This is a genomic window from Dialister pneumosintes (genome assembly GCF_001717505.1).
Classification (GTDB): Bacteria; Bacillota; Negativicutes; order Veillonellales; family Dialisteraceae; genus Allisonella; species Allisonella pneumosinta.
This window is the reverse complement of the sequence record NZ_CP017037.1, coordinates 282,672-513,357: the sequence shown is the minus strand read 5'-3', so window position 1 is coordinate 513,357 and position 230,686 is coordinate 282,672. Positions and strand designations below refer to the sequence as shown.

The following is a 230,686-nucleotide window of genomic DNA, read 5'->3' as shown; positions in this document are numbered from 1 at the left end:
GTCTAAATGCTCCCATAAATCCTAATAATAAAATAGCTTTATCTCTAATATCCGTTAAATTATCTGGATTCATGCTAGCAACCATTTGTTCAAGTTCTTCCCAATAAATAGCAGTTTTCCCTTTTTGTGCAATACCTTTTCGTCTACTTAACCCAACTAAAGTTTCTTTTACAATCCATTCTTTACAAGGATTTTTTACAACTGAACCTGCTGCATTATAATTCTCGGATATAGCACTAATTCGACGTCGTATAGTCGAATTTTTAGCATAATCTGCTAAATCATTAATATAATTTACAACAGTTTCTGCAGAAGCAGGGAAGGAGGATTGTTTATGATATTGACACCAATCACAAAAATCATTCCAATCCGACTCGTAAGAATTAATAGTACTTTCTGCTTTAGAATCTGCAAGTGATTGCAAACTTTTATCTGATAGCATACTTTGCTGATGTTTTTCTATAAAATTCCGTATATAAAAATGTTTATTTTTAGACAAATAATCAAACCTCCAATAAAATTTAATAAAATCTAAAATTATAGGTTTCAATAAAGGGGTTTAAATGAATTTTAAAAATTTTTATGATATTTTAGTCATATAAAAGTACAAAAGCTCTTAAACAAGGGATTTTGAGCAAATTTATATATTGAAAGCAAATAATATCTACAAAATTGTTTAAAATCAATACATTAGTTCCGATAACGTTAAATTATCGGAACTAATGTTGTTTATTCCATTATAACTAAAGTAATTACAAAAAATCAATCTTCTTATATTGGGAGGCTCTCTTTTAATAAAATAATAAGAGTAAGAGTTTGTAAATAATAAAAAGGATGTTTCTTTTATATTGATGAAACACGTCCTATTTAATATTTTAATAATATATTTTGTTTTTATACCATAAAAATAGTTCACCATATTTTAAAATATAAAAATAGTTTTTTATAAATTTAGGATAATATAAGAAGAAACAAATGTTCTTCTGTAAAACCGTTTCTTTAAAGGAACGAATGTTCTTTTATTATAATAAAAAACTACCAAAATATTTTAGTAGTTTTTAGATAAATTATCGATTAAACGCATATAATTTTTTTACTACACGATTTACTTCATAATTTAAACGTTCTACATCAATAGTAAGCATCTCCTTATGTACCATAAGAGGTTGTCCATTGATAATTACGGTATCTACATCTTGCGAATTCGCTGCATATACAGCAATAGAGATATCATTAAAATTGGGTTTCCAATGGAATCCTGAGCGATCTACTAAAATAATATCTGCTAACCACCCTTCTTTTAACTTTCCTAAATTAGAATAACCAAGACATTTAGCACCTTCATAGGTAGCCATATTTAATGCTTCTTTTGCAGTAACGGCTTTAGGCAAGTAAGAGGTTGCTTTATGAATAAGTGCGGCTAATCTCATTTCTGAAAACATATCCAATTTATTGTTACTGGAAGCACCATCTGTCCCTAATCCTAAAGTAATTCCTGCTTTGCGTATAGCAAGAACCGGTGCTATACCGGAAGCTAATTTTAAATTGCTTCCCGGATTATGAGCGATACACACTTTCTTTTCTGCCATAATACGAATATCTTGTTCAGTTATATGTACACAATGTGCTGCTAATGTAGGAATATCAAAAAGACCTATATCTTTCATTAGTTGTATAGGAGTTATTCCATATTCTTTTATGCAATTATTTACTTCAGTTTTTGTTTCAGCTAAATGTATATGAACAGGAATATCATATTTTTCACCAATTTCTCTTACTTTTTTTAGATAAGATGGTGGACAAGTATAGGGAGCATGAGGACCAAGCATAACTTGTATACGTCCATCACCTGCTCCGTTCCATGTTTTAAAAAGTTCTATATTTTCTTGTAAAGCTTGCTTACCATTCGGAGAGACACCTGCCAATCCTCTGGCAATATTCCCCCTTATTCCACATGATAAAGCGGCTTTTGCACATGCATTCATATACATATACATATCACAGAATGAAGTCGTTCCACCGCGAATCATTTCTGCGAAAGCAAGCATACTTCCCCAGTATACGATATCATCATCTAAATATTCTTCTGCCGGCCAAATTTTATTCTGAAGCCAATCCATAAGTTCCATATCATCGGCATAACTTCTAAACAAAGTCATTGCAACATGTGTGTGTGTATTGACTAGTCCGGGTAATGCTAAACAGTTTTTTCCAAAAATCACTTTATCATATATAGATTCAACAGGATTTGTCGGGAATCCTGTTATTTTATTATTTATAATCTCTATATTTTGATGCTCTTTTGTCTTCCCTTCATCACAAGAAATTGCAACGTTTTTGATTAACAATTTCATAATATACCTCTTTACTTTTTAATTAATGCATTTTCATATGTTGTAACCGTTTCGATATTAGGATGATAAATAACTCCACTTTCGGTAATAATAGCGGTAATTAAATGATGTGGCGTAATATCAAATGCCGGATTAAAAGTAGAAATTTCAGCCGGAGCAATCCATTCTGTTCCTATTTTTTTTATCTCATCATCAGATCTTTCTTCAATAATAATATAATCTCCTGAAGAAATATTAAAATCAAAAGTGGAAAAAGGTGCAGCTACATAAAAAGGAATTCTATGATAAGAAGCAGCAATAGCCAAAGCATAAGTTCCTATTTTATTGGCTGTATCTCCATTTTTAGCAATACGATCTGCTCCTACAATAATAGCATCTATCTCTTTTGATTTCATAACTAAAGCTGCCATATTATCACAAATAAGCTTACACGGAATATTTGCGGCTATTAATTCAGAAGCAGTTAATCGAGATCCTTGTAATATAGGACGTGTTTCATCAATATATACGCAATTTAATTGATCTCGATTAAATAATTCTGTAATAATTCCTAGAGCGGTTCCAACACCGGAAGTCGCTAAAGCACCTGTATTACAATGTGTTAAAATATGTAAATTTTTTTTATTAACAAATAAACCTGCTCCATGCATTGCGATTTTTTTACAAATAGATTGATCTTGTTGTTGCATATGCACTGCATATTCCAATGTTTTTCTATACATTTGCTTTTCCGGTATTACAAGGCAAAGTTCCAGCATTTGATTGACTGACCAAGATAAATTAACAGCCGTCGGGCGTGCATTAATAAAACAAGCTGCTGCCTCTTTAAGTGCTTTTTTCAAAACTTCTCCTGAAAGACCTTCTTTCAAAAATGATTTTACAGCAAGAACCATTCCATAAGAAGCAGCTACTCCGATAGCAGGTGCACCTCTAACTATAAGTTTTTGTATTGCCATTACTACTTGTTTATAATGAAAATATTTTCTATAAACAATTTTATGAGGAAGCATTGTTTGATCTAAAATCAATAAATTTTCATTTTCCCATTTTAATGACTGTAAGAATTGTGTCATAAATGAAAACCTCCAAATTCATCCAATGCGTGATGACAGGTGCAATCTAGTTGTACATTATAATTTTTAATAATCCAAGTAACAATTTTACGAAAAGAATGTATATTTTTTTCCATACAGTCAAAAACTTCCTTATGAGAAAGCATTTTTTGGTTAATTCCTGTCGAAAAATTAGTGACCATAGAAATAGTTGCATAACATATTTCAGCTTCTCGGGCTAACGAACATTCAGGAACATTTGTCATCCCTACTACATCTGCGCCCCATAATTGATATGCTTTGATTTCTGCCGCTGTTTCAAAACGTGGACCTTCTGTACAAATATAAGTTCCGGAAGGATGTATACTTATATCATTTTCTACACCGGCTTTTAAAATTGCGCGTCTTAATTGGTTACAATAGGGCTCTGACATATCTATATGTGTGACCCCATATCGTTCCCCATCAAAAAAAGTATGTTCTCTATGTTTTGTACAATCTATAAATTGATTAATGAGAACTAATTCTCCAGGCTTATAAGTAGGATTCATTGATCCTACTGCTGTAGTAGAAATAACAGAAGAAACATTCAACATTTTTAATGCATATATATTGGCACGATAATTAATTTTATGAGGTGGAATAGTATGTTTTACTCCATGTCTTGCAAGAAAAATTATTTCTTTATTTTCATATAATCCCTTTTGATAATGTGCTTTGCCATATGGAGTGTTAATACTTTTTTCTTCTATATTATGTAAAATCCCTACGTCATATACCCCTGTTCCCCCTATAAATGCCAATTTATTCATGCTCGTTTTTTCCTTTCCTTTCTATAATTTTTTCAATAGGAATCGTATATAAAGTGGAGCAATATTGACAAATAACTTCCACTGTTGTATCTTCTTTACTTATTTTTTCAAGTTCATATGTAGGAATTGAACAAACAGAGTTTATAATTTTTTCTTCTGAACATGTACATTGAAATGAAATTCTAAACTTTTTTATAAGTTCAAAATGGCCATTATAGATCAAATTATCAATAGTATTTGAAACGTAAGATTCAGAATCGGCAACAGAAACAAAACTATAAGGTTTAGAGAAATAATTGTTAAATTTAGAAGGATTTCCTTCAGGCATCAATTGAGCCAATAAAGAAAAAACTCTATCAATTTTATTGTCTTTGTCTCTTGTAACTGCAACCTGCAAATAGGATAATGTTTGATCAGATTCATTCAGATAAGATGTTAAACAAGTAGATACATCCGAACTACTTAATTGTATAGAACTTGTATAAGGTGTTCTTAGTAAAGAGTATCGTGTTACATAGAGTACACCATTTTTATTTAAAATATGATTATCTGTACCGGCATATTCAGGATGATCTATGTATCCTCTTAGATAATGGTCCCCATATGCATCTACATGAATGTTACCTAAAGAAGTATTTGTTTTCCATAGAAGAGAAATGCCTTCCTCATTTTTAAAATCTGTAGCTAAAACAACTGTTCCTGCAAAAAGTTTACCAAGAATGATTGTAGCAGATGTAGTTAAGTTATGTTTTGCCGCTGCTGTTAAAGTAGCTGTTGTAACATCAGCTATAGTGAGGCGAATATTATCTTTATTTAAATAATGAGAAATTTGATTTTTATCAATCATGATATACCTCAATGTTAAAATAAGTAAGACCCATATTGCCTGAAACTACAATAAGGGTCTTATCCTTTAAATTATCGAAGCGCATCTATAGCTGCTTTTCTATCTTTTTGACCAAATACTGCTGATCCGGCAACCAAAATATCAGCACCCGCTTTTATAATCTCTTTTACATTTTGAGAATTAACTCCTCCATCTACTTCAATAAGACAAGATAAGTTGTTCTCCATAATTAACTGACGAAGTGCAGATATTTTATCTAAAGTATATGTTATAAATTTTTGTCCGCCAAAGCCGGGATTTACTGACATAATTAATACATAATCTATAATAGGTAATAAACATTCTATATGTTGGATAGGTGTTCCCGGGTTAAGAACAATACCTGCTTTTATCCCTTTATCTTTTATCATATGAATAATCCTGTCCGCATGAGGAGCTACTTCCACATGAAAAGATAACATTTCTACTCCAGACTCTGCTAATACGTCAATATAGTTTTCTGGATTATAAACCATAAGATGTGCGTCAAAAACAAGTTGTGTATGTGCACGTAATGCTTTAATAATGGGAGCACCAAAAGTAAGGTTGGGTACAAAATGTCCATCCATAATATCTAAATGAACTAAATCAGCTCCTGCTTTTTCAATATCTTTTAATTCTTCTGCCAACTTGGAGAAATCAGCAGATAAAAGCGAAGGCGCAATTTTAATCATAAATACTCCTCCTAATATTTAACCATTCTATTATGTATTTCTGTTAAAATATCTTGATATGATTTATACCGAGTTTTCTGTATAATCCCTTCTTCCAGCGCTTTTAATATAGCACATGCAGGTTCTTTTAAGTGTAAACAATTATTAAATTTACATTTACCTAAATAAGGTCTAAATTCTCTAAACAAAAAATCTAATCCATCTGCTAAATCCGCATTTAAATCTAATGCAGTATAACCTGGTGTATCCATAAGATAATTAGTATTTGTTAATTTAATCAGTTCCGAATGACGAGTGGTATTTTTCCCTCTCCCGGTTTGTGAACTTACTTCCTGACAATTAAAATACTCTTTTCTAATGAGTAAGTTTAAAAGACTTGACTTTCCTACTCCGGAAGGACCGGAAAAAGAAATTACAGCCCCCCTTAATTTAGAATAAAGTATATCTATTCCTGTTTTTTGAATAGCAGAAACAATAATAGAGTCATAGCCTGCCTTTTTATATATAGACGATATTTCTTCTGCTTTAACTATATTTAAATCCGCTTTATTGATGCAAATTAATACCGGAATTCGAAAAGCCTCGGCAGCGATTAGCATTTTATCAATAACAAATAAACTTGGATTAGGATTTGTAACTGCTATAGTTAATATGAATTGATCAATGTTTGCAACAGGTGGACGACTTAATACATTCTTACGTGGATATACAGATACAATACTGGGAGTATGTTCTTTATCAAAATCATATTCGACCCAGTCTCCCACTAAAATATTTCCTTGTCGTTTTGTTTTTCCACGAGAACGGCTTATAATTTGAGAGTTATTTTCTGTTGCTATCGTAAAATAGCCATTTTGATTTTTAAGAATAAGTCCTTTCATACTCACAACTCTCTATCTTGAATAACGGATCCGTCAACAACTACTTGTACTCGAACACTTCCTACTCCGGAAACATCTTTTACAATATTACTCCCCGGTACGGTAGCTTCATTATATACTTGATGTTTTCCTGTATCATCAGTTACATAAATTTCAAGTTTTTTAGATTCACCGGTTTTAGGTAAAGTGATATTGACGGTTCCTTTTTTTATATTAGATAGTTGTTTTTTATCTTTTCCTATAACTAAATTTACAATGCCGTTTGAATGATTATTAGCAATCGGATCTTGTGATGTAACAAGCGCTTTAGGATCTGTTAATGAAACTCCTTCAGATACCGTAATTTGACCTACTGTTAATTTACTATCTGTAAGAACTTTCTTTGCTTCTTCTATTGGTAGACCGACTACATTGGGTACTTTTATCTGTTTTGTGTTAATAACAATATTAATTAAAGTATCCGCATCCACTCTTGAGGATGGCAATGGCATCTGTGTAAGAATAATATTTTCAGGTTGTGTAGAATCATTTCCTTCTTGTACATTTCCCAATGTTAAATGTAATTTTGTCAACCGTTCTTTTGCTTGTTCAATAGTCAACCCTTTCAAATCAGGAACTAAAATAACGGTTCCTCCTTTGCTAACTGTTAAATGAATAATACGTTGTTCTTTTACTTTAGAATTAGCTGATGGAGTTTGAGAGATAACTTCTCCAATAGGAACATCATTACTGGCAATTTCATCAATAGATACCTTTAATTCTTTTTTTCTTAGTATTTGTTCTGCAACTTCTACCGGTTTTCCAACTACATTAGGCACTTCTACTTCTTTATTACTCCAAAAGTTTCCAAAACTGAAAAATGCCCATGCAAATGCTACAATGAAAAGCAAAACCATCGAAGCTAAAATATATTTTTGTGGAAGGTTGGATATAAATCGAGAAAATTTACTTTCCGTATCACATTTTTCTATACGACGTGTTTTTGACGTTACTGTTTTCGATATAGTTCCAAAATCTCGTTCTACAGCTTTAAAAGCAGAAGAGGTTGTAAATCCTTGTGCAATTTTTAATTCTGATATAAAATCTTGTATATTATCATACCTTCTTGTAGGATTTCTTTGTAACGCTGTCAATAAACATTCTTCCAACATAGGAGAAATAGCAGGATTATAACGTGTTGGACGCGGAATTTCTTCCTGCATATGTTTTAATGCAATGCTTACTGCAGTTTCTCCATCAAAAGGCAAATGATTGGTAAGCATTTCATATAAAACAATACCTAAAGAGTAAATATCTGTTTTGGCATTTAATTTATCCCCTGCTGCTTGTTCCGGGGATAAATAATGAACGGAACCTAGTACAGCTTCTCTAGTCATTATTGTAGAAGAGTTTACTGCACGAGCAATACCAAAGTCTGTAACTTTTACTTTATGATTCGGTGTCAAAAGAATATTTTGTGGTTTGATATCACAATGAATAATTCCGTTATCATGTGCTTCTGCTAAAGCATTTCCAATTTCTATAGTGATTTTTACAGCCATATCAATCGGAATATGTGGATGTTCTTTTATATATTCTTTAAGTGTTTTCCCTTGTACATATTCCATGACTATATAATGACTTCCTTCACAGCAGCCTACATCATAAATACCTACGATATTGGGATGACTAAGTTTACCTGCAGATTGTGCTTCACGTCTAAATTTAGCAATAAATTCACTGTCCTCTGCAAAAGCAGTATGTAAGATTTTAATTGCAACTAATCTATCAAGTAAAAGGTCTCTTGCCTGATAGACATCTGCCATACCGCCAGTACCTATTTTCTTTTCTAATTGATAGCGTTCATCCAGTATTCTATTATTCATAGTTTACTCCATTTTCCAATGATTCATCGCATGCTAATATAACAGAAACATTATCTTCAGCACCAGCTTTATAAGTCATATCAATCAATTCATTCATACAAGCTTTTAGATTAAATTTTTTTATAATTTTATGTTTTTTCATACAATTATTTATTGATTGATCTGTAACCATACTAGTGAGCCCATCAGAACAAAGTAACATAACTGAGTTTATATCAAAAGTAAGATGCCCTTTATCTACAACAAGTTCCGGTTTTATACCGACAGCTCTGGTAATTTCATTTTGTCTGGGATGCTTTTTCATTTCGGAAAAATTAATTTTTCCCTCTTTGAATAAATGCATCACAAAAGAATGATCTTCTGTGATTTGTGTAATAGATTCTATTTTGTTGTTAAAAATATATAAACGACTATCCCCTACGTGAGCCCAATATAAAACATTTCCATGAATCACAACCACAATTAATGTTGTACCCATAGAAGACAATGTCATTGCTTGCTTTTTATGTTTTAGAACTTCTTGATTTGCAAACTGAATAGCATTTGTTAATACCTGCTCATTTATTGCATGAAGTTCATATTTTGTTAAAAAGCTTTTGACAGCATTAACAGCTAATTGACTAGCCGTTTCTCCTCCATCATATCCGCCCATACCATCAGCAAGAATATAACAAGAATTTTTAAAAATTGAGATGCTATCTTCATTATTTTTCCGGATGAGTCCGGTTTTTGATATGCCATAATTAGTAATCATAGATTTTATATTGTTAAAAACTTACACAAAATAAATAAATTTTCTTTATTTTATAATTAAATGTTAATGTGATAATTTAGCATCTTGCATAAATCGACGTTTTAATTGTCCGCATGCAGCCTGTATTTCTTCACCCATTTGACGCCTTACTGTAGTATTTCTTCCATATTTAGTAAGTGCTCTTTGAAACCGGAAGGTTTGGTTCATCGAAGGTGGATATAATTGAATATGTTCAGTACCATTTACCGGAATGAGATTAATATGTGCATTCAATTTACCTAATAAATGATGTAATTCTTCTGCGTTTTCTAAACTGTCATTAATTCCTTTTATAAGAATATATTCAAAAGTAACTCGTCTCCCTGTTTTTTCAAAATAATATACAGAAGCTTTTATTAAGTCTTGAATAGGAAACATTTTACTAGCCGGTAATATTCGATTTCTAATCGTATCATTAGGAGCATGTAGAGAAATTGCTAAAGTAATAGGAATTCCTTCTTCTGCTAAACGATAAATACGAGGAACTATACCACAAGTAGACAAAGTCATATTTCTATAGCTTATATTAAGCAAATCTTCATCATGGCAAAGGTTTATGAATTTAAGAACTTCTTCATAATTTTGTAAAGGTTCTCCGGCTCCCATAAGAACCAAAGAATGAATAGGTTGCTTAAAGACTTCTTTAAACGCATAAATTTGTGCTAACATTTCTCCTGCAGTCAAATTTCTCTCTAACCCATTTTGTGTAGATGCACAAAAAACACATCCCATTGCACATCCTACCTGTGTAGAAATACAAATAGAGTTTCCATATACATGATGCATACAAACTGTTTCAATAAACGTTCCATCTTCTAACTTAAGGAGAAGCTTTGTCGTATCTTTATCATCAGACTTTTGTTCTTTGATAATTTGAGGTTTAGAAACCATAGCATGATTCATAAGCCATTCTCTAAGCCCTTTAGGCAGCTGTTTCATTTCTGTAAAATCAAAAATAAAACGTTTATACAAATAATCTCTAAGTTGTTTTGCTCTATATCTAGGAAATCCGTTTTTCTTAAATATGTCTTCTAATTCAGGTAATGTACGCGCCCATACATTAATCATTACTATTGCTCCTTATTAATCGAGCCACAAAGAAACCATCTGTATGATATTCATCAGGCCAGATTGTAATCATACCTTCTGTAATTCGCTTTCCGTTAAAATTAAAAGTTTGTAATTTAAAATTTGGATGTGTTTTTAAAAACCATGTAATGACTTCCTCATTTTCTTCTTTATTAAGTGTGCAAGTACTGTATACAAGTATTCCTTCGGGCTTTACATAAAAAGCAGCTGTTTCCATAAGTTTTCTTTGTATGACAGGAAATTCTTTAAGACTTTCTTCACTACGTCTCCAACGAATTTCAGGTTTATGTGCTAATACTCCTAACCCTGAACAGGGAGCGTCTAATAACACTCTATCATAAAGGCCTATTCGCTTTTCATCCACAACTGTAGCATCATGTTGTTCTGCCTGAATACAAGTAATCCCTAATTTAGCTGCATTTTGTTTGATGAGATTTACTTTATGTTCATAAAGATCCCAAGCATCAATACGTGCACGATTTTCAGTAAGTTGTGCTATATTGATAGATTTGCTTCCCGGCGCAGCACACATATCTAAAATAGCTTCGCCTCTACATGGTTCCAATATGGAAGCAGGAATCATAGATGCAGCACTTTGAATGTATACCATCCCCTCTTTAATTAGAGAAGACTTAAACAAAGCATCACCATTGCCAATACGAATCCCCTGTTGACCGGAAATAAAGGGTATTACAGTAGGTTCTGCATGAAGAAATTTTAGTTTTTCCAATAATTTGTTAACAGGTAATTTTATTGGATTGCTATGAATATCTAAAGATGGTGATTTATTAAATTCTTCCAATATAGCCTTAGTACGGTTTTGTCCAACCTGTTTAATCATTCTACGAATAAGCCATTCCGGTTGATTTAATGTTAATGATAAATGCAATAAATTATTTTCTTTAGCAGTTGGAATTCGAATTTGTATTTTCTTTCTAAGATAATTTCTTAATATAGCATTAACAAATCTGGCATTTCCCATATGAGTAATTTGTTTAGCTATATTAACCGTTTCATTTACAGCTGCAGACTCAGGTATTCGATTTAAAAAAAGAAGTTGATATAATCCGATACAAAGTAAAATAGTTACTTTCTCATCAATTTTAGAAATGGGACGTGTACTTAATTTACCTATAATCCAAGTTAAATAATTATATCTGCGACATACTCCATACACAATTTCAGTTAATAAACCTTTTTCTGATTTACTCATCATTTGATACTTCGGAGGAGCATAAGTTTTCATAACTTTTTGTAGGGTTAAATTAGCATATGCATCTTTTGTAAAAACATCAAATAACACATTATACGCCAACTTCCTGGCAGAAGGAACCTCTATCGCTTTATTATTCCAATTGATCATTTATTTTTACCTGGTATCCATTAATAAAATCAGCTGCACTCATTTTTTTATGATTTTCCGGCTGAATCTCAATAATTTTTAATAATCCATTTTTAGTTTGCACAGAAATAATTTGATTCTCTAAGGAAACAATGGTTCCGGGCATTACATTCTTTTTATCATTAGGTTCATATGTTGTTTTATGTATCTTTACTCTCTTTCCACGAAAAAAAGCATATGCTCCCGGTGAAGGATAAATCCCTCGACATAACGAATCTAACACTTGTGCTTCTTGATCCCATGAAATTTTCCCCATCGACTTTGTTATTTTTTCTGCATAAGTTGCATTTTCTTCTATTTGAGGAATTGCATTTTTAAGATAATAAGGTAAATTACTTAATATTTTGACTAACAGTTGTGCTCCTTGTTTACTTAATAAGTCAAACAATTCTCCTGCTGTCATATGTGGTGTAATTTGTACTTTTTTCTGAATTAGCATATCTCCGGTATCCATTCCTACATCTAATTTCATGATAGTAATACCGGTTTCTGTTTTTCCATCAATAATTGCACGTTGAATAGGTGCCGCTCCTCTATATTGAGGAAGAAGTGATGCATGCACATTAATTGCTCCATAAGCCGGTATATCTAAAACAGCTTTCGGCAATATTTTTCCATATGCAATAACAATAAGTAAATCAGGTTGTAAGTTTTTAAGCTGTGTAAGTTCTTCTTCACCAAAACAAAGAGGTTGGTAAACCGGAATGTTTTTTTCTAATGCAAAAGTTTTTACCGGAGAAAAATTAATTTTTTTACCACGTCCATTAATACGATCCGGCTGTGTATACACAGCTATAGGTTCGTATCCGTTTTCAAAAATTAATTTCAATGCGGGGATAGCAAAGGACGGTGTTCCCATAAAAACAATCTTAAGTTTGTTCCGGTTCATGTTCTTCCAGCTTTCGTAATGCAGTTGCTTTTTCAATAAATAAAATACCATTTAAATGGTCTGTTTCATGTTGAATGCAACGGGCTAATAATCCGGTTGCTTCTTTTTGTTTCTTTTTCCCTCTAACATCTTGATACTTAACACGTACAGCCGAATAGCGTTCTACTAAACCAACATATCCGGGAATAGAAAGGCATCCTTCTGTATCCACATCTGTTTCTTCTCCTATTGGTTCCCAAACAGGATTAATATAAGCTTCGAATCCGGTTTCACCGTCATCAGCCACAAAAACTCGAATGGATAAATCAATCTGTGGAGCAGCTAATCCTACACCATTTGATTCATACATTGTTTTTTTCATATCTTGAATAATATATTTTAATTTTTTATTAAACACAGTAACGGGTTCTGCCACTTTTTTCAAAGTAGGATGCCCGGCAATAATAATTTTACTCATAAACACCATCCTTGTAATTTTATAAAGGGTCTATATCTATAATTATACCATTTTCCAGAAATAAGTTTGATTGTTTCATTACATTTTTTAGCTCTATTAAACACTTGCCTTTTATTGTAATAGATCTATAATAAGTATCCTTTCTTTTTTTTACAGGTTCATCATATGGTAATGAAATATGTAGTTCCTGTTCTAATTGAATATCCTTTACTAACCAAAAATATATATTATCCATCTTTTCTTTTACCTGCGAGTAATTTTTAGCAAAGCAGGTAATTTTCATCATCTTGCAAAAAGGAGGATATTGTAATGCTTTTCTATATTCAATTTCTGTATTATAAAATGCTTCATAATTTTGTTGAGCAGCCAATTGTATAACGTTATGTTCCGGGTTATAAGTTTGCAATATAACTTGCCCTTGTGTCTTCTCTCTACCGGCACGTCCCGCACATTGTGTAATGAGTGTAAAAGCTTGTTCAGAAGCGAGATAAGTAGGTAAATTTAAAATATTGTCAATATCAATAATCCCAACCGCATGTACATTCGAAATATCATGCCCTTTAGCAACCATTTGTGTGCCAATTAATATATCATACTTACCTATTCTAAAATCATTCAAAATAGAGGCTGCATTATGCTTTTTTTGTGTACTATCAGTATCAAAACGTGCTATACGTGCATCAGGAAATATTTCATTTAAAGATTCTTCTAATTTTTGTGTTCCCTTTCCTAAAAAAAGTATATGATTGCCATTACATACATTACAGTTTTGGGGAACATTAAAATAGGCTTCACAATAATGACATTGTAAACGATGTTTATCTTTATGATAAACCAGTGATACGTCACAATGTGGACATTTAAAGGTTTTCCCGCAAGATTTACATAAAAGCGTAGGTGCATAACCTCTTCTGTTAAGGAGTAAAATCACCTTTTTATTTTCTTTTATTGTTCGGTCTATTAAGTCAATTAAAGTATCTGAAAATATGGATGATTGCATAACAGCTTGTGGCTGTTTCATATCTATGATTTGTATATGAGGGAGTGACGTTTCAAATACTCTATGGTTCATCGTAATGAGATGAACTTTATGTTGTTTTGCCGCATGATATGAACTTATAGAGGGGGTTGCCGCACCTAAAACAATAGGACACTGATATTGTACTGCCATCACCTTAGCCACATCACGACCATTGTATCGAGGAGTTTCTTCTTGTTTATAAGAAGAGTCATATTCTTCATCAACAATAAGCAATCGTAAGTTTTTAAATGGCATAAATAAAGCGGATCTTGAACCAATAACCACATGGCTATCCCCACGTTCAATACGCATGCGATTATTATATCTTTCGCCTTTACTTAAATTACTGTGCATAAAGACTACATCATCACCAAAATGTTTAGCAAAATAATCTACCATTTGAAGCGTTAATGCTATTTCAGGAACCAGAATTAATACCATTCCCCCCATCGATAAAGCATGATCAGCCGCTCTAACATACACTTCGGTTTTACCGCTTCCGGTAACTCCTTTCAATAAAAATCCTTTATATTTTTGTTTATCAACAGCAGAAATAATATGACTCGTTGCTATTTCTTGCTCCGGAGTAAGAGTGTAGCAATAATTTTCTTTTTCTTTTTTTATCAATGAATACGTTTTTTTATTTTTATAAAACAAATGTCCAAATTTATTTTTACAAAATTCCCGAATAACATTCATAGAAAATCCGGCTTTTTCTACTTCGTGTAGAGGCAAATCTCCATGAATTTTTAAATAGGTTGCTAATTGTGATTGTTTTAATTTTCGTTTCTCATTAACAGGAAACTCTTTATCAATACTTATCCAACGTTCTAAAGGATCTTTGTGAACTGCTTTTATTAATTCGTAAGGTGATACATATTTTTTTTCTAGAAGTTCTTTCCGTTCTTCTTTTGTAAATAGTTCTATAAAATCTTCTTCATAAATTTCTGTTACCGACTCATCAATTAATGTATGTATATACATGGAACTAGGAATAATATCCCAATGTATTTGAAATGAAGTCTTTGTTTTTATCCCTTTTTTATCAATATAAAAAAGGCGAAGTGCTTCTACTACTGTACAAAAATAATAAGAAGAAATCCAAAGTGCTGTTTGAATCATTTCAGGTGTAAACCACGCAAATGAATCGATTGGTGATTTCACATCTTTTAGTGAATAATTAAGTGTAGAAGTATCTATTTCTCTTATAGAAAGAATAATCCCCTCTTCTGTTTTATTGCCAAAGGGAATAATGCAACGCCATCCAACTTGTAAAAAAGAAAGATTTTCCGGAATAATATATGAAAAGGTTCTATTTAATTTTTTAGAAGGTCTGTTAATAATTACTTCTGCAACCCGTTTCATAAGACTCCTCTTTTACAAAAATTTACATATAATAAATTTAAAACAAAATAGTAGACAGTTAATTAGATACTGTCTACTATTTTACCATAATACCAATCAAAAACAGATTTATTAAATTTATTGTATACCGGCGTCTTTACGAAGAATTTCTGCCTTATCAATACGTTCCCAAGGAAAATCTGCTTCTTGACGACCAAAATGTCCATAGGCTGCAGTTTGTTTATAAATAGGATTACGCAAAGAAAGCATATCAATAATCCCTGCAGGACGTAATTCAAAATGCTTAGTTATTAGTTCTTCAATTTCTGTATCAGAAATACGACCGGTTCCAAAGGTATCCACTAAAATTGAGACCGGTTTAGCTACACCAATCGCATAAGACAGCTGAATTTCACATCGATCAGCAATACCGGATGCTACTATATTTTTGGCTACATACCTAGCCGCATAGGCTGCAGAACGATCCACTTTTGTAGGATCTTTTCCTGAAAATGCACCTCCACCATGACGTGCCATTCCTCCATAAGTATCTACAATAATTTTACGTCCTGTTAATCCGGCATCTCCTTGTGGTCCCCCAATAACAAAACGACCTGTAGGATTAATTAAATACCGTGTTTGTTCATCTAATAAAGTAGGAGGAATAACCTTTTTTATAATACGTTCAATCATATCCTCTTCAATTTGTTTTTGCGAAATATCCGGATTATGTTGTGTAGAAATAACAATAGTATGTACCCTTAGCGGTTTCCCATTTTCATATTCTACAGTAACTTGTGTTTTACCATCGGGACGAAGATAAGTAATTTCATTATTTTTTCTTGCAAAAGATAGACGATATGCCAATTTATGTGCTAATGCTATCGGTAAAGGCATATAAATCCCTTTAATATAAGGCTCCGTCTCGTTAGTCGCATAGCCAAACATCATCCCCTGATCTCCGGCACCTATATCGTAATTTTTGGTTTCTCCATTTTTAGATTCTAAAGATTTGTCTACACCCAAAGCAATATCCGGTGATTGTTCCCCAATAGAAAGCAAAATGCCACAATGCTTTCCATCAAATCCGTATGTGGGATTTGTATAACCGATATCATTAACTGTTTTACGAATGATATCAGTATAATTTACATGTGCAGTAGTAGTTACTTCTCCAAATACATGTACTTGACCCGTAGTAACAATCGTTTCACAAGCCACTCGACCACAAGAGTCTTTTTCTAAAATAGCATCTAATATAGAATCAGAAATTTGATCGGCAATTTTATCAGGATGTCCTTCTGTCACTGATTCAGAAGTAAAAAGAAATTTTTTATCCATGATTTTCTCCTTGATAACGTAGAATATATTAAGTAATTATGTAATAAAAAAAGCTCCTCTCATGAGGGGCTAGCCATTTTCCCTCATCTTAACAGCATATAAACTGTTGGAATTAGCACCTTATCTTATAATAGATGGTTGCTGTAGCTTCATTGGGCCGTTCCCTCTGCTACTCTTGATGAGTCACGGTATTACTTATAATAAATCAAAATATACTATAATGCAAGTAAAAAGTGATATGAAAATCTATATTCATACCACTTTCTATTTATATATTTTCGATAAGGTGTTCTATAATAATATCTCCAAGTTTTTCTTTTTTCATACAAGGATAAGTATACATACTTCCATTTTGTAAAAGAATAGTTGCTTTATTATTATCTACATCAAATCCGGAATTCGTACCGGATACATCATTAGCTATTAACATATCTAAATTTTTTCTGATTAATTTTTTCTTCCCATTCTCAATGACATTCGTAGTTTCTGCTGCAAATCCGACTAAAAATTGATGCTGTTTCTTTTGTCCGAGATTTAACAATATATCTGATGTAGACTCTAATGCAAGAGAAAGCTTGTTCAACTCTTCCTTTTTTATTTTTTGCAATGCACTTTTTACCGGTTTGTAATCAGCAACCGCAGCTGCCATAATTACAACATCATAATTCATATATTGTAAATCAATCGCTTGTTTTAATTCTTCAGCGGTCTCTACATATTCTACAGAAGCCCCTACAGGAACTTTTAAATGAGGATTACAGCTAATAATATGTACTAATCCTTTTTCACGTATAGCTGCCTGTGCTATTGCATATCCCATCTTCCCACTGGATCGATTACCTATGTAACGAACAGGGTCTATCTTTTCCTTAGTACCTCCTGCCGTAATAAGAACACGTTTTCCTTGTAATCGACTCTTCCCATTTAAAACTTGGTCTATAGTTGTAAATATTTTATCTTCCGATGGGAATCTTCCTTTTCCGGTTACATTACAAGCTAAATGACCTATTTCCGGTTCTACTAATAAATATCCTCTATCTTTTAATTTTTTTAAATTTTCTTGAACAACTACATTCTCATACATATGTGTATTCATAGCCGGTATTAAAAGAATAGGAGAAGTTGTAGCAATAGCTGTTGTAGAAAGCATATCATCTGCAATCCCTGATGCTATTTTTCCTATGATATTAGCTGTAGCAGGTGCAATAACAAAAATATCTGTCCAGGAAGCTAAAGCAATATGACGAATATCAAAATTAGTAATACCATCAAACATACCCGTAGCTACAGGATATCCGCTTAATTCCCCAAAAGTAATTGGAGAAATTAATTTTGTTGCATGTGCAGTCATTATACATCGTACCTCAGCTCCTAATTGACGCAAATGACTTACCATCCCTGCTGTTTTGTAAGCGGCTATACCGCCACTTATTCCCACAAGAATATGTTTTCCTTCAAATCGCATATTTATTTCCTCTTAACGATTGTAATGTTTGCTCTTATCTGCATAAGTAATTTTATCTTTATAAATTTCTTCCAATGCAATACTTACGGTTTTTTGCCCTTCTAATCCATTAACAAAAGAATTATTTCCATCATTTAATTCACGAGCACGCATAGCTGCTAATGTTACTAAAGTATATTTGTTGTCAACTTTCTTTACTAAAATATCGATAGATGGATAACACATCATAATGAATCAACCTCCTTATTGATATATTGTTTAAATATAACTTCCACTTGTCCTTCATTACGGGACAATTTACATGACTCCGCTTCTAAAATAGCACAAGTTTTGTGCACAGCTTCTTCCAATACATCATTGACAATAATATAGTCATATTTATGTGCCATAGCCAATTCATCAGTAATTTGTGCTAAACGCTTTTTTATGACTTCTTCACTATCTGTACCACGTCCATAAATACGTTTTGATAATACATCAAAAGAAGGGGGAACAATATATACAAATACTCCCTGGGGGTAGTGTTCTTTTACCTGCATAGCTCCTTGTATGTCAATTTCTAATAATACAGACTCTCCCTTTTCAATCTTATCTAAAGCATATTTTTTTGGTGTTCCATAATAATGATCATATACTTTTGCATATTCAAGAAATGCATCTTCTTTGATTAATACTTCAAATTCTTCATTAGTACGAAAAAAATAGTTAAGACCTTCTTTTTCACCTTGTCGTGATGCTCTGGTTGTCATAGAAATAGAGTAATTTAATTTTGGATATATTTTGCGTATGGCATCACAAATAGTTCCTTTTCCTGCACCGGAAGGTCCTGATATTACTAAAAGAATTCCTTTATCTTTTTTTTCTTTGTTAGATGTAATTGTCATTATTTTTCGTTAAGCTCCTCGTTATCTAAGCTCGTATCTTTTAAACAGAGTCTATGTGAAATGGTTTCCGGCTGTACGGCGGACAAAATAATTTGTCCGGTATCCATAATCAAAACAGATCTTGTTTTACGTCCATAAGTAGCATCTATCAACTGTCCCTGATCCCTAGACTCTTGTATCATACGTTTAACAGGTGCTGATTCCGGACTGATAATAGCTATAATCCGATTAGCAGATGCCATATTTCCAAACCCGATGTTAATCAATGAAAATGTCATTCTTTATCCCCTCACTCTAAATTTTGAACTTGCTCACGAATCTTTTCAAGTTCGGTTTTAATCATTATAACACAATTAAGAACCTCGATAAGGTCTGACTTAGACGCTGTAGTATTAACTTCTCGATTAATTTCCTGTAAAAGAAAATTTAATTTTTTTCCTACTACTTTTTCCTGTAAAAGAATTTGTTTAAATTGTTCCAAGTGACTTCCTAAGCGTATAACTTCTTCTGTAAAATCTGTTTTTTCTGCATGAGCAGCTATCTCAGTAAGAATTCTTCCTTTATCTAATAACAATCCGGTTTCTGCTATTAAATCCAATAAACGGTCCCTAAATCGTTTTTCATATGCATAAGAAGATTGCTCTGCATTTTCTACAAGGAATATTCTTTGTTTTTCTATCCAATCTATACGCCGTAATATATCTTGTGCTAAATTTTGACCTTCTTGTTCACGCATATCCATGACCTGATCAAGCGCTACTTTTGTAGCTTCTTTTGTCAATAAAATCAATTCACTTTCCTCTATTTTAGGCTCATCAACATGCAACCAAGAAACCGGTAAATCTAATAAATCCTGTATTCTAATTTTTTTTGTTTTTAGTCCTTTAATATCTTTTAACTTAGAAAAAGCATCCATATATGAGTTTAAAAGGTCTGTATCTACCGTAATTTGCTTCTGTTTCAATGCAGTTGATGGCGTAAAAGTAATTTTTGCAATAACTTTTCCTCGTTCCAAAGACTCTTTAATCATAGTATATATTTCTTGCGATACAGAAACGGGAAGTTTTGAGTCATGAACTGTTATTTCTAAGAAACGGCTATTAACAGTTTTAATACTTACCTCTATCATTCCCATATCATTAGATGCAGTGCCATTGCCATATCCTGTCATACTTCGCATAGCTTAACTGTCCCCTTTCTTTCCATTAGATAAAAAATTGACCTTCAAAAACTTTAGTTGTCGGACCGGTCATGAACACATGACTATTTCCACCATTCCAAGTAATTTGTAGAATACCACCATCAACTAATATATCTATATTATTATCAACAACACCTTGTAATATAGCAGCAACTGCTGTAGCACAACTCCCTGTACCACAAGCTAGTGTAATCCCGGTTCCACGTTCCCAGACTCGCATTCTAATAGTTTTTCTATCTATAATTTTAGCAAATTCGACATTAATTTTATGAGGAAAGTGAACATCACATTCTATAGAAGCCCCTTCTAAAGTTAATCGATCATTATTTACAATATCTTTTGTGAAGATTACACAATGTGGATTTCCCATTGATACACAAGTTATGACATATGACTTATGTAATGAATTTACATACAAGTTAGCATTTAATATTTGTTCCGCTTTCATTCCTATAACAGGAATTTTATTCGTTTCAAAAATAGGCTTCCCCATATCTACTCGAACATTTCCTTCGTCCAACACTTCAGGATATAAAATTCCGACACCTGTTTCGACAGAAAATTTTTTTGCTTAACCAATCCCAATTCAAAAACCCATTGTGCAAAACAACGAATTCCATTACCACACATCTCTGCTTCTGTACCATCTGCATTAAAAATTTTCATTTTCAAATCTGCTTGTAAGGAAGGTAAAACAAAAATAATGCCATCTGCACCAATTCCGAAATGTCTATCACACAAATGAACGCATTCATTAACAATAGGATTTATATCTTTTATAGTTAACGCATTAATTAATATAAAATCGTTACCGCACCCATTCCATTTTGTAAAATGCATAATATCTCCATAATCGGGGAATATCCCTTATCTAAACTGAGTTTCCTGTAATAGATATTGCTTTATTTTATCATTCACTTTACATGCTTGTAAAATGATATACTAAGAAAAGTAAATTAAATACTACGTTTTAAGATTTAATAATCTCGATTATAAAGGAGTATTTATGCAACTTGATAGTTTAATGATTTATCACTTAACAAAAGAATTGAATCAATCTCTACTAGGTGCACAAGTTCGTGAAATACATCAAATAGATTCTCGTTTATTTGAATTAGAATTATTTAAAATAGATACAAAACCGATGCATTTTCTTCTTTCCGCACAAACCCCTACTTATGCATGCATTTTATTTGAAAAAAGAAAAAACAGTAATTTCATCCCTGCTCAAAATTTTTGCATGTCCTTAAGAAAACATTTAGAAGGAAGCCGCATTGTTTCTATTGAACAAATGAACTTAGACCGAATTATTCGTATCGAATTTAATCGTATTGAAAATAACAGCTCTATTATTTCAAAGTTTTTATATTGTGAACTTTTACCTGCCGCACCTAATTTAATACTTGCAGAAAATAATATTATTTTAGATGCATGTATTTATCATAAAAAAAATGATAGGTCGATAGTTCCACAACAAGAATATCAAGCACCTAAAAATTCCCTTCGAATGAATTTTTTAGATTTTAATGAACAAGAACTGCTTGATATTCTTGTGCATCCTTTAGATGATAAAGAAAAAACCGTTGCTGAAGTTCTTTTTAGTCTTTTTAATGGATTAAATCAAATAATTGTAAGCGAAATATGTCAATTATCTCATATTTCTTCTGCAGATATATACCATTCGCTTTCTTTGACAACAAAAAAAATATTAGCATCTGCTATTGTACAAATTAAAACAAGATTACAAAATGCAAATGGATTATTTTTTTATAAAAAAGCTAATAAAGTTCAAATCTCAGCTATCTCCTTATCGATAGATAAAGAGTATCAAAAACAGTCTGTAAATAAATGGATTGTAGATAATATCTCAAATACCGAAGGTATTATTTCTACTGCCGTCAAAGAACTCACAAAACAAATCCAAAGTGCATTAAAAAAAGAACTTCGTAAAGAAAAAAAGATTCGTGAAGAATTAGCTGAAACTGAAAAAACAGAAGAGTATAAATTATGGGGAAATTTACTTTCTATTAACGCATGGAAATCTATTCCCCGACAATTTGAAATAGAGGTAGAGAATCTTTTTGTAGATCCCCCTACTAAAGTACAAATTCCATTAGATCCTACTTTAAGTTTACCTGCTAATAGTCAGATGTATTTTAAAAAGTATAATAAATTAAAAAAACGTGAAGAAATTGGAATTCAAAAACTAAGAGATTGCTTGCAAATGCAAGAATATTTTAATAATTTACTTTATTTTGCATCCACAATTACTGATAGAAAGGCGTTGGATGAACTTCACAATGAATTAAAAAATAACGGCATAAAAAAGCAATCATCACCTAAAACATCTTTAAAAAAAGTAACCAAAAAAGAACCTTTTATACATACAGAAAACAAAGATGGGTATATTATTTCTATAGGAAAAAATAACTCACAAAACGAATTCTTAACACTTCATAAGGCCAATAAGAATGATATTTGGTTACATGCACAAAAAATTCCGGGAGCACATGTAGTGATTCATCAAGACAATGTCCAAGAAGATATTCCAAACGATATTATTCTATATGCGGCTTCTTTGGCAGCTTACTACAGCCAAGATAAAGATTCAGGAAAAGTAAGTGTTGATTATACTAAAATTAAATATGTAAAAAAGATTCCACAAGGTCCTTTAGGCTTAGTTACGTACTCACATCATAAAACAATAGTTGTAAAACCCACACCTCATAAATAAAAAGATGGTTATGAATATCATAACCATCTTTTTATTTTAATCGAGTACAAGTTGCTTCTAATATAACTTTATCTGCTTTTAATAAATGTCCTAATGCTCTCTTGAATGCCGATTTACTTAATCCAAATACATTTTTTATCTCATCCGGATTACTTTTATCAGTAAATGACATCTGTCCATCATGTTTTTTCATAAAATCTACAATGCGCTGCATATCTTCATCCATAGCCTTTTCTTTGGTAGGACGAAGGGACACATTCAATCTTCCATCTTCTCTAATAAATGTAACTCGTGCAGTTACTTCTTGTCCGGCTTTCAAATTTCTTGGCATATCTTCTTTATACAAGAATGCAATCCATTTCTCTCGAGTAATAATAAAAGCCCCATTTCGCGTAATATTATAAACCGTACCTTGAATTTTTCCACCTACTTTAATTCCCTTCGCCGGCTTAGCTAACGCTAACATTTCTTCTGCAATACGCATGGTTACAGCAAGACGTCCTGTTTTATCCGTATATAATTTAATCCAAATACGTTGGTCTTTTTCAACACGACCAATAGTTTCTGAAATAGGTAAAAATATACCACGTTCTGTTCCTACGTCTACAAATGCACCAAATTTAGTTGTTAAAAGAACATTCACATAAGCAATTTCATCTTCATTAACTTGTGGAAGCCTCATACTTGCTGTCAAACGATGATGAGGATCATGATATAAAAAAACTTTTACTCGGTCCCCTAATTTCACAGGTGTTGTTTGTTGCCCATTATGTAAAAGAATATCATCATTCGAATCCCCGGTTCCTGCCGAAAGAAATGCACCAAATTCTGCAATACGCACCACCGGTAATACAGCTATAGAGTTTTCTTTGAAAGGTAATTCTTTACGTTTTTCTTTTATATTTTGATTATTATAATCCATGCTCATGGTTTATTTCTTCACCTGCAATATTCCTTCAGAAATTATTTCTACATCATCATGATATTCTTCGACAGGAGCATCCCCCCAAAGAGAATCTAATTCATAATGACGTCTTTCATCATCTGTAAAGATATGAACAATAACATCACTAAAATCCATTAAAATCCAGTCACCTTCTCGGTATCCTTCTTTTCTTAAACAACGAATATTGTTTTCTTTCATTTTTTCTTCCACTGCATCGGCAGCAGCTTGTGCCTGTTTTTTATTTCTAGTCGAAGAAAGGATAAAGTAATCTGCAACAGATGTCAGATCTTTTACATCCAAAACCTTAATTAAAACGCCTTTTTTGCTTGAAATGGCTTGGCAAATCATTTTTACTTCTTGATTCATTATATAAGTTCTCCTTTATTAATTAATAGTTGATGCTATAATTTTCTGCATTTCAATAGGATTTACTATCCATGCATTAGAATCCTTAGACTTCTTTTCTGTATCGCCTGGAATAATACAAAATTGATAGTTTTCTTCAGGAAATTTCAAAATATCATATGCTAAAGATGCTGCTTCTTTATAATCAATGTCAGAGTAATAAGGCATCCAATAATTCTTTATAAGAATCCATGTCATAACAGAATAACCATCTTTGCATTTATGCAAATACGCTTTAATAAACCGCTGTTGTCTTTGTATTCTTGCTATTTCATCTTGGTTGGAATCAAGATAGCGTAAATAAGAAATAGAAGAATCCGCATCCAATGTTTGATAACCTAAGTGAATATAAAAATCTTCACTACCATCTTGATTCTTGTGATTCATTTCTTTTTCAACAAAAAAGTCTATCTCTCCAAAATGAGTTAATAAAGCAGCAAATGTGCTTTGATTGTAAACTATAAAATGGTCGATACGAATATGTAACAAATTTTCTAAAGAACTTTTTGTTTCTTCTACTCCACCTTCTGCATACACATCTTTAATAAACATTTTAGTTTTTTCCTCATCCCCTCGTCCTACCAAAGTATTTCGCGGAATGGAAATAAATGTCATTTTTTCTGTTTCAGAATCTACTGCACAAACGGCAATGGTACTCGCTTGAGATTTCTCTTCTTCATTAATGCCTAAGAGCAAATAATAAGTTGGTTTAGGTGTAGTTACTTGTTTAGCATAATTATTTTCATAAAATCTATAAATCGACATGCCTGCATAAATCAATGCCCCACATATCATAGCAACACCTAAAAGAAAAATGAAAATTCGGTCAAATCGGATACGAATTCTTTTCTTTTTACGCATTACTTGCCTCCGTCATATGTTCCAGTAAATTATTACGACCATCTATAGTCAATGGATATATATATGCATCTATATCCAGTAAATGTTTAATAGTAGAATTATAAGCACATAGCACTGCTTTATCTAATGATAGCTTAGATAGTTCTCGAAGATTTTCAACTCCGGGAAAGTCTCGAGAAGGCTCAATATAATCGGCTAAAAAAACAATTTTTTCAAGTAAACTCATATTCGGACGACCGGTTGTATGATAATAAATTGCCGACAAAATATCTTTATCTTTTACAGCAAACCATTTTTGTGCAAGTATCATACCTACCGGCCCATGTAAAAGTGCTTTGCTATTATACATAAAGGAATCGACTTGCATATTTGCTTGATTAACGGTTTGTTGCATATCTGTTAAAGATAAATTTTTAGCACAATCATGAATAAGCCCCGCCAATTCAGCCTTATCTACATCTGTATATTGATAATGGATAGCTAATTGACGTGCAGTAGCTGCTACTCCACAAGAATGAATAAATCTTTTTTCTTTTAATAATCCTTTAAGTTTACTTTTTATTTCTTTTATGTTCATCTTTACCTTCTGTATAGTTTGTGTTCATTTATAAAGTCAATTACATTATCCGGTATAAAGTAACGAGTGGAAATCCCCTTTTTGATCCATTCTCTTAAAATAGTAGAGGAAATAGCCAGCTCAGGAGTTTTCAAAGTTAAAATCTTTTTTTCTCCTAACTCTCCAAAATAATTAATAGTTTGAGCTAATTTTTCTACTTTCTCCGGCCGACTGGCACAAACAAAATAACAAGCATGAAGTAATTCTTTATTAAATTTCCATTCCGGTAAATCTGCAACTGCATCTGTACCCGCAATAAAATAGAAATCCGTATTCGCATCACGCTGTTCTCTAAGTTCTCGTATGGTATCTACGGTGTAAGAAACACCTTGCCTTTCAATTTCTATAGGAGAAATCGTGAAATGTGGATTCCCCTGAATAGCAATTTTTACCATTTCATAACGTAAATATTTATCTACATGATGCATATTCTTTTTAGGTGTATCTGCTGTAGGAATAAATATAATTTCCTCTAATCCGAACTCTTGCCAAGCAGCTTCTGCTATTACAAGATGTCCAACATGAATGGGATTAAACGTTCCTCCAAAAATTCCTATTTTATGTGACATATATATCCAATAATCAAATCCAATAATAAACTACCAAAAGTAATTAATAAAAATACTTGTATAAAATGACGGGCTTCAAACTGTCCTTTTTTAGTTTTAGTAAAATAATACCACATCCATTTTAACTTGTATGACATCGAAAAATCATCGTTTTGATTCTTCATTTGCGTACCTGTCCATTACCAAAAACTTTGTATTTATAAGTCACCAAAGAATCCAGTCCCATAGGGCCTCTTACATGTAATTTTTGTGTACTGATACCAATTTCAGCTCCAAATCCAAATTCAAACCCATCAGTAAATCTGGTAGAAGCGTTGTGATACAAACATGCTGAATCAATATGATTCATAAAAAAAGCTACATTATCCTTATTTTCACTTACAATACATTCTGAATGATGTGTGGAGTAAACAATAATATGTTTTACTGCTTCTTCTACAGAATCTACTATTTTAATAGATAAGATAAGGTCATTATACTCCGTACTCCAGTCTTCTTCTGTAGCCGGTTTGATAGACGAATACAACGAAGCTATCTGTGCATCGCCTCGTAATTCCACCCCATGTTGTTTCAACAAAGGGAAAATTTTTTCTATCACTAGCGGAGCTATATGTCTATGAACAAGAAGCGTTTCCATTGCATTACAAACAGAAGGTTTTTGCACTTTAGCATTAATAATTATAGCTTCCGCTTTTTCAATATCTGCCTCTTTATCTATATAAGTGTGACAAACACCACTCCCTGTTTCAATGACCGGAATGATACTGTCAGAAATTACTGTTTGTATTAATTGTTTACTGCCTCTTGGAATAACTAAATCTATAATGCCCCTCATATGAAGAATATCTTGAATTAATTCCCTTGAAGAATCTAAAACGCTGTATACAACTTGTGCCGGTATTTGAACCGATTCCAATGCTTTTTGCATGATTATCGTAAGTATTTCATTAGTATAATGTGCTTCTTTACCGCCACGAAGAATACAGGCATTCCCACTTTTAATGCATAACACAGCTGCATCTACGGTTACATTAGGTCTAGACTCGTAAATCATAGCAATAACACCAAATGGTGTAGTCTCTTTAATAATTTCTAAGCCATTGGATAATGTATGTTCTCCTATAATTTGGGATACGGGATCCGGTAAATCCATAACTTGTTTAACACCTAATGCCATATCGGAAATCTTCTTATCAGATAACAATAATCGCTCTTTCATAGATGTAGACAGATTATAAACGGCATCTGCTCTTTCCATATCTTGTTTATTAGCCTTTAATATTGCATCTTTATGCAAAAGAAGTGCATCATGAATAGCTTGTAATGCCTTGTTTTTAGCCTTCGTATCCAAAATACCTAAAAATTTAGATGCTTCCTTGACCTGTAAACAAGCCTGCTTTAATTCTAAACTATTCATTACACACCTCTTCTATTTAATAACCATTAAATTGTTTCGATGGATGACCGTATCATATGTTTTCTCATACCCAAGAACCGCTGTCAATTTTTCAGTGTGACATCCACAAATTAATTGAATATCCTGTGAATCATAATAGGTAATTCCACGTGCAATTTCTTCATTTTCATAGAAAACGGACACAGAATCACCTTCTTGAAAGTCACCTTCCACTTTAACTATCCCTGCAGGCAATAAACTGGAACCATTAGATACAATGGCATTTTTACATCCTGCATCAATATAAAGTTTTCCTTTAATAGTCGAACCAATAATAATTTTACGCTTTTTCATTTGCGGATGAACATTTTCTGCTAAAAATAAAGTACCTATTGGTTCTCCATCGATTAAATTCATTAATACATCAGGAAGATGACTATTAGCAATAATCATATCAATACCTGAACGCACACAAATTTCAGCAGCCTTTAATTTAGTTGCCATACCACCGGTGCCTCGAGCTGTACCTGCATCACCTGCCATCGTCAAAAAAGCACGTGAAAACTCCGGAACATAAGAAATAAACTTAGCATCTAAATGTAAAGATGGATTTTTATCATATAACCCGTCAATATCTGAAAGAATTATCAATAAATCCGCATCACAAATACTTGCCACTACTGCAGATAAAGTATCATTATCTCCAACTTTAATTTCATCGGCAGAAACTGCATCGTTTTCATTCACAATAGGAACTGCACCTAAAGCAAGTAAAGCGTCTAACGTAGTACTTGCATGCAAATAACGCTTAGGATTTAATGCATCCCCTTTAGTAAGTAAAAGCTGTGCGACTTTCCCCCCATACTCATGAAAAAAGCGTTCATAAAGATGCATTAACGTCCCTTGCCCGACTGCAGCACAGGCTTGTTTTTGTGGTAAATTATTCGGTTTTATTTCAAATCCTAATAAGGGCATCCCGATAGCAATAGCACCTGACGAAACAAGCACCACTTCATATCCTCTATTTTGCAAATCCATAATCTGACAGGCTAAAGAATTAAAGAAACGAAGATTCGGTTTCCCATTCACATAAGTCAACGAACTCGTCCCTACCTTAATTACGATTCTCTTTTTCGAAGATATATTTCTTCTGACTTGTTCTTCATTAAGGTAATTCATAATGAGATTTTTTATCTTTCTGTCTAAACAAAATACAATTACGTCCTATTACTTGTACAATTTCACAGGATAATTTAGATGCTAACAATGATGCTACGCTGCGAATATCTTCTGCTGCATTTTGATTAATTTTAACTTTAATTAATTCATTAGCGGCAATATTCTTTTCTGCACTTTCTAATACAGAATACTGCAATCCGTCTTTGCCGATTTGAACAGTAGCCGGAATATGTACTGCAATAGCTTTTAAGTATTGTTTCTGCTTTCCTGTAAGCATAAATTAATCCTCCTCATTCCCTTCTTCTTGCCCATGCTTTCTCGCTGTATATGTAAACTCTATACCATATAAATTAACCGTATCGCCTTCTTTTATACCCGCTTGTTTTAACAATTTTTCGAGTCCCATATATCTCCATGCTTTGTCAAAACGACGAAGTGATACATAATCGTCAAAATTAGTCATAGATACCAGTTTTTCTACACGCTTTCCGGTAAGATAATACACATTATCTTCTACTTCCACCTTAAAATCGTCTTTCTTTACATCGTAAATAATTGCTGTATCCGGTGTTTCTAATTCAATCTTAGGTGTAGATTCCAATATTTCCCATACCTTTTCTAAAAGAGGTTGTAACCCTTCTCCATTTAAGGTACAAATAGGGAAAAATTCATATCCTTCGCGTTCAATTTGTTGTCTTAAATTGTCCAACTTTTTTGTATCTTGAATCAAATCAATTTTATTAGCTGCTACAATTTGCTTCTTCGTTGATAGTTTAGAACTATAACGAGCTAACTCTTTATTGATAAGATGAAAATCTTCAAAAGGATCTCGCCCTTCACTACCTGCTGCATCAAGTACATGAATTAATACACGTGTACGTTCTACATGACGTAAAAATTCATCTCCAAGTCCGACCCCTTCACTCGCTCCTTCAATAAGTCCCGGAATATCTGCCATAACAAAACTGCGAGATTCATCCAAATTAACCATTCCTAAAATAGGATTTAATGTTGTAAAGTGATATGCCGCCACTTGCGGTTTTGCCTTAGAAACTTTTCGAATAAGACTGGATTTTCCTACACTTGGGTATCCTAATAATCCCACATCAGCCAACACTTTTAACTCTAAGCGAATTTCTTTCTTTTCTCCCGGCTCTCCCTTTTCCGCATAAGTCGGACCACGTACTGCCGGTGAAACAAAGTGAGAATTTCCTCTACCTCCACGACCACCTTTAACCAACAAAACCTGTTGTCCGTCATGTGTCATATCAGCTAATAATTCATCTGTTTCCGCATCATAAATAAGTGTACCAAGCGGTACATAAATGAATACATTTTCCGCTGCGCGTCCATAACAATCTTTAATCCCGCCATTTTCTCCTTTTTTTGCCGCATATTTACGACGTCTTCTAAAAGAAAGAAGTGTGTTGATTTCTGAATCAGCGACGGCAATAACTGAACCGCCTTGTCCTCCATCACCACCACTGGGTCCACCACGAGGAACATACTTTTCTCGGCGGAAAGAAACCATTCCATTTCCACCGGCACCCGACTCAACAATAATTCGTGCTCTATCAATAAACATACTAACCTCTCCAGCTCATTTAAAACGTTAAAATCTTATTCCTTATTATACATGAAATAAGCGATTATTGCTTATATATTCAATCATAAAAAAGAATTTTATACAATGGTATCTCAAAATAAAAAATCACCTGTTATGCAGGTGATTTTTTTACTAATTCATAAATTATATTGACAATATCATCATTTTTAAGTTACTTTTCAAAAGAAACATTAATCCCATCTTTCTTCAACGCTCCAAAGAGCTTTTTTCCTAATTCAATCCTTAAAATTTAGGCATATATTTATATATGCCTATAAACAAACCGATAATAAGAATGGCAGAAAATAAAGTAACTAGTCTCAAGTTCTGTTTACTATTACACGTTTTTCTTGTTAATTTCTCTTCTAGTATAATAATCCCAAATATAAGAGCTTCTACCAAATATATAGAACCCAAGGTATAAAATGCTATCTTTGGTTTAGTATAAAGCGAAAGATACCAGAGAAAGCCACCGATATTTGCCAATTGTAGAAAATACAATCCAACAGCAATAGGAATCGGTACAAGAAAACTTAATATCCAAGATATTTTTTTATTCTTAACCTTTATAATAGGTTTCAACTCACCAAAATGCTTTGTATAATAATCATCCGTAAAGAATAAATGGCTTAGCAGTCTTGCAAATCTTATAATTAAAATACCGCCAATTACAAAAGTCAAAATACACAATAAAAAACAACCAAAAACTTTATAATCTAACATATTTTTTATCTCTTAAGCTATTTTATTATAAAAAAACAATTGTATACAATATTTAATTTATTAACCTTTTCTTAATAACTTCTGAATATTTATTTCAAAAACGTTTCTTCCCATTCTCTTTCTTTAAATCCTACGAGAACAAAATTTTCACCTACAACAAGTGGCCGTTTCACAAGCATTCCATTGCTAGATAGCCAATCAAGCTGTTCATCTTCTGTCATTTGTGGCAACTTATCTTTTAATTCCATTTCCCTATACAGCATTCCGCTAGTGTTAAAAAATTTCTTTATTGGCTTATTGCTTTTGGCAATCCATAATTTTAACTCTTCTTTCGTCGGATTATTTTCTACAATATGCCTATCATCATACTCAATTTTATGTGAATCAAGCCATTTCTTTGCTTTTTGACAAGTGCTACATTTAGGGTACTCATTAAATAATATTTTCATCTCTCATACCTAACCTTTAGTTTATCAACTTCTTAAATTCACCGTAGCCTTCTTCATCTAGTTTATCAAATGGTATAAAACGAAGCGCTGCAGAATTAATACAATATCTCATCCCCCCGAGTTCTTCCGGTCCGTCTTGAAATACATGTCCAAGGTGCGAATTGGCGCCTTTACTGCGAACCTCCACACGATTCATACCTAAAGTGTTATCCCTCTTATAATTTACATGATCTTCTGAAATTGGTTTGCTGAATGCCGGCCAACCGCAACCGGAGTTAAACTTGTCATTTGATGTAAACAGCGGTTCACCGCTCACAATGTCTACGTAAAGTCCCTTTTCAAAGAAATCGTTGTATTCGCCTGAATAGGGGGCCTCGGTACCAGCTTTCTTTACTACATCAAAGGCTTGTGCTCCAATTCTAAAAAAAAGTTGATCGTCTGTTTCTGTCTGCTTATACTCATTGCTTTCGATTTCAGTTGCAAACATCTTCCTGACTTTATCCATCTCTTCATAAGAAATATGACAATAACCATCTGGATTTTTATCTAAGTAATCTTGATGATACCATTCGGCATCATAGAAATTATCAAGTGGCTTAAGTTCAACATAAAACTCATTATGTTTAGTTTTTTCTTTGGAAAAAGTATTCTCGAGAAGCGATAGATCCTCTTTATCCACATAATATACTCCTGTTTGATATTGGCTTCCTATATCGTTTCCCTGTCTGTTTTTAACAGTAGGGTCAATTACCATAAAGAAAGCTTGTACAAGCATTGAAAGCGATAGTTTGGTATCATCATATGTTACCTTTACGGTTTCTCTATGTTCGGTATCTTTGTAGCAAACATCCTCGTAGCTTGGATTTTCCATGCTGCCATTTGCATAACCTACGGTCGTGTCTAAAACACCCGGAATTCTTTTAAAAATGTGTTCTGTTCCCCAAAAGCATCCACCTGCAAAATATATATCTTTTTTCATAATTAATCTCACTCAACTTAATTAGATTGTGCGCAATTTATATTTAAATACTACACTATATTAAACCATCTTTTGCAAAAATTATGTGAAGAATGTCTAAAAATCTACTCAAGCCAATGCCTGTTATAGTTTTTCCTAACTCTTGCACGCTCGTATGCTTCCATGGTATTCTTAGGCTCTCGGTATTTTAATCCATGTTTCTTAAGCTGTGCAGATACAAGAAAATAGCTTTCTTTATCCAGTACTTCAGCCTTGCATATAAGTTTCCTGCCGGACACATATCGTCCATTGTTATAAAAGTAAAAAGCCGGAAAAAACACTTTGCCGCGCCCTCTCCCTGGAACCCAAAGATCAAATTTAATATCTTTAATGGCATAGTACGGAATAGATTTTGTTTCTCCGCGACTATAGTTTATAGTAAACTGATTTTCCTCAAAAATAATTTCCATGGGATAACTCTTAAAAATCCCTAATACTATATTGTAAGCAAGACTAAGCAGAATCCCCATAAATACAATTAACAAAAGACAAACACTCCATCCCCACTCTCTGACAGAATCATATTGAGGAAGATATATGTAGGAGCTTCGAGTTAAAAATATGATATATCCTAGTATTAAAAATAAGATAAAATAAAGAAAACTCTGCAAAAGTTTACGGTCATTCATTTTGAAGGTCCAATACATATAGCCATTCTCCATATAGCAAACAGAGCTTCCTTTATTTTTCTTTGCTCTTCTTATTCCTTCAATGCATATCATTAAATCTTTACCATTAAGAAGCCAATAAAATAAAATGATCGTTACAATAAAAATTACAGCAGCTGTGATAAATATTCCTATATAATTCATATAATAATATTCCTTAAATAATGTTTATTTGCAAGAATCTTTGTCTTTTTCTCATAATCTCCTTCCGGCACATTATCCTATAAAATTTAGCATTCATTTATTTCTTCACTCCCGACTCAAGAAATTTCTCCCATCTTTATTGTACTGTCTGCTCTATGCTGATCCTGAATACAATTATTCAATATTCCGCTGATATAAGTTCCTTGACAGCTTCAAAATCTGTATATTTCTTAGATAGTTGCTTTTTGTCGGTAGTTTTTAACATTTTCTTATCTCTATAATACTTATCCATACTGTATAGTTTGCTTTTAGATTTGCCACCAATACTATTTTCAATAATTTATTTCCATTATGAAATAAAAGTTTCTTTTACACGTCCTTTCCAAACATCTACATTACCATAAAAACCCGGTACATTAGAAAGTTTGAGTTCAGATATATTTTGTTCCAATTCATGCACAGATACAGTCTTTCTTCCCAAAAGAATATTGGGATTTTTTTGTATTAATTTTCTGACTATCTCATCATGCATTTTCCCAACTCTCCAAAATTTTGCAAAAAGATGCAATTCGTTATCAGAAGTGACTGCTGCTAACGCATGTTCCACTCGATATCCGGCAAACAATCCAAACAGTAAAGACATTAATACATTCCTACTTGATTTATCATATCCATATAATTCTTTGATATTTTCAATGCGAAACACTTCGACCCCTTCACTTATAGACACAATATAATGAGGTGTAATATAGAGTTTTGCGCCCTTATAGAATGTAGTTTCAGGACTATCTATTTCACGTATTCCTTTTGCATATTCACCATCTCGTTCGTATAATTCTTTACACAAGGCAATTTTATTTTCTTTCCTCTTTTGCTTCTTTATTATTTGTACTATTTCCATAACACACATACCAATAAGGATGCCTAACCCTACATAAACTATATAATCCATTATATCCATGCGTTGAAATAATCCTTCTTCTGTATATTCTAAATAGAAGTTACCAAGATATTTAAACGGGTTAACTAAAGATTCATCACCTATATAAAGTTTATAATATTTTTCAGCTACTTTATTTAGTTGTTGATAAGATTCTCTCAAGTAAGCATTTACATGTACCGCGGGGATATCTTTAGCAGTCTCTATTGTATTTTCTGATAGTTTTTTTAGACCACTTTTTTCAAAATCACGTTCAGAGATAACAAACATACAGTCACGGAAATTGTCGCCATCTTTAGTTGTCACAAAAATACATTTATTTCCTTCACTATCACTTGCAAAGGGAGGACTGGCATACATAACATCTATATATACATAATCACCAAATGTATCGGCAGAAAGCACATTTTCTCCCTGCCAATGATCTTTCATCATTATCATTCCTGTATAGGAAAAAAGTAGGACGAACATAGAAAGAAAAACAACTCTTATTATTGCTAACCATCGTCCAGTTTTGAATAATTTCTTTTCTTCCATCAAATTCCCTCCAACATTACTGTTTTCCTTTATACAAAATTAAATTTTAAAATAAATGTGTTTAATTTATTATATCAAATATTTTAACAAACCACATACATGGGACAAACTAAAAGCGATAGAATTTTTATTTTTCTATCGCTTTAAATATTTTAGGAATATCTTTATAAATTCATCGGAAAATATTTTATACACATATCTATTAAAAAAAATTTTACATTTTAATATCTATTAGATATATATTCTTAGATTCTAAAAATGTATATGATTCTACCACTTTAGAATTTGGGTAATAAGTAATATACAAAGTTAAATTATTCTTTTGTTTCTTAGGCTGAGATACTTTTGATGAGATATTTCATGGCATCATTAATAAAATATTCTGAACCATTATCAAGTAAAAATACCTCTAATTCGCTAAAGCTAAACCTACGTTTGGAAGTAGTTATGCTTGTAAAAAATTTACGACGTCCGTCTGTACCTAATTGAACCGCATTTACCGGAAACAGAATAGTTTTTGTTACACCTGTATTCAAATCCTCTAATGCATGTACAACTTGCATTCCTATGTCACGCCATATAAGTGCCACTAATATAATGGGAGTAAAATAATACCATTTACCCCCGCTATCCATATGACATCCATAGGTAAGACCTATATAAGATATACAGACCCCAAATACAGGAGTTGCTCGAATAATAAAAGTTAAATATCAACGACTCCAATCCGTTGTGTATATCTTTATAAAAATAAGTTATAGGATAAGAAATCACAAAAAGAATAAGTGAAACTAAGAATACAAGATGTAATATCATACCTTTATATCCACTTTCTGTTTGTACATATCCCTTTAAACTAAAATTATCATTAGACGGTGTAAATAATGCAAAATCTACAGTAAAAACAACTATAAGAAACAAACTTGTAGAAACACATGAAAAACTTTGAAAAAACTGTTAAAATATACTTCCCCAAAAATTAAAAACAAAGCAAATATTAGGGACAAAATTGCTAAAAAAGTATTTTATATTTATCCATTTTTCCTCACTTGCGTAAACGTAAAATGTAATAACTGTTTTTGAAATTGTATTTTTGTAATCCAACTGTCGTGCAAGTCGGAAGTGATATTATTTTTTGTCTTTCAGTTCCATCTATCTATATAATATTTGGAATGTTTATTTACTTTCTTTTATCACCGTTTAACAATCTATAATAATTGCATCTATGATTTCCGAAGGAAACAAAGAACAAAGATGTGTAATCCAAATATCTAAATGATATAAGTTGCAACTTTTTAAGATAATCTTATTCTTGTTTTTAAATTTAAAGACATATCCAAAGTACTTGTTTTTCACAAAAAGTGAATTAATAAGTATGGGCTCTATTGCATATAATTCATGAAAAAACACTGTTTTTTCTTTTTTATTCCTTTTGAAGACAATCCCGTTTTCAAATAAAATAACTTCTGACCATAAATCAAACTCTGTAGGTAAAATAAATCTCCTTTTACTTTTAATAGAATAAATATATTTTCCCAATTGATTTATCTTATCCACTTTATGTCTATCCATCGTAAAAGTAATTGATTTTAATTGGTAATGAGGACCAAGTGGTGGATTAAACATTTTATAAATAAAAAAATATCCTGATATACATAAAAAGAGTACATATAATATGGTATACATGATTTTCCTATACTTTCTTGTTTGAATATAAGTATTATAAATTGTTATGTAACACTTCAGTTATAAGTAAGACTATTAAAAATAGATATTTAATGAAAAACAAACCCACACTTTCTGATTCTCTCATTAAATAATCCCATCATTTTTCTATCAATAATAATATTTTTAGTGATAATCTTATTTGCCTTCACCCATTTAGGTTTTCATGTCCATTTATGTATAAGAGGATTTCTAATTTTAATAATTAGCCTAACACAATGTTCAAAATAATAATTTTGAACATTGTACTTCCTCTATATCCTTTAATTCAAATATAAGTTCTAAAAGGCTACCTGTTCTACCAGCTTCATAAAATTGAACATGATTATCTTCACTAATTTCCAGTCTTGTATATTTTCTAAAGCGAAGATGTATTTCCACAAAAGCAATCATAAACATAGAAAACAATGCTAAAACAACTTCATATTCTCCAACATTGAAAAATTCGAGTTTAATACTAAAATATGTAAATATCATAGGTAGTAATGAAATCACACGTATCAAAAGTTCTAGTAGATAGTTCATTGGTGGACATTGTAAAGTAAGTATTTGATTCTGTGATAAATTATCTAATTTCATATACTATCTCACTCTCTGGTAATTGCCTATCCAAAGTTTTCTTTTGTAACAAGTTTCACTGCGAAGTCTTCCATACCATATTTTAAACTATTTTTCTTCATCCATATTAATGTCTAATAAATATATCATATTAGGAGAGATTCTTCCGAATGGAGTATAAAGTAACCAGTCTGTCATTTCCTCAAGAAAATAAGTCCCTTCATCTCCTTCATGTAGGGCTGCTATATCATAAGGTTCTTGTGTTAATTTTAAGTTTAATATATTATCTTCCATACGTAATAACTCAAACCATATATGCTCTTTATTATCACTTTGTTCACCATGATCCGTTATTAAGCCCATTTTGATAAGTACGGTATAATTTTCTTTATCATTCATTGCCATAACTTTTCTTACATAAGAAAATCTCTCTAAAGCTAAATTTTTCATTCTTAGAGTCTCTGCATTTGAAATGTAAAAAATCGGATTATTAGCAAGTAAGGTATTTACTTCTTCAAGAAGAGATATTTCGTTCTCCTCATTTATTATAAATATAATTTCACTTTTTGAATTATGACTATTTTTCCTATCATTTTCAGTCCCTAAAACGGTAGAGTCATATTGTAGAATCCCTTCTGTCCAACTAATCTTCCTAACAATAATCGGATTCATATTAATAAATTGCCCAATTATTGCATAGTTTTTTTCTTCATCATATGCCCCTTCTAAAACCATATTAGCAAGAGTCGATATTATACTGTAATGATGATTATATACAGATTTAGATGAATGTAGAATTTCTAACTCTGCTATACTACATCTTGCCAGACCATGAGTATGAATCCATATATCCGTATCAGAAGCCATAACTGCCTGCACTGTATATAAATCTTTAAAATCACAAGGTAATTTGGAATTGACAGCAAGCTCTACCCATTTTCTATTTATAAGTTTTTCTGCACTCTCATCTTCAAAAGCAAGTGTATTAGGCATTAAAGCCTGCAACAATTTTAATTGTAAAATATATGAACTTCTCACATCTTTCCCAAACTTCATATAAGAAGAAAGTGCCATAGTTGCCTTTTGCACTTCATCCATTTCTTTTTCCAAAAAGAAATGTCTTTGAAAATTTGCAAGATGTGATACCTCGTGTTCCACGTAATAAAACCTAAATTCGTATTCTTCCCCTTTATATTCAATAAAAAGGACTCCCGGTTTCCCTTCCTCATGTACAGGTAACATATACCCAATAACTTTTACATCTATAAGTTGTCTAACTCTATCTATGCACTCTTCTGTAAGCAAAAATTTATCATCATTTCTTGATAAAGCATGTATATAAGAATATTCTTCCCAATATTGCAATGGTTGTTCTTGAAGCTGTTTTCTTTTCTGTTTAAAAATATTCAACATATTCTTTTCTCCTTTCGTTTTTAATGGCTTTTGTATATAATTTTCTTTATTAAATATTAATATCTAGAATATCATATTTTTTCTATATATGGTCTTATAACAGTATATAATACTAAACAAATATAATTCAAACGTTTAATAAATATCTTTATTAGGAAATAAATACTAAAAAGAGCTAACTTTAAAATAAAGTTAGCTCTTTTTTATCGTACTAGATATACTTTTACGGTTCTAACGCCCCATTGGTAAGCTTGATCTACTGTATCTACACATATATCTATATGATTTCCAATAACGGTTCCACCAATATCATCTGCAATACAATATCCATATCCTTCTACAAAAAGAATACTGCCTATTGGAATTACCTTAGGATCTACCGCTGCATGACCTTTTCCTGCTTTATTGCCGCTATAAGTATATCCACTTCCACCACCATCATAAGGAGTATATGCAGTAGCATCCATAATCATTTCTTTTTTATAGATTCCATTAAAAACAGGCGGTGTTTCCAAATGACTCCATACGTTATCATCTACTATGCCGGTTACAGGAAGAGCATATTGTTTTTGCATTTCCAACACAGCTTCTTTTGTCCCTTTACCAAAAGAACCATCAACAATTCCCGGATTAAAGCCATGTAAAAGAAGTAAATTCTGCAACTTAACCACCTTATTATTAGAAATTCCTTCTTTGATTACAGATGAATTTTTCTTTGTTTTAGCTGGATGATTGAGTTTCGATAAAGTTGTTTCTGTAATCATACCGGTAACTGGAATTCCCGAGTCTGCTTGTAAATTCTGTACAGCATTAAAAGTATCATTTCCATAAATTCCATCGGCTTCTCCCGTTAGATATCCTGCCTTTTTTAACTTTTCTTGTATCCGCTTTACATCTTTCCCTTCATCACCCATTCCCCACAAATAATCACGTGAAGTATCTTTGTTTGCCACTTTATCAAATGATGTATCCATAGCATTTAAAGCTACACTTGTTTCTTCATCTATGGCTCCGGATACAGGGAGATTTTGATGTCTTTGAAACGCATATACTGCATTTACAGTATCTTGCCCATAAACACCATCCACCTCTCCATCTAAAAAACCATGGTTCTTTAAAATTTGTTGATAAGTATTTACTAATGTTTCCTGATTACCTTCTGCTAAAAGAAGTCCTCCACCTTTTCGATGATTAGTGGTAGCATTGTAAATACTTTCTTCGGTATTATCATCAACCATACCGGTAACGGCAAGTCCATGATCTTCTTGAAATAATTGAACCGCTTTTACTGTAGTTGCACCATATTCACCGTCTACAGCTCTTGCTAAATATCCACAAGATACAAGTTGTTCTTGTAGCATTCGTACTTCTGCCCCACTCATTCCTTCAGAAAGTAAAGCAGCAGAGATGTTTCCGATAGTAAATAAGGTAAAAAGAAATGTATATATTAACCATTGCCATTTTTTCATGAAATTACCTCCAATCTTTTGTATTTTATCATGATTTCTACTTTTATGTAAAAAATATTAAAATCATTCTTAAGTTTTAATATATTAAAAAATCTCTTGGTATACCAAGAGATTTTTTATTTAAATAATTATTCATTCCACCACATAACGCCTTTGGTATCAGAAAGTACATTTTTTACAAACTTAGGCGATGCAACGCCTGCTTGTTGTTGCTTTTCATAATCATCAAGTGCTTCCTTAACTTTGGGAAACAAAATAAGAATAGCAGAAACATTAGTTAATACTTGGAATGCCATAAATAAATCAGCTAAATCCCAAACCAACGGTAAATCAGCAACTGATCCAAAGAATACCATGAATCCGATTAATATTCTAAATGTATAAAGAACCCACTTATTTTTAGTTAAATGATTAATGTTAATTTCTCCATAATAATAATTTCCAACAATAGAACTGAATGCAAACAGGAATATAAGAATAGATACTGCCGTAGGTGCAATATCACCAAAATATTGTGCTAAATTCCACTGTACTAATTCTATACCGGTTAATCCTGTAGTAGAATATTCTCCACTAAGTAAAATAATAAATGCACTGGCAGAACAAATAAACAGGGTATCTACATATACACCGAAACCTTGAATTAACCCCTGTACAACAGGATGATTGGCATCTGCAGTAGCAGCAGCATTTGGTACGGAACCTTCCCCTGCTTCATTGGAGAAAAGACCTCGTTTAAATCCGGTAAGAACCGCTGCCCCCATACCTCCGCCAAATATAGCTTCAAAATTAAATGCATTTTCAAAAATTTCTGCAAATACATAAGGCAATAAATCAAAATGATAAATCATAATTCCCAATGCCGTAATAATATAAATTCCTGCCATGACAGGAACCATCCATTCCGTAACACGAGCAATGCGTCCAAGACCACCACAAATTACTACGACAGCTAATACCGCAATAACAATTCCAACTATCGTTCTGTCAAAACCGAACGCAGAATTTAATGCAAGGCTAATGGTATTTGCTTGTACAGAGTTATAAATTAAACCATAAGTAACAGAAATCAAAATAGCAAATATAGCCGCCCAAATGCTATGTCCTAATCCATTTTTAAGATAATAAGCAGGTCCGCCTTTAAATATAGTTTCTCCATGCTTTCCTTTTGAAGGTACTTTATAAATTTGTGCTAACGTACTTTCTACAAATCCGGTTGCAGCTCCAATTACAGCAATAAACCACATCCAAAAAATAGAACCCGGTCCACCGGTTGTAATAGCAATCGCAATACCGGCAATATTACCTACACCTACTCGAGAAGCTGTACTTACACAAAATGCTTGGAACGGAGATATTTCATTCCCTTTTGTTTTTGATCTGGCAGAAGAAATAATAAGCCTAAACATTTCTTTAAAATGTCGAATCTGTACAAAATTAAGTCTAAACGTAAAATAGAATCCTGCAACTACAAGTAACGTAATAATAATATACGTCCATAAAAATCCGTTAATACTTGAAACCATTGAGTCTAAAAATTCCATACCAATACTCCTGCTCAAAAAAAGAACTCATCGGATATGCCAAAAGCACAATCATAATGAGTCCTCATTGACAATGATTAAATTATATAGAAATCATATTCTCATGTGTTTAAAATGTCAAGTATTCTTTTATATCTTATTGCTTTTTATTTTTTAAAATAAAGATGTAAAAGCTTGTTTTTTATCTTGTAAATATTTATTTTCCAATACTTCATAAGCAGCAGTCTTTCGTATAATGGACTTAATCAATTTATACATTTCTGAATCCTTAGAATAATCAGTTGGCACATAGTAACGAATACGTTTGTCTTTTATCATTTGGTACACTTGTTCTTTACTTTTTTTATTACTCCTGTCATAAACGCCAATAGAATGTCCTCCTAGAGAATTTACAAGTCTCATACACGGAATATCTGTCGCACTATCTCCTATATACACAATATTTCTAAAAGGTACACGCAATTCTCCTTCTGCAAAATGTTTATTTACATGATTATCATTAATATCTAACGTCCCTTTTTCTATACGGAAGAGAAATTGTGTTTTATTCGTATAATTAATAGCCTGTGCAGGCCAACGAGGCACACCACGTTCATCATAATAAAATGCACTGGCATAAATATGTTTAAAATAAGGTGCAATCGAAGTTCCTTCGATAATTTCACGTAATCCTGAAGAGATTATGTAATGTTCGATTTGAACCTCATATTTGTTTCCAAGAATATTCATACGTTCAAACCATGTTTCAAGTCCTTTATATAAAGGAACTCGTTGTCCATAACTCCTTAAATGTTGTTGTGTAGGAATAACCTTTCCTACCGCTTCATCAATCATTTTATACATATAGGCTAGATTACTGTCCATATGATGTTTATCTGCTAATAGGTTGGATTCTGACCAAAAAGTATCTACATCCAGACCTAAACTTCTAATATATCCATCCTGCATGTTTTCAGGAGATAAAGTTTTATCAAAATCATAACAAAGTGCTAATACAGGTTTTATATCCATAATCATTAATCCTCCCTATTTTATATCCATAATGATTAGAAGAAATCTTCGTTTGTATAAATTCTACATTTCTCTTTCATATACAATCACAGGAAAAGAGAATGTATAAAATATATATCTATTTTTCTCCCACCTTCTAAAATGATAATCGTTATCTCTATATTATTTAGCTTAATGAACATGCAGAATATAGTGTTTTAAGTCCTATATACTGTCAATATATATAAATAAAATAAGTAATACCGGATTTTAATATTTTCTATCTATTTCATAAACTACTATTGTTTTTATATTTCACTTAATACAATTTATTCATTCCGTTAAACTGTTACTATATGTGAGCTGATACCCCAGTTCCACCAACAAGTAATAGTTATCCAAATACTCCTTATTCTAAAAAACATAAGTCCTAAATATATAATAAGAGAGGGATAGAATCGATTCTAAATCCCTCATACATCACTACTCTTATTTTTAATTTTTAACTAACATATTGTCCAACACATGTACTATTTCTAATGCACTATCTTTTTTTTCTTTCCCACAAGCAGTTGCCATACATCTTAGTTTTTCCGAATTATTAAGAAGGGAGTCTACCATTTTAGCAATTTCACCCTTTCTTACCCATACCGCACATCCACTATCCTGTAAATGAGAAGCATTAGCACGTTCTTGCCCCGGCAGTGCATTGACTAAAACCATAGGAAGATTCATTGTTAATGCTTCCGTACAAGTAAGTGCTCCGGGTTTAGTCACAATTAATTCGCTCTGACTCATTAATTGTGCTACTTTATTAGTATAGCTATGAAGTTCTACCGGATGACGAAGAGAATCTAAAATAGAAGCAACCTCTTCATATACAGTAATATTTTGACCGGTTACTACAATAAAGCGTTGAATGGAATCTACCTTATCTAATCGTAATAAAGTATCGGTAATATCTCCTAATCCAAGCCCTCCTCCCATAATAAGAACGGTTCCTTTTTCTTTGGAAGAAGGATTTTTTAATTCTTCATAAAAAGATTTCCTAACAGGAATACCTGTTGTATGAATTATAGATTGAGGTACATTATGCATTTCTAATTTATCAGCTAAATCTTTAGAAGGTACACAATATCCATCTAAATGTTTATATATCCATAACTGATGAATATCAAAATCAGTTATAACTCCTAAAAGAGGCGTATGTATATCTCCCTCTTTTTTTAGCATATTAGCTGCACAAGCAGGAAACGGATGTGTAAATAGCAATGCATCGGGTTTTAATACGGTAATAAGGCGTTTCATACGTCTTCTAAAACTCCAAGAAAGAAGGCTTTGTAAAGTAGATCCTAAATGTTTATTTTGTGCATTACTATATAAGCTATCATACATTTCAGGAAATAACCGTATAAGTTTTAAATACGATTCTTTTAATACATGATCTATTGAAATTCCGTCTCGTGAAATAAAATCCAATACCCGAACTGCATCTTCCGGGTGTACTTGTTTAATTGTTTCAGCAATGGCTCTAGCAGCCTGAGAATGACCTTCTCCTATAGAAGCAGTTAATATAAAAAATTTGCGCCGTTTGGTCATACTCAAAAAATTCCTTTCGTTATAAAATAGAATGTAATAAAAAACATTTTATAACTATCGTTATTACATCATATCAATTATTGTTATTATATCATGGATAAAATACCTGATAAATATTTTATTCTTAATCTCCTCTATAATTAGATTCCAATATTTTATTAAAGCAAATAAAAAACAACGGATATTTTCCGTTGTTTTTTATATTGTATTAGTGATTTACTTTTTCTTTCAACTGCTTGCTCGGGCGGAATGCTGGAGCTTTGGAAGCTGGAATATGAATAGTTTCCTGATTTGCAGGATTATGTCCAGTTCTTGCAGCACGTTGACGAACTTCAAATGTGCCAAATCCAATTAAAGCTACTTTTTCACCCTGTTCAAGGGTATTGCTGATAACATCAAGAACAGCCTTAACTGCCTTTTCAGCATCTTTCTTTGTCATTTTAGCTTCTTCAGCTACTGCTGCGATTAATTCTGTCTTATTCATAATAGAGGTTCCTCCTTTAAATAAAACGGGTCAATCCCCGCCTTGTGATTCTTCCGAGTTATTAGCCGAGGTTCTTTTTTGAGATATCGCCCATAACTTTCGTATATCACTGTTTGTGAATGTAGTAGTAGGATTATTTGTTTTTATAGAGTCTTCCCATTGCGTAAATGTTCTCATATAATTCACACAAAACTCATGTAAAGCTAATTCGGGATCCACTCCTTCATCCAGGACTCCAGCTACTAAATCAAAAAGCAGTTTACCGTAGTTGTTGTTCGTTTTCTCTCCATCTTCTGTCAATGCCAATCCAATGGCAGACTTCCAAGAGGATTCGAAGCGACCGTTGGTTAGGTGACCACTCTCGGTATTTTGAGTCTCGGTAGAACTCACTTTCTTATGAATTATACACGCTAAAAGCAGGCTTGGCAAGCATTTAGGTATTCCATCCAATAAATATTTACGTTTTTTAATTTTATTTTTTTGATCTTCCCAATTTAATCCGGGTTCAAAAGAGATAGAATCCGGATTAAAATTAAATAATAGAGGATGTCTTTCTTTCATTTTTTTAGAGATAGAATCTATCACATCCTGCATAGTAAACCAGCCTTCTTTCTCTGCTAATTTAGCATGAAATATAATTTGATATAAACAATCTCCAAGCTCTTCCTGTAAATGTAAAGAATTCTCTTCATTAATCGCGTCAATTACCTCATATACTTCTTGAATAAAATAAGTTTTTAATGTTTGATGTGTTTGTTGTAAATCCCATGGGCATCCATTTTTAGATAACAAAACATCCATTACCTCATCAATAGCATCAAGTGAAAATAAACTTTCTTCTTTTCGATGCATTTCCTTTAAATCTAAAATAATGATTTCAGGTAAATTATTTCTTTTAAAAAATGTAGCCACCGTCATGTCAATCCGATTCCCTTGTTTATCTATTTCCCATAAAATAGATTCCGGAGTAAAAAAATTTAAAAGGCGTTCTGCAATTTTATCATAACTTTCTTTTCCTATATCATAAATAACTATAGTTTGTACCGGATAAAAAGACAAAGTTTCAAAAGCTAATCCGGTAATAATTGTCATTGGATTAGACGTAGACAACTTGTACTTATCTAAAATCTCATATATTCTACCTAGATTCATAATTGCCTCAATTTTTTAATAATGATTCTATAACAAATGGGTAAGCAAATTAACAGTTTATTTGCTTACCCACTATTTATTTCCAAGTCAACTTTTCAATTATATTTGCTAATTGATTCCCTACTTTAGGCATTTCTCTTACATCTTGAGCTGTAACTGTTTTAGTAATTAAAACTGCCACTAAAAACACAATTCCTCCAAGTACAATGGAAAGCAAAGAGGATAAGGTATTACTATGAGTCACTTGTAAAATTCCTTCATAGCTAAACCATACGGCACTCCCCATAATAGCAGAAGATAAGAATACTTTACCCGTATGAATCCAATCCATCTTATATTCCATAATTTTATATAAACAAACTAAATTCAAAAGTGCAGCAATGCCAAAATCAGCATTAGTTGCCCAGGCGCTACCTAAAACACCCAAAGATGGAATGGCTGTTAAATACCAAGATAATCCAATCTTAATAAAAGCACTAGCCACCATATTAATAAAAGGAATCGCTGTTTTTCCAAGTCCTTGTAACACACCGGTTGTTACTTGTTGTATCCCTAAGAAAAACACACCTAAACTCATAACAGCAATACAAGGTCCTGCATCCGGAATGGCATACAATAAAGTAGAAATGGGTGTTGCAATAACGCATAATCCGACAAAAGCCGGAATGGTAATGATACATGCTAAACGCATAGCTGTTTGCGTACGTTTACGTACAGTATCAAAATCTTTTTTTATATTCGCTTCTGAAATTCCGGGAACTAAACTTGCTGCAAAAGCAGCTGTTACAATCGTAGGCATGTTAATTAAAGAAGTAGCCATTCCTGTTAAATAACCAAATAGAGTAGTAGCTTGCTCTACAGTAAAACCTGCGACTTCCAATCGTTTAGGTACAATCAAAAGATCAATACTTGATACAATAGGTACCATAATATTGGCAAGAGACACAGGAATTGCCAATATTATTAGTCGTTTTAGGATAGTAAATGTGCTATCCGGAACAATTGATTTATTTTGCGTTAGATATAATTCTTTTCTTGTTTTTCTTTCTATCCAATAATACCAAAGCAATACAAAAATAGCGATTAATGCCCCGGGTGCTGCACCTAAAGTAGCTCCTGCAGCACCATACTCCAATCCTTTAGGTAAAAGAATGATAGCCAATCCAATCATAGTTACTACACGAACAAGCTGCTCTACAATTTGAGAAACAGCGGTAGGCATCATATCCTGTAAACCTTGAAAATATCCACGCATAGTGGCAACGATTGTCGCACAAAAAACAGCAGGTGCCAATGCAATTAAAGACCAATAAGCTCTCGCATCACGTACAATATGATTATCGATAAGCCAACTTGCTCCAAAGAATAAAGCGATACTAAAAAATAACCCGGTAAGTGTTAACACTGTCAAAGATATTTTAAATACTCGCTGTCCACCCACATAATCATGAATAGCATTTTTTTCTGCAACCATAATAGAAATAGCAACCGGAAGACCTGCAGAAGATACAGATAAACACAGCAAGTAAATCGGATATGCCATTTGATAAAGCCCAATACCTTCACCACCAAGCAAACGTGATAAATAGATACGGCTAAATGCACCTATAAATTTAACAATAATTCCTGCTATCGTAAGAATTAACGCACCACGGATAAAAGAGTTTTTACTCATAATCTTTTTCCTATCTACATTCAGTAATTAAAAATTTCTCCAGGATTCAGTATATTAATGAGTCCTTTGCTTATTTATTTGATAAAACAAATCCTGCATCCAAGTTAAAAAATCTGTTTTCATTTTAACTTTGTCTATTCTAACACGAGAAGGACTTCCCGGTAAAATATGAATCATCTCTAAATAATGTACAGGAAGATGTAAAGGATTCCATCCTTTTATAAAGTCTATATCTGCCCAAGTAATCAAATAAGACTCTCCCTCATCTATAATACTTCCAATTCCTAGATTTCTTGCTTGTATCCGCACTTTAGCTGAAGAAAATAATTTAGTTACCGCTGTTGTAGGATTTCCAAATCTATCAATAATTTCATCTAAAAGTTCAGATAGTTCTTCCTCTGTAGTTGCAATAGCTAATCTATGATAAATTTCCAACTTTTGTTCTTCGTTTTGAATATAGGCAGAATCAATATATGCATCCTGTCTAAATTCTAATGTAGTATTAGGTAGTTTTTTAGGAATCGGTATATTATCTCTTTCTGCCTTTAATTCATGAATAGCATCATGTAACATATTGCAATAAGTCATAAATCCTATGTTGGCAATATTACCATGTTGAGCGGCGCCTAACAAATTTCCGGCTCCGCGAATTTCCAAGTCTCGCATTGCAATTTTAAATCCGCTCCCCAATTCAGTAAATTCCCTAATTGTTTCCAATCTTTTTTCTGCTACTTCATTAAGAATTTTTCCTTTTCTATAGAAAAAATAAGCTCTTGCAATTTTTTCAGAACGTCCTACACGTCCTCGCATTTGATAAATTTGTGACAACCCCATCCGATCTGCGTCATAAACTAACATAGTATTGGCGTTGGGTTGATCTAATCCATTTTCTACTAAAGTTGTACAAAGCAATACATCAAATTTACCGGCATAAAAATCCATCATAATATTTTCTAATTGCTTTCCATCCATACGTCCATGTGCAATAACAATAGAAATATCTTCCGGTAAAATTTGTTTTAAATGATGTGCCATCGCCTCTATTGTATCAATACGATTGTATACAAAGTATACTTGTCCGGAACGCTCCTTTTCTCGCATAATAGCATTTCTTACCAAATTATCATCATACTCCGTAACATAAGTCTGTATAGCATGGCGATTGGATGGAGCTTGCGTAATAGTAACCATATCTCTCACCCCGGTAAGACTCATATGCAAAGTTCTCGGAATAGGCGTAGCAGAAAGAGTAAGAATATCAATTCCTTCTGACCAAGATTTCCATTTTTCTTTTTGTGCAACACCAAATCGTTGTTCTTCATCAACTACCAGCAGTCCTAACTTATGACATTGCAATTTTTTATTTAAAATAGCATGTGTACCAATTAATACATCCAGTTCTCCACTTGCCATTTTTCGTAATATATCATTTCTATTTTTAATTGACACAAAACGATTCATGACCGCTATACGAATTCCAAACGGTTCCATACGTTGTACAAAATTTTTATAGTGTTGTTGTGATAAAACGGTAGTAGGAACAAGAACCATCGATTGATATCCACTCATAACACATTTAAAAACTGCTCTCATAGCCACTTCTGTTTTACCAAAGCCTACATCTCCGCAAAGAAGCATATCCATAGGTTGTGGCTTTTCCATAACCTCTTTTATTTTCTCAATAGCAATTAGCTGATCGGGAGTTTCTACATAGGGGAAACCATCCTCAAACTCTCGCTGCATAAAATTATCAGTATCAAATGCAATGCCCTTAGCTAATTCTCTCTTCGCATAAATAGCTAAAAGTCGCTCTGCCATATCACGAATGGACTTACTTGCTTTCGTTTTTACTTTTTCCCATTGCACCCCACCCATTTTGTGTAAAACCGGTGTTGTACCTTCCGGACCAATATATTTTTCTAATGTATAAATTTGGTTCATAGGCAAATATAGTTTGTCGGATCCTGCATACTGAATAGTTACATAGTCTCTATGTATACCATCGATTTCAATAGTACGCATACCTACATAACGTCCAATCCCATGTACATTTTGTACTACATAATCCCCAACATTTAAATCCGAGAAATATCGGATTTGTTGCCCTTGCTTTTTTTTATTGTAACGTTTGGTTTTCTGCCTCCCCAAAATATCCTTAGCTGCTATAACTACCAATTTGCAAGAAGAAAGTTCAAACCCATTAGAAATGGTTCCATGAGAAAGAAACACTTTCCCTATTTCTAATTCTTCTGAGAAAAGAATATTTGCTTCTGATAAATATCCCTGAATTTGTTGATACTCTGAATCGGTAGGAGAAACAATCACAATATTCCATTCATTCAAGAGTAATCGTTTTAATTCTGATATAAATAAAGGGATTTGGCATTGATAATTAGTCATAGTTTGACCTTGCCAATTTATTTCTTGATTAAAGGAAATTTCAGGAATACTTCGATGAATAAGGGTAAATACTATTTGTTTGGAAATTGCATGTTTCTTAACAAATTCTTTCCAATTCCAAGTATGCGTACAATTTATTTTTTCCTCTTTTAAGTAACTTTTTACCTGTTTCTCTCCATGGTGAAGCTCATCTAAAATAAGAATTCCCTCATTAATATAATCAGAAAGGCAAGCATTTTCCTCTGCATAACTAATAGGTAAAACTCGTGTTTCTTTTAACTCTTTAATTGACCGTTGTGTATCGGTATCAAAAAAACGTATTCCATCCACTTCATCATCAAAAAACTCAATACGTAACGGATATTCTTCATTAATAGGAAAGACATCCATAATATCTCCACGTACAGAAAAATGTCCGGTACGCTGTACTTGGTCGACTCGTTCATAGCCCATACTTACTAAATCGGAAATAAAATCTTCTCTATCAATAATTTGCGCTACAGATACATACTTGCTGTGTTCTATTATTTGATTGGCAGAAGGCAATTTTTGTACCGCCTCTACAGCAGAAGCTAAAATTACGCAAGTTTCTTGATTTAGTAAAGCCGATAGTGCACGCATACGCTCTCGCAACCGTTCGGTTCCTGTAAAAGCAACAGATATATCCGATTTTTCTACAACAGAAAAATTATACATAGGGATAGAAGGCATAAAAAAACGAAGATTCTCTTCCCAAGTGTATAAATCTTTATTGGTAGGTGCCACAATAACTAAAGGATGTTTATATTCTTGTGCAATCATAGCTATTATTAAGGCTTTTTGTGAATCAGCTACACCGGTAAATAATACATGTTCAGTGCCTTCATGAAAAATCTCACTCTTTGGAAAAAAATTATATTTTATATGTTTACACAAATAAGGTCCTATATTATCAGCAGTAATCGATTGACTAGAAACTTCTTTCTTTATTTCTTTTTTAACATTCATTACCAAATGCAGCCTTCTTTCTTTATCACACCAACATTCCCCAATTCATTAATTCTATCCATAATTAGTTGATTTCGATAGCTAAAAGAAGGCGTAATTTCTGCTAAAGGAATCAACACAAAAAGCCGATCCCAAAAATAAGGATGCGGTAATTGTAACAGAGCTGTTTGGCAGACAACATTCTCCCCATATAACAAATCAAGATCTAAGGTACGAGGTCCCCAGTGTATAATACGTTTTCTGCCAAATAGCTTCTCTATTTTTAACAATTCCAATAATAAATGTTCTACATTGCCTTCATAAGTAACTTTAATGACTGCATTTAAAAATTTGTTTTGGTCTATCTTTCCCCAAGGTTCCGTTTCATAAAGAGAAGATTTTTTTTGAATATACAGTCCGGATACTTTAGAAAGTACATTAACAGCATCACGAAATATAGAAATAGAATCCCCCACATTAGAACCAAAAGAAATATAAAGTTCTTTCATTTTATCTTACTTTCTCTAAAGTTACAGACACATCATTAAATAAACCTCCTACCGGTGCAGACGGCTTATGTACGGTTGTAATGACCTGTGCTATCTGTGGATATCTATGCATCACATCTTTATTAATCAACCATGCTAAACGTTCTATAAGTTGTACTGAACTTGTCATTACAATACTTTTACAAAGTTCATAAACTTCTGCATAGTTTACTGTTTTTGATAAAACTTCCGTTTCTCCGGCTTCCTGCAAAGATAAAATCATAGTAATATCTACTATAAAACGTTGCCCTAAACGTTGTTCTTCTTTCATTACACCGTGATAGGCATAAAACTCCATTCCTTTTAGGATAATTTTATCCATATTTATTCCCCTTTTACACCGTGAAGTGCTTCCCACATACGAATCAATCTGAAATTAAGTGCCACATTATGAACTCGTACCATAGAACATCCATGTTCAATCCCCCATAATGAAATAGCACCGGTTCCTTCATCTCTTTGGGTTGGATCTGTAATCCCTAAGGTATTTCCTACAATACGTTTTCGACTAGCTGCAAGAAGCCAAGGGTAAGAAAAATCAGAAACTAATTGATCCATTTTCTGTAATACTTCTAGATCTTGTTCCCTGGTTTTACCAAAACCAATACCTGGGTCTAAAATAATATTTTCATCTTTAATCCCAAACTTTTGAGCAATATGTATTGATTTATCAAAAAAACACTTCATGTTTTCTATAATATCTTTTTCGGCATATTCTTTTTCTTGATTGTGCATAACAATAACCGGACATTGATGTTCGGCAGCTACGCGTGCCATGCTGCCATCGTCACTTTGCAATCCCCAGATATCATTCATAATATGAGCACCTAAAGACATTGCTTTATCTGCATTTTCATAATGATAGGTATCCACGGATAAAGGAACTGTCGTATTTTTTAAAACTTCCGGTAAAAAATGTATTAATCGCTCCCACTCTTCTTTTGCACTAAGTGGAGTACTTCCCGGACGAGTAGATTCCGCCCCCACATCAATAAGAGCGGCGCCCTCTTTAATCATTTGAACAGTACGTATTCTTGCTTGTGATTTTGTATTCCAATTCCCTCCATCAGAAAAAGAATCCGGAGTTACATTAAGAATCCCCATAATAAGAGCGTGATTACCGATAGAAAGTGTTTTTCCATCTTTCCATATATAATTTCTTTTGACCGGAATAATGTTCATATATCCTCCTGTTTCATTGATTGAATTAGTTTCGATAGTTCTTGTTCAAAACAAATTCCTTCTAGTGGATTGCTTTTTTCTTCCCATGTAAATTTGATTACCTCGTTAAGAAAATCGGTAGCAATAGCTACTGCTTTAGAAAGTGGAATTTGTTTTAAACTTGCCGCTATAATAATAGAACTAAATATATCACCGGTACCATACGTTTTAACCGGTATCAAAGGAAAAGAAACTTCTCCTTTTTCTCCTTTATCACCATCCCAAAATATATTACGAAACATCTGATTGGAAGTGGGAATAGATGTAATAATATTATTATGAACTTTCTTCCTAAGATTCTCAAATAGTATATTTATCGTATTTTCAGTGGGAATTTTAGTACTTTCTTCAGGTATATCACATAAAAAACAAGCTTCTGTATAATTAGGTTTTATAATATCTGCATAGGAAATCAAATGCTTCATACCTAAAACCATGTCATGTTCATAACCTTTATAGAGTTTTCCTTTATCCCCCATAACAGGATCAATCATTATAATAGATTTTTTTATTTTATAACGAGAAATAGCATCTTCAACAATTTGAATTTGTTTTGGCGATGCTAAATATCCGCTATAAATAGCATGGAATGTAGTTTAATTTTGTGACCAAACATTCATAAATGCATGCATATATGATGTAAAATCAAATTTCTCTACATGAGGAAAAGCCAAATGATTACTTAAAATAGCAGTAGGAAGCGGTACTGCTTCTACACCACAAGCAGCCAATATAGGAAGTATCACAGTTAAAGCTGCTTTCCCTACACAACTCATATCATGAATAGCTAATACTTTCGGAATAGACATAATATATATACTCCCGATTTATAATAGGACTTACATATCCGAAATAAGTCGTTGAAAACGAGGTACAATACCTGCGCAAGCATCTAAGATGCTTTCTAAATCCACCAATATTTCTTTCCATCTAAGTGCATACATTACATCATTGTTTTTATAAAATAAGTCACTAAGTGTTTCTCTATAGGTATCATCGCCACGTTCTTCCATAGAATAAATTTTTTGGCAGCGAGCCTCCATTTTCATATAATTTGCAGTAACATCTACCGTATAGTTAATAATTTTTACTAATTCTATCACTGCATGTTTATTTAATTTGGCCATTAAAACAATACCTTCCGGCTTTTTTTCTCCTTTATCAAAAATGCTCAGTGTATTAGCTACATCTTTACTACCGTTGATAAGTAAATCTAAACGTACAACCAATCCTCTGGCTTCATTTGCCAAAGACGGTGTTTTAAATGCTTTATATAAACGCTCTATAAGTTGCGTTTGCAAAGTACGACCTTCTCTTTTGATATTACGTAAAGCGGAAAAACCTTCTTCAGAACTCACTTTTTCTGACATAATAGAATCTAAAATTTCTCCTGCTCTTCCACAATATTTGATATAATCACGAAGAGATTCTAAAAATTTTTCTTCTTTTGTACTCATTATATTCCACCTCTTTTATTAACAGTTATTCTTTATTATACTGTATTTTATGTGATGAACATATAATTTATTTCTTTTAAAGTAATTACTTTCTTTTTTATAGTTTTTCAAATAATAAAACCTGAAATTAGCTAATTTCAGGTTTTATTATATTTATTTTTTTAATTTCTTAAAAAGATTAGTTAATTCGATAGCATCCATTGCACATTCAAATCCTTTATTTCCCGCTTTAAGCCCTGCACGATTTAGAGCCTGTTCTACAGTATCCGTTGTAAGTATTCCATATAAAATAGGAATATCTGCCCTTAAAGCTACCTGTGCTATACCTTTCGTTACTTCAGAAGCTACATGTTCATAATGATCTGTTTCTCCTCGAATAACAGCTCCTAAACAAATTACTGCATCATAACGACCGCTTTGAGCCATTTTTTGTGCAGTAAGTGGAACCTCGAAAGCCCCTGGAACCCAAGCTAAATCTACAGTATCTAAATCTACTCCATGACGAGAAAGCCCATCAACTGCTCCATCAATTAATTTAGATACAATAATTTCATTAAAACGAGAAGCTACGATTCCTACACGAATGGAGTTATCATTGTAAATGCCTGAAATAATGTTCATATAAATCTCCTTTATTAACAAAAACTAATAAAAAACTAAACGTGAAGCATATGCCCCATTTTTTCTTGCTTCACTTTCAAATAATGCTTATCTTCTGCATTAGGTTCAATTTCAATCGGAACACGTTCTGCAATAGTAATTTGGTAACCTGATACATCATGAACTTTTTGAGGATTATTAGTCATAAGTCGAATACTATGAATTCCAAGATCTTGTAACATCTGTGCTCCTACCATATAGTCTCTAAGATCGGCAGCAAATCCAAGCTTTAGATTAGCTTCAATCGTATCATATCCTTGGTCTTGTAAAGCATATGCTTTAATTTTATTTATAAGACCAATACCTCTACCTTCTTGTCTTAAATAAAGTAAAACACCTTGTCCTTCTTGTGCAATTCGTTTTAAAGCCGCATCGAGTTGCGGTCCACAATCACATTTTATAGAACCGAAACAATCTCCGGTAAGACATTCCGAATGAATTCTACATAATACCGATTTTCCTTTTGAAATATCTCCCATGACAAGTGCCACATGATGTTCCCCATTTAATTTGTTAATGTAGCCAATAATTTTGAATACTCCATAAGAGGTAGGTAAACGTGCTTCGGTCACTCGTTCCATTAATTTTTCATGTTTTTTTCTATAATCTATTAAGTCTTGAATATTACCAATTTTAAGCCCTTTTTCTTTCGCAATACGAAATAAATCCTCTTTTCTTGCCATGCTCCCATCTTCATTAATAATTTCACAGCATAATCCGATGGGTCTAAATCCGGCTAAACGACAGAAATCAACAGTTGCTTCTGTATGACCGGGACGCTCTAATACTCCCCACTTTTTAGCACGAAGAGGAAACATATGTCCGGGTTTTCTAAACCGTGTGTAATCTACATTGTCATTCACAACGGCTAAAGCCGTTGCAGAACGTTCATAAGCAGAAACTCCGGTTATGGTTTCATCAAAATCAATAGATTCAAGAAATGCTGTATGATGATTATCCGTATTATTACGTACCATAGGTGCCAATTGTAATCGTTCAGATTCTTCATTGGACATAGGCATACAAATAATACCTTTTCCTTCTGAGACCATTAAATTTATATTTTCAGGTGTAGCAAATTCAGCTGCGCAAATATAATCGCCTTCATTTTCTCTTGATTCTGAATCTTGAATAATTACACATTTTCCTTTTTTTATTTCTTCAATAATTTCTTCCACTGTATTATATTTATTTTCCATAATGTCCTTTATACCCTCCTGCAATCAAAGTATCCATAGTCACACCAATGGATGATGAGGTGTTATGTCCTATCAATTGTTCTATATATTTACCAATACAATCACATTCTATATTCACCGGGTCTCCTATTTGTTTCAACAGAAGTATTGTCATTTCTCCCGTATGTGGTATCAATGATACGAAAAAAGAGTTACTTTGTTTTTTTGCTATAGTTAAACTTACTCCATCAATAGCAATAGAACCTTTTGCCAATATATACTTCATCCATTGTTCGGGTACAGAAAATGTAAGATTAACAGCATTACCTTCTTGTTCTTTTTTTATAAGTTTTCCCACAAAATCCACATGACCGGATACTAGGTGCCCTCCTAATCTATCCCCTATTCGGAGTGCTCTTTCTAAATTAAGCTTAGAACCGACTCTCACGATAGAAAAGGCTGTTCTTCGCATAGTTTCAGGTGTAACATCGACATCAAAAGAATCAGCATTTAACTTAGTAACAGTAAGACAAGTTCCATTAACTGCTATGCTATCCCCAATTTTGGTACCTTCCAATATTTTTTCACACCGGACAGTAAGTGTGCAACTATGACTGCCATCTCTTCTTTCTTTTAAAACCCCAATTTCTTCAATAATACCGGTAAACATATAAACCTCATTTCATTATTACTTTTAATTTAATGCATCTAACTTATATGGTTTTCTTAAATACGCCTCTATAACAAAATCTTCTCCCAAAGTTTCATAAGAAACATCATTAAGAAGTAAAGATTTATCCATGGTTGGCACACCTTTACCTACAAATGAAGAAATTGCTTGGTTTCCACCAATAATTTTAGGTGCATAATAAAAGCGTACTTTGTCAATAATTCCGGCTTTCAATGCTTCAGTAGCCAGCGTAGGTCCACCTTCTAATAAAATAGAATCAATACCTAAAGAACCTAATCCTATCATGGCTTTTTTTAAATCCACTTTACCTATAAAGGAGCTATCATAACAAAATATCTCCGCCCCAAGGTTTTCAAATTCATTTTTTTTAGAGTTTGAAGCGTCAGAAGTTGTTAATATAATATTTCTTCCTTTTTCCTTAAATACACGAGCTGTAGTTGGAATAGATAAATTTCCATCTACAATAATTCTAATAGGATTTATAGCCCCTTCTATACGTGCTGTAAGTCGAGGATTATCTGCAATAATAGTACCTGCCCCTACCATAATTCCTGTATATACACTACGAAGTTTATGCACATCTTTTCTTGATTCTTCACTGCTAACCCATCGAGAATCTCCTGTATAACAAGCAATTTTTCCATCCAATGACATCGCTGCTTTATACAATACAAAAGGAGTTTGATACACTATATATTTTAAAAAAATATCATTAACTTTTTTTGCTTCTTTTTCTAATATACCAACTGTAACGCTAATACCATGTGATTGCAATAATTCTAATCCGCGCCCCGACACTACAGGATTCGGATCCTGCATCGCACATACCACACGTGCTACTTTTTTCTTTATAATGAGATCGGCACAAGGAGGAGTCTTTCCGTAATGAGAACAAGGTTCTAAAGTGATATATAAAGTGGCACCTGTAGGATCTTCCAAGGCAGATGTAAATGCATTCACTTCTGCATGAGAATCACCAAACTTTTTATGCCAACCTTCTCCAATAATTCTGTCATCCTTTACAAGAACAGCCCCAACTATAGGATTTGGCCTTGTATACCCTCTACCTTTGAGTGCTAATGTTAGAGCTCTTCTCATGTACTTTTTGTCTATTTCTTCACTCAAAAAAGCCACCTCCTGAATTCCTCAGGACGTGGCATTGATTATAATACTTTCCTCTATCTTTCATCCAGACTTAAGAATATATATATTCTATTACTGTCGGCTTTGGAGTTTCACCAAATCAGCACATGGCTCGTGGGCTTTACCACCGGTAAGGAGTTACACCTTGCCCTGAAGAGAAATTATTCTTCTTAACTGCTACAGTATAAATGATTTTTATACTGTTTACAAGTTTTGAATTTTTATAAAGTTACTAACAAAGAATCTACTACTTCTTCTACTTCTTTCGTTATATCTTCAATAAGTCTCAACTCTCCATCTTCTGTACAAGCAATCCTTTGCCAATGGTATTTATCACATAGTTGTTGATAAGCTTCGTAGCATTGTGATAAATAATCAAGATGTTGTTCATGAATATCCATAGAGCCACCTTCTTTTGCTCTTTCAAGTACTAACTTTTTTGAAACTGATAATGGTACATCTAACAATACAACTAAGTCAGGTTGTGGTAACTCCAATTTATTGTATTCAAGATCTTCTAACCAACATAAGAAACTATCTCTTTCTGTGACATTTGAATACTTAGTCATTTGATGAACCATATTACTGGTGGTATAACGATCTGCAATAACAATGCCTCCCGAAAGATAAAACTCTTTCCATTTTGTACGATAAGATGCAAATCGGTCTAGTGCATATAATAAAGAAGCGGCATGAGGATTCACATCTGTAGGTTTGCTTCCAAAATCTCCATTGAGATACATTTTCACCAAAGAAGAAGCCGGACTTGCATAATCCGGAAAGGATATATGCATAACTGACTTTCCTTCTTGTTTTAATTTTTTTGTAAGTAAAGAGGATTGTGTAGCTTTCCCACTACCATCAATTCCTTCAAATACAATTAAAGCACCTTTCATAATCAACTCCTCTTCTAACGGGATATAGTAAACAGACCATAACGAATTTGTTATATTCATTATAGTCTGTTCTAATTATCCTCGTTTCGGATTAAATGCATTCATTGCTTTATCTATCCCTTTATCAAGAGCACCTATAACAGCATCTGCTGTATATTTTATAGCTTTATTGACAGCTACAATGTCAGCACCATAAGGTCTACCAAGTACATGCTCAATTACAGTATGTCCATCTTTAGGATGTCCAACACCTATACGAAAACGTGGGAAATCTTGTCCCATATGAGAAATAATAGATTTTAATCCATTATGACCTCCGGCAGATCCTTTTTTGCGAATACGTATCTTTCCCACAGGAAGATCTAAATCATCACAAATAACCCAAATATCATCTGCACAGATTTTATAAAATCTGACAGCGGTATTTATGGCATCTCCACTTTTATTCATATAAGTTAAAGGTTTCATAAGACAAACCTTCTCTTCATTTATAGTAATCATAGCGATTTCTGCACTAAAATCTTTTTTCCATGCAGAAATTTTCCATCGAGTTGCCAACTCATCAATCACATCAAACCCAACATTATGACGAGTTGCTACATATTCTTTACCTGGATTTCCTAATCCTACAATTAGTTTCATTATTTATCAAATAGTGAGCTTACAGAAGCATCATGAAAAATACGCATAATAGCATCTCCTAATAATGGTGCTACAGATAATACTTTAATTTTTTCATTCCGTTTTTCTTCAGGAATAGCTAAAGAATTAGTTACAATCAATTGTTTAATTGGGGAGTCTATAATTCTTTCTGTAGCAGGAGCAGTAAGAACCGGATGACAAACTGCTGCATATACACCAAGTGCGCCTGCATTATTTAATGCTTTAGCACCTTCACATAAAGAACCTGCCGTATCAACAATATCATCAACAAGAACACAATTTCGACCTTCTACTTTTCCAATGATGTTCATAACTTTAGCAACACCCGGTTCCGGTCTACGTTTTTCAATAATTGCAATAGGTGCATTTAAACGATCTGCCAATTCTCTGGCTCTGGTAACTCCTCCAAGATCAGGAGAAACAATTGTTAAATTTTCTAAATTCATGGACTTAATATAACTGGAAAGAATGGAAGTGGACATTAAATGATCCACAGGAACATTAAAAAATCCTTGGATTTGTCCGGCGTGAAGATCCATAGTTACTACACGAGTAACTCCTGCTGCACTCATCAAATCAGCTACCAACTTAGAACTGATAGGTTCTCTTCCTCTAGTTTTTCTATCTTGACGTGCATAGCCATAATAAGGAACAAAAACCGTAATATGACGAGCTGAAGCTCTCTTCATTGCATCAACCATAATTAATAATTCCATCAAATTATCATTTACAGGAGCCCCTGTCGGTTGAATAATAAATACATCTTTACCTCGAACACTTTCATTTACCATAACTTGAATTTCACCATTATTGAAGCGTCCACAAATTGCTTTTCCCAGTGGAACTCCAATATACTCACAAATTTCTTTTGCGAGTTCTGGATGCGCATTACCTGTGAAAATTTTAAGTCTTGAAGTGTCTTCCATTTCCATGACGGTTCTCCTTTATTGGAATATCTTATAAAAACATTTCTGAATACTATTTTAATCTTTATAGGTGTCTTCTGTCACCCAATTTTCTTTAACCTTTTGATGTGTTCTTGCAATGGCCAGTCCATTTGCAGGAACATCTTTAGTGATAGTAGAGCCGGCAGCTGTAAAGGCTTTTTTTCCTATATGTATCGGTGCAATTAAATTAGTATTACAACCTATAAATGCATGCTCTTCTACTACTGTCCTATATTTATTTTTTCCATCAAAATTAACGGTTACCGTACCACAACCAAAGTTAACATTTTTACCTAAATCTGCATCACCACAATAAATATGATGAGGGAGTTTAGTTCCATCATCTATAACTGAATTTTTCACTTCTACAAAATTTCCAATTTTAATTTTATCGTGAATATCAGTATGTGGACGAAGATGAACAAAAGGGCCTATTTGATTTTGGTTTCCAATAGAGCAATCATGTGCATATACACGATTTAATTGGTTATTATCGCCACATATCACATTTTCAAGTTGTGTATCAGGTCCTATTATACAATCACATCCGATAATTGTTTTTCCTGAAAGAATAGTACCCGGGAAAATTACAGTATCAGGTCCTACCGTTACATCTTGTTCAATATAAGTATTTTCAGGAGAGATGATAGTAATACCTTCACCCATAAGTTCTTCTGCTTTACGTAAATAAAGAATTTTATTTGCAGCAGCTAATTGAATTCTGGAATTAACCCCCATCGTTTCATCCGAATCCTCAGCTATCACAGGAATCACTAATTGTTTCTGACGAATCATAATTTCAAATACATCTGTTAAATAGTATTCTTTCTGCGCATTATTATTATCAATTTTACTTAATGCGTCGATAAGTTCTTTAATTTTAAAGCAATAAGTTCCGGTATTAATCTCTTTAATTTTAAGCTGTTCAGGAGAACCGTCTTTCTGCTCTACAATACAGCGCATATTGCCTGTAGAATCTCGAATAACTCGCCCATAACCGAAAGGATTGTCTAATTGTGCTGTAAGTACGGTCGCCGCTGCCTGATTCTTTATACAAATAGAAATTAATTTCTTAATAGTTTCTGTTTTAATTAAGGGCGTGTCACCACAAATGACTAATACATAACCATCCATATTTTCTTTAATAAGAGGTAATGCCTGCATAACTGCATGCCCCGTTCCTAATTGTTCGGTTTGATGTGCAAATTGTACCGTATCGCCTAATGATGTACGTACTAACTCTTCCTTAAATCCTGTGACAGCAATGCAGTTTTCACATCCGGCAGCTTTTATAATCCGAACAACCTGTTGAATCATAGGGATTCCGCATACCTGATGTAATACTTTAGGTAACTTAGATTTCATTCTTGTACCTTGTCCTGCTGCCAAGACAATAGCTGATAACTGTTCCATTTTTACTCCCATTATATGCTGAAGATTTATTTATACGAATAAAAAAACAGTTTTTCCGACTTGGATGTATATGTTTTATTTACCCTCCTTGTCAAAACTACTGTTATTTATAATCGTTACTATCATTATAAAATATACATTGACATTGTATCAAATGTATTTAACGGTCGCAACTGATATAAATATAAAAAACTTATAGTAGCATTTCTACTACTATAAGTTTTTTAGTTCGTATTAAATATATGAACAGCTCTCTGAATAACTACGTCATTTCTAATATTAAATAATATACCTGCCGGCTCTACTTCTATATCCGGCTTAATTCCTACTTTATCTATTTTTCTTCCTGCTGCGGTCAAATACTGAGCAATAGAAATTTTTAATGCAGATTGTTCATCTAAAGAAATAATAGATTGTACTGTCCCTTTACCAAAACTGTTTTGTCCGATGATAAGGCCTTCCTTTTTATCTTGTACTGCTCCTGCCAAAATTTCAGAAGCACTCGCACTATTTTTATCTATTAATACAATTAACGGTAAAGGGGTATCAACTCCATCAATTGTATATGTATGCGATTTTCCATTTTTAGATTCAAAACTTACTATAGAGCCTTTAGTTAATATTTGATTTGCCACGTCTACAACTGATTCAATCGTCCCTCCGGGATTCATTCTTAAATCAATAATAAGTTTTTTTACTCCTAACTTCTTTAACTTATCTAATTCTTCAGCAAACTCTTCCGGTGTATGCTTTGCAAAAGAATAAATATGAATATAGCCGATATCCCTTTCTACAAAATCGGAAGAAACTGTCGGCATAACAATATCAGATCGTTGCATGGTGTACTCCTTACGTTCTCCATCTTTTAAAATGGAAAGTGTAACAGTTGTACCTATTTTCCCTCGAATTTTTTTAGTAACAAATTCCGGTTCCAATCCTGCAACAGATTCTCCATCTACAGCAATTAACTCTCCTCCGGATTCAATACCGGCATCATGTGCCGGTCCTTTTTTGAAAACAGAAAGAATTAAAAACTTATTATCAAGATTAGATCCGATTACAATGCCTACTCCACCAAATTCACCGGTTGTTTGTTCAATAAATCCTTTATAATTATCACCAAAAAGATATACAGAGTAAGGATCTTCCAATTGTTGAACAAGTCCTTTCACTGCTCCCTGAAACAGCTCTTCATCACTTATTGTCCGAAAATAATGGGTACGAACCAATCGGTAATCATTGATAAATTGAATAAAGGCTTTTGGATTTTCAAAAAATACAAACAGAAAAAGACCGATTAAAGTAATACTACCTATAATACAAGATATTACCCACAAAAGGATCTTTTTCCACGTAGTATCATATATTCTTTTCATTATAAATATCCCATAGGATCTGTAGGTGACCCATTAACACGAACTTCAAAATGTACATGAGGACCGGTAGCATATCCTGTCATACCGGAGTAAGCCACTACTTGCCCTTTAGATACGGATTCTCCTTCAGAGACTAACAACGCACTATTATGTGCATATAAAGTAGACAATCCGTTCCCATGGTCAATAATAACAACATTACCATACCCTGTAAGTCCGCTACCGGAATAAATAACTACCCCACTATCTGCAGCATGAACCGGCGTACCTTCATCTACGCCAATGTCAATCCCTGAGTGATAGATAGTTGTCCCAAAAATAGGGTGTATTCGATAACCGAAAGGAGATGTAATTGGCCCACTGCAAGGATAACCAAGAATACCGCTTCCAATAACTTGCGGTTCCATGCCTCCCCCTTGACGAGCCTGAATTTGTTGTCTAATTCTTTCACTGGATGCAATTAAGTCTTGTTCCATCTGCTCAGCGGCATCTCTTTGAGCTTTTGCACTATCCATAACGGCTTGTTGTTCAGCACGTTTCATTTCAATAGCTTGTTGAGCTTTCGTTGCTTCTGCTGCTAATTTTTCTAATTCTTGCTTCTGCAGGGACAACTCATTCATCTTAGCTTGAATTTGTTCTTGTCTTACTCTAATATCTTGAATCAAATTATAATCAGAGCGAATAACACGCTTTAACAATTCCAACCTATTAGCAAAATCGCTAAAATTTTTAGAACCCATAATAACTTCTAAATAGTTAAGTTGTCCATGAATATAAATAGCACGTATTCTTTTATTTAATAAATCTTGTCGTTCCAATAATTGTTTTCTAGCTGCTTCAAGTTCTAACTCAATTTGTTTTATTTGAGCATTCACTTTATCTTCTTCACTATGAATTCGATCGAGCTCTGCATTAGCAGCATCCAATTCTACTTGTATAGTATGAAGTTTTACAGCTATTTCTCTAATGATTTCTTCAGCGCTTGCTTTTTGTGCTCGTGCATTACCAATTTGCCCTTGAATACTTTCTAATTCACTATTTAAGCTATCCGTAGTATCATCAGCCCAAGTTGGACTTACTAAGTTAAAAAGAAGCATCGAAGCAATCATTGCCGGAACAATAATATATGTACGCTCTTTCATAACTCACACTTTCATATACTTACGCAATGAAATGGCACTACCGAGCGCCCCGATAAAAACACCCGCTATCAGTAGTGACAAAACAATATACATCATAAACGGATACACTCTCATAAGTGGCAAAAATACCAATCCCGCTTCATTAATTTTAGCTAAAACAAGTTGATACCCTTCCCAAATAAATATGGATGCAATCCCCGAACCGATAATTCCTATAACAACACCTTCATAAATAAATGGCCAACGAATAAAACCGTTAGTAGCACCTACATACTTCATAATCTGAATTTCTCTTCGACGTGCGAAAACAGTAAGTCGAATCGTATTAGAGATAATAAATAATTCTGCACCGGCTAAAAACACAATAATTACAGCACCGGCAATACGAATAAATTGAGCTACTTTGTATAACTGTTCAATAATATCTTGTCCATATTGTACAGACTCTACGGCCTTATACTCAGATACAATAACTGCTGCTTGCTTCAGATGTGTCGGTGTATCAAAAGAAAGTGAATAGGACGCAGGAAGAGGATTGCCATTAACAGCCTCCAATATCCCCGCTTGCTCTCCTAATTGTTCTTTAAATTGTGCTAAAGCTTCATCTTTATTTACAAAAGAAACACTTTCCACACCCGGAAGTGCTTTTAAATGTTTCCCTACTTCCATAACCTGCGGTGTTGTTAAATCTTCTTTTAGATAGATAGACATTTCCACCTGACTCTCCAAATAGGTGGCTGCATGATCAATATTAAAAACTACACATAAAAACATGCCCAAAATAAACATCGACAAAGTAACTGTCAAAATCGATGCTATCGTCATAAAGCGATTTCGAAAAAGAGATTTTAATGCTTCGCTCCAAAAATATCTGATTGAACTAAACATGAGCAATATAGCCTCCCTTTTTCACATCTTTTACAATATGTCCCTCATCAATTAAAAGAACTCGTTTATTCATTGCATTTACTAATTCCTGATTATGAGTAACCATAATAATAGTTGTTCCCATATGATTAATGGAATTAAATAAATTCATTATTTCGGAAGACGTATTAGGATCTAAATTACCGGTAGGCTCATCAGCAATCAATAACAACGGTTGATTAGCTAATGCACGTGCTATAGCCACACGTTGTTGCTCCCCTCCGGATAACTTAGAAGGTCGTTCATTTTCTTTTCCACGAAGTCCTACCAAATTAAGAACATGACTTGTTCGTTCTCTAATAATTCGTTCTTTTGTACCTGTTACTCGAAGTACAAATGCAATATTTTCATAAACGGTTTTTTCTTCCAAAAGACGGAAATCTTGAAAAACAATCCCTAATTTTCTTCGATAATAAGGTACTTGACTCTTAGAAAGACGAGTAATATCTTGTCCATTAATAAGTATAGAACCTTGTTGTGGTACTAATTCATGGGTAAGCATTTTTACAAAAGTAGATTTCCCAGCACCACTTGCCCCTACAACAAATACAAACTCACCTTTGTCAATATGAACATTAACTCCACGTAAAGCAGGATGTGTTGTATCATATTGCATAGTCACATCATTTAGAGTAATCATGATACCTACTTATCCTCCATAAGTTTTCTAGCTTCCTCCGCAATATGCTCTGCAGTCAAACCATATACATCTAATAGTTCATCAGCTTTTCCTGATTGACCGAATACATCTTGTGTTCCTACCATTGCCATAGGAACCGGATGAGAACGAACAACAATCTCTGCAACGGCACTTCCTAAGCCGCCCATAATTGTATGTTCTTCACAAGTTACAATAGCGCCCGTTTCTTTAGCTGCTTTTGCAATAGCTTTACTATCAATAGGCTTAATAGAACTCATATTAATGACACGAGCGAAAATTCCTTCTTCTTTAAGAATTTCTGCTGCTTTTATTGCCTTTATAGTCATAATACCACAAGCAATAAGTGTAATATCCTTACCTTCACAAAGAGTAGTACTTATCCCCGGCTTAAATTCTTTATCAAGTTCCGGTATATCTTCTACTTTTGCCCGACCTAATCTAATGTATACAGGTCCTTTATAATCTGCTGCCCATCGAATTACTTGTGCCGTTTCAAGCGCATCCGCAGGAACAACTACACTCATATTGGGGAGCGCACGCATCAATGAAAGATCTTCCAACATCTGATGAGTTGCACCATCTTCACCAACAGTTAATCCTGCATGTGTTACTGCTATTTTTACATTTAAATTAGGATAACAAACCGAATTACGAATTTGTTCATAAGCTCTACCCGCTCCAAAAACAGCAAAAGTAGAAGCAAAAGGAATTTTTCCTGCCGTAGCCAAACCGGCTGCAACCCCAATCATATTACTTTCTGCAATACCTGTATTAAAAAATCGATTAGGATATTCTTTCGCAAAAGTAGCGGTATTGGTGGAACAAGACAAATCTGCATCCAATACTACAATATCTGTATTTTGGCCCCCCAATTCTCTTAAAGTTTCCCCATATGCTTGACGAGTTGCTTTCATTACTCTGCCTCCTGCACTTCTTTTACAAACTGAACACATTGTTCTTCAGATGGAGCCTTACCATGCCATCCAACTTTATTCTCAGTTTCTTTTACACCTTTTCCTTTGATAGTTTTCATAATAACCACGGAAGGAGAATCTTTCACTTGCTTCGCTTCTTCTATGGCGCAGTGTAATTCATTCATATTATGACCATTCACATTTATCACATGCCAGCCAAAAGCTTTAAATTTTTCTGAAATAGGAAGAGAAGACATTACTTGAGAAATAGGTCCATCAATTTGCAATCCATTATTATCAACAAAAGCAATCAGATGATCTAATTTATAATGTGCTGCATACATAGCAGCCTCCCAAACTTGACCTTCTTCTAGCTCTCCATCTCCTAAAACTGTATACACATACCAGTCAGCATTATCCATCTTAGCCGATAATACCATTCCACATGCTGCGGAAATCCCTTGTCCTAAAGAACCGGTTGTCATATCTACACCGGGAGTATGTTTCATATCCGGATGTCCTTGCAGCATATGGTTAGCTTGCCGAAGATAAAAAAGTTCCTCTTTAGCAAAATAACCTTTTTCTGCTAAAGCAGCATAAATAGCAGGTGCTGCATGTCCTTTAGAAAGAACTAATCTGTCTCTATCCGATTTTTGAGGATTTTCCGGATCAATATTCATTTCCTCAAAATAAAGAAGCGTAATAAGATCCGCTATAGATAGAGATCCCCCTGTATGTCCGGAAGATGCTTTCGTAATCATTTCTAAAATATCAATACGTATTTTTTTTGCAATAGAACTTAATTGATGAACTCTCTCTTGTGTCAAATTTCCCATCTTACTTCTCCCTGTTATTTATCATTTGTTTTAATAGTTCAATCGTTTTTTGAGAACAATGCCTAAGATTTTCTACAGCACTCCAATCGTGTTCCTCTGTACTTTCTTCAAGAAGTTGATATGTTTTATGATATAACTTTTCAGCATCTAATGAAGAAACATTGCATAAACACTCTTCGTTGATAGAATCCAAAAAGTGATTAACTTTCGGATCATAAGAAATACCTACTACACGTACATGCATTAAAGAAGCAAAAATTAATGCATGCAACCTCATACCTACTAATACATCTATATTTCCAATAATAGACATAAGTTCATCTACTTTATAATTCCCTTTAAGTAAAAAAATTCGTTTATTATCTGCTTTAATAATCTTTCGAGCAGCGATTGTATCTCCGGGTCTTTGCATCGTAATGAATACAATTACTACATCTTCTTGTTCAAGTAATTTATTAATAAATACGCGAAATTCTTTTTTCCATTTATCTAACTCTTTCCACTTCCTAACACTAATGCCTATCAATTTTTTATCTAAAGGAATCTTTTGCTCTTGTAAAATTTTACGACCTTCTACTAAAGATACAGAAGGAAGAAGCATAACTGCATCTGCTGTATGATAAATAGGTTTCTTAACACCTAATCGAGTTAGAAATCCTTTCGATTCTTTGTCTCGAACAGTAATAAAATCAACATGATTCAATACATGTTTTAATACAACTCTTGTAACGCGATATCGAACAGGACCAATCCCTTGTGCAAATAAAAATACTTTTTTTCTAAAAATAACTCCCAACAGGATAATAAGCATATAATATAAAATGCTTTTACCGCTGGTCACATCTTGTAATAAACTTCCTCCACCGGAAATCAAAATATCCGTATTCCATATAGCACGTAATATTTTTATTCCATCAAATCTAGAAATAGTTTTTACTTCAAATTCTTCTTTCGTTGCTTTCGGATTCCCTGAGATAACAGTAATCTCCGGATTTTGAAAAGTGATTTGCAATGAGCGGATAATCGAATAAAGCATCGCTTCATCCCCTGCATTACTAAATCCATAATAACCGGAAAGTACAATTTTATGATTCATATTTACCTCCGAAAAACTTTGTAATTCGAAGTAAAACAATAGTAGCAAACAATGCTAAAATCATAATACCGGTACCTGCTATCAAACCATCGAAACCCCTAATGAGGCTTAATATATAAGGACTCCTCATATGCGCAAAAGTTTCAATAATAGATCCTTGTCCTATAGTAAAAGCAAGAATAAATAAATAATGAAGAAGTTGTGGCCATTTTTTATAATAAGAAATCAGAACCATGAGTATTGCCGGATGTCCAAACAAGAATTCTTTTTCCCTCGGTCTGGCATACATAACCATTTCAAGGAATCGTCTTAACTGAACTTCAAACTGTGGTACAGGAGCACCGTTATTACCACTTCTCCCTACAAAAATAAAACCGGTTACCGCCAATATTCCCATTAACAGCAACAACCCCATTTTTATGGGAATGTTACAAAACTCTTTAACAAAAGATATAAATTCAGAATCTGTTGTTACCGCTTTTTTAAAAACAGGGAATTTCTGAATATATATTAGAGAAATAAAAATAACCGGAAGTACAAAGGTTAACTTCACTCCCCTAAAATACAGAATCTCTAAAAAGAATCTAATATCTCCTAAAAGAGAAGCTACAAAATTTGCACATAGTAACACGACCAATCCCGATATCCATAAGGACAAAATCCCTTCAAGTAAAATACGTCCCCATCCATATCGAATATAAGCTTCTTCTTTTTTCCTTAAGCAATACTCCATAAATAAAGTAACAACTATTACCGGCGTACAAACAGCAACACTCATTGCTAACAATTGTAAAGGTAAAGCAGAAGAAGTTCCCCAATATAAGCCTTGTGTTACTAAGATTCCAATACTAAAAATCCAACTCCCCCAAGAAACAAGTCCAGGAATTAAAAAGAGAAGCGTAAGTGTACTCAATGCAACTGCACCAATCATAACAAAGGCTCTTACGGTTTTATTAGGATAATAAGACTCTAATATAGATGCTTTCCCTATAGAAAATCCATGATTTTCTAAACGTTCTCTTACCATTCGAATATAGGATGCATTAGTTTCTGATAACGTCTGCCCATTTTTTGCATCTTTATAAGAAGGAAATAAATTCATTCTTATATTTCTTTCTACATCACTAATATAAAAACGAGAAGCTGCCTCTGTTTGTGATAGTTTTATTAACTCTTCTTTAGACATCGCATATAAACGAACATTTTCATAGTTGCTTTGTTTCGCCACATTTAAAATCCCTTGTTGTGGTTCAAATCCCAATTGATTCTGTGCTTCAATAAGAACAATCGGAATATGCCTTTTATTTAACTCGGAAGTAAGGTATGTACTCCATTCCGTATTTACGCCTAACACTTCTTTTCCGGTAAACAAAACGGCACTTACTTTAGAAGAGACATCAACAGATTTTAAAAAATTATCAACAATTTCCTTTGTAATATGTGGACGATTCTTAGGGCGAAGAACAACATAAAAACCTTTGTCTGAAATGTCTTGTACTTGAGAGGGAAATATTCCAAGAGGCATATCGACAAAGTTTTGATAATTGACTTTCACTTCAATAGTTTCTACACCATTGAGTGTCAATACACGAAAATCTTCTTTACGAAAATTTTCCATAATTGCAGTTTTAAATTCACTAAAAATAACAGCCCCGTTCTTTTTATTAGCAGGCTGAATATAAGTACATTCTTCGTGTATCTCCGAATTGGTAAACATAGTAGAACGCATAGTGCTCCCGGATACCAAACGAATATCTCCACGATCCATTAATTTTTGAGGTGTTTCATCATATAAAGCGAGAGAAGTTATACCACTGTTTCGATATAACTCAAATAAGTCATCTGCTGTTGTTTTTTCAACAGCAGCACGCCCTAAGATATTATCATAATCATATACCATTTCTACAGTTCTAGCTTGTGTTTCCACTTGATGTCGTTGCCAGGTAATAAATAATGCCGGCATCAATGAAAGTATAACTATAATTGATAATATCTTAACTATCGTACTGTGAAAAAGTTTCATCTTTTCTCCCTTTATTTTTGGAGCTTATTATATTTCAAAAAGCCTTCTATGAAAACATCTAATTCTCCATCCATAACAGCTTGAATATTTCCGGTTTCCACACCACTTCGATTATCCTTTACCAAAGTATATGGTTGGAATACATAAGAACGAATTTGGCTTCCCCACTCAATAGCCTGTTGTTCCCCATCAATAGCTTGTTTTTCTTTTTCTCGTTTCGCTAATTCCAATTCATATAATTTTGCACGTAAAATCTGTAAACATCTATCTTTATTTTGATGTTGAGATCTTTGACTTTGACATTGTGCAACAATGCCGGTAGGAAGATGCGTCATACGTACAGCTGAACTGGTTTTATTAATATGCTGACCACCTGCTCCACTAGCACGATAATAGTCAACTCTGACATCAGCCATATTTAAATCTACTTCTACATCATCAGTAATTTCAGGCATAACATCTACAGCAGCAAAAGATGTATGTCTTCGTTTAGCTGCATCAAAAGGTGAAATACGTACAAGTCTATGTACTCCTTTTTCCGCTTTTAAAAGACCATATGCAAACTTTCCTCGTATCATATATTCTGCGGATTTAACACCTGCTTCATCTCCCGGAAGTATATTTAATTCTTCTAACTCAAAGCCTCTGGACTCAGCCCACTTTAGATACATGCGAATAAGCATTTCTGTCCAATCTTGTGCTTCTGTTCCACCTGCACCTGCATGAAAAGTGATAATTGCATTGTTGGTATCATAAGGTTCATTAAGTAAAATCTCTATTTCTTTCTGTTCCAAAATTAAGCCAATACGTTCAATTTCACTTTTAATTTCAGCCTCCATAGATTGGTCATCTTCTTCAATAGCTATTTCCAGAAGTTCCTGAATACCTTCGGCTTGTTCAAACAAACGTGTGTATGTGTCATATGTATCTTTAGCTTCTGTAGCTTGTTGAGAAATTTCTCTCGCCTTATCCGGATTATCCCAAAAAGAAGGATCACTCATTTCTATATCATAAGTTTTGATTTTTTCTTTCAATCTAGGGAGGTCAAAGTGAATCCCTGATTTCTTGTTCATGCGTAAGCATATCTGACAACACTTTTTTTAAGTCTTCCAGCATATTTTCACATCGCTTTCTTATATTTTTTATATAACAGACTTTAAGAAAACTATTCTTTTACATCTGCATTAGCTACTACTTCATTACTATTATCATCTACATAATGAGCCGTAGCACCTTCTAAGTGATTTTCTGCAGCCGGTGCTACCGGAGGTTGTTCATTTACACGCACTTGAATATGATACATATACAGAACAATCGTTTCTACAATGGTTTGTTCCATAGCTTCAAACATATCAAAAGCTTCCATTTTATATTCAACTAATGGATTACGTTGCCCATAAGAACGAAGATTAATGCCTTCTTTAAGCATTTCCATATTATCTAAGTGCTCCATCCACTTAGCATCTACAACCTTAAGCATAACTGCTTTTTCTAATTCTCTCATTAATTCAGCACCTATAGATTTCTCACGAGACTCATAAGTATCATGTGCCGATTTAATAAGTAGTTCTTCAATATCCTCTCTGCTAAGGTTTTCAATGGTTTCTAACAATATTTCATTAGGTGCCAAGAAATATTTTTCACAGTATTTTATAAGCCCTGCAAAATCCCATTCTTCGGGATATAATTTTTCATCCGCATAAATAGACATCGCTTTAATTATTAAGTCATCTACCATACGAAGAATTTGTTCTTTCATTTCATTTCCATCCAAAATACGACGGCGCTGTTCATAAAGAACATGACGCTGTTGATTCATAACATCATCATATTCAAGAACATATTTACGAGTTTCAAAGTTGCGATTTTCTACTCGTTGTTGTGCTTTACGGATAGCATTAGAAACCATTTTACTTTTAATTTCTTCATCTTCATCAAGTCCCATTTTTTCCATGAATTTTTTGATATTATCCCCACCGAAAATACGCATGAGGTTATCATCCAAAGATAAGAAAAATTGGCTACTTCCCGGATCACCTTGTCGACCGGCACGTCCACGTAATTGGTTATCAATACGACGACTTTCATGACGTTCTGTACCAATGATGACTAATCCGCCAAGTTCAGCTACACCTTCACCAAGAATAATATCTGTACCACGACCTGCCATATTAGTAGCAATAGTAACTTGTCCTTTTTGTCCGGCTTGTGCAACAATAGCAGCTTCCTGTTCATGATACTTAGCATTTAAAACATTATGAACAATATTTTCCTGTTTAAGCATCTGACTTAATTTTTCAGATTGCTCAATAGAAGTAGTACCAATTAATACAGGCTGCCCTGCTTCATGACGTCTCTTTACTTCACGTACTACCGCCTTATACTTGCCTCTGGTAGTCTTATAAATAGAATCGGATAAATCTTGACGTTGAATAGGTCTATTAGTCGGTATCTGGAATACTTCCAAACCATAAATCTTAATAAATTCCTGCTCTTCTGTCTTAGCCGTACCTGTCATCCCTGCTAACTTGTTATACATTCTAAAGTAGTTTTGGAATGTAATTGTAGCTAAAGTTTGGCTCTCTCTTTCTACAGGGCATCCTTCCTTAGCTTCAATAGCTTGATGCAATCCGTCAGAATAACGACGACCGTACATTAAGCGTCCTGTAAATTCATCAACAATAGTAACTTCCCCATCTTTAACTACATAATCTCTATCTCGCTTCATCATAGTTTCTGCACGAAGAGCTTGATTAAAAATATGGTTTAATTCCAAGTTGGAAGAATCATACAAGTTATCAACTTTTAATAAGTTTTCCATCTTAGCTACACCGGCTTCTGTAGGAGCTACTGTTTTTTGTTTTTCATCAATGGTATAGTCAACTCCTTCTTTAAGTTGAGGAATTAATTTTGCCACGGTGTAATATAAATCTGTTGATTTTTGTCCCGGACCGGAAATGATAAGAGGAGTACGAGCTTCATCTATAAGAATACTATCTACTTCATCAATTAAACAGTAATGGAGTGGACGTTGAACCATTTGATCTAAACGAGTAACCATGTTATCTCTTAAATAATCAAAACCGAATTCATTATTAGTGCCATAAGTAATATCTGAGTTATAAGCAATTTTTCTTTGTTCAAAATTAAGATCATGAACTATTAAACCTACAGATAACCCTAAGAACTTATAAACACGCCCCATCCACTCGCTATCACGTTTAGCTAAATAATCATTAACGGTAATAACATGAACACCTTTACCTTCCAGCGCATTTAAATATACAGGAGAAGTAGCAACCAAGGTCTTTCCTTCCCCTGTACTCATTTCTGCTATATTTCCCTTGTGAAGTACCATGCCTCCAATTAATTGCACATCAAAGTGTCTCATACCGAGAACACGACGTGAAGCTTCACGAACAACAGCAAATGCTTCCGGTAAGATATCATCTAAAGTTTCACCATTAGCCAGTCGATTCTTAAATTCAACCGTTTTATGCGACAAAGAAGCATCACTAAGGTTCATTAACTCCGGTTCTAATGGATTAATTTTTTCTTCAACAATCCTTCTCATTTTTTTAATATCTCGTTCATTAGAACCGTTAAATAATCTATCAATAAATTTAAACATGAATTCCGCTCCTCATTGGTAAGATGTATACATTATTACAGTATATTTTCATAAATTATATCTAGTACATTTTATCAAAACCTACTCGTATAGTCAAAAAAGAATAGCTAAAAAAGGAGTTTTCAAAAAGCAAAAACACATAGTTAAAAATTCTATATTTTTATGATTAAAAATAAAAATACTCTCTCTAAGATTTTTTATCTTAGAGAGAGTATTTTATTTAATTGTCTGCTTCAATTAAGCCATATTTCCCATCATTTCTACGATATACTACAGCCGACTCATCAGTTTCTGCATTAATAAACATAAAGAAACTATGTCCTAATAAATTCATTTGAAGAATGGCTTCTTCCGGCGACATAGGAGAAAGAGTAAAATGCTTGGTTCTTACAATTTCAAATTCGCCTTGTTTTTCTTCTATGTTTTCTGCTTCATAAAATTGTTTATTAAAAACTTGTGATGATTTAAACCTTTTAGCTATACGTGTTTTATATTTATGAATCTGACGTTCCACTTTATCAAATACTAAATCAATAGACTTATACATATCATCAGATTTTTCAACACCGCGAAGAATAACTCCATCAACAAAAACGGTAACCTCACAAGTTTCTGTCATATTGGAAATACGGAGTAATGCATTAATTTTAACCGGTTTGTCAAAGTATCTCTGAATTTTGTCAGTGTGCTTTTCTACATAACTGCGAAGAGCCGGGGTTACTTCAAGATTTTTTCCTCTAACTATAATTTCCATAATGAATCCTCCTTTTAGAGATGCACCTTTTTATCTCTTGTTTTTATTATATATGATTATCATTTTATTTCAAATATAAAACAGTTATACATATGTAATAAATTGCTTTTAAAACATTTTAACTATAATAAAAAAACATAAATTATGAAAAAGTATAACAATTAAACATATATGTTTATAATATAATTTTATATCAAACAATCTATTTATGAACAAAACAAAAGAAGCACTACTTTACAAGTAGTGCTTCTTTTGTTTTGCTAGTCTTTCATTGATTAATTCTAATTGAAACTATATCTTTATAGTCAATAAGTGATTACGCAATGACATTAACGTTAGCAGCCTGATCTCCTCTAGCGCCAGAGACAACATCGAATTCAACCTGCTGGCCTTCATTCAGAGTCTTAAAGCCTTCGGACTGGATTGCGGAGAAGTGAACGAATACGTCGCCACCATCTTCCTTTTCAATAAATCCATAACCCTTTTCTGCGCTGAACCACTTAACTGTACCTTTCATGGAAAATTCCTCCTGATAAAAAAACAACTTCGTCCTTTAAGGACTTGTGTTAAGTTTAACATAAAGAAATTTCATAATCAACTAAATTTAAATAATAAAAAGAGAGTCTTTACAACAGACTCTCTTTTTATTATTTTTTATTAGATTTTAAACTTTCATTTCGGCGACTTGAAGCATGTTCATGCCAAGTTACCCAAAGAGAAGTAGCTACGCAAATAGAAGAATAAGCACCACTAATAAAACCTACCAGCATAACCAATGCAAAATTTTTTGTCGTTTCTCCACCAAAGAAATATAAAGAACCGGTAGCGAATAAAACCGTACTTAACGTATAAAAACTTCTACGTATCGTTTGATATATCGAATCATTTGCTAAAATTTTAAAGCTATCTGTACGTTTATGAGTACGAATACTTTCTCTAATTCTATCAAATATAACTACAGATTCGTTCATAGAATAACCAAGAACTGTTAAAATGGCCGCTAAAAAAGAAGCATCGATTTCTAACTGGAAAAAAGAAAATACTCCTAAAACTACAATAATGTCATGTAAAATGGCTAGAATAGAAGAAAAAGCTATGCGATATTCAAACCGAATAGACATATAAAGAACTAACACTGCAAAAGATAATCCCACATTTAACAATGTATTTTTAGTAACTTCAGAACCGATTACTGCTCCAACAGTTTCTATTCGATTAATTTCTGTCTTCCCCACACTATCACTTATATGAGAAACAATAGTTTGTGCTTCATCAGCAGTAAGACTACGAGTACGTATAATTACTTCTTTTCCGGATTCTTCAAAAGTATCTCCACTCAATTGGATTACGCTATTTTCCAAGTTATCTTTACGAAGCCCTTCACGAACTTGTGCAACAGTAACTGTTTGCTCAAACTTTAAATCAAGAATAGTTCCTCCGGTAAAATCAATTCCGAAATTAAACCCTTTCATAAATATACAAATGAAAGCAATAATAACCAGTAAGCTTGATAAACTGAACCACCATTTACGATGCCCCACAATGTCAATTCTTTTCATTAGTTATTTCCCCTCTTTCCGCCAAACCACCACGGATTATGAATCCAAGATGCGTCAATTAGGAACATAAGCAATGTACGACTGACCGTAATAGCAGTAAACATACTTACTGCTACCCCAAGACCTAATGTAAAAGCAAACCCTTTGACAGTGCCGCTTCCTAAGAAAAAAAGAATAGCTGATGTAATAATTACTGTCATATTAGCATCAAAAATAGTAGTAAATGCACGTTTAAATCCGGACTGGATTGCTAGTCTCAATACTTTACCTGACTCAATTTCTTCCTTAAATCTTTCAAAAATTAAAATATTAGCATCGACTGCCATGCCTATAGAAAGTATTATACCTGCAATACTTGGTAATGTAAGTGTTGCATGTAATGCACTCAATATACCTAAAAGAATTAATACATATACAAGAAGAGCTGTATCTGCAACAAAACCTGACATACGATACATACCAAGCATAAAGAGTACAATTAATGAAAGTCCTATTGTAAACGCCATAACGGACTTATCTTTAGAGTCTTGACCTAAAGAAGGTCCGACCGTACGAACCTCCATAACAGATACTTTAACAGGTAAAGCACCACTACGAAGAAGAATTGCTAAATCTTTTGCTTCCTCTAAATTTTTTTGCCCGGTTATAACAGCACTGCCACCATCAATTCTTTCATTAACCACTGGATTGGTTAATAAACTTCCATCTAAATAAATTCCTATTCTACGACCAATATTATCTGAGGTTAATTGGCTAAACTTTTCAGCACCTTGTGTTGTAAAATCTAACGCAACTACCGGTGAACGATTTTCCCCTACACGTTCTTGCGCATTCTTTAAGTCTTCTCCGGTTAATGCTACACGCCCCTCTTCATCTTTAAACTGAAGCACTGCCGTTTTTCCAATAGTTTCAATCGCTTTTTTAGGGTCTTTTTCTCCCGGCAATTCAATAATAATTCGATCCGCACCTTCACGTTGAATAATCGGTTCTGTAAGTCCCATCTCATTAATACGTTTCTGCATAATATTAATAACCTGAGTCACCGCTTCCGGTGTAACCTTGTTCTCAGCAGTATCCTCTGCCTGCATAACAATATGTGTACCACCTTGAAGATCAAGACCCTGTCGTATGCTGTTAACTAACGGAACTAATGCAATAATAAATATTGCAAAAATTGCTAAAATCGATCCCCAAAATCTAAACAATTTTTTAGGTTTTAATGCATTCGTTTGCTTAGTATTCAAAAGCTCACCTCATTATCTTTATAATTCTTTTCTCTGTTACAATAGACGATACACCCATATCAAAGGGCTCTGTGGGAATAGGCTCTTCTTGTACTTGAAAATCCCAAACAACCGCTATACGCTTTTCATAAGGTATACGTTCCAAATATCTATCATAATATCCTGCTCCCATTCCTAATCGTCGTCCAAATATATCACAAGCTACAGCAGGAATTAAAACTAAATCAAGTTTTTCAGGAACAAGTGTCTCATATCCTTTTTTCAAACAACGAAGTCCTAAGGTCCCTATCTCAAAATGAGACATATCTTTAACACGTCCTGCCTCCATTTGTCTATCCGGAAGGCAAACCGGTACATATACTTCTTTCCCCAGTTTCAAAGCATCCTTTATTAACATATCCAAATTAGATTCGCCTTCCATTGCAAGGAAAGTCATTATTTTTTGTGCACTTTTATAAGAAGCAAGTTGTTGTATGTTACCGGTTAATGAAATACTCATATTAGAAAGATTTTCAACAGAAAGAGCTCGCCTTTCAGCGAGCATTCTTTTTCGAAGATTTTCTTTCTTTTTACCTATAGATAAATTATTCTTTATCATTCTGCTCTATTGTATCAGCATCTAACTCTTCATCTTCATAATCATCGTCTTCTTCATAAGCTGATGATTTCTTATTGTTATTAATATCTTGCGGTGGAGCCTGCAATGCACGCTTATCCACTTGGATAACTGTCCCCGGTGCTACTTGAACAGAAACAATGTTTCCAGATATTTTCTTGACAAGACCGAAAATACCTCCTGCCGTAATAACATAGTCTCCTTTTTTTAGCGCTTCCCAGAATTTATTTCTTTTATCCTGTTGTTTTTTCTGTGGACGATACATTCCAAAATAGAAAAATGCTAACAATAACAACAGTGGCCAAAAACCTTTCAGTGCCTGAATAATTTCGTCCATGTATTTTACCTCCCAAAAATTTATATTTTTTATTATACCATACTAAATATAGAAAATTACAAATATACAAAATTCTTATAATATATTTGTGTTTTATTATTTAGCATATTCTGCCCAAAAGTTTTCTCTAAATACAGTGAAGGAACCATTAATAATCGATGCTCTCATATCTCGCATAAATTGCAATAAGAAAAATAGATTATGAATAGTTACCAATCGAAATGCTAATAATTCTTCTGCTTTATATAAATGTCGTATATATGCTCTAGTAAAATTTTTACAAGTATAACACTGACACTCCTCTTCTATAGGCGAAAAATCTTTTTCATATTTTTTATTTTTCATATTCATACGTCCGGTATGTACCATAGCCATACCATTTCTTGCTACGCGAGTAGGAAAAACACAATCAAACATATCAATACCGCGTGTAACACCTTCAAGTAAGCAATCTGGAGTGCCTACCCCCATAAGATATCTCGCCTTATTAACCGGTAAGTAAGGGGTAGTATATTCTAACACTTCATACATAATATCATGGGGTTCTCCAACAGATAACCCACCAATTGCAATTCCGTCAAAAGGTAAAGAAGCAATTTCCAAAGCACTCTGTTTTCTTAAATCTTTGTACATTCCACCTTGTACAATACCAAACATTCCTCGATCACTTCTTGTACGTGCTTTAATACAACGTTCTGCCCAACGAGTAGTTCTTTCCGTAGATTTTTTAGCATAGTTATAATCTGCAGGATAAGGTATACATTCATCAAATGCCATAGCAATGTCGCTACCTAAATCTTCTTGTGCTTTGGTTGCTACTTCCGGTGATAAAAATTGTTTAGAACCATCAAGAATAGAACGAAAATAAACGCCTTCCTCTTTAATGGTTCGTGTATTACCTAAACTAAAAACTTGAAAACCTCCACTATCCGTAAGAATTCCTTTTTTCCAATTCATAAAGCCGTGAAGTCCTCCGGCTTCTTTAATAAGTTCTGTTCCCGGTCTAAGAAATAAGTGATAGGTATTTCCTAAAATAATTTGAGCACCCATCATTGTTAGTTCATCCGGTGAAAGTGTTTTTACGGTAGCTCTTGTTCCCACAGGCATAAACATCGGTGTTGTAAAAGTTCCATGTGGAGTATGTAAAAGTCCTGCTCTTGCTCCTGTTTTAGAATCCTGTGCAATCAATTCATAATTAATGACCATATATAATCCTTACTTTATACCCTCTTATACCTTATCAAAATATATTTACTTTTGTAATAGTACCATTAATACGTATTCCATACAAACCTTAAAATAAAAAATAGACCATGCTTTTATAAGTTGGTCTATTTTTTATTTTACTATCGTAAAAACATAGCATCTCCAAAACTAAAAAACCTATATTTTTGATTAACAGCTTCTTTATAAGCAGATAAGATATGATTTGTTCCTGCAAAAGCTGCCATCATCATAATTAAAGTAGATTCCGGTAAATGAAAATTTGTCACAATAGCATCTACAATATTCCATTCATAGCCCGGATAGATATAAAGTTGTGTCCAGCCGCCTCCTGCAACAAGAGTACCGGTTTGCCCCGCCGATTCCAACGTACGTACCGAAGTAGTACCTACTGCAATGATACGTCGCCCTTCTGTCTTTGCACGATTTACCGCATCTGCAGTAATTTGCGGAACATCATACCATTCCTTATGCATTTCATGTTCTTCAATATTTTCTTTTGCTACCGGTCTAAATGTTCCTAAGCCTACATGCAATGTTACAAAATAAACTCCTGCCCCACGATTTTTAATTTCTTCTAATAATTCTTCTGTAAAATGTAATCCGGCTGTAGGAGCTGCTGCAGACCCTTTATATTTAGCATATATTGTCTGATATTTATTTTTATCTTCTAATTTTTTATGAATATAAGGAGGTATTGGCATTTCACCAATTTGATCCAAAATACTATCAAATTCTCCATTATATTTAAAATGTGCTATTCGTCCACCAAAATCGGTTTTATCAACAATTTGGCATGACATATGTTCATTAAACACTATTTCTGTACCGGGTAATGCTTTTTTACCGGGTTTTACTAGAACCTCCCAGTTATCATTTCCTTTAGGTGATAAAAGGAGCATTTCCACTTTTCCACCGGTGCCTTTACGCTGCCCATATAAACGAGCAGGTATTACTTTTGTATTATTAAAAACTAAAACATCCCCTGCACGAATTTCATTCAAAATATCCCGAAAAGATTGATGTTCCCATTCTCCGGTTTTTTTATCTACTAACATTAATCGACAAGAGTCTCTTGGTTCTGCCGGTTCTTGTGCAATAAGATTTGTTGGTAAATCATAATTAAAATTCTCTAATTTCATTAATTATATACTCCTATCGATTAATAGATTTTTTTGATATCGGTTCCTTTATAATAATGACTTAAAATCGTTTTATAATACTCTTTATCATCATCATGTTTTCTTGCCATGGCTTCTGCCCCCCATTGTGACATACCTAGCCCATGTCCGAAACCATATCCGTTAATAACTAAATTTTTCCCCTCAATATTAAAATCAAAAAGAGTACTTCGTAATCCATACATATCTCTAAGTGCATTACCGGTTATGATTTTCTGTCCTTTACTTCCAACAAAAACCACTTGCTTAACACGTCCCGATACTCCACGATCACTGGTTTTCATTGGACCTGACTTTAACCGAGATAATTTTATACTTTTAAGCTGACCGATACTTAAATCTGTTCCAATAGACGAAAGAGGAATCGTTTTATTCCAAGAACTCTTAACCTCCGGAGTATCTTCTTCTTTAACTGCTCTAAGGTATGGAATACTCATCCCCCACACATTTTCACTGTCTTCAGTATAGCCTCCACCACTAGCATGAAATAATGCATCAATCGGTTGCCCTTGATAGGTAAGAATTTCACCTTTAGTACTGTCTACAGCTTTATCAGTGGCAGATGTTTCTGCAGAAAACCCATTATATACTTGTGAACTTGTATTATCTGTTACATCATATCCACTCGAAGCATAACCACCCATATGTTTTAAAGCATATGTTCTTGCTGCTACCGCCTGTGCTTTTAATGCATTTTCTTTCCATGTAGAAATAGATTCTGAAGGTACTACCCCATAAAGGTATTCTTCCAACGGTAATGTATTAACGACTGTAACTCCGGATTTCCCATTTGTTAAAAGCAACTTCATATAGCCTCTATATTTTTTTCCTTTCACCATAAAAGCAGCCCCATTTTTATCTGTTTTAAGAAAAACAGTATGGTCATAAGACTGATTATTAAGAGAAAGAGAAGCTCCTTTACGCTCTACCGTAAGGATAGTGCCGGCTTTAAATGCAGCCAATTTTTTACCGGTTGCTGACACCACAGAAAAGTCTTGTATTCCTGTTACTTGTGCAGACGTCGTCCCGAATAAAAGCCCTACAGAAATGTCCGGACCTAATGTTCCTTTTTTATCTGTAATTTTCATAGTACCTTTATTAGTTGCAATTTCTTTCTTATTGATTTTATTACTTAAATTTTTATCCGTTTTTTTAGTAGCTTCTATGTTTTTAGACTTTATACTCTTAGATGCACTCTGCTTAGTACTCTCTGCCACTTTTGCTTGCATAGAAAAAGATGGCATCATAGTAATTCCTAAACAGACCATCATAGTCAAAAGTATTTTCTTATTCATAAATACCTCTTTTATCTTTTAAAAAATATATTGAGAATAAGTGAACCTATGAGTGACACTATTACACAAGAAATAATAGGAAAATAAATCTCTGTATGACCTAACTTAATATGAATATCTCCAGGTAAATGACCAATGAAAGGAATTTTTTCATTAAAAGAAAAAAGAATTCCGATAATAATAAAGAGTATCCCTATTAAAATCATAATTTTGCTCATTATATCAATCTCCATCAAACAACCCCTGAGTCCTTTCACTGTTCCATGGAATTCCTAAATGATCATAAGCCGCTTTTGTTGCAATACGACCTCGTGGTGTTCTTGAAAGAAACCCTATTTGCATTAAATAAGGTTCATAAACATCTTCAATAGTAGCACGTTCTTCACTAACCGAAGCTGCTATAGTATCTACACCGACAGGTCCACCATTAAATTTATAAATAATAGTCTTCATCACTTCTCTATCAATAGCATCCAAGCCTAAACCATCAACATGAAGCTGTAACAAAGCATGTGATGCTATTGCATCAGTAATAATACCGCTCCCCATAACTTGTGCAAAATCACGCACTCGTTTTAAAAGTCGGTTAGCAATACGAGGTGTTCCTCTTGAACGATTAGCGATTTCCCTAGCTCCTTCATCCTCTATATCAATAGATAAAATTGTAGCTGCTCGCTTAATAATGAGCATCAATTCTTCAGGACTATAAAATTGCATACGAAATACAATCCCAAAACGATCTCTTAAAGGAGCTGCTAAAGCCCCTGCACGTGTAGTCGCACCAACTAAAGTGAAGGGAGGTAAATCCAAACGATAAGAACGAGCTCCCGGACCTTTCCCCATAACAATATCTAATGCAAAATCTTCCATAGCCGGATATAAGATTTCTTCAACACTACGATTTAACCGGTGAATTTCATCAATAAAAAGAACATCATGTTCTTCCAAGTTTGTTAATAGTGCAGCTAAATCTCCAGGTCGTTCAATAGCCGGACCGCTAGTAACTCTAAAATTAACTCCCAACTCATTGGCTAATATGTTAGCCATTGTAGTTTTTCCCAACCCCGGCGGACCATAAAGCAATACATGGTCCAATGCTTCTTTTCTTTTTTTGGCTGCTTCTATGTATACAGATAAATTATTTCGTAAGGTTTCTTGTCCTATATAATCTCTGAAAAATTTAGGACGAAGTGACTGCTGCCACATATCTTTGCCATTATCTTTTCTGGATACAATACGCTCTTGTTCCTGTTGATTCGATTCTAATGCCGCACTTCTTGAGCTTTTGATATGTTCCAGCACTTATTTTTTCTCCTTCCCCAATTCTCGAAGTACTAAACTGATAAATTTCCCCGGATCTGTAACATCCGAATATTCCTGATTGACTCTACGTACAATATCTGCTACTTCAATAGAAGCATACCCTAAAGATTGTAAAGCAGCCATTGCTTCTGCCTGTATTCCTGTATAGGAGGTATCTACAGATATCTTATTTGCCGACACTTCTACGCCTATCCCTTTAATTTTATCTTTCAATTCTACCAGCATACGTTCGGCTGTTTTTTTCCCAATTCCAGGTATTTTAGTTAAAGCATCAATATCTTTATTCTGTATTGCCATTGCAAATATACTCGGTTTCATAACAGATAAAATAGAAAGTGCTACTTTAGGTCCAATTTTTGATACAGATATTAAAGATAAAAATAATTCATAGGTTTCTCTAGCAATAAATCCATATAAAGTAATCGCATCTTCACGCACTGCCATATGAATATATAATTTACTTTCATCTCCAATCGCCAAGGAATCATGATCTCTATCTGTAACATGTACACGGTATCCAATACCGGATGTTTCAACAAAACATTCCCGTTCAGAAAGGGCAGTAATAGTCCCTTTTATATATCCAATCATAATTTAAGTCTCCCATAAACAGAATCATGTTCTGTTCGATAAATAGAAGTAAGGGCAATGGCTAATGCATCTGCTGCGTCATCCGGGGATATTTTGGATGTAATATGCATCATATGCATAATCATTTTTATAACTTGTTCTTTTTCTGCACGTCCATATCCAACAACCTGCTGTTTTACTTGCAACGGAGTGCATTCAAATACAGGTATATTCTCTTGATATCCTGCTAATAAAATAACTCCTCTTGCTTCGGCAACGGAAATTGCCGTAGTAATATTTTTATTAAAATATAAAGTTTCTACTCCCATGACCTGTGGTTTATAAAGAGTAATAAGCTCTTTTATCCCTTGATAAACAATATGGATTCTTTCTATAAGTTCCATTTCTTTCGGAGTTTCAATAATACCGTAATCAATAGCTCTTATCTCATTTCCATTTTTATCAACAATGCCAAACCCACAACGACCGGTACCCGGATCTATTCCTATTGCTCGCATGCCACACTCCTAAATATGAGTCTTTTCTAGCCCTCATTATATCATAATTTATCTCCATTTCCTCTAAAAACAGAATTTTTGTTCTATTTATTTTTCCCTTTATACCATGATACAGCTTCTCCAAGCATATATAAAGATCCGCAAACAACAATTACATCTTTATCGGCAGCTTCCATGACAGCATCATTTAATGCTTGTTCTACACTTATTTCTTCTTGATAAACGCAAGGTACCATTAATGCCATATCATGTGTACTTCGTGTACGCGGTGTAGGTGCTTCTACAATAAAGACTTTATCTTGGGGACGCATCAAATAAGAAATAACCGCGGTGGTATCTTTGTCCTGTAAAGAAGTGAATACAAACACTCTACGATAATCATCAAACTGTTCTTCTAACGCTTCTTTTAAAGTTTTTGCACCTGCCGCATTATGTGCACCGTCCATAACAAAAGGAATTCCATCTATCATATGCATTTCAAATCTTCCCGGCCAAAAAACTTGCATATACCCTTTTCTAATAGAATCTTCTGTAATCCTAAATTCCTGTTTTTGCAATATAGACAAAGACATAAGTGCTATACCTGCATTAATAGCTTGATGACTGCCTACCAAAGAAATTTTCATATCTTGCCATAATTTCTCCATAACCTCAAAAGAAACTTCTTGTCCTCCCGGATAAGGTTTTCTATTTTTAATAAAAAACGCTTCTTCATAAATATAAAGTGGAGATTTTTTCTTGCCGGCTTCTTTTCTAATTTCATGCAAAGCCAATCCGTCAGCTGCCGTTACACAAGGAATATTTTCTTTTATAACTCCTGCTTTATTCCAAGCAATTTCAGTAATTGTATCTCCTAAATACTTAGTATGTTCTCTAGCCACATTAGTAATAATTGATACAAGAGGTAACACTACATTAGTAGAGTCATATCTTCCTCCCATTCCTACTTCAAGTACAACATATTCCACTTGCTTCTTTGCAAAATATAAAAAAGCCATCGCTGTTAAAAGTTCAAATTCCGTAGGAAATTCACCGATTTCTACACTGACAATATCTGACGCTTTTTTTACAATAGTTGCAATCTCTGCAAATTCCTTTTTATTACTATTCCGACCAAGAGCATATATTCTTTCTGTATATGTAAGCAAATGTGGCGATGTATATCTTCCCACACGAATACCGGATGTTTCTAAAACAGAAGTAAGAAAAGCAGCGGTACTTCCCTTACCATTTGTACCGGTTATATGAATAACTTTATACTTATTTTCAGGATTCCCCAAATGAAAGAGTAAAGACTCAATCCTTTTTAATCCGGGTTTTATACCAAAAGAAGTAGCCTTTTCTAACCATGTAATTGATTCTTGATAATTCACAATCTCTACCTCCATGCAAGAAAGACCGCCTCTATATAGAGACGGTCTCTTTCTTTCAATCAAAGCTTAGCAAGAAATGCGAGTCGTTCTTCTAAAGACTTCATTTTATTTTGTAATTCTTCTAGTTTTGCCTTTTCTTTTTCTATAACAGCTGCCGGAGCTTTTGCTAAAAATCCTTGATTTGTAAGTTTTCCGGATGCACGTTTAATATCTTTTTCTAAAGTTTCTTGCGTTTTAAGAATCTTTGCTCGTTCTTTCTCTACATCTACAAGCCCGGATAACTCCATATAAAGTTCCATTCCCGTTACTACAGATGCTACTGCATTATCAGGTTTATCTGCTGAAATAGAAATAACCTTTATGTTTTCTACATGTGCCAATTTCTCAAAGTAGTCTTGATTTCTCTCCACACAAGCTTGCAAATCATCTCTCATAAATGAAATTTGGATATGACACATCTTATTAGGAGCTACATTAGATTCTGCACGCATATTACGAATAGCTTTTATAGCATCCATCATACGTTCCATTTGTTCTGCTTCCTGATCAAAAACATATTCATTGTTTACAGTAGGCCAAATAGAACGAGCAATAGTTTCACCTTCATGTGGCAAATGCTGCCATAAATGTTCGGTAATAAATGGCATGAATGGATGTAATAAAGACAACATTTTATTAAGTACATATACTAATACATATTGATTAACCTGTCTATCTCTATTATGTTCACCATATAAACGATTCTTTGATAATTCAATATACCAATCACAGAAATAATTCCATGCAAAATTATAAATACTGTCTGCTGCTTCTCCTAATTCATACTTATCTAAATTTTTACTTACATGTTGAATTGTTTTATTTAGACAAGTAAGAATCCATCGATCAGCTAAAGTAAAATCTTCTACATCGGGAACAAAAGATTCCTCATAATCGTCTAAATTCATAATAGTAAACTTGGTAGCATTCCATAATTTATTGGCAAAATTACGATTGCCTTCTACTTTTTCATAGTAAAAGCGCATATCATTCCCCGGTGTATTACCTGTCACTAAAGTAAAACGAAGCGCATCAGCACCATATGTTTCAATAACTTCCAACGGATCAATACCATTCCCCAGTGATTTTGACATCTTTCTTCCCTGAGAGTCTCGCACCAATCCATGAATAAAAATATGTTTAAATGGAATTTCTTTCATAAACTCCATAGACATAAACATCATTCTTGCAACCCAGAAAAAGATAATATCATAACCGGTAACCATTGTAGAAGTAGGATACCACTGTTTCAATTCAGCTGTTTGTTCCGGCCATCCCATGGTAGAGAAAGGCCATAGTCCGGAAGAAAACCATGTATCTAATACATCTGAATCTTGTTTAATATGTTTGCTGTGACAATGTGTACATTCTTCTAAATCAGTACGAGAAACGCAAGTTTCTCCACAATCTTCACAATACCAAACAGGAATACGATGTCCCCACCATAATTGTCTGGAAATACACCAGTCATGAATATTTTCCAGCCAATGTATATAGGTGTTTGTAAACCGCTCCGGTACGAATCGAGTCTTTCCGGATTGTACTGCTTCCAATGCCGGTTTTGCCAACGGTTCCATCTTTACGAACCATTGCTTAGTAGTCATAGGTTCTACAACGGTACTGCAACGTGAACAATGTCCTACAGCATGAACACGCTCTTCCATTTTTACAAAAAGACCTTTGTCTTTCATATCTTTAACAATCGCTTTTCTAGCTTCTTTAGTTGTCATTCCTACATAAGAACCTGCCAACTTATTCATTGTTCCATCAAGGTTCATAACAAGAATAGTTTCTAAATCATGCCGTTGTCCTACCTCAAAGTCATTCGGATCATGTGCCGGAGTAATCTTCACACAACCGGTACCATAAGCAGGATCCACATAACTATCTGCAATAATAGGAATTTCACGACCATTAACAGGTACAATAGCCATTTTTCCAATAAGATGTTTATATCTTTCATCTTCCGGACTTACTGCAATAGCTGTATCTCCCGGAATCGTTTCCGGACGAGTAGTTGCTACTTGGATAGTTCCACTTCCATCTGATAACGGGTAATTAAAATACCAAAGAGATCCCTGTTCTTCTTTATACTCAACCTCAATATCTGATAAAGCTGTATGACAGCGAGGACACCAATTCGTGATTCTATTCCCTTGATATATAAGTCCTTTTCCATACAGAGAAACAAATACTTCACGAACAGCTCCGGCACAAATATCATCCATAGTAAAGCGTTCACGAGTCCAGTCACAAGAAGAACCCAATCTACGGATTTGTTGCCCTATGCGATCTCCATATTCTTCTTTCCATTGCCAAACTCTTTCTAAGAATTTTTCACGACCTAAATCATATTTTGTTAAACCTTCTTCTGCTATTTGTTTTTCTACTTTAACCTGTGTAGCAATACCGGCATGGTCTTTTCCCGGTAACCAAAGTACATTAAATCCCTGCATTCTCTTATAACGAATAAGAATATCTTGCAATGTATTATCTAAAGCATGCCCCATATGTAATTGTCCTGTTACATTAGGAGGAGGCAACACAATACTATATGGCTCTTTAGTTTCATCAACTTCATCATGAAATACACCATGAGTCTCCCAGTAGTTATACCATTTCCCTTCAATTTGACCAGGTTCGTATTTATCTAATTCATCTGTCAAACGCATCCCTATCACTCCTATAAATAAAAAATGCCCTTTCATCCTATAGGACGAAAAGACTTCCGCGGTACCACCTAATTAATCAATTAAGATCTCTCATTGGCGGGTAACGACCGCAACGTGCATTTTTAATACCTGCTCAGGGGTGACTTGTCAGAACATCCCTACCACTTTACACCAACCAGCAGCTCTCTAAAAAGGATAAAAAGACTTCTTCCCATCTACGCATTTACACTATAATCATAACAGGCAAAAAAAGAAAAGGCAAGATTTCTTGAAATAATAATTATTTAATGAATAAATTCGACTCTATTTTTATAATTGTGCTACAATAAGGACTAGTTACAAGTCTGAATATAGATTATTACAATGCAATCCAACAGGAATCTCCCATATATCGAGAACATATACCAGATCTTATTCAGATTTATTTAATTGTCTTTCCTGTCGGATACACTACGAGATAAATTGACCATGAATATGTTAAAAAAAGAAAGAATCATACAAACTATAATTTTCACAATTTCCACATTAATTGTGGGACTTTTACTGTGGTATATTCATTACTTAAATCCTGAATTCTACACAACTATTTTTAGATTAAGTACAAAAGGAGATATGGTAGGTCTTGCCGATTATATTTCCTCCTTTGGCTATTTGTCTGCAGCCATTACTATTCTTTTACTTGCGCTAAGTAATGTAACCGGAATTCCGACAATTCCGTTCCTTACCGTAGCAGGAATAATTTTTGGACTCGTTCCTGCCATTATTATTTCCTGGCTGGGAGAATTTATCGGTTGTGTACTCAGCTTTGCTTTTACACGTTTCTTTTTCCGTGCGCATGCTGAGAAAATTATTGAAAAAAATAATATGCTTACAAAACTCGACTCATACAGTACAATGCGAACTATGTTAATCGCAAGAATTGTTCCTTATACTCCAAACATTTTAGTTAATGCATTAGCTGCTGTCAGCAGTTTATCATTTAAAGCTCATTTTTGGGCTACTTTCTGGGGAAAATTACCTTGCGTTATCATTGAAGTATTCTTGGGTCATGATTTATTAAGTCTTTCTGAAAACGGATTGCGATTTGTACTTCTATTACTATTACTGCTAGCCGGTTATCTTTATTTACATTGGAGAAAAAAACAAGGTAAAGAACTTTTTTAATCATTTACACAGGGTCATAAATAAAAAGATACGAATGAATATTTCATTCGTATCTTTTTATTTATGACATTTATAAGACATTATTTTTTATACATTGCAAAGCCTCTTTGGCTGCTTGTTGTGCTGCTGATTTTTTGCTTTTTCCTACACCATGTCCCATGCATTTCCCTGCAATATATACATCCATCCAAATAGTTTTATCATGATCAGGACCTTCATTTTTAGCTACTACATAAGTGATATTTATATTTCCTTGTTGTTGTACCAACTCTTGCAAATCAGATTTATAATCATGATCATAAGTACCTTGCTCAACCATATCTAAAAACTTTTTCATATGTGCAAGAACAAAAGAAACAGTAGTCGTATAATCATTGTCTAAGTAAATAGCACCTATAATGGCTTCAAAAGCATCTCCTAAAATGGATTCTCGAGTACGCCCTCCGGAGAGTTCCTCTCCTCTCCCCAGAAGAATATGTTCACCAACCTCAAACCTAGCAGCACATTCTGCGCAAGATTGTAAACACACCACACTTGCTTTAGCTCGTGTCAAATTACCTTCAGACCACTGAGGAAATCTTTTAAAAAGGTATTCCCCTACAACCAAATCAAGTACCGCATCACCTAAAAATTCAAGTCTTTCATTATCATGGTATTTTTTATTCTTATGCTCATTTATAAAAGATGTATGTGTTAAGGCTATATTAAGAAGATTTAAATCTTTTATAGGAATATGATTTTTTTCTACAAAAGAAGATAATTCTTTAACTCTATTTTCAAACCTTTTAACATGTCTTTGTTTCATTACTTAGGCTTTCTCATTACAAGTACAGCATTATGTCCGCCAAATCCGAAGGCATTGGACATCGCTACATCCACTTTTACCTCTCTTGCACCTTCGGTTACATAATCCAAATCACATTCTGCTTCTCTTTCTTTACAATTAATAGTTGGCGGAATCTTGTCATTTTCTACTGCTAAAGCACAAACTATAGCTTCTACTGCGCCTGCTGCTCCCAATAAATGCCCCATCATAGACTTCGTAGAACTTACAGGCACATCATACGCCTTATCACCTAAAAGTTGTTTAATAGAAGTCGTTTCCGTTAAATCATTAAGATGTGTAGACGTACCATGTGCATTGATATAGCTTATAGTATCCGGTGTTAAACCTGCATCCGCTAAAGCTTTCTGCATACATGCTACTTGAATAGTTCCACCTGGTCTTGGTGCTGTAATATGATAAGCATCGCCATTAGTACCATATCCTGCTAATTCGGCATAAATATGTGCGCCTCTTGCTACAGCATGTTCCCATTCTTCAAGAATAAGAATACCGCTTCCTTCCCCCATAACGAAACCGTCACGGCGTGCATCAAATGGACAAGAAGCTTCTTCCGGTGCACATTCTCTATTAGAAAGAGCTTTCATGGCTGCAAATCCCGCCATAGGTGTTGCACATATAGCCGCTTCTGTACCACCGGCAAACATAATATCTGCATCGCCATACTGAATCATGCGTGCTGCTTGTCCTACCGCATTATTCCCGGAAGCACAAGCTGTTACATCGGTTAAAACCGGGCCTTCTAATCCAAAGTGGATAGAAATATGTGCTGATGGCATATTAGCAATCATCATAGGTACGGCAAATGGATTCACTTTAGTCGGTCCACGCTTTTCAACTCGTGTAATAGTTGCTTCTGTAGTACTGATTCCACCAATTCCTGTTCCGATAAAGGTCCCTACACGACCGGCTTCTTCTTTAGAAATATCAAAACCTGCATCTTTAGCTGCCATAATTGCTGCAGCTAATGCAAACTGAGAATTTCTGTCCATATGGCGGATAGATTTCTTATCTTCAATGAACTCTGACAAATCAAAATTCTTAACTTCTCCTGCAATTTTCACCGGAAAATCAGTGATATCAAAAGAAGTAATAGTGGATATACCTGATTTGCCTGCCATCAAGTTAGTCCAAAATGCTTCTAAACCAATTCCTAAAGGAGAAACTACGCCAAGTCCAGTAATAGCTACTCTTCTTTTCATCAATGCACCTCTTTGTAACTAGAGCATTTTATTGCTCATAAATAACGACAATATATAACCTTATGTACTGAAATTTAAAATAAAGTTAAAGCTATCAACCATAAGACGATAGCTCAAAAAAATAATCACCTTTAAATTGATATACTTTTTTGAAATATCGTCTATCATATGGCAGCCGGGGATAACTAGTATCCCCGGCCTCCAAAGACATACATTTACTTCATCAAACCAACTAATTACTGAATCTGCTGGTCGATGTATTCTACTGCATTACGAACAGTCTTGATTTTTTCTGCAGCATCATCCGGAATTTCAATTTCAAATTCTTCCTCAAATGCCATAATCAATTCAACAATATCTAAAGAATCTGCTCCCAAATCATCAATGAATGTGGAGTCAATCTGTACATCAGCTTCATTTACACCTAACTGATCTACAACAATTTTCTTTACTCTGTCAAATGTACTCATCCCTGTCACCACCTTTCCATTTTATTTTCACATCCTAGATTATATTACATTACCATGCCGCCGTCTACTTGCAAGACTTGACCGGTAATATAAGCTGATTCATCAGAAGCAAGAAATGCTACCGCATTTGCAATATCTTCTGCTCTTCCTGCTCTCTTAAGCGGAATAGTTTCCAACATACCTTCTTTAATATTTTCAGGAATGACATCCGTCATATCCGTTTCAACAAATCCCGGAGCTACTACATTAACACGAATACCTCTTCCGGCAAGTTCTTTAGCAGCAGACTTAGTAAACCCAATAACACCCGCTTTAGCTGCTGCATAATTTGCCTGTCCCGGATTACCTGTAATCCCTACAACGGATGAAATATTAATAATAGCACCGCTCTTCTTACGTACCATCATGGAAGAAGCTGCTTTTGTAGTTAAAAATACCGCTTTTAAATCCGTATCCAATACTTCATCCCATTGATTTTCTTTCATGCGGAGCAAAAGCGTATCTCTAGTAATTCCTGCATTATTTACTAACACATCTAATTGCCCCCAAACTTCCTTAATGGTAGCAAACATTCTATCTACATCTTCTGTAGAAGAAACGTCTCCTTGTAACAGAATAGCTTGTCCACCTTCATTTTCAATTTGAGTTTTAATAGCATTTGCTTCTTCTGCACTACGACCATAATTAATAGCTACAGCGAAACCTTTTTTTGCCAATTGTAAAGCAATCGCTTTTCCAATACCTCTGGAAGCACCTGTAACAAGTGCTGTCTTCATAGTTATTTCTGACATATTATTCCTCCCATGTATTTAACACATTGGTAACAGTTTCTACATCTTCTGCATGCAAAGTACGAATACGTCTATTAATTCTCTTCATAAATCCGGAAAGAACCGTTCCCGGTCCTGCTTCAATCATCAAATCTGCACCATCAGCAATCATTTGTTGTATAGATGCATCCCAAAGAACCGGATGTGCCGCCTGAAGAACTAAATTCTTCCTAATATCATCAGCCTTTATTTCAGCTGCTGCATTATAATTTGCATACACAGGCATTTGTGCATCTTGAATCGTTACCGTATCCAAAACTTCTTTCAGCTTTACGGCGGCAGGTTCCATCATTATAGAGTGGAACGGTGCAGATACTTTAAGCATAACAGCCATCTTAGCTCCTGCTTCTTTCATAGCATTACAAGCTTGTTTTACTGCTTCTGTAGCACCTGCAATAACTACTTGTCCCGGACAATTAAAATTAACAGCTTGTACCGGTTTTTCTTCTGTAGAAATAGTATTACAAATATCTTTTATAGATTCTGCATCTAAAGCAATAATAGCAGCCATTCCACCTTCTCCAAGAGGAACTGCTTCCTGCATATATTTTCCACGCAAATGAACTACATGTATCGCATCACTGAATGATAAGGCCCCTGCAGTAACTAATGCAGAATATTCCCCTAAACTATGCCCTGCTACTACATCAGGTATTAATCCATGCTCTCTTAATACCGTTGATACCGCTACACTGGCAGTAAGAATTGCCGGTTGTGTAAACTCTGTTTTCATTAATTCTTCATCAGGACCATCAAACATCATGCGAGAAATAGAGAACCCTAATCTGTTATCAGCTTCTTTTAGTAAAGCTTTTACTGCATCATACTTCTCATAAAGATCAGCAACCATACCTACTTTTTGTGAACCTTGTCCAGGAAATAAAAATGCTTTTTTCAAAATAAATCCTCCTATAGTCCTTCTATCAAAATAACGTTCGTCAACTATTCACTCTCTATAGCTACATTCAAAGTATTTTTAACAAGTGTAGGAATTTCTTCCTCCGCTACTTGATTAGCTAAACGAATGGCATTCCGGATTGCTTTAGCACGCGATGAGCCATGACTGATAATCAGCGTCCCATCAATACCCAACAAAGGAGCCCCACCTTCTTCCGCATAATCGAACTTTTTCATCATATATTTTTTTAATGCGGGTTTTAATAATAATCCACCCAGTTTAGCTAACACACCGCCTTTATAAATAGAGTCTTTTAGTAATGTAATAAAAAGTTTTCCTACCCCTTCACCAAACTTAAGAACTACATTTCCTGTAAACCCATCGGATACAACTACATCAAACTCTCCCGTAGGAATATCTCGACCTTCTGCATTTCCTGCAAAAGGAAACCAAGTTTGTTTTGATAACAACTCGTAAGTTTCAGTCATAAGAGCACTGCCCTTGGTACTTTCAGACCCTATATTCAATAAACCTACACGTGGTTCTTTAATGTGACGAACATATTTAGCATAGTTATAACCTAATAATGCATTTTGTAATAAATTTTCCGGTTTAGGATTAGCACTTGCACCGGCATCAATTAAAAACGTATGTCCGCCTTTTTCATTAGGAATCGGAGTTACAATTGCCGGGCGTTCAATCCCTTTAATACGTCCAATACCTAATAATCCTGCAGTAACAGCTGCACCAGTTGACCCCGGAGCAACTACTGCATCACATTTCCCCTGTTTTACCAACCGTGCTGCTACAGAAATAGATGCATCTTTCTTTTTCCTAAATGCCATGCCGGGATGTTCTCCCATTTCAATGACTTGTGAAGCATGTATAACTTCAATTAAAGAATTAGCATCCTCTCCATTGTCAGCTAAAATTTTACGTATTTGTTCGCTATCCCCTACCAATACAATAGGAATTTTATAATCACGAACCGCTTGTATACCGCCCAATACAATTTCTAAAGGAGCAAAATCTCCTCCCATAGCGTCTACTGCTACTTTTTTCATTTAGACTACCGTCCCTTTACTGCAATGTCTGCTATAAACTTAGCACGAAAAACTTCATGTTCTCTATCATAAAAAACAATGTAAATATACTCTTTTGTCTCCTTAACACGTGCCACTTTCATTTTTACTACCAATTTCTTACCTGCAGAAATTGCTGTTTTATATTTAATATTTCCGACTTGTGTCGGATCTAACTTATTTCCAATAAGTCTTTTAGCTAATTCTACAGATACTCCATACATTTTTTCTGCAGGGACATATCCGGAATTATCTACCATATCAGAAGTGATGGTTATAAGTGCCAAACCTTTTCTATTAAGCTCCAGCTGAAGAATTTCAATTTCTCCATGATATCTATCCACAGAAATCATATTTTTTTGAATTGCATTTTTAATACGTTTACGCATTTCCGGAATACCTAAAGCTTGTCTATCTAAGCGAATAGTCGCTTGTGACACACTAAAGAGATTCGCCAATTCCGAATCGGTTAACATCGGATTTTGCCGAACTGCTTCATGGATATTTTTTCTTCTTTCTTCTTTAGTATTTAATGGTTTCATCGTCATTATTATCACCTGATGCTAATACTATACCATAACCCATAATTTATTGCACTACCTGATTTAAATATTTTCCGCCCCTCGTTTATCCAGTAGCTGGCATTTGCCCAATTACCTTTACGGATTTCTCTTGTGGCACTTGTGGTTACGCTCTTTTGTCTATTGTTCCAGTATTTCCAGTTAGTCGCCTTAGAAATATTTTGTTTAGACATAGAGTTAATAATACTTTCTTCTAACTGTCTTACGGGTACATCAAGTAGTTTTCTTGCCGCTTTCAAGGAATCTATATGGTTACGTACTTTCCCCCTAAGGTCTTGTAGTTTAACCTCAGCTTTGTGTGTTTTTTCTTCTGCTCGTCCGATTCTTGCTTCTGTATCAGATATACCTAATCTTTCTTTTAAATCAGCGGTAAGGTCTTTAGTATCCGTCACCCTCTCTAATGATAAAGCGGCAGTGGTTGCCTGTCTTATGTACTGATTGATTCGTTTCTTCATCATGGAAGAGTATTCAGCGGTCATCTTCTCAAGTCCTTCTGGTGAATTGAGTTTCTTATCCGCTTCATTCCGTATCATTTCAGGTGTAAGCATAGAGTCAATATACTTTTTCTTTAAGTCTTCTATGTAAGCATCCGCTCTCACATCAGAAGTGCCGCCGTGTTCCATTAACGCTTTTTCAAAGGTTTCTTTCGTATACCCATAGTTAGCAAGGAAATTTTTCTTTTCTAAGGCGGTAGGGAATAAATCGGAATCAAGTATCTGTTCTATCTTATATACTTCATTCTCTTCTACTAATCCCTTGATATAAAGGTCTCTTGCTGTTTCCATTTGTTCGTCAAGTTCGGTTAATTTCCCCTCTTTATACTGTTTCATAAAAAGACTTAACGAACGTTCACGGATACTATCCTTAATTTCTTCTTCCCATCTCTTAATGTTTTCTTCTTCGGTCTGGTTGAAGTTAATCCCTACTTTATCTATGGCAAGTAACTTTTTCTGTAACTGCCACTTTTCTATTTCTTCATCAGTAGCTACCATCTTATCAAAGATAACTCTTACTTCTTCTGGTGGATCTATCTTTCCTAAACTCATTAAAGACTGATAGATTTCTTTTAGCCACTTACTAAATCTTCTGAATACACTTCTAAGTTCTTTAGTCGGTGCTTTACCTTCAAGAATATATCTTTCAAATCCTCTGGCAAATCTCTCTTGTATAAAGCGTTCTCTCGCTCCTTCTTCGCCTTTCTTAACCGCTTTTTCATAAGATTTAAACTCTTTTTCAAGCGGTGTATCTTTGTACTCTTCCATAACCTCTTTAGAGTAGCTTGCCCATTCTTCAATGGTCTTGATATCTGCTTGTATCTTTGCTTTTTCTTCACTAGGCAATACGGAAGAAGTCGCAAGGTTTTGTAAAGTCGTTAAATAGAAGTGTGCGGATTCATGAAGAACAGTACTCTTGTCCGCTCCGTCAAACACATGTATAGCATTATTGATATAATCATAAGCTCCTTTATTAACCGTTTTGTTATCGGTCTTTTGATAATAAGAATTTCCTTTTGTATCCTTGACATCTTTTAGCATTTCATGTATAGTAATGGTACTAAGAGATTCATTAGGGCTTATAGAACGTCCGCTTTGCGGAATTGCTAATACTGGTTGTACATTTTTTGTACTTCCGGATGCCCTAATGGGTCTCTTTTTGTCTATAATGACATCAAAAAGCCCAATACTATTTTTATCAAAAGTGATTTTATTTTCCTTTTGATAATAAGAGTGTTATCCATATCCTTGATTCCAGCGAGCATTTCCTGTATAGTTATCTCAGAAAGAGCCCTTTTGCTCATCAGGTCAGGATTACTTGTAATTTGTAATCTTTCTGACTTCGAGCCCATTTTGGTTAGAGCTCTTTTTTCTTGCATAACATCATAAACGACTAAACTATCTTTATTAAGAGTGATTTTATTCCCCTTTTGATAATAAAAAGAATTATTTTCTTTGTACTTGACAAGGTCAGTTTCATCTAGTATAGTTATTTTAGATGAACTACCGTTCTTCTTACACTCCAAGGGCAATTGGAGCCCGGCGGACTGTAAGAAGGCGGTAGTTTTTTGTTGTCCTAATTGCAACAACATATCCGCTCTTATCTTATCTACATAACGTAAATTACCTTTTTCTATTTCACTTCTAAACCATGATGTCATTTAAATAAACAATAAAAAAGAACCCGTTTAAAGGTTCTTTTTACTTACCATTATTTTAAGTGATGACTTCCTCTTTCCGTAATCGGTATTCCTTGTTTACATAATGGACATTCTTCTGCTTGATAGGTAGGAACCGTTAAGTGTAATAAAGGATGTACTTTTTCTTTTGGAACACCAAAGTCTGCTTTTCCACCGGAACGATCTACAAAAAGGCCAATTCCGACAATATCTCCGCCCATTTTATTTACTACATCTACCACTTCTTTAACAGAACCACCGGTTGTAACTACATCTTCCACGATAAGGACTTTTTCTCCCGGCCTTATGCTAAATCCACGGCGAAAAGTCATTACTCCTTTTTCTCGTTCAGTAAAGATAGAGCGTACTCCCATCAATCTTGCAGTAACCTGTGATAAAATAATACCTCCTGTTGCAGGTCCAATAACAGTTTCTATACCTTTATCTTTAAAATACTCTGCAAATTCTTTACATAACTGTTCTGTATATTCAGGATGTTGCAATACATTAAACTTTTCAACATATAAAGGACTATGTAATCCTGAAGTAAGCAAAAAATGTCCTTCAAGAATCGCTTTTGTTTCTCTCAATAATAACTCTACTTCTTTTTCGTTCATTTTTAGTTCCCCCTTATTTCTTCAAGAATACATTGTACTGCCATCTGTGGATTTTCAGCCTTGGTAATAGGACGACCGATAACTAAACGAGAAGCCCCATCAGATAGTGCTTGAGCCGGAGTAGCAATTCTCTTTTGATCATTCACTTGTGCAAAAGCAGGACGGATTCCCGGTGTTACAATTTCAAAAGTTTCTCCACATACTTGTCTAATACTCTTTGCTTCCTGTGGAGAAGCTACTACACCATCTACACCTGCCCCTTTTGCTAATTGTGCTAAATGCAGTACTTGTTGTTTGATTGGTGTTTTTCCGCCTACTTCTTCCCAACCTTTTTCATCAAAGCTAGTAAGTATAGTAACCGCCAAAATTTTAGGTCTATTGATTTTTAATTTTTCTGCAGTCATGGTAGCACCACGTACAGCGGCTTCCATCATTGCACGTCCACCGGAGGCATGAATAGTAATCAAATCAACACCAAGTTCCGTTAAAGCCGCTATACTTTTTTCTACAGTATTCGGAATATCATGAAGTTTTAAGTCCAGAAAAACTTTTTTACCTGCTTCTTTGAGGTATGCCACCGTTTGATTACCTGCACTATAAAAAAGTTCCATTCCTACTTTGTAAAAAAAGACCGAATCACCAAGCATAAGAGTTATATCTTTCATTTTATCAAAAGTATTAACATCTAATGCCACAATGATTCGGTCTTCTTTTTTAATATTGGTTAGATTACTCATTCCCTATCTCCTCTTTTTATATTTTACAGCGTTCTTATTATATCATGAAAAATTTTTAATTTCTTCTTTTTCCTATTTTACTGTAAAAAATTACATAGAAAATATAATACCGATGCAAGCAGATATCGCTATATATAATATCGGATGTTTTTTATATCTTTTATATCCCCACCATATAATAATTGCTAATAAAGTTGCTTTAAGATTCACTATATCGCTTATGTGTTTGGTAACTTCATAAGTTTCCAATTGCAAAAAAGCTATTTTAGATACCCCTAACCCTGCCAATAAAATCAACGCAGAAGATGCCGGACGTAATCCGTAAAAAATTTTTTGTACCAAAATAGAATCTTTAAAGGTATGCATGATATTAGAAATAAAAGTAACCACTATAACAGCCGGTGTAGTTAATGAAAAAGTGGCCCAAATACCGCCTAATATACCGGCTATCTGAAAACCGATATAAGTAGCCATATTTACACCTAAAGGTCCCGGAGTTGATTCAGAAACAGCAACCATATTCGCTATATCAGCAGTAGTAAACCAACCCGTACTATATGCCATTTCATAAAGAAATGGCAATGTTGCTAAGCCACCACCTGCCGCTAATAATCCGGTTTTGAAAAATTCACTAAACATATCTATCCAAATCATAGTTTATTTTCTTCTTTCTTATTAATCGGGGGCATCAAAAAGTATCCTGCAAATGCACTCACAACAATGAGTATGGCAGGAGAAACGGAGAAAACCAATCCTGCCAGAAGTACCGTAATAAAAATAAGCCCTGAACGCCTATCAGTAATTGATTTCTTTATAAGCCGAAATACTGTATCCAAAATAAGAACACAGACACAGACTCGAATACCTACAAAAGCATGTATTACATAGGTATTGGTTTCAAAATTTCTTAAAAAAGAAGATATGCCTACAATAATGATAATAGAAGGCGTAATTATCCCTATAGTTGCTATAATACCTCCTATAATTCCATATAATTTATTGCCTATAAAAGTAGCTACATTAACCGCTATCACACCGGGAGTACATTGCCCAATAGAATAATAATCCATCAGTTCTTCATCTGTAATCCATTTCTTATTATCTACTACTTCTCTTTGTAAAATAGGTAACATCGCATACCCACCACCAAAAGTAACGGCACCAATTTTACAAAACACTAGAAACAATTGCATTAATATATGCATCAGGCTGCCTCTTTTCCTATTTATTACTTGGTTACATCAAGTATTGATATCATGTTAATCATATCATATTGTATGATGTTTCTTATCATTAAAAATAGACACGATTAAAATCGTGTCTATTTTTAATGTTGTTTAGATTCCTGTACTGCAGATTTAATCAAATGCATAGTGACTGTATTAAAATCTACAGGAGTTTCTAATTCTTTCACTGCCTCAAATCCTACTCCCAGTTGTCCGGTATAGTAAGCTACCGCTTCCCCTTTATTATTTATTTTTGCAATATAAATAACTTTATTTGAATCAAGTCCTACTAAGCGGAATCTTCCTGGAGGCGAAATAATTCTCCATCCGCTGCTACTTCCATCAAAGAGATAAATAATGCCTCTATCAGAATCATCATAGAAAAATTTATCCTCATCAAAAAAGATAGCAATCTTCCCGATAGTAGCAGTTTGTGTATAAATGCGGCGAGTGTCATAATTAGCATCTGTTCGGTAAATTCTATATAAACCTTCACTCACTTCTACCTTAAGATAGACTGCATTTGTTGCTGTTGAAAAAGCTACATCTATAATCTTGCTTCCTGCCGGTAAGTCTTCAATGGGGGCATCCGATTCATGTGTAGTTCCCTCCGGATTGTATCTAGCTAAGGTAATATCCCAACTGCCACCATTCCAATTACGTGGATATAATGCCATAAGTGCTAAATTTCTATCGGGTAACCATTCAAAATAAGATACACCTTTCCCTTTAAGTTCTACTTTTTGTGGATTATCAATATCTTCTGCTTTATAAATCGTCACAGAATCTGCTGCAATATCCGCCATGTATCGGTAATCATTAGAATAATAAGCTTTCCCACGAAGAACTATATCTTTAAAAACGTTCTTAGCATCTGATTTATCCGGTATGGTACTACTTTCCGGAGATACCACATTATAATTAGCAGTCGGTGCAAACATTATTTGATCAAAATAATAATAAATTCCTGCCTGAAGAGTTATACCCAGAGTAAAATAAAGGCATACTTTTTTTAAACCCTTATGCACAATATTCTCCTTTACTTAACTATAAATGCAGTCGGAATCATACGTTCCCCAAGCAAATCTGCCGGTTTATTAACAACCTGTCCATTGTAATATAAGGTTGTGCTGGAACCTCCATCCAAATTTGCTGCAATCTCAGCCCCTTGTTCATACATAATATTTTGCATATCAACAAGTGTAGCTCCAATACTATATCCGGGCTGACGACCATCAATAACAAGAAATAAAATCGTACCGTCTTTTTTCTGTCCAATAGCAGATCTCGGGCTTATTCCCCAACCACCATCACCGCTCTTAATGACTTTTTCTCCATTAATAATGAGTGGTGGTCCAAAAGTTAATCCTTCTACAGCCCCCAGTTCTTCTAATTCTCTCTTAGAATAAGTACCGGCTATTAAATTCCCCTTTTTCGTCAATCCGATAAAATCAACTTCTTCATCAAAATCCACCTGTTCTCCAAGCAAATATTTTCCTTCGTGCAAAATAAAACCGTAAGGAAGACGCCCTGTTCCCGTACCATTCGGGTCGTAAAAGCCTCCCCCGTTTATAGCGGCAACTGCATTGTTATTTTTAGCAATATTACTGGTTGTATCGCCCTTTTCATTAATATCAGCTGCTGTAGCTACTTGTACACGACTGGGATCAGGAATTTCAAGAATATATCCGACAAATCGATTCGATTCAATTTTCTGAATTTTTAAATTACTATCTTTTCTTATAGTAAAATCAAATACTTTTTGTTGCTGTGTTTGCGTCACCACCCCTAATATACCGGTAAGCTCTTCTTGATTAAAAAGCCATGTAATATAATGCGGATGTCTTGATCTCATAATGGCACCCACTACAGCTCGTTTTAAATTAGTAAACGGCCCAAAAAGTACAATTAACGGAGAGGTAACAATAAAGAAAATTATCGTTACCAATAAAAACTTAAAAAAAGTACTTTTAAAAAAACTTTTCATTATCTCTCCCTAATTTATGCATTGCATTCATTAAATCTTTATATAATCATCATGATGTAAGCGATCTTCTAAATGTTCTAAGGTAACTTCATTTCCAACCCATACACGATGCAATTCAAGAGGATTGTCGTTTACATGTACTCGACCATCCGACATAATCACAGCCAGTTTAATGCCTAACTCTTTACAGATGTCCATAGTTTCTTGGTCATAATCTCCATAAGGATAAGATATCCAAGTAGTATGTACACCTAATTCTTTTGCAAGTGCTTCCTGTGCTCCTCTAATTTCCTTTTCTTTGTCTAGGCGAGACGGTAATTGTCCTAACTTAGGATGTGTTACCGTATGATTTGCAATCGTTACCGTATGGCTCTCTGCCATCTCTTTTAACTGCTCCCAAGTCATCCGGTTCGGTTTTCCCACCTCTCCTGTAATAAGATATAGTGTCCAAGGAAAACCGTATTTCTTCATTAAAGGATATACAATGGTGTAATTATCTGCATATCCGTCATCAAAAGTAATACATACCGGTTTTTCAGGTAATGTACTTCCTTTAGTTACATAATCATATAATTCTTGCATTGTAATGGGATGATATCCATGTCCTTTTAAATATCGCATCTGTTTATCAAAGTTTTCTTCCGTAATAACAGCTGCGTTCCCCTCTTCATCTCCCACCATATGATACATCAAAACGGAGACTCCGGCAGGTACAGAATACGGCACTTTAGTATCTCTCATCACTACAGCTTCACCTACAGGCAATTCTTGAGAAATAGCTGTTTGCATCGGATTTTCTTGTTTTAATTCAAAAGCAGGTAAAACTCCACAACCGGATAATAATGTACTCAAAACTAATAAACCGCCCGCTATATTAAGCAACACATTATTCCTGCTGCAAAAATGATATTTCTTTGTCATAGATACCCCTATTTTTATAAATGAATATATTTGTCTTTTACAAATTAATATCTTTTTTATTCTACTACAGCCTGCCTAGATAGGCAATTTACAAATCTATATGCCTATTAGATAATTCTACGGATTTATAAATTCTATAGCTATATCACCTAAAAGTTTTTTTAATTCATTTTGTACTTCTATAGAACCGTCTATGTGAAATTGTTTATCCATTTTAATTTGTTTTTTAGCACTCTCTATATGTAGAATCACAGGAATATTACCATGATATATTTTTAATAATACGGCTAACTGATTACTAATTTCACGCGATTCGTGTTCTTTATCTAAATAAATATGAAGAACCGGTTGCTCTACTACAGAATGATTATTTTCCAACGACATAATTCTTTCTGCCAATAAATGAGTATTTCTTTCATTGGCTTGTACTCGTCCTCTAATAATAACAGCTGCATCATTTTTTAATAAAAATCTATCTCTTTCCCAAACAGAAGGGAATACTACCACTTCTGTTTCTCCTTCAAAATCTTCAATGGTTACATATCCCATAGGAGCACCCTTCTTGGTAACCATTCCTTTTACTCGAGAAACAATACCGCCTACTGTAATTGTTTTTCCATCAAGATTTGTTGCATTTTCTATCGATAATTCTGATAAAGGCACACATTTTTGCATTTCTTTTTCATACGAATCTAAGGGATGCCCGGATACGTAGAATCCGAGCAATTGACGTTCCCAGTCTATTTTTTCTTTTTGTGAAAAATCCGGAAGTTTTTTATAGGAAACTTCTAAAGGAGCTTCTGCACCGCCAAATAAGTTAAGTTGTCCGGATTGCCTATCTTCTCTAACTGCAGCAGCTCGACTCATAATTTGTGGAAGTGCATCCAACATTTCTGAGCGATTATATCCAAAAGAGTCCATTGCACCACATTTTATCAAACTTTCACAAGCTCTAGCATTAACAGTTCTACCATCCACTCTCTCCATAAAATCGGATAAAGAAGTAAATACCCCTTCTTTTTCTCGAGCTTCTATAATAGATTCCACTGCTGCATCTCCTAAATTTTGTATTCCCGAAAGTCCAAATAATATGCTATCTTCGTTCGCCGCAAAATCAGCTCGGCTTTTATTAATATCCGGAGCTACTAACTTTACTCCATTTTTTCTACTATTGGCAATATATCGACTAACCTTATCTCTATCACCATTGTAACAAGTCATCATAGCAGCCATAAACTCCGGTCTATAATGTGCTTTTAAATAAGCCGTTTGCCAAGCAATCCACGCATAACAAACACTATGCGACTTATTAAATCCATACCCTGCAAAATGAACCATTAAATCAAATACATAATCAGCAGTTTCTTTAGTTACGTCCTGCTTCATAGCACCTTCTACGAATGTTTGTCTTTGTGCTTTTAATACTTCAGGATGCTTATGACCCATCGCTCGCCGCAAAAGATCCGCTTGTCCTAAACTAAATCCTCCCATCACAGCAGCAATACGCATAACTTGTTCTTGATAGAGAATAACCCCATAAGTTTCTCTTAGTATTGTTTCCAACATCGGATGTGGATAAGCAATAGGAATTCTCCCATGCTTTCGATTAATGAAATCTTCTGCCATACCGCTGCCTAAAGGACCCGGACGATATAAAGCCACCATGGGAATTAAATCTTGGAATCCTTCCGGCTCTAATTGCATAAGTAAATTGGTATACCCTGATGATTCTGACTGAAAAACACCGATAGTATCTCCACGACAAAGCATATCACAGGTTTTTTTATCATGATAAGGAATATGAGCAATATCTAAATCAATTCCTCTATTTTCTTTAATCATTTTTACCGTATCATGAATAACCGTTAAATTTCTAAGACCCAATAAATCCATCTTGAGAAGTCCTAATTTTTCCACTTGGTCTTTTTCATATTGTGTCTGTATAAATTCTTCTTGTGTAAGTTGAATAGGTGCAAAATCATCTACAGACGATGAACAAATAACAACCCCTGCGGCATGTGTTCCTGCTTGTCTTGACAATCCCTCTAATTTTAAACAATGGTCTATCAAAGTATGAATCGTTGCATCATTTTCATACGCAGCTTTAAATTCATTAGAAGATTCTAATGTTTGTTGCAAAGTCACTCCTGGTACTTGCGGGATCATTTTAGCAATTTTATCCACATCACGAAGAGGTAAATTCATAACTCTACCTACATCACGAATTACTGCTCTGGCAGCCAATGTACCAAAAGTAATAATTTGTGCTACATGATCATCTCCATATTTTCTGGCCAGATATTCAATAACTTGACCTCGTCCCCGATAACAAAGATCAGTATCAATATCCGGCATTGATATACGTTCCGGATTTAAAAAGCGTTCAAAAAGTAAATCAAATTCCAATGGATCCAACTCTGTAATATGTAAAAGATAAGAAACTATACTGCCGGCAGCACTCCCTCTTCCCGGACCGATCGGAATTTCATGTTGTTTAGCATATCTAATGAAATCCATTACAATCAAAAAGTAATCTGAGAACCCCATTTTATCAATGATTCCCAACTCATAATTTAACCGCTCCATGACAGTTTCTGTTACTGTACCATAGCGATGTGGTATTGACTCTTCACAAAGCTTTCTAAGATAGCTTTGTGAGGTTTCTCCTTCGGGCACCGGAAATTCCGGTAATTTGTGGTCACCGAAAGTAAATGTAACATTACATCGTGCTGCAATTTTAGATGTATTTTCTATAGCATGAGGATATCCACCTAAAACTTCTTCCATTTCTTTACCACTTTTACAATAAAATTCATCATTTGCAAAATGAAAGTGTTCAGGATCATCTAATGTTTTACCTGTAGATATACAAAGCTTAATTTCTTGGCTGGTTGCATCTTCTTTTTTTACATAATGAAAATCATTAGTCGCTACGAGTCCTATCCCATATTCTTCTGCTAATTGTGCTAAAATTGGACGTACTTTAGCTTCTTCGGGTAATTTATGATTTTGTAATTCAATAAAATAATTTTCTTTACCAAATACCTCTATATAAAATTCTATAATTTTACGTGCTTCATCCATATTTTCGTGTAAAATAGCCTGTGGCAATTCTCCACCTACACAGGCAGATAATGCAATAAGCCCTTCATTATATTCACGTAATAACGCATGGTCTGCACGTGGTTTTGTATGATACCCTTCTGTCCACGCCTTAGAGCATATTTTTACTAAATTTTGGTAACCTTTATTATTTTCTGCTAATAAAATTAAATGATATAATTTTTCTCTACCGGAAGTCGGCTTTTCAAAGTGACTTCCTCTTGTCAAATAAATTTCGCATCCAATAATAGGTTTTATTCCCTGTTTTATACACTCTTGATACATATATACAGCACCATACATAACCCCATGATCTGTAATAGCTAGTGCCGACTGTCCCATTTCTTTTACATGAGCCACCAAGTCAGGTATTCTGCTAATTCCGTCAAATAAACTATATTCTGTATGCGAATGAAGATGAACAAATGGATCCATAATGCCTCCTATACGTTCTTCCGGAAAAATCTAATTATTCTTTTATTTTATCACAGTCTAATAACTTCATTTTGTATCCGATGTTTATAGCAATTTATACTATGATTGCAATCAAAAAGGATGAACTTATATAAGTTCATCCTTTTGAATATATTATATTCATATCTATTCGTTTACCTTTGTTACAATGATATCTCCATTCTTTTTTATCTCTTCTTTATCTTTTTCTGACAAAGTATTTCCATCCAGTACAATTTGTACTCCCATACTTTCTAACAATTCATCTATTGTATCTTCTCTCTTAAATAACTCTCCCATATTTTCTCCTTATATTTTTAAGATGCGTTTCCTGATTCATATGTTAATATAAAAGTAAAACAATTATTTAATGTAAGGTTAGGAACTCTTATGAAAAAAATTCTATCTATTTTACTAACTTATTTAATAACTTTATGCTTAAAAAGGAAATCTATAATTATACAAAAAATATTACAACAACTGATATCCCATATGCCACATAAAGCATACCAATTAATTAAACCTCAAAAAATAGTATATTTTTATCTATATAAAAATATACTAAAAATAAATATAGCTCTTCTTAAAAAGTTATTATCTTAAATTAATTATTTCATTTGCTGACTATATAACCTGACTTTATTTACCAGTGCTATCATTTTCTCTCTATTTTTGACACCATCCGTTTCCGCACCTGAAGAAATATCTATACAGAACGGATGATAATCTAACGCTTTTTCAATATTTGATAAATTAATGCCACCTGCAAAAAACCAAGGTTTTATAATTGCAGGAATAAGCTTCCAATTAAAAGTTTTCCCTGTCCCGCCAATTCCGTGATCAAGCATAATATATTCCGCTTTTGTATGCTCCATCATTAAAATATCTTCTGTCGTTTTAACAGATACCACTTTAATAATAGGACATGATATGTGTTCCTTTAATTTTGTAATATATGTTTCTGTTTCACATCCATGAAGCTGTACAAATTGTATTACTTCTTGTTGTACGAGATTTATGATGTGCTTCTGCGGCTCATTAACAAATACACCGATAGCAGGAATATTTGAGTCCAAAGCTTGCCTAATAGAAAAAGCTCTTTCATCCGAAATAAAATGTCGTCTTTTGTCAAATACCAAACCAACATAATCAGGTGCTGCTTCATTTGCATAATAGGCATCTATTGAATTCATTAAGCCACATAGTTTAATTTTACTCATTAGCACCTCATAAATAGAATAAAAAAGTTACATCTCATATATTACCATATTAAAAACATTCTAATATAGCAAATAAAAGCTCCCGCTTATCTTTTTAAGTGAGAGTTTTTTATAAATATTTTTTATCATAGATATTTGTATCTATGTTTTTCATAATTTTTCTTGCTGTATCAGCTGCTGATAGATATGTTTTCTCTTTACCGACTATGACGAAAATTATGGCTATATAAAATAAAATTTGTTGATAAATACTTCTTTTTTCTTCATTATTTTGAGTATGCATAATAGATACTAATTCTTTTTTAGAAAAATCAGGTAGGTTTAAAGTGTTTATTCCTATAGAAAAATCCGTGTTTTTTACAATCTCAGTTTTAAAAATATTTTGTATCGTATAAGAGATAATAGCTAAACTATGTACACTAATTTTTTCAACTTCTTCCCCACTATAAAGTACTATGCCTTCTTGCTCTAATTGTTTCATCGCATACACTGCAATTCCGGCAAGTTCTAAAGTAGATGAAAAAAGCATCTTGGCTTTTGCTGTATATAAATCAGAAAGAAAAAAATCTATCCCGTTAAAATTACACCCGTCTTTAGCTATAATATGTTGTTTAGAGTTATTCTCTACAATTGCAGTAACCGATATTTCTTCCTTTGTAGAAACTATTTGCAATATACCGCATGATACTCCTACGGTAGCCAGAATGCTTTTTACTATTTGCAATAAATAAAGTTGCAATCTGTTTTCATACAATATTCCAATTAATATATCTACCGAAGCATGCGGATAATTCTTATCGTCCTTTTTATTTTGAGATAAAAAGGTTTTATTTTTTATCAGAGCGGATATATTCATAGTCCCCCTTAGTCACTTTTCTATTATAAAAAGCTCCACTAGGAGCTTTTATTTTCGCTATACTTTATTAATAATTAATGTCATTCAATATTATACGTTGTTTTTGTTCTTCCTCTTTCATGCTATATTCTACGGCACCTACAATAAGCCCTACTGCCATCAAATTAATAACTAAAGAAGTTCCTCCATAACTAATAAAAGGAAGCGGTATACCCGTTACAGGAAAACAACCGATTACCATTGCCATGTTAATAAAAGCTTGTGTACCTATAAGCAAAGTCAATCCACTAATTAATAACATACGATAGGTATTATTAACTTGCGATGCCAACCGTAATCCGATATATAAAAAACCTACAAAAAGAAATAGTAAAAACAATGCACCGATAAGACCCCATTCTTGACAAAATACTGCAAATGCAAAGTCGGTATGTTGCTCCGGTAAATAAAAGAATTTAGAAAATCCTTGTCCGGCTCCCTGTCCTAAAATACCGCCAGATCCCACAGCAATTAAACTTTGTACGGTTTGATATCCTAAATCACTTGCACGAGAAAAAGGGTCCCATAGTACCACAAGACGAGCTTTCCTATACGCCGAAGTTAATGCCAATATTAAAAATGTACCTATTGATAATGTACCTGCACATATAATTTCTAAAAAAGGCATTCCGGTTAAAATATACATCATTGCGGGAAATGCAAGAATCATGACAGCTGTTCCCATATCCGGCTGTTTAATAACCAATAATGCCATTAATAGAGGCATAAATAAAGGTTTAAAATAAGACAAAAATTGTGTTACAAATGATGATTTTCCATTTTTACTTCGTTGAAACATAGCATGAATTTCAGCAAATACGGTAATCTTCTTACCTACATCCATTTTTACTGCTAAATATCTGGCAGCCCATAAAATAGCAGGAAGTTTTGCAATTTCAGAAGGTTGTATGGAAATAGGTCCTAATGCAATCCATCGAGTCGCCCCGTTTACGGTACGACCTGCCACAAAAACAAGAAGTAAAAGAACAATCGTACCTATAGAAAGTATTCCTGATAATTTCCCCCATAATTCAGGTTTGTTTTTTCTCGTAATCTGAAAAAATACACTTCCAAGTACAAGATAAACACTTTGCTTAATAAAATATCCATAAGGATTATCTCCAGCCTCTACATTCATATAAAGAGTCGATGAATATACATTAAGCAGTCCTATAAGTATTAAAATTGCTACAATAATAAAAAGAATTCTTAGCCCTTTTCGTTGTTGCTCAATACGGTTATGGTCGGGCGATGAGCTACCAAACGGCATATTTTATTTCCCTTCTTACTAAACTTTTCTTCATACTCTGTTTTTACATCACCTTCAACAGGAGCTGCATGTAAATCATAATTAATGTCTGACAATTCCCACTTCATGGATTTAAACTCTTCCACAGAAAAGTCAAATAAATCTCGATTATCCGTCTTAAATATAATTTTCCCATTAGAAGCAAGCAAAGACGCATAACGATTCAAATAACTACGATAAGTTAATCTTCGTTTTTCATGTCGAGCTTTCGGCCATGGATCACAAAAATTAATGAAAAAACAATCCACTTCTCCCTGAACAAATAATTCCTCAATATTTGTAATATCTCCTAAAACCAGCTTTGCATTTTCTAAAAAAGGTTCTGCATCTCCCACTTTTTTAGCTGCATAATAAATAACTCCGATTTGTCTTTCAAATCCAACAAAATTATACGCAGGATGCATCTCCGCCATCTGACTGATAAAACGACCTTTCCCTGTTCCCAGTTCTACACAAAGTGGTAATTTCGGATTTGAAAAAGTCTGTTTCCACTTCCCTTTATTTTCTACCGGAAATTCCAAATACAAAAAATCTGTATATTCTTTGATTGCTTCATCAATCCATGGTTTTCTACGAAGCCTCATAAATCCTCCTACACTTATTATATATGGTTTTGCATATTTATGGATTTTTAAAATTTTCACCTAATTGCTGTGTATCTTTACTTACCCAAACATTCCCATACATAGTTAACACATTATCAATATTTTTATCATAATCCATACTAAAGAAATCGGCGGTCGGATCATACTTAACGGCAGTTAATCCCATACCTCCCATTAAAGTATCATAGAGCATATCATTAGTAAATAACCATTCTCGTCTTCGTTTCATCGTTTGTACTAAAGTGGCATGACTTTCTTGATACTCATTAGAAGTATAAATCCAAAATGGAATATGAACCATCATAAAATTAAATTCATCTGCATTATGTCCGGGTTTTTCTGTCACTCGTTCACCATGATCAGAAAAATAAATAACTTGATCTGCATGTAAATAATTAATAGCCGTATCCATAATTTGTTCCAGAACAAAATCATTAAACAATACAGAGTTATCGTACTCATCTATCATAATTTGGTCTTTTGTTCTTTGTTTTGTTTGATCTATAGGATACCGATAGAAATTATGTGGATATCGATCCCAATAGCTAACATGACTCCCCATAAGATGAAGTACTATCAATTGTCTTCTATTATTAGGATCCACTTTCTTTAATTCCGGAATTAAAATATCATCATAATCTTTAGTTTGTACTCCTGTCCCAATATAATCATTCATCCAGTGTTGATCGTCACAAGCAGAACCGATAGCACCTATAGGAGTATCCCAAATGCCGAAACGAGATTGATTAGATATCCATGTAGTCTTAAAACCTGCCGCACGTGCCATATCAATAATAGAATAGGCTTGTATTAATGGAATATCATTATATTGATTCTTTTCCGACAATGCATAAGTCAAAGTTTGTACCGTTTGTGTATAGCTGGAATATACATGATTGAAGAACGTATAATGCTCATCTTGTATTGCTTGAGACTGGAACGGTGTGTTATCTCTTTCATAACCATATACCCCCATATGGTCACGTGTTTCACTTTCTCCAATGATGAGAATGTAAACTCCATCCGGTGCATGCATTAACTGCTGTTGTAACTCTTTATCTTTAATAACCATATTTCTACGACTATCAAGAATTCTCTGGAATTCAGCAAAACTTTGTAACGTTTCTTTAGACTGTGCAAAAACTTGTGCTACTCGAGTTTGACAAAAAGTAAAAACTGTCATTCCCATATTCAAAAGCAAAAGAGCTATTAAAATAAACTTAAAACGTTTGGAAACCTTATAGTTTTTCTCTTCTATAGAAATCCCGAAAGCACGGAAAAAAATATATCCCAACAAAAACAAACTGACAATAGCTATGGTTAACTCCGTATAAGGAATATTTACACTGATAAAAGAAAGAGCTTCATGAATATTTGTTTGCGCAATAGCAAGCATCATATTCACAGAAATCAAAGAATGTGCCACAATATAATACCCGATATAGGTAAATTGAATTAAGCAATATAGCAAAATAAAAATTACCCAAACAATACGTGACACCATACGCCATCTTCCGGGAAGAAGCCAAGAAGCACTTAAACAAGATAAAAACAGATACAGCGGAGTACTCATTTCCATCGAAGTATCTGTCATATTAAGGATAACGGTAGTATAGGTTGCCAATACAGGGACAATCATCGATAATCCCCAAAGACAAAATACGGTTCCCCACAGACTTATTACCGCTTGATTTAATCTTCGTTTTAAAAAATATACAGTAATAAACCCGATTTGTGTAAATAATAAAAGCAATTTAATTAAAGATAATGCTTCCCATCCTCCGGATGATCCAAAAATCCAATTTAAAAAAAAGGCAATTCCAAATGGAACAATACTACATATTCCCCAAAGAATTTTCCAATCTCCATCAGCTATAAAACGTTTCATTTTGTCAATAACGCCCCCAGATGATTTTGTTATTTATCATAAACCGTATTTTAAATAATCGTCTATTTTATAACTTTACATTTAATTATTATTTTTACCTATATATTTGTATACACATATCTATAAATTTTACACGATTCAAGTAATCTAATCAATCATAGAAAAAACAGATAAACATTTCATGTATTTTTATCCATTTTTATATAAACATTTCAAATATTCCTTTTAGAATTACTACATATATTTGCTAAAAGGCGGTATAATTTAGAAGAGAGTATGTTTTTTCTTATCATTGTATATTCGCATTTATTTATGCAATAAAAGGAGTCTATAATTTGAAAAATTTAAAGTATATTTCGTGGAACGTAAACGGATTGCGTGCCTGTGTAAAAAAAGGTTTTATGGATTCTTTTAAGGCGTTAAATGCTGACTGTTTTTGCCTTCAAGAAACCAAGCTACAACCGGAACAAATTTCATTAGAACTTCCCGGTTATTTCCAATATTGGAACAGTGCAATCAAAAAAGGTTACAGTGGGACTGCACTTTTTACTAAGATAGAACCCTTACAAGTAACCTACGGTTTAGGAATAAAAGAACATGATCAAGAAGGGCGATTAATTACTGCAGAATTTGACTCTCACTACTTAGTTGTTTGTTATACACCTAATAGTAAAAGAGAGTTAGAACGCTTAGATTATAGAATGATTTGGGAAGATGATTTACGTGCTTACTTACTTGCATTAGATGCTAAAAAACCGGTAATTTATTGTGGCGATTTAAATGTTGCTCATCAAGAAATCGATTTGGCTAATCCTAAAACCAATCATCATAGTGCAGGTTTCACCAATGAAGAACGTGGAAAAATGTCCAACCTGCTTTCATCCGGATTTACAGATACTTTCCGATATATGCATCCGGATGAAAAAGATGCATATTCATGGTGGAGTTATTTTGCAAAATCAAGAGAAAGAAATATCGGGTGGAGAATTGACTACTTCATCACAAGTAGCAGTATTAATCAAAATATCACAGGGGCTACTATACATCCTCAAATCATGGGTAGTGACCACTGTCCTGTTGAATTAAATTTCTGCTTGTAAAGTTTGTTACTAAGAGCATTCCTTTATTATAGGAGGTTTATGTGGACAATAGCTTGCATTCATCCACACATATATCGCAGAAAAAAACATCACATGGTGAAATACCGCAAAAGTTGGATCATTTAATAAAAAATCATTTTATTTTAAAACATGTACTCCTACTTTTTATTCCACTAGCAACTTCAATAGGTGCAATGACTATTGCACTTATACTTTATCACTATGGACGTTTTTCTATCGATAAAGATTTTATTACATATACCGTGTTATCTATTTTAGTTTGCTTTTTTCTTATGGCATTAGTTTCTATTTCTCTATATGAAGAAATAGATCATCAATTATTATCACCGCTACATGAAATTATATTTACCGCCCGTTCTATAAATGACGGAACTATAAACCATATCATTGACAGTGATACAACCAAAGGATTTGATACTATTACACGTGCTTTTCAATCTATGCAATATCATTTAAATGATTCTATGCAACAACATGCTAATATAGAAAAACGAAAGCAAATTTTATATGCCGGTATTGCACATGATTTACGTACTCCACTCACGTCCATTATTGGATATTCTGAAGCGTTAAAATCAGGACTTGCTAATACTCCGGAAAAAAAACAGCGTTATATTTCTGCGATTTCAACGCAAGCAGATGTGTTGCTCCATATCGTAGACCAATTAACAATTTATAATAAATTATCGGGACGTAAAGCTTCATTCCCTCTATCTAAAGTAAATTTAGAAGATCTACTGAAGTCTTATTTCGATATTGAGCGAGATTCACTCTTAACAAAACATGTGCAAGTAAAACTAAACATAAAAAAGAATATGATTATTGAGTCCAATCCGGATGAGCTTAAACGTATTCTTACCAATTTCTTTACAAATAGTATAAAATATAGAAAACTACCTGAGTCATATGTGACTATTTCTGCTTACAGAAATCCGGATAATAAAGAAGAAGCTATTTTATCCTATCACGATGATGGCCCGGGTGTAGAAGAAAGTAAATTACAAAAAATCTTTGAACCATTTTATCGAACAAATGAAGCACGAACGAAAACGAGTAATGGAAGCGGACTTGGTCTAGCGGTAGTAGCTGAAATTGTTGCTATCCATAAAGGTCGTATTCAAGCAATAAATGACAATGGATTACTCATTAAGATTTATTTACCAATTGTGAACGTTAAGGAGATTATAAAATGACAAATGTACTTGTAATCGAAGATGATAAGTTAATTGCAGAATTAGAACGTGATTTTCTTGAGGCTAACAACTACACTACTTATTTAGTAAATAATGGTAAAGATGCATTAGATACTATGCAAAAAGTAGAAATTCATGCCATTCTCCTTGACGTCATGCTCCCCGGCGAAGATGGATATGCCTTATGTAGAAAAATAAGAGCTATGACTGATATTCCGATTATTTTTGTAACCGCTAAAAATGATGAAATCGATACCATTCGTGGTTTAGGTTTAGGTGCAGATGATTTTGTTGCTAAACCATTTAGCCCTACAGAATTAATTGCTCGTTTACATGCCCATTTAGAACGATATAATCGTTTAAGTCAAAAACAGTCTTCTAAACAAGCAAATGGAAACGGTCTTGTTATTGGAAATCTGGTGATTCGTCCTAAAGCTCGCCAAGTAATTCTTGATGGAAAAAGTGTTGCACTCACAGGAAAAGAATTCGATTTACTCTATTTCTTAGCTGAGCACCCTAACGAAGTATTCTCTAAAGAAGATTTATTTGAAAAAATCTGGAGCCTCGATCCGGTTTGTGAACCGGCAACTGTAACTGTACATATTAACCGTCTACGTGACAAAATGAAAGCAGCTACAGGAAAACCCTTTGAACTCATTGAAACCGTTTGGGGTGCAGGCTACCGATTCCATGTAGATGCATAAAAAAAGAGTATCTCTTTATATGAGATACTCTTTTTATTATCTTAAAGGCTCTTCTCCAAAACGATTCTCACCCACAGTAGATTCTTTACAAGCCCAATATAAAAGTATAAGGTTAAGAAGTGGGACAAAACCTAAGCATACCCACCAGCCACTCTTATCAATATCATGAAGACGCCGAATTGAAACAGCTAGCGACGGTATAAATATAATTAATGTATATATTTTACTGATTATTCCACTCTCTCCAAATAAAAGAGTAATGATAAACGTAACTAATATATTCACTAACAAAAAATACCAATATTCAGAACGAGATGCTCTTCCTGAAAAATTTGCATAATTTTCCTTTAATACACGTTGTAAAGCCCAAGTTATATTATTCATATAATGTAATTTACCTCCTTAATTATTAACTACATCATATACTAAAAAAAGATAAAAAAAAGAGAGGCATTCCTCTCTTTTTTAAGCATTTTTTGCAATTTCAGCAATCTTAGCAAATCCTGCCGGATCGTTAATTGCCATTTCACTAAGCATCTTACGATTTACAGCTACACCGGCTTTGGTCAAGCCTGCAATTAAACGACTATAAGTAAGTCCATTCAAACGAGCAGCTGCATTGATACGAATAATCCACAATTTACGGAATTCTCTCTTAACTGCTCTACGGTCTCTTCTTGCATAATAAAGAGCTTTCATAACAAGTTCATTAGCTTTACGGAACTGGTTATGACGAGCACCTCTATAGCCCTTAGCGAGCTTCAGAATTTTTTTATGTCTTGCGTGATTTGTCAATCCGCTTTTTACTCTTGCCATTATTCAATGTCCTCCTTAATTAACCATTGGGAAGCAATCTAGCTTCACGCTTGAAGTCAGCCTTAGAAATCAATCCTGCTTTTCTAAAGTTTCTCTTTCTCTTAGGGGACTTCTTTTCAAGAATGTGGCTACGAAAAGCTTTATTTCTCTTAAGCTTACCGGTACCAGTAAAGCTAAAACGTTTTGCCGCAGCGCGGCGAGTTTTCATCTTTGGCATGTAAATACTCTCCTTCAACAATTTTTAGGATGCAAGAAATGAGATTTCATTTCTTTATTTATCTAAGCTTTCGGACCAATAACCATTGTCATATTACGGCCTTCCAGTTTCGGGGGCTTTTCACAAACAATGGTATCTCCCAATTCTTTCAGTACACGTTCTAATACATCACGACCTAATTCCGGATGTGTCATTTCACGTCCTCTGAACATAATGGTAACTTTTACCTTATTTCCATCTCCCAAGAAACGTTGTGCATGTTTCAATTTAACATAGAAATCATGATCTTCAATGTTAGGGCGAAGTTTTACTTCTTTTACTTGGAAAACTTTCTGCTTTTTCTTGGCTTCTTTATCTCGCTTCTGCTGTTCATATCTATACTTTCCATAATTCATGATACGACATACAGGTGGTCGTCCATTAGGAGCCACTTCCACCAAGTCCAAACCGCGTTCTTCTGCTGCACGAATTGCATCACGCACCGTCATAACGCCTAACTGTTCGTTTGTATCGCTGACAACACGTACTTCTCTAGCACGAATTTGTTCATTGATACTAAGTTCCTTAGCTATTATTTTCACCTCCGAATACAGGTTTGCCCAATATCTTATCTGTTTTGACACCGGAATCCTCTGATTATTGCAAGTAAAAGCGGACGACCTACGTCGCCCGCTTCAAGTTCACACGTTAACCTTAGTAGCTATGCGCCTTGTAAGGTGAGAAGCGGATGACTTCTTCTTGCAATTAATACATTACATATAATACGCCATTCATTCTTACTTGTCAAGAATAATTTAAACTAAATCATCACGAAGAGCTCGATGTGCCATACCTACGGCTACTTCATTGAAATGTAATACCCCCACACCAATGTATATAGCTACACAAAGGTGTTCCTTCCAACGAGCAATCCCAAGCTTTCCTCCTACATTCATTCCTAAAGCCTTGATTTTAACTTGATCAATAGCAGACTCCACAGCGCCTAATACAGAGCCATCCCCTACATGTGTGTCTGAGATAACTTTTTGCCTTTGTGCCGCTACAATAGCTGATTCGTAAATTTTAGGAAGAATATCAAGAAAACGTCCCCCAAAATTTACAGCTACAGCCTGTATATCCTGCTCTTTTAATTCATCACGAAGAGCATATTCTTCTTTTCTATTCTCAGTAAGTGCCATGCGTAATGCAGCACGACCAATATCACTACTTTGTAACATGATTAGTCCACATTTCTATTTTTTATTTCGCACATAATGTTTGAAATAAAGGAATCTATATCAATACTTCCTTGATCTCCCACTTTTCTACGGCGAACAGAAACTTGATTTGCTTGTACTTCTTTGTCCCCAATAATTAGCATATAAGGAACTTTTTCCATCTGTGCTTTGCGAATCTTATATCCTAAAGTATCATTATTTTCATCAATTTCAACACGAATATTCGCTTGTAATAACTTGTCAGCTACCGATTTCGCATATTTCATTTGTTTTTCAGAAACAGGAATAATTTTTGCTTGCACAGGAGCTAACCAGACAGGGAATGCACCGGCAAAGTGTTCCGTTAAAATACCGATAAAGCGTTCCAAACTACCATATCCGGCACGGTGAATCATTACTACACGATGTTTTTCTCCATCATCCCCAATATAATTTACATCAAAACGTTCCGGAAGTTGCATATCCATTTGGATGGTACCACATTGCCAAGTACGTCCTAATGAATCTTGAATATGGAAATCGAGTTTAGGCCCATAGAAAGCACCATCACCTTCATTAACCTTATACGGAACTCCCGCCTGTTCAATGGCTTCACGCAACGCATCCGTTGATAACTCCCATAATGCATCATCGCCCATTGAATTTTCCGGACGAGTAGATAATTCAACATGATAGCTGATTCCAAACGGTGCATATAAATCTTTAAACATCTTCAACGTTTCAATAACGATGGGTTTCATATGTTCTCTTGTCATAAATACATGTGCATCGTCTTGTGTAAAATTACGTACACGGAATAATCCATGCAATGCTCCATGAAGTTCATGACGATGTACCAATCCAAATTCAGCTACACGTCTTGGTAAATCCCTATAGCTTCGCTGCTGTGTTTTAAAGTATAGAATTCCTCCCGGACAGTTCATCGGCTTAACTGCATAATCTTCTCCGTCAATCTTTGTGAAATACATGTTTTCACGATAATGGTCCCAATGTCCGGACTGTAACCACAAATCTTTAGAAAGAATAATTGGTGTTTGTATTTCTTCATAACGATATTTCTTAAGTAATTCACGTTCAAATTCAATTAATTCATTACGAATCGCCATTCCTTTAGGGTGAAAGAATGGGAAACCAGGTCCCTGCTCTTGGAAACTGAATAAATCTAATTCTTTCCCTAACTTTCTATGATCACGTTTAGCAGCCTCTTCACGAACGTACAAGAAATGTTCTAAATCTTCTTTATTATAAAAAGCTGTCCCATAAATACGCTGTAGCATTTGATTATTTTCATCGCCTCTCCAATAAGCTCCTGCTACGGTCATTAATTTATAAGCTTTAACCTTACCGGTAGAACGCACATGAGGTCCTGCACAAAGATCCACAAAGTCTCCCTGTGTATAAAAAGACAACAAAGCATCTGCCGGTAAATCTTCAATCAATTCCACTTTATAAGGTTGCCCTTTTTCCTTGTAATAAGCGATAGCCTCTTCTCTACTCTTGTAAGATTTTTCAATAGCAAAATTGGACTTTATAATTTTGGACATTTCTTTTTCAATTGCTGCGAAATCTTCTTGGCTAAACTTGTGTTCCGACTCTATATCATAATAGAAACCGGTATCAATAGCCGGACCAATTGCTAACTTTACATCCGGAAATAAATGTTGAATAGCTTGTGCCATAACATGAGATGCCGTATGTCTCAGTGCATATAGTCCTTCTTCTGATTCTTTTGTAAAAAACTCTACCTGTGCTTCATCAACAATAGAATCTCTCAAATCAGCCAATTCACCATTCATCTTTGCAACAACAACTTCTTTTGCCAAACTATTTGAAATAGATTTTGCTACTTCAAATAAGGGAATTTCTTTTTCAAATTCTAATTTTTTCCCATCTTTTAACACAATAGATACCATACCCTACCATCCTTTCTACAATAAAAAAACTTTCATCCCACTAAGGGACGAAAGTTAAATTCCGTGGTTCCACCCAAATTAAATCTTACGATTCACTTTAGAAGCTATAACGGTGCTAACCGAGAAAACTTACTTCATTCAGTTTCCCTGCTCAAGAGTGGTAAAGTTTAACTTACATAATCTGTTCACACCAAACACAGACTCTCTTGCTATGCTACCATTAAACTTCATGTCTCTTTCACTACATTTATATTTATATCTTACACCTTTTAACATTTATGTCAAGAACCCATATGCTTATGAATATTACAAAAATATTCATAAGTCACTTTTAGTCCATCTTCTAAACTAACTTCCGGTTTCCATGACAACTGATAACAAGCTCTTCCATTTGCTAAAATAGACTTATAAATATCTCCGGCACGTGGACTTGCATATTCTTTATTGATGTTTTTCCCTGTAATCTTTTCAAATATATAAATAAGTCCGTTAAGTGAAATTTCGCTTTCTGTTGATAAATTGTATATTCGATTTACATTTTTTGTCAGCAAAGATTTATAAATGCCATTTGCTATATCTCCTGCATAAATAAAATCTCTGGTTTGATTTCCATCTCCATAGATAGTAATTCCTTTATCTGAAGATATACAATTAGCAAAAATGCTAATTACTCCACCTTCACCACTATCCACCTGACGTTCACCATAAACATTGGAGAATCGAAGTACAACATAATCTAAACCGAAAGACTCTTTATATAGTTGTAAATATTTTTCCGCTGTTATTTTTGACAATCCATAAAAAGACATCGGTTTTAAACATTGGGACTCCACAACAGGAAGATATTCTTCCTGAACATCTCCGTAAACAGCTGCCGTGGAAGAAAAAACTATTCTTTTTACACCATGTTTACGTGCAATTTCCAACAAATGAACAGTTCCTAATACATTCTGCATACAATCAAAAGAAGGATCTTTCATAGAGGTACTTACTGTAATTTGCCCTGCTAAATGTACTATGGCATCAAAATTTCCTTTAGAAAAAACTTTTTCCAACTGCACATCATTAATGTCCATTTGAACAAATGAAGTACCTGCAGGTAAATTCTCTATTTTCCCTGTACTAAGATTATCTACGACTGTTACGTTAATTTTTTCTTTTTGTAACTTACGCACAACATGCGAGCCTATAAACCCCGCACCACCGGTTACTAATACATTCATATTTTTCCTCCTATCTATTAAAAAGATAGTAATTAAAGTCATTCATAATATATTTATTATATAACTACTGATGATAATTCCCATGTATAATTTGCAATCTCATTATACATCAATCATAAAAATAAGACAGCTAAAAGCTGTCTTATTTTTATGAAATACTTTGTACACACTCTAATGATAAATAATATCCCTCTTCATTTTTTTGTATGGTACCGTAAAAACTTCCTCTTTGCCCAAGTGGAATATAAGCCCCATTCATATGTACTTTAATTTCTTGCATTTGAGAATCCCAAAAATTCATAATATTCTCTTTATAAGTAGTTACGTTACGCCCAGTTAAATATACTTTTGTACCTATAGGGAGAATCCCTGATTGTAAAACACGCGCTGAAATATATACATAATTTATTAAATCACTTTCAGTAATATTCCCGGGATTTACTACAAAAAAGTGTTTATTTTCACTTTGTGGTAACGGATGATAAAAAGCTTTATCTCGTTCAATCTCCAAAAGCACTTTAGGTGACTCTATCGAAGAATTATTTGCCTTATAAGTAAAATATTCCTCATCAGGATTAAAATCATTCCATATAATTTTATCTGCTACTAAACATACTTTCTTTCCATTATCTGCTACTTGTCCAATGTCAACAAAAGGAGTACGATGTAGTAGTTTGCCACCATGTTTGCCTAAATCTACAACTAAAGTGTCGCCATTCTCATCTGTAATAATATATATATTTCCACCTGCAAAAGAAGAAATATATCCTTTAATGGCTACTTTTTTGGTTTGGTATAACTTAAAATGTGTAAATAGTTTAGCTATAGTAACAGGAAAAATTCCATTATAAAGCGTTTTGGGCGATGTACAATAAGTAGAATAATTATGATTGTAATTAGGAGGATTATAAGCATTAGTTGCTATAGGACTTATAATCCCGCTCAACAAAATAAAAATTATGGTTTTTTTATTGATTATTACCATTATCAAAATTTTCCATATTATTTACGAGATTCAATAGTTCGAACTCGTTGAATATCCGGTGTACCATCTTCATTATAACTGATAGTATCTACACGGAATCGATCTAATTCCGGCTCAAATTCCTTCAAAGCCTTGGCATTAATCTTTGCTCCATTCATCATAGCACGATAAATAACGGCTGCCATCTCATAACGTGTCATTTGACGATTACCATTAAAGTATCCGTCCGGATATCCTTCTAATACCCCATTTCCTGCTAAAGTTGCTACATAATCATAAGCCCAATGATTTTCCGGCACATCCGGGAATATTTCAATCTTGTTTAAATCCAAATTGCGTCCGGCTACACCATCAGCAATTAAAGAACGTAAATCTTCTAAAGCTTTACGTAGTTCCAAAATTTCTTTAGCTGTAGAAACACGGTTAACAGATATATGATTCTTTTGGCTAAATTTCCAACTTACAGATCCGGCCACCATATCATCCCCATTTCCCACAGAACCTCCAAGACTCACCATAGTATCTTCATTAGGTCTATAAAAAGCTCCTAATGCTACTGCATTTTCGCCCTTATAATGTCCTACACTTGCAGAAAAACTCCATTTATCGTCCGGATCAAAATCTAAGGGATGAAGCATAGCCATCGCAGCAGCTCCGGCTCCCACTTTATTAATTTTATTGGATAAGGAATTGTAATTTTGTGTGAGTCCTTGCTTGAGTTGCCCTACATTAACGGCATCTGTATCTGCCACACCGGTAGCAACATTTGTGATTTTCCGACCATTCGCATTCAGCCCTTTTTCGGAAATATAAGTTTTCCCGGCCACATTTACTGCTTTGTCTACATTAACAGTATTTGCATTCATAGTAGTGGCTGTTACAGAGTTTAATTCTTTTAAATCCTTATTTAAAGAAATAGCAATCTTATGGTCACTGGATGTGGTAGTAATATTAGTATCTCCATTAAGATGTAAAGTTTCAGTGGGGTTGACGGCAGTAGGATTTCCCTTATCCGCTGCAAATAACGTAGCATCTCCATGGTTACCTCCGGAAGCAGTATCTGCATTCACCTGCATAGTAGTTCCTTTTAACTTATCATGAGCAGCACTCGAACCTGCTGCCGATGCTTTAGGTTTTACATGTACATCTGCCGTTTCCGTTGTACCACCTTCTAAATTCAATTTAATTTTATAGGTAGTTCCTTTTTCTAAACTATAAGTACGTGTTAAAGAGATTCCTTCATCCGCTTCTAACGTTACCATAGCTGCTTTTAATTGTGCTACATTGACCGCATCCGTATCCTGACTACCTGCTGCCACACCGGTAATCTGACGTGTAGCGCTGCCATCCCCATGTCCTATAGAAAATGCAGCATAAGTAGATTTCCAGGTAGGACTGTTTTTATCATAAGCAAAATTATATCGCTCTAACGGATTATAGCCATTCACACCTTCCGCTACAGAAGCAATGGAGTGACTTCCTAATGCCACAGCATCTTTTTTTCGTGCATGAGATTGATGTCCTACCGCTACCGCATTGTCTGCAGAATCTACTATTTTATAGTCATCATAAAGCGCCCCATAATCTTCTAAAGAATTTTCTTGATCAGAAATTGGTTCTATATTACCGGTCATACCACCGATAGCAATAGCATGATTCCCTGCAGCCTTTCCTTGACTCAAAGCCAATGTATGTGCACTCATAGCTTTAGTACCCACACCAATCGCTACCGCACCTTCTGCGTACGACTGTGCGTGATTGCTTACTTCAAATAAGGGTACTTCCGGATCCAGCATACGTGAGGTATTCCCTCCAATAGCAATAGCTCCTCTCGCATTGCTAGATGTAGTACCTCCCATAATCGCTACTGAATCTTGCCCTAGAGCGGCAGCACCGCTCATAGCCAGAGAATGTTCCCCCTTGCCATAAGCCTGCACACCTAAAGCCGTTGCATATTTACCGACAGCTCGTGAAGAAGCTCCTATAGCAGTACCTACTTGATCACTCGCCTTAGTCCCGTTCCCGATAGCAATACTGTAGCCGGAAACCTCTTGACTTCCCGCTTCTACTGGAGCAATATTGGCTACAGTTTTTAGTTCATTTGCATCAGCAGTTACAGTTGCTTGGTATCCCATCGCAATATTAAATCTACCTGCATCATTAACACTCGTTTCCTTACCTATTGCAATAGATTCGCTGGATCCGATAATACTTGTTTGATACCCTAAGGCTACGGAGTCAAACGAATATATTGTTCTTTCTTGACCATTAATATCCTTCTTTAAGTTTTCTATGCGACTGTTATACCCGATACTTAAAGAATTATTCCCCTCTGCATGAGCCATATGACCAATAGCAAGAGCATTTTCTGCATAAGCAGCTGTATTATAACCTACAGCTAATGCATTTTTACCTTTCGTACGTGCAATATAACCTATTGCCATAGCATTTTCATCAGGTGCACCGTCGTTATTGTAATTGGTAGAAACTTCCCCCTCCAATTCAGAACTAGTTGCACCGGTATCTGATGTATTGACATGGAAAAAGTGTAAATCCATTGCATACGTGCTACAAATCCCACTTGTTAATAAAACAGAAGACACCATTGTCATAACTGCCAATTTAGCTCTTAAACGATATTTTCTAATCTTATTTTCACTTTGCATATTTTTATTCGTACTTACTTGATATTGCATAAATACCCCCTTTATAAAAAATTTCCCCTACATAGTCAAAATATTGCATATATAATCTGTAAACTTACAGTTTGACATTAATATTATATTACTTACTTTTAATATTTTCAATTATTATTAAGTTATATAAACATAAAAATTAGAGTATCTTCTAGGAGATACTCTAATTTTTTGCTACTCTATATTTTTTATCAAAGAAAGTATTTCATCACGTTTTTCTTCCATTAATGAATAATTACCTCTAGTTTCCAGGTTCAAACGAACCAAAGGCTCTGTATTAGACCTACGAATATTAAATCTCCAATCCTCAAAAATAAAACCTAATCCGTCAATAGTTTCTACTTCTAATGCTTGTGTTTGATACGATGCTTTCACCCTTCTTAAAGTTTCAGCCGGATTTTTTACTTGCAAATTAATTTCACCGCTACAAGGAAAGTTTTTTTTCATGTCTTTTATTAATTGACCTAAACTCTTTCCTGTCTCACTTACAATTTGTACCACAAGTAACCAAGGAATCATGCCACTGTCACAAAAAGAAAAATCACGGAAAAAATGATGTGCACTCATCTCTGCACCATAGATTCCATTAACTTTTCTCATTGTCTCTTTCATAAATGCATGCCCACCTTTAGATTCTATAGAAACTCCACCGTTTTCTATTACAATCTTTCTTGTATTCCAATACAACCGAGGGTCATGCACAATAGTACTTCCTTTTACTTTGTTTAAGAAATAACAAGAAAGAAGTCCTACCATATAGTATCCATCTATATACTGTCCTTTTTCATCAAAAAAGAAACATCGATCAAAATCTCCATCCCAAGCAATTCCCATATCTGCCTGTTTTTTTATAATCATCTTACTAATGTCCTTATGATTTTTTACCAACATAGGATTAGGGACTCCATGAGGAAATAAACCATCCGGATTCATTCGTATTTCTGAAAAGGTTAAAGGCAAATGTTGTTTAAGATGTCTAAATGCAACATCTGCACATCCATTTCCACCATCAACTACTACATGTAAGTTTCTTATTTTATCTATATCAATATAAGTTAATAAATGATGAATATAATCTTCTATTATACTTTTATCTTTAATTTTACCTATATAATTACTCATTTTAAAATTGCCAGAAAAAGCAATTCTTTCTATATCTGTAAGCCCGGTATCTGCGCTCACCGGTTTTCCTTCTTCTCTTACAATTTTAAGTCCATTATAATTAATAGGATTATGGCTGGCGGTAATCATAATTCCACCATCTAATCGATAATAAAAAGTGGTAAAATAAACCATTTCTGTACCGACAAGTCCAATATTATATACATCAACACCCCCGTCTGTAAGACCTTTACATAAAGCATGACACAGACTCACAGAACTTTGACGTATGTCATATCCTACACATATAGTTTTGGGATTATACAAAGTCGCATAAGCTCTACCAATACGATATACTAACTCTTCATTCAATTCATCAGGAATAATACCGCGAATATCATATGCCTTAAATGCCGTATGCAACATATGCAATTCATTCATTAGTATTATCCACTTTCTCCGCCTGCGCTTCCATTCTTTCCAGTACTTTTATATATCCATCAGCACCATAAGCAAGACATCTCTTTACGCGGGAGATAGTAGCTGTGCTGGCACCGGTCATTTCTTCAATTTTCTCATATTTTTCCTTTTTATTTAACATTTTAGCTACTTCAAGTCGTTGTGACATATCACGAAGTTCATTTACAGTACAAAGATCTTCAAAAAATTCATAACACTCTTCTTTTGTTTTTAATAAAAGAATAGCTTCAAAAAGTTGTGTCATCAATGGATTTACTAAACGTTGATTTACGCTCATATTTTCCTCCTTTTAACAGTACTTTTACACTTTAATTCATTATAGCACTGCCATGTAATGATGTAAATTTACAACATTTGATAAAGTACATATTTTACTTGTAAAATCAGGAGTTTTAAAGATGCTTGACTTTCAATCAAAGCTAAGATAGTATAAGTGAAAAGTAGTAAGCTTTATACTATTCATCTCGAGTGACAGAGGGACTGGCCCTATGAAGTCACGGCAACCATCAACAAAGAAACGGTGCCAATTCCAGCGAGATTATCTCGAAAGATGATACTATCAAACTATTTGAACTTTCATCTCTCGATGAAAGTTTTTTTATTACACGGAGTATTTTATGATTGAGTTAAAAAATATATGTAAAAATTATGAAACCGGAATTGCCGCTCTAAAAAATATCAATCTTACTATTCAAGATGGAGAAATTTTCGGTATTATAGGGCAGTCCGGTGCCGGTAAATCCACATTAATCCGATGTATAAATATGTTGGAGACACCTACTTCGGGACAAATCATTATTAACGGAAAAGATTTGACAACATTATCTGCTACAGAATTGCGTAAAGAACGACGTCAAATCGGTATGATTTTCCAGCACTTTAATTTACTTTCGAATCGTACTGTTTATGAAAATATTGCTTTTCCGTTGGAATTATCTCATACTCCTGCCAAAGAAAAAGAAGCTAAAATTACTTCTATACTTGAATTAGTTGGGCTTAGCGAATATAAAAACAAATACCCGTCTCAGCTTTCAGGCGGACAAAAGCAGCGTGTAGGCATTGCTCGTGCATTAGTGTCCAATCCAAGTGTATTGCTTTCTGACGAAGCTACCAGTGCGCTAGACCCGGAAACAGTAAAATCAATTTTACAATTATTAAAAGCTATCAATAAAAAGCTGCATATTACAATTATCCTTATTACCCATCAAATGGAAGTTATAAAATCAATTGCAGATCGTGTGGCTGTAATTGAAAAAGGGCAAATTATTGAGGAGAGTTCTGTGTTAGACCTTTTTACTTCACCTAAAACAGATACTTCTAAAAACTTTATCGGCTCCATTTCATCTAATACACTTCCGGAAGGTTTATCTCATTATAATATCCATACTCTAAAACAACATGAAACAGATCATACTATTATGCGACTCTCCTTTCGTGGTGATGTAGCTAATGAACCTATTATTACCCAATTATCCAAAAGTTATAATGTGGAGATAAGTATTCTATATGGTACAGTTGATTTTATTCAAAATGTTTCTTTCGGTAAATTAATTATTGATATTAGTGGAACGGAAAAAAATATTTCTTCCGCACTCCATCATCTTCATAAAATGCCTATAGAAAGTGAGGTGTTAGGTTATGTCTCCCATCATAACTAATCTACTCATAAAAGCACTGGGGCAAACTGTATACATGGTATCTATATCTATGCTTATTGCTTCTCTTATAGGTATTCCACTCGGAATTTTACTTGTTGTTACAGAAAAAAATAATATTTTATCTTGTCCCATAGTTAATAGACCGCTTTCCTTTATTATTAATATCATTCGCTCCATCCCCTTTATTATATTGATGGTAGCTATTATCCCATTTACCCGTATCCTAGCAGGTACCTCTATAGGTACAACCGCTGCCATTATTCCATTGACATTAGCAGCTATTCCTTATATTGCAAGAATGGTAGAAACCTCTATTAGAGAAATTCCTTTCGGATTAATTGAAGCCGCACAATCTATGGGGGCTACTCCTTTGCAAATTATTTATAAAGTTCTCTTACCGGAATCATTACCCTCCATATTAGATTCTATGACAGTTGTTATGGTTTCTCTTGTAGGTGCCAGTGCGATGGCAGGTACTATAGGTGGTGGCGGATTAGGCGATTTAGCTATTCGATATGGCTACCAACGATTCCAAGCAGATATTATGATAATTACTATTATTGTTTTAGTCTTAATGGTACAATCTATTCAATTCCTGGGAAGTTTCCTATCTAGAAAAGCAGATAAACGCTAAAAAAAGAGAGTCATATATCGACTCTCTTTTTTATTTTTTCCTGCATAAGGCCTCTTTAGCTAATTGATCTGCCATTTCATTATACTTCACACCTGTATGACTTATAACTTTATGAAATCTAATTGTTAAATTTTCTTTTATAGAATCATAATAAGCTTTCAATGCTTTAGTTCCATTTTTATTGGTTTTCCACTCACCAATACACCATTTCTCTATACCGGCATAATCATAATAAATGTCCATCTCTTTAATCTGATGTGTAATACAATATTTCATTGCAAACATAGCTCCATGAATTTCTCCTGCTACATTTCGCATTAAAGCTAATTCTTTATTTTTAATTTTATCAGCATATTTTTCTATTTTCCCCCGAAATAAAATTACACAACCAAAAGCAAAAAATTCCGGCATAGAAGGTATATAAGAGCCATCTACATAAGCAACTACACATTCTGAGCTTATAGGTGCGTTACATTCTTTTACAGAATTAGCAGCTTCTTGTAAAAAAGCTGTAGCTTCTTCTTTTGTATAAAACCCCTTATAAGATGCATTAGGATATCCGATAACCTGTTTTTTACACTCTTCCCAAGTCGTATATAAACCTGTTTTCCGACCTTGTCTTACTGCATACCAAGATTTTTTCTTCATTAAAGCTCCTAATTATCACAACAATTGTATGAATAATCGCATGTATTTATTTTATCATATTCTTTTTAATAATAATAAAAACGCCGATGATTATAATCGACGTTTTTACCTATTCTAAATAAATCAATTTGTACCTTTTTGTATATGAGAAATAATACCGGTAGTAGAGTACCCTTTTACAAAAGGAAGGATTTTGACATCTTTTGCATATTCACGCCCTATGACATCTTCTTTTTTATAATCTCCACCTTTTACAAGAATATCAGGACAAAGTTCTGATAAGAGCTGTGCAGGAGTATCTTCGTCAAAAAGAACTACTTCATCCACACAACGCAGAGAAGAAACCATAAATGCTCTATCTAATTCATTATTTATAGGACGATGTTCTCCTTTAAGCCTTCTTACCGAACTATCTGTATTTAGTCCAACAATTAAATGTTTCCCTAATGAGGCTGCTTGTATAAGATACGTAACATGTCCACGATGCAATATATCAAAACAGCCATTAGTAAAAACAACCGTTTCTCCTTTGGATTGCCATTCTTTAATTTTATTTTTAAGTTCCTTTACAGAAATGGGTGCTGATTTAAATGATTTTTTATGAGTTTCTTTTTTCCATTTTTCTATAACAGCTTCACGAGAAACCGAATAAGTACCTACATGAGAAACTGATATACCGGCTGCTACATTTGCAATAGTAAGTACAGTTTTCATAGATAAATCTGTACCTGCCATTGTAGCTAAAATAGCCATAACGGTATCGCCGGCACCGGATACATCAAATACATCTTGCACTTGTGCCGGACAATGTATTACAGAATCTCTTTGTATAGAAGTAAGACCTTTTTCTGAACGAGTAACTACTACATTTTTTAAATGATATTTTTTCAATACTTCAAGTCCTGCAGTCGTTATCGCTTCATCCTCATTAGCAACGATACTTCCTACACAATCAGATAACTCTTTTAGATTAGGAGTAATAGCATATGCCGAATCATATTTTTCCCACATAGTACCTTTCGGATCTACTAATACGGGGATCCCCTTTTCGTTAGCTGCTTGAATAATACGCTGTGATAAAGATTCAGTAATTAAACCTTTACCATAATCAGATATAACAATGCTATCAATATGATTTTCTTTTAATCTTTCTATCCATTTATCAACCTGCTTTTCTATTTCCCCACTTATTTGATATTTTTCTTCAAAGTCAAGTCGAAGCATCTGCTGTTTAGCACCTAAAATACGTACTTTTGTCGTAGTTTTATAATCAGATAAAGTCATAAGACCTACACTATCAATACCTACTTCTGCTAATAAATTTTTTATGGTAGCTCCATTTTCATCCATCCCAATTAGACCTGCAATAAATACCTGACAACCTAAAGCTGCCAAGTTAGCTGCGGTATTAGCTGCACCACCTAATACTGCACGTTGCCTGGTCACTACACTTACAGGAACAGGAGCTTCCGGAGAAATACGGTTTACATCTCCTGTAATATATTTATCCAACATGATATCGCCTATAACAGCAACTTTCCTATTAGGCATTTGCTCTTGTAGGAATTTTTCGCCCTCACATCTCATAATTTCTCCCCATATTGATGAACCAATATATAACCTATTTATTCATTGTATTACATGCAACTCAATTATAACAGAGTCTTTATCTCCTTTTTTAGTTTTAAGAATTTTCAAAACTGTCTATAACAAAAATGAACTGTAAAGAATATTCTTCGCAGTTCATTTTGTTATTTACATAATAATATTATAAATACATTGTGCATTTTGATAAGTTATTTTTGCAACTTGCTCAACAGAAGTATTTTTAATTTGAGCAACAGCTTCTGCTATATACACAATATTTCTTGGTGTATTGACTTCATCTCTTCTACTCATGGGCGTTTGAAACGGACTATCCGTTTCCAGCAAAATCTTTTCTAACGGTAATTGCCGAACAACCTCACGAATACGTCTGCTATTTGTAAAAGTAATAGAGCCTGAAAAAGAAATATAAAATCCAAGCTTAATCAATTCTTTTGCCAACTCTACACTTCCACTATACCCATGCATAATACCTCTTAAACTTTTTTTGTATCTTTTTAGAATCTCTAATAAGTCTCCATGTGCTTTTCTATTATGAATAATTAGAGGAAGATTGAATTCTATAGCCGCTTCTATATGACGAATAAACCATTTCTTTTGTAACTCTTTATCTACAGTTTTTTCATGATAATCTAAACCGGTTTCGCCTAATGCGACCACCTTTGGTAAATTTTTAACTTTATTAAGAAGTTCATTCCACTCCTCTAAAGTAATATGTTCTACCATTAAAGGATGTATTCCACAAGCTGCATATACTTCTCTATATCGATTTGCTAATAGAATGGTTTGAAAAGCCGTTTCTAAATTTTCAGAAGGACAAACAATAAAATCTACTTGATTATCAGCGGGTTGTAATATAGAGTCTATATCTGCTATAAGTCTTGCATCATAAAGATGTGCATGTGTATCAAAAAAATGCATCATTTAACTCGACTTCCTGCAGAAATATCTACAGTAGGTACTATTAATTTATCATCATTAGTTGCTGCAAGAATCATCCCTTGTGATTCAATCCCCATTAACTTAGCCGGCTTTAAATTAGCTACAAAAATAACATGTTTTCCAATCAATTCTTCCGGTGCATAATGTTGAGATATTCCGCTCACAACAGTTCTTTCTTCATTACCTAAAGAAACTGTTATTTTTAGTAATTTTTTAGATTTTTTAACTTTTTCAGCAGTTAATACCTTGGCAACACGTAAATCTACATTGCAAAATTCATCAAAAGATATGTCCGGCTTAATAGGTTCAATACTTGTATCTACAATAGATGTTTCCACTTTCTCTTCTACCGTTTCTTTTACTTCTTCCATATCAATACGAGGATAAATAGGAGCTTCTTTCTTAGTTACAGTCCCATTTGGAATTTGCCCCCAAGTTAAGTCTGCGTAAGTTGCATTTTCAAATGCAGATAATCCTAATTGATTCCAAATCTTTTCTGCTCCTAGTGGAATGATAGGAGCTACCAACAAAGATACATAACGGAGACCTTCCGCCAAATGATATAAAACGGATTGCAATGCAGATTTCTTGTCCTCTTGTTTTGCTAAAACCCAAGGTTCTGTCACATCAATCAATTTATTTAATGAACGCACAAAAGACCAAACGCCTCGCAATGCATCATTAATTTCCCAATTATACATATTAGTTTTAAAAGTACTTAAAGTATCAATTGCTTGCTTTTCTATATTTTTTACTGCTTCCAAAACTTTTTCGTCTACAGAAGCATCTCCTTGATAAAGAACTCCATTATCATATTTTTCTACCATAGAAAGTGTACGGTAAAGCAAATTCCCTAAATCATTAGATAAATCAGAGTTGATGCGATTGATTAAACGCTCTCTACTAAAATTTCCATCTTGTCCAAGTTGAATATCATTAAGCAAATAATATCGTATAGCATCAGAGCCAAATTCATGAATCAAAGGAATCGGATCAATGACATTCCCTCTTGATTTTGACATTTTTTCCCCATCAACGATAAGCCAACCATGTCCATACACTTTCTTAGGTAACTCAATACCAAGACTCATAAGCATGATAGGCCAAATAATGGAATGGAATCGTACAATTTCTTTTCCCACCAAATGAACATCTGCCGGCCAAAATTTTTTAAATTTTTCTTTATCATCTAATATTCCGGCTGCTGTCAAATAGTTAGATAAAGCATCAAACCAAACATAAACGACATGTTTAGTATCAAAAGGAACCGGTACTCCCCAAGAAAAACTTGTGCGAGATACACATAAGTCCTCCAATCCCTTTTTTACAAATTGAATCATTTCATTCCGACGACTTTCGGGCTGAATGAAATTCGGATTTGCCTCAACAAAATCCAACCAACGATTTGCATATTTAGACATTTTAAAAAAATATGCTTCTTCACTTACACGTTGCAACGGACGTCCACAGTCCGGACAAATATGATCTTCTGTCAATTTGTTTTCAGGCCAAAATGTTTCATCAGGAACACAATACCAGCCTTCATATTTTCCTAAATAGATATCCCCCTTGTCATAAGACCGTTGGAATAACTCTTGTACAACTTGTATGTGTCGCTCTTCTGTTGTACGAATAAAATCATCATGAGTAATATTCAGTTCTTTCCAAAGTTCCTTAAACATTTCTACTATTTTATTAGTGTATGCAATAGGAGTTACCCCTTCTGCTTCCGCTTTTTCCTGAATCTTTTGTCCATGTTCATCAGAACCCGTTAAAAAGAAAACTTCATCCCCATCTAACCGATGAAAACGAGCCATACTGTCTGCAATAGTAGTACAGTAAGTATGTCCAATATGTAATTTAGCACTCGGATAATAAATCGGTGTTGTAATATAAAATTTTCCTTGTTCTGACATTGTATTTCCTCCTGCAAATGGATGTATGTAATAAATTATGTAATTACTAATTTAAAGGATTCTTAGTAGAAAGTAAATATTGATAAATATTTCTACGAGATAAATTATATTTTTTGGCTGCTTGACGTGCCGCCTCTTTAAGTGACATTTCTTTTGTTAATTCAAGAGCATATTCTCTCCAATCCGCTGCCTGCTCTTCTTGTTCTATTTCTTGCTCAGTCTTACCTTCTATAAGAACAACATATTCACCTCTGGCAGGAGTTTCTTCTAATTGTTCAATTAAGGTTTGCAATCTACCTCTAGAAAAAGTTTCAAATTTTTTTGTTAGCTCTCTAGCTAAAACTGCATTTCTATTTCCTAATTGCTTTTCCAAATATTTCAAAGTAGATTTTAGTCGATGCGGTGCTTCATAAAAAATAAGTGTCATAAATAATGATTTTACTTGTGCTATTAATTTATCAGATTTAGCCGTAGTTTTAGGTAAAAAGCCAATAAAAGTAAATTGTCTGGCATCTAAACCGGAAGCAATAAGTGCTGTTAATGCGGCATTAGGTCCCGGAAGCGGTACCACTTCAATAGCAGCTTCCAGTGCTAGTTTTACTAAATCTGCACCGGGATCGGAAATCACAGGCATCCCGGCATCACTCAATTGTGCAATCGATAATCCGTCCTTCAATTTTTTTATTAAACGAGGCCCCATTTCGTTCTTATTATGTTCATGATAAGAAATCATCGGAACATGTATATCTAAATGTTTTAATAAAATCCCTGAATGTCTGGTATCTTCCGCAGCAATATAATCTACCTGCTGTAATACAGATATGGCACGTTCTGTCATATCCGAAAGATTTCCAATAGGTGTGGGAACTAAGTACAAAGTCCCTGCCTTTATTTCAAACATGTATGTTCCCCTTTCCATAAATTGCAAGTATTTCATCGGTATAAGAACCATCTTCTTTATGTAAAAATAAAGGTGGTTCCATAATTACTTCCGGATGACCTCCATATTTCCATTCTAAAAGAATGCGACACGCAGGATGCCCAACTCTTGCATATATAGGTCGTATACGTTTAATTTCCATATAATATTCTCTACCGATAGCAATTAAATCTCCTAAACGATCCGCACGATGTACCATCGTTAATCGTCCTCCATATGATAATAAATATTGTGCGGAATGAAAGACTTCAGAAAGAGAGGTTCCTACCTCATGGCAAGCTAAAGCTTTTCCCGGCTCACTATTTGTATTGCCTGTCCCAATTTCTCGATAAGGTGGATTCACTACTACCGACTGAAAAGCACCTGTCGGATATAATTCTCGTGCTTTAGTATAATCACATTCTACTACTTTGATAATATGCTGTTTCCCATTAGCAATAACATTGCGTTTTGCCAACTCCACCATAATAGGGTTAATTTCAAGTGCAGTGATATCTTTAGCTCCTAAAGCAGAAAGCAATAAAGAAATTACACCGGTTCCTGTTCCTAGATCCACTATACGTTCTTTCGCTTTTATTTGTACATAATGAGCTAACAATATAGAATCTAAAGAAAAACAAAACTGATCTGTTCTTTGAATAATACGCATACCGTCTCTTACTAAATCATCTATGCGCTCTTTTTCATGTAATTCCCACTTATTTGTTTTCACAAGCATCAATTTCTTTCCATAACATAGTTTTTGGTGGTTCATTATCAAACTGTACTCTTACTGTATGATTTTTATTATTTACATACGTAATTTGTCCTTCTCCTTGATCTGTCATAACTTTCATTCCGACAGAAAGCTCAGGGCGAATATATTTTTTAGGACACTCACAATTTTTATTTTTAATTTCTCCACATTTATATAAATCATCTTCATAACGAAGACAACACATTAAACGTCCACATACCCCTGAAATCTTAGCGGGATTTAATGATAATCCCTGTGTTTTTGCCATCTTAATAGAGACAGGAGCAAACTCACCAAGAAAAGTAGCACAACATAATGTTCGTCCACAAGCTCCTAATCCGGAAACTTGTTTGGCTTCATCACGAACCCCAACCTGTCTCATTTCAATACGAGTATGAAAAACAGCAGCTAATTCTTTAACTAAATCACGAAAATCAATGCGACCTTCTGCAGTAAAGAAAAATACAATTTTATTTCTGTCAAAAGTATATTCTACACGCAAAAGATTCATATCACATTTTAGTTTTTTTATTTTTTGCTTGCATATATCAAAAGCTTCTTGTTCTCGTTCTTTATTTCGTTGTATTTGTAATAAATCCTGTGGTGTTGCTTTACGCAAAACGGGTCTCAATTCTGCATTAGGTTTAAATAAATTGGGCTGCTTTGGAAAAACAACAACTTTTCCATATTCCATGCCACGAGAAGTTTCTACAATTACATCATCATTAACTTCTACTTTTATATTATCAACAGAAAAATAATAAATTTTTCCTGCACGTTTAAAACGAACTCCTGCTACTTGATTCACAGTTATCCTCCGTTCTTTATCAAACACAAATTAATAACTATCATATCCAGTATATTTTTTGTTGAAATGTATCTTTGGCATGCATTATATGCTACTTTTAGTATTTCCAATGCTTTTTCTGCTTTCCCATCAGACCAAATTTGTGCTATCGCACGTTCTCTTTCTGTAATATAGGTAATTGTCTCTGCTTGTTCAGGTATATTTGCTAAAAGCATAATATTTCTGCCTATAGACATACACCATAGAAGTTCTTGTTGAAATTCTTTTTTATCAATTTTTTTATTACTTTCAAAAATCTGAGTATAAGGAAGGGAACTATGAGTTATCGTTTCCCAAAATCGAACAGCTTTATCATAACATTGCATACCATTTTCGCCGAATAATTCTATAGCGATAGCAGGATTACCTGTACTAATTCTATATATATCTTTATAGTTTCTTCCTTGTAGATCAGGCAACTGTTTCTTCTGTTTATTTAAAAACAATTCAAAACTCTGATAATCCAAAGAAGTAAATTCATAAAGTTCTGCACGTGAAATGACAGTAGGAAGCATTCGTGTAATGTCATGAGAAACAAGAATAAAAAACAAATTTTCTTTAGGTTCTTCTAATGTTTTTAACCATGCATTAGCAATAGCAGCTCCCATAGATTGAGCTTCATCAATAATACAAACATGCGGAGTATCATCTAGTATAATGATATTTTCTAATAAAAGGCGAAATTGCTCCATTTTTAATTCCATATGTTGTGGCTTCATGTAAAAAATTTTCCCATCAGGAGATCTATATAAAGATTCTATATTATCTCCCTCTACAGTCAACCAATGAGAGGCTATTTGCTCATCCCAAATGCGTGTTGTTCCTGTTATGCGAGATGCCAAATCTAAAGCCGCTGTACTCTTACCAAGTCCTTCTTCTCCATAAAAAAGAATCGTATTGGCAATTCTTTTGTTATCTATAGCCGCCGCCAAATATTGCTGTATTTTATTATGTCCAAAAACATGTGGAAAAAATGTTGTCACTCCTGTCCCTCCACTCTAAGCTAATATATGTATAGTTTATCATATTTATGTTATAAAAAAGTGTTATATTATATACATTTTAATAAAAATATTCCTCATTTTATTAAAAATGTATTTTAAAAAGAGATGACCACTATTTAGTAGTCATCTCTTTTTAGTAACTATACTCGTAAAGTATTCACTATAGAATTAATATCTTCAACCTGATTTTGCTTACACCACGTTAATAATTCTTCGGTAATCTGTGGAATCGCAGTAGGAGTAACTAGAGTTGCAGTTCCTACTTGTACAGTATCCGCACCGGCAATCATAAATTCGGCAACATCTTTTCCAGTCATAATACCGCCCATACCGCAAATAGGAATCTGAACTGCTTTTCGTACTTGCCATACCATCCGAAGAGCTACCGGTTTAATAGCAGGTCCGGATAAACCTCCGGTAATATTTCCTAATATAGGCCTTCTGGTTCCAGCATCAATAGCCATACCCATCAATGTATTAATCAAGGAAATAGCATCTGCCCCCGCTTCTTCAACAGCTTTAGCAACAGAAACAATATCCGTTACATTGGGAGACAGTTTTACAATGACAGGAAGTGTAGTATTTCTCTTCACTTCCCAAGTTACCTTTGCCGCTTCTTTCGGGTCAGTACCAAAAGCAATCCCTCCATTAGTAACATTAGGACATGAAATATTTACTTCTATCGCACTTACACCCGGAACGGTAAGAGCTTTTGCCACCTGACCATATTCTTCAGCTGTCTTTCCTACCATATTTGCAATAATGGGTACATCGTAACTTTTCAATTCCGGCAAGTAATGTGAAAGAAATTTTTCTACACCCGGATTTTCTAACCCGATGCAATTAAGCATTCCTGAAGCCGTCTCAGCAATACGAACGCCCTCATTACCATTCCAAGGTACAATCCCTAGTCCTTTTACAGAAATAGCTCCTATTTTATTTAAATCTAAATATTCCTTGTATTCTACACCATAACCAAAAGTTCCGGATGCTGCAATAATAGGATTTTTCATCTTAATTCCACAAAAATTGACTTCCATGTTCATAAGATTACCTCCTCTGCATTGAATACAGGACCGTCTTTGCAAACTTTATAATGTCCCCCCGATACTTTATCACAAACGCAAGCCATACAAGTACCGGTACCACACCCCATTCGTTTTTCTAAAGATACTTCACAAGGAACTTTTGCCTCCTTGGAAATTTCTGCTGTTTTTTTCATCATAATAGCCGGACCACAAACGATAGTCTGCTTAATAGTATTATGTTTAAAAACTTCCGGAAGAACGGAAACAGTAAATCCTTTAACACCATAAGAACCATCATCTGTAGTAACAATCAAATTTTTCAACGTATGGGGAAATAAATCCTTCCAAAATACTTCTTCTCTATTCCTTCCGCCGATGACAACTGTCATTTGTCCAACTTTTGCTCTTCTTGCTGTAAATAGAATCGGTGCAATTCCCACGCCACCACCTACTCCAACCAATTCACCGTCGGGAATAGTAAAAGAAGTTCCTAACGAACCAAGACAATCAAGTCTATCCCCTTCGTGCATTTGGGACATAAGTAAAGTACCTTCTCCTACCACACGATAGATAATTTCAACCAATCCCTTTTCCGGATCGGCCCCTGCAATAGAAATAGGTCTACGTAACAATTTGCTGCAATCATTTATTTTTACATGTATAAACTGTCCGGGTTGTGCTTCTCTTGCAGTTTTGGGTAATTCAATAATCATACGCCAAATAGCAGGCCCTACCTTATCATGTTGACAGATAACTCCTTTTTCTACGTATCCCTTCATCTACCATTACTCCTTTACATATTCTTGAATAGACTCAACATGATGATTGATTTCATTATCTTCTTTAGCCATAACACGAAGTACTTCTTTCGCTGTATCCAAGGATGTTAAGCACGGAATTGCCAATTCAACTGCGATACGGCGCAAATCATATCCTTCCTGTTCAATTTCACTACCATAAGAAATAGTATTTAAAACCATATCTACTTTACCTGACTTAAGATATTTTTCACAAGTTTCACCTTTTTCATGAATCTTATTAATAACTTCCACCGGGATTCCAAGTTCGGTAAAGTAACTTCCGGTCCCGGAAGTACAAATCAAATGATAGCCAAGTTTTACAAATCCTTTAGCTAATTCTGCTGTTTCTTTCTTATCACGATCACTTACAGTAATCAATATATTTCCACCGGCAGGAATCATTAAATTGGCAGCAATCACAGCTTTATATAAAGCTTCTTGATAAGTATGACCGATTCCCATGACTTCACCGGTAGATTTCATTTCCGGCCCCAACTTAATTTCTACCAATCCCAATTTGGAGAAAGAGAATACCGGTGCCTTAATTGCCACATATCCTCTATCAGGAACAAGCCCTAATGGTAATCCTGTTTCTTTAAGCGTTTCACCTAAAGCAATACGGGTCGCATATTCTACCATATTAATACCGGTAATTTTACTCATAAACGGAATCGTACGGCTGGCCCTTGGATTAACTTCGATAACATACACAGTCTTTCCTACTACAATAAATTGAATATTAATTAATCCTTTTACTGACATGGCTACTGCTATCTTTTTAGTATATTCCGTTAACGTTTCCATAATTTCTTGTGTCAAATGTTGCGGAGGATATACTGCAAAAGAATCTCCGGAGTGAACCCCGGACCTTTCAATTTGTTCCATAATACCGGGAATACAAATATCTATACCGTCAGAAATAGCATCAATTTCTACTTCACGACCAACCATATATTCATCAATTAATACCGGATGTTCATGAGAGGCAACTACTGCCTCTTTTAAATATGTACGAAGTTCATTTTGATCATATACAATTTGCATTGCACGCCCTCCCAATACATAGCTTGGGCGCACTACTAACGGGTAAGATAACTCCTGTGTTTTTTCAATGGCTTCTTCTTCACTCTCTACAAGACAACCTTTAGGTCTTGCAATCCCCAGTTGTCCCATCAAAGTATCAAAACGTTCTCTATCTTCCGCCATATCAATACTTTCATTAGAAGAACCAATAATGCGAATACCTCTTTTGGCCATCGGAGTAGCTAAATTAATTGCTGTTTGCCCGCCAAATTGACAAATAACCCCCTCCGGCTTTTCTTTATCAATAACTTCCATTACATCATCAATAGTTAACGGCTCAAAATAAAGAGCATCTGAAGTATCAAAATCAGTAGAAACCGTTTCCGGGTTATTATTAATAACAATTGCTTTATGCCCCATCTTACGTAAAGCCCAAGATGCATGTACAGAACAATAATCAAATTCTATTCCTTGCCCAATACGAATAGGTCCGGAACCGAAGACTACTACTGATTTCTCTCCTTGCGGTTGTACTTCATCTTCACTACCATATGTGGAATAGTAGTACGGAGTCTTAGATTCAAATTCAGCTGCACAAGTATCTACCATCTTAAAATCAGGGCGAATATTCCATTCTTTTCTTAAAGATTTAACTTCTTTTTCACTTACATCACCTAATTTTGCAATGACAGAATCAGGCATATGAATACGCTTAGCAAGTCGTAAAGTTTCTTCTGTAATTCCTTCTTTTATAATTCTCTTTTCAATATAAGTAATATTTTGCAACTTATAAATAAAGAAAAGATCAATTTTTGTAATACGATGAATTTCTTCCAGTTCAATGCCTCGACGAAGCGCTTCCATTACTACAAAAATACGTTCATTATCTACTCGATGTAATAAACAACGGATATCGTATAAAGATTGGTTATCCAATTTATCTAAATGTAAATATCCTTCTCCTACCTCTAAAGAACGAACTGCTTTAAGAAGTGCCCCTTCCAGAGTACGATCTAAAGCCATAACTTCGCCTGTTGCTTTCATTTGAGTACCGATTTGTCTATCTGCCAATGTAAATTTTTCAAAGGGCCATCTGGGGAACTTTGCTACTACATAGTCAATAGTAGGTTCAAAACAAGCTTTTGTATCTCCGGTTACTGCATTTGTAATTTCATCCAAAGTCATCCCCAAAGCTACTTTAGCTGCTACTTTTGCAATGGGATACCCTGTTGCTTTAGATGCTAATGCAGAAGAGCGACTTACTCTAGGATTTACTTCAATAACATAATACTTATTAGTTCTTGCATCTAAAGCATACTGTACATTGCATCCGCCTTCAATTTGTAAATATCGAATGATATCTATGGAAGCGGTACGAAGCATTTGAAATTGTCCATCTGTCAATGTCAAGGTAGGCGCTACTACAATAGAATCTCCGGTATGTACACCTACAGGATCTATATTTTCCATGCTACAAACAATAATACAGTTATCTGCACTATCACGCATAACCTCAAATTCTACTTCTTTCCAACCTGCGACACTACGTTCTACTAAAATCTGGTTAATAGGCGAAAGTTTAAGTCCTCGATTAGAAATTTCTTCCATCTCATACCTGTCATGAGCAATTCCTCCACCGGTACCTCCTAGCGTATATGCAGGGCGGATAATTACCGGATATCCTATAGAATCAGCAAATGCAATTGCCGGTTCTAATTCTTCAAAAATATCACTCTCCGGTACCGGCTGATTAATTCCTTTCATTGCATTCTTAAACAGCTCTCTATCTTCTGCGTGTTTAATTGCATGTAAAGAAGATCCTAAAAGCTTTACATTATATTTATCTAATACCCCCGCATCAGAAAGCTGTACCGCCATATTTAGTCCAACCTGTCCCCCTAAAGTGGCAAGCAATGCATCCGGTCTCTCTTTTTTTATAACTTCCGTAACAAACTGAAGCGTAATCGGTTCAATATACACGGCATCTGCAATATCAGAATCAGTCATAATAGTGGACGGATTACTGTTCACCAGCACCACTTTAATGCCCTCTTCTCTAAGAGAACGACAAGCTTGTGTACCTGCATAATCGAATTCAGCTGCCTGTCCAATTACAATTGGACCGGATCCAATGACGAGTACTTTCTTAGCATTATGTCTTATCATTTTCTGTTATCCTCCATCATTTTTGTGAATTCTTTAAACAAATATAAGTTGTCTGTTGGTCCCGGCGCTGCTTCCGGATGATATTGAATCGCTTGAATAGGTAATGTTTTGTGTTTAATACCTTCAATCGTTCCATCATTTACACTTCGTAAAATAACTTCTATGTCATTTGGAAGTCCCTCATCAGAGACTGCATATCCATGATTTTGACTCGTAATATATACACGCCCTGTTCTAAGATCTTTTACTGGATGATTAGAACCTCTATGACCAAAAGGTAACTTAAAAGTTTTAGCTCCTAAAACAATAGAAATTAGCTGAAGTCCCATGCAAATGCCAAATATCGGTTTCTTTCCAATAAGTTTTTTTACATTATCTATAATTTCCGGTACATCTTGTGGATTTCCAGGTCCGGGACTCATAAAAATGCCATCCGGATTAATTGCTAACAACTCTTCTGCTTTTGTAAAAGCAGGGAAAACATGTACTTGACAATCATTAGCTACTAACATTTCTAAAATACTTTTCTTTAAACCACAATCCAATAATGCTACTTTATATTTTCCTTGTCCATATACATAAGTTTTTTTGGTTGTTACTCTAGCAATCTGATCCGTATGCATTGATTTATTCAATAACTGTTTAATTTCCTCCTCTGTTCGATCCGCTCTTACAATGACACCTTTCATAACTCCATGACGTCTTAACTCACGTGTTACAGCTCGAGTATCTACGTTATATAAACAAGGAACTCTATACCTTTGAATAAAGTCTGTAATCTGCTCTTTACATTCCCAATTACTTGGATGTTCTGTAATTTGATCTACGACATAACCTGCTGCTACAGGATAAGCATTTTGCATAAAATCATCATTAGCACCATAGTTACCAATTAAAGGATAAGTAAGAGTTAATATTTGTCCTTCATAAGACGGGTCAGTAAAACACTCTTGGTATCCGGTCATTCCCGTATTGAAAACCAATTCACCGAAACCTTCTACATCTCCCAAGAGTGTTCCATAAAATTTCACTCCATTGGCAAGCACTAATACCCCGTTCATCTCAATACCTTTCCTTCCTTCATAACTATATTTCCATCTACCACAGTAAGTACTGCTTTCCCCTTTAACTTCATCCCTTCAAAAGGTGTAAATAATGTTTTTGTATATAAATCAGCACCATAAACATCCCACTCTACAGAAGGATTAATAACGGTAATATCTGCTGCCATTCCTTCCTCAAGAACTCCGCCTTCGACTTCAATTAATCGTGCAGGATTAACAGACATTAATTCCACAATACGATCTATTGATAATTTTCCTGTATGATACAGTCCGGTCAATACAGAAGCTAATGAAGTTTCTAAACCGGCAATTCCATTCGGAGCACAACAAAAAGGAACATCTTTTTCATCATTTGTATGTGGTGCGTGATCAGTAACAATGGCATCAATTGTCCCATCTAATACTCCTTCTATTAATGCTTGTCTATCTGCTTCTGTTCGAATAGGTGGTGCCATCTTAAAACGAGTATCATATTCTTTTAAATATTCATCAGTAAAAAAAAGATGTTGTGCAGTAACTTCGGTAGTTACTCGACTCCCTTTTTTCTTAGCTTCTCTTATAAGTTCTACCGCTTTACCGGAACTTACATGTGCAACATGCAAATGACAACCGGTTAAATCAGACAAAATAATATCTCTTGCAACAGCAAGAGCTTCCCCGGCAGCAGGTCTTCCGGTTACTCCCATTTGATATGACATAGTGCCTTCATTCATAAAACCTTGTTGACACATAGTCATGTCTTCCGCATGATCAATAATCATTTTGCCTAACATATCAGAATATTCCATAGCTCGACGCATAAAATCAGCACTTTCTACATAATGCCCATCATCTGAAAAAGCTACAACACCGGCACCTGCCAATCCTCCCATACCGGAAAGTTGCTGACCTTGAAGCCCTTTAGATATGGCTCCTATAACACTGACTTTTACAACTGCGGTATCCATAATTTTCTTTTGTACAGACTGTAAAATAGTCGCTGAATCAATAACCGGTGTTGTATTAGCCATAGTTGCTACATGAGTAATACCTCCTGCAGCAGCAGCTTGTGTACCTGTATGAATATCCTCTTTATTCGTTTGCCCAGGTTCTCTTAAATGCACATGCATATCAATCAATCCGGGAGTCACAAAACAGCCTGTAGCATCATACATTTCGGCATCAAGAACATCTGCTGTTCCACCAACAGAAATAATTTTCCCATTTTCAAACACTACATCTCCAACTTCATGTTGTTTTTTTACAGGATTTACAATAGTTCCATTCTTAATTATGAATTTCAAAGTCTTTCCCCTCCGCAAGAATCAAATAAAGCAATGCCATACGAACAGCTACTCCATGTTGCACTTCTTGTTGAATCCAAGAGCGATTATCATAAGCTAAATCTTGCGTAATTTCCACACCACGATTCATAGGTCCCGGATGCATTACAATAGCATGTGGTTTTGCCCAACCTAAACGGTCCTTATTCAAACCGAATAGAGCAGAATACTCTGCAAGAGAAGGAAAGAATCCGGCTGCCGCACGTTCCATTTGTATACGGAGTACATTAATTGCATCTGCTCCAGTCAATGCTTCTTCCATACTATTGGCAACGGTGCATCCTAAGGATTCCAATTCTTTCGGAACTAAGGTTTTAGGCCCATAAATATATACATCTGCACCCAATTTTGAAAATCCGACTATATCACTTCTTGCTACACGAGAATGTAATATATCTCCTAAAATAACATATTTCATTCCTTTAAAGGGAATACCGGCTTCCTGTATGGTAAATAAATCAAGTAAACCCTGTGTAGGATGTGCATGCGCACCGTCTCCTGCATTAATGACAGGAGGAACTTTAATCTTCGGACTTTCTGCTTTAGATGCAAAAATAGCAGCCCCTTCTGACGAATCACGAATAACCAATGCATCGACCCCCATAGCGGATAAAGTCAATACAGTGTCTCTTACGCTCTCACCCTTCGTCATTGAGCTGCCTGTTTTAGAAATATTAACAACATCAGCGCCTAAATATTTAGCCGCCAATTCAAAAGAACTACGAGTTCTTGTTGATGCTTCAAAAAATAATGTAGCAATCGATTTCCCTTTGAGTACTTCTAACTTCTTGTTTTGAGATACTACTATGTTTTTCATCTGTGTCGCCACTTGAAGAATCCTTTCAATTTCTGCTACTGAAAGATTTTCTAATGACAAAATGGATTTCCCTTGCAATGTCACGTCAATACCCCTCCTTGCTACACCTAAAAGACTTAAAGATATCTCAAATATTGTAAAGGATATGTTCCCTTTTTTCAAGTAACTAAATAAGATAATTTTATTAAAAGAATCTAACAAATACATAAAATAATGATTTACATAAATCTTTCATTTATTCTCACATCTATTACATAGATTTCTTTATACATGTATAGATTTAGAAATAGCTTGTAAAATTACATTTTTAAAAGAAGTCGGAATTTCATGTTTTCCAAGATGTAAACCAAGCGATCTTCCTATAATTACCCCTTTATGACCATACAACCAAGCAAAATAATAAAAACATAATTGTTTTTCAGCTCTAGGTGAAATATTTTCTAATTTTCGGGGATTATATTGTGACTTAGGAATACAAAGTTTTTGGCATGCTTTCTTTATTAAGGAAGATGATATATGCGTACTATTCGCCTCAACCTGCTGTATTACATCCAATAAAAGGTTCTGTTTCCTTTGTTCAATACAAGTTTTTACGATATCCATCTCATAACAAATATATTCTGTATAAAAAGATGTATCATCATGTTCTTCCATAACGTCTCTATCATAAAAGCATACTGTAGGAATATGAAAGCTGGATAACAAATGACTAATCTTAGAAATGGAATGTTCTCCACGTGCATTAATCAAACAAATACCATAATAATCAAAATTAAACCCTAATGTTTTAGCAAAATACGGAAAAGAGCCATACTCAGTTTCACCTTCTACAATCAGTGCACACTTAGCATACATAGCTTCCTTTACTTCAGGAAAATGCATAATCAAATGTTTTTCTATTTCACCATCAAATTTAAATCCGGCACCACAAGCGGCTTGTACATGATGTTCACTATCCCAGTGTAAGCGGATAATTTGTCGGTAATCATCTATCAGTGCATCTGTAGAATGTGTAACCACAAATAATTGTCCATTCAATCCATCAATTTGTAAAATACTTTTAATTAATTCAACAAAAAATGGTTCTTCATTGTTAAGAATTGATTTTAAAAACTCTAAAACAGCCCTTTGTAAATAAGGATGTAAATGCATTTCCGGATCATCAATACTCACCATCAGCGGTAATACTTTATATCCTTCTTTATCTTCAACAAGAGTCTCTTCAAATAAACTGTTTTTATGCTGTTTTCTACTAAATAATTCTCCAATTAATTGGCATCCAACTGCCATCATAAGTTGTAAAACAGGTAACTCTTCCTGTCTATTTCTTCCATATATCCTATCCAATACTTCTTGCGCCGCTTTATTAGAATCTATGGGAAGGCGAGTTTCCTCACCAATAGTCAGCAACCAATTTTGTACATGTACTCTAGCATGTTCACCTGATGATAAATATTGTTTAAATGCTTGATGTATCCTATTAAAATTCCTATCTTCCTGTATATTTTTTACAAGATTTTCTAATGAAAAATCAATATAAAACAAATTATGTATATACGAGAGAGGAATTGTCTCTTTTGTTTTGGCATCATAAAGAGTAGGTTCTACATCTGTTGGATATTGTTCCCATTGTATTTTTAATGTATTAGGTAATGAAAAATCTTCCATTGATAATTCTATAAAAATACAAATGGCTTTATGCAGATCTCTAAAATCATTATAATGGAATTTATCTCCGCTGGTTATGACCTTTAAGAGATTTAAAAAATTAGTTTTTCCTATATTATTATCACCGACAATAATATTCATTTGACTATCAAAAAGGAATATCACATCTTTAAACGTACGATAGTTCTCTATTTTTACTGATGATATATACATATCCATACTCCTTTCCAATTCTCATACTACTATTATAACAAAAAGCATGAGTCCTATTTGAAACTCATGCTTTTTCTATTTATTATTTTTTATCAAAAAATTCTTTTTCTGAATTCTGATTATTTAAAATTTCATTTAATGTTTTCATTGGACATTTAGGTCCGCACATTGTACAAGTTTTTTCTTCTTCCGGTAAGCTACTTTGTCTATATGCATTTGCTTTTTCCGGATCTAATGCCAAAGGGATCATTCTACTAAAATCGACATCCCTTCTTGCCCAACTCATTTGTTCATCCCAGACATGAGCATCTTTTACTTTTTTAGCTAAATCAGCTGCATGACAAGCAATTTTAGAGGAAATAATGCCTTCCCGTACATCACTTAAATCAGGTAATCTTAAATGTTCTGCCGGAGTCACATAACACAGAAAATCTGCACCGCAAGACGCTGATAAAGCCCCTCCAATAGCAGCAGTAATATGGTCATATCCGGGAGCCACATCCGTTACGATAGGTCCTAATACATATAAAGGCGCTCCATGACATAATTTTTTAGCAATTTCCACATTCATACGTATATCATGAATAGGCATATGTCCAGGTCCCTCCACCATAATTTGTACGCCTGCTTCACGAGCACGTAGTACCAGCTCTCCCAAAATAATCAATTCTGATATTTGTACCGCATCAGTAGAATCATGACCGCAACCACTGCGACATGCATCCCCTAAAGAAATCGTTACATCATAAGCTTTACAAATTTCCAATAAACGATCAAATTGTTCGTAAAAAGGATTTTCTTTTCCTTTAATATACATCCAAGCAAAAAGAATGGAGCCTCCACGTGATACAAGATTAGTAATGCGTTTATTGCGAAGAATATGACCGGCTACTTCTTGATTAATTCCTGCATGAATTGTCATAAAATCAACACCGTCTTTAGCATGTTGCTCAACTACGTCAAATAAATCATCCGCCGTCATATCTTTTAAAGCTTTTCCTAAAGCTCCATCCACATCATACATAGGAACTGTTCCAATAGCAGATGGACTGTTTTTTATAAGCCAATGCCTAAAATCTGCTGTTTTGCCATAGCAAGATAAATCCATAATTGCTTCTGCTTTAAGTTTCCAAGAAAGTTCTGCTTTTTCTTTTTCTAAAGAATAATCATAACAATCTTTAGAAACCCCTAAATTTACATTCATCTTTGTACGTAATCCGCTTCCAATCCCATAAGGATGAATAGACATATGATTTTTGTTACAAGGAATAACAATTGTTCCTTCTGCAACCCCTCTTCTAACAAATCCTTCCGTAACTTTTTCATCTAAAGCTACTTGTTTCATCTCTTTTGTAATAATACCCGATCGTGCTGATTCAAGTTGTGTCATTTATCTCTCCAAAATAAAAAAGCTTGCTAAAAGCAAGCCTAAAAACAATGTAAGACGTTGCTTCCTTCCGGCAGTATAAACTGTATCAAGTTCAAAGGGTCGGCATTTGCCTCTCAGTCGTTAAGACGCCCCCAGCAATCATAATTCTATATATTGTTATTTATTCTTCATACTTATCAAAATCAACCTCATTAAGAATTTCTTTTAACTTTATAAGTTCTTCTTTTGTTAGAGTAATTCCTTTAGTCATAGATTGATGCTCTTCATCCCAAGATCTTAAATCAAACTTCGGTGCACGACCATTCCAACTTGTATAAGTTAATTGTTTTTTCCAACCATTCGATCCTATTGATAAATCTCCCATTTCTTCCAAAATATCCAAGGTAATTGTTTTTGCCATAATTGATTTCACCTCACCATTATAATCTGTAAACATCTTTTAACTCATGCTAACACAAGAATATTATTAAAATCAAATATAATTATTATTGATTCCCATCACTTAATAAAAGAAGTTGTTAAGTAACTTACCCATGGTCTTTCACGAATCGGATTCTTGGAATGTCCTACAGCCAAGCCCGCAATGGGTACATATCCGGAAGATATATTTGCCAATTTTTTCCACGAATCATCCGCCAAAATAGTATGAATCATGCCAAAAATATAAACAGAACCTAATCCCAATTCGCTCGCTTTAAGATTCATAAAGCTAATGATAGCCCCTGCATCTTGTTGAACTAACCGTTCTATAGAATGTTCATTCGCACACAATAGTATAAAAGCAGGTGCTTTATATAGCGGATTCTTATCTGTCCCGGTCAGCTTTTGATAAGAAAAAATCATCGCATTAAGAACTGCCTCATTTGTAATTGTCATCAATGAATATCCTTGATAATTATGCATACCGATAGGTGCACGTGATGCAACATTCATAATCATAGTAAGCTCTTTTTCACTCACTTTTTCTTCTGTGAAACTACGAGTAGATTGTCTAAAAGCTAATACTTTTTCAAATTCCATTTAATTTTCACCTTTTGTTATAACAATTAAAATTATTTTGTTGCTTACTTTCTATGATGCGTACTATACATTCTTTATCTTTCAACGAAATATAAGTTCCTTCGATAGCCAATTCTACGATTCCCCCCTCTTGCTTCATACCAAGATAAATCAATTTCCAATCTTCAGAAAATCCGATAATTTGATCATAAGAAAGCGAGATATATTTATTTTCTATCATAGCGTAAACACCTTCTTTTGAAAAAGGAAGTTCCCAAAAAGGTACTGTAACTAAAAACATTTTCTCAGTTGCAATGATAACCGGTTGATGTATTCTATAAATTTGCCAAACAGAAAACAAGGTAATTATAATGCCAATAATATGTAATTTGTATTCGAAAAAATATAATAAAGAAGTAATAGCTAATAAAGTATATAAAAGTGACAAACTTACGACAAAAGACTGTGTACGTTTTGCCACACACTCTGCTCGCCCATGAATTTTTTCATTAAAAAATTCCATATGCATCACCTCTATAAATAATTATTTTACTCATCTATATTATGATATAAACAAAAAGTTTTTTCTATATCAATATTTTACACATATCTTCTTATTCTTCTTGAAAGAAATTATGATAAAATAAGATAATTATCTTTTAGGAGGAACGTATGCGTATTGGAATTACTGCGGAATGGAATCCTTTTCACAATGGTCATTTACAAATGATTCATAAAATACAAAAGCAATATCCGGATGCCTCTTTAATAGCTGCCATGAGCGGCTCTTTTGTTCAAAGAGGAGAACCCGCATTTTTTAATAAATGGATTCGTGCTGCTTGGGCTGTACAAGGAGGTATAGATGTTGTTGTAGAGCTTCCAGTATATGCTTCCTTACAAAGTGCAGATATTTTTTCTGAATTAGCCGTATTATTATTATCTTCGCTAAAATGCACACATATATCTTTTGGAGTAGAATCTGCTGAAGCAGATGAGTTGGAACAAGCTGCTATATGGACAACCCAAGATGATTATAAACATATTCTTCGAATATATTTAGATAAACATATTCCTTATGCCGAAGCCATGACACAAACATTAGCAACCAAATTCCCTCTATTGGCTGACAAAATAAAAAAACCTAATAATTTATTAGGTTTTCGCTATGCATGTGCTATAAAAAAACATCATTTAGGCCTTACACTGCTCCCCATTCCAAGAGAGGTAAACACGAACTGCTCTTCTACTTATATTCGTAAACAATTATACAATAAGGAAAACGCCTTAGCTATTCCGGATTTCATGAAAAAAGAGATTAATTTTTATATGAAAGAGGGGCAATTTACAGATATAAGTCGTTTTTATGATGCATGCCTACTTTGTTCTCGATTGACATCTCCTCAACAACTTACAAAATCTCAACTTTTCTCTGAAGGTCTTGAACATCGCTGGTTTAAAATGACAAGAACTTTTAATTATGAAACGGCTCTTCAAAATATAAAAAATAAACGTTATTTATATAGTCGATTAAAGAGAATCGCTGCTTCTTTGTTAATTTCACAAGGAATAGTACCCTCTCCATTTGCTACACCTATAACTTCTGCTTATGCCCGATTACTGTCGATGAAAAAATCTTCAGGATTTCTTCTACGAAATAGTAATATACCTATTATAGTAAGTGCTGCTCAAGCACAAAAAGAATTCCCTTCCCACTTACAGTTTTGGCTGGAGTTAGAAAACAGAGCAGAAGATCTTTTTTCTTATTGTCAAAAAAATGAAAAATATAGAGCCGCAAATAGAAATTATTATCAATCTCCTATTATTTTATAACATTTTTATAAATTCTTCCTTTACATTCTTAAAAGTAACATTTATTATAAATTAATAGTATATTCGTATAAAAAATGTATAAATCAACAATAACAGGTGAAGTTTATGAATTTTAATGGTCAAATAGGTATATTAATAGCATTTGCATTGTATATGGCAGTCATGATTGGTATCGGCATTTATTATTCAAGAAGACAAAAAAGTCTTTCTCAATATATATTAGGAGATAGAAATCTGGGGCCTTGGCTGACCTCACTAGGAGCGGAAGCTTCTGATATGAGTGGGTGGATGCTTATGGGACTCCCAGGATATGCTTATCTACATGGATTATCAGCTTTTTGGACAGCCTCCGGACTCATTCTCGGTACATGGCTTAATTGGGTACTTACTGCCAAAAGATTACGTACCTATACAGAAATTGCTGATAATAGTTTAACTATTCCGGATTATTTATCTAATAGATTTAAAGATAAAGAAAATATTTTACGGTTAATGTGTGCTATTTTTATTATTATTTTCTTTATCATTTATACGTCTTCCGGATTTGTAGCTGCCGGAAAATTATTTAATACTATTTTTGATATTCCTTATACTACCGCTTTACTAATTGGAACTTTTGTAGTTGTATTCTATACCTTTTTTGGTGGATTCGGTGCCGTTGCACTTACAGACTTTGTACAAGGAACGATGATGTTCTTTACCGTACTATATGTGCCTATTGCAGCAGCTATTGCCTTAGGAGGTCCCGCACCAACAATGCAGGCATTAGCCGGTGAAGGGGCTGATTTCTTCTCCCTTCTTCCTCCATCTTCCAGTAACCTCACAAATCTTATTATGTTTATTTCTTGTGCCGGATGGGGACTCGGATATTTTGGGCAACCACATATTCTGGTAAGATTCATGGCTATTAGCAATCCTAACGATTTGAAAAAATCAACTCATATTGCAATGGTATGGGTTCTAATCTCATTAATGGCTGCTATTGCAATGGGAATTATAGGTAAAGCATTTTTAACTCCTGCTCTTGAAAATGCCGATGCAGAACGTGTTTTCATTATTATGTCCAGTGCTTTATCAACCCCTTTCTTTACAGGTATCATTTGGTCCGCCATCTTAGCTGCTATTATGAGTACAGCATCCGCACAACTCCTAGTTACCGCCTCGGCTGTAGCCAGTGATTTATATCACCCGTTTATTCATAAAACAGCTTCTCAAAAAGAACTTCTCATGGTAAGTCGTATAACTGTACTTGCTGTAGCTTTAATTGCGATTTTCCTTGCTTCCGATCCTAACAGTTATATATTCCAAATCGTATCGTATGCATGGGCGGGATTTGGTGCCTGTTTCGGTCCTGCTATTCTACTATCTCTTTACTGGAAACGTATGACATTAAAGGGAGCTTATGCAGGAGTTCTTGTAGGAGGAATTACCGTACTTATCTGGAGACAATTCGCATGGTTCGATTTATATGAACTAGTTCCCGGCTTTTTCCTTTCTTTACTTGCCATTTTAATTGTCAGCTTAATAGATACTGAACCTGACGCCTCTATTCAAGCTCAATTTGAACAAATGGAATCTAAACTATAAACAGTAAAAGATTGTATGTATACATACAATCTTTTTTGATGCAACATTTCTTTTTATTCTCTATTTATCTATTATTTTCGCTTTTGCAACCCATCATGCATTTTGTTATAATATGGCGTAGTTATAAATTAGCTAATACAATTTGAATGTATTTATAAAGGAGAACCATTAATGATTATTGAACGTGAGATATATCTTACTGATCCTGCAGAAAAAGCTAAAGTTGTAGAATTCCTTAATGGATTTGGCTTAACTTTTACAGGCAATATTGAATATACTATGGGACTTTTTGCTGATGGCGAATTAGTGGGTACCGGTTCCCTTGGTGGGCGTGTTATGCGTGACATTGCTATTAAAGAATCTTTCCAACATAAAGGTCTTACTCATCGTATTATAAGAAATTTAAAATCTGAATCCGCACGAAGAGGAATTGTCGGAAACCAAATATTTACAAAACCGCAAAATGTACCGGTATTTGAACATATGGGATTTAAATGTGTTGCAGTTGCAGAACCTTATGCTGCATTACTCGAAAGCGGACAAGATACATTAGAAGAGTATTTATCTCGTATCCGTGCACTTCTCGGTTCCGGCGAAGGAAAAAACCGCGGTGCATTAGTTATGAACTGTAATCCATTTACATTGGGACATCGCTCTTTAGTAGAATATGCAATTAATAATTGTGATGAAGTTATTATTTTTGCTGTACAAGAAGACCGTTCTGTATTCCCTTTTGCTGATCGATTTACCTTAATTAAGCAAGGAGTACAAGATATGAAAGGTGTACAAGTAGTAAGTGGCGGTGAATATATTATCTCTAATGCTACATTCCCAACCTACTTCATCAAAGGAACAGAAGAGTTAAGTGCACAAACTACTTTAGATGCAACTATTTTTGCTACCCGCATTGCACCTGCACTCAATATCAGTGTACGTTTTGTCGGAGAAGAACCGACTGATAAAACTACATTAGCTTATAACCAAGCAATGAAAGAAGTATTCAGTAATAACGGTATTGAGCTTAAAGTCATCCCACGTGTACAAAAAGGTGAGCAAATCATCAGTGCTTCTGCAGTACGCCGAGCACTTGCTTCCAATGACATGGAAACAATACGTCGTATGGTTCCTAAAACGACACTTACTTACTTTTCCAGTGAAGCCGGTAAAAATGTTATTGAACGTATTAAATTAGAAGATAAAATTAAAAAGTTACAAGAACAAGAAGCGCAAGTAGTTACTAAATCTATAGAAAAACAAAAAAAGACCAAATAAAAAACTAAAAAGATGTCCATAATATGGACATCTTTTTTAATAAGTAAATTTATACGAATCAAATAAAAACCGAATTCCAACAATAGTTAGAATTCGGCTTTAATTGTTAAATTAGTCTGCGCTAAACGGAAGCAAAGCAATTGCTCTAGCTCTCTTAATAGCTAAATTAATCTTACGCTGATATTTTGCGCTTACCCCCGTTACGCGACGTGGTAAAATCTTGCCTCTTTCAGAGATGAAATTGCGTAAAGTTGCAACATCTTTATAATCAAGATTTTCCATTTCTTCAACACGATAGACCTTTCTTCTTGGTCTTCTTGTCTTTTCTCTTCTTATCATGATTCATATCCTCCAATATCATGTATCAGAATGGAATCTGTTCATCCGGACTGGATGGTCCAAACTGATCGAAATTGCCTCTTGTTTGACCGGAATCACTACTTGCAAAACCTGCAGCTACAGAATGATTTTCAGATGTAGATCTCAAAGGAATTGCAATTGTATTAGCAACCACTTCAGTTACATAACGTCTTGAACCATCTTGTGCTTCATAGCTTCTTGTAGAGTAACGACCTTCTACAAATACACGTGTTCCTTTTTTTAATTGATTTCCTACGGATTCTGCTAAACCGCCCCAAGCAACAATATTAATAAAATCAGTTAATTCTTTTACTTCTCCTTGAGGAGTTGTATATGCACGATTTACTGCAATACTAAAAGAAGCAACTGCACGACCTGTTTTAGTTGCACGAATCTGTGGATCTCTAGTCAAATTTCCCATTACTTGCACTGAATTCATAGCGACACCTGCTTAATCTTCCAGTTTAATAATAATGTGACGAATAATTTCTTCACGAATCTTAATGATACGATCAAGTTCGGTAATCTGAGCCGGGTCAGCCTGGAAGTTCACCACCACATAGTAGCCTTCACGCTGTTTCTTAACTTCATAAGCTAAGGTACGCTTTCCCCATTCATCTACCTTATCAACAGTGCCACCAATTCTCTTAACGGTGTCCTGCACCAATTGAACTGCTGCTTTAATTTTTTCTTCATCAGCAACATTAACAATAAACATGAGTTCGTACTTATTCATACTATATCCTCCTTTCCGGACCTATGTCCCCTACCTCGCAGGGGCCAGGAAGTTGCTTGTTATAACAAGCTTTTATATTATACACGAATATTTTTTATTTTTCAATAAATTTATAATTTTTTCTTATTTTTAATACAAAAATACAAAATTAAGAAATAAAAATGAATATGATATAGACTTTATGTTAAATTGATTATGTACAATTCCTATATCTTTATGATAGAATATTAAAAATATTTTAGAGCCTGCACCGGCTTTTGTTTTATTTTAAGGAGACTAGAATGGCAATCTACATTAATGAACCTGCTCATACATTTAACGAATATCTTCTAATTCCGGGTTACACTCCTACCTCATGTGTTCCGGATAAAGTATCATTAAAAACTCCGCTGGTAAAATTTAAAAAAGGTGAAGAGCCGGAAATTAGTTTAAATATTCCAATGGTATCTGCCATTATGCAAGCTGTATCCGGAGAAGAAATGGCTATTGAATTAGCCAAAAATGGTGGTATTTCTTTTATTTATGGTTCTCAAACGGCAGAAGATGAAGCAGCTATGATTGCTAAAGTAAAAGCTAAAAAGGCAGGCTTTGTTTTTAGTGATTCCAATCTTTCCCCGGAAAATACGTTGGCAGATATTTTAGCATTAAAAGCTAAAACAGGACATTCTACAGTAGCTATTACAGAAGATGGTACATCTAATGGCAAATTGGTTGGTATTGTATCCAGCCGTGATTATCGAGTAAGCCGCATGAATCCTAATGAAAAAATCGCAAATTTTATGACTCCTTTAGCTAAATTAATTACAGCTAAGTATGGAATTACACTTTCGGAAGCTAACGATATCATCTGGGAAAACAAATTGAATTCTCTCCCGGTGGTGCATGAAGATGGAAAACTATATGCTTTTGTATTCCGCAAAGATTATGACTCTCATAAAGAAAATCCTAACGAATTATTAGATGATCAGAAACGTTTCATCGTTGGTGCCGGAATTAATTCCAGAGATTATGCAGAACGTGTTCCAAAACTAGTAGACGCAGGTGCCGATGTACTCTGTATTGATTCTTCTGAAGGGTATTCTGAATGGCAAAAAATTACCATTGAATGGATTCGTAAACACTATGGCGATAAAGTAAAAGTAGGTGCAGGCAATGTAGTCGACCGTGAAGGATTCCTCTTCCTTGCAAAAGCCGGTGCAGATTTTATTAAAGTAGGTATTGGCGGAGGCTCTATTTGTATCACTCGTGAAACAAAAGGTATCGGCCGTGGCCAAGCCACTGCATTAATTGAAGTATGCCAAGCAAGAGATGAGTACTATGAAGAAACCGGAATCTATGTTCCTGTTTGCTCTGATGGCGGTATCGTATATGACCATCACATTACTCTTGCATTAGCTATGGGTGCAGACTTCGTTATGCTTGGACGTTATTTTGCACGATTTGATGAAAGCCCAACCCCAAAGAGAACTATCAACGGTTCTATCGTAAAAGAATATTGGGGAGAAGGGTCCAATCGTGCCCGAAACTGGGCAAGATATGATTTGGGTGTGGGTGAACAAAAACTTCATTTTGAAGAAGGTGTAGATTCTTATGTTCCTTACGCAGGCCCATTGAAGGAAAATGTAGACAAAACAATTGCTAAAATAAAAGCAACTATGTGTAATTGTGGCGCAATAACGATTCCTGAATTACAGGATAAAGCCAAACTTACATTAGTATCCGCTACTTCTATTGTTGAAGGTGGAGCGCATGACGTAATCAGAAAAGAAAAAGACGGTTCTGATCGTTAATTCTAAAAAATAAAAACCTCGTTGTAGTAGAAACAACGAGGTTTTTTCTCATTATAAAAACGCCGAAAAGTATTTTCGGCGTTTATTTTTGGAGCCGACAACAGGATTTGAACCTGCGACCTACGCATTACGAATGCGCCGCTCTACCAACTGAGCTATATCGGCATTAACAAATGCTATTTTACTTAATAACATATTATTTGTCAATTTTATATTTTTTATCTAAACTTTTAGGAGTCTTAGAAATCATAAATCCGGTTGCTTGCTGATTTGCCATAATAACCATATCCGTAATTTGTACCCGTCGTGGTCTTTCCAGTATAAAAACAATAGTTTCCGCTATATCTTCCGCTTGTAACGCTTCTATTCCTTCATAAACTGCTTGTGCTCTTTTTATATCACCATGAAAACGTACTTCACTAAATGGCGTTTGTACAATCCCCGGTTGAATAGTCGTTACTTTAATATCACTATCTATCACATCAATACGAATACCATCACTAAAAGTTTTTACTGCCGCTTTGGTCGCACAATAAACTGCTGCACCTTTATATGCATATAAACCTGCAGTAGAACCTAAATTAATGATATGCCCTGTATTCCGCTTTACCATATGAGATAAAAAAGCATGTGTAACCATAAATAGACCTTTGATATTTGTATCTATCATTTCCATAATATCATTTATATGAGTTTCATTATAAGGTTCCAACCCTCTTGCTAATCCCGCATTATTAATTAATACATCAGGAACGCCCAACTCATTTAATATATCACAAGTAACTGATTGTATCTCTTTTATATTACATACATTCAACGCATAGATAAAAACTTTTGCTTTATATTTCATTTGAAATTCTTGTTTAATTTCTTTTAATCTATGTTCATTGCGTGCAAGCAAGATGAGCGTAGCTCCCTTAATAGCTAATGCTTTAGCAGTTGCATATCCAATTCCACTGGTGGCTCCTGTAATTAATATCATTTTTCTCATTATAAAAAACTCCTTTATCTATAACTTGCTTTATGCTTTTCCATGTCTATATAATTATATGCAAATATTGTTATTCATGCCAAGAAAGGACTTTGTATGAAGTTATTAGATACATTTCTTTTTATATGTATACCTGTATCTATGATACTAACAGGATGTCATTCATCCAACTCCATCTCTACACCATCACCTATCGAATATCCCATATCAACCTCTTCTATAAGTAAGAGCAATGAAGCTGCTACAGCATATGCAAATGGAGATAATTCTAAAGCCATTAGTTTATGTAATGATGCCTTAAAAGAAGATTCTCATAATTATAAAGCGTTATCCCTAAAAGGAATTGCTCTTTCTATGCAGGGCGATCCTATACAAGGCGAATCACTTATTTTACAAGCATTAGAAATAAATAAAAATTATACCCCTGCTTATTATGATTTGGCAATTGCATTAAAGTTACAACATAAATATGAAAAATCTACAGAAGCATTTCTTAGAGTTATTGAATCAGATACAACTAATACCTGGTCTTATTATGGTATTGCCACTAATTATTCTGAGCTCCGTGATAAGAAAAACACACTCCTCTACCTTGACAAAGCTATTACCTATGGAGGTGAACCTGTTCAAAATATAGCTTCTACACAAGACCATTTTTTATGGTTACATGGAGATTTAGATTTTGACAAGAGAATTTCCCCTAAATAATTATTTTAAATCAAATCATAAACAATAAAAGAGATACATATGTATCTCTTTTATTGTTCTGCACTAGAGGCTAATTGTTCCCACTTTTTATATAAATTATCAAGTTTCTGTTTCGTATCTGTATAGAATTCCATAATTGTTTCATATTGTTCAGGAGTTTGATTCATTTCTATAGTATACATTTTTAAGGTTGTTTCTAATCTTTGAATTTCCATTTCAATTTTTTCTAACTTTTCCTGCATATTAGCTGTAAAAGTTGATATTCTTAACGATTTACTTTTTGCATGTTCTTTTGTAGTTACTACTCCTACTTTGTGTATGTGATTTTTTATGTTTTTACCGGACAGCTCCGCTGCTTTATCACGTTCATACTCTTCCATATTTTTCTTTTTCTCTTTATAGTAAGAGTAATTTCCCAAGTACTCTGTCAATGCCCCATTTTCCAGCTCTAAAATACGAGTTGCCACCTTATCTAAAAAATATCGGTCATGCGATACGAAAAGTATAGTTCCTCCAAAAGCTAAAAGTGCTTTTTCCATAACTTCTCGAGTCATAATATCTAAATGATTAGTAGGTTCATCAAGAATTAAAAAGTTTGGTCTATCTAAAAACAGCATTAATAAAGTAAGCCTTGCTTTTTCTCCTCCGGATAACATCGACACAGACTTAAAAACTTCATCTCCTTGAAATAAAAACATTCCTAAGATATTTCTAGCAGCTGCTTCTCCATAATTAAAAGTGTTTTCAACTTGCTCTAACACTGTATAATGAGGACATAAACGATTTAACTCTTGTGAATAATATCCCAGCTTAACTCTGTTACCTACGCGAATATGTCCATCGCGAAATGTTTCTTCTCCTATAATTAATTTAAGCAGAGTAGATTTCCCCACTCCATTGGAACCAATAATACCAACGGTTTCTCCTTTTCTGATTTGCATATATAAATTATTAAAAATAGTATGCTGTTCATAAGAAAAGGTAAGATTCAAAATATCTAGTACTTTATCTGCACAATCTTCCGGTTTCTCAAAATTAAAACGTAAAGAGTCTATATGAAACGGTTTCTCTATTCGTTCTAAACGGTCTAATTGAGACTGCCGTCCTCTTGCCTGCTTAGCTTTTATTCCCGCCTTATATCTTCTAATGTATTCTTCTGTTTCTTGTATATGTTCTTGCTGTTTTATATATGCACGTTCTTGTGCTTCTATTTTTTGTGACTTTACTTTTAAAAATTGTGAATAATTCCCTCGATAAGAATATGCTTGGTGGTTTTCTAAATCAATAATTCCTGTTGCTGTCGCATCTAAAAAATAACGATCGTGAGATACCATTAAAATACCTCCACGATATGATTTTAGATATTCCTCTAGCCACTCAAGCATAGACATGTCTAAATGATTGGTAGGTTCATCAAGAAATAAGAAGTCCGGATGTCTTACAAAAGCTGCTGCTAAATTAATTCTTACTTTTTGACCTCCCGAAAATCCATGAATATCTCTATCCCAATCTTTAGAGGAGAATCCCAATCCTGTAAGAATTTTTCTAGTAGTAGACTCATAATCATATCCACCAAGAAACTCAAATCGTTCTTCCATACGACCATAAGTTTCTATAAGTGTTTCATTTAACTGATTAGCAGCTAACTCTTTAGACATTTCTTCTAATTTTTCTTTATAATAAAGAACATCTTTCCATGCCAATTCCATTTCTTCCCTAATAGATTGACTGGTATATTTAAAGTCTTGTCGAAGATAACCGATAGTACTTCCACTACTTAGAAAAATACTCCCTTTATCATATTCTTCCTGTCCCATAAGACAACGAAGAAGAGTTGTTTTACCTGCACCATTAGCACCAACTAACCCAACTCGCTCTCCATTACGCACTTCAAAGGATACATCTTTAAAAACTGTATTTACACCAAATGATTTAGCTAATCCACTTACTTTGAGCACTGCCATTGATTATTCCTACTCTTTATTTTAATACTTCAGCTGTAATAGCTATAATAATTTCTGATTCTTCTACATGTCTATTATTACTTTGAAATAACTTGCCTAATATAGGAATATCTCCCAGTATTGGTACCTTTTGTCTTGTTTGATTATCTTGTTTATCTATTAATCCACCAATAATAATACACTCCCCTGATTTCACTCTTACCATGGTCTGCGCTTTTCTCGTGACAATTCGATATGCTTTCATTTCATGCTCCAAATAAGGGGTAGATACTTCTGCCTCTATTTTAGCGGTAATTTCATCCTGTTTACTGATTATGGGAGTATAAGAAAGACTGATTCCGGCTTCTTTATATTCAATAGTTGTAGTATTTACTCCATTTTCTATATGTTCTACTAAAACAGGAATTTCACTACCAATGAGTATTTTAGCTTTTCGTCCATTCAAAGTTACTACATTAGGTTTAGCAAGTATTTTGGCTTTCCCTTCAGTAATAAGAGCATGTAGCTTAGCTCGAAATAAAAAAGTATAAGGATTTCCGTTAACGGAATGCCCGTAAGAAATGCCTCCGTAACCTTCAGGAACTGACTTTTCTTTGCCTTTACTATCATTAGAAGAAATACTCCCTGTTAGACTCTTAAAATCCCAAGTAATCCCTAATTCTTTTGCATCTGATTTATTAATTGCTAAAACTTCCGCTTCTACTTTTGTTTGTTTTTCCGGTTTATCCATCCAGTACCGGAATCAATTGTTCTATACATATAAGTTCAGAAGGAGTCCCTTTTACAATAACTGTATTAGTCCCCATATGTGCAGAAATACAGCCATCCCCCATAATAGATTTAAGATTTTCCGCTATCTCTTCTGCATTCATATAAGATAAAGGATAAAATCTAACTTCTCTATCCTGCTTATCCAGTACATCTTTACCTAATATAAGCAACGAATTCCCCTGTTTTCGTGCAACTAATCCCTGAGAGGTTACGATGTTATATATAGCACTTTCAGGTGTTATATTGTCAAAATCTGCAGTTATTGTTCCTGAAATTTGTTCGGATATAATTACATCTTGTCCAACCATTTGTGCAAGTGTCTGTAAAACTGTCTTCACGGAAGCTTTTGATACATGCAAATGAACATTCCTATCCGTATCGCAAGAAATCTTAGATACGGTATGTGCAGAACAAAACGTAATACTAAAAAAATTAATCAATAATAATAAAATACAAATTTTATACTTTATTATAAACTGCATTCTATTTCTTTTTCCCCTATTTGCAATCGTACAGATTTGCTTTGAATTTTTATGATAACCCATTCCCCTATATGTTCCCCTTCTTTACCTGTCTGAATTTCTTTGCCAGTACGAAAAATTGCTTTTGCTTCGCTACCAACCGAAATAACCCCTATTAATTGTGGATATATCTGCACTGTTTCCATTTCTATTTCTGAAGAAGATAGCGGTATTTCTTTACCTAAATTTTGAATAGAATTATTCATACAATCCTCTGCATGAAAAGGATCTACTATCGGTGATGCGCGCAAATAAAGAGCAGCATCGTATCTTTTTATAGCGCTCGATATTTTTTTATTTCTATCCGATTTATTTGCTAATTCTTCAATACTTAAGTCCGTTGATGACTCTGAATTTACTACATCCTCCGATACTGTTTGATAAACTCCCCATCCTATCAAACATAAGATACCTATCCCCATAGTCATCCATTTCTCTAATTTATTCATATTGATTAATCACTTACATACCCCTTTAAACAAGATTTCATAATCTCTTTACTTCTGATTAGTGAATCCCCCTCTTCAGAAGTATTCATTAAAATATATTCTTCTAAAAGATTGATAAACGTGGAAAAAGAACCAGCTCCCCTGCAGGTCCTTTTCCGGTATTTCTTATATGAGTGATTTCTTTAATTGTTTCCCTATCTGTTAAAAGTCTGTAGTTATACATCCCATACTTTTCATAAAGGTATTTGACCGTAAATTCGGAATGCTAAACTTCATTAACATATAAACCGTAATTCTACTTTATCTTTTAAAAAGTAAAGTCTTTGGGCTGAATATATAATCTTACGGCTCTCTCTTTCTGACGATATTGAATCCAACCATAGAATGAATGTAAATCTCTATAATAAGTATAATCAAGATGCTCTAATTTATGATTACTTGTTCCGTAAGTATAAGCAACACTAAAAGCATCTCTTGGCGTAATCTGTACTTTAGCACCAAATGTTAAAGGTTTCTTTATATCATAGGTATCAAAAGTATAAGGTGTTTCCCCTTGTAATCTATTATTTGTATACCCAATCCAACCCGTAAACCACTTGATACCGCCGGTAAGATCAATGGAATAATAAGCGTTACTACGAATTGCATGATTATATGCATAATAATCTTTAATATAACCAATACGCCAATTTAAATGGAGATGAGGTCCTAATTCTATAGGATCATGTGCTAAGTATACTTCCCACATTTTATGAGCACCTGTTATATGCCCCTCTTCCCAACGTCCTACTTCGCCACCAGCACCTACATAAAGTTTTGTCTTGGGAATATAAAATTTCCTTGAATCAAAAGAAAAAGAAGGAGATTTTTTTATCCAGACATGCCTATCATTAACTACACTTTCTTCTTTTACATAGTGTAACCGAAACGTTCCCGGGTGAGTTTCCCATCTAAACCCGATATCAGGCTTAAACCCGGACTTACTATAATAAGCAAATTTACTATTAAAAGACAATCCTGACTTTATACTTCCTATTGGAATATTAATACTATTTTTAAATCCTACCCCATTATCACTATCATATACAGGAGTTGGAATTAAAGTCCAAAGACCGATGGAGTCACTTTGAACCAAAGAACCTGTATATTTTGAAAGTGAGATAACACGAGTATTCTTCAAATATAGTCCGATATCATAAGCGGTATAATGATCATTGGGATATATTTCAATGCGCTCTGCTTCTATACGATAATCAGGAACCTTTGCTAATGCATGTTTTGTCGTAAGATAGGCATGATTAATCACCATCTTATTTTCATTACGGTTATAATCTCCTGAATCTCCCGCAAAATAATAGAGTCCCTGTTCCCAGCCACGCATCTTTTCAAAATGACCAATGGTAGTTACACCATCATAAGTAGCACTATCTGCTTTTACATGATTAGTCGGAGTAGTATATACCACTTCTCCCGGAATAATTATCTTTTTTGAAATAGTATTCCCATATACATAATCTGTAGCAAAACTATCAGTCACATGCTTTACATCTACATCACCCGAAGCACTTATGTCACCACTTACATTAGAATACTTCATATGATCTGCCATAACATACAAAGGACTCTCTTTAGTAATATGAGGTGTTGGTTTCTTTTCTATTTGTTTTACATACTCATCATATTCAGTAGGAGAATAAACCAATACCCCTTTAATAGAAGATACACGAAAGTCTTTCCAATCAATAGTATCTTTCTTCAAAAAAGGATTATCGTATTGTAAGTCTATTGTTTCCGATAAAAAATAAGATTTACTCTTCTTTTCTGTATATATTCCGGGTAAACTTACAGGCTCTTCCAATGCACGATTTTCTGTATATGCAGCTACCAATGTAGTCATTCCGGTACACAAAGAAACTGCAGCAAAGATAGAAAAAATTCTCTTTGTTTTATTCATTTCTCACAATAACCACAGATGCTGTATCATCATCTGATGTTGAGGTTTCCTCCATGGAATCATTTTTTACATCTTTAACTATATTATTTTTTGGTTCATCAACAGAAGAATTATCCTCTTTTATATCTTTTTCAGTATCATCTATTGTTTTAGATACCACAGGAGCAATCGTAATATCAACATCAAGAGGCGCACCGGGTTTCATTTCCATCCCCTTAGTAACTACATCTTCCCGAGTTTGGATATACAATTCAGTTCCTGCCGGCATTTCTACATCTTTACCTTTAACAAATAAACCGCCAACAAGACCAATCGGTCCCAATGCTAATGCACCTATAGCTGAAGCGCCTATGGCAGCAGCCTGCATTTTTAATTTTTCTTTTGCTTCCGGTCCTAAAACAGTTGGAATCGCTTCTTCATCAATTGAAAATACTTGATCAAAAGAAATATCCACAAATCCACTGCGCCCAAAGAATTTCGGTCTTGTTACTTTAGTAACTACACCGGATCCTTGTGCTCCACGAGGAAGAACTAATACATTATCTACTAATACATCTTCCTCTACAGTAAAATGTACAGGATCTCCTACACGATTTATCTTACTGCTAATATCTTCATTAAGAGAGATTTTAAATACGGTCTTTTCAGGTAATGTCACTGTTGTTAATTCATAATGATTATCTCCATAAACAGCTTTTTCAAGTGCATTGATTCTCTGAATTAATCCGCCGTTATTTTGTTTTTTACCTAACACCATTACATCTAAATCATCTAATCGTTCTGTTAAAGCCGCCTGCTTAATTTGATCTGTTAAATAATATTCAAGTGCATTCACACGAGTATCTACAGAAGGATTCTCATCATTTTCACTTCTAATAACTTCTGCATATAAATATTCTACACGAGAATCTAGCCCTTCTGTAGTATCCTTTTCAGACGTAGTTCCACAAACAGATTTGTCTAAGTTTCTTATTCTCTGTATAAAAGAGCCGCTTTGTACATTACCATATACTACTTCATCTAAGCGATCCACTCGATCCGTTAATGTCATCGGTTCTGCTGCCATAGCCGGAAAAACCAAAGCTAATGCAATACTTGTTGCTAAAACTACTTTTTTCATTTAGCATCCCCCATTAAATTCTAACATCAATATTGGCAGAAACACCTACCCCTTGTACACGAGAAAAAGAGGTTGGATTAACACTATCCATCGGAACGAGTCCATTAATACGGAATAAGGAATCATTCCATGTAATCTGAAGTTGTCCTACCGCTTTTACTTTTTCAACCTGTTCTGCCTCACCTATAACTTGTGCTGCACCGATATACTGTCTTCCTCCCAAACTTACAATAGGTACTACTTTAGTTGCATAATTAGTACCTGCCCCTTCTTTCATCATAACGGAATTAATCGTGCTATTTAATTGTTCCCCATACTGAGACACTAACCAACTAATACCGCCTACTTTAGCAACACCGCCTAAAAAACTGCCTAAATTAAAAGCAGATACTGTATTAAAAGCTCCAACAGTCAACATGCCGGCAGCTAAACATCCAACTGCCATTCTCTTTATATTCATTTTCATAACAATTACCTCCTTACATAATAATGTATATAATAAGTATTATATACAATTATACGTAAACCTATGGTTTATTTCAATTTATTTCATCACATCCTGCTACCATAAAATATTTTTATAAAAACAAGATGTAATATCTAATTCTAAAGTTTATGATTACTACTAATCTAATCATCTTTGCATTTTATACTTTACAAGAACTGAATAATGTGTTATCTTTCAATAAGGCAATTAATGAATTTTTATTACTGATTGCTAACTACCTTTCTTATGTCGTGATAACTAAAAAATAGCAATTTGATTTCTTTTTTATTTCATTTATTTTTATTGACATAAAAAAAATCTCCTGTTATAATTTATTACGTTGTCGGGGCATAGCGCAGTTTGGTAGCGCACTTGGTTCGGGACCAAGGGGTCGCAGGTTCAAATCCTGCTGCTCCGACCAAATATGCGGGTGTAGCTCAATGGTAGAGCGCCAGCCTTCCAAGCTGGTTACGAGGGTTCGATTCCCTTCACCCGCTCCATATTAAAAGAACTTTACTCATGTAAAGTTCTTTTTTTTTTGCCATAAAACTTCAAATATATTTTTTAGGAGCTTTTAGTTTATTATAAAGTGTTAATGAGCTCAACTACTTTATGAGCATGTTCTTTACTTCTATTCACTATATCTTCCAACAACTTTGGATCATTTCTAGATGCATAGGAAACTTTATCCGTATACACATAACCAACATACTCCATTTGACAAAGCTTACATGTAGATATAATCGCCGACAAGTATTCTTCTATTTCAAATCCCATTGCCACGTCATGCTGATACATCTCTTTGGGTGCTCCTGTAGTTAAAGAAATAATAAGCTTTTTACCTTTTAACTTATCCCCCGTAGAGCCATGTGACCACCCATGTTGAAATGTTTCTTCCATCCATCGAGCTAATAACGACGGCATGGAATACCAAAACACAGGAAATTGAAAGACAAGGATATCCGCTTTTTCTAACTTCTGCTATTCCTTCTTTATATCAATCTGAAAATCAGAATATAAGCAATCCAAATAATCAATTTCCGCATGAGGTATCATTTTATGCAATTCTTCTAAAATAGTTTTATTGGCTACAGAGTTTTTTAAATCGGTATGACCTGATATAATCATTACATTTTTCATAGAGAATTCCTTTCTTAGTAAAACTATTTACTTTTTATTCTCATTATACATCGATATCTATTTATTAACAATAATAAAAAGAAGTAGAATATTCTACTTCTTTTTATTTAAATTTATTTAGACGCTAACTCTTGTACCATTTGCATTAATTTTTCAATCTTAGCATCCTGTTCACTAAGTTTCGCATTCTGTTCATTTACAGTACTACGCAATGCTTGGTTATCAGAAGTTAAATGATCAATTTCCTTCTGCATTATATAAACGGAAGAAAGTGGTCCTGTTCTATAACGTTCTGCTACTTCACGTTCTTTATCAGAACTTCCTACCTTGACGGTTACACCTGCATTTACCATCATATGGCTCTTTCCTCCATAGGATACGCCGGCATGCATCATGGTTGATTCATTATTGTAATGTGCCACACCTAATGCAATAGCATTGGATCCACGATAGTTACCGTAGCCTGCCATAATTTGTGTCGGTTCATACGGATCATAAGTTAACGGTTTTAATGCACTTAATGCCGCTCCCATAGCTCCTACACGATTAACATCACGTCCCAATTCATTAAATTGGTTATTGATATTGGTAATACTATCCGCATTCTTCTTCACTTGACCATCAAGAATCATCAAGTTATCTGCTGCAGAATTGTCTTTCTTAATATAGTTTCCATCGGTTGTAATGCGAGTTTCGTTATATACAGTTCCTCCGGTTACAATTCCTTTATTATCCTTTTCTACTACGCCATCGGTCTTCACATGAATAGTATATTTAGAGCTTCCATCCTGTTGCTTTTCTTCATCGATTTTGATGTGGTCGCCTTCTGCTACTGTATTTCTTGTATCTACTGCCGCTGCTAAAGCAGATAAATTTACACTGCCTTTTACTTCATGTCCTGCGGTATCTTTTACACTCATAGACAAAGTATTTCCTGCTAAAGACAATGCATTATTGCTGTTCACCAAGGTATCGTTTCCATCTCCGGTTGCATTAGCCATTGCTTTCTTGAGCTGCGCTACATTGACTGCATCTGTATCTTTCGTACCTGCTGCCACACCGGTAATCTGACGAGTTACATTATGTTCTGCATCTCCCACTGCTACAGCAGCTGCTGTAGATTTCCAAGTAGAAGAAGTATCGGTAGATGCCGCTTTAGTTTCCGGATTATATCCGGCTACACCTTTATCTGTATTAGAAACAGATTTTGCCCCTAAAGCTACTCCACCTTCTTTAGTTACATTCGCTTTACTACCAATAACTACTGCCTTAGATACATTAGTTTCAATCACGTTACCTTCTTCACCGGATCCAAGAATTACGCTGTCGTGTGCTCCTTTTAAACGACGTAAATCACCCAAAAGTACCGCAGAGGTTGTATTTTCCACTTCATTTCTGGATCCGATAATAGACGTGCGGTTTACATTGGTAGCTGTATTCTTATAACCGGTAAGCAAATTATAGGCACTGACCTTTCCGGAAGAACCTTTAATAGTGTTGTTTACACCGATAATAGACGTTGCATGTGTCCAATCTGCTGTATTACCACCACCAAATGCCATGGTAGAACCCCCACCATCTGATGACTTTACACTACTTTTCAATTGTTCTGCAAACTCTTTGGCTGATGCTCCTCCACCGGAAAAAGGATTAATTCCATTAACTATACCAATGGAATTGGTTACTTCATTGCCTGCACCAAAAATAAGTGTGCCATTTGAATTAGCTGTTCTATTCGCTAGACCGATAACACTGCTCGCTATACCTGAATGAGCAGAAGAAGAACTATTTGATTCAATACTATTAAGAGAACCATAAATAGTGGCTCCCATATTTTGGGTAACATAAGAAGACCAATTACCGCCATTATATTTTCCGGAAATAATAGAGTATGTCCCTGTTACAGAAGAAAAAGCTCCTTGATTATAACTATTAGCACCAATAGTAGTAGCGTTGATATTCACGTTTCTTGACTTAACTTTCTGTACATCGGATCCATCAACTTCTACATCGCCTAATTTTCCTACATATTTATGATCACCAATCATTGTGCTACCGGAACGTGCATAAGCATTCTGCCCAATAGCAATACTGCTAGCCCATTTTTTCTCATCTGACTGCCCAAATTTAAAAAACTTTTCCTGGTTACCATACATATTTTCTACAAAAGCATTTTTACCAATGGCAATACTACCTTCTTGCATAACATAATCATCTATTTGAGCATGGTCACCAATAGCAATAGCACCATTAGTAGCTGCATTATTTCTTAAGCTTATGCCATTCCCCATCTTTATATTTTGGTTACCCGGTTCCACAAAAGTAGTTACACCGTCAATCGCAGCATCAGCGATATATCCACTCATCATAAGAGGCATTCCTACAACTATCGCTAAAGCAATTTTCATCGACTGTACCGATGTATTTTTTGTGTGACTTTTTACTAATTCAGAAACCACTACATAACTGTTTTTCACTTTACTCCAAACAATTTTATGTATACAATTCATAACATACTCCTTTTATTTTTGTTAAATTAAATACTATTTTGAATATTTTTTATTTTATACTACAAATAGATGCCACTCAATATAGAACTTATTTATAATATGTATTTATTTTTCTTATAACTATCTATTTTACTCATGTATATAATAAAAAAGAGATGAGATTTACTCCTATCTCTTTTTTATTATAGATTTCTTATGTCAACATAAGCCCATCTTATTTATATAAAACGATTTTTAACAATATAAAACGAAATGTCATATGACATTTCGTTTTATATTTATTTATGATTTTCACTCATCTGTTGTGCAATTTTTTGTCCGGTTTCTGTCATTGCAAGACCGGCTAAGCTTGTTTCCCGAATAGAAGCCGGCATCAGTTTTCCGATTTCATCCATCGCTTGAATTACTTCATCTACAGGAATTTGACTTTGAATACCTGCCATCGCCATTTCTACAGCTACTAAAGTATGTACGGCTTCAAATCCATTTCGTTTAACACAAGGAACTTCCACCAATCCTGCAACAGGGTCACAAGCAAGCCCCAGTAAGTTTTTGAGTGCCAAAGCTATAGCATTTTTCATTTGCTCGATTGTACCGCCTAATAAATCAATAGCCGCTGCGGCTGCCATACCGGCCGCCGTACCACATTCTGCTTGGCATCCACCTACCGCCCCTGCAATACAAGCATTTTCAGCTACTACATGACCAATTGCTCCCGCCGTAAATAAAGCACGTGTATAATCCTCTCGTTTAGCTCCGATGTGTTCTCCCACGGCGGCTACAACAGCCGGTACAATACCACAAGAACCGGCTGTCGGACATGCTACAATACACATCATTTTTGCATTGGCTTCTGCAGTAGCTACCGCATAAACAGCCGCCCTTTTAGCTAATCTTCCCAGTAAAAGAGGTTCTTTATCATAAAGACGTCTTGCGTCACCTCCTACGAGTCCACTGCTTGACTTCTTTTTATCTCCGAGTCCATGTCGAATCGACTTCATAAAAACCGGAATTGTTTGATCCATTTGCTGCCAAACATCTTCGTAAGAACGATTAGAAAGTTCTGCCTCTAATTTACATGCAATAATGCCAGGAGATACTTGTGCTTCCTCTGCCATCTCCATAAGCTCTTTGATGGAATGATACTTTTTCATTTTAGATTACACTTTCTTTAATATCATTATGTTTTTAATACTGGGATTACATGTCAAAATTTGTTCTTTCAATGTATCTGATACTTCCTCATCTGTATGAATAATCATAACGGCATCATCACCTTTATTTTTTCGGAAAACTCGCATATTAGAGATATTAATATAATTTTCGGCCAGTACACAACTCACATCCGATACGACACCGGGTACATCCCTATGTTGTGTTAAAATCGTATTTTCCTCCCCTGTTATTTCTACCGGATAACCATCAATATTTGTTATTTTTACTCGCCCGCCACCAAGTGAACGTCCTATAATTTCTATTTCTTTACCTTCCATTCCTTTAGCAAGAATTTTAGCAACATTAGGATGTCCTATATCTTCTTCTGAAAAGAAAAAACGAATAGCAATACCCTTTCTTTCTGCTGTATCAATCGCATTACGTATAATAATACTTTCAGGTCCATATCCCATAAGTCCGGCGACTAAAGCTTTATCTGTACCATGCCCTCTTCCTGTTTTGGCAAAAGAGCCATATAAAGTAATATCGGCTCCTGCTAGTGGTTCTTTTAATATTTCTCGTGCAATACGACCTATACGAGCAGCTCCTGCAGTATGAGAACTAGAAGGTCCAATCATGATTGGACCAATAATATCAAATATTCCCATGATTACTATGCCATCCTTTTAAATCCAATGTGAAAGGTCAAAATCTTCTCCAATAGACTCTCTAATATAAATTTTTGCAATATACATCCCCATTAAAGTTAAAGAAGATTTACGCAACATACTGCTATCCCAAATATCTTGTACTTGTGCCAAATCCGTATGAATATGTGCAAGCAGTTGATGCATTTCCTGTCTATTATAGGCAACCCCTCTTGAATGCATTAACGCAAGAATCTTAGCTCTAATAGTTGTATCTTCTATATTATAAGTATCCAAAAGCCTTGTTAATGTCGAATCATCCACTGCGGTCAACTTATAGTAAGAATTATACAAGCTTTCTACCATATCTTCTGGTTTCCAATCAGCATAAAGAGACAGTAACTCATTTTTCATACATCCTTTAAATGCAAATATTAGTGGATAAGATTCTCTCAAAATTTCTCCAAATGCCATCTCTTTATTTTCTAAAGAAATACAATATAAGTATTCTAATTGTTGATAGCCGTTGTACTCATCCGGTAATGCTGCTGAAACAAAAGGAGTAATATATTTTTCTGTGTAGTCTAAAAGTGCTTCTGCATTTGTATTTCCTGTATTTCTGGAGTAATGAAATAACAATAATAACGCAAGTGCTCTAAAATGACTACTTTCCATTCTTGGCATAGCTTTTAAAGCATCATAAGCAAGAATGGTTTTGGTTTCTGATCGCGTTCCCAATGCCACATCAAAAAAAGCCTGACTAACCATTCCAAGTACAATTTCATCCGGCATCATAACATATATACGTTGTGCATTTTGTAATGCTTCTTGCACCATAATATGGCTTAAAATATCACAAGTTTCTTGTGCAGAATCTACCGGTAAATCTGTAATAAGGTGATGAGTAACAGTTCTTGCATCTTGTGCAACATTTCTGGTAACTGCTCCGTATTGATTTAAAAAGTGACGAACAAAGTATTCTTCTAGAACCGCCGGTTCCGTAATTTGATTTAAAATTTCCGGTTCAGATTCCATAATAAACCGAACGGATTCTTGTTTTTGTTTTTTATGCAAATCATGCACACTGATAAATTCATCTTTTGTAAACATCCGTGTTTGTTCATTCTTTTCTTCGCGAGAAATTGCCGGACGTAAATCTTTTAGATTTATAACCTGTGTTTTTTCTAAATCTGTATTCTTTCTTATATTTTCTACGCTTTTTTCATTTACAGTCGCATGCTTTTTAATATGAGAAAATGAAATATGTTCTTTTCGATTCATTTTTTTTGGTTTTCGCAATACAATGCGACAGCACACTAAAAAAAATAAAACTGCTACACCAACGATAACCAAATAAGGCATTAAAGTTTGTAACAACATGTCACTTCCTATCTATATTTTAAATTTATTTTTATACTTCAATACGTATCATATGATACACACTCATAATATCATATTTTATCTTATTCTACATGTGCATTTCCTCGATTATATAAGCCAATACATAAGAGATAAAATAATTTTTATAAATCATTTATAGTCATCTCCCATGTATGCTATATATTTTATGAATAGAATTAGACAAATACATTCTCCTTTGCTATGATGTTACGTAAAAGGAAGTGGTAATGGCTATGCCCTATGGAGAGCATCGAATAAAAGAATTACAACAATCTGCAGATATCACCCCGAGGGGAATTCAATTAGAAGTCAATGCAGAAATTTTTCATCTTATTTACAACTTAATTTGGAATACACAGGATATCCATTCCATAAATTATAATGATTTAACTGTTTTACATAATTTATGGAAAGAAACAATACAAGAGTCTTCACGTATTGAACAACGCAAAGGATATTATATTCCTATGGAGCATCAAATAGAAATGCTTCATAATGCCTATGTCATTGAACGTAAATATATATCTGATCAAGTTTTTACGATGCGTGTACCTTGTAAGATAACACCTGATTTAATTGAGGAGGAATATAAACATTCTTCTCTTGCTTTTGAAAGCCTTTTTTCTAAAAAAATATGGCCATCTGCTATATGGAACAAAACAGGTAATCATTCTATGCCTATGGCATTTATTGTTTTGGGACAACCCGGCTCAGGTAAAACACGCTTGTCTTCCAGATTGTTCGAAGATTGGAACTATAACATTATTGATGCCAGTGCGGATGCTTTCATAGGCTTTCATCCTTATTATAAAGAATTAATAAGCAAATATAGTCAATACACTTTATTTCAAACTTCGAAGCAGCGTGACTTATTATCACAACTTACCATAGATGCTTCAATAAAAAATCGTTATCACTTATTATATGAAAGTGCATTCTTAGAAAATATTTCCATTCCGGATTTAATTGCTAGTTTAAAATCCAGTGGATTTTGTGTATGGGTTATACTTCGCACTTGCTCTAAAAAAGAAAGTTGGCAATCTATACATCAACTATTCTTGCAACAACGATTAAAAGCACCGGGTATTTCTCGTATGATAACCAAAGCACATCATAATAACTCTTGTTCTGCATTCCTTACCTTTGCAGATAAAATTATAAAACAAAATTTAATGGATCGACTTATCATACAAAGTTCTAAAGGTCTTGTATATGATAGTGACGATTTACCAACTGAGCGAGCTATAGATATTCTTATAGAACGACTATCCTCCAATTAAAAAAGAATGGTAAAGAAAATTTTCTTTACCATTCTTTTTATTTATAAAATTTCTACATCATCATATTGCGGTTCAATAATCCATGTTCCTTTAGTATCGATTACGCCCCACTTCTTATTCTTTTTAACCGGACTATATCCATGCTTAAAAGGACCTGCATCTGTAATATCACTATCTCTAAATACAATGTGTCCTTCACTATCTATAATTGCAAAATTACTGCTCCCCATGAAAATCCAAGTGTATTCACCATCGTCAAAGGGTACTGCTTTTTGATTTACAGGAAGTGTTGCTATTAAACGTCCATTGGTACTGTCAACCAAGTAAGTAGCATAATTATGCTTAGCAATAAAACGATTTTGCCCAAGAAGTTGTATGTCATCATAAAGAAATGGTACTACTTGTTTTCCATATATGAGTTCAAAAACACCATATTTTTTTGAAAAATCATCACGTAAAACCAAATAACCATCTGTTATATGAATACTTCCCACAGTATAGTGCCCCGGTGGAATTAATACCTGGCCATCAGCCGTAATAAAGGAAGTCAATCCATTATTCTGTACAATAGTTCCATAAGGTGTCATCGGATATACTACATCATTTTTGCTATCAATGACAATTTCGCCTTCATGATTTAAATAACCACGTTTAATTCCATTATACACCGGTGTATAACTATTAAATCGATCGGTTTCCGTATCATAAATAATATTGCTTATAATAGAACTTAAAAAAGTACTTCCTTTGAAAGTATTTACACTTCTTCGGTATTCTGCTACGCCATATTGGAAAGGCATTACTACTTCATAAGGTGCATTAAAAATTTCTGTTCCTTCTGTATTAATGGCAATTTGATGTCCGCCTGCCGTTATTACAAAAGCAATTCCTTCACTAAACTCTGTAACAATTCGTTTGTATACAGGTTTAATAACGATATGACCCTTACTATCTTTAAACCCATATAAGCCTTTTTCTTTAAAAGGTATCAAAGCATCTTCAGATTTTTTTTCATAGGTTACCGGATTATTGTTCCCATCTACATAGCTGAGTTCCTTCTTCTTATTACCAACATATAAAACACCATTCTCTTTAGGAATTAAAATCTTATATGTTGGATCCATGGTAAGTTGCCCATCCGTTCCGACAATTCCCCATTTCTTACCTTTTTTTATACGAGCTAAATAGCCATGTTCCTGAAAATGCCCGTCCTCCGTTTTACTATATGTCGCTTTATAAGAAGCTAACGCATTTCTACGTTGCACATCTATCTTAGATAATGTTTCCTTATCTATAACTATATTGGGAATCGAAATATTAATAGAAGGAACGCCCACTCCTATATGTGTAGAAGATTCAGTAGTTTGCGTAGTAGAATTTTCTGTATGAACCGAAATACTTTCACTATGTTCTTCTCTCTGTATACGAGTGGCAGTAGTCGTTCCATATTCTGCATAAGATGTTTGTCCTAATAATAAATAGGAAAACATTGCCATAGTACAAGATATCCATAATTTTTCTTTTAACTTCATTCATCATCCTCCTTGTATAAACATCTAAATTGAAGTATATCGAATTATAGCATACTCATAAATGCAAAACAACTTCAAACTTTATGACTCTTAAAACCCAAATAAATTTAATTGTTCTTCTTCAGGTAAATTTTTTAAAATCCCCATTTCTTCCATAGTTTCAACAATACTTTGGCTGACTTTACCTCTTTTACGCAAATCTTCCTTAGACGAAAACGGCTCTACTTCACGAGCAGCTACAATATCTTTCGCAACTTGATTGCCAAGTGCAGGAATACAATTAAAAGGCGGTAATATTTTGTTATCTACAATAGTAAATTCAGAAGCACTGGAATGTTCCAAACTGATAGGTAAAAATTCATATCCTCTTAAATACATTTCAGCTGCAACTTCTGTAACAATCGCACAATCTTTTTCTACATTAGAAGGATGTTCCATAGTCGCTACACGATGTAATTCTGCCTTTTGTGCCTCAAATCCTCTTAGAATAATAAGTGCATCAAAAGAACCTTCTGCACGAATTGTAAAATACGCCGCATAAAATGCTAAGGGATAATTAATCTTGAACCATGCAATTCTAAATGCCATCATAACGTAAGCTACCGCATGTGCACGAGGGAATAAATATGAAATTTTTAAACAAGAATCGATAAACCATTGTGGTACATTGGCTTCTTCTATTTCTTTTCTATTATTGGATTTTTTTCCGGTTTTATCTGTCTTTTCCAATCCTTTCCCTTTTCTTACATTCTCCATGACTTTAAATGCAGTTAACTCCTTAACTCCATGTTCAATTAAATAGTTCATTACGTCATCACGAGTAGAAATAGCTTCTTCTAATTTAACGGTTTTAGATTTAATTAAATCTTGCGCATTGCCTAACCATACATTGGTACCATGTGAAAATCCGGAAATACGCACCAATTGAGAAAAATTTTGTGGCTTAGTATCCTCAAGCATCTGTCGGACAAAAGGTGTCCCATATTCCGGAAGTCCTAATGCACCTACCGTATATCCTTTATCCCCAATAGTTTTTCTAAGTTGTTCTTCCGTATATCCCAAAGCAGTCGTAGAACTGAATAAAGAAATGGTATCCGGATCATCAAAAGGAATTTTTAATGGGTCAACTCCTGTTAAACGTTGCAACATATGAATAATCTTAGGATCGTCGTGTCCGAGAATATCTAACTTCAACATACGTCCGGAAATAGAATGATAGTCAAAGTGTGTAGTAATAGTTCCCGGAATTTTTTCTCCGGATTCTCCCTTAATATATCTCTTGTTTGCTGCATATTGAAGCGGTGTAAAGTCATGGATATCCATATCTCGAGGACAAACCATAATTCCTGCAGGGTGTTGTCCGGTTGTTCTCTTAACTCCTAAAACTCCGCCGGCTAATTTTTCAATAAATATATCATTATAGGTCAATCCTCTATTTTCTGCATAACGCTTAACTAGACCAAAAGCAGTTCTATCTTGAATACCCGCAATAGTTCCTGCACGGAATACATTATCTCGTCCAAACAATTCTTCTGTATATTTGTGTGCATCGGCCTGATCATCCCCAGAAGAAAAGTTTAAATCAATATCAGGAACCTTATCCCCATCAAAACCAAGAAAAACTGCAAATGGAATATTATGTCCATTCTTATTAAGAACGGTTCCACAATTGGGACATTCTTTATTTGGTAAATCAAATCCACCACCTACTGAACCATCCGTATAGAATTTTGTCCAATGACAAGAGGGGCATACATAATGTGGAGGGAGAGGATTTACTTCTGTAATTCCTGCCAAAGTAGCGACAAAAGAAGAACCGACCGAACCTCGAGAACCCACTAAATATCCTCTATCATTTGAATGCTTAACCAACTTATGTGCAATAAAATATAAAACCCCAAACCCATGCTTAATAATCGGATCTAATTCAGAATCCAATCTTTGTTGCACTACAGCAGGCAAAGGATCTCCATAAATAGCCTTTGCATTTTGATAACACATATCTAATAACTTTTTATCAGCACCTGAAATCTTAGGGTTATAAGACTTCCACTCTTCTGCTAATGGTTCTATAGTCTGACATGCTTCCGCAATATTTCTTGTATTATCTATAACAATTTCTTGTGCTTTTTTCGGTGAAATATAATTAAATTCATCTAACATTTCCTGTGTAGTTCGCAAATACACAGAAGGATGAGAATCTATTTTCCCCGGTTTCTCCCACATAGAAAGCAGAATATCTCTATTGACTCGATCTTCTCTAAACAAATAATGTGCGTCCGAAGTAGCACATACCGGTATTCCTGTTTTTTCACCTATATCAATTACTTTTTTATTCAGTTCTTGTAAATCTCTTTCTGATGTGACCTCCGGATATTTATCATCATTAATTAAAAAAGAATTATTACCAATAGGCTGTACTTCTAAATAGTCATAGAATTTAGCTATTTCAATTAACTTCTCATCGGATTTCCCTTGTAATACGGCCTGAAAAAATTCTCCCACTACACAAGCTGATCCCAAAATAATCCCTTCTCGCAACTCTTCCATAATTGCTTTAGGAATAAGAGGTCTTTTTCTATAAAATTTTAAATGCGATAAAGTAACCAACCTATATAAATTTCGTAAACCGGTCATATTTTTTGCCAGTACAATGATATGATAATATCTCTGTCTATCTGTATCAATATCAGTAGGAATATCTTCAATAAGATATCCTTCCATCCCATAGATTACTTTTTGCTTATATTTTTTTGCTAAATCTTGGATTTTAGGAAAAGCTTGTATTACTCCATGATCGGTAATGGCTATAGCAGGATGTTTCCAAGCTGCTGCCGTTTTAATCACTTCTTCCGTATCTATTAAACCGTCCAAACTCATCTTTGTATGAAGATGAAGTTCTACACGAGGATTCTCCGCATTATCTTCATGTGGTAATCTTTCAATGGTTGTTTTCTCTATTTGTCGAATATTTAATACGTAACCCCCGGTATATTTATCTAAACGTACATTACCACTGACTTTAACAGTCATTCCTTCTTTTAATATTTCTTTTAATAAAGAAGCTTCTTCTTCACTATCAAAAAATTTTTTACAAGAAATACCATTGGTTTCATCTGCAAATTTCATCGTAAAGATAAGACGATTATCTCTTAGCTGTCTAAAATCAAAAGAAATAACCGTGCCTTGCACAACTACATTATCCATTTCTCCTACAAGATTTTTTACAGAAGTAATAGTTCCTTTAATGGCCTTTTTCCCAATCAACACATCTTTATCCATATGCCCTTTTTTTGAATTTTTATTCTTAATACTTCGCATAGATGCGGTAGAAGAAATCACTTGTGTTAATTGAGGCAAATCTGAAGGCATCTCTATAGATGGCAATTTCATATCATGTATATCTGCTATATAACGGTCTTTACTATCATCCATAGGCATAGGAATGTCAACAGGAGAGGTAGATGTCATCTCATCGGTTGGTAACGGATGTTCTTCAAATGCTATTGCTATATTCTTTTTATATTCCATAACTCGTAAAGTTACATCTTCTCCATTAACATAAAATATATCTATAGCATTCAGTTCACCACACATATCACAAAGACATGCGATAGCTGCTTCTTTATCATCTGCTTGGATATACCAAGCATGATCTTCTGTATCAATATCCATAAAAGTAAACGGCATAGTTCCATTTTTTACTTTAAGATGATATTTCCCCATTACATAGCTCCTTTAATTCAATAGTGGTTATGTTTCTGTTTTTGGCAAAAGCGTAAAAATAAATCTATAATTTCCAACTTTTCCGCTTTTACACGCATTCTATATTGAAAATTGAAAATCTCACATAAAAACCACTCTATGGTAGTTTCTTTAGTTTTATCTGCATCTCTTTCTAAATTTTTCCACATGAAAGAGTATTTAACACTCAATTTATTCTGCATATCTTTTACCGACATATGTTGTCGTTTCATTTCTTTAATCATTTTCATCTGTCTAAATTTAGAAGAGATAAATCCTAGATTTTTAAGTATGGATGGTATATCGGTAAATACATGTTCCGTATTTTGTAATATATATATACTATCCGCTGCAATCAGTTTATCATAAAACTTAAAAACACCTTGCTCCATATATGTGGGAAGTGCTTCTCGTACAACAGCTGCTGTAACCGTTTCCTGACCGGCTGACATAATCATGATTTTATCACAGATTGAATGTAATAATGTCAAAGAAACTTCCGTCCATGCACCTATCACTTCTTCTAAAAGAGGCCTTACGCTATATTCCAATTTCTTCCCACGAATTCTAATCATAGAAATAAGCTCATCCGGTGCCTCTTTAACTTTAAGAAAATTAAACTCTCTACTCTCTACTATTTTAAGTAATTCTTTAATATGTGATAAACGTTTATCTACTTTTCCTACATGTGTCATAATTACAAGAACTTCTGGCGGTATGTTCTTTAAGACGGTTAAAAACTGTGAGAACTCCTCTTCGTTTCGTAATCCTTTATTTAAGAAAAAAGGGTTATGCATAATAACAACCACATCCATAGCAAACAAAGACTGTCCTTGTATATTCTGAATGTATTCTTCATAACTGCCTTCTTCATCAAATACAATCGGTTCCGGACCTTTACTTCCAAAATAATGATGAATATATTCTTTACATTTTTCATTAATCAAAACTGTATCTTCCCCATAAAACAAGATACAGTTATTCTTCTTTCCTGATGTAGTCATTATTCTCCCCTCCTTTACCCCGATGACCAATGATGGTAACAGTATAAAATTATGCATCCATCCTTACTATTTAACACCGGATATTTTAATCCTTCGGATAAAATATTTTTATATTCTTCGTCTATAAATTCTTTTTCCATAAAAACGATTACTTCAGGGTGTAATATCTTTATTTTATCATCTAGTATTTCAGGTTTAAACCCATAAAAATCTTGTATCCAAACGACGTGATTTATTGGTAACTTACTTTTTAATGTTACAAACTCCCCTCTATCAATCATTATACCTTTATCATGATTATATATTCCCCAACTGTTTCCTACTGAATGTATTCTCAGATTTTTACCAATCATTAATCGCTTAACATTCCTATCAATGGCAGGGTATTGTGTCCAAAACGGTAAATTTTCCTTGTTTATGCCTTTAATCCATATGGATTTAATAGGTATAGATAAAGAAAAATCTGTAGTTTCTTTTAATTCAGAAGATTCTAAAACCAGTACATCAATAGAAAAAATCCCTTTAAAAGAGAGATAAGATTCAATTTCTTCTTTTAAACAAGGATGAATAACTCCGGGTAATTTTATGAAAAGAATCGTTTTCTCTATGCTTTGCACAATAAATACTTGTGCAGGAGATACATCCAATATAGACACCACCAAGGAAGGCATGCATAACTTTTCGATAATGATTCCTATCCCGATAAGCAATGTGGATAATAGAGTAAACCATGTCCCTATTTTAAATTTCCATAGGTGTTTTCTAAAAAAAATTACTAATAAAAGCACATAATATCCTAAAACTTCAAGTGGAGTAAGTCCTCTAAGGTTAAGTGAAGCATAGGGTAAAGAAGCAATCTGTTGATTAATTGCAGTTCCATATCCAATAAAACAATCTGCTATATATAAAAATAATTCGGCAATTGGTGAAACTATCAAGAATAATAAAGAAGCTCCTAATCCTAAAAGCAACGCCATCTCTAAAAAAGGAGTAACCAACAAATTCGATAATATAAAATATACGGGAAACGCATGAAAATTATACAGAACAAAAGGCAATGTTACAAGTTGTGCCGATATAGCTAAAGCAATTCCTTCAGAAACCCAAAAAGGTATCCAATTCTGCTTTTGTAATAATGAAGATACATTACGAAAGAACAATAAAATCCCTAAAGAAGCGGAGGCAGAAAGCTGAAAGCTAATATCATAAAGTAATAGTGGCTTCCAAATAAGCATTAATAGCACAGCTCCACCCAATAAATTAAGAGCATCTCTATCACGATTACATAATAATCCCATTGCCGATAATATCCCCATAAGTGTTGCACGAATAACTGAAGGAACCAAAGAAGCCATCAATGCATATCCACACATACTCACTATAGATACAATTACAATAATCTTCTTAGGAGCATGTAACCATTTCCCTATTAAAAATAAAAAAGAAAGTACTACTGCTATATGAGATCCGGATACAGATAATATATGTATTATACCTGTTACAGAAAAATCTTTTACAACCGTATCAGGCAACTCTTGGTAACTACCACCAAAAAGCAATGTCATAAGAATAGAGCTTCTTGTAGTGTCCATATATTTTAAAAAGTACGATTTAACATCACATTTCAGTTGATATACCCATCGGTTCACTAGATATCGATGTGATGTATTTTTATAAACAACATCCTTTACATTTTTTACATATATATGCCCTAATACCCTTTGACTTTGTGCTCTCTTTTCTAAATTTATTTTTCCAGGATTTTTATAAAAGCGAAGCGGGTATAATTTCCCAAAGATTAAAAGCCTATCCCCCGGTTTTATAGAAATAATTTTTTCTACTTCGGCAGTATATACATATGCTTTCCCTCTTAATAAATACCTTTCATGATTTTCAAAGTTCCCGTGCTCTAGATCTACTAACAAACGAATTTTACCACTTTTCCCGAATACTTTTTCCGGTTCTCCTGCTACTATCACTTGATAGGAACCTGTATGACCGACCGCAAAAGAAGAATACCGCTGCCAATCTATTTCTTCTATATGTGCCCGAAGTACTCCGGCTGTTATAAGTAGTCCAACCCCACAAATAATAATTCCTTTTATGTGAAAATATTTCTTCCATAAACAGACAAAGACTCCACATAAAAAAATAAATATAAGCCCAATATATAAAAAAGAGCCTGAAATACACTCTTTTAATAAGATGCCAATAGAAAATAATGTTGCCCCTAGCAACAATCCATACTTCATCACTGTCTTTTCCCCCTTTTCCCTAAGACACTGACTCCTATTTATTTATAGTTATTCTTTAATCCCCTCAATAAATGTTTTTATAATTTTTTCCATTACATCATCCTTTGGATATGCTGCAATAATAGGATAAATAATATTGGTATGATATATTTTAAAATTTTTATTAAAACTATCATTAGTACTCATATGAAATGTCAATAATTTATCAGAACAAAAACAAGCACCTAACCCCAAACTACACATGTCCAACAATGTTTCAATATTATCGGATGATACTGCAATATTAGGTACTATATGATTCTCTTTTACAATAGCACGAGCCATACGTCCGGTAATATCTTCACTATGACTTACTAAAAGTGGAACTTCAGATAGAATTTCCGTATACGAAGCATTATTCCTCATATAAGTTGTTGGTACTACTAATAAAATTTCTTCTTTATGTAATATTTCAGTTGCATATTCCGTGCTATCTAACGGAATGTCTCCAATGGCTATATCCAACTTCCCTTCCCGAAGTTCACTGATTAGTTTATCATTGGATAATTCTTTTAAATCAATTCGAACATATGGATACTGCGGAATAAAACGAGCTGCCGCACGAGGAATCAAAGCTTGGCTTCTCGTATGTGCAATTCCTATTCGAATAGCACCACTTTCATTTTGTGCCAATAAACTGAATTCTTTTTGCATAGATTCATATGTATTGATAATGGTTTTTACATATCTATAAAATTTTTCCCCCTCATACGTTAACTGAAAATTAGGGCTACGATTAAAAAGTATACAGCCCAATTCTCGTTCAATAGAATTCATATGAGCACTCAAAGTTTGTTGTGTTATGTGCAACTCATGAGCAGCCTTATTGATACTCTTATATTTAACAACAGCTTTAAAATAATACATCGGCAAAATATGCATAAAAACCTCCTACAGTATTTTCCTTGTATATTATACCGTATTTTTTCAGTTTGTATCCTGTAATGTGAGAATCTATAATGTTTTTATATTACAAAGGAGCTTTTTATGGAATCACTTTTATTAATTGCATTTGCAATCATTTTGATTACTTGTGTCTTGTCCGGATATTCTATGTTTATTGCACTCTTCATCGGATGGAGTATGTTTTTCTTTTATGGTATTCATAAAGGCAAAACAATAAAAGAAATGCTCTCTTATTGCCAAAATGGAATATCTATGGTACAAACCGTTCTTATTACTTTTATGCTTATCGGTATGCTCACTGCCGTATGGCGCTCTTGCGGCTCTATTGCTTATATTGTATATGAAACCTCTATATTTTTTGCTCCTCAAAGTATGATTATTCTTACTTTTTTATTATGTGCCTTAGTATCATTTTTAATTGGAACTGCTTTTGGAAGTGCCGCTACTATAGGTGTTATCTGCGTTACAATGGCAAATAGTATGAATATCCCTATCATATATACCGGCGGTGCCATGTTGGCAGGAATTTATTTTGGAGATCGATGCTCTCCTGTATCTACCAGTTGCCTCCTAGTCAGCACACTTACTCATACCGACCAATTAGAAAATATAAAAACGATGTTTAAAACAGCAGCTGTTCCTTTTATCATATCCTGTATCTTATATTTATTATTAGGCTTACAACTTCCATATACAGAAACTTCTACAGCATCTAGAGATCTTCTGGCTACACACTATGTCATGACACCACTCACCCTACTTCCGGTAATTACAGTTTTAGTTTTAGCACTCTTTCGAGTTAATGTAAAAATAACACTTACAATTAGTACATTAATAGGGCTTATACTTAGTGTATTAGTACAAGGAATGCCACTAAGTAAAATTTTTCCTCTTCTTATTTCCGGTTTTACACCTGAAAATAGTGAGATCGCAATGATTATGGGCGGTGGTGGACTTATTTCTATGCTTTCTGTTATGGGAATTGTGTGCATTTCATCCAGTTTTTCAGGAATGTTTGAAGGGACCGGATTTCTTGATCATATTCAAAAACGTATAATCATTCTAAGTGATTACCTTTCTCCATTTGGGACTATTCTTTTGGTTTCTATTCTTTCAGCAACTATATCCTGTAACCAATCCTTAGCAATTATGCTTACTAACCAACTATGTCATCCTTTAGAAAATGATCGTGCACAATTCGCTTCGGATTTAGAAAACACTGCAGTGGTAACAGCGCCTTTAATTCCATGGTCAATTGCAGATGCAGTTCCACTAGTTACTGTTGGTGCACCTACATTAAGCATATTAACCGCTTTTTATCTTTTCCTTGTACCGCTCTGGAATTTATTAGTTCAAAATCTTCCTTTGATAAAACAAAAAGTTCGTGCGAGAATATAAAAAAGCTACCATAATAGGTAGCTTTTTACACTCACAAAGTAATTTGTTCCTCTATCTTACTATATTTAGTTTCACCTATACCGGGAACTTTTTTTAAATCTTCTTTCTTAAAAAACAGTCCATGCTCTTTACGGTAATGACTAATTTTCTCTGCAGTTGATTTTCCAATACCTTTTAAAGTCATTAATTCTGCTTCGCCTGCATAATTAATATTTACTTTTCCGATTGCATTTATATTTACTTTTTGTGGATTAGTTTTTATGAGAATATATGGCGACTCTCCAACTAATGCAGTTAAATCTATATTCTCTACATCTGCATAAGGCAAGATATCTCCTGCAGCCTGAATTGCATCATAAATATGACTTTCTTTAGGCATTTCATATACTCCCGGATTTTTTACTGCTCCGGTAATATAAACAAGTACTCCGCCTTCTTTATAAAGAGTAGATGTATCATTTGAAATAATCTCTTCTATATCATCTACGTGATAAGCCAAGTGATAAGTATATAATCCTAACACAGATATAATGACTGCTATAATAATTACTAATCCAATAAATCTCCTATCAAAATTACCATCTGCAGTTTGCCAAATCATAAACTCCCCCTAATTCCTCATCTACAATTTTTTAAAATTTCCCATAAAGAAAGAGTTACAGCCCCTTTACTGTAACTCTTTCTTTATTTTATTCTTCATTCTGAGATGTTGTTGGCTGTGTATTGGAATCAATCAAACTTTGTCTATTTTTACGCAAACTATCAAGAATATTTTCTAAATTAGTTTCTACATACTTTAATACATCGGTAGCATAAGTAACAGAACTGGTTCTAAGTTCATCAGCTGCTTGATTAGCAGAAGTAGTAAGTTCATTAGCTCTTTCCTGTGCTTGTTTTACTAATTCGCTTTCTTCTGTAATTCTTGCAATATAATCTTTTGCTTGTGCAATGGTATCATCAGCCTTCTTTTCAGCATCTAAAAGAATTCTTTCTTTATCTGCCACAATACGTTTAGCACTTTCCAATTCATTCGGCAATGATTGGTTAATAGCATCTATAATACGTGATACGTCATCTTTATCTACCATTTTTTTGTTGGTAAAAGGTACATCTGATGCATTTAATACTGCATTTTCAAGCTCTTCTAATAATTTTCTGGTTTCCATCGCTTATACCTCGCTTTTATGAATCTTAATTTTCCCTTGAATCATTGTTTCAACATAAGACGGTACCATTTGTTTAATATCCCCACCAAAAAATGCAATCTCTTTAACAATACTTGAACTTAAATAAGAGTACTCACTCTCTGTTGTCAAAAATATTGTTTCAAGTTGTGGAGCTATCTTTCGCAACAATAACGCTCGTTGAAATTCAGATTCAAACTCAGCATAGAACCGAATGCCTCGAACAAGAAATTTACAATTTTTTTCTTGTGCATATTCATAGAGTAACTTATGAGAGCTATCGATTTCAACATTAGAAAGTGTTTCTGTTACTTTTTTTAACATATGTACACGTTCTCCCATCGTAAACATCGACTGCTTATTAGGGTTATCTAATACCGCTACAATCAAATGATCTACCAATTTTGAAGCCCGTTCAATAACATTTAAATGTCCATTGGTAATAGGATCAAAACTACCTGGATAAATCGCTAACTTCATAGGTTCTCCTATACATGACATCGTAAATAGGTGACTAGTGTCATACCCCGTTTTTTTTCTTTCCAAAGAGTACATTTATCAGAAATTGCTTCCAGATTAATTGGCTCTTTTGTAGTGTGTTCCACTATTAATATAGCCCCTTGACTTACCAATCGATATTTAAAAATGAATTCAATAATTTTATTTATAAAATCTCTTTCATAAGGTGGGTCTATAAATAAATAATCAAAAGCTTTTCCTTCTAAAGAAGTTAACGATTGAAACACATCTCCCGCAAGAATTTCCACCTGCGTTTCCATATGGCACTTTTTTGCATTTCTCTTTATGATAGCACTTGTATTTTTATCAATAAAAGTGGCTTTTGCTGCTCCACGACTTAGCGCTTCCAGTCCAAGAGCACCGGTACCTGCAAAAACATCAAGAACTCTGCTTTCTATTATACCTATATTTGCAAGTACATTAAAGATGCTTTCTCGAGTACTTCCTAATGTAGGACGTGTATTTTCACCTTTAGGCGTTTCAAGTACAGTACCTTTAGCCGTACCTGAAATAATTCGTAACATTATTCTATTCCCTCATTTACTACATCATAATCATACACTAATTTAATTATAACATAGCACACTAAATAGATTGATAGTCTCTATTCAAAAATTTCATGTAATCTCTTATCTGTTTCATTTTTTTTAGAACGTGTCATTAAACAATCTACTGCTTGACGAGGAGAATGTATTCCATGCATTAATCGGTAAATTTCAGAAGTAATAGGCATATCGATTCCTATTTTCTGTGCTATAGAATATACAATTTCCGTTGTTCTAAATCCTTCTACCACCATACTGGTTTCTGCTAATATTTGATTTTTAGTCATCCCATTCGCCAACTTAATACCTGCATTATAGTTGCGACTATGTGTACTTGTACAGGTAGCAATTAAATCGCCAATTCCGGATAATCCATAAAAAGTTTCAGATTTTGCTCCAAATGCAACTCCAAACCGTGTAATCTCATTAAGTCCACGTGTAATAAGTGCTGCACGAGAATTATCTCCCAACCCCAATCCATCTTGAACACCGGACGCAATAGCAATAATATTTTTTAATGCCCCACCATACTCAACACCTATAATATCAGTACTGCAATATACTCTAAAATTTGAAGACATATAAAGATCTTGTACGGCATGAGCCGCTCGTTCTTTTTTTGAAGCAACTACAGTAGCAGCAGGAAGTCCTTTGCCAACTTCTTCTGCATGATTAGGGCCTGATAAAACCACAATATTATCGGTAACACCTTTTAATTGTTTAGCTATAACATCTGATAAACAGCCACCATCAGGATAGGATAGTCCTTTTGAAGCACAAACTACAATAGCATCTTTTTTTAGGTAAATAGATAAATCTTTTATTGTGTCTTCCAAAGCTGATGAAGGTGTAGAAATAATAATGCACTCTTTATCTATCGTAGCTTCTTTTAGATTACTGGTAATATGTACATGCTCCGGAATAAAAATTCCCGGAAGATATTTTTTACTTTCTCTGTTTTTTTGTAATGCTAAAGCAGTTTCCTGATTTCTACAATATAAGGTGATATCTTTATTGTTATGTGCTAAATGAGCAATCATTGCAATACCCCAACCACCTGCGCCAATCATTGAAATCTTCATTTGCTACCTCTTCTCACGAGAAATTTTCTTTTCTTCTCCTCTTAGTAATCGTTTTATATTAGTATGATGCTTTCCTACAACAATAATTGCTGCAATCATACTAAATATAACATATTCGACCGGCATATTCGTAAATAAAAGTACTACAACTACTACGGGTGCCGCAATAATGGATGCTAACGATACAATTCTTGTTCCTATAAATACCAAAATCCATACTATAAAAGCTATAATGGTAGCACTCGGACAAATATAGGTAAATGCACCTACACCACATGCAACACCTTTTCCGCTTTTAAATTTCAAAAAAACAGACCAGTCATTACCAATAATAACGGCAGTCGCACATAATAAAGCGACAAGAGGCGACACATCACCTAACCATACAGCCAGATATCCTTTTGCACTATCACAAATAAAAACTATCAGTGCAGGAAATATTCCCAATTCTCTATACGCATTAGTAGCACCAATATTTCCACTTCCTCGCATACGTAAATCTATTCCATAAAAAATGCGTCCAATCAAATAACCACAAGGAATAGCTCCTATAAAATAAGCCAACACAATCCAGCAAAGAGCCATCATAGCTCTTCACCATCCTTTTTGCTACGAACAACTATACGAATAGGCGAACCTTCAAAACCGAAAGATTCTCTTAACCTATTTTCTATAAAGCGTACATAAGAGAAATGAATTAAGTTAGCATCATTAGTAAACAATACAAAAGTGGGCGGTTTTATTCCAACTTGAGTCATATAATAAATTTTTGCAATGCGACCTGCATGTGCCGGCGGTGGATTCACCATTTTCGCATCTTCTAAAAGATCATTTAAAACAGCTGTTGAAATACGCATACTTTGTTGTTCTGCTACAAAGAAAATATATTCTCCCAATTTATTAATTCTTTGTTTTGTTAACGCCGAACCATAAAGAATAGGCGTGTATTGTGCAAATACTAAAGAATCCCTAATTTCTTTATTAAAAGCATTAATGGTATTGGTATCTTTTTCAATAGTATCCCACTTATTAACCATTAAAATTAATCCTTTACCTGCTTCATGTACATATCCTGCAATTTTTTTATCTTGTTCTGTTACACCGGCTTCTGCATCAAGCACTAATACAGCTACATCACAATTATCAATAGCTTTAATGGAACGAATCACACTATATTTTTCTAAAGGTTCATTAATTTTTCCTTTTTTGCGCATACCGGCAGTATCCACTAAAATAAAACCTTTTCCTTTATAATGCCAAACAGAGTCAATAGCATCACGAGTAGTTCCCATTTCATCTGCAACTAAGGAACGTTGATATCCCAAAAGGGAATTAACAAGAGTTGATTTTCCTACATTAGGACGTCCAATAATAGCAGTACGAATAATATCTTCATTCTCTTCTAAAGTAGCATCAGGAAAGCCTGCCGTAACTTGATCTAATAAATCTCCAAATCCAAGTCGATTTACTGCAGATACACCAATAGGATCCCCTAACCCTAACGAATAAAATTCATAAACAGATAATTCTAATGTTTCCGTATCCACTTTATTAACAGCTAATACTACCGGTTTTCCTGTTCTACGAAGCATGTCCGCAATAATATTATCATCTTTAGTAATCCCCGTTCGTGCATCTACGACGAAAAGAATCACATCTGCCTCGTCCATAGCTAATTGAGCTTGTTCCCGAATTCCGTCAATAAGTTGATCTGCTTTATTCCTAAATTCAATGCCACCGGTGTCAATCATAGTAAATTCTTTATCAAGCCATTGTACATTACAATAAATTCGATCTCGTGTTACGCCCGGAATATCTTCTACGATAGATACGTGGCGTTGTGCAAGCCCGTTAAGCAGAGTTGATTTACCAACGTTTGGTCTCCCTACTATTGCAACAAAAGGTTTGCTCATATCTTGTATTTCCTTTCTGTTGATAGAGTAAAAAGAAAAATTCTTTTTAGGTAGAAATAGCCCTTATTCCCTAATTACCATTTATCACATCTAAAATTTCTGAATATAAAAAGACATGCGGCAGCCATCGCCATTACTGCACAATGACTCCCGCATTTTCTTTTCTATAAATATCCCCAGCAGGAGTTGCTATCTAGTTTAATAGAAAAGCATATCAACCTGCTGTCGAAACGCATAACATACTCATTACATTTCGACAGACAATGCAATTGAATACATAAAATTATTCAGCGTCTTCTGTCGTTTCCTGATTAATCGCTTCTGCCAAAGAGAAGCTGATTCTTCTGCGCTCTTCATCAATACCGATAATACGAACTTTAATTGCATCGCCTACATTGCAAACATCTCCCGGTTTCTTATTATGATCATTTGTCATTTCATTTACATGAAGTAAACCGGTCAAACCATCTGCCAATTCAACAATCGCACCAAAATCCAAAATCTTTACAACCTTCGCATCTACAACATCGTCAATTTTATGTCCATGAATAGAGGTTTCCCATGGATTTGGAATGCATTCTTTATGTGTAAAAGAAATTCTCTGCTTTTCAGCGTCATAGGATTTAATCTTCACATCAATAACTTCTCCAGGCTGAAGTACATCTTCCACCTTCGCAATCTTCTTCCAAGAAATATCAGAAATATGAAGTAACCCTTCTACGCCGTTAACACCGATGAAAGCTCCATATGGCATAATTTTCTTAACTGTTCCCTGCAGAGTGTCTCCGTTAGCATAAGCATCTTCAATAACCTTGAGTTCTTCATCACGTTGTACTTCAAGAACAGCCTTACGAGAAAGAACTAAACGATTCTTAACACGGTCAACTTCAAGAATCTTAGCCATGAATTTCTTTCCTACTAAATTAGAAAGAGAATGAACGAATCTCAAATCCCCCTGAGACAACGGAATAAAACCGCGGAGAGAATTAATTTGAATAAGAAGTCCAACCTTAATAGATTCGATACCTTCACATTCAACCGGTTCACCTTTTTCGAATGCTGCTTCTACATCATCCCATTCAGACAAACGATCTAATTTAATCTTAGAAATATAAATCGGATTGTCTTCTCTTACTCCATTAACAATGACTGCCTTAATTGGATCGCCAATTTTTAAAACGTCCTTAAGGGATTCCGGTTCCGGATAAGAATATTCATGAATCGGTAAAACAGCTTCCGTCTTATAACCAAAGGATACATACGCACGGTTATCAAATAATTCGATAACTTCACCGTTTATAACATCACCTTTCTTATAATCGAGATTCTGTTCCTCCATCTCCAGCATTTTTCCCATGTCTTCCATAATACAAACTACCTCCTCTATGATCCAGTCCGGTGTGGATGCACCGGCCGTGATGCCAACCTTATACTGGCTGTGAAACCATTCTTTGCGAATTTCTTTAGCCGTTTCGATATGATGTGTTCTAGCACCCGCTGCCCGACAGACCTCTGCCAATCGACCAGTATTTGCACTGTTGCGACCACCAATAACTATCATCACATTTACTTTTCCTGCCAACTCTTTAGCAGCCTTTTGTCTTTCTGATGTTGCTTGACAAATAGTTTTATGTACACCTAACGTCCCTACTTTTTTCTGTATAGATGCAATAAGTTCTTCTGCTAGAACCATAGAAAAAGTTGTCTGAATAACAATATGTGCTTCATCAAAAGAAGGCATCCTTTGTACATCTTCCATATTTTCGATAATAACCGGATGTTTACCTTCTACCCATGCTGCAATACTCTTTAATTCAGGATGGTTTTTTTCGCCTATGAGTATCAGCTGATGCCCCTCATGTGAAAGTTTTTTTGCTATATCTTGATTTCTTTTAACAAAAGGACATGTAGCATCAACCAGTGTCAGATTTTTGCACTTGATGTCATTATAACACGAAGGACCTACACCATGCGAGCGAATAATTACAATTTCTTTATTTTTTACTTCTTCTAAATTATTTACAGATCTAACGCCTCTATTCATCAATCGTTTTACTGCTTGTGGATTATGAATAAGTGGTCCTAATGTTACTACCGGTTGTCCCTCTTGGCTGGTATCATTTACAATTTTCATGGCACGTTTTACACCATAACAAAATCCTAATACTTTTGCCTTATATATTTCCATCTCCCCACCTCAGCCACTTAATTATTCATTGCAACTAGTAGTGCTAATTATTTCATGCATTATAATCTGTCATTAACTGTTCGATTGCTGATTTAACTTTTTCATTCAGTGCTTGAATCGATTCTTTAGTTGGTTTTTGTTTTTCTACATGAATGATTTTGCCAATTAAAACAGCCGGATGTTGTTTGGGATGTGGCATATTTAAAGAACCGACAACGGCAACCGGCAAAATATCGGTTCCTTCTATCATTGCTATAGAAGCCATTCCTGAGTGAAATCTTCCTAAACCTTCTCTTTTAATTCTTGTTCCTTCCGGAAAAATCCCAACCGGATATCCTTTTCGAAGTTCACGAACTGCACGCATTACCGCACTTCCATCGCCGGAACCTCTTTTTACAGGAAAAGTACCAAACATAGTAAGTATCCAAGCTGCAATAGGGTTTTTAAATAATTCCTCTTTTGCCATATAATGAACAACTCGATTAGAAAATGCTACACCGATAAGAGGTGGATCCCAATTGCTTTTATGATTAGGTGCTACAATCACAGCCCCTTTAACCGGAATATTTTCTCGCCCTTCTACATGTAAATGAAATATTTTGAAAAACACGATATTTAAAATCCATCGTGTAATTGTATATAGAAAATGCTTCATAAAACTCCCTTTGTTAATTAATTAATTAATTATTTATTTTTTACCATATGTAAAAGTAATTCAGCTGTTTCCTCTAAAGTTAAATCACTATTATCTATAATAACCGCATCTTCTGCCGGTCTAAGAGGAGACACCTCTCGATGACTATCTTTCCAATCTCTTTTTTCTATTTCCTTCTCCACCTCTTCTAAAGTGATATCGGAATAAATAGTTTTAAATTCCTTAAATCGTCTTTCTGCACGTTTATGGACAGAGGCTGTCAAAAATACTTTAAAATCCGCATTAGGCAAAACAACAGTACCTATATCTCGTCCATCCAAAACAATACCGCCTTTATCAGCAATGTTTCTTTGAATCGAAACCATAGCTTCACGGACAGTACTGATAGATGCAATTTCTGAAACTTTAGCAGACACCTCAGGAGTTCTTAAATGAGAGGTTATATCTGTTCCTTCAATCAATACATGCATGCCATCCGTTTCTGCTGTTACTTCCATAGATAAAGACTTCGCCATATCTGCAATTTCCAAAGGTGTTGTTATATCTCTCTTTATAGACTCATAAGTTACGGCTCTGTACATAGCTCCCGTATCTAAATAAGTGTAAGATAATTTGCCTGCTAATATTTTAGCAACACTGCTCTTTCCTGCACCTGCCGGTCCATCAATAGCAATTGACCATCTTTTCATTATGAGTCCATCCCTCCCAATATAGATAACGCAGCACTATACCCGGTAGAGAAAGCTGCTTGTAGATTATATCCCCCTGTAAAAGCATGAATATCTATTACTTCTCCTGCAAAATAGAGATTCTTACAAAGTTTAGACTCCATTGTTTTAGCATTAATTTCTTTAGTAGAAATACCGCCGGCAGTAACAATAGCTTCTTCTATAGGTCTTGTGCCGATGATAGTTATTGGCATATTTTTAAGAGTAGTAACCAACTTTTGTCGTTGTGCTTTTGTTAGCTCTGATACCGGATAATTGGGGGGAATTTGAGCCAAATCAAGAACTATATCAATCATTCTATGTGGTAATAAGTCTTGCATAGCTCCTGCTATCTGCTTTAAATGATACTTTTCTAAATCACGTAACACTCTCTTATCCAGTTTTTTTTCAGACAAAGCAGGCTTCATATCAAGCGAAGCAGACACTGATAATCCTAAAGAAAGCCATAATGATACTTTATCACTTAAAGATAGTACTATAGGTCCCGTGATTCCAAAATGGGTAAACATCATCTCGCCCATTTCTGTCGCCATTTTCTTACTTCCTCCGGAGACGGTTAATCGAATATTTTTTAATGACAATCCTTGTAATTTTTTGCACCAATCTTCTTTTGTAATAAAAGGAATAAGCACCGGTCTTATCGGTATAATTGTATGTCCGGCTTCTTTTGCTAACAAATAGCCATCACCGGTCGACCCGGTTCTTGGATACGATTTTCCTCCGGTACAAATAATAACGGCATCACAAGCATAATTTCCTCTATCGGTATTAACCCCCTTAACATTCCCATCGTAAATGTCTAAATGTCGAACCGGCTCTTCTAAATGTACATCCACTTTATATTCTTTTAACTTACGCATAAACAAATATCGTACATCTTGTGCACTTTCACTCGCAGGAAATACACGTCCACCTCTTTCCGTAACCGTTTCCAATCCCCATTCATGAAATATATGTAGTAAATCTTCGTTTGAAAATCTACTGTAAGAACTAAATAAAAACTTGCCATTTCCCGGTGTCATTTTTATAAACTCTGTAATAGGCTTAGCATTGGTAATATTACATCGACCTTTTCCTGTAATCCCCATCTTTAACCCGACACGATTCATCTTTTCGAATAAAGTAACTTTACAACCATGATGTGCTGCCATAACGGAAGCAAAAAGTCCGGCAACACCACCGCCAATCACAATAATATGTTTATTGATGCAACTCATATAGCTTCTTTACCTCCTCGGAAGTTAAACGACGAAACTCTCCTCTTGGTACACCTTTAAGAGTAAGAAAGCTATATTTAACACGTTCTAATTTAAATACGGGATAATGGAAGACTTCCATCATACGACGAATTTCTCTATTTTTCCCCTCATGTAATGTCATTTGGATATGTGTTCTATTTCTATCTGATTCATATGAGAGAACTTTTACCTTACAAGGAGCTGTTCTTGTTCCATCTTTAAGTTTAACACCTCGACTCATATTATCCGCCAGTGTTTGTGAAAACTTACCTCTTACAGTAACTTCATATACCTTTTCTACACCTTTACTGGGATGAGTCAATAAGTAATCCAAATTCCCATCATTAGTCATAAGAAGTAATCCTTCTGAATGATAATCCAATCGACCTACCGGGAAAATTCTTTCCCTTACGTTAGGAAAATATTGAATAACCGTTCTGCGTCCTGCAGGATCAGAGACACTGGTAATAACACAATCGGGTTTATTAAACAAAAAATAACGAGGTTTTTCTTGATGAATAAGTTCCCCTTTAACCTCAATCTTATCTCTTTTTAAATCCGCTTCGGTTCCTAATTCACGAACCACTTTTCCATTAACTTTCACTTGTCCCTCTTGAATCAATAATTCAGCTTTACGCCGTGAACAAATGCCTGCATGACTTATAATTTTTTGTAATCTTTCTTTCAAAATAGTAGTCCTTCCTTGGGCAGAGAATTCCATTTCTCCCTTAATTCATGCACATCAGATAATCCTGTACATTTTAAAAACAATTGTGTAGTTCCATATAAAATAGGACGTCCGGGAATATTCATTCGACCACGTTCTTCCACCAAACCTTTATGTAATAAAACAGATAAAACTCGCCCTACGGATACACCCCGAATACGTTCTATTTCAGATCTTGTAACAGGCTCTTTAGAAGCAACCACTGCTAAAGTTTCTAATGCAGCAGAGGAAATTTTATCGGTTTCACCTACCATCTCAGTAAGCCAAGCATCATATTCTTTTTTCGTAACAATAGCCCATCCGGCTCCTGTCTCGTGAAGAGTAATACCTGATACTGTATTATTATATTTAGATTGCAAAACTTCCAGTGCTTTACGAATATCCGACTCCTTCTCTTTAAATGTTTCTATCATTTCTTTTAAAAGAACAGGGTGTCCTTTAATAAACAAAAACGCTTCTAAAGCAGCTGCCATTCTATTTATATTTTTCATACAGTCTCCTTTATTACAAGTTCCGAATCATTATCTTCAATAATTACTTCCCCAATTCTCATTAATTCCAATAAAGCAACTAAAGAAACTGCTAATCGCAATCGCGTATATTGTTTTTTAAAAAAAGAATATACGCTTACACAATGAAATTCTCTTATCACTTGTCTCAAACTTTTTACAGCATCGTCCAAAGTAAATTCTTCTCTTATGTATACTTTTTCTTCTTTAATTTCCATCTCTTCCTGCAAAGCTAAAAATGCAGCATGTAATTTAGCAAGAGGAATTTGTCCATTAAACACCTTTGATTTTATTTCTAAAGGTTCTCTTGTTCTATAAGGCTTCTGCTCTTCTATCAAAGAGTCAATACGAGCCTTAATCTCTTTCATTACTTTAAATTCTTCTAAAGATCTTGCTAATTCTTCACGAGGGTCTTCACTTTCTCCATTCTCTTGCCGCCTTTTAGGTAGTAAAGTTTTTGATTTGATATACAACAAATTAGCTGCCATCTCAAAAAATTCACTTCCTAAAGGAAGATTAAATTCATCCGCATCATGTAAATAATCAAGATATTGCTCCGTAATTAAATGAATTGGAATATCGTGAATATCAATTCTATTTTTATTTACTAAATAAATTAATAGATCCATAGGGCCTTCGAAGACAGGAATAGAAATTTCATATTTTTCTTTTTCAAACATATTTCCTTTCCTCCTTATCTTCCAATTATTATATTCTCTACCATTTTATTATATAATACAAAATATTTCTGCAAAAATCGTTTATAAAAATATGCATACCTTTTTATGCTATCATACTGTTATTTTATTCTCAATTTTCAAAAATTTGACAATATATATACTAAATGAGATAATATGTAAGCTATTTCAATTCCGGAATAGTATATAATTTTATAGAAGAGGTGACTTACACAATGGCAACAAACAGAAATCCCCGTTTTAAGACCAGCAGACGATTTGGACTTAACATTTATGGCCATGCGAAAGCGTTAAAACGGCAACCGGCTGAAGCTCGTCAGAAGAAACAATCTGAATACGGCATGCAGCTCACAGAAAAACAAAAAGTGAAAGCGATGTACAATGTTCTTGAAAGACAGTTCTATCGCTATTATGATAAAGCAAGACGTATGAGCGGCGTCGTTGGTACCAACTTGCTTGTTCTCCTTGAAACAAGATTGGACAACTTAGTATACCGTGCAGGATTCGCTCGTTCTATCCGCCAAGCTCGTCAGATGGTTAATCATGGATTAATCAATGTAGATGGCAAAAAGGTGGATATTCCATCTTATCCGGTAAAACCGGGACAGGTTATTTCTTTACGCGAAAATCATCGTGCAAACGAAATGTTTAAGCAGTCTTTCCAGGAAATTAAATCTTTCGATCTTCCATATATTGAAAAGAGCTTTGATAACTGGTCTGTAACATTGACTCGTATGCCACTTCGTGAAGAATTACCATACAAGGACGAAGTAAACGAAACGTATATCGTCGAATTGTACTCCAAGTAGTACGAGTGTTTTTGTACTTTAAACTCAAAAGCACAAAATATTAGTAAGAATCTGAACAAAACACAAAAAACGATAAGATTGCAACGATTAATTTCTTGTATTTTATCGTTTTTTTTATTCAGTTTTTGACGGTTTTATTGACGATTTATAGAATCTTTACACTAAAAAAAGCACCTACTAATTATAGTAAGTGCTTTTCATGTTTTATTTTAAAATAAACCCAACTAAAAATAAACCAGCCACTCCGGCATATACACTCCGCTGTCTTTTGACTACCCTCGCTTTATGTTCAAGGGATTCTATTTGCATAGTCAACTGATTCAAAGATTCTTCTTGCTTTTTTAATGTCTTCTCTGCTTGAGTCAATGATATCTTGCTCTCCTTTAATAATGACTGCGTTCTGGTCAACTGTTCTTTTAACGTCTTCAGTTGTTTCTGTAATGTTTTCAGTTGTTTCTGTTGCTCGTTTGAGTTCGCTTTCTGCATATTCAAGTTTTCTTCCAGCTCGTTCAACTTCATCTCTAGCCTGTTTATTATATTCTTGACTTCGCTGTATTGATTGATAGGTATCAATATATTTTGTTCTGCCGTTACAGATGTATAAGCATATGATGGCAAACAACAAGATACCAGCACCAAGAATATAAAACTTATACAAACTAAACATATTTTTAATTTTTGTTTTAATATTATCCACATTTTTACCTCATTTCATCAATAAAACCACTCAAAATTTACAATTTCCTTAAAACCTTATCTAAAATGCGATTAAACGCATTTTAACTTTTTTGCGACAAATATAATCACGGTACATCATCAACACGTGTCAAAACGTCACAGTTTTTAGTGACTTTTTCTAAAAATAAATTAAAATAATATATTCGCATCAAATTCTTGTCCATCAATAATCTCCCTAAAAGAATATTGCCATATATTACATTTTCTTCTTGGTTCGGATACATAAGGTTCGGCAAGCCATAAACTACAACCACCTAACTGTTCATAATCAATGTAATTATCAAGCCAATCATTATTAGCATAAATCCCTGCCACATATCCATCTTTCCAAAAACGATTAACGGCGATTGAACACATATTAGTTATGGTTTGCCACGAGGGCATCCCGTGACGTTGTTTATAGCAATCAGCATCTTCCATGTCAAAATATACTCCTAACAATTTATCAGGAGTAAGTCCGCATTGCTTGAGCGTATTAACTACAAATTCTGCTTCTTGTTTTGCCCTTTCTTCGTTTAATGCATAAGAATAATGGTATGCTCCTATTTGCAGTCCACAACGTAACGCTTCATTTACATTACGATAAAAACATTCATCTAAATGTCCATTGCCATAGCCTACCCTAATAATTGCAAATTCAAACCCTGCATTTTTTACACTTTCAAAATCAACAACACCATTATTTTCTGACACATCTATTCCCTTCATAATTAATTCCTTTCTTAAAATACAAAAGCCTACTATAATAGTAGGCTTTCTTTTATTGCACTCGACTACGTCCTAACGCTCTTCTTGAGATGTTAACTCTTGATTTGTTTAACTCATCCAATATCTGTCTTTTCTGATCTGGTGTCATAGTTTTGTCATTAATAACTATCTTTTCTGCTTTATAAACACGTCCTAAAGCGTTCACCGCATTTTTATATTGAGTATATTTTCTTAAATCTAGTGATTCTGATTTTTCTCCTGTCAGTTTAAATGCATTATATAATTTCTCCTGTTCTTCATACGCACCTCTTATTATTTGCTCTGAATTGCTAGACTTATACGGAGTTGCTAAAAACCTTCGAATAACCGGATATTCGGAAAATTTCTTAGCCGGTCTTGTTTCAGATAAACCCATCACACCGTCAATAAGTTCATTAGTTAACTTTCCCATTCCCCCTGTATATTCATAAATAGCATTATCTATTTTTCTAGGGATTAAATTAGTAAGTTCTCCTACCTTTCTAGCAACATAACTGGTATTGTTTCCATACTGGTACTTAGCCGGCAGTTTTTCTTCAGATATTTGTAACTTGTCAAGTCACTTTTGTGTTATTTTTATATTTTTTTGTTGCTTTTGAAGTTCAAAGGATATATATTAAAGGATATATATTATATGTAGGGGTGTTTATAATGAATTTTAATAGAGGCGAACTTCTAAAAGATTTAAGAATTAAAAAAGGTTTTACCCTTGAAGAAGTCGGCGTTTATATAGGTGTTACAAAACAAACGCTATTTAAATACGAAAACAATATAATTACAAACATTCCTTCTGATAAAATAGAATCTTTATCAAGACTATACGGTGTTTCTCCATCCGTTATAATGGGGTGGGAATCTCCATCTACAAAGATAAAAAAACATGTAGTAGAAATAGAAGATATTCTTTCTTCTGCTACATATATGACATATGGCGGTAAAGAATTAAGCGATAAAGAAAAGAAACAAATTAGAAATATATTAAAAACAATTCTTGAGGAATAGTAATGAAACGTATGTATCCTTTAGTATTGGATATAGTAAGACAATATGAAACAAACAACCCGTATGAATTATGCAAATTTATGAACATATCCGTTGTTCATACAGATAGCATTGACTCATACGGATTATTAGTTAAAGTGTTAAATAAAAAGATTATATTAATACATTCGAATTTAGATAATAATCAACGTAGTGTTGTTCTTGCTCACGAATTAGGACACGTGATACTTCATAAAGGCGGTTATCATTTATTTGATATACATAAGCTATCTGTATCTAAGCAAGACAAAAAAGAGTATGAAGCTAATAAATTTGCCTTTTTATTGAGAGCTCATACGTGTCTAAGAAACAACCCTACTATGATAGATAGTATCAAGGGCGAGAAAACACTTACACTTAAAGATACATTAGAGTTGTTAAAAACATTTAGTAAAGAAAGCTGTTTTATGAGGCGGGCGTAATTTATGAATTTAATAACAATTCCAGCTTTAATAATTTTTGTAATTATGGGTGTTTTGTTTATACCGAATGAATTTAAACTACCCCCTAGCGAGAAATGCACGATAGGCAGTGGATATATATTACTTCACTGGGGGATATTTTTCTGTATTTTTATATACTTGTTGTTAGTTCACGATACTAAATCCCTTATGTTATATGTAATAGATTCATATTTAACATTAATTTATATTGCACAAAGAACACCCCACAAAGAATTTGTTAATCATGATAAAGCACTGTTGTTTAAAGAAAAGCAAGAGTTTGTTTTCGGTGTCATTGGAATATACTCATTTATAATGTTTATATTAGCAGTGGCTGTATAATATAGAGATTAATATTGTCAACATTCAACTATTAGTTGATAGTTCAATGTGTGCAATAAAAAATGTCTCGTCATGTGACAATACATGCGAGCTTTTAATTTAATAGGATTAGCAGTTGCAGTATTAGCTAAAATTATATAGTTATTAAGGAGATAAAAATGTCGTTTATAAAAAGATTGTTTTTAACTACTACATCGATTATTATGTCATGTTCATTTTTAGTTAATAGCTTAAATTCATTTATTGTTATTTTAGCTCCTTTAGCAATTATCGCTTGGACTTTGCTTTCCTATAGCTCAAGCACATTAATAGATGTAGTGGTATGCTCCGCGCATTTTGTAAAGTTTATGATAATTCCATTTATTTTAAGTTTACTATTTTCGGCTTTTGAATATTATTTATTAGCAAAAAACAAAAGGATAATTGTTTGTTTTTTGTTCACAATTGCACATATATTGTTTGCCAATCTATGCGTTTTTTATTGGTCAAAAATATTTGAGTTTTTATCTTTAAACATCCCTGTTAGTTTTACCTATGCTTGTATCGCTTCTGTTTTTTCTGTAACAGTTCCACTATTTTTTATATCTATGGTGATTCATTTGTTTTTCCCTCAAAGTTTGATTAATGTTTTTGTAGATTCTAATGTTACAGCTTTAATTGCTTCAATGTTTATATTTTTGATATCAGGAAACGAAAATTACGCAATAACATGCTTTTGGATAATTAATATTCTTTTATTAATTCCGCAATTTGTATCATTATATAACCCTGAAATAGAAAATTTATCTAACAATTTATAAAGGATATGCTTAACTATGAATTTCAAGCTAAATAAACTTACACTTTCTCTAATTTTAAATGCAATCTGTACTGTTGCAGTAATTGCTCTTTCGATAGTAGTTTCGAACCAACAATCAGAAATTAAAATACTTCAAAAGAACCAAATAATTACCACAGATATTTCTACTTATGATAGTCGTATATTAGATTGTGAAAATAGAATTTTAGACTTAGAAGATAACCTATCAAGTTCAAATGACCGTATAGATGATTTAATCCGTGCTTTCAATTCTTTAGTATCTGAATTAAACGGTTGGCAATTTATTTGATAACCGTAAAAATAATTAATAAACTTATATATTTTATTAATGCATTTGACTTTTTTGCAAAATTTCTGTATTATAAGCATAGATTGAGCCGTGGCGTATTGCACAAAGCGGACCAAGCCCTAATACAGAAATGTGTTAGGGCTTTTATCATGGAAAATAAAAAATCAATTCTTAAACCTACAACATTAACAGAACAATTAACTATTCTAAAAAAACGGAATATTATTGTTCCTCCTCAATACGAAACAGTACTTCTGCAATATGGATACTATAACTTAATAAATGGATATAAAGACCCATTTATAGATAAAGTTAAATCAAATAAATTAGGGCAAGATTATTATAAAGACGGTACATCATTACAACATATTGTTGAATTATATCGTTTTGATGCTCTATTAAGACAAAATCTTTTATATTGTATAGTTACAGTAGAAACTCAAATAAAATCACTTATTTCTCTTCATTTTTCTTTACGTTTTGGTTCATCACATTGGGAATATTTAACTCCTAACTCATTTACCAAATCTCCATCAAAACAATATCATGTCAATAAACTTATTAATACATTACAAACAAGTATATCTAAATTTCAAAACGAAAAGAAACATCCTGCTATATGTCATTTTATGAATACTTATAATCAAGTCCCCCTTTGGGTTTTAAACACCATTATGGAATTTGGTAAAATGAGTAACTTTTATGATGATTTACCGGATGACATGCAAAAAACTATTGCAAAAGAAATAAATCCTAATTTAACACCTAAAAAGTTAATATCTATTCTTTATTATTTAACATCCATAAGAAATAAGTGTGCTCATAATAACCGACTATATATCCACAAAATGGACCAACGCGCTTCAAGAGTATCTATGATACCCCAACTCTTAATTCATCAAGAACTAAATATTCCTTACAACGATAAGATAAACCAATATCAATATGGACAAGACGATATTTTAGCTGCTATCCTTTGCCTTTCTGTATTTTTTGACCAAACAAAAATGTTTGTAATTGATTATGAAGGAATAGAAACGTCATTACGAAATCTTAGCAAAAATATTCCTAATGATGCAGCTGTTTTTGTAAGAGAAATAACGGGACTTCATGAAAACATTTTAAAACAATTACACAAGAAATACGGTGAAACAGTTAAACAATAAAAAAATGGCTCGTATGTGACAATCACATGCGAGCTTTTTATTAAGGAGTATATATGGGATTACAAATTAACTTTACAATAAGAAAAAAAGACAACGGATACCAATTAATAGGGTCTTATAAAGTAGGTAGAAAATGGAAGCAAAAAAGCAAACAAGGTTTTGAAACAAAAGCTAAAGCTAAATCTTATCAACGAGAAATGATGGATAAAATAGAATCTACCATATCATTAACAGATGATATGGATTTACTTGATATGACATTTCTTGAGTTTGCTTTAAATGTGTTTTTAAAAGATAAAATATCCTCTTTATCTGAGACAACAATAATCTCTTATCAAAGATCTATTGAACGAGTTAAATTATTACACAACATTAAAGTAGTTGATTTGTCTTATCTCAATATAAAAAAAGCTATTGATGATGTAAGAAGTAGATTATCTATAGGAACTACTAATTTAGTTATTAGAATATTAAAATCAGTAATTAAGCATGCAATGAAATATAAACTACTAACCGAAGATTTAACAGTTCATATTTCACAATTCCCCGATAAACGAACAGAAAAGAAATTATCTCTTAATGATGATTTATATATTAAATTAGAATCTTCGCTTAATTATAAGACGGATATTGATGATATGTTTATATTAACTGCAATGAAAACGGGATTAAGAAAAAGTGAAATATTTGGAATTACATGGGAAGATATTAATTTTGACGAATCAACTATATCAGTTAATAAACAATATCATCTGCATAAGTTTGCTCCTGTAAAAAATAAATATGGAAATAGAATTATTCCTATTCCGTCAAAACTAAATAATTTATTTATATACTGGAAGAATATCAAACAAGATATACCTAATAACTCTAGGGTATTTATGAAAGCATCTAGCACCCCAAAATTAAATTCCAAAATAAAAAAACACGTTGGAGAAAAATATTCCCTCCATTCGTTAAGACACACTTATGCAACTAGGCTACTTGCTAACAATGTAGATATAAAAACAGTATCCGCTTTATTAGGAGACACTGTAGAAACTGTAATTAACAACTATATTCACTACACTGATGATATGCGAAAAAATGCATCAGTATTAATAGAAAAAATATTATAATTATTTTTGCCGTTTTTATTGACGAACCATCATCTAATTCAGTAACTATCGTATAAATCGATATATTAAATTGTACTACAAGTAATTGCAAAACAATATTACTTGCAAAAGCCAAGAATATCTATTCTTGGCTTTTTATTTTTATATAATGCTAATTGCAATAAAAAAGAGGAATTTCAGTAATTCCTCTTTTTATTTTATCCAATATGATTTCTAAGTTCAGATATAGCTGCATAAATAGTCGAAAAAGGACTATCACTATCTTGTTCCGGTACAAAACGTAAAAATTTGTCTCCTATTCGTAATTCACAACGAGATAATCTTTGAATCGGTCCATACTTTTTTCTATCCCAAGGATTGGTATTTACCCCGGAAGACTTAGTATTGGTAATAAATTGCTTTTGCGGTAATTGTAAAATAAAAGCTACTGATTTTGCAAAATTGTCTATAACCGTTTTATTAAGGGTACCTTTACACTTTTCTCCCGGTATTCTCCAATTTATACATTCCCATGTAAGTTCTTTACAATTTAAAATATATTCAAATTGTCCACCGTTTTCAATAGACTGCCCATCTGATATGTTAATAGTAATATAAGAATTTAAAATATCTTTTATTGCTTCCGTTTTACTTATAGGTGTAGTTTTATCACAATATGTATCTTTACCATGAGTTGCCTTTTTTACTAATTCATCAAAATTATATTGTGACATTACTATCATCTCCTGAAATTTTAACTATACTAATTACTCTATATCAGAACCTTTTCTCCAATAAGGGGTATCTATACCAATAACATCTCTTGATATAAAGTTAACATTTCCATATCTCTCAAAATGCTTAGTTGCAAGTTTGACATATTTAAATCCGATATGAAGCATTAGAATGTTGACATATACAATTACAATATTTCCTAAATCTTCAAATGCCCACATACGACTTAAATCATAGCCTGCAATACTACTTAAAATCCCAAACGCAGAAACAAAAATGCAAAGAATTCTAATTGCCGTTACAAATATAGGATTATCACTAATACGTCTTGCAGAAATTTCTGAAAATGTGACCATACCTATAACACAAGTATAAGCAAACATAGAGAAACAAAGTGATAATAAAAAGCTGATAACGGTTTCTAAAAAACCAGGTGTCATAGAACTGATAGACATTAAAAATCGAGAATATGTTTCTGCCGCTTCCCATCCTTGCGGATCTATCATATACCGATGTGCCATGATAATAATAAAAGCAGTCATCGTACAAATAATATGTGTATCTAAAAATACACCTACAGCACCAACAAGTCCCTGTTCACAAGGATGCTTAGCCCCTGCAACACCGGCAGCCATAGTAATCGTACCCTGCCCCGCTTCATTAGACATCAATCCACGTTTTACGCCCTGTACTAAAGTAATTCCTAAAGCCCCGCCAAACATAGCATCCGGTGTAAATGCTCCTTCAAATACCACATGAAAGAAATAAGGAACATTTTCATAATTGTACAAAATTAATGAAATAACTGTTAATATATATATGCTTGTCATAATAGGAACTACAATATCACACGCTTTTGTTACTCGCTTAATGCCACCAAAAGCCATTAATGCTACTAAAAAAATAACAACAGCTGCAATGTAATAATAAACATCTGATTGTACTGAAAAATCTGTACCGGTAATAATACGTGTTAAAGACGCAATCCCTGTAACAGTATTAAAGCTGTCTACCGGAATCCCACATAAGCTGTACATAATATATGCACTAGACGCAATAACACCGACCCAAGCCTTATTATTACAAAGAGTCTTGGCATAATAAGGAAGTCCTCCAATAAATTCATTACCACGGCGTTCCTTAAAAATTTGTGCCAAGGTACTTTCTACATAGGAGGTTGCCATTCCAAAAAATGCAGATACCCACATCCAAAATAAAGCACCGGGGCCTCCGACAGCAATAGCTCCTGTTACACCTAAAATATTTCCCGGTCCTATACGAATTCCGGAGCTTAAAAGAAAGGCGGTCAAAGGAGAAATTCCCGTATTACCTTCATATTTTCTTGCTAAAATTTTTACGCCTTTCTTAAACCAAGCAACTTGAATAAAACGTAATTTAAATGTGAAGTAAATACCGGACCCTACTAAAATAAATGTAGAAAAAGAAAATTCTCCTAAAACGGGAATGGAACTATACCATTCAAAATTAGTCGGAAATTCCCAAAAGAAATCAGAAACTGGACCAATGATCGAAACCACCAAATCGATAAAATAAAAAATACTGTCCATATATAGCCTCCACAATACATAATGATATAAATATCATCTTATTTTCACACATGAAATAAATATATCATGAAAATTCTTTTTTTCATAATATCTATTTCTTAACTATACTATTAAAGAGGTTTTATCATGTATAAACGTATATCTCATATTTTTATTATTATGCTTTTCTTTATTTTTGCAACCACTCCAATAATAGCTAATATGCCCCCAACAATATCTGCAGATTCGGCAATTCTCATGGAGGAAAAAACAGGAATGGTTCTCTATGAAAAAAATCCGGATAAACAAGAATATCCGGCAAGTATGACTAAAATAATGACTTTAATTCTTTCATTAAAAGATAATCATTTAAATCATATCATTCAAATCAGTCCTGAAGCAGCTCATGTAGAATCTACTATACTAAAAGAAGGAGAATGGATAACGGTAGAACAATTACTGTATTTAATGATGCTGGACTCCGACAATGGAGCAGCTATCGCTTTAGGCGAGTATATCAGTGGAGATATAGACACCTTCTCTTCTCTAATGAACCAAGAAGCTCTTCAACTGGGCGCTATGCATACAAATTTCAGTAACCCGAATGGAATGCCCAATAATAATCATTATTCTACGGCTAGAGATATAGCAATTATTGCCAGACAAGGTCTTTCCATACCACATTTTAAACAAATTGTAAGTACGAAAAATAAAAGAATACATTTTATACATCCGCAAATTTATTATGATATAGAAAATACTAATCAACTTTTATTTTCTTACACAGGTGCTATAGGCATAAAAACAGGATGGACTAATGCAGCAAAAGGATGTTTAGCCGCAGCTGCTACACGTAAAGGATATACATTAATTGTTGTAGTCATGCACTCAGATACCGGACAAAGCCGTTTTAATGAAGCTGCCGCTCTACTTGATTACGGTTTTTCTTTAAGAGAATAACTAAGTTTATAATAGTTGGTTGTAATATTTCATAAAATAAATACGTCCCGTTCCAATATAAAGAACGGGACGTGTTTATTTATATATAGTAAATTCAACTTAGTTTTTTCTTCATCCATATATGTGGGCAATGCTCATCAAAAAAAGCTTCTCCATAAGCTTTATAACCTAATGATTCATAAAAAGGAGTTGTCGTTATTTGTGCTGCTAAACATAATACACTTTCGCCTTTATCTACAACTACTTGTTCAGCTTCTTTAAGTAATTCTGTTCCGTAATGATTGCCTCTAGCATTTTTTAACACCGCTACACGTCCAATAAGATACGCTTGCATCTCTGCATCCCAAAATACACGACAAGTACCTACCGGCTTTCCCTCTTTGTATAAAACAATATGGATAGCTCGATTATCTATATCATCAAATTCATTTTTAAACCCCTGCTCTTCCATAAATACTTTTATTCTAATCATTTTCGATTCTTCGGGAAGATTTATAAACGTTTTAAACGTGTATCATATATAACCTCTCTATATCTCTTATTATATAAATAAGATTTTTTGTTAACAATTCTTATAGATAAAAACAATCATCGTATAATACGATGATTGTTTCAATTATATAGTTATAGGCAAAACTTATTAGGACATCTTAAACTTATATAAATATATTTCTTCTATAATTAAAGCTCCAAATCCGGCTACAATACCAATAATTTCACTATCAGTAAATCCGGCTGCCAAGTATCCGATAACACAAGCTGCTATAACAGTTAATGCATAAGGAAGTTGTGTTGAAACATGATCAATGTGATGACATTGTGCTCCGGCAGAAGCCATAATTGTAGTATCTGCAATAGGAGACATATGATCTCCTGCTACAGAGCCGGATAAAACAGCTGCTACTGTAATAGTTAAAAAATTAATATCCTGTGTTCCTACTACAGCCACAACAATAGGAATTAATATACCAAATGTTCCCCAAGAGCTTCCTGTTGAAAAAGACAAAATTAAAGCCACTAAGAAAAACAATGTAGGTAATAATGTCATAATGGTGGTATTCCCTCTTACTAAAGCCCCGATATACCCACCAAGATCCATAAATTCACTGCTACAAACACCAGCTAACCCCCATGCCAATGCCAATAAAAGAATAGCAGGTGTCATAGATTTGAAACCTTCAATATAACATTTACAGAGCGGTTCAAACCCTAGTACTTTGCGAGGCAAATACCAAAACATTGTTATCAACAATGCAGCAAAAGCACCAATAACCAGACCTCTCATAGAATCGCATTGTGAAAAAGCTTGACCAACAGAAACTCCATTTAATATGCCACCGGTATATAGCATACCGAAAATACAAAATCCGATAAGAACAAATAATGGCAAAATTAAATCAATAATAGTACCGTTCCCTTCCGGTTTTGTAACAGACTCTTCTTCAACCGGCTCTGTACTAATATATAATTCATTCCGTTCTTTTTCTTCTAAAGCTTTCATTTTAGAGTAATCTTTCCCACTCCAAATCATGAATAGCATAAAAAATAACGTAAGCCAAGCATAGAGATTAAGTGGAACTGTATGAACAAAAAGAGAAAATCCATCTACCCCTGAGCCTTCAGGAAAAGAAGAGGCTACTGCTGCTGCCCAGCTGGATACCGGAGCTAAAATACATACAGGTGCAGCTGTAGCATCAATAACATATGCCAGTTTTGCACGTGTAATATGAAATTTATCTGTTACCGGACGCATAACTGTACCTACCGTAAGACAGTTAAAGTAGTCATCTATGAATATAATAACTCCCAATAACATAGTAATGAGCATAGCCATACGCTTACCTTTAATCGCCTTAGCTGCCCACTCTCCATAAGCTTGTGATGCCCCGGATTTATTAATCATAGAGACAAAAATACCAAGTAGCACTAAAAAAACAAGAAGAAAAGCATTTTCTCCTATTGCCGTAGTAATAATAGAAAACATTGTATTTATTGATCCCAAAAAATCGAACGCAGTAAATAAAAGAGCTCCTGCAAATACACCAATAATCAATGCAGAATATACTTCTTTAGTTACCATCGCCAAAACAACTGTTATCAACGGCGGAATAAGAGCCCATGCTGTATGTGCCAATAGAATATCCTCCTTGTTTTTTATTCTGAGAGTACAAAACTTCATTATCATACTTCCAGATTCATATTATGTTTATATCTTGATTATAAGTCTTATCTGACTTATGTCAATAGAAACTGCTTTTTACAATTTATAAATATTATAAACTTCTTTCTAAAAAACCTTATTTTTGCACTAGTTTAATAAAAGCACTAATAGTTATACTTAAAAAAGTTTATATTGATAAATAATAACCATTACAATAAGCAGACTTATAAAACCTGCCAGTGTTCCCATTAACCCAACAGAAGTTATACCGGCAACTACATAACCAATAACAGAACAAGTAATAATAATTAAACCATAAGGTAATTGTGTTGCAACATGATCTAAGTGATTACATTGTGCTCCGGTGGAAGACATGATAGTAGTATCTGAAATAGGAGACAAATGATCTCCTGCAACGGCTCCTGACAATACAGCAGCTACAGTAATCGTCAACAACGCTATATTAGATTCCCCGGTAATAGCAACAATAATAGGAATTAAGATTCCAAAAGTTCCCCAAGAAGTGCCGGTCGCAAAAGATAGCCCAACAGCTACTAAGAAAAAGAATACAGGAAGTAAAGTCGCAATTGTCGTACTACCACTCACTAAAGTTGCTACATACCCACCAAGATCAAGATAATCTTTACTACAAATACCGGATAAAGTCCATGCTAAGCTAAGAATAAGCATCCCCGGAACCATTGCTTTAAATCCATCTACATAACATTGGCAAAATTCACTAAAAGTAAGTATCTTTCTTGGTATATAAAAAATAAAAGTAAATACCAAGCCCATAAAAGAACCAATAACTAACCCACGAGAAGCCTCTGAGTTTGCAAAAGACTCTTGTATAGTTGCACCTTCTAAAATTCCTCCTGTATACATAATTCCAAAGGTACAAGCAATAATAAGTGCTATTAAAGGGAGTAACAAATCAATAATTTTGCCATTGCCCACAGGGATAGTTGCCGAGTCATCTACGCTTTTATTAATTACCAGTTCATTAATATTTTTCTCTTCTAATTGTTTCATTTTGGAAAAGTCTTTGCCTGTCCAATTTAAGAAAACCATAAACACTAAAGTAAACAATGCATATAAATTAACTGGGATTGTTTGTAAAAATAAAGAAAACCCATCGATACCACTGCCTTGAGGAAGTGAAGATGATACTGCCGCCGCCCAACTGGAAATAGGTGCAAGAATACATATCGGTGCAGCCGTAGCATCAATCAAGTATGCTAATTTTGCACGACTAATGTGAAATTTATCCGTTACGGGACGCATAACCGTACCTACCGTAAGACAGTTAAAGTAATCGTCAATAAATATAATAATACCTAAAAGCATAGTTACAAACATAGCCATGCGTCTCCCTTTAATAGCTTTAGTCGCCCATTCTCCATAAGCTTCAGATGCGCCGGATTTATTAACAGCAGCAACAAAAATTCCAAGTATAATCATGAACATTAAAATATAAACATTTCCGCCAATCTTATCATTCATAATTTGAAAAGTAGTAGCAATGCTCCCCAAAATACTATATTGAGAATACATGAATGTACCAAAAAATATCCCGGTAAATAAAGACATATATACTTCCTTAGTAGTCAATGCCAAAATAATTGTTACAATTGGCGGCAAAATTGCCCAAACGGTATGTACCATATTTTCACCCCTCCATTAGAAATATAGTTTCAGCTGATATTTCTTATATATTATTTTCATCAACAAGATTATGAGTCTCACCGAATAACCTGTCAAGAACCTATTTTTTTATAAATGATAATAACTAACAATATGTATAATATTTAGCTGGTCATATATGTAATAAAATTAGATTTTACAAGGATATTTTTATATTTTAATTTATACGAATTCTAGTTAAACAAAAATTTTTACTACTATTAAAAAAAATATCTATTATTCAGGTGTAAAAATAAAAAAGAAGACTATATTTTATAGTCTTCTTTTTTATTTAATAATCAAATACCTATATTTGATTATTAATCCTCCGGCAGCAAATACTTTAACAATATCCCCCAAAATAAAAGGAAATACGCAAATTGTCATTGCCTGCCATACTTCCATTTGTGTAAGAAATATAAACCAGCTAATTCCGCAAAGATAACAAGTTAACACACTCATAAACATACCTACAAAAATAATATATTTTTTATCCATATATTTTTCTGTAACTACACCCGTAATAAAAGCGGTAGTAATATATCCTATAATAAACCCTCCGGTAGGACCAACTAATACGGAAATTCCCGATTTTCCCATAGCAAATATCGGTAATCCAATACTTCCTAACAAAATGTATATAAGAACACTTATTGTTCCATATTTTCGACCTAAAAATCCCCCAGCTAATAAAATTCCAAAATTAGCTAAACTAATAGGCACCGGTTGAATCGGTATAATCAATTGGGCACATATAGCAATAACTGCTGCAAATACAGCACAAAGAACTTGCTGTTCCACTTTCATTCAATTCCTACCTCCTGACTAATATTCCTGATTTTTTAGTCAGTATAGAATACATTTTTCACTTTGTCAATTTACATTACACTGAGTCGTTTACAATAAAAATTAGTATCAAAGGAAAGTCATTTAGACTTATCTTTGATACTATCAAAATTACATCCCTGCTAAAGAAGGAGCTGCTTTTTTTAATTTTTTTAATGCCTTACTCTCGATTTGACGAATACGCTCACGTGTAACACCAAAATGTTTACCTACTTCCTCTAAAGTACGTGGAGTGCCGTCATCCATACCAAATCTCAAATAAAGAACACCTCGTTCTCTTTCTGTCAGATTATCTGCTAATAATTCATGAATCTGTTCCCTTCGAATTGTCGCTGCAGTTTCTTCTTCCGGAGATGCTGTTTTTTGATCTTCAATAAAGTCTCCTAAATGAGAATCCTCTTTTTCTCCAATAGGTGTTTCTAATGAAATAGGATCTTGGGCCGCTTTTTTTGCTTCATGTACTTTAGACACATCGATTCCCATTTCCTTTGCAATCTCCTCATCAGATGCTTCTCTTCCATTTTCTTGCAAAAGTTTACGTGCAATACGATTCATTCGATTAATAGTTTCTACCATATGAACCGGTACACGAATAGTTCTCGCCTGATCTGCAATAGAACGTGTAATTGCTTGTCTAATCCACCAAGTTGCATAAGTAGAAAATTTGTAACCTTTCGTATAGTCAAATTTTTCTACTGCTTTCATCAATCCTATATTCCCTTCTTGAATTAAATCCAAAAAAGGCATATTTCTGCCCGGATATTTTTTTGCAATCGAGACTACCAATCTAAGGTTGGCACTTGCCATCTTTTGTTTAGCAAAAGATGCCGCTTCTAATTCTTCCGATGTAGCGGTTACACTCTTTCCCTGCTCTATAATCTTTGCTAATTCCATTTCCTGCTCAGCAGTAAGAAGTGGAGTAGCTCCACACTCACGAAGATATAACCTTACCGGATCTGTAATTCCTGTTCCTACAGCTGTAAAATCAGCTACACTTTCTTTATGCCAATCTTTTTCTTCTACATCAGTTTCTAAAGTATCTGTACTATCTTCTTCTGCAGTAAAATTTACTTCTTCCGTAGATTCTTCATCATTATCGCTAAATACAAGAGTAATTTGACGTTTATGTAATTCCTCATATAAAACATCCAAATCTTTAGCCGATATATTTTTCTCTTTAACAAGTGAAATAACAGATGTATGTGGAATCCCATCTACAGTTTCTGTTTCCATTAATTCTTCAATCCACTGTGCGATTTTTGTCAGTTTAGCGGACAAGGGAGAACCTCCTATAACACTTTTCTCTTTTGATAATCAACGCAATACTATCTATATAGCCTTTTCCAAGGCATTTAGTCGGAAGTTTATTCTACACTCATTTTTAAGGAAAATCAAGTATATTTTTTCAAATTTTATTTTTATTTTATAGTTAGTTAACAACCCTAATGATATAGGTGTATTCTTTAGTTAGTTGTCCCGTTTTATTAAAAAGTACAGCTAAATCTTTTTCTTTAATATAAAAATTTCCACTTTTCTCAATACAATTAGCGGTCCCATAAGGACTGGTTAATAGATTTGTCTCCGCATTATATTCTAATTGAATTTTAAACATAGATGAAATCGTATCTACCGGAATATATATAACTCCATCTTTTTGAATAGCCTTTTTATCTAATTTCTTTTTATCAAAAAAAATATTATAAGCTTTGGCTACATAAATTTGTTGAGCATTAGAGTTTTGTATACTCTCCAATATACTCTGTTCACTGGCAAAAGCATCTACACCATATCCGCTTAATGCTTTTTTGACATCCGCAACCGATATATCTTGTTTTGCATATCCATCAGGATAAATAAAATAAGATATAGTATGATCATGGTCTCGATTAATAACAATTCGATCATAGTAAATTTCTACAGGCGTACGTAGTTCAACGTTATCAAATAATTCTTCAACATCAGATTCTCTCATTCGTATGCATCCGTGAGAAACATATCTACCTACACTATGAGGTGCATTAGTGCCATGTATACCATAATTTCCACCAATACGCATCCATCTCATTCCCAAAGGGTTTTCCGGCCCGGATTTCACAACATGTTTTGTATCTTCCGGATCAGTCCATATTGGATTCTTTTCTTTTTCTTCAATAGAGAAATATCCTACCGGTGTTTGCATTTCATAAGTTCCTACCGCAACCGGATATGTTTTTATTTTCCGGTTATTATCATAAAGATAAAGTTGTCTACTTGCTAAATTAATTAATATTTGTTTACCCGATGCTTCATTATTAGAATTAAATGGCTTTGTTTCTGTTACTTTTTTTTCTATTTCTATATGCGTCTTCCCCATATAAGAAGGGCGATTTCGAACCCAAACAGAAGATATACTCTGTTTAAAGGATAAATTGGGCGTATAGTTTTCTGCATGTGTTACATGCGTTCCTATACACACATTTCCTATTAAGAACAAAAATACAAATAGTTTTTTATGCAACATACATTAACTTTACTCCTATTATAATGCTGTTTATATAAGTCCATCGGGACTATCATATAGAAATTAATTATTAAAAGCAAATATATAATTAAGCAAACAAAAAACGTGTCTTATGACACGTCTTCTCTATCTGTGGTGTCCCAGGGGAGATTCGAACTCACGACCTACCGCTTAGAAGGCGGTTGCTCTATCCAACTGAGCTACTGAGACAAAATGGTCGGGGCAGCCGGATTCGAACTGGCGACCCCCTGCTCCCAAAGCAGGTGCGCTACCAACTGCGCTATGCCCCGTGACACTTAAATATTTTAGTACATAACATAAAATAAGTCAATATGTTTAACAAAAAACTTATCTATTTTTCTTATGCTTCACATTTTCAGGTTTAGCAAGTCCTAAAAAAATTCGCCCTAAAATCCATGCTACATAATCATCCACCGGAACAGGAATTGTTCTTAACCCTTGTGGTAAAAACCTATTCAATCCATAAGGATTATTTTCTTTCCAATACCATTGTTTAGCCATTTCTGTTGTATATTTTTCATTAACCAGAACGACAGGAATACTCTTCTCATATTTTTTTATTATACTTTCTATTCGTTGAATAATATCTTTGTGATGTGTACCATCTCCACTGACAATAGTATGAATATCCATTTTTTCTAAAATATTTTTTAAATATTCTTCAAAAAAACTATTATGTATAACTTTCTTCTCTATTAGATTCCCTGTTATGTCAAGAATCGCTACACCCATTTTTTGTGAACCGGGATCGATTGCAAGTATCACTAATTATCCGCCCTCTCCACTCGAACATTAATAACTACAGGACCTTCTGTATAAATATTATCTTTAGCTGTTGCTGTAAGAATGGCCTTTTCATTCCATTCATTGACCTGACGAATAATGTTTGCTAAATCTTCTCCATCAAATTGTCCTATACTACCGGTTAAAGGATCAAATAATACACCTTTTTCTCTAGCTACTCTATTTACATCATGTAAAAATAAGATTACTTTGCCTTGTGCATTTAAATGCTTTCCATAGCTTAAAAGGTTCTTAGAGAAAATAACTTCCCCTCTTCTATATAAAAGTAAATTATCATAAATAGCAAAATCTATTACTGCCGGTTCTCCAATTAATGTATTTCCTGCAGATATAATACGTACCAATTTAGGAGATGTCGTATTACTTAACTGCAATACAGCTTTATTAAATACATCTTGTGATACTCGAATTACCGTTGCATTTTTATCCTGTATATTCATATGTGTTCTTAGTTTGCTATTCACATTATTTAAAAGTGCATCTAAAGCTATATCTGCCTGTTCTTTAGTCAGGTGAGCATTTAAAACACCTGCACCAAGAACTTGTCCGGAACGAAAAGCAACTGTACCTTCTCGAATAGCGGTAATATTATTAATTAAATTTTCCCTTTCATTATTTAATTTTTCAATATTTCCACTTAATTCATTTTTTGTTTGCTCTAAAGACTTAATTTCTTCTGCAGAAGCATCAATATCCTGTCGTGCTTGATTATAAGCATCTTGCACTAAAGAAAGTTCTGCCTCAACGGATGCTTTTTGCTGTTCAACATCATTTAGTTCTTCAAAGATGCTATTAGCACGTTGATTAATTTCATTATATTCATCGGTACGTTTTGCAAGTAATAGTTTCCCTTCCGCAAGTTGTTTATTCTTAGTTTCAATTTGTAAATTTAATTCATTCATTTCTGCTTTTAATTTATTCAACCCAAAAAGAGCTATGCGGACATTTTCATTAACAACCGTCATAACTGCTACCGTTAAGAATGAAATTAATACACCGGAAACAATCGTAATAATAATAGAAGTATATTTAGGTCGAAGCCCAAACATAGTCAATCTTCTTTTACCTACTTTAGATCCTATCTTATCTCCTAAAAAAGCAATAATTCCCCCCATAACCATTAATATGAGGACAATAACAACACCTAGCATATATAACCCCTTTAATAATAAGAGTTCCTGCCAGTGCTTTTTAAACTTCACTAATCAGAAGCTCTACGAATTAAATAAAAACCTGCAAATAATGCAATAATATTGGGAATCCAAACCGCTAAAGAAGGAGCAATTATATGTCCTCTACCTAACGATCCGGCAAAAGTCATTGTCGCATAATATATAAAGATAATAACAACAGAAATACCAAACCCAACCGAAGATGATGAACGTTGTTTTTGCACTCCTAAAGGTGCCCCAATTAAAGCAAAAATAAAACTTGCTAAAGGTAATGAAAAATGACGATTTATTTCCATAACGAGATTACTTGTATCGGCATGTGCTGATTCAAAGGCTTTTTTTTGTTGTAATAATTCTCTAACCGTCATTTGATCTTCACGTTTTTGTTCTTTTTGAATTTGATCCGGCGCCTGTGCATAATTAATAACTTGATTAGAAAAATGAATCATTCTATCCACACCTTCATCATTTAAATCATACACAACACCATCTTTCATGACCCATTTTCCATTATCCCAAGTAGCTTCAGGTGCATGTTCTACACGTACTACTTTCTCATTTTGAAACTCTTGAATTGTTATATTCGATAAAGTTTTAGTATCCGGTTCATATTTACGAGCATACAATAAATGTATTATTTTACCATCTTGAACATCTCTAAGTACAACATGATTAGTGACTCCTGGATTAATATTCTTTCGAATTTCCATATTCACAACTTGTTGATATTGTAAATTTGACCAAGGTACAACAAACTCATTAAATGCAACAGCAATAAAACTAATTACTAATGCAATAAGTAATACAGGAGTGGCTAATCTAAAAAAGCTTTGCCCGGAAGTTCTCATAACTATTAATTCGCTAGATCCGGAAAGTCTTGAAAAGCACATTAAAGCGCCTAATAAAACTGCCATAGGAAAGGTATAAACAATAATTTGTGGTAAAGCAAGACCAAATATTTTAATTACAGATATGGTGGATGCTCCATATTTAGTAATATATTCTGCAATTTTCATTAATGTATCTGAACCAACAAAAATTGCAGTAAATGCAGCTACACCAAATAGAAAAGGGCCCAAAAATTCTTTTAATATATATTTATCTACTATACGCATAATTTGGACCTTTCTTATATTTTAACCATTTATATATCATAAAGTAAAATTATCTCCAAGATAGAATTTTTTTGCAGTAGGATTTATTGCTACTTCTTCAGCCGTTCCTTGTAAAAGGATTTTCCCCTCGGAAAGAATATAAGCACGATCTACTATATGAAGAGTTTCTCTCACATTATGATCAGTAATAAGTATTCCAATACCACGAAGTTTCAAATGACTTATTACTGACTGAATATCTTCTACAGCAAGTGGATCTACCCCTGCAAAAGGCTCATCCAATAATATAAAAGAAGGATCCATAGTTAAAGCACGTGCAATTTCTACTCTTCGCCTTTCGCCACCGGATAGAGCACCGCCCAGTGTATTCCTAACATGCGTTACATGAAATTCTTCTAATAGAGATTCTGCTTTTTCTATTTTTTGTTTCTCATTAATATCAGAACGAGTTTGTAGGAATGCCATCAAATTTTCCCATACAGTTAACTTTCTGAAAATAGAAGCTTCTTGTGGTAAATAACCTATCCCAAATTGATATCTTTGATGAATAGGCATCTCTGTAATAGAAGTATTATCAACTGTGACAGTTCCTTCATCCGGTTTAATAATCCCTACTATCATGTAAAAAGTAGTGGTTTTCCCGGCACCGTTAGGTCCCAATAGCCCAACAATTTTTCCTTGTTCTACCGTGATATTTACATGATTTACAACTATGCGTTCCCCATACTGCTTTACTAAGTTATGTGTTTCTATTTTCATTCTATATTAACCCTATTTATTGACTTTATAAGCTTAGGATATATTAAAACCCTTCACTATTAGTAATTACTAAAGTACTACGTCCATTTGTTTCTACAATTTGTTCTTCATCTTTCAATACAAGTTCAGGTCCAGAAAAGGAATTTCCTCTCTGATGAGCTGTTGCATTCCCTCTGAGATAAAGCACTCCATTGTTCTGATTAGGGGTCTTAGTATAAATAGCAGTATCTCCATAAGCTGTTATTTGATTAACTTCACTATGAATATGCACTCCACCTTCGCCTCTAATTTGAATTTCCTTTAAATTACCCCAAATATGAGGAGCACGTACTTCTCCCTCAGAAGTAGATAAATAACCATTCCCTTGAATATTGCTATCTCCAGACTCCGTATTATAAGATACTGCATCCCCTTGAAGTGTTCGATTCATAGCACCATCGTGATACACAACATTCCCAATTCCTTGAATTGTTTTATCACTATAAAGTTCTAACCGTTCTGCAGTTATACGTGTACTTGCTTTACTATAGGATACATTACCCGCAATCCATGCACTTCTATCAATAAAATGATAAGCCCCATGCTCCCCTTTAATCGTAGCTCCATCATTTCCATTAATAATCACATTTCCATCTGCAGTAACTACTTTAGTTTTTCCATTGTAAGTTAAAACATCTGCTGTGATATCATCTGCAAAAACAGTATGCATTCCGCTCAAGGCAATAGTTATAAGTGTAATAGCTGCTATATACTTCTTCAATTTTGTGCCCCCTTCTCTCTTAAAGATGCATGTCCGGTAGCTTTGATTTCTTCCAATACACGGTCTCCTGTAAAAGAGTCTGCCATCAATACACGCTGCTCCCTCTCCAGAGTAAATATTTTATCAGTCGAAAGTATTTGTGTTTTACTATCATATTTTAAATTTTCGGCACTAAGCACTCCACCGTCTTGTGTATTTCCCTTAACATGACCTTCTAGATAAACTGTTTTTTCTTTTCGGTGAATAGTCCCTTTATCCGCTTGGATACGTAATTCACCCGAATCATTTTTAAAATAGCCTTCTACACCTTCTAAATAAGCAGTATCTTTATCTTTATCAATCTTAACATGTGCTGCTTTTAAATACCATACAGTCTTACCTTGTAGTGATTCTTTCATATCAATATCATCAAACATAACAATAGGCTCATTTGATGCATTTTGTCCATTACTTCCTTGTTTATCGGGAAATAATAAATAAACTCCAAAGAGAATTGCTATCACTACAATTAAAACAATGAATTGGCGTTGTTTAGTCATTCACATGTTCCCTTTCTATACTGACAATGTCTATTAAGTCTTGTACGGTTTCTTTCGGATAAGTCAATCCATTAAATATAGTTCGAATATCTTCCACTTTCATTTCTTTAAGTAATTCTACTTTTGCCGGTTCTGTCCAAAATAGATGTTGGAACCAGAGCCAATCAGCAGGATGCTTTTTGATGAAATTTTCTATTATTAAAGCCATTTTCTGTGAATTTATCAATAAATCTTGCTTTTCATCTCCCGTCTTTTCATAATGAAAAGGCTTTCCAAAATGAATAACGTGTCCAATCCCATTATCATTCCTGACTATGAATAACGGAATAATTGGTGCATTAAAACGATTAGCAAACACAGAAGGTCCCGGGGGGAAGGAAAAGAATCTATTCATAAATTTTACAGGAACACCGACTGCATCTCCATCTTTATCCGATAAAAATCCTAAAATATAATTTTTCTTCATAGAACGCGCAGCTGCAATCATTTCATATCCGCCTGTCCCCGTTAAAAAAATATGTTGTCCGGCACTAGCTCTGTATTCATTGATAATATCCATAAGTGCATCATCTTTTTGTTTTTTACCAATTGCAGAAGTAGGAAATCCATGAAGCGCCATTCCTGCACCAAGCCATTCCCAATTACCCATATGTGCAGTAAGTCCTACAACTCCCTTACCTTCTTGGTAAGCCATTTTTAAATATTCCGGATGAGAAAGACCTATATAATCCTCAATATGATTTTTTTCTTTTACTAATCGGGGAATATAAAGCATTTCCATAACAGACATTCCAATATGTTCATACACTTGATGCAAAAGTTTTTGTGCTTCAGGCAAACTATACCCCATGCCTACTTGGATTTGTTCTAATCCACGATTTCTTTGCTTAGATATTCGCTCCATAATAGTTGGTCCAATAAATTTTCCAATGGATAAAATATGTTCATAAGACATTGAACAAAGTAATCTACTGAATCCTTTTAGAAATCTATACTTAAGTGTAGTTGACACAGGCATAAGTTCCTCTCAAAACTAAAAATTTATATCTTTATTTCTAAATAAATAAGTGCAAAGCTTCTTCCCAACGTGCTTGCTTTCGAATAATATTTTCTATAAATTCTCGTGCAGCACCTTCTCCACCATTTCTTTTCATAATCAAATCTGCAAGCGCTAAATTATCTGCACAAGCATTTGCCGGAACAGCAAATATTCCCACTTTTTTTGCTAACGCCAAATCATTAATATCATCGCCCATATAAGCAATTTCATCCCATTCTAAATTCCATGCCTGCCTTATAGAATCCATTGCCTCTACCTTAGCTACACATCCCATAATCAATTGATCTACATGAAGTTCTTTAGCTCTTGCTTCTACCATAGGTGATTGACGTCCTGTAATAAATACTACTTTATATCCCAATTTACGTGCGATAGTAATTCCCATACCATCCTGTACATTAAAAACTTTATGACATTCTCCCAGAGAATTAAAGATAAGCATGCCGGAAGTCAACGTTCCATCTACATCAAACCCAAATAGTTTAATTTTTCTGGCAGCACACATTAAACGACTCCTTGTTTTAATAAATCCGTAATATGAATCATACCTACCGCTTTACTCTCTTCTATTACCGGTAAAACAGTAATCGGATTAGGCTTATGATTTTCCATGAGATGAAGTGCTTCTGCTGCAAGTCGATTTGTATTAATAACTTGAGGTGATATAGTCATCACTTCACTTACTCTACAAGACAAAAAATACACGCCCTTTTCAAGTCCACGACGCACATCTCCATCAGTAAGCAACCCTATTAAAGTTCCTTGTTCATCAATAACATTAACAGCACCTAACCCTTTATTAGTCATTATGAACAAAGCATCTTTTACTAAATCATCTCCTAAAACAACAGGGTTATTAATTCCTTTATGCATGACCATATCGACAGTCAAAAGTAGTTTCTTCCCTAATGATCCACCCGGATGAAATATAGCAAATTCATCTGCAGTAAAGTGGCTACGTTCCATAAGACACACAGCAAGCGCATCTCCAATAGCTAATGCAGCTGTAGTAGAACTAGTAGGTGCCAAACCTAAGCTGTCTGCTTCATTCTTTACACCCGCATCTAGAGCCGTATCTGCATTTTTAGCTAATGTAGAATGTATATTTCCAACAATAGCGATTAACTTAGCTCCAATTCTTCTAATAGAAGGAAGAATATTAACAATTTCCCCTGTTTCACCGCTATTAGAGTATGCAATAACTACATCTTGCTCCATAATCATGCCTAAATCGCCATGAATAGCTTCCGCAGGATGCATAAAAAAAGCCGGAGTGCCAGTACTAGCCATCGTTGCCGCCACCTTTTTAGCAATATGTCCTGATTTGCCCATACCGGTTAATACAACACGACCACGAGAAGAAGTAATAAAATCTACTGCTTTCTCAAAATTATTATCTAATTTTTCTTGTAAGCTAAGTACTGCTTCTGCTTCTTGTTGCAGAACTTTCTTTGCAGTCTCAATAACAGACATTATGCCCCCTATATAAACAAAATGCTTTAAAATATATAACTTCTACTTATGTATTATTATAATATATTTATTGCTTTAGGAATTACTATTTCTTCCTTTTACTATATTATCAATCGCTATAAGCTCTTTTAATAAACTTTCGAGTGAGGATAAGTACAGCATATTAGTTGAATCAGATAAACCTTCCGGAGGATTATCATGAACTTCCATAAAGAATCCATCTACACCGGTAGCAACTGCAGCTCGTGCAAGATAAGGAATAAATTCTCTCTGCCCGCCGGTAGAAGTTCCCATTCCTCCCGGTAACTGTACACTATGTGTTGCATCAAAAATTACAGGATATCCAAACTGTCTCATAATAGGAAATGCTCTCATATCCACAACTAAATTATGATAACCAAAAGAAACTCCTCTTTCTGTTAAAGAAAGATTTGTATTCCCGGTATCCTCCATCTTTCTTAATACATTTTGCATATCTTCCGGCGCCATAAATTGTCCTTTTTTTACATTTACAGCTTTTCCGGTTTTTGCTGCACCACAAACTAAATCAGTCTGTCTACACAAAAAAGCGGGAATTTGCATCCAATCTAATACTTTAGCTGCCTGTTCTAATTGAGTAACATCATGAACATCTGAACAAACCGGAACTTGTAGTTCTTTCTTTATCGCTGCTAATATTTCTAAACCTTTTTCTATTCCAGGACCCCGGAAAGAAGCTAAGGAAGACCGATTTGCTTTATCAAAAGACGCTTTAAAAATATATTGTACATCTAATCTATCACAAATCTTTTTTATTTCTTGTCCAATCATCAAAGTACGTTCATAACTCTCAATTACACAAGGTCCGGCAATTAAAAATAATCGACCTCCGTCTAAAGTAAGATTACCAACCTGTATCGTCTTCATTATATTTTCTCCTTCTTAAAATAAGAATTTGCTCTTATCAAATCCGCTTCTGTATCAATACCAATTCCTTGTATTTCTTCTTCAACTACAGCAATACGATATCCCATTTCCAGTACACGTAATTGCTCAAGAGATTCTGTTTTTTCCAATGGAGTCTGTGCCATATTTGCATAATTCAATAAAAACTCTTTGCGATATGCATAAATGCCTACATGCTTCAAAGGAGTGGTCACAAAAGCATTACGAGGGTAAGGAATAAGAGATCTGGAAAAATATAAGGCCTCTCCTTTTTGATTTACAACTACTTTAACTGATGCAGAATCTTTATATTCTTCTTCCTTTAAAGGGGTGGCAACTGTAGCCATAACACATTCCTTTTTATCCATAAGACAGGTTGCCAATCTATCAATAATGTCCGGATTAATAAAAGGTTCATCACCCTGAACATTAACTATAATATTATAGTCAGGATACTTCCTTGCCACTTCAGCTAATCTATCTGTCCCTGTAGGATGCCTAGTGGATGTCATAATGACCTTACCGCCAAAACGTAAGACCTCTTTTTCAATGTCCTTATGATCCGTTGCTACTATGCATAGTTGTGGAATTTTAGCTTTTATTGCTTGTTTATATACTCTTTCTATTAAAGTTTTTCCTGCAATAAACTTAAGCGGCTTGCCCGGCAAACGAGTAGACGCGAATCTTGAAGGAATAATGCATGCAACTTTTTCCATTTTATAACCTCTATTTACATAACTATTTCAAAGATGTAATTAAGTTCTTTATAACGGTTTCTCCACAGCCGGAAAAATTCATCTCAATCTTTAATATATACAAAGGAATAGACGAAATAGGCATAAGCTTAACTGCATCTTTCTCCGTAGTTAAGATGATATCTGCACCAGAATCTATCGCCATTTGTGTTACTTTTTCAATATCTGTATTTACATAACAGTGATGATCAGGAAAATTAATACTTCCGGTTATAATAAAACCTGCCATTTCTGAGGTTGTCTGAAATGACGATGGATTTCCTATGCCGGAAACCAAAAAAGCTTTTCGATTCTCTATATTTTCTAAAAATATAGGGATATTTTTTTTCCAATTTTCATAAGTAACAACACCGGCAGGCTTTTGCTCCGATTTTATAATAAAAGCTTGATCATTCCATTGTTTAATACGAAATATAATTTTATCTTTTATTTGAGAATTTACCTGTTCTGTTTTAGTTAAAATAAAAATGTCAGCTCGCTGCATACACTCCAAATTTTCTCTTAACAACCCACGAGGTAATAAATGTTCTCCACCAAAAGGATTAGTGCAGTCAATAAGCACAATATCTATATCTCTTTTAAGCTTCCAGTATTGAAATCCATCATCCAGTAAAAGTATATCTGCCCCCATATTAATAGCATTTTGTGCTGAAGCAGTACGATGTTTCCCAACCAGAACAGGCGTATGTGATATTTTCATCGCCATCATATAAGGTTCATCTCCAGCTAATTGTGCAGATAGTAGTATCTTATCCCAGTCAGAAACAATTCCTCCTACCTTCTCCAATTTACCTCTATAACCTCGAGTTAATATAGCCGGATGCTTTCCCATCTGTTTCAATATTTGCACTAATTTCATAATACAAGGAGTCTTCCCTGTACCACCTGCCGTTATATTTCCGACACTGATGACGGGGACAGAAACCTTAACTGCTTGTTTTTGTGCCTTTATCCTACGTTTATTAACACCCTTGCCATACAACCACGATAATCCGGATAAGAATTCTAAAACTAATTTCTCTATAATTCCAGGATTTTTTTCTTGTTGTAATTTTAAGACATAGGACTCAATACTCATTATTTCCCCTTCAAAGATATATCCTTTTTTCTCAAAAGTTGTTCAAAAGCATCAATATTACGACCTGTAGCACCTTGATTTTCCTGTACAACAGACAACGCAATTTTACCCATTTGTTTCATTTTTACATTATCATCAAGAATATGCAATAATTGTTTTTCAAAATCTGCAGGAGTTTTACACATAATACAGGCTCCCCGTTCTGCTAATAATTTGAAAATTTCTTTAAAATTAAACATAAACGGCCCAACAAAAACAGGTTTACCATGAGCAGCTGGCTCAAGAATATTATGTCCTCCTACACGAACAAAACTTCCTCCAACAAAAACAATATCCGCTAAACTATAAAGTCTCCCTAATTCACCTATTGTATCCAAAATTACCACTTGATGTTCCTGTCCATCATCCATAGGAGTTTTCATTTCTGACCGTCGAATAACAGATGCTCCGAATTGTTGAATTAAAAATTTCACAGAAGCTGCACGTGTAATTTCACGTACTGCCAATAACAATTTAGCAGTAGGATATTTCTCTTTTGCTTTTAAGAATGCACGCATAACAATTTCTTCTTCACCGTTATGTGTACTGCCGGCAACAATAATAGGTCCTTCACCTGAAAAATGAAACTCTTTTCTAAGTTTCTCTTTTTCCACTTCTGATACAGCAGCATATGTTTGGTCGTATTTTGTATTTCCAATTATAGAAACTCGTTCAGAATTAGCTCCCATTTTAATAATATAGGATGCGTCATGAGTGGACTGCATACAAAACTGCTGAATTTGATATAGCATTTTTTCTGTAACAGGTTTAATCAAAGAATATCTTCTCATAGATCTGTCACTAATTCGTCCATTCATCATCATTACCGGAATATGATTTCTATATGCAATTCGTAAAAAATTGGGCCAAAGCTCTGTTTCGATTAAAATAATTGCTTTGGGTTGAATAATACGAACTATGCGATTCGTAATGACCGGTAAATCAAAAGGAAAGAAAATATGCCCATCAGCTTCAGGAATAATACGTTGTGCCATACGATGTCCAGTAGCCGTAACTACAGAAATAACAACCATTTCTTCCGGATATCTCTTTTTTAATTCTCTAATAATAGGACTAGCAGCTACTACTTCGCCAACAGAAGCGGCATGTACCCATATAGCATGATGATATGCAATCTTTTCTAAAGTTGGTGTCGGCATTATACCTGCACTTTGTTTCAAACGTTCATAAAAGCCTTCTTCAAACAATAAACGATACACTAAAATCGGAATTTGTAAAATCCAGTATGCTACAAGACAAATATTATAAATCCAATACATACTTTATACTCCTTCCGCATTTTTTGTGGACATTGTATACAACTCATAATAAAGACCATGTCGTGAAATCAATTCTTCATGTGTACCTTGCTCTTCAATACGTCCATTGTTAAGAACCAAAATATGATCAGCATGCTTTATAGTTGAAAGTCGATGTGCAATAACAAAAGCCGTACGGCCTATCATTAACTTATCTAAAGCATCTTGCACCACTTTTTCACTTTCTGTATCTAATGCAGAAGTTGCTTCATCTAAAATTAAAATCTTTGGATTCTTTAAAATTGCACGTGCAATGGATATTCGTTGTCTCTGCCCCCCGGATAAAACAACACCTCGATCTCCTGCCATTGTCTGAAGTCCTTGAGGTAATGCTTTTATAAATTCTTCTGCATTTGCTGCCCTAACGGCTTCCCAAATTTCTTCATCGGTAGCATCTAAACGTCCATATAAAATATTATCTTTTATTGTAGTATTAAACAGCATAGTATCTTGTGGAACCATACCAATTTGTTCACGAAGAGAACTTAATGTAACATCCCGAATATCTACACCATCAATATATACAGCTCCACCGGTGACATCATAAAACCTCGGTAATATATTAGCCACAGTTGTTTTTCCTGCACCGGAAGGTCCTACAATAGCAATAGTTTTACCTGCCTGTGCAGTAAAATCAAAGTCTTCCAAGATCGGATGTCCTTCATTATAATGAAATTTTACATGCTTGAATTTCACACAACCGTCATTAATAACCAACTCTTTTGCGTTTTCTTTTTCAATCGTATCAGGTCTAGTATCCAATATATGGAAAACACGATCAGCCGCAGCTAAAGATTTCTGAATATTTCCTACTGCTTCTGCCACTCGCTTTACAGGGTTTGCCAAGTTAATCGCATACATTAAAAAAGCTATAAGCTCCCCACTGGTCATTACTCCATTAATGACAGACATGCCTCCATACCAAATGATAGCAGTAACAGCAAATGCAGAGAAGAATTCAACAAAAGGAGTCATTTGACTCTGTTGTCGAATCGTTCGTACCGTTGCGTTAAAGTTTGATTCATTAACACTCTGAAAACGTTGAATTTCAAAATCTGTTCGATTAAAGCTTCGAATGATTCTTACACCCTGAATAGTTTCTTGCAGCATAGAGGTTACATCTGCCAATTTTTCTTGTACAGTTCGACCGCTATTATGTAGTTTACGTCCAAAAAAGCGAATGGTTCCGGTAACTAAAGGTACAATGACCAAACAAAGAATCGTTAATTTCCATTGTAAATACACCATGGAAATAAAAGAACCAATGAATATTAACCCTTCTTGCACCAAACTTACAAAGTTTTCTACAATAGCACTTTGCAAAGCTGCAATATCGTTGGTTAAGTTACTCATAATTTCACCGGTACGCCTCTTGTCATAGTATGAAATAGATAACTTTTGTAGATGTTTATATAAGGAATACCTTAAATCTGTAATAACCCGTTGACCAATATATCCCATAAGGAATCTATGACCAAATGTAGTAATTCCACGAATAAGAAATACTATGAGAATAGCAGCAATCACCCAATAAAGCATATATACATCTTTATCCATCAATACCCGATCTACTACATCTTTAATTACCCACGGAAGTATTAAATTAGAAGCTGCTACAAATAACATGCAAACAATAGCTATTAAAAGAACACGCCAATATGGCCATAAGTATTCTAATAAACGACGATAACTAGTTATTTTGCTTTTTGACATTGGATTATTCATACGTTTCTTTTCTCCGCAACGTTTAAAATCAGCTCTACAACTCTTTGAACCGCACCACTGTTCCCCAGTTTTTCTCTCACACGTCGAAGCTCAATAACATTTTGGTTCCGTATAGATGAGTCAGTAATCCACGGTTCAATAATTTCTTTAATATTTTTCGGTGTTACTGCACTCTGCAAAAGTTCAGGAGTCACTTCTTTATTTAAAATAATATTTGGAAGTCCTGCATATTTTATATGAACTAAATGCTTAGCAAGAAACCAAGTAATCGGTGATAATTTGTACACCAATACTGTCGGAAGCTCCATAAGCGCAGTCTCAAGAGTAGCAGTACCCGAAGAAGCTACACAAGCGGTACAAATAGACATTAAATCATATTGATTCCTTTCCGTAATTGTTACCGGAAGGTTTCCATTCTTTTGTATAATTTCTTCAAGCATAGATTTAGAGATCGTCTCTGCACGTGGAATAAAAATTTGGCAGTTTACATTTTTTATTAATAGGTTACAAGCCTGTAACATAACAGGAAGTAAATTCATAACCTCATTTTTTCTGCTCCCCGGCATTAATAAAATACGCTTAGCTTCTTTATTGACATTAAAATATATACATGCTTCTTCATATGACATGGAAGTATGTACGGTATCAATCAAAGGATGTCCAACGAAAGTAACTTTAGCACCTGCCGCTTCATATGCTTTTGCTTCAAAAGGAAAAATAGATGCTACAGTATTAACATCACGAACAATATTCTTAGCTCGCCCCTTATTCCATGCCCAAATAGTAGGTGCTATATAATAAACTACCGGAATGCCCATTTGTTTTACCATATGAGCCAATTTCATATTAAATCCGGGATAATCAACACATACAAAAACATCCGGTTTCTCTTTTTCTATAATATCGCGTAAATGTTTGCGTAACTTAAAAAAGAAGGGTAGATGCTTAATTATTTCCACCACCCCTATAATTCCTAAATGTTCAATATCATATACAATACGAACTCCGGCACGTCGCATAGCATTTCCACCCATTCCTAACATTTCTATATGAGGGTGTTTTTGTTTAATCATTTCTGCTACTGCTGC

Annotated in this window: 225 protein-coding genes, 5 tRNA genes, 1 pseudogene, 4 riboswitches and 1 other annotated feature (2 of these 236 only partly in view); of the genes and pseudogenes, 25 read left to right on the top strand and 206 right to left on the bottom strand. The window is 34.1% G+C overall.

The genetic code is table 11. The annotated features are described in order from the left end of the window. From BCB69_RS02560 to BCB69_RS06490, 22 genes are all read right to left on the bottom strand, one after another. A protein-coding gene (locus BCB69_RS02560) for a site-specific integrase (RefSeq protein ID WP_083990055.1) crosses the window boundary here: on the bottom strand, positions 1-442 show its start. It extends 485 nt beyond the left edge of the window; only the first 442 of its 927 coding nucleotides appear in the window; it begins with the start codon at positions 440-442; its stop codon lies off the left edge, out of view. Positions 443-1,067: 625 nt separating this feature from the next. Further along, positions 1,068-2,354 carry an amidohydrolase gene (locus BCB69_RS02555; protein WP_069176932.1) on the bottom strand — a complete coding sequence of 429 codons (1,287 nt, stop codon included), beginning with the start codon at positions 2,352-2,354 and terminating at the stop codon, positions 1,068-1,070. Between the two features lie 11 nt (positions 2,355-2,365). Beyond that, positions 2,366-3,427 (bottom strand): S-methyl-5-thioribose-1-phosphate isomerase, encoded by a 1,062-nt coding sequence (gene mtnA / locus BCB69_RS02550; RefSeq protein WP_069176931.1) that lies wholly within the window; start codon positions 3,425-3,427, stop codon positions 2,366-2,368. Continuing rightward, positions 3,424-4,218 carry an S-methyl-5'-thioadenosine phosphorylase gene (mtnP, locus tag BCB69_RS02545; protein ID WP_069176930.1) on the bottom strand — a complete coding sequence of 265 codons (795 nt, stop codon included), beginning with the start codon at positions 4,216-4,218 and terminating at the stop codon, positions 3,424-3,426. Before mtnP ends, mtnA begins: the two co-directional genes overlap by 4 nt. Continuing rightward, a complete protein-coding gene (locus BCB69_RS02540; RefSeq protein WP_069176929.1) occupies positions 4,211-5,065 on the bottom strand; it encodes an Hsp33 family molecular chaperone HslO in 855 nt (284 codons plus the stop codon). Before BCB69_RS02540 ends, mtnP begins: the two co-directional genes overlap by 8 nt. 71 nt (positions 5,066-5,136) lie before the next feature. After that, positions 5,137-5,778: a ribulose-phosphate 3-epimerase gene (gene rpe / locus BCB69_RS02535; protein ID WP_022513063.1), complete on the bottom strand. Its 642-nt coding sequence runs from the start codon at positions 5,776-5,778 to the stop codon at positions 5,137-5,139. A gap of 11 nt (positions 5,779-5,789) precedes the next feature. Then, the gene (gene rsgA / locus BCB69_RS02530) at positions 5,790-6,659 is read right to left on the bottom strand and encodes a ribosome small subunit-dependent GTPase A (RefSeq protein WP_022513062.1); all 870 of its coding nucleotides are present in this window, start codon (positions 6,657-6,659) and stop codon (positions 5,790-5,792) included. A gap of 2 nt (positions 6,660-6,661) precedes the next feature. Further along, a complete protein-coding gene (gene pknB / locus BCB69_RS02525; protein WP_069176928.1) occupies positions 6,662-8,524 on the bottom strand; it encodes a Stk1 family PASTA domain-containing Ser/Thr kinase in 1,863 nt (620 codons plus the stop codon). After that, positions 8,517-9,278, bottom strand: coding sequence for a Stp1/IreP family PP2C-type Ser/Thr phosphatase (locus BCB69_RS02520; protein WP_069176927.1), 762 nt, complete (start codon positions 9,276-9,278; stop codon positions 8,517-8,519). The genes pknB and BCB69_RS02520 overlap by 8 nt, the downstream gene beginning before the upstream one ends. A gap of 63 nt (positions 9,279-9,341) precedes the next feature. Beyond that, a complete protein-coding gene (rlmN, locus tag BCB69_RS02515; RefSeq protein ID WP_022513059.1) occupies positions 9,342-10,385 on the bottom strand; it encodes a dual-specificity RNA methyltransferase RlmN in 1,044 nt (347 codons plus the stop codon). Then, complete coding sequence (gene rsmB / locus BCB69_RS02510) at positions 10,378-11,769, bottom strand: 16S rRNA (cytosine(967)-C(5))-methyltransferase RsmB (protein ID WP_022513058.1); 1,392 nt, start codon at positions 11,767-11,769, stop codon at positions 10,378-10,380. Before rsmB ends, rlmN begins: the two co-directional genes overlap by 8 nt. Continuing rightward, the gene (gene fmt, locus BCB69_RS02505) at positions 11,753-12,697 is read right to left on the bottom strand and encodes a methionyl-tRNA formyltransferase (RefSeq protein WP_069176926.1); all 945 of its coding nucleotides are present in this window, start codon (positions 12,695-12,697) and stop codon (positions 11,753-11,755) included. Before fmt ends, rsmB begins: the two co-directional genes overlap by 17 nt. Then, on the bottom strand, positions 12,678-13,154 hold the full coding sequence (gene def, locus BCB69_RS02500) for a peptide deformylase (RefSeq protein WP_022513056.1): 477 nt from the start codon (positions 13,152-13,154) through the stop codon (positions 12,678-12,680). Before def ends, fmt begins: the two co-directional genes overlap by 20 nt. Positions 13,155-13,173: 19 nt before the next feature. Continuing rightward, entirely contained in the window at positions 13,174-15,540 is a 2,367-nt protein-coding gene (gene priA / locus BCB69_RS02495) for a replication restart helicase PriA (protein ID WP_069176924.1), read from the bottom strand. 117 nt (positions 15,541-15,657) lie between these two features. After that, positions 15,658-16,863, bottom strand: a complete 1,206-nt coding sequence (gene metK / locus BCB69_RS02490) for a methionine adenosyltransferase (RefSeq protein ID WP_147360745.1) — start codon at positions 16,861-16,863, stop codon at positions 15,658-15,660. A 77-nt stretch (positions 16,864-16,940) separates the two neighbouring features. Next, positions 16,941-17,045: riboswitch (SAM riboswitch) on the bottom strand. Positions 17,046-17,128: 83 nt separating this feature from the next. Continuing rightward, complete coding sequence (gene coaBC / locus BCB69_RS02485; protein WP_069176922.1) at positions 17,129-18,325, bottom strand: bifunctional phosphopantothenoylcysteine decarboxylase/phosphopantothenate--cysteine ligase CoaBC; 1,197 nt, start codon at positions 18,323-18,325, stop codon at positions 17,129-17,131. A 12-nt stretch (positions 18,326-18,337) separates the two neighbouring features. Beyond that, the gene (gene rpoZ, locus BCB69_RS02480; protein WP_022513401.1) at positions 18,338-18,553 is read right to left on the bottom strand and encodes a DNA-directed RNA polymerase subunit omega; all 216 of its coding nucleotides are present in this window, start codon (positions 18,551-18,553) and stop codon (positions 18,338-18,340) included. Further along, positions 18,550-19,209: a guanylate kinase gene (gene gmk, locus BCB69_RS02475; RefSeq protein WP_069176921.1), complete on the bottom strand. Its 660-nt coding sequence runs from the start codon at positions 19,207-19,209 to the stop codon at positions 18,550-18,552. Before gmk ends, rpoZ begins: the two co-directional genes overlap by 4 nt. Further along, complete coding sequence (gene remA / locus BCB69_RS02470; protein ID WP_069176920.1) at positions 19,209-19,487, bottom strand: extracellular matrix/biofilm regulator RemA; 279 nt, start codon at positions 19,485-19,487, stop codon at positions 19,209-19,211. The genes gmk and remA overlap by 1 nt, the downstream gene beginning before the upstream one ends. A gap of 11 nt (positions 19,488-19,498) precedes the next feature. Further along, positions 19,499-20,389, bottom strand: a complete 891-nt coding sequence (locus tag BCB69_RS02465) for a YicC/YloC family endoribonuclease (protein ID WP_069176919.1) — start codon at positions 20,387-20,389, stop codon at positions 19,499-19,501. Between the two features lie 25 nt (positions 20,390-20,414). Then, positions 20,415-20,933 (bottom strand): diaminopimelate epimerase, encoded by a 519-nt coding sequence (dapF, locus tag BCB69_RS06495; RefSeq protein ID WP_236887203.1) that lies wholly within the window; start codon positions 20,931-20,933, stop codon positions 20,415-20,417. Next, the gene (locus BCB69_RS06490; RefSeq protein ID WP_236887202.1) at positions 20,906-21,250 is read right to left on the bottom strand and encodes a diaminopimelate epimerase; all 345 of its coding nucleotides are present in this window, start codon (positions 21,248-21,250) and stop codon (positions 20,906-20,908) included. The genes dapF and BCB69_RS06490 overlap by 28 nt, the downstream gene beginning before the upstream one ends. A gap of 166 nt (positions 21,251-21,416) precedes the next feature. On the opposite strand from BCB69_RS06490, the gene BCB69_RS02455 reads away from it, so the two are divergent. Beyond that, the gene (locus BCB69_RS02455) at positions 21,417-23,144 is read left to right on the top strand and encodes an Rqc2 family fibronectin-binding protein (protein ID WP_069176918.1); all 1,728 of its coding nucleotides are present in this window, start codon (positions 21,417-21,419) and stop codon (positions 23,142-23,144) included. A gap of 31 nt (positions 23,145-23,175) precedes the next feature. On the opposite strand, the gene BCB69_RS02450 is transcribed toward BCB69_RS02455, so the two are convergent. The 66 genes from BCB69_RS02450 to BCB69_RS02130 all read right to left on the bottom strand — a co-directional run bounded on the left by BCB69_RS02450 (position 23,176) and on the right by BCB69_RS02130 (position 89,304). Beyond that, the gene (locus BCB69_RS02450) at positions 23,176-24,072 is read right to left on the bottom strand and encodes a CvfB family protein (protein ID WP_236887201.1); all 897 of its coding nucleotides are present in this window, start codon (positions 24,070-24,072) and stop codon (positions 23,176-23,178) included. Between the two features lie 3 nt (positions 24,073-24,075). Continuing rightward, positions 24,076-24,456, bottom strand: a complete 381-nt coding sequence (gene rsfS, locus BCB69_RS02445) for a ribosome silencing factor (protein WP_022513395.1) — start codon at positions 24,454-24,456, stop codon at positions 24,076-24,078. An 18-nt stretch (positions 24,457-24,474) separates the two neighbouring features. Next, positions 24,475-25,356, bottom strand: coding sequence for an LCP family protein (locus BCB69_RS02440; RefSeq protein WP_022513394.1), 882 nt, complete (start codon positions 25,354-25,356; stop codon positions 24,475-24,477). Beyond that, positions 25,349-25,933 (bottom strand): bis(5'-nucleosyl)-tetraphosphatase (symmetrical) YqeK, encoded by a 585-nt coding sequence (gene yqeK, locus BCB69_RS02435; protein ID WP_069176917.1) that lies wholly within the window; start codon positions 25,931-25,933, stop codon positions 25,349-25,351. The genes BCB69_RS02440 and yqeK overlap by 8 nt, the downstream gene beginning before the upstream one ends. Before the next feature lie 2 nt (positions 25,934-25,935). After that, entirely contained in the window at positions 25,936-26,541 is a 606-nt protein-coding gene (gene nadD, locus BCB69_RS02430) for a nicotinate-nucleotide adenylyltransferase (RefSeq protein ID WP_069176916.1), read from the bottom strand. Next, positions 26,526-26,705: a hypothetical protein gene (locus tag BCB69_RS02425; protein WP_022513391.1), complete on the bottom strand. Its 180-nt coding sequence runs from the start codon at positions 26,703-26,705 to the stop codon at positions 26,526-26,528. The genes nadD and BCB69_RS02425 overlap by 16 nt, the downstream gene beginning before the upstream one ends. Beyond that, a complete protein-coding gene (locus BCB69_RS02420) occupies positions 26,702-27,958 on the bottom strand; it encodes a glutamate-5-semialdehyde dehydrogenase (RefSeq protein WP_069176915.1) in 1,257 nt (418 codons plus the stop codon). The genes BCB69_RS02425 and BCB69_RS02420 overlap by 4 nt, the downstream gene beginning before the upstream one ends. A 12-nt stretch (positions 27,959-27,970) precedes the next feature. Continuing rightward, positions 27,971-29,116 (bottom strand): glutamate 5-kinase, encoded by a 1,146-nt coding sequence (gene proB / locus BCB69_RS02415; RefSeq protein ID WP_069176914.1) that lies wholly within the window; start codon positions 29,114-29,116, stop codon positions 27,971-27,973. Beyond that, complete coding sequence (locus BCB69_RS02410; RefSeq protein ID WP_022513388.1) at positions 29,103-29,393, bottom strand: YhbY family RNA-binding protein; 291 nt, start codon at positions 29,391-29,393, stop codon at positions 29,103-29,105. The genes proB and BCB69_RS02410 overlap by 14 nt, the downstream gene beginning before the upstream one ends. 3 nt (positions 29,394-29,396) lie before the next feature. Next, positions 29,397-30,701, bottom strand: coding sequence for a GTPase ObgE (gene obgE, locus BCB69_RS02405; RefSeq protein WP_022513387.1), 1,305 nt, complete (start codon positions 30,699-30,701; stop codon positions 29,397-29,399). A 264-nt stretch (positions 30,702-30,965) separates the two neighbouring features. Further along, entirely contained in the window at positions 30,966-31,445 is a 480-nt protein-coding gene (locus tag BCB69_RS02400) for a hypothetical protein (protein WP_069176913.1), read from the bottom strand. Positions 31,446-31,534: 89 nt separating this feature from the next. Further along, entirely contained in the window at positions 31,535-31,888 is a 354-nt protein-coding gene (locus BCB69_RS02395; RefSeq protein ID WP_069177378.1) for an arsenate reductase family protein, read from the bottom strand. A 22-nt stretch (positions 31,889-31,910) separates the two neighbouring features. Next, positions 31,911-32,873: a peptide-methionine (R)-S-oxide reductase MsrB gene (msrB, locus tag BCB69_RS02390; RefSeq protein ID WP_069176912.1), complete on the bottom strand. Its 963-nt coding sequence runs from the start codon at positions 32,871-32,873 to the stop codon at positions 31,911-31,913. 104 nt (positions 32,874-32,977) lie between these two features. Continuing rightward, complete coding sequence (locus BCB69_RS02385) at positions 32,978-33,724, bottom strand: hypothetical protein (protein WP_069176911.1); 747 nt, start codon at positions 33,722-33,724, stop codon at positions 32,978-32,980. A gap of 349 nt (positions 33,725-34,073) precedes the next feature. Beyond that, positions 34,074-35,201, bottom strand: coding sequence for a hypothetical protein (locus BCB69_RS02380; RefSeq protein ID WP_069176910.1), 1,128 nt, complete (start codon positions 35,199-35,201; stop codon positions 34,074-34,076). A gap of 329 nt (positions 35,202-35,530) precedes the next feature. Further along, on the bottom strand, positions 35,531-35,836 hold the full coding sequence (locus BCB69_RS02375; RefSeq protein WP_022513380.1) for a hypothetical protein: 306 nt from the start codon (positions 35,834-35,836) through the stop codon (positions 35,531-35,533). A gap of 565 nt (positions 35,837-36,401) precedes the next feature. Next, positions 36,402-36,827 (bottom strand): hypothetical protein, encoded by a 426-nt coding sequence (locus tag BCB69_RS02370; protein WP_216821554.1) that lies wholly within the window; start codon positions 36,825-36,827, stop codon positions 36,402-36,404. A gap of 321 nt (positions 36,828-37,148) precedes the next feature. Then, positions 37,149-37,403 (bottom strand): hypothetical protein, encoded by a 255-nt coding sequence (locus BCB69_RS02365; protein ID WP_159049966.1) that lies wholly within the window; start codon positions 37,401-37,403, stop codon positions 37,149-37,151. Between the two features lie 189 nt (positions 37,404-37,592). After that, positions 37,593-38,897 (bottom strand): DUF4026 domain-containing protein, encoded by a 1,305-nt coding sequence (locus BCB69_RS02360; protein ID WP_069176907.1) that lies wholly within the window; start codon positions 38,895-38,897, stop codon positions 37,593-37,595. A 203-nt stretch (positions 38,898-39,100) separates the two neighbouring features. Beyond that, positions 39,101-40,366, bottom strand: coding sequence for a peptidoglycan-binding protein (locus tag BCB69_RS02355; protein ID WP_069176906.1), 1,266 nt, complete (start codon positions 40,364-40,366; stop codon positions 39,101-39,103). 128 nt (positions 40,367-40,494) lie between these two features. Next, positions 40,495-41,910 carry an alanine/glycine:cation symporter family protein gene (locus BCB69_RS02350; RefSeq protein ID WP_069176905.1) on the bottom strand — a complete coding sequence of 472 codons (1,416 nt, stop codon included), beginning with the start codon at positions 41,908-41,910 and terminating at the stop codon, positions 40,495-40,497. Positions 41,911-42,063: 153 nt separating this feature from the next. Further along, positions 42,064-42,927, bottom strand: coding sequence for an HAD family hydrolase (locus BCB69_RS02345; protein WP_069176904.1), 864 nt, complete (start codon positions 42,925-42,927; stop codon positions 42,064-42,066). A gap of 468 nt (positions 42,928-43,395) precedes the next feature. Further along, positions 43,396-44,499 (bottom strand): MGDG synthase family glycosyltransferase, encoded by a 1,104-nt coding sequence (locus BCB69_RS02340; RefSeq protein ID WP_069176903.1) that lies wholly within the window; start codon positions 44,497-44,499, stop codon positions 43,396-43,398. A 208-nt stretch (positions 44,500-44,707) separates the two neighbouring features. Then, entirely contained in the window at positions 44,708-44,983 is a 276-nt protein-coding gene (locus BCB69_RS02335) for an HU family DNA-binding protein (RefSeq protein WP_022513826.1), read from the bottom strand. 30 nt (positions 44,984-45,013) lie between these two features. Beyond that, on the bottom strand, positions 45,014-46,135 hold the full coding sequence (locus BCB69_RS02330) for a MazG nucleotide pyrophosphohydrolase domain-containing protein (protein WP_069176902.1): 1,122 nt from the start codon (positions 46,133-46,135) through the stop codon (positions 45,014-45,016). Positions 46,136-46,211: 76 nt separating this feature from the next. Next, positions 46,212-47,810, bottom strand: coding sequence for a putative polysaccharide biosynthesis protein (locus tag BCB69_RS02325; RefSeq protein WP_069176901.1), 1,599 nt, complete (start codon positions 47,808-47,810; stop codon positions 46,212-46,214). A 54-nt stretch (positions 47,811-47,864) separates the two neighbouring features. Then, positions 47,865-51,197 carry a transcription-repair coupling factor gene (gene mfd, locus BCB69_RS02320; protein WP_083990053.1) on the bottom strand — a complete coding sequence of 1,111 codons (3,333 nt, stop codon included), beginning with the start codon at positions 51,195-51,197 and terminating at the stop codon, positions 47,865-47,867. Beyond that, the gene (gene folK, locus BCB69_RS02315; RefSeq protein ID WP_069176900.1) at positions 51,197-51,685 is read right to left on the bottom strand and encodes a 2-amino-4-hydroxy-6-hydroxymethyldihydropteridine diphosphokinase; all 489 of its coding nucleotides are present in this window, start codon (positions 51,683-51,685) and stop codon (positions 51,197-51,199) included. Before folK ends, mfd begins: the two co-directional genes overlap by 1 nt. A 1-nt stretch (position 51,686) precedes the next feature. Further along, positions 51,687-52,046, bottom strand: a complete 360-nt coding sequence (gene folB, locus BCB69_RS02310; RefSeq protein WP_022513822.1) for a dihydroneopterin aldolase — start codon at positions 52,044-52,046, stop codon at positions 51,687-51,689. Positions 52,047-52,048: 2 nt separating this feature from the next. Then, positions 52,049-52,906: a dihydropteroate synthase gene (gene folP / locus BCB69_RS02305; protein ID WP_069176899.1), complete on the bottom strand. Its 858-nt coding sequence runs from the start codon at positions 52,904-52,906 to the stop codon at positions 52,049-52,051. Beyond that, positions 52,903-53,526 (bottom strand): PfkB family carbohydrate kinase, encoded by a 624-nt coding sequence (locus BCB69_RS02300; protein WP_083989988.1) that lies wholly within the window; start codon positions 53,524-53,526, stop codon positions 52,903-52,905. The genes folP and BCB69_RS02300 overlap by 4 nt, the downstream gene beginning before the upstream one ends. A 15-nt stretch (positions 53,527-53,541) precedes the next feature. Continuing rightward, positions 53,542-53,754: a carbohydrate kinase family protein gene (locus BCB69_RS06275; RefSeq protein WP_083989987.1), complete on the bottom strand. Its 213-nt coding sequence runs from the start codon at positions 53,752-53,754 to the stop codon at positions 53,542-53,544. 30 nt (positions 53,755-53,784) lie between these two features. Continuing rightward, positions 53,785-54,402, bottom strand: coding sequence for a DUF47 domain-containing protein (locus BCB69_RS02295; protein ID WP_069176898.1), 618 nt, complete (start codon positions 54,400-54,402; stop codon positions 53,785-53,787). 153 nt (positions 54,403-54,555) lie between these two features. Next, on the bottom strand, positions 54,556-55,023 hold the full coding sequence (ribH, locus tag BCB69_RS02290) for a 6,7-dimethyl-8-ribityllumazine synthase (RefSeq protein WP_022513012.1): 468 nt from the start codon (positions 55,021-55,023) through the stop codon (positions 54,556-54,558). Between the two features lie 35 nt (positions 55,024-55,058). After that, complete coding sequence (locus BCB69_RS02285; RefSeq protein WP_069176897.1) at positions 55,059-56,261, bottom strand: bifunctional 3,4-dihydroxy-2-butanone-4-phosphate synthase/GTP cyclohydrolase II; 1,203 nt, start codon at positions 56,259-56,261, stop codon at positions 55,059-55,061. Beyond that, positions 56,251-56,910, bottom strand: coding sequence for a riboflavin synthase (gene ribE, locus BCB69_RS02280; RefSeq protein ID WP_022513010.1), 660 nt, complete (start codon positions 56,908-56,910; stop codon positions 56,251-56,253). The genes BCB69_RS02285 and ribE overlap by 11 nt, the downstream gene beginning before the upstream one ends. 24 nt (positions 56,911-56,934) lie before the next feature. Next, positions 56,935-58,056 carry a bifunctional diaminohydroxyphosphoribosylaminopyrimidine deaminase/5-amino-6-(5-phosphoribosylamino)uracil reductase RibD gene (gene ribD, locus BCB69_RS02275; RefSeq protein WP_418235869.1) on the bottom strand — a complete coding sequence of 374 codons (1,122 nt, stop codon included), beginning with the start codon at positions 58,054-58,056 and terminating at the stop codon, positions 56,935-56,937. A 47-nt stretch (positions 58,057-58,103) separates the two neighbouring features. After that, positions 58,104-58,236, bottom strand: a riboswitch (FMN riboswitch). Between the two features lie 59 nt (positions 58,237-58,295). After that, complete coding sequence (locus BCB69_RS02270) at positions 58,296-58,970, bottom strand: dTMP kinase (protein WP_022513514.1); 675 nt, start codon at positions 58,968-58,970, stop codon at positions 58,296-58,298. A 75-nt stretch (positions 58,971-59,045) separates the two neighbouring features. Further along, positions 59,046-59,612 (bottom strand): aminoacyl-tRNA hydrolase, encoded by a 567-nt coding sequence (pth, locus tag BCB69_RS02265; RefSeq protein WP_069176896.1) that lies wholly within the window; start codon positions 59,610-59,612, stop codon positions 59,046-59,048. After that, the gene (locus tag BCB69_RS02260; protein WP_022513516.1) at positions 59,612-60,565 is read right to left on the bottom strand and encodes a ribose-phosphate diphosphokinase; all 954 of its coding nucleotides are present in this window, start codon (positions 60,563-60,565) and stop codon (positions 59,612-59,614) included. Before BCB69_RS02260 ends, pth begins: the two co-directional genes overlap by 1 nt. Before the next feature lie 51 nt (positions 60,566-60,616). Next, on the bottom strand, positions 60,617-61,993 hold the full coding sequence (gene glmU / locus BCB69_RS02255; protein ID WP_069176895.1) for a bifunctional UDP-N-acetylglucosamine diphosphorylase/glucosamine-1-phosphate N-acetyltransferase GlmU: 1,377 nt from the start codon (positions 61,991-61,993) through the stop codon (positions 60,617-60,619). A 224-nt stretch (positions 61,994-62,217) separates the two neighbouring features. Next, positions 62,218-63,369 (bottom strand): S41 family peptidase, encoded by a 1,152-nt coding sequence (locus BCB69_RS02250; RefSeq protein ID WP_069176894.1) that lies wholly within the window; start codon positions 63,367-63,369, stop codon positions 62,218-62,220. Next, the gene (locus BCB69_RS02245; RefSeq protein ID WP_069176893.1) at positions 63,369-64,511 is read right to left on the bottom strand and encodes a murein hydrolase activator EnvC family protein; all 1,143 of its coding nucleotides are present in this window, start codon (positions 64,509-64,511) and stop codon (positions 63,369-63,371) included. Before BCB69_RS02245 ends, BCB69_RS02250 begins: the two co-directional genes overlap by 1 nt. Positions 64,512-64,514: 3 nt before the next feature. Then, a complete protein-coding gene (gene ftsX, locus BCB69_RS02240) occupies positions 64,515-65,399 on the bottom strand; it encodes a permease-like cell division protein FtsX (protein ID WP_022513520.1) in 885 nt (294 codons plus the stop codon). Then, on the bottom strand, positions 65,392-66,078 hold the full coding sequence (ftsE, locus tag BCB69_RS02235; protein WP_022513521.1) for a cell division ATP-binding protein FtsE: 687 nt from the start codon (positions 66,076-66,078) through the stop codon (positions 65,392-65,394). Before ftsE ends, ftsX begins: the two co-directional genes overlap by 8 nt. Before the next feature lie 5 nt (positions 66,079-66,083). Next, entirely contained in the window at positions 66,084-67,013 is a 930-nt protein-coding gene (locus tag BCB69_RS02230; RefSeq protein ID WP_022513522.1) for a transketolase family protein, read from the bottom strand. After that, entirely contained in the window at positions 67,013-67,849 is an 837-nt protein-coding gene (locus BCB69_RS02225; RefSeq protein ID WP_069176891.1) for a transketolase, read from the bottom strand. The genes BCB69_RS02230 and BCB69_RS02225 overlap by 1 nt, the downstream gene beginning before the upstream one ends. A 1-nt stretch (position 67,850) precedes the next feature. Then, positions 67,851-68,945, bottom strand: coding sequence for a polysaccharide pyruvyl transferase CsaB (csaB, locus tag BCB69_RS02220; protein WP_069176890.1), 1,095 nt, complete (start codon positions 68,943-68,945; stop codon positions 67,851-67,853). Continuing rightward, complete coding sequence (locus BCB69_RS02215; protein ID WP_069176889.1) at positions 68,935-70,968, bottom strand: DUF5693 family protein; 2,034 nt, start codon at positions 70,966-70,968, stop codon at positions 68,935-68,937. Before BCB69_RS02215 ends, csaB begins: the two co-directional genes overlap by 11 nt. 11 nt (positions 70,969-70,979) lie before the next feature. Then, positions 70,980-72,084, bottom strand: a protein-coding gene (prfB, locus tag BCB69_RS02210; RefSeq protein WP_335582819.1) for a peptide chain release factor 2 whose coding sequence is annotated in 2 segments (ribosomal slippage) — positions 70,980-72,014 and positions 72,016-72,084 — 1,104 coding nt in all. Because the reading frame shifts where the segments join, the coding sequence is not laid out codon by codon here. 49 nt (positions 72,085-72,133) lie between these two features. Then, complete coding sequence (gene secA, locus BCB69_RS02205) at positions 72,134-74,599, bottom strand: preprotein translocase subunit SecA (RefSeq protein ID WP_022513965.1); 2,466 nt, start codon at positions 74,597-74,599, stop codon at positions 72,134-72,136. 220 nt (positions 74,600-74,819) lie between these two features. Beyond that, positions 74,820-75,353, bottom strand: a complete 534-nt coding sequence (gene hpf, locus BCB69_RS02200; protein WP_022513964.1) for a ribosome hibernation-promoting factor, HPF/YfiA family — start codon at positions 75,351-75,353, stop codon at positions 74,820-74,822. 316 nt (positions 75,354-75,669) lie between these two features. Continuing rightward, positions 75,670-75,870 carry a cold shock domain-containing protein gene (locus BCB69_RS02195; RefSeq protein WP_069176888.1) on the bottom strand — a complete coding sequence of 67 codons (201 nt, stop codon included), beginning with the start codon at positions 75,868-75,870 and terminating at the stop codon, positions 75,670-75,672. A gap of 130 nt (positions 75,871-76,000) precedes the next feature. Then, positions 76,001-76,912 carry a protein translocase subunit SecF gene (gene secF / locus BCB69_RS02190; RefSeq protein ID WP_022513963.1) on the bottom strand — a complete coding sequence of 304 codons (912 nt, stop codon included), beginning with the start codon at positions 76,910-76,912 and terminating at the stop codon, positions 76,001-76,003. Next, on the bottom strand, positions 76,912-78,156 hold the full coding sequence (gene secD, locus BCB69_RS02185; protein WP_022513962.1) for a protein translocase subunit SecD: 1,245 nt from the start codon (positions 78,154-78,156) through the stop codon (positions 76,912-76,914). Before secD ends, secF begins: the two co-directional genes overlap by 1 nt. Before the next feature lie 4 nt (positions 78,157-78,160). Further along, on the bottom strand, positions 78,161-78,754 hold the full coding sequence (locus tag BCB69_RS02180; protein ID WP_022513961.1) for a 5-formyltetrahydrofolate cyclo-ligase: 594 nt from the start codon (positions 78,752-78,754) through the stop codon (positions 78,161-78,163). Beyond that, the gene (gene yajC / locus BCB69_RS02175; RefSeq protein WP_069176887.1) at positions 78,741-79,109 is read right to left on the bottom strand and encodes a preprotein translocase subunit YajC; all 369 of its coding nucleotides are present in this window, start codon (positions 79,107-79,109) and stop codon (positions 78,741-78,743) included. Before yajC ends, BCB69_RS02180 begins: the two co-directional genes overlap by 14 nt. 96 nt (positions 79,110-79,205) lie before the next feature. Further along, positions 79,206-80,315, bottom strand: a complete 1,110-nt coding sequence (gene tgt / locus BCB69_RS02170; protein ID WP_069176886.1) for a tRNA guanosine(34) transglycosylase Tgt — start codon at positions 80,313-80,315, stop codon at positions 79,206-79,208. Positions 80,316-80,455: 140 nt separating this feature from the next. Further along, positions 80,456-81,475, bottom strand: coding sequence for a tRNA preQ1(34) S-adenosylmethionine ribosyltransferase-isomerase QueA (gene queA / locus BCB69_RS02165; RefSeq protein ID WP_022513958.1), 1,020 nt, complete (start codon positions 81,473-81,475; stop codon positions 80,456-80,458). Positions 81,476-81,495: 20 nt separating this feature from the next. After that, positions 81,496-82,809, bottom strand: a complete 1,314-nt coding sequence (locus BCB69_RS02160; protein WP_107528608.1) for a SpoIID/LytB domain-containing protein — start codon at positions 82,807-82,809, stop codon at positions 81,496-81,498. Between the two features lie 11 nt (positions 82,810-82,820). Beyond that, positions 82,821-83,027, bottom strand: coding sequence for a DUF2905 domain-containing protein (locus tag BCB69_RS02155; RefSeq protein ID WP_022513956.1), 207 nt, complete (start codon positions 83,025-83,027; stop codon positions 82,821-82,823). Between the two features lie 4 nt (positions 83,028-83,031). Further along, on the bottom strand, positions 83,032-84,015 hold the full coding sequence (gene ruvB / locus BCB69_RS02150) for a Holliday junction branch migration DNA helicase RuvB (protein WP_107528622.1): 984 nt from the start codon (positions 84,013-84,015) through the stop codon (positions 83,032-83,034). A gap of 96 nt (positions 84,016-84,111) precedes the next feature. Further along, complete coding sequence (ruvA, locus tag BCB69_RS02145; protein ID WP_022513954.1) at positions 84,112-84,723, bottom strand: Holliday junction branch migration protein RuvA; 612 nt, start codon at positions 84,721-84,723, stop codon at positions 84,112-84,114. Next, positions 84,720-85,220 (bottom strand): crossover junction endodeoxyribonuclease RuvC, encoded by a 501-nt coding sequence (gene ruvC, locus BCB69_RS02140; RefSeq protein WP_069176885.1) that lies wholly within the window; start codon positions 85,218-85,220, stop codon positions 84,720-84,722. The genes ruvA and ruvC overlap by 4 nt, the downstream gene beginning before the upstream one ends. Before the next feature lie 83 nt (positions 85,221-85,303). Then, the gene (locus tag BCB69_RS02135; RefSeq protein ID WP_069176884.1) at positions 85,304-86,593 is read right to left on the bottom strand and encodes a bifunctional folylpolyglutamate synthase/dihydrofolate synthase; all 1,290 of its coding nucleotides are present in this window, start codon (positions 86,591-86,593) and stop codon (positions 85,304-85,306) included. 59 nt (positions 86,594-86,652) lie between these two features. Continuing rightward, positions 86,653-89,304, bottom strand: coding sequence for a valine--tRNA ligase (locus BCB69_RS02130; RefSeq protein WP_069176883.1), 2,652 nt, complete (start codon positions 89,302-89,304; stop codon positions 86,653-86,655). 468 nt (positions 89,305-89,772) lie between these two features. On the opposite strand from BCB69_RS02130, the gene BCB69_RS02125 reads away from it, so the two are divergent. After that, on the top strand, positions 89,773-90,468 hold the full coding sequence (locus BCB69_RS02125; protein ID WP_022513362.1) for a TVP38/TMEM64 family protein: 696 nt from the start codon (positions 89,773-89,775) through the stop codon (positions 90,466-90,468). A 70-nt stretch (positions 90,469-90,538) separates the two neighbouring features. Here BCB69_RS02125 and rnc read toward each other — a convergent pair whose 3' ends face one another. From rnc to BCB69_RS02015, 23 genes are all read right to left on the bottom strand, one after another. Continuing rightward, positions 90,539-91,273 carry a ribonuclease III gene (gene rnc / locus BCB69_RS02120; RefSeq protein WP_069176882.1) on the bottom strand — a complete coding sequence of 245 codons (735 nt, stop codon included), beginning with the start codon at positions 91,271-91,273 and terminating at the stop codon, positions 90,539-90,541. Continuing rightward, a complete protein-coding gene (gene fabF / locus BCB69_RS02115) occupies positions 91,273-92,514 on the bottom strand; it encodes a beta-ketoacyl-ACP synthase II (protein WP_069176881.1) in 1,242 nt (413 codons plus the stop codon). Before fabF ends, rnc begins: the two co-directional genes overlap by 1 nt. 236 nt (positions 92,515-92,750) lie before the next feature. Further along, entirely contained in the window at positions 92,751-92,984 is a 234-nt protein-coding gene (locus BCB69_RS02110) for an acyl carrier protein (RefSeq protein WP_022513365.1), read from the bottom strand. 44 nt (positions 92,985-93,028) lie between these two features. Next, positions 93,029-93,775, bottom strand: coding sequence for a 3-oxoacyl-[acyl-carrier-protein] reductase (fabG, locus tag BCB69_RS02105; protein WP_022513366.1), 747 nt, complete (start codon positions 93,773-93,775; stop codon positions 93,029-93,031). 1 nt (position 93,776) lies between these two features. After that, a complete protein-coding gene (fabD, locus tag BCB69_RS02100; RefSeq protein ID WP_069176880.1) occupies positions 93,777-94,712 on the bottom strand; it encodes an ACP S-malonyltransferase in 936 nt (311 codons plus the stop codon). A gap of 44 nt (positions 94,713-94,756) precedes the next feature. After that, a complete protein-coding gene (plsX, locus tag BCB69_RS02095) occupies positions 94,757-95,776 on the bottom strand; it encodes a phosphate acyltransferase PlsX (protein WP_069176879.1) in 1,020 nt (339 codons plus the stop codon). A gap of 5 nt (positions 95,777-95,781) precedes the next feature. Then, entirely contained in the window at positions 95,782-96,342 is a 561-nt protein-coding gene (locus tag BCB69_RS02090; protein ID WP_069176878.1) for a DeoR family transcriptional regulator, read from the bottom strand. Positions 96,343-96,347: 5 nt separating this feature from the next. Further along, positions 96,348-97,910, bottom strand: coding sequence for a hypothetical protein (locus BCB69_RS02085; RefSeq protein WP_069176877.1), 1,563 nt, complete (start codon positions 97,908-97,910; stop codon positions 96,348-96,350). A gap of 122 nt (positions 97,911-98,032) precedes the next feature. Further along, positions 98,033-98,530 carry a hypothetical protein gene (locus BCB69_RS02080; RefSeq protein ID WP_159049965.1) on the bottom strand — a complete coding sequence of 166 codons (498 nt, stop codon included), beginning with the start codon at positions 98,528-98,530 and terminating at the stop codon, positions 98,033-98,035. A 50-nt stretch (positions 98,531-98,580) separates the two neighbouring features. Then, a complete protein-coding gene (gene pyrE, locus BCB69_RS02075; protein WP_022513372.1) occupies positions 98,581-99,165 on the bottom strand; it encodes an orotate phosphoribosyltransferase in 585 nt (194 codons plus the stop codon). 2 nt (positions 99,166-99,167) lie between these two features. Beyond that, positions 99,168-99,902, bottom strand: coding sequence for an orotidine-5'-phosphate decarboxylase (pyrF, locus tag BCB69_RS02070; RefSeq protein WP_069176875.1), 735 nt, complete (start codon positions 99,900-99,902; stop codon positions 99,168-99,170). A gap of 90 nt (positions 99,903-99,992) precedes the next feature. After that, complete coding sequence (locus BCB69_RS02065) at positions 99,993-100,556, bottom strand: chromate transporter (protein ID WP_069176874.1); 564 nt, start codon at positions 100,554-100,556, stop codon at positions 99,993-99,995. Further along, a complete protein-coding gene (locus tag BCB69_RS02060; protein ID WP_022513375.1) occupies positions 100,553-101,107 on the bottom strand; it encodes a chromate transporter in 555 nt (184 codons plus the stop codon). Before BCB69_RS02060 ends, BCB69_RS02065 begins: the two co-directional genes overlap by 4 nt. Before the next feature lie 122 nt (positions 101,108-101,229). Continuing rightward, positions 101,230-102,069 carry a hypothetical protein gene (locus BCB69_RS02055; RefSeq protein ID WP_236887199.1) on the bottom strand — a complete coding sequence of 280 codons (840 nt, stop codon included), beginning with the start codon at positions 102,067-102,069 and terminating at the stop codon, positions 101,230-101,232. Between the two features lie 98 nt (positions 102,070-102,167). Further along, the gene (locus BCB69_RS02050; protein WP_069176872.1) at positions 102,168-103,115 is read right to left on the bottom strand and encodes a phosphodiester glycosidase family protein; all 948 of its coding nucleotides are present in this window, start codon (positions 103,113-103,115) and stop codon (positions 102,168-102,170) included. Between the two features lie 30 nt (positions 103,116-103,145). Then, on the bottom strand, positions 103,146-103,967 hold the full coding sequence (locus BCB69_RS02045; RefSeq protein ID WP_236887198.1) for a polysaccharide deacetylase family protein: 822 nt from the start codon (positions 103,965-103,967) through the stop codon (positions 103,146-103,148). 186 nt (positions 103,968-104,153) lie between these two features. After that, complete coding sequence (locus BCB69_RS02040) at positions 104,154-107,573, bottom strand: DNA polymerase III subunit alpha (RefSeq protein ID WP_069176870.1); 3,420 nt, start codon at positions 107,571-107,573, stop codon at positions 104,154-104,156. Between the two features lie 165 nt (positions 107,574-107,738). Further along, positions 107,739-107,891 carry a tryptophanyl-tRNA synthetase gene (locus BCB69_RS06365; RefSeq protein WP_107528607.1) on the bottom strand — a complete coding sequence of 51 codons (153 nt, stop codon included), beginning with the start codon at positions 107,889-107,891 and terminating at the stop codon, positions 107,739-107,741. Positions 107,892-108,199: 308 nt separating this feature from the next. Beyond that, entirely contained in the window at positions 108,200-108,811 is a 612-nt protein-coding gene (locus tag BCB69_RS02035) for a phosphoribosylanthranilate isomerase (RefSeq protein ID WP_069176869.1), read from the bottom strand. Between the two features lie 109 nt (positions 108,812-108,920). Further along, complete coding sequence (locus BCB69_RS02030) at positions 108,921-109,667, bottom strand: hypothetical protein (RefSeq protein ID WP_069176868.1); 747 nt, start codon at positions 109,665-109,667, stop codon at positions 108,921-108,923. Positions 109,668-109,734: 67 nt separating this feature from the next. Further along, positions 109,735-110,976, bottom strand: a complete 1,242-nt coding sequence (locus BCB69_RS02025; protein ID WP_083989985.1) for an FtsW/RodA/SpoVE family cell cycle protein — start codon at positions 110,974-110,976, stop codon at positions 109,735-109,737. Beyond that, on the bottom strand, positions 110,916-111,599 hold the full coding sequence (trmB, locus tag BCB69_RS02020; protein WP_069176867.1) for a tRNA (guanosine(46)-N7)-methyltransferase TrmB: 684 nt from the start codon (positions 111,597-111,599) through the stop codon (positions 110,916-110,918). The genes BCB69_RS02025 and trmB overlap by 61 nt, the downstream gene beginning before the upstream one ends. Before the next feature lie 37 nt (positions 111,600-111,636). Beyond that, on the bottom strand, positions 111,637-113,508 hold the full coding sequence (locus BCB69_RS02015; protein ID WP_022513441.1) for a phosphoethanolamine transferase family: 1,872 nt from the start codon (positions 113,506-113,508) through the stop codon (positions 111,637-111,639). 335 nt (positions 113,509-113,843) lie between these two features. On the opposite strand from BCB69_RS02015, the gene BCB69_RS02010 reads away from it, so the two are divergent. Genes BCB69_RS02010 through BCB69_RS02000 form a run of 3 tightly spaced genes read left to right on the top strand, consistent with a single transcriptional unit; the run spans position 113,844 to position 116,526 of the window. Next, complete coding sequence (locus BCB69_RS02010; RefSeq protein WP_022513442.1) at positions 113,844-114,608, top strand: exodeoxyribonuclease III; 765 nt, start codon at positions 113,844-113,846, stop codon at positions 114,606-114,608. Positions 114,609-114,649: 41 nt separating this feature from the next. After that, on the top strand, positions 114,650-115,822 hold the full coding sequence (locus BCB69_RS02005) for a sensor histidine kinase (protein WP_069176866.1): 1,173 nt from the start codon (positions 114,650-114,652) through the stop codon (positions 115,820-115,822). Then, complete coding sequence (locus BCB69_RS02000) at positions 115,819-116,526, top strand: response regulator transcription factor (RefSeq protein ID WP_069176865.1); 708 nt, start codon at positions 115,819-115,821, stop codon at positions 116,524-116,526. Before BCB69_RS02005 ends, BCB69_RS02000 begins: the two co-directional genes overlap by 4 nt. Before the next feature lie 36 nt (positions 116,527-116,562). Here the strand turns inward: BCB69_RS02000 and BCB69_RS01995 are convergent, their stop codons facing one another. The 11 genes from BCB69_RS01995 to BCB69_RS01945 all read right to left on the bottom strand — a co-directional run bounded on the left by BCB69_RS01995 (position 116,563) and on the right by BCB69_RS01945 (position 127,451). Continuing rightward, positions 116,563-116,910, bottom strand: a complete 348-nt coding sequence (locus tag BCB69_RS01995) for a DUF805 domain-containing protein (RefSeq protein WP_022513444.1) — start codon at positions 116,908-116,910, stop codon at positions 116,563-116,565. Positions 116,911-116,991: 81 nt separating this feature from the next. Next, on the bottom strand, positions 116,992-117,342 hold the full coding sequence (gene rplT / locus BCB69_RS01990; protein WP_022513445.1) for a 50S ribosomal protein L20: 351 nt from the start codon (positions 117,340-117,342) through the stop codon (positions 116,992-116,994). Positions 117,343-117,361: 19 nt separating this feature from the next. Continuing rightward, complete coding sequence (rpmI, locus tag BCB69_RS01985) at positions 117,362-117,559, bottom strand: 50S ribosomal protein L35 (protein ID WP_022513446.1); 198 nt, start codon at positions 117,557-117,559, stop codon at positions 117,362-117,364. 62 nt (positions 117,560-117,621) lie between these two features. Then, on the bottom strand, positions 117,622-118,140 hold the full coding sequence (infC, locus tag BCB69_RS01980; protein ID WP_173644818.1) for a translation initiation factor IF-3: 519 nt from the start codon (positions 118,138-118,140) through the stop codon (positions 117,622-117,624). Between the two features lie 213 nt (positions 118,141-118,353). Next, positions 118,354-118,776, bottom strand: coding sequence for a HutP family protein (locus tag BCB69_RS01975; RefSeq protein ID WP_022513448.1), 423 nt, complete (start codon positions 118,774-118,776; stop codon positions 118,354-118,356). Positions 118,777-118,778: 2 nt separating this feature from the next. Further along, positions 118,779-120,689 carry a threonine--tRNA ligase gene (thrS, locus tag BCB69_RS01970; RefSeq protein WP_022513449.1) on the bottom strand — a complete coding sequence of 637 codons (1,911 nt, stop codon included), beginning with the start codon at positions 120,687-120,689 and terminating at the stop codon, positions 118,779-118,781. A gap of 40 nt (positions 120,690-120,729) precedes the next feature. Next, positions 120,730-120,940, bottom strand: a binding site (T-box leader). A 30-nt stretch (positions 120,941-120,970) separates the two neighbouring features. Continuing rightward, positions 120,971-121,912 (bottom strand): NAD-dependent epimerase/dehydratase family protein, encoded by a 942-nt coding sequence (locus tag BCB69_RS01965; protein WP_069176863.1) that lies wholly within the window; start codon positions 121,910-121,912, stop codon positions 120,971-120,973. 148 nt (positions 121,913-122,060) lie between these two features. Further along, positions 122,061-122,858, bottom strand: coding sequence for a hypothetical protein (locus BCB69_RS01960; RefSeq protein ID WP_159049964.1), 798 nt, complete (start codon positions 122,856-122,858; stop codon positions 122,061-122,063). 56 nt (positions 122,859-122,914) lie between these two features. Continuing rightward, positions 122,915-125,593, bottom strand: a complete 2,679-nt coding sequence (locus tag BCB69_RS06270) for an S-layer homology domain-containing protein (RefSeq protein WP_083989984.1) — start codon at positions 125,591-125,593, stop codon at positions 122,915-122,917. Between the two features lie 174 nt (positions 125,594-125,767). Next, positions 125,768-127,135 carry a phosphohexomutase domain-containing protein gene (locus tag BCB69_RS01950; protein ID WP_069176861.1) on the bottom strand — a complete coding sequence of 456 codons (1,368 nt, stop codon included), beginning with the start codon at positions 127,133-127,135 and terminating at the stop codon, positions 125,768-125,770. Next, positions 127,128-127,451, bottom strand: coding sequence for a YerC/YecD family TrpR-related protein (locus BCB69_RS01945; protein ID WP_022513176.1), 324 nt, complete (start codon positions 127,449-127,451; stop codon positions 127,128-127,130). Before BCB69_RS01945 ends, BCB69_RS01950 begins: the two co-directional genes overlap by 8 nt. Before the next feature lie 179 nt (positions 127,452-127,630). Continuing rightward, a riboswitch (SAM riboswitch) is annotated at positions 127,631-127,731 on the top strand. Between the two features lie 60 nt (positions 127,732-127,791). On the opposite strand from BCB69_RS01945, the gene BCB69_RS01940 reads away from it, so the two are divergent. Next, the gene (locus tag BCB69_RS01940) at positions 127,792-128,832 is read left to right on the top strand and encodes a methionine ABC transporter ATP-binding protein (protein WP_069176860.1); all 1,041 of its coding nucleotides are present in this window, start codon (positions 127,792-127,794) and stop codon (positions 128,830-128,832) included. Continuing rightward, a complete protein-coding gene (locus BCB69_RS01935; RefSeq protein WP_022513174.1) occupies positions 128,813-129,466 on the top strand; it encodes a methionine ABC transporter permease in 654 nt (217 codons plus the stop codon). Before BCB69_RS01940 ends, BCB69_RS01935 begins: the two co-directional genes overlap by 20 nt. Before the next feature lie 30 nt (positions 129,467-129,496). Here the strand turns inward: BCB69_RS01935 and BCB69_RS01930 are convergent, their stop codons facing one another. From BCB69_RS01930 to BCB69_RS01840, 19 genes are all read right to left on the bottom strand, one after another. Beyond that, complete coding sequence (locus BCB69_RS01930) at positions 129,497-130,114, bottom strand: ribonuclease H1 domain-containing protein (RefSeq protein WP_069176859.1); 618 nt, start codon at positions 130,112-130,114, stop codon at positions 129,497-129,499. A 123-nt stretch (positions 130,115-130,237) separates the two neighbouring features. After that, positions 130,238-131,701, bottom strand: coding sequence for a D-glycero-beta-D-manno-heptose 1-phosphate adenylyltransferase (gene rfaE2 / locus BCB69_RS01925; RefSeq protein WP_069176858.1), 1,464 nt, complete (start codon positions 131,699-131,701; stop codon positions 130,238-130,240). Between the two features lie 168 nt (positions 131,702-131,869). After that, on the bottom strand, positions 131,870-132,643 hold the full coding sequence (locus tag BCB69_RS01920) for a TatD family hydrolase (RefSeq protein WP_236887197.1): 774 nt from the start codon (positions 132,641-132,643) through the stop codon (positions 131,870-131,872). Further along, on the bottom strand, positions 132,640-134,577 hold the full coding sequence (gene metG, locus BCB69_RS01915) for a methionine--tRNA ligase (RefSeq protein ID WP_022513170.1): 1,938 nt from the start codon (positions 134,575-134,577) through the stop codon (positions 132,640-132,642). Before metG ends, BCB69_RS01920 begins: the two co-directional genes overlap by 4 nt. Before the next feature lie 46 nt (positions 134,578-134,623). Next, positions 134,624-135,478: a 16S rRNA (cytidine(1402)-2'-O)-methyltransferase gene (rsmI, locus tag BCB69_RS01910; RefSeq protein WP_173644813.1), complete on the bottom strand. Its 855-nt coding sequence runs from the start codon at positions 135,476-135,478 to the stop codon at positions 134,624-134,626. After that, on the bottom strand, positions 135,471-136,235 hold the full coding sequence (locus BCB69_RS01905) for a tRNA1(Val) (adenine(37)-N6)-methyltransferase (RefSeq protein WP_022513168.1): 765 nt from the start codon (positions 136,233-136,235) through the stop codon (positions 135,471-135,473). Before BCB69_RS01905 ends, rsmI begins: the two co-directional genes overlap by 8 nt. Further along, the gene (locus tag BCB69_RS01900) at positions 136,216-137,061 is read right to left on the bottom strand and encodes a PSP1 domain-containing protein (RefSeq protein ID WP_022513167.1); all 846 of its coding nucleotides are present in this window, start codon (positions 137,059-137,061) and stop codon (positions 136,216-136,218) included. The genes BCB69_RS01905 and BCB69_RS01900 overlap by 20 nt, the downstream gene beginning before the upstream one ends. A gap of 2 nt (positions 137,062-137,063) precedes the next feature. Further along, the gene (locus tag BCB69_RS01895; RefSeq protein ID WP_069176857.1) at positions 137,064-138,083 is read right to left on the bottom strand and encodes an AAA family ATPase; all 1,020 of its coding nucleotides are present in this window, start codon (positions 138,081-138,083) and stop codon (positions 137,064-137,066) included. Between the two features lie 161 nt (positions 138,084-138,244). Beyond that, on the bottom strand, positions 138,245-139,150 hold the full coding sequence (locus BCB69_RS01890) for a dihydroorotate dehydrogenase (protein WP_069176856.1): 906 nt from the start codon (positions 139,148-139,150) through the stop codon (positions 138,245-138,247). Beyond that, on the bottom strand, positions 139,147-139,911 hold the full coding sequence (locus BCB69_RS01885) for a dihydroorotate dehydrogenase electron transfer subunit (protein ID WP_069176855.1): 765 nt from the start codon (positions 139,909-139,911) through the stop codon (positions 139,147-139,149). Before BCB69_RS01885 ends, BCB69_RS01890 begins: the two co-directional genes overlap by 4 nt. A gap of 6 nt (positions 139,912-139,917) precedes the next feature. Continuing rightward, on the bottom strand, positions 139,918-143,118 hold the full coding sequence (carB, locus tag BCB69_RS01880) for a carbamoyl-phosphate synthase large subunit (RefSeq protein WP_418235873.1): 3,201 nt from the start codon (positions 143,116-143,118) through the stop codon (positions 139,918-139,920). After that, a complete protein-coding gene (gene carA, locus BCB69_RS01875) occupies positions 143,118-144,182 on the bottom strand; it encodes a glutamine-hydrolyzing carbamoyl-phosphate synthase small subunit (protein ID WP_069176853.1) in 1,065 nt (354 codons plus the stop codon). Before carA ends, carB begins: the two co-directional genes overlap by 1 nt. After that, the gene (locus tag BCB69_RS01870; RefSeq protein ID WP_022513161.1) at positions 144,179-145,468 is read right to left on the bottom strand and encodes a dihydroorotase; all 1,290 of its coding nucleotides are present in this window, start codon (positions 145,466-145,468) and stop codon (positions 144,179-144,181) included. Before BCB69_RS01870 ends, carA begins: the two co-directional genes overlap by 4 nt. Next, positions 145,452-146,408, bottom strand: a complete 957-nt coding sequence (locus BCB69_RS01865) for an aspartate carbamoyltransferase catalytic subunit (protein WP_236887196.1) — start codon at positions 146,406-146,408, stop codon at positions 145,452-145,454. The genes BCB69_RS01870 and BCB69_RS01865 overlap by 17 nt, the downstream gene beginning before the upstream one ends. Before the next feature lie 180 nt (positions 146,409-146,588). Next, positions 146,589-148,205 carry an ATP-dependent nuclease gene (locus BCB69_RS01860; protein WP_083989982.1) on the bottom strand — a complete coding sequence of 539 codons (1,617 nt, stop codon included), beginning with the start codon at positions 148,203-148,205 and terminating at the stop codon, positions 146,589-146,591. Positions 148,206-148,287: 82 nt separating this feature from the next. Continuing rightward, positions 148,288-149,595, bottom strand: a complete 1,308-nt coding sequence (thiC, locus tag BCB69_RS01855; RefSeq protein ID WP_069176851.1) for a phosphomethylpyrimidine synthase ThiC — start codon at positions 149,593-149,595, stop codon at positions 148,288-148,290. Between the two features lie 45 nt (positions 149,596-149,640). Beyond that, a riboswitch (TPP riboswitch) is annotated at positions 149,641-149,738 on the bottom strand. 17 nt (positions 149,739-149,755) lie between these two features. After that, on the bottom strand, positions 149,756-149,959 hold the full coding sequence (locus tag BCB69_RS01850; protein ID WP_418235872.1) for a YdbC family protein: 204 nt from the start codon (positions 149,957-149,959) through the stop codon (positions 149,756-149,758). A 134-nt stretch (positions 149,960-150,093) separates the two neighbouring features. Beyond that, on the bottom strand, positions 150,094-150,615 hold the full coding sequence (locus tag BCB69_RS01845) for a nitroreductase family protein (RefSeq protein ID WP_022513039.1): 522 nt from the start codon (positions 150,613-150,615) through the stop codon (positions 150,094-150,096). Between the two features lie 7 nt (positions 150,616-150,622). Continuing rightward, a complete protein-coding gene (locus BCB69_RS01840; protein ID WP_069176850.1) occupies positions 150,623-151,117 on the bottom strand; it encodes a hypothetical protein in 495 nt (164 codons plus the stop codon). Positions 151,118-151,266: 149 nt separating this feature from the next. On the opposite strand from BCB69_RS01840, the gene BCB69_RS01835 reads away from it, so the two are divergent. The 3 genes from BCB69_RS01835 (at position 151,267) to citC (ending at position 155,283) form a co-directional block, all read left to right on the top strand. Then, positions 151,267-152,424: a nucleotidyltransferase family protein gene (locus tag BCB69_RS01835; protein ID WP_022513041.1), complete on the top strand. Its 1,158-nt coding sequence runs from the start codon at positions 151,267-151,269 to the stop codon at positions 152,422-152,424. A gap of 105 nt (positions 152,425-152,529) precedes the next feature. Then, positions 152,530-154,011 carry a sodium/proline symporter PutP gene (gene putP / locus BCB69_RS01830; protein WP_022513042.1) on the top strand — a complete coding sequence of 494 codons (1,482 nt, stop codon included), beginning with the start codon at positions 152,530-152,532 and terminating at the stop codon, positions 154,009-154,011. Between the two features lie 171 nt (positions 154,012-154,182). Then, entirely contained in the window at positions 154,183-155,283 is a 1,101-nt protein-coding gene (citC, locus tag BCB69_RS01825) for a [citrate (pro-3S)-lyase] ligase (protein WP_069176849.1), read from the top strand. Positions 155,284-155,394: 111 nt separating this feature from the next. Here the strand turns inward: citC and rpsR are convergent, their stop codons facing one another. Genes rpsR through rpsF form a run of 3 tightly spaced genes read right to left on the bottom strand, consistent with a single transcriptional unit; the run spans position 155,395 to position 156,379 of the window. Then, entirely contained in the window at positions 155,395-155,619 is a 225-nt protein-coding gene (rpsR, locus tag BCB69_RS01820; RefSeq protein WP_069177362.1) for a 30S ribosomal protein S18, read from the bottom strand. A 28-nt stretch (positions 155,620-155,647) separates the two neighbouring features. Beyond that, the gene (locus BCB69_RS01815) at positions 155,648-156,082 is read right to left on the bottom strand and encodes a single-stranded DNA-binding protein (protein WP_022513045.1); all 435 of its coding nucleotides are present in this window, start codon (positions 156,080-156,082) and stop codon (positions 155,648-155,650) included. A 12-nt stretch (positions 156,083-156,094) separates the two neighbouring features. Next, positions 156,095-156,379, bottom strand: coding sequence for a 30S ribosomal protein S6 (rpsF, locus tag BCB69_RS01810; protein WP_022513046.1), 285 nt, complete (start codon positions 156,377-156,379; stop codon positions 156,095-156,097). Between the two features lie 281 nt (positions 156,380-156,660). On the opposite strand from rpsF, the gene BCB69_RS01805 reads away from it, so the two are divergent. After that, positions 156,661-158,169: an IMP dehydrogenase gene (locus BCB69_RS01805; RefSeq protein ID WP_069176848.1), complete on the top strand. Its 1,509-nt coding sequence runs from the start codon at positions 156,661-156,663 to the stop codon at positions 158,167-158,169. An 89-nt stretch (positions 158,170-158,258) separates the two neighbouring features. Here the strand turns inward: BCB69_RS01805 and BCB69_RS01800 are convergent. Both BCB69_RS01800 and BCB69_RS01795 read right to left on the bottom strand, forming a co-directional pair. Next, positions 158,259-158,334: transfer RNA gene (locus BCB69_RS01800), tRNA-Thr, on the bottom strand. A 31-nt stretch (positions 158,335-158,365) separates the two neighbouring features. Beyond that, positions 158,366-159,160 carry an SDR family NAD(P)-dependent oxidoreductase gene (locus BCB69_RS01795; RefSeq protein ID WP_069176847.1) on the bottom strand — a complete coding sequence of 265 codons (795 nt, stop codon included), beginning with the start codon at positions 159,158-159,160 and terminating at the stop codon, positions 158,366-158,368. Between the two features lie 141 nt (positions 159,161-159,301). On the opposite strand from BCB69_RS01795, the gene BCB69_RS01790 reads away from it, so the two are divergent. Beyond that, a complete protein-coding gene (locus tag BCB69_RS01790; protein ID WP_216821553.1) occupies positions 159,302-159,868 on the top strand; it encodes a tetratricopeptide repeat protein in 567 nt (188 codons plus the stop codon). A 50-nt stretch (positions 159,869-159,918) separates the two neighbouring features. Here BCB69_RS01790 and abc-f read toward each other — a convergent pair whose 3' ends face one another. The 7 genes from abc-f to BCB69_RS01760 all read right to left on the bottom strand — a co-directional run bounded on the left by abc-f (position 159,919) and on the right by BCB69_RS01760 (position 167,107). Next, positions 159,919-161,832, bottom strand: coding sequence for a ribosomal protection-like ABC-F family protein (abc-f, locus tag BCB69_RS01785; protein ID WP_069176846.1), 1,914 nt, complete (start codon positions 161,830-161,832; stop codon positions 159,919-159,921). Between the two features lie 16 nt (positions 161,833-161,848). Further along, on the bottom strand, positions 161,849-162,562 hold the full coding sequence (locus BCB69_RS06360; RefSeq protein WP_107528606.1) for a type II secretion system protein GspD: 714 nt from the start codon (positions 162,560-162,562) through the stop codon (positions 161,849-161,851). Then, positions 162,555-163,085, bottom strand: a complete 531-nt coding sequence (locus tag BCB69_RS06355; protein ID WP_159049963.1) for a secretin N-terminal domain-containing protein — start codon at positions 163,083-163,085, stop codon at positions 162,555-162,557. Before BCB69_RS06355 ends, BCB69_RS06360 begins: the two co-directional genes overlap by 8 nt. Then, positions 163,073-163,573, bottom strand: coding sequence for a hypothetical protein (locus BCB69_RS01775; RefSeq protein WP_159049962.1), 501 nt, complete (start codon positions 163,571-163,573; stop codon positions 163,073-163,075). Before BCB69_RS01775 ends, BCB69_RS06355 begins: the two co-directional genes overlap by 13 nt. A gap of 307 nt (positions 163,574-163,880) precedes the next feature. Then, positions 163,881-165,527 (bottom strand): LPS-assembly protein LptD, encoded by a 1,647-nt coding sequence (locus tag BCB69_RS01770; protein ID WP_069176844.1) that lies wholly within the window; start codon positions 165,525-165,527, stop codon positions 163,881-163,883. After that, the gene (locus BCB69_RS01765) at positions 165,520-166,647 is read right to left on the bottom strand and encodes a hypothetical protein (RefSeq protein ID WP_069176843.1); all 1,128 of its coding nucleotides are present in this window, start codon (positions 166,645-166,647) and stop codon (positions 165,520-165,522) included. The genes BCB69_RS01770 and BCB69_RS01765 overlap by 8 nt, the downstream gene beginning before the upstream one ends. A 13-nt stretch (positions 166,648-166,660) precedes the next feature. Further along, positions 166,661-167,107, bottom strand: a complete 447-nt coding sequence (locus BCB69_RS01760; protein ID WP_173644817.1) for a hypothetical protein — start codon at positions 167,105-167,107, stop codon at positions 166,661-166,663. A 371-nt stretch (positions 167,108-167,478) separates the two neighbouring features. On the opposite strand from BCB69_RS01760, the gene BCB69_RS01755 reads away from it, so the two are divergent. Continuing rightward, positions 167,479-167,555, top strand: a tRNA-Pro gene (locus BCB69_RS01755). A 5-nt stretch (positions 167,556-167,560) separates the two neighbouring features. Beyond that, positions 167,561-167,634, top strand: a tRNA-Gly gene (locus tag BCB69_RS01750). An 82-nt stretch (positions 167,635-167,716) separates the two neighbouring features. Here the strand turns inward: BCB69_RS01750 and BCB69_RS06450 are convergent. The 6 genes and pseudogenes from BCB69_RS06450 to BCB69_RS01725 form a co-directional block, all read right to left on the bottom strand. Further along, a pseudogene (locus tag BCB69_RS06450) lies at positions 167,717-168,103 on the bottom strand (NAD(P)H-dependent oxidoreductase); the annotation flags it as partial. Between the two features lie 12 nt (positions 168,104-168,115). Further along, the gene (locus BCB69_RS06445; protein WP_216821549.1) at positions 168,116-168,274 is read right to left on the bottom strand and encodes an NADPH-dependent FMN reductase family protein; all 159 of its coding nucleotides are present in this window, start codon (positions 168,272-168,274) and stop codon (positions 168,116-168,118) included. 113 nt (positions 168,275-168,387) lie between these two features. Next, entirely contained in the window at positions 168,388-170,784 is a 2,397-nt protein-coding gene (locus BCB69_RS01740) for a YadA-like family protein (protein ID WP_069176841.1), read from the bottom strand. A 278-nt stretch (positions 170,785-171,062) separates the two neighbouring features. Beyond that, on the bottom strand, positions 171,063-171,938 hold the full coding sequence (gene sdaAA / locus BCB69_RS01735) for an L-serine ammonia-lyase, iron-sulfur-dependent, subunit alpha (RefSeq protein WP_069176840.1): 876 nt from the start codon (positions 171,936-171,938) through the stop codon (positions 171,063-171,065). Positions 171,939-171,944: 6 nt separating this feature from the next. Beyond that, on the bottom strand, positions 171,945-172,607 hold the full coding sequence (sdaAB, locus tag BCB69_RS01730) for an L-serine ammonia-lyase, iron-sulfur-dependent subunit beta (RefSeq protein WP_022513210.1): 663 nt from the start codon (positions 172,605-172,607) through the stop codon (positions 171,945-171,947). An 18-nt stretch (positions 172,608-172,625) separates the two neighbouring features. After that, positions 172,626-173,966 carry an LPO_1073/Vpar_1526 family protein gene (locus tag BCB69_RS01725; RefSeq protein WP_069176839.1) on the bottom strand — a complete coding sequence of 447 codons (1,341 nt, stop codon included), beginning with the start codon at positions 173,964-173,966 and terminating at the stop codon, positions 172,626-172,628. 248 nt (positions 173,967-174,214) lie between these two features. Between BCB69_RS01725 and BCB69_RS01720 the strand changes: the two genes are divergently transcribed. Further along, complete coding sequence (locus BCB69_RS01720) at positions 174,215-175,267, top strand: zeta toxin family protein (protein WP_022513208.1); 1,053 nt, start codon at positions 174,215-174,217, stop codon at positions 175,265-175,267. 41 nt (positions 175,268-175,308) lie between these two features. Here the strand turns inward: BCB69_RS01720 and BCB69_RS01715 are convergent, their stop codons facing one another. The 5 genes from BCB69_RS01715 to BCB69_RS01695 form a co-directional block, all read right to left on the bottom strand. Then, a complete protein-coding gene (locus BCB69_RS01715; protein ID WP_022513207.1) occupies positions 175,309-176,799 on the bottom strand; it encodes a WG repeat-containing protein in 1,491 nt (496 codons plus the stop codon). 90 nt (positions 176,800-176,889) lie between these two features. Further along, the gene (locus BCB69_RS01710) at positions 176,890-180,525 is read right to left on the bottom strand and encodes a PolC-type DNA polymerase III (protein ID WP_069176838.1); all 3,636 of its coding nucleotides are present in this window, start codon (positions 180,523-180,525) and stop codon (positions 176,890-176,892) included. A 17-nt stretch (positions 180,526-180,542) separates the two neighbouring features. Continuing rightward, entirely contained in the window at positions 180,543-181,547 is a 1,005-nt protein-coding gene (holA, locus tag BCB69_RS01705) for a DNA polymerase III subunit delta (protein ID WP_069176837.1), read from the bottom strand. 14 nt (positions 181,548-181,561) lie between these two features. Further along, on the bottom strand, positions 181,562-183,799 hold the full coding sequence (locus BCB69_RS01700) for a ComEC/Rec2 family competence protein (protein ID WP_236887208.1): 2,238 nt from the start codon (positions 183,797-183,799) through the stop codon (positions 181,562-181,564). Between the two features lie 51 nt (positions 183,800-183,850). Further along, complete coding sequence (locus BCB69_RS01695; RefSeq protein ID WP_069176835.1) at positions 183,851-184,723, bottom strand: LysR family transcriptional regulator; 873 nt, start codon at positions 184,721-184,723, stop codon at positions 183,851-183,853. Positions 184,724-184,828: 105 nt separating this feature from the next. On the opposite strand from BCB69_RS01695, the gene BCB69_RS01690 reads away from it, so the two are divergent. Continuing rightward, positions 184,829-186,145 carry a Na+/H+ antiporter NhaC family protein gene (locus BCB69_RS01690; protein WP_069176834.1) on the top strand — a complete coding sequence of 439 codons (1,317 nt, stop codon included), beginning with the start codon at positions 184,829-184,831 and terminating at the stop codon, positions 186,143-186,145. 31 nt (positions 186,146-186,176) lie between these two features. Here BCB69_RS01690 and BCB69_RS01685 read toward each other — a convergent pair whose 3' ends face one another. The 14 genes from BCB69_RS01685 to BCB69_RS01620 form a co-directional block, all read right to left on the bottom strand. After that, entirely contained in the window at positions 186,177-186,746 is a 570-nt protein-coding gene (locus BCB69_RS01685; RefSeq protein WP_022514095.1) for a ComEA family DNA-binding protein, read from the bottom strand. A gap of 88 nt (positions 186,747-186,834) precedes the next feature. Beyond that, entirely contained in the window at positions 186,835-187,311 is a 477-nt protein-coding gene (locus BCB69_RS01680) for a hypothetical protein (RefSeq protein WP_022514094.1), read from the bottom strand. A 3-nt stretch (positions 187,312-187,314) separates the two neighbouring features. Then, positions 187,315-187,809, bottom strand: a complete 495-nt coding sequence (gene coaD / locus BCB69_RS01675) for a pantetheine-phosphate adenylyltransferase (RefSeq protein ID WP_069176833.1) — start codon at positions 187,807-187,809, stop codon at positions 187,315-187,317. 8 nt (positions 187,810-187,817) lie between these two features. Then, a complete protein-coding gene (gene rsmD, locus BCB69_RS01670; RefSeq protein WP_069176832.1) occupies positions 187,818-188,372 on the bottom strand; it encodes a 16S rRNA (guanine(966)-N(2))-methyltransferase RsmD in 555 nt (184 codons plus the stop codon). 80 nt (positions 188,373-188,452) lie between these two features. Next, positions 188,453-189,475, bottom strand: coding sequence for an NAD(P)H-dependent glycerol-3-phosphate dehydrogenase (locus tag BCB69_RS01665; protein WP_069176831.1), 1,023 nt, complete (start codon positions 189,473-189,475; stop codon positions 188,453-188,455). Positions 189,476-189,478: 3 nt separating this feature from the next. Then, positions 189,479-190,063 (bottom strand): glycerol-3-phosphate 1-O-acyltransferase PlsY, encoded by a 585-nt coding sequence (gene plsY, locus BCB69_RS01660; RefSeq protein WP_069176830.1) that lies wholly within the window; start codon positions 190,061-190,063, stop codon positions 189,479-189,481. After that, positions 190,060-191,388, bottom strand: a complete 1,329-nt coding sequence (gene der / locus BCB69_RS01655) for a ribosome biogenesis GTPase Der (RefSeq protein ID WP_022514088.1) — start codon at positions 191,386-191,388, stop codon at positions 190,060-190,062. The genes plsY and der overlap by 4 nt, the downstream gene beginning before the upstream one ends. Positions 191,389-191,671: 283 nt before the next feature. Then, a complete protein-coding gene (locus BCB69_RS01650; RefSeq protein ID WP_069176829.1) occupies positions 191,672-193,576 on the bottom strand; it encodes a bifunctional 4-hydroxy-3-methylbut-2-enyl diphosphate reductase/30S ribosomal protein S1 in 1,905 nt (634 codons plus the stop codon). 52 nt (positions 193,577-193,628) lie between these two features. After that, the gene (locus tag BCB69_RS01645; RefSeq protein ID WP_069176828.1) at positions 193,629-194,231 is read right to left on the bottom strand and encodes a lysophospholipid acyltransferase family protein; all 603 of its coding nucleotides are present in this window, start codon (positions 194,229-194,231) and stop codon (positions 193,629-193,631) included. Positions 194,232-194,260: 29 nt separating this feature from the next. Next, positions 194,261-194,920 (bottom strand): (d)CMP kinase, encoded by a 660-nt coding sequence (gene cmk, locus BCB69_RS01640; protein WP_069176827.1) that lies wholly within the window; start codon positions 194,918-194,920, stop codon positions 194,261-194,263. After that, positions 194,920-196,176, bottom strand: a complete 1,257-nt coding sequence (locus BCB69_RS01635; protein ID WP_069176826.1) for a BaiN/RdsA family NAD(P)/FAD-dependent oxidoreductase — start codon at positions 196,174-196,176, stop codon at positions 194,920-194,922. Before BCB69_RS01635 ends, cmk begins: the two co-directional genes overlap by 1 nt. Then, positions 196,160-196,918 (bottom strand): pseudouridine synthase, encoded by a 759-nt coding sequence (locus BCB69_RS01630; protein ID WP_236887194.1) that lies wholly within the window; start codon positions 196,916-196,918, stop codon positions 196,160-196,162. Before BCB69_RS01630 ends, BCB69_RS01635 begins: the two co-directional genes overlap by 17 nt. Further along, entirely contained in the window at positions 196,882-197,415 is a 534-nt protein-coding gene (gene scpB / locus BCB69_RS01625; RefSeq protein WP_069176824.1) for an SMC-Scp complex subunit ScpB, read from the bottom strand. Before scpB ends, BCB69_RS01630 begins: the two co-directional genes overlap by 37 nt. Then, positions 197,412-198,113, bottom strand: a complete 702-nt coding sequence (locus tag BCB69_RS01620) for a segregation and condensation protein A (RefSeq protein ID WP_022514081.1) — start codon at positions 198,111-198,113, stop codon at positions 197,412-197,414. Before BCB69_RS01620 ends, scpB begins: the two co-directional genes overlap by 4 nt. A gap of 233 nt (positions 198,114-198,346) precedes the next feature. Here BCB69_RS01620 and rpsD point away from each other — a divergent pair, with 233 nt between their 5' ends. Beyond that, positions 198,347-198,940, top strand: coding sequence for a 30S ribosomal protein S4 (gene rpsD / locus BCB69_RS01615; RefSeq protein WP_022514080.1), 594 nt, complete (start codon positions 198,347-198,349; stop codon positions 198,938-198,940). Between the two features lie 289 nt (positions 198,941-199,229). Here rpsD and BCB69_RS01610 read toward each other — a convergent pair whose 3' ends face one another. The 3 genes from BCB69_RS01610 to BCB69_RS01600 all read right to left on the bottom strand — a co-directional run bounded on the left by BCB69_RS01610 (position 199,230) and on the right by BCB69_RS01600 (position 200,954). After that, positions 199,230-199,637, bottom strand: a complete 408-nt coding sequence (locus BCB69_RS01610; RefSeq protein WP_069176823.1) for a hypothetical protein — start codon at positions 199,635-199,637, stop codon at positions 199,230-199,232. A gap of 170 nt (positions 199,638-199,807) precedes the next feature. Further along, positions 199,808-200,386 carry a GH25 family lysozyme gene (locus tag BCB69_RS01605; RefSeq protein ID WP_069176822.1) on the bottom strand — a complete coding sequence of 193 codons (579 nt, stop codon included), beginning with the start codon at positions 200,384-200,386 and terminating at the stop codon, positions 199,808-199,810. A gap of 52 nt (positions 200,387-200,438) precedes the next feature. Continuing rightward, positions 200,439-200,954 (bottom strand): LPD38 domain-containing protein, encoded by a 516-nt coding sequence (locus BCB69_RS01600; protein WP_236887207.1) that lies wholly within the window; start codon positions 200,952-200,954, stop codon positions 200,439-200,441. 122 nt (positions 200,955-201,076) lie between these two features. On the opposite strand from BCB69_RS01600, the gene BCB69_RS01595 reads away from it, so the two are divergent. The 7 genes from BCB69_RS01595 to BCB69_RS01565 all read left to right on the top strand — a co-directional run bounded on the left by BCB69_RS01595 (position 201,077) and on the right by BCB69_RS01565 (position 205,644). Further along, on the top strand, positions 201,077-201,427 hold the full coding sequence (locus tag BCB69_RS01595) for a helix-turn-helix domain-containing protein (protein WP_069176820.1): 351 nt from the start codon (positions 201,077-201,079) through the stop codon (positions 201,425-201,427). 2 nt (positions 201,428-201,429) lie between these two features. After that, a complete protein-coding gene (locus tag BCB69_RS01590) occupies positions 201,430-201,888 on the top strand; it encodes an ImmA/IrrE family metallo-endopeptidase (protein ID WP_069176819.1) in 459 nt (152 codons plus the stop codon). A 3-nt stretch (positions 201,889-201,891) separates the two neighbouring features. Continuing rightward, positions 201,892-202,251: a hypothetical protein gene (locus BCB69_RS01585; protein WP_069176818.1), complete on the top strand. Its 360-nt coding sequence runs from the start codon at positions 201,892-201,894 to the stop codon at positions 202,249-202,251. Positions 202,252-202,409: 158 nt separating this feature from the next. Further along, the gene (locus tag BCB69_RS01580; RefSeq protein WP_069176817.1) at positions 202,410-203,051 is read left to right on the top strand and encodes a hypothetical protein; all 642 of its coding nucleotides are present in this window, start codon (positions 202,410-202,412) and stop codon (positions 203,049-203,051) included. Positions 203,052-203,066: 15 nt separating this feature from the next. Beyond that, positions 203,067-203,360, top strand: coding sequence for a hypothetical protein (locus tag BCB69_RS01575; RefSeq protein ID WP_069176816.1), 294 nt, complete (start codon positions 203,067-203,069; stop codon positions 203,358-203,360). A gap of 149 nt (positions 203,361-203,509) precedes the next feature. Continuing rightward, positions 203,510-204,526 carry an Abi family protein gene (locus BCB69_RS01570; RefSeq protein ID WP_159049961.1) on the top strand — a complete coding sequence of 339 codons (1,017 nt, stop codon included), beginning with the start codon at positions 203,510-203,512 and terminating at the stop codon, positions 204,524-204,526. A 53-nt stretch (positions 204,527-204,579) separates the two neighbouring features. After that, positions 204,580-205,644 (top strand): site-specific integrase, encoded by a 1,065-nt coding sequence (locus BCB69_RS01565; protein ID WP_069176814.1) that lies wholly within the window; start codon positions 204,580-204,582, stop codon positions 205,642-205,644. A 197-nt stretch (positions 205,645-205,841) separates the two neighbouring features. Here the strand turns inward: BCB69_RS01565 and BCB69_RS01560 are convergent, their stop codons facing one another. Both BCB69_RS01560 and BCB69_RS01555 read right to left on the bottom strand, forming a co-directional pair. Then, entirely contained in the window at positions 205,842-206,357 is a 516-nt protein-coding gene (locus BCB69_RS01560) for a hypothetical protein (protein WP_069176813.1), read from the bottom strand. A 33-nt stretch (positions 206,358-206,390) separates the two neighbouring features. Further along, positions 206,391-207,926: an alanine/glycine:cation symporter family protein gene (locus BCB69_RS01555; RefSeq protein WP_069176812.1), complete on the bottom strand. Its 1,536-nt coding sequence runs from the start codon at positions 207,924-207,926 to the stop codon at positions 206,391-206,393. Positions 207,927-208,052: 126 nt separating this feature from the next. On the opposite strand from BCB69_RS01555, the gene BCB69_RS01550 reads away from it, so the two are divergent. Next, the gene (locus BCB69_RS01550) at positions 208,053-208,865 is read left to right on the top strand and encodes a D-alanyl-D-alanine carboxypeptidase family protein (protein WP_069176811.1); all 813 of its coding nucleotides are present in this window, start codon (positions 208,053-208,055) and stop codon (positions 208,863-208,865) included. Positions 208,866-208,959: 94 nt separating this feature from the next. Here BCB69_RS01550 and BCB69_RS01545 read toward each other — a convergent pair whose 3' ends face one another. The 23 genes from BCB69_RS01545 to lpxB all read right to left on the bottom strand — a co-directional run. Next, a complete protein-coding gene (locus tag BCB69_RS01545; RefSeq protein WP_069176810.1) occupies positions 208,960-209,337 on the bottom strand; it encodes a GNAT family N-acetyltransferase in 378 nt (125 codons plus the stop codon). A 168-nt stretch (positions 209,338-209,505) separates the two neighbouring features. Continuing rightward, positions 209,506-210,999: a Na+/H+ antiporter NhaC family protein gene (locus BCB69_RS01540; protein ID WP_107528604.1), complete on the bottom strand. Its 1,494-nt coding sequence runs from the start codon at positions 210,997-210,999 to the stop codon at positions 209,506-209,508. 204 nt (positions 211,000-211,203) lie between these two features. Further along, complete coding sequence (locus BCB69_RS01535; protein WP_069176808.1) at positions 211,204-212,691, bottom strand: Na+/H+ antiporter NhaC family protein; 1,488 nt, start codon at positions 212,689-212,691, stop codon at positions 211,204-211,206. Positions 212,692-212,997: 306 nt separating this feature from the next. Next, positions 212,998-213,516 (bottom strand): biotin transporter BioY, encoded by a 519-nt coding sequence (locus tag BCB69_RS01530; RefSeq protein ID WP_069176807.1) that lies wholly within the window; start codon positions 213,514-213,516, stop codon positions 212,998-213,000. Positions 213,517-213,666: 150 nt separating this feature from the next. Then, positions 213,667-214,833, bottom strand: a complete 1,167-nt coding sequence (gene rpoD / locus BCB69_RS01525) for an RNA polymerase sigma factor RpoD (RefSeq protein ID WP_069176806.1) — start codon at positions 214,831-214,833, stop codon at positions 213,667-213,669. Between the two features lie 151 nt (positions 214,834-214,984). Then, positions 214,985-216,055 (bottom strand): L,D-transpeptidase, encoded by a 1,071-nt coding sequence (locus BCB69_RS01520; protein WP_069176805.1) that lies wholly within the window; start codon positions 216,053-216,055, stop codon positions 214,985-214,987. Positions 216,056-216,188: 133 nt separating this feature from the next. Next, a tRNA-Arg gene (locus tag BCB69_RS01515) sits at positions 216,189-216,265 on the bottom strand. 4 nt (positions 216,266-216,269) lie between these two features. Further along, positions 216,270-216,345: transfer RNA gene (locus BCB69_RS01510), tRNA-Pro, on the bottom strand. Positions 216,346-216,403: 58 nt separating this feature from the next. Then, a complete protein-coding gene (gene ruvX / locus BCB69_RS01505) occupies positions 216,404-216,841 on the bottom strand; it encodes a Holliday junction resolvase RuvX (protein ID WP_069176804.1) in 438 nt (145 codons plus the stop codon). Continuing rightward, positions 216,841-218,031 (bottom strand): DUF3084 domain-containing protein, encoded by a 1,191-nt coding sequence (locus BCB69_RS01500; RefSeq protein WP_069176803.1) that lies wholly within the window; start codon positions 218,029-218,031, stop codon positions 216,841-216,843. Before BCB69_RS01500 ends, ruvX begins: the two co-directional genes overlap by 1 nt. Before the next feature lie 50 nt (positions 218,032-218,081). Then, positions 218,082-219,167, bottom strand: coding sequence for an LptF/LptG family permease (locus tag BCB69_RS01495; protein WP_069176802.1), 1,086 nt, complete (start codon positions 219,165-219,167; stop codon positions 218,082-218,084). Positions 219,168-219,203: 36 nt separating this feature from the next. Then, positions 219,204-219,926: an LPS export ABC transporter ATP-binding protein gene (lptB, locus tag BCB69_RS01490; protein WP_069176801.1), complete on the bottom strand. Its 723-nt coding sequence runs from the start codon at positions 219,924-219,926 to the stop codon at positions 219,204-219,206. Between the two features lie 43 nt (positions 219,927-219,969). Then, positions 219,970-220,686 (bottom strand): LptA/OstA family protein, encoded by a 717-nt coding sequence (locus tag BCB69_RS01485; RefSeq protein WP_022514067.1) that lies wholly within the window; start codon positions 220,684-220,686, stop codon positions 219,970-219,972. Continuing rightward, a complete protein-coding gene (gene lptC / locus BCB69_RS01480; RefSeq protein ID WP_069176800.1) occupies positions 220,683-221,225 on the bottom strand; it encodes an LPS export ABC transporter periplasmic protein LptC in 543 nt (180 codons plus the stop codon). Before lptC ends, BCB69_RS01485 begins: the two co-directional genes overlap by 4 nt. Continuing rightward, positions 221,218-222,243, bottom strand: coding sequence for a lysophospholipid acyltransferase family protein (locus BCB69_RS01475; protein ID WP_083989980.1), 1,026 nt, complete (start codon positions 222,241-222,243; stop codon positions 221,218-221,220). The genes lptC and BCB69_RS01475 overlap by 8 nt, the downstream gene beginning before the upstream one ends. Before the next feature lie 37 nt (positions 222,244-222,280). After that, a complete protein-coding gene (locus BCB69_RS01470) occupies positions 222,281-222,790 on the bottom strand; it encodes a KdsC family phosphatase (protein ID WP_069176799.1) in 510 nt (169 codons plus the stop codon). Further along, positions 222,790-223,758 carry a KpsF/GutQ family sugar-phosphate isomerase gene (locus BCB69_RS01465; RefSeq protein ID WP_069176798.1) on the bottom strand — a complete coding sequence of 323 codons (969 nt, stop codon included), beginning with the start codon at positions 223,756-223,758 and terminating at the stop codon, positions 222,790-222,792. Before BCB69_RS01465 ends, BCB69_RS01470 begins: the two co-directional genes overlap by 1 nt. A 75-nt stretch (positions 223,759-223,833) precedes the next feature. Continuing rightward, a complete protein-coding gene (gene kdsA / locus BCB69_RS01460; protein WP_069176797.1) occupies positions 223,834-224,664 on the bottom strand; it encodes a 3-deoxy-8-phosphooctulonate synthase in 831 nt (276 codons plus the stop codon). Further along, positions 224,664-225,398, bottom strand: a complete 735-nt coding sequence (gene kdsB / locus BCB69_RS01455) for a 3-deoxy-manno-octulosonate cytidylyltransferase (protein WP_069176796.1) — start codon at positions 225,396-225,398, stop codon at positions 224,664-224,666. Before kdsB ends, kdsA begins: the two co-directional genes overlap by 1 nt. A gap of 22 nt (positions 225,399-225,420) precedes the next feature. Further along, positions 225,421-226,515 carry a tetraacyldisaccharide 4'-kinase gene (gene lpxK, locus BCB69_RS01450; protein WP_069176795.1) on the bottom strand — a complete coding sequence of 365 codons (1,095 nt, stop codon included), beginning with the start codon at positions 226,513-226,515 and terminating at the stop codon, positions 225,421-225,423. After that, positions 226,515-227,834, bottom strand: coding sequence for a 3-deoxy-D-manno-octulosonic acid transferase (locus BCB69_RS01445; protein WP_022513587.1), 1,320 nt, complete (start codon positions 227,832-227,834; stop codon positions 226,515-226,517). The genes lpxK and BCB69_RS01445 overlap by 1 nt, the downstream gene beginning before the upstream one ends. 3 nt (positions 227,835-227,837) lie before the next feature. Beyond that, on the bottom strand, positions 227,838-229,598 hold the full coding sequence (locus tag BCB69_RS01440; protein ID WP_418235867.1) for an ABC transporter ATP-binding protein: 1,761 nt from the start codon (positions 229,596-229,598) through the stop codon (positions 227,838-227,840). Further along, positions 229,595-230,686: the 3' portion of a lipid-A-disaccharide synthase gene (gene lpxB, locus BCB69_RS01435; RefSeq protein WP_069176794.1), read on the bottom strand. The gene runs 48 nt beyond the window's last position; 1,092 of the gene's 1,140 nt are visible here — the last part of the coding sequence; its start codon lies beyond the right edge, outside the window — the gene reads right to left on this strand; its stop codon occupies positions 229,595-229,597. Before lpxB ends, BCB69_RS01440 begins: the two co-directional genes overlap by 4 nt.

Coding starts and splice junctions, on each gene's coding strand:
- BCB69_RS02555 (WP_069176932.1), bottom strand. CDS start 2,354: ATGAAATTGTTAATCAAAAACGTTGCAATTTCTTGTGATGAAGGGAAG.
- mtnA (WP_069176931.1), bottom strand. CDS start 3,427: ATGACACAATTCTTACAGTCATTAAAATGGGAAAATGAAAATTTATTG.
- mtnP (WP_069176930.1), bottom strand. CDS start 4,218: ATGAATAAATTGGCATTTATAGGGGGAACAGGGGTATATGACGTAGGG.
- BCB69_RS02540 (WP_069176929.1), bottom strand. CDS start 5,065: ATGATTGATAAAAATCAAATTTCTCATTATTTAAATAAAGATAATATT.
- rpe (WP_022513063.1), bottom strand. CDS start 5,778: ATGATTAAAATTGCGCCTTCGCTTTTATCTGCTGATTTCTCCAAGTTG.
- rsgA (WP_022513062.1), bottom strand. CDS start 6,659: ATGAAAGGACTTATTCTTAAAAATCAAAATGGCTATTTTACGATAGCA.
- pknB (WP_069176928.1), bottom strand. CDS start 8,524: ATGAATAATAGAATACTGGATGAACGCTATCAATTAGAAAAGAAAATA.
- BCB69_RS02520 (WP_069176927.1), bottom strand. CDS start 9,278: ATGATTACTAATTATGGCATATCAAAAACCGGACTCATCCGGAAAAAT.
- rlmN (WP_022513059.1), bottom strand. CDS start 10,385: ATGATTAATGTATGGGCGCGTACATTACCTGAATTAGAAGACATATTT.
- rsmB (WP_022513058.1), bottom strand. CDS start 11,769: ATGATCAATTGGAATAATAAAGCGATAGAGGTTCCTTCTGCCAGGAAG.
- fmt (WP_069176926.1), bottom strand. CDS start 12,697: ATGAACCGGAACAAACTTAAGATTGTTTTTATGGGAACACCGTCCTTT.
- def (WP_022513056.1), bottom strand. CDS start 13,154: ATGAGTAAAATTATTATTGCCGGGCATCCTACTTTGAAAAAAGTGGCA.
- priA (WP_069176924.1), bottom strand. CDS start 15,540: ATGAAACGGGTTGCAGAAGTAATTATTAACAGACCTTCTAAAAAATTA.
- coaBC (WP_069176922.1), bottom strand. CDS start 18,325: ATGCGATTTGAAGGAAAACATATTCTTGTGGGAATAAGTGGCGGTATA.
- rpoZ (WP_022513401.1), bottom strand. CDS start 18,553: ATGATGTGTTATCCATCTATCGATATTTTAGTAAAGAAAGTTGACAAC.
- gmk (WP_069176921.1), bottom strand. CDS start 19,209: ATGACAATTACATCTAACAAAGAAAAAAAAGATAAAGGAATTCTTTTA.
- remA (WP_069176920.1), bottom strand. CDS start 19,487: ATGACATTTTCATTGATTAACATCGGGTTTGGAAATATGGCATCTGCT.
- BCB69_RS02465 (WP_069176919.1), bottom strand. CDS start 20,389: ATGCGAAGTATGACAGGATATGGCAATGGCACTGCATCTAATGATATG.
- BCB69_RS06490 (WP_236887202.1), bottom strand. CDS start 21,250: ATGCATTTTACAAAATGGAATGGGTGCGGTAACGATTTTATATTAATT.
- BCB69_RS02455 (WP_069176918.1), top strand. CDS start 21,417: ATGCAACTTGATAGTTTAATGATTTATCACTTAACAAAAGAATTGAAT.
- BCB69_RS02450 (WP_236887201.1), bottom strand. CDS start 24,072: ATGAGCATGGATTATAATAATCAAAATATAAAAGAAAAACGTAAAGAA.
- rsfS (WP_022513395.1), bottom strand. CDS start 24,456: ATGAATCAAGAAGTAAAAATGATTTGCCAAGCCATTTCAAGCAAAAAA.
- BCB69_RS02440 (WP_022513394.1), bottom strand. CDS start 25,356: ATGCGTAAAAAGAAAAGAATTCGTATCCGATTTGACCGAATTTTCATT.
- yqeK (WP_069176917.1), bottom strand. CDS start 25,933: ATGAACATAAAAGAAATAAAAAGTAAACTTAAAGGATTATTAAAAGAA.
- nadD (WP_069176916.1), bottom strand. CDS start 26,541: ATGTCACATAAAATAGGAATTTTTGGAGGAACGTTTAATCCCATTCAT.
- BCB69_RS02425 (WP_022513391.1), bottom strand. CDS start 26,705: ATGAAGAATCAAAACGATGATTTTTCGATGTCATACAAGTTAAAATGG.
- BCB69_RS02420 (WP_069176915.1), bottom strand. CDS start 27,958: ATGAATAGTTTAGAATTAAAGCAGGCTTGTTTACAGGTCAAGGAAGCA.
- proB (WP_069176914.1), bottom strand. CDS start 29,116: ATGAATTACCTTAATGAAGAACAAGTCAGAAGAAATATATCTTCGAAA.
- BCB69_RS02410 (WP_022513388.1), bottom strand. CDS start 29,393: ATGCTTACAGGAAAGCAGAAACAATACTTAAAAGCTATTGCAGTACAT.
- obgE (WP_022513387.1), bottom strand. CDS start 30,701: ATGTTTATTGATAGAGCACGAATTATTGTTGAGTCGGGTGCCGGTGGA.
- BCB69_RS02400 (WP_069176913.1), bottom strand. CDS start 31,445: ATGTTAGATTATAAAGTTTTTGGTTGTTTTTTATTGTGTATTTTGACT.
- msrB (WP_069176912.1), bottom strand. CDS start 32,873: ATGAAAAAAGATATATATTTTGCAGGTGGATGCTTTTGGGGAACAGAA.
- BCB69_RS02385 (WP_069176911.1), bottom strand. CDS start 33,724: ATGAATTATATAGGAATATTTATCACAGCTGCTGTAATTTTTATTGTA.
- BCB69_RS02380 (WP_069176910.1), bottom strand. CDS start 35,201: ATGGAAGAAAAGAAATTATTCAAAACTGGACGATGGTTAGCAATAATA.
- BCB69_RS02375 (WP_022513380.1), bottom strand. CDS start 35,836: ATGGATAGCGGGGGTAAATGGTATTATTTTACTCCCATTATATTAGTG.
- BCB69_RS02370 (WP_216821554.1), bottom strand. CDS start 36,827: ATGTTTAATCCACCACTTGGTCCTCATTACCAATTAAAATCAATTACT.
- BCB69_RS02365 (WP_159049966.1), bottom strand. CDS start 37,403: ATGATATTTACATATTTTAGTATTAAACTCGAATTTTTCAATGTTGGA.
- BCB69_RS02360 (WP_069176907.1), bottom strand. CDS start 38,897: ATGTTGAATATTTTTAAACAGAAAAGAAAACAGCTTCAAGAACAACCA.
- BCB69_RS02355 (WP_069176906.1), bottom strand. CDS start 40,366: ATGAAAAAATGGCAATGGTTAATATATACATTTCTTTTTACCTTATTT.
- BCB69_RS02350 (WP_069176905.1), bottom strand. CDS start 41,910: ATGGAATTTTTAGACTCAATGGTTTCAAGTATTAACGGATTTTTATGG.
- BCB69_RS02345 (WP_069176904.1), bottom strand. CDS start 42,927: ATGATTATGGATATAAAACCTGTATTAGCACTTTGTTATGATTTTGAT.
- BCB69_RS02340 (WP_069176903.1), bottom strand. CDS start 44,499: ATGACCAAACGGCGCAAATTTTTTATATTAACTGCTTCTATAGGAGAA.
- BCB69_RS02335 (WP_022513826.1), bottom strand. CDS start 44,983: ATGAATAAGACAGAATTAATCGCAGCAGTAGCTGAAGAAGCTAAAATG.
- BCB69_RS02330 (WP_069176902.1), bottom strand. CDS start 46,135: ATGAATCTAGGTAGAATATATGAGATTTTAGATAAGTACAAGTTGTCT.
- BCB69_RS02325 (WP_069176901.1), bottom strand. CDS start 47,810: ATGAGTAAAAACTCTTTTATCCGTGGTGCGTTAATTCTTACGATAGCA.
- mfd (WP_083990053.1), bottom strand. CDS start 51,197: ATGAATGTTAAAAAAGAAATAAAGAAAGAAGTTTCTAGTCAATCGATT.
- folK (WP_069176900.1), bottom strand. CDS start 51,685: ATGAAAGAACTTTATATTTCTTTTGGTTCTAATGTGGGGGATTCTATT.
- folB (WP_022513822.1), bottom strand. CDS start 52,046: ATGGATAAAATTATCCTAAAAGGAATGGAGTTTTATGCCTATCACGGT.
- folP (WP_069176899.1), bottom strand. CDS start 52,906: ATGAACATTATTCCGGTCAAAAGAAATTATATATGGAAAGATGGAAAA.
- BCB69_RS06275 (WP_083989987.1), bottom strand. CDS start 53,754: ATGTCTATTCCGAAAGTATTAGCTATTCATGATATGAGTTGTGTAGGG.
- BCB69_RS02295 (WP_069176898.1), bottom strand. CDS start 54,402: ATGAGTACAAAAGAAGAAAAATTTTTAGAATCTCTTCGTGATTATATC.
- ribH (WP_022513012.1), bottom strand. CDS start 55,023: ATGAACATTATTTCAGGCATTTACAATGATAACTCCATTCGTGTAGGA.
- BCB69_RS02285 (WP_069176897.1), bottom strand. CDS start 56,261: ATGGAAAATAAATATAATACAGTGGAAGAAATTATTGAAGAAATAAAA.
- ribE (WP_022513010.1), bottom strand. CDS start 56,910: ATGTTTACCGGTATTATTGAAGAAATTGGGGTTTTAAAAGAAAGAAGA.
- BCB69_RS02270 (WP_022513514.1), bottom strand. CDS start 58,970: ATGAAAGGTGCTTTAATTGTATTTGAAGGAATTGATGGTAGTGGGAAA.
- pth (WP_069176896.1), bottom strand. CDS start 59,612: ATGAAACTAATTGTAGGATTAGGAAATCCAGGTAAAGAATATGTAGCA.
- BCB69_RS02260 (WP_022513516.1), bottom strand. CDS start 60,565: ATGGAAATGGAAGACACTTCAAGACTTAAAATTTTCACAGGTAATGCG.
- glmU (WP_069176895.1), bottom strand. CDS start 61,993: ATGGAACAGTTATCAGCTATTGTCTTGGCAGCAGGACAAGGTACAAGA.
- BCB69_RS02250 (WP_069176894.1), bottom strand. CDS start 63,369: ATGAAAAGAATATATGATACTACGTGGAAAAAGATCCTTTTGTGGGTA.
- BCB69_RS02245 (WP_069176893.1), bottom strand. CDS start 64,511: ATGAAAGAGCGTACATATATTATTGTTCCGGCAATGATTGCTTCGATG.
- ftsX (WP_022513520.1), bottom strand. CDS start 65,399: ATGTTTAGTTCAATCAGATATTTTTGGAGCGAAGCATTAAAATCTCTT.
- ftsE (WP_022513521.1), bottom strand. CDS start 66,078: ATGATTACTCTAAATGATGTGACTATGCAATATGATACAACACATCCT.
- BCB69_RS02230 (WP_022513522.1), bottom strand. CDS start 67,013: ATGAAAGCAACTCGTCAAGCATATGGGGAAACTTTAAGAGAATTGGGG.
- BCB69_RS02225 (WP_069176891.1), bottom strand. CDS start 67,849: ATGGGAAATTTGACACAAGAGAGAGTTCATCAATTAAGTTCTATTGCA.
- csaB (WP_069176890.1), bottom strand. CDS start 68,945: ATGAATCATAAAATTGTACTTTCCGGTTATTATGGATTTAGTAATGCA.
- BCB69_RS02215 (WP_069176889.1), bottom strand. CDS start 70,968: ATGAAACTTTTTCACAGTACGATAGTTAAGATATTATCAATTATAGTT.
- secA (WP_022513965.1), bottom strand. CDS start 74,599: ATGTTTAAATTTATTGATAGATTATTTAACGGTTCTAATGAACGAGAT.
- hpf (WP_022513964.1), bottom strand. CDS start 75,353: ATGGAAATTATAGTTAGAGGAAAAAATCTTGAAGTAACCCCGGCTCTT.
- BCB69_RS02195 (WP_069176888.1), bottom strand. CDS start 75,870: ATGAAAGGTACAGTTAAGTGGTTCAGCGCAGAAAAGGGTTATGGATTT.
- secF (WP_022513963.1), bottom strand. CDS start 76,912: ATGAAAAGAATTGACATTGTGGGGCATCGTAAATGGTGGTTCAGTTTA.
- BCB69_RS02180 (WP_022513961.1), bottom strand. CDS start 78,754: ATGATAAAGAATAATTTATCTATAGGTAAAAAGAAAGAAAATCTTCGA.
- yajC (WP_069176887.1), bottom strand. CDS start 79,109: ATGGACGAAATTATTCAGGCACTGAAAGGTTTTTGGCCACTGTTGTTA.
- tgt (WP_069176886.1), bottom strand. CDS start 80,315: ATGGTCATTAATTATGAATTGATTGCACAGGATTCTAAAACAGGAGCA.
- queA (WP_022513958.1), bottom strand. CDS start 81,475: ATGAAATTAGAGAATTTTAATTATGATTTACCAACAAATCTTATTGCA.
- BCB69_RS02160 (WP_107528608.1), bottom strand. CDS start 82,809: ATGAATAAGAAAATACTTTTGACTATGATGGTCTGTTTAGGAATTACT.
- BCB69_RS02155 (WP_022513956.1), bottom strand. CDS start 83,027: ATGAGCAAAATTATGATTTTAATAGGGATACTCTTTATTATTATCGGA.
- ruvB (WP_107528622.1), bottom strand. CDS start 84,015: ATGTGGCAGCAGTCACTTCGTCCTAAATTTTTCAGAGATTATATAGGA.
- ruvA (WP_022513954.1), bottom strand. CDS start 84,723: ATGATTGGATATATAAAAGGGACTATTACTGCCCTTTCTGAACGGGAA.
- ruvC (WP_069176885.1), bottom strand. CDS start 85,220: ATGCGAGCAATAGGAATAGATCCGGGTACCGGTCGTTGTGGGTTTGGC.
- BCB69_RS02130 (WP_069176883.1), bottom strand. CDS start 89,304: ATGCGTTTGACAGATGAATTAGATAAATACGAACCTGGTCAAATTGAA.
- BCB69_RS02125 (WP_022513362.1), top strand. CDS start 89,773: ATGAATATGTTAAAAAAAGAAAGAATCATACAAACTATAATTTTCACA.
- rnc (WP_069176882.1), bottom strand. CDS start 91,273: ATGAAACAAAGACATGTTAAAAGGTTTGAAAATAGAGTTAAAGAATTA.
- fabF (WP_069176881.1), bottom strand. CDS start 92,514: ATGAAAAGAAGAGTAGCTATTACTGGACTTGGCGTAGTTTCTCCTTTA.
- BCB69_RS02110 (WP_022513365.1), bottom strand. CDS start 92,984: ATGAGTACATTTGACAGAGTAAAGAAAATTGTTGTAGATCAGTTAGGT.
- fabG (WP_022513366.1), bottom strand. CDS start 93,775: ATGTCAGAAATAACTATGAAGACAGCACTTGTTACAGGTGCTTCCAGA.
- plsX (WP_069176879.1), bottom strand. CDS start 95,776: ATGAAAAAAGTAGCAGTAGACGCTATGGGAGGAGATTTTGCTCCTTTA.
- BCB69_RS02090 (WP_069176878.1), bottom strand. CDS start 96,342: ATGACGATGAAACCATTAAATACTAAAGAAGAAAGAAGAAAAAATATC.
- BCB69_RS02085 (WP_069176877.1), bottom strand. CDS start 97,910: ATGCTAAAAGATGTCAAGGATACAAAAGGAAATTCTTATTATCAAAAG.
- BCB69_RS02080 (WP_159049965.1), bottom strand. CDS start 98,530: ATGACATCATGGTTTAGAAGTGAAATAGAAAAAGGTAATTTACGTTAT.
- pyrE (WP_022513372.1), bottom strand. CDS start 99,165: ATGAACGAAAAAGAAGTAGAGTTATTATTGAGAGAAACAAAAGCGATT.
- pyrF (WP_069176875.1), bottom strand. CDS start 99,902: ATGAGTAATCTAACCAATATTAAAAAAGAAGACCGAATCATTGTGGCA.
- BCB69_RS02065 (WP_069176874.1), bottom strand. CDS start 100,556: ATGATTTGGATAGATATGTTTAGTGAATTTTTCAAAACCGGATTATTA.
- BCB69_RS02060 (WP_022513375.1), bottom strand. CDS start 101,107: ATGCATATATTAATGCAATTGTTTCTAGTGTTTTGTAAAATTGGTGCC.
- BCB69_RS02055 (WP_236887199.1), bottom strand. CDS start 102,069: ATGTTTGCACCGACTGCTAATTATAATGTGGTATCTCCGGAAAGTAGT.
- BCB69_RS02050 (WP_069176872.1), bottom strand. CDS start 103,115: ATGAAAAGTTTTTTTAAAAGTACTTTTTTTAAGTTTTTATTGGTAACG.
- BCB69_RS02040 (WP_069176870.1), bottom strand. CDS start 107,573: ATGGATCCATTTGTTCATCTTCATTCGCATACAGAATATAGTTTATTT.
- BCB69_RS06365 (WP_107528607.1), bottom strand. CDS start 107,891: ATGGGAGAGTTATTTAAGAGAGAAGATACAATAGATGAATTGTTAGAA.
- BCB69_RS02035 (WP_069176869.1), bottom strand. CDS start 108,811: ATGAGTAAAATTAAACTATGTGGCTTAATGAATTCAATAGATGCCTAT.
- BCB69_RS02030 (WP_069176868.1), bottom strand. CDS start 109,667: ATGAATATATCCGCTCTGATAAAAAATAAAACCTTTTTATCTCAAAAT.
- BCB69_RS02025 (WP_083989985.1), bottom strand. CDS start 110,976: ATGCCGTTTGGTAGCTCATCGCCCGACCATAACCGTATTGAGCAACAA.
- trmB (WP_069176867.1), bottom strand. CDS start 111,599: ATGAGGCTTCGTAGAAAACCATGGATTGATGAAGCAATCAAAGAATAT.
- BCB69_RS02015 (WP_022513441.1), bottom strand. CDS start 113,508: ATGAAACGTTTTATAGCTGATGGAGATTGGAAAATTCTTTGGGGAATA.
- BCB69_RS02000 (WP_069176865.1), top strand. CDS start 115,819: ATGACAAATGTACTTGTAATCGAAGATGATAAGTTAATTGCAGAATTA.
- BCB69_RS01995 (WP_022513444.1), bottom strand. CDS start 116,910: ATGAATAATATAACTTGGGCTTTACAACGTGTATTAAAGGAAAATTAT.
- rplT (WP_022513445.1), bottom strand. CDS start 117,342: ATGGCAAGAGTAAAAAGCGGATTGACAAATCACGCAAGACATAAAAAA.
- rpmI (WP_022513446.1), bottom strand. CDS start 117,559: ATGCCAAAGATGAAAACTCGCCGCGCTGCGGCAAAACGTTTTAGCTTT.
- BCB69_RS01975 (WP_022513448.1), bottom strand. CDS start 118,776: ATGTTACAAAGTAGTGATATTGGTCGTGCTGCATTACGCATGGCACTT.
- thrS (WP_022513449.1), bottom strand. CDS start 120,689: ATGGTATCTATTGTGTTAAAAGATGGGAAAAAATTAGAATTTGAAAAA.
- BCB69_RS01965 (WP_069176863.1), bottom strand. CDS start 121,912: ATGAATGTATTAGTAACCGGTGGTGCGGGGTTTATAGGCTCGCATGTT.
- BCB69_RS06270 (WP_083989984.1), bottom strand. CDS start 125,593: ATGCAATATCAAGTAAGTACGAATAAAAATATGCAAAGTGAAAATAAG.
- BCB69_RS01950 (WP_069176861.1), bottom strand. CDS start 127,135: ATGAATGAATTGCATATGTTGCATACGGCATTTAAGGCATATGATATT.
- BCB69_RS01945 (WP_022513176.1), bottom strand. CDS start 127,451: ATGAGCGTAAATCAACGTTTAGTAAATCCATTGATGACACAACTTTTT.
- BCB69_RS01940 (WP_069176860.1), top strand. CDS start 127,792: ATGATTGAGTTAAAAAATATATGTAAAAATTATGAAACCGGAATTGCC.
- BCB69_RS01935 (WP_022513174.1), top strand. CDS start 128,813: ATGTCTCCCATCATAACTAATCTACTCATAAAAGCACTGGGGCAAACT.
- BCB69_RS01930 (WP_069176859.1), bottom strand. CDS start 130,114: ATGAAGAAAAAATCTTGGTATGCAGTAAGACAAGGTCGGAAAACAGGT.
- rfaE2 (WP_069176858.1), bottom strand. CDS start 131,701: ATGAGATGTGAGGGCGAAAAATTCCTACAAGAGCAAATGCCTAATAGG.
- BCB69_RS01920 (WP_236887197.1), bottom strand. CDS start 132,643: ATGATGCATTTTTTTGATACACATGCACATCTTTATGATGCAAGACTT.
- metG (WP_022513170.1), bottom strand. CDS start 134,577: ATGTCAGAACAAGGAAAATTTTATATTACAACACCGATTTATTATCCG.
- rsmI (WP_173644813.1), bottom strand. CDS start 135,478: ATGTTTGAAATAAAGGCAGGGACTTTGTACTTAGTTCCCACACCTATT.
- BCB69_RS01905 (WP_022513168.1), bottom strand. CDS start 136,235: ATGCTTGTGAAAACAAATAAGTGGGAATTACATGAAAAAGAGCGCATA.
- BCB69_RS01890 (WP_069176856.1), bottom strand. CDS start 139,150: ATGAACATGGAAGTCAATTTTTGTGGAATTAAGATGAAAAATCCTATT.
- BCB69_RS01885 (WP_069176855.1), bottom strand. CDS start 139,911: ATGAAGGGATACGTAGAAAAAGGAGTTATCTGTCAACATGATAAGGTA.
- carA (WP_069176853.1), bottom strand. CDS start 144,182: ATGAACGGGGTATTAGTGCTTGCCAATGGAGTGAAATTTTATGGAACA.
- BCB69_RS01860 (WP_083989982.1), bottom strand. CDS start 148,205: ATGTATATATCATCAGTAAAAATAGAGAACTATCGTACGTTTAAAGAT.
- thiC (WP_069176851.1), bottom strand. CDS start 149,595: ATGACACAACTTGAATCAGCACGATCGGGTATTATTACAAAAGAGATG.
- BCB69_RS01850 (WP_418235872.1), bottom strand. CDS start 149,959: ATGGGAGATTTATCAATAGGATCGAATGGTTGGAAAAAACAATTAACT.
- BCB69_RS01845 (WP_022513039.1), bottom strand. CDS start 150,615: ATGGAATTTGAAAAAGTATTAGCTTTTAGACAATCTACTCGTAGTTTC.
- BCB69_RS01840 (WP_069176850.1), bottom strand. CDS start 151,117: ATGGAATTTTTTAATGAAAAAATTCATGGGCGAGCAGAGTGTGTGGCA.
- BCB69_RS01835 (WP_022513041.1), top strand. CDS start 151,267: ATGCGTATTGGAATTACTGCGGAATGGAATCCTTTTCACAATGGTCAT.
- putP (WP_022513042.1), top strand. CDS start 152,530: ATGAATTTTAATGGTCAAATAGGTATATTAATAGCATTTGCATTGTAT.
- citC (WP_069176849.1), top strand. CDS start 154,183: ATGATTATTGAACGTGAGATATATCTTACTGATCCTGCAGAAAAAGCT.
- BCB69_RS01815 (WP_022513045.1), bottom strand. CDS start 156,082: ATGAATTCAGTGCAAGTAATGGGAAATTTGACTAGAGATCCACAGATT.
- rpsF (WP_022513046.1), bottom strand. CDS start 156,379: ATGAATAAGTACGAACTCATGTTTATTGTTAATGTTGCTGATGAAGAA.
- BCB69_RS01805 (WP_069176848.1), top strand. CDS start 156,661: ATGGCAATCTACATTAATGAACCTGCTCATACATTTAACGAATATCTT.
- BCB69_RS01795 (WP_069176847.1), bottom strand. CDS start 159,160: ATGAGAAAAATGATATTAATTACAGGAGCCACCAGTGGAATTGGATAT.
- BCB69_RS01790 (WP_216821553.1), top strand. CDS start 159,302: ATGATACTAACAGGATGTCATTCATCCAACTCCATCTCTACACCATCA.
- abc-f (WP_069176846.1), bottom strand. CDS start 161,832: ATGGCAGTGCTCAAAGTAAGTGGATTAGCTAAATCATTTGGTGTAAAT.
- BCB69_RS06360 (WP_107528606.1), bottom strand. CDS start 162,562: ATGGATAAACCGGAAAAACAAACAAAAGTAGAAGCGGAAGTTTTAGCA.
- BCB69_RS06355 (WP_159049963.1), bottom strand. CDS start 163,085: ATGCAGTTTATAATAAAGTATAAAATTTGTATTTTATTATTATTGATT.
- BCB69_RS01775 (WP_159049962.1), bottom strand. CDS start 163,573: ATGAATAAATTAGAGAAATGGATGACTATGGGGATAGGTATCTTATGT.
- BCB69_RS01770 (WP_069176844.1), bottom strand. CDS start 165,527: ATGAATAAAACAAAGAGAATTTTTTCTATCTTTGCTGCAGTTTCTTTG.
- BCB69_RS01765 (WP_069176843.1), bottom strand. CDS start 166,647: ATGAAAAAAGTAGTTTTAGCAACAAGTATTGCATTAGCTTTGGTTTTT.
- BCB69_RS01760 (WP_173644817.1), bottom strand. CDS start 167,107: ATGAATATAAAGAGAATGGCAGTTGGATGTTTAGCTGCCGGCATGTTG.
- BCB69_RS06445 (WP_216821549.1), bottom strand. CDS start 168,274: ATGAAAAATGTAATGATTATATCAGGTCATACCGATTTAAAAAACTCT.
- BCB69_RS01740 (WP_069176841.1), bottom strand. CDS start 170,784: ATGAATTGTATACATAAAATTGTTTGGAGTAAAGTGAAAAACAGTTAT.
- sdaAA (WP_069176840.1), bottom strand. CDS start 171,938: ATGAAAAAGTATCATTCCATCAAAGAGCTTATGGAGATGGCAGAGGAA.
- sdaAB (WP_022513210.1), bottom strand. CDS start 172,607: ATGGGAATATTTGATATTATTGGTCCAATCATGATTGGACCTTCTAGT.
- BCB69_RS01725 (WP_069176839.1), bottom strand. CDS start 173,966: ATGTTGTTACAAACTTTAATGCCTTATTTGGTTATCGTTGGTGTAGCA.
- BCB69_RS01720 (WP_022513208.1), top strand. CDS start 174,215: ATGGCTATGCCCTATGGAGAGCATCGAATAAAAGAATTACAACAATCT.
- BCB69_RS01715 (WP_022513207.1), bottom strand. CDS start 176,799: ATGAAGTTAAAAGAAAAATTATGGATATCTTGTACTATGGCAATGTTT.
- BCB69_RS01710 (WP_069176838.1), bottom strand. CDS start 180,525: ATGGGGAAATATCATCTTAAAGTAAAAAATGGAACTATGCCGTTTACT.
- holA (WP_069176837.1), bottom strand. CDS start 181,547: ATGACTACATCAGGAAAGAAGAATAACTGTATCTTGTTTTATGGGGAA.
- BCB69_RS01700 (WP_236887208.1), bottom strand. CDS start 183,799: ATGAAGTATGGATTGTTGCTAGGGGCAACATTATTTTCTATTGGCATC.
- BCB69_RS01695 (WP_069176835.1), bottom strand. CDS start 184,723: ATGCATATTTTGCCGATGTATTATTTTAAAGCTGTTGTTAAATATAAG.
- BCB69_RS01690 (WP_069176834.1), top strand. CDS start 184,829: ATGGAATCACTTTTATTAATTGCATTTGCAATCATTTTGATTACTTGT.
- BCB69_RS01685 (WP_022514095.1), bottom strand. CDS start 186,746: ATGATTTGGCAAACTGCAGATGGTAATTTTGATAGGAGATTTATTGGA.
- BCB69_RS01680 (WP_022514094.1), bottom strand. CDS start 187,311: ATGGAAACCAGAAAATTATTAGAAGAGCTTGAAAATGCAGTATTAAAT.
- coaD (WP_069176833.1), bottom strand. CDS start 187,809: ATGAAGTTAGCGATTTATCCAGGTAGTTTTGATCCTATTACCAATGGA.
- rsmD (WP_069176832.1), bottom strand. CDS start 188,372: ATGTTACGAATTATTTCAGGTACGGCTAAAGGTACTGTACTTGAAACG.
- BCB69_RS01665 (WP_069176831.1), bottom strand. CDS start 189,475: ATGAAGATTTCAATGATTGGCGCAGGTGGTTGGGGTATTGCAATGATT.
- plsY (WP_069176830.1), bottom strand. CDS start 190,063: ATGATGGCTCTTTGCTGGATTGTGTTGGCTTATTTTATAGGAGCTATT.
- der (WP_022514088.1), bottom strand. CDS start 191,388: ATGAGCAAACCTTTTGTTGCAATAGTAGGGAGACCAAACGTTGGTAAA.
- BCB69_RS01650 (WP_069176829.1), bottom strand. CDS start 193,576: ATGGAAATATATAAGGCAAAAGTATTAGGATTTTGTTATGGTGTAAAA.
- BCB69_RS01645 (WP_069176828.1), bottom strand. CDS start 194,231: ATGAAGCATTTTCTATATACAATTACACGATGGATTTTAAATATCGTG.
- cmk (WP_069176827.1), bottom strand. CDS start 194,920: ATGAAAAGATGGTCAATTGCTATTGATGGACCGGCAGGTGCAGGAAAG.
- BCB69_RS01635 (WP_069176826.1), bottom strand. CDS start 196,176: ATGAGTTGCATCAATAAACATATTATTGTGATTGGCGGTGGTGTTGCC.
- BCB69_RS01630 (WP_236887194.1), bottom strand. CDS start 196,918: ATGGAATTCTCTGCCCAAGGAAGGACTACTATTTTGAAAGAAAGATTA.
- scpB (WP_069176824.1), bottom strand. CDS start 197,415: ATGAAAAATATAAATAGAATGGCAGCTGCTTTAGAAGCGTTTTTGTTT.
- BCB69_RS01620 (WP_022514081.1), bottom strand. CDS start 198,113: ATGTTTGAAAAAGAAAAATATGAAATTTCTATTCCTGTCTTCGAAGGC.
- rpsD (WP_022514080.1), top strand. CDS start 198,347: ATGGCAACAAACAGAAATCCCCGTTTTAAGACCAGCAGACGATTTGGA.
- BCB69_RS01605 (WP_069176822.1), bottom strand. CDS start 200,386: ATGAAGGGAATAGATGTGTCAGAAAATAATGGTGTTGTTGATTTTGAA.
- BCB69_RS01595 (WP_069176820.1), top strand. CDS start 201,077: ATGAATTTTAATAGAGGCGAACTTCTAAAAGATTTAAGAATTAAAAAA.
- BCB69_RS01590 (WP_069176819.1), top strand. CDS start 201,430: ATGAAACGTATGTATCCTTTAGTATTGGATATAGTAAGACAATATGAA.
- BCB69_RS01585 (WP_069176818.1), top strand. CDS start 201,892: ATGAATTTAATAACAATTCCAGCTTTAATAATTTTTGTAATTATGGGT.
- BCB69_RS01580 (WP_069176817.1), top strand. CDS start 202,410: ATGTCGTTTATAAAAAGATTGTTTTTAACTACTACATCGATTATTATG.
- BCB69_RS01575 (WP_069176816.1), top strand. CDS start 203,067: ATGAATTTCAAGCTAAATAAACTTACACTTTCTCTAATTTTAAATGCA.
- BCB69_RS01570 (WP_159049961.1), top strand. CDS start 203,510: ATGGAAAATAAAAAATCAATTCTTAAACCTACAACATTAACAGAACAA.
- BCB69_RS01565 (WP_069176814.1), top strand. CDS start 204,580: ATGGGATTACAAATTAACTTTACAATAAGAAAAAAAGACAACGGATAC.
- BCB69_RS01560 (WP_069176813.1), bottom strand. CDS start 206,357: ATGTCACAATATAATTTTGATGAATTAGTAAAAAAGGCAACTCATGGT.
- BCB69_RS01555 (WP_069176812.1), bottom strand. CDS start 207,926: ATGGACAGTATTTTTTATTTTATCGATTTGGTGGTTTCGATCATTGGT.
- BCB69_RS01550 (WP_069176811.1), top strand. CDS start 208,053: ATGTATAAACGTATATCTCATATTTTTATTATTATGCTTTTCTTTATT.
- BCB69_RS01545 (WP_069176810.1), bottom strand. CDS start 209,337: ATGATTAGAATAAAAGTATTTATGGAAGAGCAGGGGTTTAAAAATGAA.
- BCB69_RS01535 (WP_069176808.1), bottom strand. CDS start 212,691: ATGGTACATACCGTTTGGGCAATTTTGCCGCCAATTGTAACAATTATT.
- BCB69_RS01530 (WP_069176807.1), bottom strand. CDS start 213,516: ATGAAAGTGGAACAGCAAGTTCTTTGTGCTGTATTTGCAGCAGTTATT.
- BCB69_RS01520 (WP_069176805.1), bottom strand. CDS start 216,055: ATGTTGCATAAAAAACTATTTGTATTTTTGTTCTTAATAGGAAATGTG.
- BCB69_RS01500 (WP_069176803.1), bottom strand. CDS start 218,031: ATGCTAGGTGTTGTTATTGTCCTCATATTAATGGTTATGGGGGGAATT.
- BCB69_RS01495 (WP_069176802.1), bottom strand. CDS start 219,167: ATGCGTATAGTAGATAAATATATATTAAAAGAATTTTTGGGCCCTTTT.
- lptB (WP_069176801.1), bottom strand. CDS start 219,926: ATGAAAATAGAAACACATAACTTAGTAAAGCAGTATGGGGAACGCATA.
- lptC (WP_069176800.1), bottom strand. CDS start 221,225: ATGACTAAACAACGCCAATTCATTGTTTTAATTGTAGTGATAGCAATT.
- BCB69_RS01475 (WP_083989980.1), bottom strand. CDS start 222,243: ATGCCTGTGTCAACTACACTTAAGTATAGATTTCTAAAAGGATTCAGT.
- BCB69_RS01470 (WP_069176799.1), bottom strand. CDS start 222,790: ATGTGTGCTGCCAGAAAAATTAAACTATTTGGGTTTGATGTAGATGGA.
- BCB69_RS01465 (WP_069176798.1), bottom strand. CDS start 223,758: ATGTCTGTTATTGAGACTGCAAAGAAAGTTCTGCAACAAGAAGCAGAA.
- kdsA (WP_069176797.1), bottom strand. CDS start 224,664: ATGAAGACGATACAGGTTGGTAATCTTACTTTAGACGGAGGTCGATTA.
- kdsB (WP_069176796.1), bottom strand. CDS start 225,398: ATGGAAAAAGTTGCATGCATTATTCCTTCAAGATTCGCGTCTACTCGT.
- lpxK (WP_069176795.1), bottom strand. CDS start 226,515: ATGAGTATTGAGTCCTATGTCTTAAAATTACAACAAGAAAAAAATCCT.
- BCB69_RS01445 (WP_022513587.1), bottom strand. CDS start 227,834: ATGTATTGGATTTATAATATTTGTCTTGTAGCATACTGGATTTTACAA.
- BCB69_RS01440 (WP_418235867.1), bottom strand. CDS start 229,598: ATGAATAATCCAATGTCAAAAAGCAAAATAACTAGTTATCGTCGTTTA.